The organism is Catellatospora sp. TT07R-123, assembly GCF_018327705.1.
Lineage (GTDB): Bacteria > Actinomycetota > Actinomycetes > Mycobacteriales > Micromonosporaceae > Catellatospora.
This window is the reverse complement of record NZ_BNEM01000002.1, coordinates 4056167-4286852: the sequence shown is the minus strand read 5'-3', so window position 1 is coordinate 4286852 and position 230686 is coordinate 4056167. Positions and strand designations below refer to the sequence as shown.

The window sequence follows — 230686 nt, the reverse complement described above, 5'->3', positions numbered from 1 at the left end:
GTCGTGACCGGCGATGTCGTGACGGGCGATGTCGTGACCGGCGATGTCGTGACCGGCGGCGTCGTGACCGGCGACGTCGTGACCGGCGACGTCGTGACCGGCGACGTCGTGACCGGCGACGGCCAGGGGCGGCTGGATCGGACGGCGGCGGAGCAGGCTGGGCTGTTCACTCGGCAACAGGCCCACGATTGCGGATTCTCCGACACGCAGATCCGGCGCCGGGTACGGACCGGCGACTGGAAGGTTGTGCTCGGGAAGGTGCTGGTTCGGGGCGGCCGGGTGGTCACCGCGCTGCTGCGCGACCGGGCCGCCCTGCTGGCGGTGCCCGAGTCGGTGCTGTGCGGCCCGTCGGCGGCGCGCCGGTACGGGCTCGACGTCACCGACAGCCGAACCTGGCTCGCCGTCGGCTGCGACCGCCGCGTCCGGCTGGACGGGGTGGAGGTGAGCCGGGGCGTCCTGCCGCCCGCAGAGGTAGACATGGTCGACGGGGTGCTGCTGACCTGCGCCGCCCGAACCGTCGTCGACTGCGTACGCGTGCTGCCGCCTGATCAGGCCGACGCGCTGCTTGACCGGGCGATCCAGCTGCGGCTGATCACGTTCGACGAGTTCGTGGCCCGGGTCGGCGGCGAGGTCGGGCGGCACGGGGTGCGGGTGCTGGTCGCGGCGGTCCGACGGCACGCGCTCGGGGCGCGGTCGACGGCCGAGCGGCTGCTCGTGGGGAAGCTGCGGCGGCGCCGGATCAGGGGGTGGCGGGCCAACCTGCCCGTGTACGACGCCGACGGGCTGATCGGGGAGGTCGACCTCGGGTTCGAGGAGGTGATGCTGGCGGTGGAGGTCGACGGGCGGGCCTGGCACAGCGCGGGCGACCGCTTCCAGCACGACCGCTTCCAGCACGACCGGACCAGGCAGAACCGGCTGGTCCGGGCCGGCTGGACCGTCTTGCGCTTCACCTGGCACGACCTGCGGGACATGGACCGGGTGACGGCGGTGATCACCGATACCCTCACCCGCCTCCACCGAAGCCGCCCCCGCCCCCGCGGCTCGGCCAAGGTCCGCAACTGATCCGCCGCACGCCCGGCACCCGGCTCAGCAGCGAGACCTGACCGCCCCCACCGCGAGCAGGTCCCCGCGTGAACGCGCGGTGATCGTCGTTTCCGGTCGGAAGACGCTGCCTAAAGCCGATCTCTGACCGGAAACGCCGATCATGTGCGCGGAGGCCGGTGAAGATCGCCGTCTCCGGTCGGAAGGTGCGGCTCAGGCTGAGTTTCTGACCGGAGACGGCGATCACGCGGGGCGGCCCGCGGGCGGGGGCGGGGGCGTGGGTGGGGTGGTGGGGGGTAGGTGGGTGAGGATGGTGTCGAGGATTTGGACGGCGCCGGGCTTGTGCAGCGGGTTGTTGCCGTTGCCGCACTTCGGGGACTGGATGCAGCTCGGGCAGCCGCGTTCGCACGAGCAGTCGGCGACGGCGGTGCGGGTCGCGCCGAGCCAGTGCGCCACCATGCCGTACGCGCGCTCGGCGAAGCCCGCCCCGCCGGGGTGGCCGTCGTACACGAAGATGGTCGGCGCGTCGGTGTCGGCGTGCCGGGCGGTGGACAGTCCGCCGATGTCCCACCGGTCGCAGCTCGCCACCAGCGGCAGCAGCCCGATCGCGGCGTGCTCGGCGGCGTGCAGCGCCCCGGGCAGGTCCTCGATCCCGGCCACCGCGGCCTCGGCGACGGTCGCCCAGACCGCGACGGTGCGCAGGGTGCGGGTGGGCAGCTCCAGCGGCCAGGTGCCCAGCACCTCCCCGGTGTCCATCCGGCGCCGCTGGAACGACACGACCTGGCTGGTCACCTCGACCTCGCCGAGGAACAGCCCGACCGGCCCGCAGTCGAGGTAGGACCGCACCTCCAGCACGGTCAGCGCGATGGTGTCGCGGGCGTGCGTGGAGAACGGCGGGTTCTCGGACTCGACCAGGGCGACCCCGTCGGCGAGGTCGAGCGACTGCACGACGTACGTGCGGCCCTGGTGGGTGTAGACGGCGCCGGGGTGCAGGTGATGGTGGGCGGCGCCGGAGTCGGCGGTGCCGATGAGGCGGCCGGTGGACGCCTCGATCACGGCGATCGGCGGGCCGCCGGTGCCGCGCAGGTCGATCTCGGGGCGCTGCGGGTGGGTCCAGTACCAGCCGGTGGGGCGGCGGCGCAGCGCACCGGCGGCGACGAGTTCGGCCAGCAGCGCCTCGTCGGCGCCGAACAGCGGCAGGTCGGCCTCGGTGAGCGGGCGCTCGGCGGCGGCGGTGCACAGGTGCGGGGCGAGCACGTACGGGTTGGCGGGGTCGAAGACGGTCGCCTCGACCGGGGTGCCGAACAGCGCCTGCGGGTGGTGGATGAGGTACGTGTCCAGCGGATCGTCCCGGGCGACCAGCACGCACAGCGCGTCGCGGCCGCCCCGCCCGGCGCGTCCGGCCCGCTGCCACATCGCGGCCCGGGTGCCCGGGTAGCCCGCGAGCAGCACCGCGTCCAGCCCGGTGACGTCGATGCCGAGTTCCAGCGCGTTCGTGGTGGCCACGCCGGTGAGGCTGCCGTCGGCCAGGGCCCGCTCCAGGGCGCGGCGCTCCTCGGCCAGATACCCGGCCCGGTACGCGGCGACCTGGCGGCCCAGCCCCGGCTGCGCCTCCTCCAGGGCATTCTTGGCCTGCGCCGCGACGACCTCGGCCCCGCGCCGGGACGGGACGAACGCCAGCGTCCGCACCCCCTGGACCACGGCGTCGGCCAGCAGGTCGGCGGTCTCGCGCAGCGCGGAGCGGCGCACCGGGGTGGCGTCGCCGTCGGCGGAGACCCCGGGCAGTTCCGGCGGCTCCCACAGCGCGAACGTCGTCGACCCGCGCGGCGCGGTGTCCTCGGAGACCGCCACGACCGGTCGGCCGATGAGCCTGCTCGCGCTGCCCGCCGGATCCCCCGACGTCGCCGACGCGAGCAGGAACACCGGCCCGCCGTCGCGCCGCGTCCGGGCGGCGTCGAGAAGGGGCCCTTCTGCTACGGAATCCGAGGAGAAGGCGCCCTTCCTCACCTCCGGGCGAAGGATGGCGCCGGTGGCGCCGGTGGGGCTGGTGGCGGTGAGGCGGCGCAGGCGGCGCAGGACGTGGGCGACGTGGGCGCCGAAGACGCCGCGGTAGCTGTGGCTCTCGTCGACGATGACGTACCGCAGGTTGCGCAGGACGCCGGACCAGCGGGTGTGCTGCGGCAGGATGCTGTGGTGCAGCAGGTCGGGGTTGGTCAGGATGACGTTGGCGTGCTGGCGGATCCAGTCGCGGTCCTCGCGGGAGGTGTCGCCGTCGCACACCGCGGCGCGCAGGCCGGGCAGTCCCAGCGCGGCCAGTGTCCGAAACTGGTCTGCGGCCAGCGCCTTGGTCGGGGCGAGGTACAGCACCCGCGCGCGCGGGTCGGTGAGCACCGCGGACAGGGCCGGGAGCTGGTAGGCCAGGGACTTACCGGAGCCGGTGCCGGTCGAGATGACGACATCGGCGCCGCTGTGGGCGAGCTCGGCGGCGTCGGTCTGGTGCTGCCAGGGCGCGCTGATCCCGGCCTGCTCCAACGCCCCGACGAGCGCCGCGGGCACCCAGCCGGGCCAGGCCGCACGCTGTCCGGCCCGGGCGGGCAGCCGCTCGACGTGCGTGATCTGGTCTCGTTTGAGCCAGTCCGGCAGCAGGTCCACCCCAGCACTCTGCCACCATGCGCCCGTACGCGGCCAGCCCGGCGTACGCGTAGCCGCCGAGCGTGGGCGATGGTTAGATGCACTGAGACACAGTCAGGCCGGGTCCGGCGTCGTGAGGAGGTGCCGATGGAGCTGTCGCTGGCGACCCGTGTGGTCGCGGCGCACACCGTGCTCGAGGTCGGCGGCGAGGTAGACGTCTACACGGCTCCGAAGCTGCGTGAGCGGATCGCCGAGCTGCTGGACAGCGGCGTGACCGCCGTCGTGGTGGACCTGGGCCGGGTCGAGTTCATGGACTCGACGGGGCTGGGCGTGCTGGTCGGCGGGCTGCGTAAGGCGCGTGCGCTGGGGGCGACGTTCGGCGTCGTGTGCGCCCGCGACTCGCTGCTGAAGATCTTCCGCATCACCGCGCTGGACCAGGTGCTGCCGCTGTTCCCATCGGTCGACGCGGCGACCGCGGGCTGAGCCGGGCAATGGCGACCGTACGCCTCGAATTCACTCCCGAACCCGCGCACGTGCGAACGGCGCGGCTGGTCGGCGTGGCCGTGGCCCGGCGCGCCGGGGTGCCCGACGACCAGCTCGACGAGGTGCGGCTGGCGATCGGTGAGGCGTGCGCGCGGGCGGTGGCCCGGCACCAGCGGGTGGGGCTGCGCAGCCCGGTGACGGTGGCGTTCACCGACGGCGACCGGTTCGTGGTGCAGGTGTGGGACAGCGCCGGCGACGACGCGCCGATCGAGGCCGAGGAGCAGATCACCTTCGATGTCAGCGCCAGCCTGCTACAGGGGATCGTGAAGGACCTGCAGGTACGGCCGCTGGAGGCCGGGCCGGGCTCCGAGGTGCAGATGGTGTGGCCCGTTCGGCGCGCCTTGCGCTTGGGACGCTAAAACCACGCACGGCGGGCATAGAGTCGCTGAGCGTACCGCACAAACCCCGGCGGCGCAGCAAGAAAGATCACCGCGACACGGAAGCTCCTGGGTGTGACCCGGACCACGTGCCCGGTTTACAGTTCACGGGTTGTTTCTGCGCCGTAACCGTCGCCATGGATGCGTCGGGAGGCGGTCGCGTGTCTCAGTTGATCATGATTCCTCGGGAGGACAAAGATGTCCGGGACCAAACTCGTCGCCAGTGGCGACGGGCTGGCCCTTACCGGCACGAACGTGTCGTACGTAGTTGTCGCGGCAGTGATCGCGCTGGTGGCGTTGGGTTTCGCCGCCGCGCTGGTCAAGTCGGTGCTGGCAACGGGTAAGGGCACCAACAAGATGCAGGAGATCGCCGCCGCCGTCCAGGAGGGCGCGTCGGCTTACCTGTTCCGCCAGTTCAAGACGCTCGGCATTTTCGTCGTGCTCGCGGTCATCCTGCTCTTCCTGCTGCCGGTCCACGGCAGCGGCGACAACGACACCGCCCTGAAGATCGGCCGCTCGGCCTTCTTCGTGGTGGGCGCGCTGTTCAGCGCGTTCATCGGCGGCGCCGGTATGGCTCTGGCGACCCGCGCGAACCTGCGCGTCGCCGCCGCCGCCCGCGAGGCGGAGGGTGGCCGCGAGGCGGCCATGGCGATCGCGTTCCGCACCGGCGGTGTCGTCGGCTTCCTGACCGTCGGTCTGGGCCTGTTCGGCGCCGCCCTGGTGGTGCTGCTGTACAAGACCGACGCGGCGACCGTGCTGGAGGGCTTCGGCTTCGGTGCCGCCCTGCTCGCGATGTTCATGCGGGTCGGCGGCGGCATCTTCACCAAGGCCGCCGACGTCGGCGCCGACCTGGTCGGCAAGGTCGAGCAGAACATCCCCGAGGACGACCCGCGCAACGCGGCGACCATCGCCGACAACGTGGGCGACAACGTCGGCGACTGCGCCGGCATGGCGGCCGACCTGTTCGAGTCGTACGCGGTGACCCTGGTCGCGGCCCTGATCCTGGGCAAGGCGGCGTTCGGCGTCGACGGCCTGGTCTTCCCGCTGATCGTCTCCACGATCGGTGTGCTGATCGCGATCGTCGGCGTGTTCCTGACCCGCCTGCGCAAGTCCGACAAGAACGGCCTCCAGGCGATCAACCGCGCCTTCTACATCTCGGCCGCGCTGTCGGCCGTCGTGGTCGCGGGCGCCTCGCTGTGGTACCTGCCGAAGACGTTCGCCGAGCTGGGCAAGCCGGAGTTCTCCGGCAACCCGCAGCTCGTCGCCATCGGCGCGGTCGTCATCGGCATCGTGCTGGCCGCCGCCATCCAGGCGCTGACCGGCTACTTCACCGAGACCGACAAGCGCCCGGTGCAGGACATCGGCAAGACCTCCGAGACCGGCGCGGCCACCGTGGTGCTCTCCGGCATCAGCGTCGGCCTGGAGTCGGCGGTCTACTCGGCGCTGCTCATCGGCGCCGGCGTGTACGGTGCCTACCTGCTGGGCGACGGCAACCTGGTCGTCTCGCTGTTCGCGATCGCGCTGGCCGGCTGCGGCCTGCTGACCACCGTCGGCGTCATCGTCGCGATGGACACCTTCGGCCCGATCTCCGACAACGCGCAGGGCATCGCCGAGATGTCCGGCGACATCGACGAGAAGGGTGCGCGCACGCTCACCGAGCTCGACGCGGTCGGCAACACCACCAAGGCGATCACCAAGGGCATCGCGATCGCGACGGCCGTGCTGGCCGCGACCGCGCTGTTCGGGTCGTACACGGACACCCTCGGCGTCTCGCTGACCGAGGCGGGCAAGACCGCTGGCGACGTCATCGACCAGATGCTGAACGTGGCCAACCCGGCCAACCTGGTCGGCCTGCTCATCGGCGTCTCGGTGGTGTTCCTGTTCTCGGGTCTGGCCATCAACGCGGTGTCGCGTTCGGCTGGCGCGGTGGTGCACGAGGTGCGCCGCCAGTTCCGCGAGCTGCCGGGCATCATGGACGGCACGCAGCGGCCGGAGTACGGCAAGGTCGTCGACATCTGCACCCGGGACGCGCAGCGCGAGCTGATCACGCCCGGTCTGCTGGCGGTGCTGGCCCCGATCGCGGTCGGTTTCGGCCTCGGCGCGGGCGCGCTGGCGTCGTACCTGGCCGGTGCCATCGGCGCGGGCACCCTGATGGCCGTGTTCCTGGCCAACTCCGGTGGCGCCTGGGACAACGCGAAGAAGATGGTCGAGGACGGCGCGCACGGCGGCAAGGGCTCGCCCGCGCACGCCGCGACCGTCATCGGTGACACGGTCGGCGACCCGTTCAAGGACACCGCCGGTCCGGCCATCAACCCGCTGATCAAGGTGATGAACCTGGTGTCGCTGCTGATCGCCCCCGCCGTGGTGGCGCTGTGGTACGGCGACAGCGCGAGCGCCGGTGCCCGCACCGCGATCGCCCTGGTCTGCGCCGGGATCATCGTGGTGGCCGTGTTCATCAACAAGCGCAAGCCGATCGCGGTGGGCGCCGGTGACGAGGGAAAAGCTGACGCTGCGACCCCTTCGCAGCGCGAGAAGGTCAGCGCCTGAGCACCGAGCAGGGCTTGACCTGAGAGATCAATAGAAATCGTGGGGGCTGCCGGGAGGCGGCCCCCACGGCATAGGGTGCGGAGTATGCGTTCCAAATCCGGTGCTGCGCCGGCGCTGCCGCTGGCCGTGCTGGTGGGGCTCGTGGGGCTGGTCGGGCTCGCCGGCTGCGTCGCGTCCGGACCCCCGCCCCGGGTGTGGGCGGCCTCGGTCTGCTCGGCGCTCACGCCGTGGCGGGATGAGATCTCCACGCTGACCACCCGGGCGCAGCAGCAGACCCCCGCCTCCACCACCCCCGAGCAGGCCAAGGAGAACCTGGTCCGGATGCTTGAGGGCGCCCGCGACGCCAGCGAGCGCGCCCGTGGCAAGGTCGTCGCGGCCGGGGTGCCCGGGGTGGACGGCGGCGCCGCGATCGCCGACGGGGTCGCCGACTCGCTCACCAAGGTCCGCGACGCGTACGGCAGGGCCGGCGACGCGGTCCGCGCGCTGTCGACCGACGATCCCGCCGTCTTCTACGACCGCGTCTCCGGCGTGATGGTCACCCTCCAGCAGGAATACTCCGCCAGCGCACTCGACACGAGCTCGCTGCGCTCCGCCGAGCTCCAGCAGGCGTTCGCCGAGGTACCGGAGTGTCTCTGAACCGGCAGCTGGCGATGTTCTCCGCCGAGTCGGCACGGCCCTCGCCGTACGACCTGGCGGGTCTGCTCATCGGCCCCGGCCAGGTGACCCGGATGGGCGGCACGGCCCGGGTGTCGGTGGTGGTGGACGCCGCCTGGCGGGTGCACGCGCTGGCGGCCGAGTTCGCCGCGCGCGGGCTGGAGACGAGCTGGGAGGAGGCGGCGATCGAGGGCCACTTCGGGGTGCGCACGTCGTACACCGGGATCCTGTCGCCGCTGGCCGAGGCGTGGCTGCGCGGCTCCGGCAAGCGGCCTCCGGCCGGGTTCGCCCTGGACGGGGCGCGGCTGCGGCTGTGGTTCGCGGCGGCGGGCTCGGTCGTTCCCGAGGGCGACGGCGCGCTGCTGCGGCTGGGCGCCAGCGACGAGCACTGCGGGGCCGTGGCGCTGCGCGCGTTCACGTCACTGTCCAGCGCGGCCGAGCTGGCGAAGGGGCCGTCGCTGCGGATCAGCGGGCGGCGCCGGGTGGCCCGGCTGCGCGAGCTGGTCGGCGAGCGCCCCCACGTGGCGCCGCCGGGCGCTTGGCCCGGCGACGCCACGTTCGCCGCGGACTCCGACGAGACGTCGGCGCGGCGCCCCACCCCGGCTCCGAAGTCGCCCCCCGCGACTGTCGAAGCGCCGAGTGCCGAGGAATGGCTACTACTGGATCAGCGTCCAGCCGGCACGGGGACCGACTCGACCGGGCCGTAGCGGGCCGAGGCTGCGCCGGTGACGTGCGCCCAGTAGCGGTCGCCGTAGGACCAGTGCCACCACTCGGTCGGATAATTGACCATGCCGACCGCGGTCAGCGCGTCGCCGAGGATCCGGCGGTGCCGCGCTGCCTCGGCGGAGACGTTGGCCGAGTCGGTGTGGCAGGCCTCGCTGTCGGTGTCGTTGACCTGGGTCCCCATCCAGATCTCGGCTCCGTCGGCGGTGCACAGCGTGAGGTCGACCGCCGCGCCGGCGACGTGCGGGGCGACCTCGGGCGGCGAGATGTACCGGCTCGCCCGCCGGTGGTACCAGTCATCGTCGCGGCCGGGCTGGATCGTGCGCAGCCGCTCCTTGTGCGCGTCGAAGTACTGCCGCTGCAGGCACAGCGGCCGGTAGCACTCGACGATCAGCAGCCGCAGCTCCGACGGCAGCAGGGTCTGCGCGGTGACCAGCCGGTCGACCACGCTCAGCCGTACGTGCGCGAACGCGCCGTCGGGGTCGGCGAGCCTGGCGTCCAGCCGCAGCGCCCCCACGGTCCGCAGGTCGATCAGAGCCTCCTGGCAGTCGGTCACCGGGGTCTCCACGACCGCGGTGTCCGACAGCAGCACCATTTCCGCCATGTCACTTCCCCCTTCCCCCCGTGCACAGGCGTATGTGTGCCGGATACGGGTGGCTGGCCCCGTGCCCAGCCACCCGTATCTCCGACGGCTGTCATCTTTCCGGCAAGCGCTTTAACTTTTCTGTAATTGACCAGGTCGGATGCCCTGCGCCGGATGACGGCGGGCTTTCGCGACGGTCAGTGCCCGGATGCGAGCTCCGCGTATTCACGCGCGCCGTGGTCGTGGAAGACCTTGCGGGCGCGGTCGCGGATCTCGGCGGCACCGGCGAGCTCGCCGCGCGCGGTCAGCAGGGCCGCCCGGTCGCGGTCGAGCCGGGCCCGCCACACCGGCACGTCCATGGTCTGCCAGATGGCCAGGGCCGCCTCCAGGCAGGCCTCGGCCAGGTCGAGCCGCTCGCAGGCCAGGTGCAGCTGCCCGAGTACGCGCAGCGTCGCAGCCTGCCCCCAGCGGTCGCCCATGGTGTGGCTGACGGACAGCGCCCACTCCAGGCGGGGCAGCGCCTCGTCGGCGAACCCCTGCCGCAGCCGCGTCTTGGCCAGCGCACGCACCGCGTACGCCTCCATCAGCTCGTCGCGCTGCTCGTGGAAGATCTCCACGGACTGCTCGCACAGCTCCCGCGACCGGTCCCACTCGCCCCGCGCCCGGTGGTAGAGCCCGAGGGTGCGCAGCGTGTGCCCCTCCCCGAGCTGGCTGCCCACCCGCCGGTACGCCGCGAGCGACTCGAACAGGTCGTCCCACGCCCCGGCGTAGTCGCCCAGCTCCAACCGGATCGAGCCGGCCAGGCGCCGCGCGTACCCGATGCCGGTGTCGTCGCGGGCGTCGTGCAGCATCGCGACCGCCTGGTCCAGGAAGTGGATGCCCTCGGCCAGGCGCCCCGGCTCGCGGCAGGCGATGCCCAGCCCCGCCAGCGCCGCCGCCTGCCCCGGCAGGTCGTCCAGGTCGCGGAACAGGCTGAGCGAGGCCCGGAAGTGGCGCCGCGCGTCGGTGTAGTGGTCCTGGTCGTAGCGCAGCTGCCCCAGCTCGGTGAGGATCACCGCCTCGTCGCGGGGCTTGTCCGCCTTGCGGGCCGCGGTCAGCGCCGCCTCGACGACGCGGCTGCGCGTCTCGAACCGGTTCGTGCCCATGAACGCCGACGCGTTGCGGGCCGAGGCGAACTCGCAGACCAGGTCGTACATGCCCAGCGCGCCCGCGCGCTCCACGCCCGCGGCCAGCGCCGACTGCTCGGCCTCGAACCAGTCCCACGGGTCGGCGATGACCAGCGCGGTCACCTCGTCGTCGACGGGGAAGAAGTTCGAGGGCGCGCGCCGCCAGCGCATCTCCGCCGGCGGCGACTCGGCCGCGGTCCGGTTGATCAGCGCCAGCCAGCCGCGCAGCGCGCGGGCCACCGCTCCGGTCAGCTCGTCGGCGGGCTCCTCGATCACGGCGCACTCGCGGGCGTACAGCCGGATCAGGTCGTGCAGCCGGTAGCGCATGCCGCCCATCCGGTCCACCCCGACGAACTCCACCAGGTGCTCGTCGACCAAGCGCTCCACCAGCTCCTCGGCCTCGGCCAGGGAGGACTCGGCCAGCCAGGACACCACCCACGGCGAGAAGTCCGGCACCCCGAAGTAGCCCAGCCGCCGCAGCACCGAGCGGGAGTCCGACTCCAGCGCCCGGTAGCTGACCTCGATGGTGCTGCGCACGCCGACGTCGCCGACGGACAGGTGGTTCAGCCGCCGGCTCTCGTCGGCGAGCTTGTCGGCCAGCAGCCGCAGCGGCAGGGCCCGCCGGCCGGCCAGCCGGGCGCTGACGATCCGCAGCGCCAGCGGCAGCCCGTCGCAGTACTCGATGATCCGGGCCGCGGCCTCGGGGTCGGCGTCGATGCGCTCGGTGCCGGCCAGCCGCCGCAGCAGTTGCAGCGCCTCGGCCGGGTCGAGCATCGGCAGCTCGGTCAGTGCCGCCCCGGCCAGGCCGGGCAGGCGGTCCCGGCTGGTCACCAGCACCGCGCTGCCGGTCACCCCGGGCAGCAGCGGGCGCACCTGCGCCTCGGACCCGGCGTCGTCCAGCACGACCAGCATGCGCCGCTGGGCGAGCAGGCTGCGGTACAGGTCGGCCCGCTCGCTCGCGCCGTCGGGCAGCTGGGACTGGTCGACGCCGAGCGCGCGCAGGAACCGGGCCAGGACTTCGGCCGGGTCGGCCGGTGCGTCGGACAGGCCGTGCAGCTCGGCGTAGAGCTGCCCGTCCGGGAAGTCGGCGGCGAGCTGGTGGGCGACCCGGGTGGCCAGGGTGGACTTGCCGGTGCCGCCCGGCCCCGCGATCACCTGCACCGCGGGCAGCCGGTCCGGGACCGGCCGCAGCGCCACGGCCAGCTGCTCGACCTGCTCGGCGCGGCCGGTGAAGTCGGCGGGCACCGGCGGCAGCTGCGCCGGAACCGGGTGCACGGCGCCGGAGGCGGCCTGCTCGGGCGAGCTCGACGACGCGGCCAGCAGTTCGGTCTCGCCGCGCAGGATGGCGTGGTGCAGCGCGGTGAGCTCGGGGCCGGGCTCGACGCCCAGCTCGTCGATGAGCACCTCGCGGGCGTCCCGGAAGCAGGCCAGGGCGTCGGCCTGCCGCCCGAGGCGGTAGTAGACGGTCATCAGCTGGCAGCGCAGCCGCTCGTTGACCGGGTTGCGGCCGACCAGCACGGTCAGCTCGCCGACCAGCTCGCTCCACTGGCCCTGGGCGATCTCGGCGGCGATGCGCTCCTCGGCGGCGGCGACCCGCATCTCGTCCAGGCGCGCCGCGTCGGCGGCCAGTCCGGTCTCGCCGAGCCCGGCCAGGGCCGGACCCTCCCACAGCGACTCCGCCCGGCGCAGCAGGTTCGCGACCTGGGGGTGGTCCCCGGCCGCCGCGGCGGTGCGGGCCTGCGCGACCAGGTCGCTGAACAGGTCGCGGTCCAGGGAGCCCGGCGGGATGCGGACGGTGTACCCGGGAGCGGTGGTGGCGATGACGTCGTCGACGCCGCGCGCGGCGAAGGCGCGGCGGAGGCTGGAGACGTACGTCTGGATCAGGGCGCGGGCGCTGTCGGGCGGGTCGACGCCCCAGAGGACGTCCACCAGGCGCTCGGTCGGCACCACCCGGCCGTGCTCCAGCAGCAGCGCGGCGAACAGGGCCTTGGGCTTGGTGCCGCCGAGCGGCACGGGCTCCCCGGCGACGGCCGCGCCGACGGGTCCGAGCAGCCGGAACTCCACCTCGCACCTCACCGTCGCACCTCAGGGGCGCCCAGTGTAACGGCCCGGTCACGTCGGCCCGGCGCGTCGGTCGAGCACGTCAGTCCAGGTCACAGGCCACCGGACAGCGCCAGTATGGATGATCGCGCATGCCGCGTCACCCTGGCCGGTGCTCAGCGTGACCGGGTCGGTACCTGGACATTGGCGGACTTTCGCCATGACGGAACCCCGCCAACATCGTCTATTCACCCGAGGGCTGCCGACCCGGTAGACCCTTGTCATGTTCTCCCCCTCACATTCCCCCGGCACCCGTCGCAGGCGGTGGCAGCTGGTCTCGGCGGCCGCGGTGGTGCCGCTGCTCGCGGCGGGTTTCGCCGTCCTGCAGGCGCCCGCTTCGGCCGCGCCGAGCAAGCCCACCGTTCCCGCCAAGCCCTCGGCGACCCACAAGGTCACCTTGGTCACCGGCGATGTCGTCACGGTCACCACGATGTCTGACGGCAGGCAGATCGCCGATGTCGACCGGCCGGACAACGCCGTCGGCGGCGTGAAGATCCAGGAGATCAAGGGCGACCTGTACGTCATCCCGGACGAGGCCGCGTCGCTGCTGTACGCGAACAAGCTGGACCGGCGGCTGTTCGACGTCACGGATCTGATCGAGATGGGCTACGACGACGCCAAGTCGTCCCAGGTGCCGCTGATCGCCACGTACACCCCGGCCAAGACCAAGGCCAAGACGGCCGATCCGGCGGCGCCGCGCGGCAGCAGGCTGGTCCGCAGGCTGAACGGCATCCACGGCGCCTCGCTGTCGGCCGACAAGCGGCAGACCCGCACCTTCTGGACCACCGTCGCCCCGCAGGGCGCCACGGCGCTCGGCTCGGGCGTGGCCAAGCTGTGGCTCGACGGCCAGGTCAAGGTCGACCTCAAGGAGAGCGTGCCGCTGATCGGCGCGCCCGAGGCGTGGGCGGCCGGTTACGACGGCCACGGCGTCAAGGTCGCCGTGCTCGACACCGGCATCGACACGACCCACCCCGACCTGGCCACCCAGATCGACGGCACCGCCAGCTTCGTGCCCGGCGAGTCCGTCATCGACATCCACGGCCACGGCACCCACGTCGCCTCGACGATCGTGGGCACCGGCGCCGCCTCCGGCGGCGACTACAAGGGCGTCGCGCCCGGCGCCGACCTGATCGTCGGCAAGGTGCTCGGCGGTGTCGAGGGCAACGGCGCCGACTCGTGGGTCCTCGCGGGCATGGAGTGGGCGGCCCAGCAGGGCGCCGACATCGTGAGCATGAGCCTCGGCGACAGCTTCCCGTCGGACGGCACGGACCCGATGTCGATGGCGGTCGACCAGCTGTCCGCGCAGTACGGCACGCTGTTCGTCATCGCCGCCGGCAACGCGGGTCCGCAGAGCATCTCCGCGCCCGGTGCGGCCGCCTCGGCGCTCACCGTCGCGGCGACCGACAAGCAGGACGGCCTCGCCTACTTCTCCAGCACCGGGCCGCTGACCAACGGTGCCATGAAGCCGGACATCTCCGCGCCGGGCGTCGACATCACCGCCGCCCGTTCGCAGCAGCAGGTCAACCCGGCCAACGACGGCATGTACTGGACCATCAGCGGCACCTCGATGGCCACCCCGCACGTGTCGGGCGCGGCCGCGATCCTGAAGCAGCGGCACCCCGACTGGACCGGCCAGCAGCTCAAGGAAGCGCTGATGAGCAGCGCCAAGGGCCTGGCCGACTGGTACAACCCGTACCAGGTCGGCACCGGACGGCTGGACGTGGCCGCCGCCGTCCGCAACACCGTTCGCGGCACCGGCACGCTGTTCTTCGGCAACTACAAGTGGCCGCACCAGCCGACCGACACCGCCGTCACCAAGGACCTGACCTTCACCAACAGCGGCACCGCCGACGTCACGCTGAACCTGGCGCTGACCGACACCGGTGGCGCGTTCACGCTGGGCGCCGCCACGGTCACCGTGCCGGCCGGCGGGACGGCGACGGTTCCGGTCACCGGCGACCCGCAGGCCGCCCCGAACGGCAGCAACACCGGTTACGTGGTCGGCACCGACGCGGCCACCGGCCAGCCGGTGACCCGCACCTCGGTCGGGCTGCTCAAGGAGGACGAGGCCTACGACCTGAACATCAAGCTGGTCGGGCGGGACGGCAAGCCGGCCTCGGGCTACGTCGGGATCAACCAGGCCGGCAGCGAGTGGCCGTGGTCGCTCTACGTCGAGGGCTCGACGACCCTGCGCATGCCCCCCGGCACCTACACCGTGTCGAGCTACCTCGACGTGGCGGGTGCGAAGGCGGACCGCAGCGGTCTGGCCGTGCTGGTCGACCCGGAGGTCATCCTCGCCGGCGGCCCGGCCGACGTCGCCCTGGACGCGAGCAAGGCGCGCCTGCTGGAGACCGAGGCGCCGCAGCACGCCGAGAACCGGCAGGTCATCGTCAACTACAAGATCCACTTCAACGGGACCGACCCGTGGTACGACATCCGGGGCGGCTACGAGGTCCCGCCGATGTACGACGACGTCTACGTCTCCCCGACGGAGAAGATGACGCAGGGCGAGTTCGTCTTCACCAGCCGCTGGCGCAAGGGAGAGGAGCTGCTCAGCCTGAGCGGGATGGCCGGGCTGCTCCACTTCGAGACGCTGGTGCAGGCGGGCAGCACCCTGGACACCTCCGCGGACACCATGCTGGCGGTCTACGCCGGCAAGGGTGCGCCGGCGGACTACCGCAAGATCAAGGCCAAGGGCAGGCTCGTCGTCGTGCAGCGCAGCGACGAGGTCATGCCCGAGGAGCGCACCGCCGCCGCGATCGCGGCCGGGGCGAAGGCCCTGATCGTGGTCAACGACGCGCCCGGCGGCCTGCTGGAGATCGTCGGGGAGTCGACGATCCCCGTCGCCACCGTGCACCGCGACGCGGGCAAGCTGCTCATCGCGATGGCCAAGCTCGGCTTCGTCAACCTGCGGGTGAAGCAGACGGAATACACCCCGTTCGTGTACGACCTGGCCCGCGCCTACCCCGGCCAGGTGCCGGACAAGCCGCTGGTCTACAAGCCGAGCCAGCGCGACCTCGTGAAGATCGACGCTCGGTACTACAACGCGGGCGCCCCCGCCGAGGGCTCCGGGTTCCGCATCGACCTGACCATCATCCCGGCGCTCGGCTTCCCCGAGCGGGAGTGGCACCCGGGCACCCGGGTCGAGTGGGTCACCCCCGACCAGGAATGGGCGGAGTCGCACGAGCAGAACAGCTACGGCGAGCTGCCGTGGGTCATGGTGTCGGGCGCCAACACGTTCGCCAAGGGCAGCACGCCGCGACTGGACTGGTTCGCCCCGGCGACCCGCCCCGGCATGAGCGACTCCTTCGGCGTGCAGAACTCCCGCGCGCAGAACTACATGACCTGGAACGTCCTGGCCTGGGGCTCGTCCAGCGACGTGATGCGGCTCGGCGGCTACCTGCCGTGGGGCGCGACGCCGGAGCACCTGCAGGTGTTCCAGGGCGACACGCCGATCTACGACAACCAGTTCAGCGGCGACATGCAGTGGCAGGAGGTGCCGGCGGGCAACCTGCCCTACCGCGCCGTCCTGGACGCGGAGCGGCCCGGTGATCTGTTCCGGCTGTCGACCCGTACCCACAGCGAGTGGACCTTCAAGTCCGGCTACGTGGACTCGGACTACTTCGAGCCGTTCTCGGTGCTGAACCTGGACTACGCGCTGGAGACCGACCTGCACGGCGACGTGAAGGCCAACGCGAACCAGCAGATCACGCTGCACCCGGTCTCGATGGACCACGGCACCGTGCCCGGCAAGGTCACCAAGGTGACCCTGTCCGTCTCCTACGACGACGGTGCCACCTGGCAGAAGGTGACCCTGACCAAGGGCGCCGACGGCTACTGGACCGGTTCGTTCAAGACCGCGAACAAGGCCGGCGGCTTCGTCTCGATTCGCGCGAGCGCCGAGACGAACAGCGGCTACAGCGTCAAGAACGAGATCATCCGGGCGTACGGCCTGCGATGAGTCACCGAGGTGGGCCCCGGGGAGGAGACTCCCCGGGGCCCGTCCCGTCTGACAGCTCGTCAGCAGGGACTATTCAAGTTTCCGCACCATGGCGCATACTCTCCCCGCAGTCATCACCACCGGGGAGGGTGCCGATGCTGGGCGCGCTGGGGCTCGACCCCACCGAGGAGCGGGTCTACCGCGCCCTGCTCGGCCGGCCCAGCACCACCGCGATGCTGCTGGCCGACGTGCTTGAGCTGCCCGAACCGGACGTGGACCGGGCACTGTCCCGATTGGTCGGGTCCGGCCTGGCCCAGCGCTCCGGCGGGGAGGCGTACGTCGCAGCGCCGCCCGCGATGGCGCTCGGCGCCATGATCACCGAACGGCGCGACGGCCTGCGCATGGCCGAGCAGGCGCTGGTCACCCTCGCCGAGGAGCACCGCGCGGCGGTGGCCGGGCGCAGCATCGGCGAGCTGATCGAGGTGCTGTCCGGCGTCGACGCGATCCGCCACCGGTTCCAGCAGGTGCAGCAGGCGGCCCGCAAGGAGATCCGGCACTTCGTCACGGCGCCGTACATCGCGGTGCCGCCGGGCTCGAACGCCCAGGAGGACGCCGCGGCCGAACGGGGCGTGCGCTTCCGGGTGGTGCTGGAGCGGCCGGTGCTGGCCGAGCCCGGCATCGTGCCGGAGATCATGGACTCACTCCAGCGAGGCCTGGAGCTGCGCGTCGCGGACTCGCTGCCGATGAAGCTCATCCTGGCCGACGAGGACCTGGCGCTGGTGCCGATCGCGGTGTCGTTCCTGCCCGGCAGCGAGCCCGGCGCCGTCCTGCTGCACCGCAGCGCGCTGCTGGCCGCGCTGGAGGCGCTGTTCGAGATCGTGTGGCAGCGGGCGTACCCGCTGGAGCTGGCCGCGTTCACGGGCGGCGAGCTGCCGTACGCGGAGGTGGAGTCGGACGGGCCCACCCCGCTGGACCGGCGGATCATGGCGTTGCTGCTGTCCGGCCTGACCGACCAGGCCGTGGCCACGCAGCTCGACCTGTCCCTGCGTACGCTCCAGCGCCGGCTGCGCCACCTGATGGACCTGGCCGGGGTCGACACCCGCATGCAGCTCGGCTGGCACGCCGCCCGCCACGGCTGGGCCTGATTCACGAACCCGGGCGCGGCGCAGCCGCCGTCCGGTCGGTCACCTGGCGTCGATCAATCGCGTCGGGCAGATGGGCGAGCTTGAGCCGTCCGCGCTGGACAGCGACGTGCTCGTCGGAGAGCCAGATCTGCGATTCACTCATGACTGTCGGGTGCCCCCTCGGCGACGCTGACATGAGCGGTACGTGGCACCGCGATGAGGTCGAACCCCATGGTGGCGAATGCCTCGACGAGGCGATTGACGGCCGGATTGCGCCCGGCTTCCATGTTCAGGATGGTGGTGCGGTCGGTTCCGACGAGGCCGGCGAGCTGTGCCTGGGTCAGGCCGCGCTCGCGTCGAGCGCCCTGGAGCGCCTGTTTGACGCCCCGGCTACCCCGAATGCGGTACCACATGAAGACTCCGCCCCAAGTTTGTGATGTTGGGCGAAGCCAACATTAGCACGCTACAGGTCGAATGTTGGCTGTAGCCAACATTCGGGGAGAAGCGAGGCGATGTTGGCTGTGGGCAACATTTTGCAAGATCGCCGGTTGGCGCGCAGTATGGAATCCCTCTTGTCCGGTTTATGGCGCGGAGTATCGTGTCTCCGGTCACAAGAATGTGCCCGTACGTCAATGGGGTGTGTAACCCCTGACGCACACTGAGCGTTACCTTGGACATCCGCGGCCGGTGTCACCTCCTCGGGGCATCAGCCGCCGCTCGCCTGCTGCGTAACCTCAGACCGAGCCGCCCGGTGGGCGGCTGAAGCCACCCGGACCACCGCGGAGAGAAAAACGTGCCGACTGCTTCCAGGAACCGGCTGGTGATCGTCGAGTCCCCGGCGAAGGCGAAGACCATCTCGGGCTACCTCGGCCCGGGATACGTCGTCGAGGCGAGCCTCGGGCACATCCGCGACCTCCCTGCGGGGTCCAAGCAGATGCCGGAGAAGTACAAGAAGGAGCCGTGGGCCTACCTCGGCGTCGACGTCGACAACGGCTTCGCTCCCGTATATATCGTCAACCCGGACCGGGCCAAGCACGTCAGCAAGCTGAAGGCGCTGCTCAAGGACGCCGACGAGGTCCTGCTGGCGACAGATGAGGACCGCGAGGGCGAGGCGATCGCCTGGCACCTGGTCGAGACGCTGAAGCCGCGCGTCCCGGTCAAGCGGATGGTCTTCCACGAGATCACCAAGCCGGCCATCCAGGCGGCCGTGGCCAACCCGCGCGAGATCGACCGCGACCTGGTCGACGCGCAGGAGACCCGCCGCATCCTGGACCGCCTCTACGGCTACGACGTGTCGGCGGTGCTGTGGAAGAAGGTGCAGCGCGGCCTGTCCGCGGGCCGGGTGCAGTCGGTGGCGACCCGCATCGTGGTCGAGCGCGAGAAGCAGCGGATGGCGTTCCGTGCCGCCGACTACTGGGACATCACCGCGACGCTCGCCGTCCAGAAGCCCGGTGACGGGCCTCGCACCTTCACCGCGACCCTGATCGCGCTGGACGGCGACCGCATCGCCTCCGGCAAGGACTTCGAGCCCACCACCGGCCGGCTCAAGCCCGGCTCCGGCGTGGTGCAGCTCGACGGCGACGGCGCCCGGGGGCTGGCCGCGCGGCTGGACGACCGGCCGTTCACGGTCACCCGGGTCGAGGAGAAGCCGTACCGGCGCAAGCCGTACCCCCCGTTCATCACCTCGACGCTCCAGCAGGAGGCGGCGCGCAAGCTGCGCTTCTCCTCGGCGGCGACGATGCGCACCGCCCAGCGGCTGTACGAGAACGGCTACATCACCTATATGCGTACCGACTCGGTGAACCTCTCCGAGTCGGCCCTGGCCGCCGCGCGGACCCAGATCGCCGAGCTCTACGGCTCCGGCGCGGTCCCGCCGCAGCCGCGCCGCTACACCGGCAAGGTCAAGAACGCGCAGGAGGCGCACGAGGCGATCCGCCCCGCGGGCGAGAACTTCCGCACCCCGGGCGCGGTCCGCAACGAGCTGTCGACCGAGGAGTACAAGCTCTACGAGCTGATCTGGCAGCGCACCGTCGCCTCGCAGATGACCGACGCGGTCGGCATGAGCGTCAGCGTGCGCATCCGGGCGACCACGGCGGCCGGTGAGGACGCCGACTTCGGCTCCAGCGGCCGCACCATCACCGACCCCGGCTTCCTGCGGGCGTACGTCGAGTCGTCCGACGACGAGTCGGCCGAGGCCGACGACGCCGAGCGCAAGCTGCCGGTGCTGGTCAAGGACCAGCCGCTGACGGAGGAGGGGCTGGAGGCGGTCGGGCACACGACCCAGCCGCCATCCCGCTACACCGAGGCGTCGCTGGTCAAGGCGCTGGAGGAGCTGGGCATCGGGCGCCCGTCGACGTACGCGTCGATCATGCAGACGATCCAGGACCGCGGCTACGTCACCAAGCGCGGCCAGGCGCTGATCCCGACCTTCGTCGCGTTCGCGGTGATCGGGCTGCTGGAGCAGCACTACCCGCGCCTGGTCGACTACGGCTTCACCGCCGCGATGGAGGACCAGCTCGACCAGATCGCGGGCGGCGACGCCACCGCGCTGGAGTTCCTGACCTCCTTCTACTTCGGCTCGCCGACGGCGGAGGAGGGCTCGGTCGCGCAGGCCGGCGGCCTGAAGAAGCTGGTCACCGAGCACCTGGGCGAGATCGACGCGCGCAGCATCAACTCGATCAAGCTGTTCACCGACGAGCAGGGCCGCGACGTGGTCGTCCGCGTCGGCAAGTACGGGCCGTACCTCCAGCGCGGCGCGAACGTCAACGGGCACGGCACCGGCACCGGCACCGGCACCGGCAGCGACATCGACCCCGACGCCGAGACCGCGAGCGAGGGCGACCGCGTCTCCGTCCCGGACGGGCTGGCCCCCGACGAGCTGACCCCGGAGAAGATCGAGGAGCTGTTCCTCGGCGGCGGCGGCGAGCGCAGCCTCGGCGACCACCCGGAGACGGGCGAGCCGGTGGTGCTCAAGTCCGGCCGGTACGGGCCGTACGTCTCCAGTGGCGAGATCAACTCCTCGCTGCTCAAGACGCACACCCCGGACACGCTGACCCTGGCCGACGCGCTGCGGCTGCTGTCGCTGCCGCGCCTGGTCGGCAAGGACGCCGACGGCACCGAGATCTTCGCCAAGAACGGCCGGTACGGCCCGTACATCGAGCGGGCCGGCGACTCGCGCTCGCTGGAGAACGAGGAGCAGCTGTTCACGGTCACCCTGGCCGAGGCGCTGACGCTGCTGGCCGCCCCGAAGCAGCGGGGCCGCCGCACGGCGCAGCCGCCGCTGCGGGAGATGGGCGTCGACCCGCTGACGGAGAAGCAGCTCGTCATCAAGGACGGCCGGTTCGGCCCGTACGTCACCGACGGCGAGAGCAACGCCTCGCTGCGGCGCGGGCAGTCCCCGGAGAGTCTGACCATCGAGCAGGCCAGCGAGATGCTGTCGGAGAAGCGGGCGAAGGGGCCCGCCCCGAAGAAGGCGGTCAAGAAGGCACCGGCCAAGAAGGCCGCCGCGGCGACGAAGGCCACGGCGACCAAGGCGGCGGCGAAGAAGACGACGGCCAAGAAGGCGACCGCCGCGAAGGCGGTCGAGAAGGCCGCTGAGCCCGCCAAGAGTGTGCCGAAGAAGGCTGCCGCGAAGAAGACAGCAAGCTGACCGCTTACCGACCCTGCCCAGGGTCGTTGACCCTGGGTAGGGTGTCGATGCGAGCGTCGCGTCCGGGTCCCGGATCGCACGCCGCGGTGAGGAGCGGATAAGTGTCCACACCAGCAGTCAGTACCGGCCCGCTGCGGCGGGTGCCGGTGCAGGGCCGCAGTGTCGCGCGGGTACAGCGCATGCTCGACGCGTGCGCTGAGTTGATCGACGAGGTCGGCTACGACGGCCTCAGCACGACGCTGCTCGCCGAGCGGGCCGGCGTCGCGATCGGCTCTGTCTACCAGTTCTTCCCGGACAAGCGGGCCATCGTGCAGGCGCTGACGCTGCGCAACGTCGAGGCGTACATGGAGCGGCTGGCCGAGCGGATCCCCGCCGGTGAGCTCGCCCACTGGTGGGACGGCGTCGACGGGGCGATCGAGGAGTACATCGAGCTGCACCGCAGCGTGCCCGGCTTCCGTACGCTGCACTTCGGCGACGTCGTCGACGTGCACCTGATCGACCCGGAGCGCGACAACAACGCGGTCATCGCCGATCACCTCGCCGACCTGCTGATCCGTTTCCACAACGCGCCGGACGGCCCGGAGCTGCGGTTCGCGCTGACCATCTCGGTCGAAGCCGCCGACGCGCTGATCAAGCTGGCGTTCCGCCGCCACCCGGACGGGGACGCCGCCGTGCTGGCCGAGTCCAAGCGCCTGGTTCGCGGCTACCTCCAGACGTTCGCCCTCGCCTGACCCGTCCGCGGCGTCGGCTCTGCGGCCTTCATCGGCGTCATCCTCCGGCTGCGCTCCGGATGACACCGAGCGGCCGGAAGCCGCCGACGCCGCGTACCACTCCCGCGTTTTTGTGGCAAGTCTTCAGGGTTGGATCCGGGTCGGGCTCCGCCGGGGCAGGGCTAGAGTGAAGCCGCAGGAAAGCCCGGATGATGATCATGATCTGGGCAGCGACGCGGGAGGGTACGGCCATCAGCACGCCAGCGCAGGCACCCGACGGTGAGCCGATCCCGGCCCCCGTCGCCCAGGCCGATCTCACCGGCGGCGCAGAACTGCGCGCCATCCTGCGGATCCGACCGTTCCGGCGGCTGTGGCTGGTGCTCAGCGCCGCCTCGCTCGGCGACTGGCTGGGTCTGCTGGCCACCGCGACGTTCGCCTCGGCCCAGGTCAGCGGCGACGCGGCCAAGGGCTTCGCGTTCGGCGGCGTGATCGCGATCCGGCTGCTGCCCGCGCTGCTGCTCGGTCCGCTGGCCGGGGTGATGGCGGACCGGTTCGACCGGCGCTACACCATGGTCATCTGCGACCTGCTGCGGTTCGTGCTGTTCGCCACGATCCCGACGGTCGCGCTGTACTCCAGCGACGCGAAGATCACGGTCGGCTGGGCGGCGGTCGCCACGTTCATCATCGAGGCGATCACGCTGATCTGGATCCCGGCCAAGGAGGCCGCGGTCCCCAACCTGATCCCGCGCGCCCGGCTGGAGGCGGCCAACCAGCTCACGCTGATCTCGACGTACGGCATCACGCCCGTGCTCGCCGCCGCCGTGCTCGCCGTGCTGAACCAGTTCTACGCGTGGCTGGAGAAGACCGGCACCCACGTGCCCGGCTGGGCCGACCCGTCCAGCCTCGCGCTGTACTTCAACTCGCTGTCGCGCCTGGCCACGGCCCTGGTCGTGCTGTTCGGCATCCGCGAGATCTCCGGCCACAACGGCCAGCGGCAGCGCAGCGAGAGCATGTTGCGCCAGTTCGTGGACGGCTGGCGCTTCATCGGCAAGACGCCGATGGTGCGCGGCCTGGTCTTCGGCATCCTGGGCGCGTTCTCCGCCGGCGGTGTGGTCATCGGCACGGCGCAGTTCTTCGCCAAGTCGCTGGGCGGCGGCGACTCCACCTTCGCCATCCTGTTCGCGGTGATCTTCATCGGGCTCGGGCTCGGCATCGCCCTGGGCCCCCGCCTGATCGGCGCGCTGTCGCGCAAGCGCTGGTTCTGCCTGAGCATCATGCTCGCGGGCGCGTCCGTGGCGCTGCTGTCGCTGGCCCCGCACCTGTCGCTGGCGGTCGTCTTCGCGCTGCTGGTCGGCTCGGGCGCGGGCATGGCGTTCCTGTCCGGGACCACGCTGCTGGGCGGCGAGGTCGGCGACGAGGTGCGCGGCCGGGTCTTCGCGACCGTGCAGATCGGCACCCGGGTGGTGCTGATGCTCGCGATCGCGCTGTCGGGCGTGCTCGTCGGCGTCGGCGGCTCGCACGACGTCGGCGGCACCGGCGTCCCGATCTCCTCCACCCGCGTCCTGCTGGGCGTGGCGGGCGTGCTCGGCGTGCTGGCCGGCTTCTGGGCCCTGCGTCAGATGGACGACAAGCCCGGCGTCCCGCTCTTCGCCGACCTGATCAGCTCCGTGCGCGGCCGCCCGCTCAGCCCCGCCGAGGCCACCCCCCGCCAGGGCGTCTTCGTGGTGTTCGAGGGCGGCGAGGGCGCTGGCAAGTCCACCCAGATCGCGCTGCTCGCGCAGCGGCTGGAGAGCGACGGCCGCGACGTGGTGGTCACCCGCGAGCCGGGCGCCACCGAGATCGGCGCCCGCATCCGCAAGATGGTGCTGGAGACCCACACCGCCCCGTCCGCGCCCGGCGACGCCGCCGCGCTGGCCCCGCGCGCCGAGGCGCTGCTGTACGCCGCCGACCGGGCCCACCACGTCACCACGGTGGTCCGCCCGGCGCTGGCCCGGGGCGCGGTCGTCGTCTCCGACCGGTACGTCGACAGCTCGCTGGCATACCAGGGCGCGGGCCGGACCCTGCCGGTCGACGAGATCTCCTGGCTGTCGGCGTGGGCCACCGGCGGGCTCAAGCCCGACCTGGTGGTGCTGCTCGACGTCGACCCCCGGGTCGGCCTGGCCCGGGTCGACCGCCGCGGCACCGCCGACCGGCTGGAGAGCGAGTCACTCGCCTTCCACGAACGCGTCCGGTACGGCTTCCTCGACCTGGCCGCCAAGGACCCCGAGCGCTACCTGGTGCTCGACGCCACCCGCGCCGAGGACGACCTCGCCGAGGCGATCGCCGCACGGCTGGCGGCGCTGCTGCCCGCGGCCCCGCGCGACACCGGCCCCGCCGGACCCGCCAGGGCGGACCGCCACCCGGGCCTGGCCGAACCCCGTACGCCGGGTGAGTCCTCGGCCGAGTTACGGACCAGCCGGGCATGAACGACGTCTTCGCCCAGCTCGTCGGCCAGCCCGACGCCGTGGGCACCCTGCGCGCCGCGGCCCGGGCCGCGGCCGCCGTCCTGCGCGGCGAGGCCGTCGGAGCCGGGGCGATGACCCACGCCTGGCTGTTCACCGGCCCACCCGGCTCCGGCCGCTCGGTGGCCGCCCGCGCCTTCGCCGCCGCCCTCCAGTGCACCGACCCCGACCGGGGGCCGGGCTGCGGCGTGTGCAGCGGTTGCCACACCGCCCTGGCGGGGACGCATCCGGACGTGCGGCTCGTCGTTCCGGACGGGCTGAGCATCCCGGTGGCGCAGATGCGCGACCTGGTGCTGCGCTCGGCCACCACCCCGGCCAACGGCCGCTGGCAGGTGCTGCTGATCGAGGACGCCGACCGGCTCACCGAGGCGGCCGGCAACGCGCTGCTCAAGGCGGTCGAGGAGCCGCCGGAGCGGACGATCTTCCTGCTCTGCGCCCCGTCGGACCACCCGGACGACATCTCGGTGACCATCCGCTCGCGCTGCCGGGTGGTGCCACTGCGCCAGCCCGCCGCCGAGGCGGTCAGCACGCTGCTGGTCGAGCGCGACGGCGTCGACCCGGCCACCGCGGCCTGGGTCGCGGCCGCCGCCCAGGGGCACGTGGGCCGGGCCCGGCGCCTGGCCGGTGACGCGCAGGCGCGCGACCGGCGCGCGGCGGTGCTCGCCGTGCCGCGCCAGCTCACCGGCATCGGCGCCTGTTTCGACGCGGCCGGTGGGCTGATCGCGGCCGCCGAGGCGGAGGCAGCGGCGGCGGTCGCCGAGGCCGACGCGGCCGAACGGGCCGCGCTGGAGACCGCGCTGGGCGCCGGCGGCACCGGCAAGGGCGCGGCCGGAGCCGCGCGCGGCATCGCCGGACAGCTCAAAGACCTGGAGAAGCGGCAGAAGTCGCGAGCCACCCGGGCGCAGCGCGACGCCCTCGACCGGGCGCTGCTCGACCTCGCCGGGTTCTACCGCGACGTGCTCAACGCCCGCTGGGGCGGCCCGGTGACCCCGGTGCACGCCGACACCGCGCCGCTGGCCGAGGCGGCCGCGCAGCGCTGGACGGCCGAGAGCACGCTGCGCCGCCTGGAGGCGGTGCTCTCCTGCCGTACGGCGATCGACGCCAACGTCAAGCCGCGCATCGCGGTCGAGGCGATGATGCTCCAGCTGTGGCAGGGCTGACTCAGTCCACAGTGGATTGTCCACAGGGGCTGCCGTGCCGATCGTGGAGCCGGTACGGTGAGCGCATTGTCGCCGCGTCGACGGGCACTGCCGTGGCCGCTGGCGCGCACCGCGCAGTCCACTGAGGAGCGACCCATGCCCCGGGAGATCGACGACGCCTGGATCGAGGAGGCGATCGCGTCATACCGGCGGATCGAGGAGCGGCAGGAGGCGCTGACCCGGGCCCTGGCCCGGGTCGAGGTGACCGTACGCTCGCCGGACGACCTGGTCGAGGTCGTCGCCGACGCCGACGGCGCGGTCCGCCGCGTGGTCGTGACCGGGTCGATCGAGGGCCGCACCAGCATCGAGCTGTCCCGCGCCATCCAGCAGGCGATCACGGCCGCCACGGAGGCCGCGGGCTGGGCCAGGCGCAAGGTGTACGACGAGACGTTCGGCGGCTACGCCGACCTGGGAGGTGCCCGGTGATCGACCGCCTCGCCGCGCGGCTGGACTCCGCCGCGCAGGAGCTGGCACAGGTGCGCGCCGAACTGAACCGGGCCCGCCCCGGCACGGCCTGGCTCGACGCGATGTGGCCGCAGGCCGCACCCGACGCCGACCGCGCGGTGCCGTCGCCCAACCCCGCCGACCTGCCCGGACGGCTCGGACGGCTCGCGAACACGGCCCAGTCCCAGCTCGACACCGCCTGGAACACCCGGCGGGACGCGGCCCACCACAGCGAACGCGATCTCGTCGAACTCGCCGCCGCGGTCCGCGCCGCCGCCGCGGGATACCGCGCCGCCGAAGAACCCGCCGGGCCGGTGGCGTGATGGACGCCCTCACCCGCCTGCACACGCACACCGCCGGTCTGCTCGGCCAGGTCGACGACCTGCTCGCCCGCTGCGGCGCACCGGCCGACCACGACATCTGGCCGCTGCTGCGCCGCACCGGCGCCCTGCCCGGCGACCTCGTCGGCGGCCTGGCGGCGTGGAGCCCCGGCCCCTGGCTGGAACAGGCAGAAGTGCTGCGCCGGGCCGCCCGCCACACCGACGAGGTGGCCGCCGCCCTGCCGGTGGCCCAGCCGGCCGACTACGGCTGGCGCGGCCCGGCGGCGGAGGCTTTCGCCGTACGGGCCGGGGCGGCGCGGGCGCGCATGCGGGGCTGGAGCGAGCAGGCGCTCGCCGACGCCGACCGGCTCACCGAGCTTGCCCACTGGCTGCTGGACGCCCGGCTGCGGGCCGCGCGGGTGCTGGGCCGGGTCGCGGGCAGCGCCCAGGCGGTCACCCTGGTCACCGGGATCGCGCCCGGCGCGGCGACGCTGCGGATCATGGCCGGGGGTGACGCCGGGGGTGCGGACAGGTCGCTGCGGGTGCGCGCGGCCGCGGCGGCGGAGATCGGCGCGACGCTGCTGGCGGAGTTCGACCGGCTGCTCGCCGAGGGCGAGGAACTGGTCGCGCGGGTGCCGGCGGTCCGGGCGACCACCGAGGCGACATTCGACCTCGGCCCCGCAGCAGCGGCCCTACACGTCGACCTCTGACCGCCCGACCCACCCACCCACCCCTGCGGCTGACCCTCGCTGCTGTTCGGCTGCTGCCGCAGCCTCTGGTTTTCCATAGACGTTGGCCTATCACGTCGACTTCGATCTTGCCGGAGTCGATGTGATAGGCCAACGTCTATGACGAGGCGGGGCTCGGGGTCGGCGGGGCAGTGGTGATCGCTGTTTCGGGTCGGAACCTGTGCGTGGAGCGCGGTTCCTGACCTGAAACAGCGATCATGGCCGCTGGGCCGCTGGGCCGCTGGGCCGACGGGCCGACGGGCCGACGGGCCGAGGGGCGGGTTAGCTGAGGAGGTCGGTGGGGCCTTCGGTGGCGCGGCGGCGGGCGAGCAGGAGCAGGAAGCGGCCCGCGATGAAGAGCACCACGCCGGCGCCCGCGATCAGGGCGATGTTGGTACCCGTACGCGGCAGGTTGCAGCCGGGCGTGTCGCAGTCGCTGCTGTCCGCGGCCGGGGACTGCCCCGGACCGCTGCCGCCGCCGTTGCCGCCGCTCGGGTGCGCGGACGGCGAGCCGCTGCTGCCACCGCCGGGGTTGCCGGCCGTGGCGCTGGGCTGCGGGCTGCCCCCGCCGGTACGCCGGGGGGCGGCCGCGGCGGCGCGCAGCATGCCGACGCCGAGGTCGAGCACGGCGGCGCTCTCGCCGCGGTCGTCGCCGAGCGCCAGCACCTGGATCCGCAGGCTGGCGGCCTGCGCGGTGACGCCCCGGTCGGTGGTCCGCTGCTCCAGCTCGCCGATCGAGATCTTCAGGACGGCCAGCTGGCACGGCGTGCCGAGGCCGCCGAGGCGGGTGGCGCCGAGCAGGTCCCCGAGCTGCGGCAGGCCGCCGAGTTCGGGCAGCTGGGGCAGCAGCGTGTCGGTGCCGGCCGAGCCGGTGAGCCGGTTGGCGATCGGGGTGAGGTTGCCGACGGGCAGGCCGCTGAGCAGGCTGCCGAGCGTGCCGGAGTCCAGCAGCGGCAGGCCTTCGAGCTGGGCGCGGCGGCGCAGGGCGGGCAGGTTCAGCACGCCGAGCAGGCCGCCGGTGGCCGGGAACGGCACGGCGACCTCGAACGACCGGTGCGCCGAGTCCAGGGTGCGGGTGCCGACCCCGGGGGCGGTGATCTTCAGCAGGGGCGCCTGGTAGTCCACCGCCGAGGTGGCGGCCTCGCCGGTGGCCAGCACCTTCAGGCGCGGCGGGGTGAGCACCTCGACCTTGACCGTGCCGCCGATGAGGTCGAGGTCGGTCAGGCCGATCTCGGCGCCCGCGGCGGAGGCGGCCCGGCCCCGGTGGATCAGGGTGCCGGTCATCGCGGTGCTGGAGGCGTTGTGCGCGGCGCGGACCAGCGCACCCCGGCCGCCGGGCAGCACGGACGCGTCGACCAGGGCCGCCGAGGCGTCGCCCGCGGGCCCGTGGGCGGTGCCGCAGGCCTGGCCGTCGTCCCACTTGGCGCTGGCGAGCAGGTCGCCCGTGCCCGCCTTGACCACGCCGAAGTCGACGGAGGACGCGTTGTTGCGCACCGGGTCCTGGTGCGAGGGCGGCGCCTGCTGGTAGACGCGGCCGTCCAGTGGGCCGGTGGGCAGCCTGAGGCCCAGCAGCCGGGCGTCGGCGTACCGGGCGGTGCCGGTGCTGCGGATCGCGTTGGTGGCCGACATGCTCGCGCTGGCGGACCCGACGGTCACGTCGGCGACGGCCGGCAGCGGCAGGCCCAGCGGGCGCAGGTCGAGCGCGCTGACCTTGAGCAGATCGGCGGCGGCGCCGGCGGCGTACCCGCCGGGGCGGTCGCAGCCGGTCGTGGCGAGCGACGGCGTGGACACGAGCGCGAGCCCGCTGAGCGAGACGAGTGCGACCGTACCGGCAGCCGCGAGTTGGCGACGCATGCTTCCTCCGGGGGCGGACGTGGCACCTCCCGGACGGCCGTTTGGCAGCACCGGCGGGACGGGCCATGTACCTGGCGGGGGTGCGCGGGGGTGCGCACCCTACGCCGTGGCCCAACGAAGGGTCCTCGGCCGGGTTACGGCGGTCTGCGTATACGTATCCGGAAGAGCTAACGACGAATCAACCGAAAAGGTGCGCACCATCTGACTTCCGTCCAGCCGCGCTCACCGATTCCGCCGATGCGCGAAGTATGGTGTGGCGATGGGCATGCTCTGCGCGGTCACGTTCAACCGGTACGGGCGTCTTTACTACCTCGATCCCGGTGACTTCCGCCCCCGGGTCGGTGACAAGGTGCTCGTCGCGACCGACGAGGGCCCCGAGGTCGCCGACTGCGTCTGGGCCACCGAGTGGGTAGACGAGGACACCTCCGGCTTCCCGAAGGTCATCGGCATGGCCGGAGACGAGGACGCGCGCCGCGACGAGCTGATCCGCCAGCGCAAGGCCGAGGCCCGGGTCGCCGCGAACCGGCTCATCCGCGAGCACGAGCTGCCCATGAAGGTCATCGCCGTCGACCACGTGCCGGGCGGGAGCCCGGGGGACGAGGTCGGGGCGGGTCCGCGTACCACCGTGTATTTCACGGCGCCGCACCGCGTCGACTTCCGTGCCCTGGTCCGCGACCTGGGCGCGACCCTGCGCTGCCGGGTCGAGCTGCGCCAGCTCTCGGCCCGCGACTCGGCCAAGGTGCAGGGCGGCATCGGCTCCTGCGGGCGCGACCTGTGCTGCGCGACGTTCCTCACCGAGTTCGAGCCGGTCAGCATCCGCATGGCCAAGGAGCAGGACCTGCCGCTGAACCCGATGCGCATCTCCGGGGCGTGCGGCCGCCTGATGTGCTGCCTCAAGTACGAGCACCCGCTCTACTCCGAATACCACGCCACCGCACCCGCGATTGGCGAGCAGGTGTCCACGCCGGACGGCGACGGGCGCGTGGTGGGGCATTCGGTGCCGCGGGACGCGGTGGTGGTCCGGCTGAACGCCGACGGCTCGCGCAATGTGTGCCCGAAGGCGTCGGTGTGCGGGAGCCGCAAGTCATACGAGGACCGGTACGCGGTCTGACTACGCCTGAACGACGACGGCTCCCGCACCCCGGCTGCCCGAAGGCGCCGGTGTGCGGGAGCCGCAGGTCGTACGAGGACCGCTAGGCGGTCTGGGCGATCGTGCTCGCGTCGATCGTGTCCGACGGGATCTCGGCCGGCGGGGCCGCGTGGCGGGCGGCCGGTGCCAGCGTGATGATGTCGTCGATCAGGCGCGGGCGCAGCGGCTTGCTCGGCCGGAACCACGACCCGGTCGGCTGGGCGATCCACTTGCGCCCGACCCGGTCGATGCCGATCGGGTAGATCGTCAGCGCGCCGTCCGCCGTGAACCGCATCCGCAGGAAGCACTTGAAGTCCTCGATGCCCTGCCCGGCGAACAGCTCGTTCACGTTCACCCGGAACCGGGCCGCGACCAGCAGGTACGCCGAAACCAGGAACGCCGCCACGATGCCGGCCGGGATCAGGTAGAAGGCGACCGCGAACGAGGTCACCTGCCACTGCCGCCAGTCCTCGTCCGGCAGCAGACGCCACAGGGCCATGCCGCCGACACCGAGGGCGATGTGCGCGGCGCCGTGTAAGACGCCGAGGACCACCGCCGATGTTCGGGTCTGCCCCTCCGTGAGGCCCACCGCGAAGAACACGGTCGACGCCATCACGATGGCCGTCATCAGGAAGATCGGCACCGTGATGATCCGGCCGTTGGCGTTGTTCAGCGCGAGCATGAGCATCGTGTGCAGGATGCCGAGCATTGTGGCGAAGCCCGGGTTGCGCCACGGCAGGCGCGCGAAGACGCCGGTGCCGAGCCAGCGCGAGCGCATCTTCGTCGGGTACGTCCCCTGTAGTTCGTACGGCAGCGGGGTGCTCTGACGGCGCAGCTGGGAGTGCTTGGGCGGCACCGTGATCTGGTCGGGCAGATTGTCGGTGGCCGCCATGTACGCGCCGCCGCCGCCGCAGGTGATGAGCTGGCGGCCGTCGTCGCTCTGCGCGTAGCGCGCGTAGTGGTGCAGGTCGCCGCTGAGCATCATCGCCACGTCCGCGCCGCTCGGGTCGATGACCGAGCGCAGGAAGTAGTCGATGGTGTCGTAGTACAGCGGGTGCTGCTCGGACTGGACCCAGGCCGGCTGCGGGGTGAGCAGGATGATCCGGTCGCCGGGCTCGAACGTCGCCGCGACACCGCGGAAGTACTCCAGCTGCGGGTCGTCCATGTACGCCGCACCCTGCACGTCCAGCGCCAGCAGCCACCAGCGGTGCGGCAGCTTCAGCGCGAAGTAGCTGCGGGTCTGGCGGGTGCGCCAGCCGCCGATGCGGGCGCCCTCGCGCCGGGCGAACAGGCGCAGGAAGGCGGTCAGGCCGTCATACCAGTCGTGGTTGCCGGGCAGGGCGTAGACCGCCGGCGGCGGCGTGCTGGGCGCCTGCGGCAGAGCGGCACGGTACGGGCCCTCGAAGCGGTCCTCGTACGCCTTGCCGCTGGCCGTCGGGTACACCTGGTCGCCGCCGAGCACCAGCACCTCGGCGCGGGGCAGCTGGTGCCCGTTGACGTCCAGCTCGTCCTGGGCCACCAGATAGGCCATCGAGTACGTGGCGTTGAAACCGTCGCCGAGGTCGGCGACGTAGTCCAGCCACAGGTCCTCGCACTCGGCGTGCTCGTCGTGGACCTTGGTGGGGAAGGCGTTCTGCAGCTCGCGCTTGTCCAGATAGGCGCCGAACTGCGCGGCGAACGCCACCCGCGCGCCCGTCGCGGCCAGCTGCACCGGGCTCAGCCAGGCGACCGGTCGCTGCGGGGTGAAGCCGAGCTGCGCGGGCTCAAGCTTGCTCGGACGGGGTTTGGGTACGCCCACCGGCGTGGGATCAGAGGGGCTGCGCGGAGGGTTGACGGTCACAGCAGCGCAGCCTAGTCCGCAGTGGATCGCTAGTCAGCGGCCCGAACGGGCAATACGAGGCAGTTACGGCTTTCGGACAGAACCACCCCGGCGCAGCCCGTGACCTGCCCCGGAACAGCCGACCCCAGCCACCTTGCCCCCGTCCGCCCCCCGCCCCGCCCCATCCCCCCGCCCCGCCCCCGTCCGTCCTCGCGGGGACCGGCGGAACGGTCGGGGACCGGTGGAACGGTTATGGAGTGGCCGCCGAGCGGCGGTAAGGGTAACCTAAGCGGCATGATGATCACTGAGGGCAAGGCCCCGACCGACCGCGCCGCCCGCTACCTGAAGCAGGTGCTGTCGCACTTCAGCCACAAGATCGAGGTGGAGCAGGCCGAGGACCACGGCAGTGCCGCGTTCGGGGCGGGCAAGGCGTACCTGACCGCCACCGACGAGGCGCTCGTCGTACGGATCGAGGCTGCCGACGCCGAGCAGGCCGCGACGGTGCAGCGTGTCATCGTCAGCCACGCCGAGCGGTTCGGGGAGAAGGACCAGCTCAAGTTCGGGGAGTTCGCGCCAGTCGCGGTTTGAGTGTGACCCGCCGCCTACCCGGTGGGCGCAACCGCCCGCGATCGCGTATAGTGATCCGACGTTGCCGCCTTAGCTCAGTCGGTAGAGCGTGTTACTCGTAATAACAAGGTCGACGGTTCGATTCCGTCAGGCGGCTCGGTGACGAAGCCCCAGGTCAGATACCTCTGACCTGGGGCTTCGTCGTTAACGTGACCATCCTGCACCGCCCGCGACACCGTCCCGCGACACCGTCCCGGGGTCGCGCCCCGGGGTCGCGCGCCGGTCGCGCCGCCCCGTCGAGGTGAGGCTAAGTGGGCGGCGCGGGAGCGAGGGTTCGGCAAGATCGCCGTTTCGGGTCAGGAAGCGCGCCTGAGCTCTACTTTCTGACCCGAAACGGCGATCACCCGGCGGAGCCCCAGCCGAGCCCCGGCCGAGCGCTGGCCGAGCGCTGGCCGAGCCTCGGCGGGTCAGGCGGCCGGGTCGGGGGTCGGGAGTGGGGCTGGGGTCGGGGTGGGGCGGCGGGCTGTGAGCAGGGCGAAGACGGCGGCGGCGGGGAGCAGGAGCAGGCCGCTGGCCGAGAGCCCGGCGCGCAGCGAGCCGCGCCCGAGCGCCCCGACGGGCGGTCCGCCCGCGATCTGCCCCAGCGCGTCCACCTGGGCCTGCATTGAGATGACCGTGGCCCTGGTGCCCGACTCCGTCTCCGCGACGAGCACGGCGGTCAGCAGCGGTCCCACGGCCGTACGCAGCAACCCCGCCACCAGGTACGCCGCAGCCGCCGCCCAGAAGCTCCCGGCCAGCGCGAACCCGAGCACCGCCACTGCGGCACCGGCCTCCAGCCAGGCCAGCAGCCGCCCGATCGGCCGGGCGCGGGTGAGGTCCACCCGGCGCCGGATCACCTCGGTCACCGCGACCGAGCCGAGCATCGCGGCGACGCTGAACAGGCCGAGCCAGGCCAGTGGCGACAGGGCCGCGGGCAGCGGCACGTCGGCCAGGAAGTGCGGCTGGGACAGGCGGTCGAAGCCCTCGCTGCTCATGGCGAGGAAGACGGTCGCGGTGACCAGACTCAGCAGGGCCGGGCTGCGCCGGATGACCGAGAGCCCGGCTCTGACCTGCCCGCCCATCGACCCGACCGCGGCTGCCAGCGCCGACCGCGCCGCCCCGTCCCTGCCCGCCGCTCCGTCCCTGTCGGCCGCCTCGTCCCTGACCGCCGCCCCGTCCCTGACCGCCGCTCCGTCCGCGGCCGCCGGGCGGTGCGGGGTGAAGTGGTGCTCCGGCATGGCCACGGCCAGCAGGACGCCCAGGGCCAGGGTGACGGCGGCGCCGACGACGATCGGCAGGGCCAGGTCGAGCGAGCCGAGCGCGACAGCCGCCCCGATGCCGAGCACGCCGCCGAGCTGGGCGAACTGGCCGCCCCGGGCGAAGGCGGGCCCGGCGCGGTCGGGGCCGAGCTCGTCGGCCGCCCAGGCCTCCAGGGCCCCGTCGACGCAGACGGCGCCGACGGCCCAGACGACGTTGGCGGTCAGGACGGCGGCGTACGTGGGGACGAGGCCCCACAGCAGCAGCCCCGCCCCCATGAGCAGGTATCCGATGATCACTGAGAGCCGCCTGCTGTACAGGTCGGCGATGACGCCCGTGGGCACCTGGGCGGCGAAGCAGACCGCCTCCATCAGGGTGCCGACGAGGATGAGCTGCAACGGGTCGAGCCCGATGACCTGCACCTGGTAGACCAGGTTCAGGGCGTACGCGGTGTGGCCGGCGAACGAGCCGACGCCGCTGAGCAGCAGGAAGATGCGGTACGCGGACATACGTCTCCGAAGACGGGTCGGGATGGGGGATCCCGGTGCCGGAGACGGCGAGCAGGCGGAAAGGTCAGCAGACCCGAGCGGTCGCCACGGCACCGGTGGACGCGGTGGTGCGGGCTGACCTCATCGGGAGCTCCTCTCGTGGGCGTACCCCGCGACGCTAACCCACCTGAGCGCAGCGGGTAAAGGGCGTCGATACCGGTACGGAAACCGTGTCTTCCCTACCGCTGGGCGCCGGGCGGGACGAAGTCCCAGAAGGCGCCCTCGCGGCGAAAGCGCAACGCGCACCGGTCGCAGCTCGCAGACTCCGCGGTCCAGGAGAGCCGGCTGACGCACTGCGGGCAGACCACCCGACGGGCCAGGTCGGCCACGTGCGGGGGCAGGTCGGCGCCGTGCTGGCGGAGCCTGTCGTACGCCGGGGCGGCCGGGTCGTGGCGGCGGCCGAGGACGAACTGGCTGGGGCCCCACCAGCCGCGCCCGGCGGTCTGCGCCACGACCTCCATGCCGTGTACGAGCGGCCGGGCCAGCCGGGTGGCCCTGGCCGGGGCGACCTTCTCCCACTGGCGGAAGTTGTTGACGCTGGCGCCGAGCGCGGTGCGCCAGCCCAGCCGCCCGAGCCGCTCGCGTACGGCGCGCAGCTGGAAGTTCCAGTACGGCTCCTCGACGCCCTTCGCGACCGGCTCCGGCCCGCGTACGCGGCGCAGGTCGCCGCCCCTGAGGCCGCGGGCGAGCCCCAGCACGTGGTGCTTGATCGGGACGTCGACCAGCCAGCCGCCGCCGATGGTGCGGCTCATCTCGGTCAGGCCGCGGTCGAGGTCGGACAGGTGGTGCAGGACCCGGACCACCATCGCGGCGTCGAAGGCGAAGTCGCGGAACGGGATGCGGTACAGGTCGCAGCGGATCAGGTGCAGCCGCCCGGCGGCGAGGTCGGCGGCGTACCGTTCGCCGGCGTTGCGCAGGTTGGTGGCCGAGTAGTCCATGATGACCGAGTGCTCGGCGTGGGGCAGGTAGTGCCCGGCGTTGCGGCCGAAGGCGCCGCCGAAGTCGGCGAACCAGTGGGGGCGGCCGAGCTTGGGCACGAGGCGCCGCAGCACGCGGTCCTCGGCCCAGAACTCGTAGTCGCGGCCGGCCCAGTAGCTGCGGTAGTCGTAGCCGTGGGCGTCGTAGTCGATGACCTCGACCTGTTTCGTCTGCATGCGACCGCTCCGCTCCGTTTCGACGGTGTGACCCGTGAACAGGCTAAGCGACCGAAAGCAGACGATTTGGCCGAATTAACGCGGAAGCCGCCCGGAAGGTGTCACGCGGTGACGGGTGCGGGCTCGAATTCACCTGATCGGATGAGCTCGGCCCGCGCCTGCTCCTCGGCCTGCTTGCGGGCCAGCCCGTCGCGGCCGTCGTAGCGCCAGAAGCTCGGCAGCAGCCCGGCCAGCACGCCCGTGCCCGCCACGCAGAGCACGCCGCCCCAGGTCACCGCTCCGGCATAGCCCCAGTAGCGGGCGCTGAGCCCGGCCCGGGTCTGGCCCAGCATCGGCCCGGTCAGGTAGGACAGCATCTCGATCCCGGCCAGCCGTCCGCGCAGGAAGTCCGGAATCGTCTGGTTCCAGATCGTCGCCCGGAACAGGCCGGAGATCATGTCGGCGCCGCCCGCGACGGCCAGGCCGATCAGGGCCAGCCACAGCTGGTCGGCGACGCCGAACAGCACGATGCCCAGGCCCCAGGCGCCCGCCGCGACCAGGACCGCCCGGCCGTGCCGGTGCACCTTCGACGTCCACGACGAGGTCAGCGTGACCAGCATCGAGCCGATCGCCAGCGCGGCGTAGAAGAAGCCGAGCACCGACGGGCCGCCGAACCGGTCGGCCACCCACGGGTAGAGCGCCACCGGGAAGGCGAAGAACATCGCGTTGATGTCGACCAGGTACGTGCCGATCAGCTCGGGACGGCTGCGGGCGTACCGGACGCCCTCCACGACCGTGCGCAGCGACGGCCGGTCGGCCGCCTCCGGCGGGGCCACCGCGCGCACCATCGAGAAGCAGATCAGCGACACGATGAAGGTGGCCAGGTCGAACCCGAACACCCACGCCACGCTCAGGTTGGCCAGCATCACACCCGCCAGGGTGGGCGCGCCGATCTGGGCCACCTGGTATCGCAGCGAGTTCAGCGCCGCCACCGCGGACATCTTCTCCGGTGGCGCCAGCCGCGGCATCATCGAGTCCATCGCCGGGCGGTGGATGCCGTCGACGGCCGCGGTCAGGCCCGCGACGAGGAACATCACCCAGACCCGGGGCCCGATCAGCGCGTTGATCAGCAGCACGCCGGTGAGCACGGCCAGCGCCAGCTCGGCCCAGAACACCAGCTTGCGCCGGTCCACGTAGTCGGCCAGCGCGCCGCCGACGAACGCCATGAACAGCAGCGGGACCAGCTCGACCACGCCCAGCAGGCCCACGGTCAGCGGGTCGCCGGTCATCTGCTTGAGCTGGATCGGCACCGAGACGTACGTGATCATCGAACCGAAGCTGCTCACCCCGGCCGCCGTGTACACGAGCCGGTAGTCGCGTCCGCGCAGCGGCGACAGGTCCAGGGCGAGGCGTTTCTTCGTCACGAGGCCCGATGTTCTCGCGTGACCAGGCAGAACGGCAACCTGTTTAGCTGCGGCACCCGCCGGCGGCGCGCGTCAGTCGACGAAGATCTCGCCGGTCTGCTCGAACCGGGCCAGGTGCTCCAGCGTCCAGGTCACCGCGCCGGAGCTCGGGTCGGGCAGCGCGTCGGGGGCGAACCAGCCGCAGTCGGAGGCCTCGTACGGGTCCGGGTTGAGCTCGCCGGTGACGTCGGTCAGCAGGTACGACCCGGAGATGTGCTGGTAGGTGTCGCCGTACACGTTGGTGAAGGTGTACTGGGGGCCGGACAGGAAGGCGAACAGCACGGCGTTGCCGGCCTTCAGCCCGGTCTCCTCGAACGTCTCCCGGATGGCGCAGTCGCGCATCGACTCGCCTAGCTCCATCGCGCCCGCGGGGAACGCCCAGTAGCCGTTGTCGGTGCGCTTGATCAGCAGGACCCTGCCCTGCTCGTCGCGGATCACCCCGCGTGCGGCCAGGAAGAAGAGCGTCGCGCTGCCCATGGCCGCCCGCACCTTGCCGTGGTACGAGTTGTACCAATCCTCGTCGGAGCCCATGGACGTCAACAGTAGAGCCCGCCTGGTTCTGGCGGTACCGGCCACCTGCTCGGTCATACCGTGGCAATGTTGCCCTTATGAGGGCGATCTGGAAGGGCGCCGTCTCGTTCGGGCTGGTTTCGATCTCGGTGAAGCTCTACTCCGCCACGGAGGAGAAGGACATCCGGTTCCACCAGGTGCACCGGACCGACGGTGGGCGGGTCAAGTACCAGCGCGTCTGCTCGCTCGACGGCGAGCAGGTCAGCTACGACCAGATCGCCAAGGGGTACGACGTCGGCGGCGGCGAGATCGTGGTGCTCACCGACGACGACTTCAAGAACCTGCCGCTGACCACGTCGCGCGCCATCGAGGTGCTGGAGTTCGTGCCCAACGAGCAGATCGACCCGATCCTCTACGACAAGGCGTACTACCTGGAGCCCGACGGGGCCGCCGGAGTCAAGCCGTACCTGCTGCTGCGCGAGGCGCTGGCGCACGTCGACCGGGTGGCGGTGGTCAAGGTGGCGCTGCGCCAGCGCGAGACCCTCGCCACGGTACGGGTGCACGAGGGCGTGCTCGTGCTCAACACGATGCTGTGGCCGGACGAGGTGCGCGAGGCGGCGTTCGACTTCCTCGACGACGACGTCAAGCTGCGCCCGCAGGAGATCAAGATGGCGTCGTCACTGGTCGACTCGATGTCGGGCGACTTCCACCCGGACGAGTTCACCGACCAGTACCGCGAGGCGCTCCAGCAGGTCATCGACGTGAAGATCGGCAAGAAGGACACGGTGGTGCAGCCGACCACCGAGGAGCCGATCGCGCCCACGATCGACCTGATGGCGGCGCTGCGCGAGTCGGTGGAACGGGCCCGCGCCGCGCGCGGGGCCGCCAGGCCCGAGGAGAAGGCCGCCGAGATCATGGGCGCCCACGCCACGGTCACACCGATCAAGAAGGCGGCCAAGAAGTCGGTGCCCGCCAAGGAGACCGCCTCGGCGAAGTCGTCCACGGCGAAGAAGTCCACCGAGCCGGCCGCCGCGAAGAAGACCACCGCCAAGAAGGCTCCGGCGAAGAAGGCCAAGGCCGCTTGATCGTCGCGCCGATGCTGGCCACCGCGGGCCCGCTGCCCACCGGCCCCGACTGGGCGTACGAGGTGAAGTGGGACGGGTTCCGCGCCGTCTACGCCGACGGGCACTTCTACGGCCGCTCCGGCCGACGCCTGACCGGTCCTCGCCTGCCCGCCCTCGACGAGGTGGTCGACGGCGAACTGGTCGCCTTCGACGCCCGCGGCCTGCCCAGCTTCCACGCCATGCAGCAGGGCGTGCCCCCCGCGTACGTCGCCTTCGACGTCATCCGCCCCGACCTGCCCTACACCCGGCGCCGGGAGCTGCTGGAACGCCTCGACCTTTCCGTCTCGCCGAGCTTCGACGACGGCGAGGCCACCGTGGCCGCCGCCCGGGAGCTGGGGCTCGAAGGGGTGGTGGCCAAGCGCCGCAGCTCGCGCTACCAGCCGGGCGTGCGCTCCCCGGACTGGATCAAGTGGAAGTTCGTGCACACCGCCGACTTCGTCATCGGCGGCTGGCGCCCCGGCGCCCGCCCGCTGGGCGCCCTGCTCATCGGCTCACCGCTGCCCGACGGGCGGCTGCGCTACCGCGGCCGGGTCGGCGGCGGCCTGACCGTCCGCGCCGAGCGCGCGCTGCTGCCCGTGCTGCGCGAGCTGGCCCGGCCCGACCCGCCGTTCGCGCCTCCGGCCGAACCCGGGACCTGGGTCGAACCGCTGCTGGTGGTCGAGGTCCGCTACACCGAGATCACGCCCGACGGCCGCCTGCGCTTCCCCTGCTTCCTGCGGCTGCGCCCGGACAAGCTGCCCGCCGACTGCGTCGACCCGGCCGAGGACGGCCCCGATGCGCACTGAGGTCGACGGCCGCCAGCTCACCCTCAGCAACCTCGAAAAGCCGCTCTATCCGGACGGCACCACCAAGGCCGAGGTGATCGACTACTACCTGCGGATCGCGCCGGTGCTGCTGCCGCACCTGGCCGACCGCGCGCTGACCCGGATCCGCTTCCCCGACGGCGCCGACCGCCCCGGCTTCTTCGAGAAGAACGCGCCCGCCAAGCATCCGGCCTGGGTGCCGCTGTCCCCCGACGGCCTGATCATCTGTCAGGAGCCCGCGACCCTGGTGTGGCTGGCCAACCTCGCCGCCCTGGAACTGCACACCCACCAGTGGCGCGTCGGTGCCCCCGGCCCCGACCGGGTCGTCTTCGACCTCGACCCGGGCGCGCCCGCCGGACTCGACGAGTGCCGCGCGGTCGCCCTCGCCCTGCGCGACCGTCTCGCCGTGGACGGCCGCGACGCGTACCCGAAGACGTCCGGGCGCAAGGGCATGCAGGTGTCCGCGGTGTTCGCGGGTGGCTTCGACGAGGTCATGGACTACGCGCGGGCGATCGCGGCCGAGTTCGCGGCCGCGGCCAAGGACATGGTCACCGACCAGATGGCCAAGGAGGTACGCCCCGGCCGGGTCTTCATCGACTGGAGCCAGAACCACCAGGCCAAGACCACCGTCAGCGTGTACTCCCTGCGCGCCGGCCCGGTCCCCACCGTCTCCGCCCCGCTCACCTGGGACGAGGTCGCCGCCGGCGACTTCACCGCCGAGGACTTCACCCCCGCCGAGGTCCTCGCCCGCACCACCCGCCTCGGCGACCTCCACCAAGGCCTCCTGCCCGCCTCCGGACGCCGCCGGTGATCCGATATGGCGGGGCGATCGCGCGGGCACCGCACCGGCCCCGCCGCGAGGCACTGGACTCGGGACGAGTGCGATCCCGGCGCTCATGTCACCCGAAGGCACCGCCGCCGGGACGCCGTGACGATCCGCGGTGTGGGCCGCCGGGCAACCATGTGAGGCGGCGCATCACTCCTCATGCGATGTGCCCACACCATATGAGGTGTGGTCTGCGGTGTGACCTACCGAGGTCAGGTCGTCATCCACAGGAGATCGGCCGGTTTTCCACAGGGCTCGATCCGCGTTCGGATCGGCGGCAGCATGGGCGTGGTGGATGAGGAACAGGCGACCTTGGCAGGGCGGCTCGGGCGGCTGCTGCGGATCGAGCGGGAGCGGCGCGGCCTAAGCCAGCAGGAGCTCGCGCGCCGGGTCGACGTGGCACAGCAGCACATCTCGAGGCTGGAGCGCGGTCGCGGGCCGGTGAGCTCGTCCTACGCTGATCGGGCGTTCGCGGCTCTCGGCCTGCAACTGCGGGTCGAGGCCGAGGCGGCGGGCAGCGGTCGGGACAGCCGCGTGGCGACGGCGGTGGCGCAGCTGCGGGAGTTGCAGTTCCGGGTGGTGAGCAACGTGCACCTGCTGAAGGTGCGGGCGCCCGGGGAGCTGCGGTTCGTGTTGGACGGGCCGGCGGCGGCGGTGCTGCAGGGGGTGCCGGTCGACGAGCGGCGTGTCGACGTGCTGATGGCGGAGGCGGACGTCGAGGTGCTGGCGGCCTGGGTGCTTCGCAAGGCGCTGCGGCGGTGGAACGAGCGGACCCGGGAGTTCGACGGCTACCGCACGGACCCGCGTGATCCGGGGCCGCTGTGGTGGGGCGACAGGATGGTCGAGCTGCGGGCGCGGCTGGTGCCGGAGCTGCCGGAGCCGGTGCTGGTCGAGTTCGACGGCGAGGTGCTGCCGGTGCGGCCGCTGCCCGCCGTCGAACTCGACCACCCTGAGGTCGCCTGGGTGCTCGGCCGACTGCGGGAGCGGCCGGAGCTGGGGTGTCAGGCGCCGCCAGGCGGCTCGGGGGAGAGCACGTCGGCGGCGTCCACGATGGTGTAGGCGTAGCCCTGCTCGGCCAGGAAGCGCTGGCGGTGGGCGGCGTACTCGGTGTCGACGGTGTCGCGCGAGACGACCGAGTAGAAGTGGGCCTGGCGGCCGTCGGCCTTGGGCCGCAGCACCCGGCCCAGCCGCTGGGCCTCCTCCTGGCGCGATCCGAACGTGCCCGACACCTGGATGGCGACGGCCGCCTCGGGCAGGTCGATGGAGAAGTTGCCCACCTTGGACAGGATCAGCGTGCGTACGGAGCCGTCGCGGAATGCGTCGAACAGGCGCTCGCGCTCCTTGGTGGTGGTGGCGCCGTGCACGATCGGCGTCTCGGTGCCGCGGTCGGAGAGGAACTGCCCGATCTCGTGCAGCTGGTCCAGGTATCCGCCGATGACCAGCACCTGCTCCCCGGCGTGCCGGTCGATCAGCGCCTCGATCACCGGCAGCTTGCTGTGCACGGTCGCCGCGACCCGGTACTTCTCCTCCGGCTCGGCGGTGGCGTACTGCATGCGCTCGGCGTCGGTGAGCGACACCCGGACCTCGGTGCAGTCGGCGGGGGCGATCCAGCCCTGCGACTCGATGTCCTTCCAGGGCGCGTCGTAGCGCTTCGGCCCGATCAGGCTGAACACGTCGCCCTCCTTGCCGTCCTCGCGGACCAGGGTGGCGGTCAGCCCGAGGCGGCGGCGGGCCTGCAGATCAGCCGTGAACCGGAACATCGGCGCGGGCAGCAGGTGCACCTCGTCGTACACGATCAGGCCCCAGTCGCGGGCCTCGAACACCGACAGGTGCGGGAACACGCCCCCGCGCCGCGTCGTGAGCACCTGGTACGTCGCGATGGTGACCGGCCGGATCTCCTTGCGCTCACCGGAGTACTCGCCGATCTCGTCCTCGGTCAGGGTGGTGCGGGCCAGCAGCTCCCGGCGCCACTGCCGCCCGGCGACGGTGTTGGTGACCAGGATCAGCGTCGTCGCGCTGACCTGTGCCATCGCGGCCGCGCCGACGAGGGTCTTGCCCGCCCCGCACGGCAGCACGACCACGCCGGATCCGCCGGCCTGGAAGTGCTCCACCGCCTCCCGCTGGTACGACCGCAGCTGCCAGCCGTCCTGGCGCAGCTCGATCGCATGGGCCTCGCCGTTGACGTACCCGGCCAGGTCCTCGGCGGGCCAGCCGAGTTTGAGCAGCACCTGCTTCAGGTGGCCGCGCTCGGACGGGTGCACGGCGATGGTGTCGGCGTCGAGCTGGGCGCCGAGCATCCCGGCGACCTTCTTCGACTTGGCCACCTCGACCAGCACCGCCCGGTCCAGCCCGCGCAGCACCAGCCCCTGCGCGGGGTCGTTGAGCAGCTGGAGCCGGCCGTACCGGTCCATCGTGTCGGCGACGTCCACCAGCAGCGAGTGCGGCACCGGGTAGCGGGAGAAGCGCAGCAGCGCGTCGACGACGCTCTCGGCGTCGTGTCCGGCGGCGCGGGCGTTCCACAGCCCGAGCGGGGTCAGCCGGTAGGTGTGCATGTGCTCGGGTGAGCGTTCCAGCTCCGCGAAGGGCGCGATCGCCATGCGGCAGGCGGTCGCGTCCGGGTGGTCTACCTCGAGAAGTAACGTCTTGTCCGACTGGACGATCAGCGGTCCGTTCGTCATGCTCACCTCGTCTGCGTCGGCGGTACGCGTTTCCGCCGGTTCGTTCCCACCGGGTTCGTTCCCACCGGGTTAGTCGCCCGCCTGGTCCGATGCAGGTCAACAGTCCAGTCTCCCACGCGGGGCAACCCCCGCCCAGGCGGAGACCGTCTCAGGTGCGGGCAGCGCGACGCTGCCCGGATCAGCCGTGAGCCTTGGGGAGGGCCTGTGCGCCGCATAGTCGTGAGCGTGCTCGCGATCGCCTGCCTGGCGGGCACCGCCGCGTGCCAGCCGAAGCCGGCCGTGCCGGGCGCGGTGGCGCAGGCGTCCGAGCTGCCGCTGCCGGCCGAGTCGGCGCAGCCGTCACCGAGTGCCGAGGTGCCGGTGCCGTCGGCGTCGCCGAAGCCCACCACCAGCCCGAAGCCGGCCACCTGCCAGCAGGGGGAGCACCAGAAGGCCGTGGAGCAGGCGCTGGCGGCGCTGGGCGGCTACGGCAAGCTGACCGTGGACGGCGTGCAGTCGCAGGCCGACTGCGACGCCGTCAAGAAGTTCCAGAAGCGGTTCGACCTGCGCCCGGTCGACGGCAAGGCCGGTCCGATGACCCGCAACGTCGCCGAGCGGCTGCTGGCGAGCAAGCCGGGCGCCTGCGGTGCGGGCAGCGGCCTGACCGCCTGTGTCGACCTGACCCACCAGACCGTGTGGATCATGAGCGGCGGCAAGGTCGTGTACGGCCCGACCGTGACCCGCACCGGGATGGCGGGCTACGCGACCGACACCGGCTCGTTCGCCATCCACGACCGGCAGCTGAAGAACTGGTCGGAGGAGTGGGACGTGTGGCTGCCGTACTGGCAGCGCGTGGTCGGTGGTAGCGGTTTTCACCAGACGACGACCTGGATCCACAACGGCTCGATCGGATCGCACGGCTGCATCAACCTTCTGCCGGTCGACGCGGTCAGATTCTGGAACACGCTCAAGAACGGCACCACGGTAAAGATTTTCGGGCGTCGCCCCGGCACCTGATGCCGATCTGGACGGTCGGCCGGAGCTTATCGGTCGTTCGGTTGAATCCGGTGCCGAACCGCAACCCCGGACCACCTGGAATGCGTAATCCGTGTGCCGTGCGCGTTCGGGGCGCCTAACGGGGGCGAGCGCAACGTCAGTGGGCCGTGGCCGCGGGGGTGGCCGCGGCCCACTCCCTTTTCGCGTGCCGGGGCCGCCGGGACCGTGCCGTCAGCGCCGGGCGCGCCAGGTGGCCCCGGCGATCGACACCACCAGCAGCAGCGCGATGGCGCTGCCGATCGACTCGCCCGCGGCGTCGACGATGTTGCGGCGCAGGCCCAGCCAGGCCCAGAAGAACCAGGCCACGAGCACGGCGGACACTCCGCCGACGGCGAGCACGGCCCGGTGGGAGACCGCCCGGTCCGGTGGGGGCGGCTCGACCTCGTCCCGTACCGCGTCCTGCTCTGTCGTCATCGCGCCCCGTCCTTTCCCATCCCTAGCGTGCCACCCGGCAGGGCGTTTCGCCCCGGTTGCCAGGCATTAGGGGGACTCCGGTCAGTCGGCGGGGGCCGCCGCCGTGATCCGGTGCAGCGCGAACGTGTGCAGCGTCTGGGTCCGGTCGTCCTCGGCCCGCAGGTAGCCCGCCCCGAGCGACACCGGCCGCACCAGGCGGGACGCGTTCGCGCCGTGCGCGTCGACGTACCCGACCCAGACCTTGGCCTTGTCCCGCACCGCCTGCTGGAGCACCGCCAGCGCCTGGGAGTGCGCCTGCACCGCGGTCAGGCTCGACATCGGGTGCCCGGCGGCCGCACGGACCTCGGCCGGGGCCCGGCGCGCGGCCCGCGCGCGGGCGTCGCCACGCCGGATCTCCTCGATGATGCCGAGCAGCCGCGGCTCGGTCAGCCCCGGCGCCTCCAGCGGGTCCGGCTGCGGCTCCAGCGCCGCCCGGGGCGCGGCCCGCCGCGACTTCGGCTTGGTCAGCACGGCCGCCCCGCTCGCGTCCTCGGGCACCGGCGCGTACCCGGCGTCGCGCAGCGCGGCCAGCAGGCGCCCCGAGCTGAACGGCGTCACCAGCACCGTCGGGGCCAGCCTGCGCAGTTGCAGCGCCGACAGCCGCCGGTCGGCCAGCACCGCCGACACCAGGCCCTCGTCGTCGCTGCGCAGATACGCCTGCGCCCCGCCCGTGCGCAGCCCGCCGTGGGTCCGCGCCACGTCGTCGATCAGGTACGTCAGCGCCTGCGGCACCGGGGTCTTCGAGCGCCGCTGGAACAGCGCGTGCAGGTCCGTCCCGGCGTATCCGGCGTCCAGCGCCCGGCGCAGACTGGCCGAGGTCACCCGGTACACGCTGGCGCCGCCGCCGGACTCGTGCTCGGCGACCAGGTCCAGTTCGGCGCCGAGCGCGGGCTCGGGCGGCCCGGGGACCACCACGGTCAGGTCGGCCTGCACCAGCACGTGGTCGACCGGGGGCGGCAGCAGCGCCGCCAGGGCCAGCACCAGCGGGGTCTGCTCCGGCGGCAGCTCGGCCTCGGGCCGGCGCCCCAGCGGATCGGCGTCGGGGTCGCCGTGCCCCACCTCCAGCAGCTGCCTGCCGTACCCGGTGAGCGCGCCGGAGCCGGTCACGCCCAGCTCGGCCGCCTCGGTCAGGGCCTCGCGGTGCAGCTCGGCCCGGCCGCGCAGCCGCCGCGGCGCCTGCCAGCGCAGCCGTTCCAGCAGCTCGTCGGCGCTGGGCGCCGAGCCGGGCGCCAGTTCGGCCAGCGCCGCCAGCACCGCCCGCCGGGCGGCGGGCATCCCGGCCCGCTCCAGCTGCGGCGACAGCACGGTCAGCGGCCGGTCCTTCTCGTCGCGGCCGCCGGTCAGTCCCGGCTGCCGCGGCATGGCCAGCCACGCCCCGGCCAGCACGGCCCAGCGCTGCGCCAGCGGGGTGCCGCGCCACAGGTCGTAGCCCGCGGCGGGCAGGAAGACGGTCTCGCTGCCGAGCTCCAGCTCGCCCAGCAGCCCGGCCGCCATGGCGGCCTCCAGCAGCAGCGCGGCCAGCGGTTCGGCGATCCCGGCGGCGCGGGCCAGCCGCCGCAGCGGCAGCACGCCCAGACCGCCGCCGCGCAGCACCGGCGCGGGCTCCTCGTGCAGCGCCTCCAGCAGGTCCTCGGTATGCCGCACCGCGTTCATCGCCTGCCCGGCCCCGGCCCGGTCTGCGAACAGCTCCGGCCGGGGCTGCCCGGCGGGCTCCGGCGGCAGCGGGTGCAGCTGCCCGAGCGGCCCGGCGTCGCGGCGCAGCAGCAGCCCCAGCTCGCGCGGCAGCTCGACCGCGTCGTCGCCGGTGGCCACCAGCAGGTGGTGCTCCAGCAGCCAGGTCACCGGCTCGCTGCGGTTGGTGCTGGTGCCCACGGGAGGCCCCTCGGCCAGCCGGTCCAGCACGGCGCGGGCCTCGGGCGGCGCGCTGAGCAGGGTGCGGCGCAGCTTCGCCGGGTCGGCCATGAGCGCGGCCACCGCGCCGTCGGAGTCGCCCGCGGTCGCCAGGTCGGCGGCGGGCCGCCCGAGGCCCGCCAGGTATGGCGAGCACACCTCGTCGACGGTGGGGATCAGGGTGAGCGTGTCGTCGGGTCCGTACACGAGGGACCTGGCCCGCAGCCGGCCGACCGCCTCGGCCACCCGGGCCGGCTCGGGGCCGCCCGCCGGGGCGCACGCCATGGCGACGACCGCCGCCAGCGAGGTGGTCCGGGTGTCGGGCTCGCGGGTCAGCCGGAGCGCGTCGAGGATCTCCAGGGTGAACCGGTCGAGGGTGTCCAGGGTGCGGGCCACCGAGACCCGGGTCTGGGCACGGGCGGCCAGCACCGTCACGTCGGTGGGCACCGGCGTGATCAGGTCGGGGCGCACGCGCAGCAGCGCGCCCAGGGCGTCGTCGGGCAGCGCGCGCAGGTGGTCGGCGTACTCGGTGGTCATCGTGTCTCCACGCTATCCGGTCGGGCCGCCGCGCGCGGGCCGCGCGGCACGGGCGTACACCGCCCGGGTCTGACAGCGGTGCAGGGCCTCGCCCTGTCACCGCGTGATATCGATTAGCCTGAGTGTGTTGTCCGGGATGGTCCGTCGGCCCGACCGGCGGCGGGACCGGGGATTCCAGTTGGGTGCCCGGAGCACGATCGCTAGCCTTGTCAGCGGGCCGCCGTGGGCGCGGCCTCAGTCGGACGTGTCGGGCGCCAGCCGCCCGCGGTGCAGAGAAGCAGGTGTTGCAGCAGTGCCTACGGGTCGGGTGAAGTGGTATGACACGGAGAAGGGCTTCGGTTTCCTGACCCGTGACGAGGGCGGCGACGTCTTCGTGCACAAGGCCGCGCTGCCGGGCGGGGTGGGCGACCTGAAACCGGGCCAGAAGGTCGAGTTCGGCGTCGCCGCCGGCCGCAAGGGCGACCAGGCCCTGCAGGTCAAGCTCATCGACGCGCCGCCGTCGCTGGTGGAGTTGCGTCGCCGCCCGGCGGACGAGCTGAACAACATGATCGAAGACATGATCAAGGTGCTGGAGAGCGGGATCCTGCCCGACCTCAAGCGCGGCCGCTTCCCCGAGAAGAAGAGCGCGCAGAAGATCGCCGAGGCGCTGCACGCGATCGCCCGCGAGCTCGAGGTCTGAGCTACAGCACCACCGCAGGAGTGAGGCCGGCCGCCGCCGCCCGGGTCAGCAGGGCCCGGGCGGCCGCGTGTCCGGCCTCGCCCAGTTCCTCGGTGAACTCGTTGACGTACAGCTTGATGTGCTGGTCGACGACCTCGGGCTCCATCTCCTGGGCGTGTGCCAGCACGTAGTCGCGGCTGGCCGCCGGATCGGCCCAGGCCGCCCGCACCGACGCGCGCACCCACGCGGCCGCCGCGACGGGGTCGACCGCGCCGCGCCGGGCCAGGATCGCGCCCAGCGGGATCGGCAGGCCCGTGTCCGTCTCCCACCACTCGCCCAGGTCGACCAGGCTGGTCAGGCCGTAGCGCGGGTACGTGAACCGCGCCTCGTGGATCACCAGGCCCGCGTCGAACCGCCCGGCCGCCACCCCCGGCATGATCTCGTGGAACGGCACCACCTCGATGCGCCCCGGCACCTGCCCGCTCTGCTGTGCCCACAGCCGGAACAGCAGGTATGCCGTGGTCCGGTCGCCGGGCACCGCCACGGTCGCCCCGCTGATGTCGGCCCGCCCGGCCGTGAGCAGCAGCGGGCCGCAGCCGCGGCCGAGCGCGCCGCCGCAGGGCAGCAGCTCGTAGCGGTCCAGCAGCCACGGCAGGGCCGCGTAGCTCACCTTGACCAGGTCGAAGCGGCCGTCGAGGGCCGCGGTGTTGGTGACGTCGACGTCGGCGAAGGTCACGTCCAGCGCCGGGGCGCCGGGGACCAGCCCGTGCGCCAGCGCGTGGAAGACGAACGTGTCGTTCGGGCAGGGCGAGAAGGCGATGCTCAGCGGCGCGCTCACGAGCGGCGCTCCCGCCGGTGCCGGTCGTGCACGATCATCGTGGCCAGGCCCGGCAGGCCCCACAGCACACCCGCGACGCAGATCCACAGCCAGCTCTCGTGGCCGTTGGCGGCGAGCCAGTCCCGGAAGATCAAGAAGACGAGGCCGACCAGCGCGAACGCGCCGATTCCGGCGAGGGCGAAGGGGACGGTCGGCGGGTCCAGCGGTTTGGGTGGTTCCATGGGCACGAGAACAGGGTACGCGCTGGCAGGATGTGCACCATGCCCCTGCTGCAAGCACTGCGCCACCTCGCGGACCTGCTGGTCCGGTTGATCCGCATGCTGGTCGCCACGGTGAACCGCTCCGTGGTCGGCATCCGGTGGCTCACCCGCACCGCCCTGCGCGTGCGGATGATGGGCTCCGGCGGTGATCCCAGCGCCGGCCGCCTGTTCGACCTGCACGCCGTGGTCATGGCCGCCGACCTGTCCCTGCTGGCCGGGCTGCTCTGGGCCGCGGGCTCCCCCGGCGCCGTCGGGTGGTCGGCGGCGCTGGTCGGCGGGCTGGTGCTGGCGGCACTCGGCGGCGTACTGGTCAGCCGCGTCCCCGCCCTGACCCGGGCCGCCATCGGGCTGGCCCTGGTGGGCCGGGGCGTCGCCACGGTGCTGGCCGCTCAGTGGGCCGGGGACCTGTGGCCGCTGCTGATGCTGCTGCTCGCCCTGGTGCTGCCGCAGTGGGCGATGCACCTGACCGTGCTGCGCCGGCTGCTGCCGCGCACCGTGCACCCGCTCGGCGGCCTCTACCGCGCCATGCAGTACGGCCTGATCGCGGGCCTGGCCACCGGCGTCACCGGCCTGCTCGTCGGGCTGGTCGCGGCCGCCTGGCCGCTGTGGGTGGCGGCCGTCCTGCTGAGCGTCGGCGCGCTGCTCGCCCTGCGCCTGCCCGGCTCGGCGACGAGCACACCGGGCGGGGCGAGCGGCGGTACGGTGGTCAGCGGCGAGATCGTTCCCCGCCTGCCCGCCGCCGTCGACGGCGGCCCGGCCCGGGTGCCGCACCAGGAGGCCCGGACCACCCCGGACGGCTTCCACGTGTACCGTCCGTCGTCGCTGGACCCGACCGACGAGGGAACCAAGAAATGACGCTGCTGGTCGTGACCGCGGTGGCCGCCGAGGCCGAGGCGCTGCTGCGCGGGATGCCCGCCGGCCACCCGGTGACCGTGACGCCGGTCGGGGTCGGCCCGGCCGCCGCGGCCGCGGGTACGGCCCGCCTGCTGGCCCTGGCCGGTTCGCGCTACCGGGCCGTCGTGTCGGCCGGGATCGCGGGCGGCATCGGCGTCGAGCCCGGTGGCACCGTGCTGGGGGCCCGCAGCATCGCGGCGGACCTGGGCGCCCAGTCGCCGGAGTCCGACACCGGCTTCATCAGCGTCGACGACCTGGGCTTCGGCACCGCGACCCTGGAGGCCGACGCGGATCTGCTGGCGGCGCTGCGCCGGGTGCTGCCCGACGCCGCCGTCGGGGACGTGCTCACCCTGTCGACCGTGACCGGCACCGCCGAGACGGCCCGCGAGCTGGTCGCCCGGCACCCGCTGGCGGTGGCCGAGGCGATGGAGGGCTACGGCGTCGGCTGCGCCGCCGAGCAGGCCGGAGTCCCGTTCGCGGAGCTGCGTACGATCTCGAATCCGGTCGGGCCGCGCGACCGCGCCTCCTGGCGCATCGGCGACGCCCTGAGCGCCCTGACCGCCGCCGCGCCACACCTGGCCGCCCTGGCGGGCAGCTGGTAGGCGCGGCGGCGGGCCGACGTCAGTAGTAGCCGAGCCGGGAGCCGGTCAGGCCGACGCCCAGCATGCCGAAGTCGCCGTCCGGCGGGGCGGGGAACAGCTGCGCCCCGGTCCAGGTGGTCAGCTCGGTCAGAGCCGTGCCGCCGCGCAGGACGGTGACCAGGCCGTGCGGCCGGGGTTCGCCGCCGATCCACTCCCGGTATGCCCCGACCAGCACCTGCGACGTCCCGTCGCCGTCGCGGTTCAGCACCGCCACGGCGTGGCCGAACTCGTCGTCCTGCTCGGCCGTGTCGCTGATCCCGGCGGTGTCCTGGGTGTACTCGCGGATGCCCGCGCCGGTCAGCCGCCCCGCCGAGCCCGGCACCACGTAGACGGCGCCCGCGTTCGGGTGCCCGGCGACGGTCCGGCCGGGTGCCCCGACGACCAGGTCCGGGTAGCCGTCCCCGGTCACGTCGCCGGTGGCCAGCGCGCTGCCGAAGCCGTCACCCAGGGCGGTCGGCGCCGGTTTCACGATCTGCGCGCCGGCCGTGGACAGGCCGCCCGCGCGGCCGACCAGGCTGACCACGTCGCAGACGCCGCCGAGGCTGGTCGGGATGCTGGTGGCGCTGCCGGAGACGACCTCGGCGGCACCGTCGCGGTTGAGGTCGACGACGGCCAGGGTGCGGCCCAGACCCAGGCGCGGCTGGGCGGCCGTCGCCATGCTCGCGGCCTTGACCTGCGTGGCGCCGGCCGTGGTGAGCCCGGCGGCGGAGCCCTTCAGCAGCGTGATCGCGCCCGTGCCGATGCGGGGATCGTCGCCGTCCTCGCCCGGGGCGCCGACGGCCAGGTCGGCGTAGCCGTCGCCGGTAGCGTCGCCGATCGCCAGCGCGGCGCCGAAGTAGTCGCCGGTGAACATGCCGTGCTCACCGGTGTCCGGCACCCCGGCGGTGTCCTGGTCGAGCCAGGTGCCGCTGGTGCCGAGGCTGCGGCGGCCGCCGTACACGACGGCGACGCCGCCCTCCAGGCCGTTGGCCGTCGGCGCGCCCACGGCGAGGTCGTCGTAGCCGTCGCGGTTGAGGTCGCCGGTGGCCACCGCGGAGCCGAACGACTCGTACTCGGCGCGCTGGCCGAGCCCGGCCACGGTGTCGCGGTTGATCTCGCGGGCGCGGTCGAGCCGCAGGCCGGCCGTGCCGCCCGGAATGATCCAGACGGAACCGGAGCCGGGCGCGGCGTAGCGCCGCGAGCCGGTCTGGCGCAACGCGGTGTCGACGTAGTCGCCGACGACGAGGTCGTCGTAGCCGTCGCCGTCGAAGTCGCCGCCCGCCAGCGCGGTGCCGAACTCGCCCCCGCCCTGGTACGGCCGGTCGATCGTGATGACGTCGCGGGCCCCGATCCGGCTGTACGACACGATCACCGTGCCGCCGTAGCTGTCCCCGGCGACGGCGATCTCGTCGCGCCCGTCCCCGTCGAAGTCCCAGCGCGCGGCGCCCTGCGGCGTGCCGGTGCTCGCGGGCGGCGTCTGCCCGATCCGGCGCAGCAGCACCGGCCGGCGGACCTGGACCTGGTTCGGCGACACCCGCGGACCGCCACCGGGAGCCGCGGGCGCGGCTCCCGCCGCCGTCGCGCCGGTCAGTCCCAGCAGCGACACCCCGAGTACGCACAGTGCACGACGCATGAAAGATCCTCCCCGTGTTCCGAGCACGGGTGAGGTTAAACGATCATCGCGCGGCGCCTGAGCAGGGGGTGCTCAGACCTCCTCGACGCCGCCGTCGTCGTAGATGGTCGGCGGGGCGGGGATGACGGTCTCGTCGATGAGCACCTCGGAGTGGCCGCCGCAGCCGTGGTCGAGCGAGACGATCCTGCCGTCGTCGGGCGCGTACACGTTGGCGCAGGCGCCGAAGACGCGGCCGAGCGAGCCGGCCAGCTGCACGTAGAACGCGCACGAGACGCAGCGGGCGGTGCGGGGCGCCGCCAACGAGATGGGCGCCTCGGGGCCGTGGTCGCCGTCGTACCAGCGCTGGGCGGCGTCCTCGCGGCCCAGCGGGCTCAGCACGCGCGGGCGGCCCAGGCCCAGCTCCCAGGCGACCTCGTCGACGGCGGGGTCGCCGTTGAGCATGTAGCCGGGGGTCAGCCGCTCGTCGTCCTCCGGGGTCGGCAGCAGGTCGCCCACGCCCAGGTCGCCGGGGTGCAGCCGCTCGTGCCAGGGCACCCAGCCGGGCGCCAGCAGCGCGTCGCCGCCGGGCAGCAGCACCGTCTCGCAGATGGTGACGTGCTTGCTGCGCGGGGCGCGGGTGACGGTGACCGCCCACTGCCAGCCCCGGTATCCGGGCAGGTCGCAGGCGAAATAATGGGTGACCACCCGGTCGCCCTCGGCGACCGTGTTCAGATGCTCGCCGACATGGCCGGCGTCATCGGTGATCGCGGTACGGGCCGTCTCGACGGCCTCGGCACATACCTGGTCGACTTTCGGGGCACGGGTGGCGGTCCTGGTCACGTTCCCCATTCTTCCTCATCGCTGATTCGAGGTTTAGCGGACCCGGGCCGGATCCGATACACAATCGGTCGTCGATCTGGGACGATGCGGCGCATGAGCACAGCAGGCACCAACGCGGTCGGTGGGCTCGACCGCTTCTTCGAAATCTCCGCCCGCGGGTCGACGATGTCCCGCGAGGTGCGTGGTGGCCTGGCCACCTTCTTCACGATGGCTTACATCGTGGTTCTCAACCCGCTCATCCTGGGCGGCGGCGTCGACAGCACCGGCGCGAAGCTGCCGATGGCGGCGCTGGCGGCGGGCACCGCGCTCGTCGCGGGCCTGCTGACCATCCTGATGGGGGTATGGGGCAGGTTCCCGCTCGCACTGGCGGCCGGCCTCGGCGTGAACGCCCTCGTCGCGTACGAGATCGCGCCGAAGATGACCTGGGCCGACGCGATGGGCCTGGTCGTCATCGAGGGCGTGATCATCGGCCTGCTGGTGCTGACCGGCCTGCGCACGGCGGTGTTCCACAGCGTGCCGATGCAGCTGAAGACGGCGATCGGCGTCGGCATCGGCTTGTTCCTGGCGATCATCGGCTTCGTCGACGCCGGGTTCGTCCGCTCGACCGGGACCGGCTCGCCGCCGATCGGCATGGGCGTCAACGGCACGATCATCACCTGGCCGGGGCTGGTGTTCGTGCTGGGTCTGCTGCTGACCGCGGTGCTGGTGGCGCGCAAGGTGAAGGGCGCGATCCTCATCGGCATCATCAGCTCGACCATCCTGGCGATCATCGTGGAGGCGGTCGCCAAGGTCGGGCCGTCGTTCGTCGACGGCAAGCCCAACCCGGCGGGCTGGAGCCTGAACGTGCCGGCGGTGCCCACCAAGTGGGTCGCCGCGCCGGACCTGTCGCTGCTGGGCCACTTCAACGTGCTGGGCGGCTGGAAGACGGCCGGGCCGATCGTCGCGATCATGTTCGTGTTCACCCTGCTGCTGACCGACTTCTTCGACACCATGGGGACGATGGTCGCCGTGGCGCAGGAAGGCGGCATGCTGAAGGAGGACGGGACGGTTCCCCGTACCCGGGAGATCCTGCTGGTGGACTCGATCGCGGCCGCGGCCGGCGGTGCGGCGAGCACGTCGAGCAACACGTCGTACATCGAGAGCGCGGCGGGTGTGGCCGAGGGGGCGCGGACGGGCTTCGCGAACCTGGTCACCGGCGCCCTGTTCCTGGTGGCGATGTTCCTGGCGCCGCTGGTCACCATCGTGCCGTTCGAGGCGGCGTCGACGGCCCTGGTCATCGTGGGCTTCCTGATGATGACCTCGGTCCGCAACATCGACTGGTCGGACTACGAGATCGGCATCCCGGCGTTCCTCACGATCGTGGTCATGCCGTTCACGTACTCGATCTCCAACGGCATCGGCGCGGGCGTGATCTCGTACGTGCTGATCAAGCTGGCCAAGGGCAAGGCCCGCGACGTGCACCCGCTGCTGTGGGCGGTGGCGCTGCTGTTCGTGGTCTACTTCCTGCGCGGTGTGCTGGAGAAGGCGCTCTTCTAGGACGGCCCCGGAGGCGCTGTGACGGCGGTGACAGCGCCTCTTCCAGGGAAAACCATTTCGTTAGCCAGGCTTATTAGCTAGGCTATGGATTGTGACGGAGCAGGTGGTGATGGTGGCGCAAGCCTCTCCCGAGGAGCTGACGGAGCGGCTCCGCGATGCCATCACCCGGCTCAACCGGCGATTGCGCCAGGAACGGCCGCTCGGCGATCTCACCGTTACCCAGCTTTCCGCGCTCACCAGCCTGCGGATCGGCGGCGCACTCACCCCACGTGAGCTGTCCGAGGCCGAGCGGGTGCAGCCGCCCACGATGACCAAGATCGTGGCGAAGCTGGAGGACCGCGGTCTGATCAGCCGGGCCCCGCACCCCACCGACGGGCGGCAGGTCCTGCTGTCGCTCAGCCCGGAGGGGATCGCGGTGCTCGACCGCTACCAGCGCGTACGAGACGAATGGCTGGCCCACCGGCTGGCCGAGCTCGTCCCGGACGAACGCGACATCGTGGAGCGTGCCGCCCAGTTGCTGGAGCGGCTGGCCCGGGAGTGACCGCGGGCACCCGCCCGTATCGCGCCGAGCAGCCTGGTCCGTCTCAACCGGATGGCTGCTATCCAAGGAGGCGCAACCTGCGTGCGGGCGAGACTGAGCACCACCTTCCGATCCCTGACGGTCCGTAACTACCGGCTGTTCGCCGGCGGTCAGCTGATCAAGCTGGTCGGCGTCTGGATGATGTACGTAGCCCAGGACTGGCTGGTCCTGGAACTGACCCACGACTCGCCGACCGCCCTCGGGCTGGTCACCGCGCTGCAGTTCGTCCCGGTCATGCTGCTCACGCTGTACGCGGGCACCCTGGCCGACCGCCTCGACAAGCGGACCCTGCTCATGATCTCCAACGGGGCGTGGGCGGTGCTCGCCGTCATGCAGGCCGTGCTCATCGCCACCGGCCTAATCCAGTTCTGGCACATCCTGATCTTCGCGGGCCTGCTCGGCATCGCCCAGGCCGTCGAGACCCCCGTGCGCCAGGCGTTCGTCTCCGAACTGGTCGGCAAGGAACTGCTGCCCAACGCGCTGTCGCTGTCGGCGGCCACCTTCCAGACCGCCCGCGTCACCGGCCCGGCCCTGGCCGGTGTGGCCATCGCGGGCCTCGGCACCGGCCCGGTGTTCCTGCTCAGCACCGTGATGGCGATCGCGCCGGTGTTCATGCAGTGGCAGATGCGCCCGGCCGAGCTGTTCCGGCCCGAACTGCCCCCGCGCAGCGAGAAGGCCCGGGTCACCGACGGGCTGAAGTACGTACGCAACCGGCACGACCTGCTGCTGCCCATGGCGATGATGTTCGTGATCGCCATGTTCGGCTACAACTTCCAGCTCACCCTGGCACTGCTGGCCAAGACCGTCTTCGCCACCGGTGCGGCGACGTTCGGGCTGTTCAACACCGCGCTGGCCGTCGGCTCGCTGGCCGGGGCGCTCGCGGGCACCGCCCGCAAGGGCCGCCCCTCGGTCTACCTGCTGCTCGCGGCGGCCGTCGCCTTCGGGGTGCTGGCGCTGGCGGTGGGCTTCGCGCCGTACCGCTGGCTGGTGCTGGCGCTGCTGGTGCCGACCGGGTTCAGCACCGTGTTCCTGGCCCAGGCCGCCAACCAGCGGGTGCAGCTCGGCGTGGACGGGGCGTTCCGGGGCCGGGTCATGGCCCTCTACGTGCTGATCTTCCTCGGTACGGCCCCGATCGGCTCGATGGTGATCAGCTGGATCGTGGAGCGCTACGGCGCCGCCGCGGGCATCTGGCTCGGCGGCGCGATCTCGCTGCTGGCCGCCGTGGTCTGCCTGGTCTGGCAGCTGCGCCACGCCGGGGACAAGCTGTCCATCCAGGTCCGCCCCAGCCCGCGGCTGCGCGTCGTGCACGACGACAGTGTCGTAACCGCGTGATGGGATCCGATCCATGGATCTGTTGAGCGCACTCGAATCCGACTACGAGCGGCTGCTGGAGGTCAGCGGCCTCGCCCCAGCCGGTGCGCAGGTTCCGACCTGCCCCGACTGGTCGGTGGCCGACCTCGACCGGCATGTCGGCATGGTCTACCTGCACAAGGTGGCCTGCATGCGCGACGGCGCGATGCCCCAGGAACCGCAGGACTGGCCGCCGCCGGGCGTGGCCGACGAGGACCCGATCGCCCTGCTGCGCCGCGGCTACGCCGAGCTCACCGCGCAGTTCGCGGCCAAGGCGCCGGCCGAGTCCGCCCCGACCTGGTTCGCCCCGGACCAGACCGTGGGGTTCTGGATCCGCCGGATGGTGCACGAGACGGTGATCCACCGCATCGACGGCGAGCTGGCCACGGGCGTGGGCTCGCTGACCGTGCCCGACGAGGTCGCGCTGGACGGCATCGACGAGCTGCTGCGCTGCTTCCTCGCGTACGGCAGCACGGCCTGGCACCAGTACTTCGCGGCGGCATTGGCCGGGGCGGACGGCGGTTCGGTCGCGATCGAGTCGGGCAGCCGCCGCTGGCTGGTGGCGCCCACGCCGACCGAGGTGCTGGTCACCGAGGGCGACGGTCCGGCCGCGGCGACGGTCGCCGGGGCACCCGACGCGATGCTGCGCTGGGTGTGGCGGCGGGGCGACGACGCCGAGCTGGCCGTCACCGGAGCCGCCGGGCGGGTGGCCGGGCTGCGTGACCTGCTGGGAATGGCGACAGGCTGACCGCCTGTTGGACGTACGTACGGTTTGCGGTGGCGAGTGGCGAAGGGTTGGGCATAGTGTCATGAACGTGGCTACCGACAGCGCACTTCCGATCACCCTGGGGGTGATGGCGCTTGCCGGCATGCCCGCCGCGATCGCCGCGGTGATCTGCGCCGACGACATGGTGGTGCAGGTGCGCCACCGCGCCGAGAAGGTGCGCGAGGCCTGGCACGAGCAGCGCACCCTCGACCGGCTGGAGCGGGCCTTCGCCCCCGCGCCGCCGGCGGGCCCGCCGTGGACCAACGCCGCCCGCGTGGCCACGGTCGCGCTGGGCGCCGCCCGGGAGACCATGGTCCAGTTCGCCGCGCAGCGGCTCAGCGCCGTCGGCCTGGCCCCGGCCTGGCTGCCCGAACCCGCCCCGGTGGCGATCGGGGGCGGCCCGCTGCCGTTCGAGCAGATCGTGGCCGCCCTGCGCGAGCTGCCCCGCGAGCACGACGCCTACGACCAGGCCCTGCGCGACGCGTGCCTGTGCCTGGGCATCGACGAGCACCTGGCCGAGGTGGCCGGGCTCGACCTCCAGATCGAGCGGGTGCGGGTCGAGGGCGCGCTCATCTCCGCCGGAGTCGTGCTCTCGGAGCCCTGATGCGCCTGTTCGTGGCCGTCTTCCCGCCACCGCCGGCCGTGGCCCACCTGTCCGATCTGGTCGATCGGCTGGAGGTGGGCCGGGCCCACGCGCGGGTGAGCCCGCCCGAACGCTGGCATCTGACCCTCGCCTTCCTCGGCGAGGTCCCCGACGACGCCGCCGAACCCGCGACCGCCGCCCTCGGCGCGGTCACCGGCACCTGCGGCGACCTGTCCGTATGCGGCGGCGGGAAGTTCGGCCACGGCCGTTCCACGGTCCTGTGGGCGGGGCTGGACGGCGACGTGGACGGGCTGGTCCGGCTCGGCCGCGAGGTGCGCCGCGAACTGCGCGCCCGCCGCCTGCACCCCGACGACAAGCGCTTCCAGCCGCACCTGACGCTGGCCCGGCCCGGCGACCGGCTGCCCGCGCACGCCCTGCACGCCGACCTGGCGGCCCTGCACGACTACCGCGGGCCGAGCTGGACGGTGCGCGAGCTGCTGCTGGTACGCAGCGAGCTCGGCCCGCACCCGTCCTACCACCCGCTCACCGCGTCGGCCCTGCGCGCCGGGTGAAGGCAGGGCACCTTCTCATCGCCATCCGATGCAGAAGGTGCCCTTCCCGACCGAGCGGGTTACCAGGCCCAGGCTTCGGGGCCGGGGCCGCCCTTGCCGACGGGCGGGAACAGCTCGTCCAGCCGCGCCAGCGTGTCGTCGTCGAGCTTGAGCGTGAGCGCGTTGAGCGAGTTGTCGAGCTGCTCGATCGTGCGCGGGCCGATGATCGGCGCGGTCACGCCGGGCCGCGAGAGCAGCCAGGCCAGCGCCACGTCGGCCGGGTCGGCGCCGATCGACTCGCACAGCTTCTCGTACGCCTCGATGGTGGCCCGGTGCTCGGCCAGCCCCTCGGCCGAACGGCCCTCGGTGGCCCGGCCGCCGCTACCGTCCTTGAGCTTGCGGACCGCGCCGCTGAGCAGGCCGCCGTGCAGCGGCGACCAGGGGATGATGCCCAGACCGTAGTGCTGGGCTGCCGGGGCGACCTCCAGCTCGACGTGCCGGGTCATCAGGTTGTAGATCGACTGTTCGGCGACGAGGCCGAGGAAGTTGCGGTGCTTGGCCGCCTCCTGCGCGGCGGCGATGTGCCAGCCGGCGAAGTTGGACGAGCCGACGTAGAGGACCTTGCCCGCGGCGACGAGGGTCTCCATCGCCTGCCAGATCTCCTCCCACGGCGTCTTACGGTCGACGTGGTGCATCTGGTACAGGTCGATCCAGTCCGTCTGGAGGCGGCGCAGCGAGGCGTCGGCCGCCCTGATGATGTGGCGGGCGGACAGGCCCTGCTCGTTGGGCCACTCGCCCATCTTGCCGTACACCTTCGTGGCCAGCACGACCTTGTCGCGGCGGCCCCCGCCCTGCGCGAACCAGCGGCCGATGATGTTCTCGGTGATGCCCTCGCCGATCTTCCAGCCGTAGACGTCGGCGGTGTCGAAGAAGTTGAGCTCATGCTCCAGGGCCCGGTCCATGATGGCGAAGCTGTCCGCCTCGGTGGTCTTCGGACCGAAGTTCATGGTGCCCAGGCAGAGCCTGCTGACGGTCAGGCCGGTGCGACCCAGTGTGGTGAACTCCATGAGTCCCCACCCTATCCCCGTCGTGCCGGGGCCGGGCACTGCCAAGATCAGAGGTTTCGGTCAGAAGGCAGTGCAGAACACGACCTTCTGACCGGAAACGACGATCACCACCCTGCCCCCCGACCACCCGGAAGCGAGCAGCGGCGCGTCAGTTCTCCCGCGCCGCCGGCGCGCCGCCGAAGAGGACGTCGTCCCAGCTCGGGAGGCGCTTGCGCGGCTTGTCGCCCGCGGCGGTGTTCGCGTCGGCCGGGGCCTGGCGGCGCGGGCGCAGCACGGCCAGCGACGGGACGGCCGGCACTTCCTTCGGCGCGTCCGGGTCCTCGTCGAAGGCGCTGCCTGCGCCGCCGATGGTGGCCGCGGCGGGGCGCTGGCGCGGGGTCTCCGAGGGCAGGTCGAGGCCGCGGCCGGGGCCGGAGCCCAGCGGCCGGTCCATCGCGGCGACCAGCGCGTCGCGGCCGGCCCGGATCGGGTCGCGGCTGGGACGGCGCGTCACGTCCGTCGCGCTGGGCAGCCCGTGCCCGCTGCGGCTCGGCGGCGGGGTCTGGCCCGCGTTCGGGTCCTGGCCCAGGATCTGGGTAGGACGCTCGGCGCAGAGGTACTGCGCCATGTCGTCGTGCGGGGAGACCTGCTGCCGGTTGCGGTCGAGCTCCCAGATCGCCTGCGCGGTGGCCTTGCCCGAGGGCCAGGTCGCCACGACGCGCCAGGTGCCGTCCTCGCGGCGGTACGCATCCCAGGAGATCTTCTCCGTGTCGATGCCGTGCTGGGCGAGGCGCCCGTCCACGACGTCGGCCAGGGTCGCGCCCTTGTCGGAGTTCCTCAGCCGGGTGCGGCGGGCGTGCTGGGCCAGCATGGCCCGCTCCTGCAGCACCGGGCCGGCGTAGCGCAGCACGCGGTCCACCGGGACGCCCGCGACACGGGCGACGTCGTCGGCGGACTCGCCGGCGCGGATGCGCGACTGGATGTCGCGTGGGGACAGCACGGGGTTGGCGTCGAAAGGCACCGCCGCGATGGTCACCAGATGCGCCCCCGCACCCCGGTCGGGGTGGGTGGCCGAGGTGACACGGTCGTCGATGGGCAGTGCGAGTAGACGGCCGACCTCGTCCGCGAGGACGAGCGCCTGGCCGTCTTCGGAGAGGGCGACGAACCGTACGGGTCGCATCGCTATCCTCCGTCTCCTGTGCCTGTCCATACCTGTGGCTACCGGGGGGAGCTCCCGGCCTAGGTAGGACGTTCTCACCCGACACCGTACGCGGTGAGGGCGCGCCTGCGCACCCGCCACGCCGTGTCTGAGGACACGCTCACGTTCACATGTCGGAATATGTCCACGCCGGACCGGTGCTGATCAGGCGTTGCGCGCGGCGGCGAGCGAGGAGTCGAGGCCGCGTTTGAGGCGGCGGCCCAGCGGGCGCTCGACGTACCGGTGGATCAGCCACGAGACGCCGAGCAGCAGCGCGATGACCCCGACGAGCAGCAGCCACGCGGGCGCGTGCCGGTGCAGGCCGCGGATCAGGGTCTGCCCGATGGCCTGGTGGATGAGGTACAGCGGATAGGTCAGCGCGCCCGCGGTGACCAGCCACCGGCCGCTGACGCGCCGGAACGCGCCCAGCGCGACCGCGATCATGACGGCCCAGAACAGGGTGACCACGGCCGCGACGGGCCACCAGTTGAGATGGAGGGTCACCACCCCCGGGTACTTCTCCAGCCGGTAGAGCGCGATCACCCAGTTGGCCCCGACCAGGCCCCACAGCAGCAGGTTCGGGCCGAATCGGTGGACCAGGTAGAGCGCGGTGCCCGCCACGAAGTAGGGCGCCGAGTCCGCCACGATCAGGTTGTCGAGCAGGCCCTCGTGCCACGAACTGGAGAACGCCGCGACGACCGTCCACAGCGCGCAGAAGTAGACGACCCGGCGGTAGGTCACGCCCAGCCAGACCACGATCGCGAACAGCAGGTAGAAACGCAGTTCCGTCCCGAGCGACCAGTACGACCAGTCCTGGTCGGTGACGCCCAGCCCGCTCTGCAGCATGGTCAGGTTGACCAGCGACTCCGGCGGCGGCAGCGGGCCGCGCAGCACCGGCCACATCGCCAGCACGCCTGTGGTGAGGATCACCCCCAGCCAGTACGCCGGGAACAGGCGCACGATCCGGGACACCGCGAACCGGCCCAGGCCGCGGCCCCAGCTGCTCATGCAGATGACGAAGCCGGAGATGAGGAAGAACAGGTTCACCCCGAGCCAGCCGTACTTCGACAGGGTGGCCAGCATGCCGAAGTGCTCTTCGGGGCGGACGTCCCACGGCCCGCGCACCAGGTGGTGCGCCACCACCAGCAGGGCCGCGAGCAGCCGCAGCCCGTCGAGGAACAGCAGGCGCGGCGGATGGGCCGGTTCGGACGGTGCGGCCGCGAGCGGGTCGGCGGTCGCCTGCTGGTCGGCCGACGCTGCGGGAACGCCGCTGAGCTCCTGCTGCCGTGCAGCCTGGATCGTCACCAGTGGCCCCCGCTCTGGTCTGTTGGCATGCGCCGGTCCTACCCATGAGCGCGGTGGGGCACACCAGGTTTCGTGGGAGCTTAGCTGAAACAAACGTGAAAAACAGCTCAAGAATGACGTGCGCCGATACGGAAGAAGCGCGGACCCCCGGTCGGGGATCCGCGCTCCTGGCGGGTTCGGCAGCCGTTACAGCTGGTCGATCACGTAGTCGATGCTGGCGGTCAGCGCCTGCACGTCGGCCGGGTCGATCGCCGGGTACAGCGCGACGCGCAGCTGGTTGCGGCCGAGCTTGCGGTACGGCTCGGTGTCGACGACACCGTTGGCGCGCAGCGTCTTGGCGATCGCGGCGGCGTCGATGCTGTCGGCGAAGTCGATCGTGGCGACCACGTTGGACCGCAGGCCCGGGTCGGTCACGAACGGGGTCGCCACCGGCGACTTCTCCGCCCAGCGGTACAGGATCTCGGCGCTCTCCGCGGTGCGCTGGGCCGCCCAGGCCAGGCCGCCCTGCGCGTTCATCCAGTCGGTCTGCTCGGCGGCCAGGAAGATCGTGGCCAGCGCCGGGGTGTTCAGCGTCTGCTCCAGGCGCGAGTTCTCGATCGCGGTGACCAGGTCGAGGAAGGCCGGGATGTAGCGGCCGCCCGCCTTGATCTCCTCGGCGCGCGCGATCGCGGCCGGCGACATGATCGCGATCCACAGGCCGCCGTCGGAGGCGAAGCACTTCTGCGGGGCGAAGTAGTACACGTCGCTCTGGGTGAGGTCGACGTCGAGGCCGCCCGCGGCCGAGGTGGCGTCGTGCAGGACCAGCGCGCCTGGGTCGGCACCGGCGACCCGCTGCACGGGCACGGCCACACCGGTCGACGTCTCGTTCTGCGGGATGCCGTACGCGTCCACGCCCTCCTCGGCGACGAGGAACGACGCGCTGCCCGGCTCACCCTTGTGTACGGTCGGCGCACCCAGGAACGGGGCGTCCTTGACCGCCTTGGCGAACTTGGCGCCGAACTCGCCGAACGTGGCGAACTGCGCCCGGTCCTTGATCAGCGAGAAGGCGGCGACCTCCCAGAACGCGGTGGTGCCGCCGTTACCGATGATCACCTCGTACCCGTCCGGCAGGCCGAAGAACTCGGCCAGGCCCGCGCGGAAGCGGGCGACCTGGTTCTTGACCGTCTTCTGGCGGTGGGAGGTGCCGAGGAACGTGCCGGCGACCGAACTGAGCGCCGCTACCGCCTCAGGGCGGACCTTCGACGGACCGCAGCAGAAACGGCCGTCGGCGGGCAGGAGCTCAGCGGGAATGCGGATCGGCGTCTCGGCCATGACATCAGTCCTTCAGGCGTGTCAGAGAGTGCGAGCTTCGTGCGGCGACGCTGCCGTATCACCCGGATTCTCCCACGTCAGGCGGCTGCGGCAGGCGCGGCGTACCCGGGTTTGTCCGTGACGGTGCTCACCTGCGCCCCCGGCCCGCCGGGCGCTGGCGGTTGCCGGCCGCTCGGTGTCATCCGGAGCGAAGGCGGAGGATGACACCGATTAAGGCCGCAGAGCCAGCGCCCATGTCACGGTCAGGCGGAGTGGCTGATGGCGTTCCAGCCCTCGACGTCGCTCGGCTTGCGGGTGGCCGGGCCGATGTACGTGGCCGACGGGCGCACGATGCGGCCCAGCTTCTTCTGCTCCAGGACGTGCGCGGACCAGCCGGCCACCCGGGCGCAGGTGAACATCGAGGTGAACATGTGCGCGGGCACCTCGGCGAAGTCGAGCACCACGGCCGACCAGAACTCGACGTTGGTCTCCAGCACCCGGTCGGGGCGGCGGGCGCGCAGCTCGGCCAGGGCCGCCTTCTCCAGCGCCTCGGCCACCTCGTAGCGGGTCGCGCCGAGCTCCTTGGCGGTGCGCCGCAGCACGCGGGCGCGCGGGTCCTCGGCGCGGTACACCCGGTGGCCGAAGCCCATCAGGCGCTCGCCCCGGTCGAGCACGCCCTTGACGTAGCCCTCGGCGTCGCCGGAGCGCTCGACGGCCTCGATCATGTGCAGCACCCGGGACGGGGCGCCGCCGTGCAGCGGGCCGGACAGGGCGCCGATGCCGGAGGAGATGCAGGCCGCGGCGTCGGCGCCGGTGGAGGCCACGACGCGGGTGGTGAAGGTCGAGGCGTTCATGCCGTGCTCGGCGGCGGAGATGAAGTACGCGTCGACGGCCTTGACGTGGCGGGGGTCGGGCTCGCCGCGCCAGCGCTTCATGAAGCGCTCGACGATGGTCTGCGCCTTGTCGATCTCCTTCTGCGGCACGGCCGGCAGGCCCAGGCCGCGGGCCGACTGGGCCACGAACGACAGCGCGGTGACCGACACGCGGGCCAGGTCTTCGCGGGCCTGCTCGTCGGTGATGTCCAGCAGCTGGCCCAGGCCCCAGTACGGCGCGAGCATGGCGACGGCGGACTGCACGTCGACGCGGATGTCGCCGGAGTGCACCGGCACCGGGAACGGCTCGGCGGGCGGCAGGCCCGGGCCGAACTTGCCGTCGGCCAGCAGCGCCCACACGTTGCCGAACGACACCTGGCCGATCAGGTCCTCGATGTCGACGCCCCGGTAGCGAAGCGAGCCGCCCTCCTTGTCAGGCTCGGCGATCTCGGTCTCGAAGGCGATCACGCCTTCCAGCCCCGGCTTGAAGTCGGACATCTCTGTACTCCCGGTCTGTGTGTCGCGGCAGGTTGCGCGGACCTGAGGTTTGGTTCAGTTCGAGCAACATCTTGCTACGGCGTTAACCGTTTGGCGACCCGCCACGGATGTGCTAGAGGCGACATTCTTCGGTGTACGCGCCCCGCGAACGTCGAATCCGCGCCGCGCCGCGCCGGACGGGACATGTTTTCCGCCGCCGCTTCCCGGCCGGCGCGCCGCCTGGGCGAGGATGGTCGGGTGCACGAGCAGCCGCCGATCACCCACCCCGACCTCGCCCGGATGCGCCGCGAGTATGCCGAGCCCGCCGAGCCCGGCCCGGCCGTACGCGCCGAAGGGCTGCTGGAGTCGCAGCTGGCCGAGGACTGGACCGCGCAGTTCCGCCGCTGGTTCGGTGAGGCGGTCGCGGCGGGCCTGGTCGAGCCGAACGCGATGATCGTGGCGACGGCGGCGCCGGACGGGCGCCCCAGCAGCCGGACCGTGCTGCTGAAGGGCTACGACGAGCACGGGTTCGTGTTCTTCACCAACTACGACTCGCGCAAGGGGCGGGAGGCGCTGGCCAACCCGTACGCGAGCATCACCTTCCCGTGGTTTCCGATCGGGCGGCAGGTCGTGGTGTGCGGGCGGATCACCCCGGTGGACCGCGACGAGAGCGAGGAGTACTTCCACCTGCGCCCGCGCGGTGCCCAGCTCGGCGCCTGGGCCAGCACCCAGTCGTCGGTGCTGGCCGACCGGGGCGCGCTGGAGGAGGCGTACGCGCGGGCCGAGCAGTCGTTCCCCGCCGACACCGACGTGCCGCTGCCCGGTCACTGGGGCGGGCTGCGGGTCGAGCCGGAGACGGTCGAGTTCTGGCAGGGGCGGCCGAGCCGCCTGCACGACCGCCTGCGTTACCGACGGGTAGGCGATGAGTGGATCGTGGAACGTCTCGCTCCCTGAATCCGCCATGTAAGGTGCGGGGTCGTGACCAACTTTCACCCGTCCGGCACCCAATGGACGCTTGTGCACGGTGAGCAGACCGCGACCGTGGTCGAGGTGGGCGGCGGGCTGCGCGGATACGCGGTCGGCGGTGTCGAGGTCCTCGACGGGTTCGGCGAGGACGAGCTGTGCCCCGCCGGCGCCGGCCAGGTGCTCGCGCCGTGGCCCAACCGGGTCCGGGACGGCTACTACCGCTTCGACGGCCAGTCCCACCAGCTCTCGCTGACCGAGCCGGCGCTGCACAACGCCATCCACGGCCTGGTGCACTGGCTGCCCTGGACCGCGGTGGAGCAGTCCGCCGACGCCGTCACGGTCGAGTGCCTGCTGCACCCCCGGCCGGGCTACCCGTGGCAGCTGCGCCTGCGCACCGCGTACTCGCTGAGCGACGCGGGCCTGCGGATCAGCCACACCGTGGTCAACGAGGCGCCGACGGCGGCCCCGTTCGGGCTGGGCACCCACCCGTACCTGCACATCCCGGGCGTCAGTGTGGACGACCTGGTGGTGCACATCCCGGCGCGCACCCGCCTGCTGGTCGACGGCCGGATGCTGCCGATCGGCGCGGCGAAGGTGGCCGGGACCGAGTTCGACTTCACCGAGGCCAAGCGCCTGGGCACGCTGGAGCTCGACACCGCGTTCGGCGACGTCGTCCGCGACGCCGACGGCGGCTCGGCGGTCACGCTGACCGCGCCCGACGGGCGCAGCGTGCGGCTGTGGGCCGACGAGAACTTCGGCTGGTGGCAGCTGTACACCTCGCACACGCTGACCGGGGCGCGGCACCGCCGCTCCATCGCGGTCGAGCCGATGACCTGCCCGCCGGACGCGCTGCGCTCCGGCCGGGACCTGCTCACCCTGGCCCCGGGCCAGCTGTGGGCGGGCACCTGGGGCGTCGTCGCGCAGGCGGCGTAGGTGGAGTTCGCCGACGTCGTACGCCGGCGCCGGATGGTGCGCAACTACGACCCGGACCGGCCGGTGCCGCCCGAGGTCGTCGAGAAGCTGCTGCGCCACGCCACGCACGCGCCCTCGGCCGGGTTCTCGCAGGGCTGGGCCTTCCTGGTGCTGGAGACCCCCGAGGAGCGTGCGCGGTTCTGGGAGGCGGCCACGCCGCACACCCAGGTGTGGCGGCAGTGGCTGACCAACATGCGCACCGCGCCGCTGATCATCGTGCCGCTGTCGCACAAGGCGGCGTACCTGAGCCGGTACGCCGAGGCGGACAAGGGCTGGACGGACCAGGACGAGGCGCGCTGGCCGGTGCCGTACTGGCACGTCGACACCGGCATGGCGTCGCTGCTGATGCTGCTGACGGCAGTCGATGAGGGCCTGGGCGCGTGCTTCTTCGGCGTGCCGCCGGACCGGATCGAGACGTTCCGGGCGGCGTTCGGAGTGCCGGAGGCGTACACGCCGATCGGGGCGGTGAGCGTGGGTTACCGTGCCCCCGACCACCGGTCGAAGTCACTCAAGCGGGGGCGGCGCGGCCTGGACGAGGTGGTGCACCGTGGAGCATGGGGCAACACAGGCGCGCCGGAGGTCGCCCCGGGCGGTTAGTCTGGGCGCGGTCTGTCGGGTCGGGAGGGGAAGAACGTGATCTTCAAGGCGGTACGGGACGGTCGTCCGTACCCGGACCACGGTTACACCCTCAAGCAGTGGGCCGAGATCCCGCCGCGCCCGATCTCGCTGAACCAGCTGGTCACCACCAAGCTGGAGATGGCGCTGGACCGGGTGCTGGCCGACGACTCGACCTTCTACGGGGACCTGTTCCCGCACGTCGTGGAGTGGAAGGGCGAGCTCTACCTGGAGGACGGCCTGCACCGCGCCCTGCGCGCGGCCCTGCAGCAGCGCCACCAGATCCACGTCCGCGTGCTCCAGCTGAGCTGAGTCATGCTCGCCGGCTACCGCGGCCTTAATCGGTGTCATCCTCCGCTGCGCTGCGGATGACACCGAGCGGCCGCTACCGCGGGCGACGATTATGGTGAGGCCGTGACGACTCCCGTGCTGCCGCTGGATCTGCTCGACCTCGACGCCCTGCTCACCGACGAGGAGCGGGAGATCCGGGCGGTGGTCCGCCGCCTGGTCGACGACCGGGTGCGGCCGCACGTGGCAGGTTGGTACGAGTCCGGCCACGCCCCCGTCCGCGAGCTCGCCCGCGACTTCGGCGCCCAGGGCCTGCTCGGCATGCACCTGACCGGCTACGGCTGCGCCGGGACCAGCGCGGTCGCCTACGGCCTGGCCTGCCTGGAGCTGGAGGCCGCCGACTCGGGCGTGCGCTCGCTGGTCAGCGTGCAGGGCTCGCTGGCCATGTTCGCGATCTGGAAGTTCGGCTCCGAGGAGCAGAAGCAGCGCTGGCTGCCGGGCATGGCCAAGGGCGAGCTGATCGGCTGCTTCGGGCTGACCGAGCCCGACCACGGCTCCGACCCGGCCGGGATGGCCACCCGCGCCCGCCGTGACGGCGCCGACTGGATCCTCGACGGCGGCAAGATGTGGATCACGAACGCGCCGCTCGCGGACGTGGCCGTGATCTGGGCGCGCACCGACGACGGCGTCCGCGGCTTCGCCGTGCCGACCGACACGCCCGGGTTCTCCGCGCGGGAGATCACCGGCAAGCTGTCGCTGCGGGCCAGCGCCACCGGCGAGATCGTGCTCGACGGCGTACGGCTGCCCGACGACGCCCGCCTGCCCGGCGCCGAGGGCCTGCGCGCCCCGCTGAGCTGCCTGACCGAGGCCCGGTACGGCATCGTCTGGGGCGCGGTCGGGGCGGCCCGCGACTGCCTGCACACCGCGATCGACTACGCGACCACGCGCACCCAGTTCGGCAAGCCGATCGCGGCGTTCCAGCTGACCCAGGCGAAGCTGGCCGACATGGCGCTGGAGCTCCAGAAGGCCTGGCTGCTGGCGCTGCACCTGGGCCGCACCGCCGACCGGGGCGCGCTGCGCCCGGAGATGGTCAGCGCGGGCAAGCTCAACAACGTGCGCGAGGCGATCGCGATCGCCCGGCAGTGCCGCACCATCCTGGGCGCCAACGGGGTGTCCGGCGAGTACCCGGTGCTGCGCCACGCCAACAACCTGGAGAGCGTGCTCACCTACGAGGGCACGTCGGAGATCCATCAGCTCGTGCTGGGTCAGCGATTGACGGGCATCGCCGCCTTCGCCTGACGCCGCCGCCGTCTGCGCCGAGTCGTCTTCTAGATCAAGAGTGTCGCCTTGTCGGGGTGAGGTAATACCGTGGGTGTCACCACCGGAACACACGGGAGGCTCTCATGGGCGCCGACGAACCGACGCAGAACCTGCCCGAGTACTCACCGGGTCGGGCGAAGCCGACCGAGCCCCTGCCCACGGTCCGGGCCAAGGGCGCGGACCCGGACGACCACCACGACCAGGAGCACGAGCCGCCGCGTCCCAAGCGGCGCTGGTTCCGCGGCATCCTGCTGACCTTCCTGGTGCTGGCGCTGGCCAGCATCACGGTGGCCGGGCTGACCGTGGCCGGGATGATCCCGAAGCTGAAGAACCCGTTCGCCGAGCAGGTGACCGACAACAGCCAGCCGCCGGTGCTGCTGTCGATCAAGGACCTGAGCCGGTTCGTGGCGGCCGAGGGCAACTACGAGGTCATCGTCGACCTCAAGCAGGACCGCAAGTTCCTGCCCGACTGGCTCTACAACCAGCACACCCTGTTCGTGGCCGCCGGCACGGTCGAGGCGTACGTCGACTTCTCGCAGCTCACCGAGGCCCAGATCATCGACTCGCCGGACCACAAGACGGTGACCATCAACCTGCCCGCCCCGCAGCTCGGCGAGCCGAACCTCGACCTGGGCCGCAGCTACGTCTACGCCGAGGACCGGGGCCTGATCAACCGGGTGGGCGACTTCTTCGAGGGCGACCCCAACCGCCAGCAGGAGACCATGCAGGCCGCCGAGGAGAAGCTCAAGAACGCCGCCCAGAGCAGCCAGCTCAAGGAGCGGGCGCAGGAGAACACCCGTAAGACCCTGGAGGGCCTGCTGCACTCGCTCGGCTACACCTCCGTAACGATCAACTTCGACAGCCTCTGATCGATCCGGCGCTGTGACGGGCGTCGCCTGCGGTAGCGGGCGACCCAGGTCACAGCGCTATCGTTGCTCCGTCCGCTTCCAGCGTCGGAGGGTGTGTCGGTGATCAGCGTCTTCGACCTGTTCAAAATCGGTATCGGGCCGTCGAGCTCGCATACCGTCGGACCGATGCGGGCGGCACAGATCTTCGCGACCGGGCTGAAAGCCGACGGGCGCCTCAGCGAGGTCGTCATGGTGCGGGCGGAGCTGTTCGGCTCGCTCGGCGCGACCGGGCACGGACACAGCAGCGACAAGGCCGTGCTGCTGGGCCTGGCCGGTGACGACCCGGAGACCGTCGACACCGCCACCGCAGACGAGCGCTTCCAGGCCATCAAGGCGGCCGGGCGGGTGAGCCTGCTCGGCATCGAGGACGCGGCGTTCGAGCTGACCCTGCACCGGCGCAAGTCGCTGCCGTACCACCCGAACGGCATGACCTTCGCCGCGTACGACTCCGATGGCGCCTGCGTGCGCGAGCGCACGTACTACTCGGTCGGCGGCGGGTTCGTGGTGGACGAGAACGCCGCCGGGGCCGACCGGATCAAGCCGGACGACACCGTGGTGCGCTACCCGTTCCGGACCGGCGCCCAGCTGCTGGCGCTGACCGAGCAGACCGGCCTGCGCATCAGCGACATCGTGCTGGCCAACGAGCTGTCCTGGCGCAGCGAGGCCGACGTGCGCGCGGGCCTGCTGCGCATCTGGCAGGTCATGCAGGACTGCGTCGAGGCGGGCTGCACCAACGAGGGCATCCTGCCGGGCGGCCTGAAGGTGCGCCGCCGCGCGGCGGAGCTGCGCGCCTCGCTGTCGCGCGAGCACTTCGTCACCGACCCGCTGCGGGTGATGGACTGGATCACCCTGTTCGCGCTGGCCGTGAACGAGGAGAACGCCGCGGGCGGCCGCGTGGTCACCGCCCCCACCAACGGCGCGGCGGGCATCGTCCCGGCGGTCATGCACTACTACGCGAAGTTCGTGCCGGGCGCCTCCGACGACGGCATCGTCCGGTTCCTGCTGACCGCGGCCGCGATCGGCGTGCTGTTCAAGGAGAACGCCTCCATCTCCGGCGCCGAGGTCGGCTGCCAGGGCGAGGTCGGCTCGGCCTGCTCGATGGCGGCGGCCGGGCTGGCGGAGGTGCTGGGCGGCAACCCGGCGCAGGTCGAGAACGCGGCCGAGATCGCGATGGAGCACAACCTGGGTCTGACCTGCGACCCGGTCGGCGGCCTGGTGCAGATCCCGTGCATCGAGCGCAACGCGGTGGCCAGCGTCAAGGCGATCACCGCGGCGCGGATGGCGCTGCGCGGCGACGGCAACCACTTCGTATCTCTGGACAAAGTCATCAAAACCATGCGCGAGACCGGCGCGGACATGAAAATCAAGTACAAGGAGACGGCGCGCGGGGGCCTGGCCGTCAACGTCATCGAATGCTGAGCCGTCCCGGCGGCTGATGCCGCCGCGCGCCCCGAATCGGACGGGGTGCCGGTGTCGATCAGCGTGGTACTGCCCGCCTACCGGGTGCAGGGATACCTGCGGGAGTGTCTGGACTCGATCCTCGGGCAGCAGGTCGCGGGCCTGGAGGTGATCGCCGTCGACGACGCGTCGCCGGACCACTGCGGCGACATCCTCGACTCCTACGCCGCCCGCGACCGCCGGCTCAAGGTGCTGCACCTGCCCCAGAACGTGGGGCTGGGGCGGGCGCGCAACGCCGGGCTGGCGCACGCGACCGGCGACCACGTGTGGTTCGTCGACAGCGACGACGCGCTCGCGCCGGGGGCGCTGCCGCTGGTCGCCGAGGTGCTGCGGGACCGGCGGCCCGAGGTGCTGCTGGTCGACTTCGAACGGTCGTACCCGATCGGCGGGTCGCGGCGCAGCGGGCTGCGCCGCCGCCTGGCCGCGGCGCCCGGCCCGAACGGCGCCGACGTGCTGGCCCGGCCGGGGCTGCTGCGGACCATCCACACCGTGTGGAACAAGATCGTGAGCCGGGAGCTGCTGGAACGGCTGGACCTGAGCTTCGCCCCCGGCTGGTACGAGGACGTCTCCTGGACCTACCCGCTGCTGCTCGGCGCCCGGCGCATCACGGCGCTGGAGGAGGTCTGCTACAGCTACCGCCAGCGGCGCCAGGGCGCGATCACGCACACCCGCGACCCCCGGCACATGGACGTCTTCGACCACTGGGACCGGGCCTGGGACCTCATCGACGCGCAGGGCGAGCGGGTCGAACCGGTGCGGCCGGTGGTGTTCGAGCAGATGATCCGGCACTGCATGCAGACCGTCGGCAACGAGCAGCGCCTGCCGGGCCACCTGCGCCGGGCCTCGTTCCTGCGCGCCGCCGACATGTTCGACCGGCACCTGCCGCCGGGCGGGTTCACCCCGCCGCAGGGCAAGGACGGGCTGCGCTACCGGCTGGTCGCGGCGCGGGCCTGGCACGCGTACGCGGCCCTGCGCACCTGCTACCGGGTGGAGCGCCGGGCCGCGCGCACCGCCTCGGCCGCCGCCGCGGGCTGGCGCAAGGTGTTCCCGCCGCGCCGACCGCAGGTGGGCCTGCTGGACCGGGCCTACTACCGGTTGCAGACCCTGCTGCCGGTACGGGAGCACCTGGCCGCCTACGCCGCCTACTGGTATCGCGGGGTGTCGTGCAACCCGGCCGCCATCCACGCCCGCGCCCGCGCGGTCGCGCCGCACGTGCACGGCGTCTGGGTGGTGCGCCCGGAGTCGGTCGCGGCCCTGCCGCCGGGCACGCCGCACGTGGTCGAGGGCAGCCCCGCCTACTACCGGCTGCTCGCGCGGGCCAAGTATCTGGTGAACAACGTGAACTTCCCCGACTTCGTGCGCAAGCGCCGGGGCCAGGTGCACCTGCAGACCCACCACGGCACGCCGGTGAAGACCATGGGCCTGGACGAGCAGCACTACCCGGCGGGGGAGAAGCACAACTTCCGCAGCCTGCTGCGCCGCAGCGACCGCTGGGACTTCAGCGTCAGCGCGAACCCGTTCAGCACCCAGGTGTGGGAGCGGGCCTACCCGTGCCCGTACGAGGTGCTGGAGACCGGCTATCCGCGCAACGACCGGCTGGCCCAGGCCGGGGAGCAGGAGCGGGCCGCCGCGCGGGCGGTGCTGGGCCTGGGGCCGGACGAGACCGTCGCGCTGTACCTGCCGACGTTCCGGCCGCGGCCGATGACGCTGCCGCGGTTCGACCCCGGCGCGGTCGCGGCGGCGCTGGGGCCGGCCGGGCGCCTGCTGGTGCGGGGGCACTACCTGGCACAGGACGTGTTCGGGGCGGGCGACCGCGTGCGCGACGTCTCGGCACACCCGGTGGTGGAGGACCTGTACCTGGCCGCCGACCTGCTGATCAGCGACTACTCCTCGGCCATCTTCGACTTCGCGGTGCTCGACCGCCCGATCGTGCTGTACGTGCCCGACTGGGCCGACTACCGCGCCCAGCGCGGGGCGGTGCTCGACATCGTGGCGCACGCCCCCGGCCCGGTGGCGAGCGGTCTGCCCGAACTGGTCGAGCTGCTGGGCGGCGGTGGCTGGCGGGACGAGCCGGCGCGCCGGGCCGCCTTCCGGGAAACTTTCTGTTCCTGGGACGACGGGCACGCCGCCGAACGGGTCGTACGCAGGGTCTTCCTCGGCGAATCAGTGCAGGCCCCGCGTTTGTCACGGATCTCCACGAGTTCCTGAGAGCGCTTTCCGGTCCGGTGCAGCTCACGGCCACTGCGGTCCGGCGTGAGTGGACGGTGGAAGAGAATCGGCTGCTAGAACCCCTTGCGCTCTGCCCTGATGGCACCGGTAATAGATCTGTCACGGCGTGAACATGGAACGTTTACCCGATGGGAAGACGGGCTATTTTTCGCGAGAGTGTCCAGATTCGGGGCCGGAACGAGGGCAGCGGGAGGAGACGGTGACTACCGTCAATCTCAAAGACGTCACCAAGGTTTTCCCTGACGGGACGGTGGCGGTCGACAACGTCAGCCTGGATGTGGCTGACGGTGAATTCATGGTGCTGCTGGGACCCTCGGGCTGCGGCAAGTCCACTGTGCTGAGAATGATCGCTGGGCTGGAGGATCCGACCAGCGGTGCCATCATGCTCGACAACCAACTGGCCAACCAGCTCCCGCCGCGGGACCGCCGGATCGCGATGGTCTTCCAGGACTTCGCGCTCTACCCGCACATGACCGTCGGCGAGAACATCGGCTTCCCGCTGCGGCTGTCCGGCATCGAGCCGGAGCCGCGGGCGGAGCGGGTCGCCGACGTCGCGAGCGCGCTGGGTATAGGGGACGTGCTCGGGCGCAAGCCCAGCCAGCTCTCCGGCGGCCAGCGCCAGCGGGTGGCGATGGGCCGCGCCATCGTGCGCCGTCCGGGCCTGTTCCTCATGGACGAGCCTCTGTCCAACCTGGACAGCGGCCTGCGCGCCGAACTGCGCGCCGAGATCTCCGGCCTGGTGCGCGAGCTGGGCGTCAGCACGGTCTACGTGACGCACGACCAGGCCGAGGCGCTGACCATGGCCGACCGGGTCGCCATCATGCGCAAGGGCGTGCTCCAGGACGTCGGCACCCCCACCCAGGTGTACGGCAAGCCCGCGACGCTCTACGTGGCCGCCTTCCTCGGCAGCCCGCGGATGAACCTGCTCGAGGCCTCGGTCTACGTGCACCTCGACCGCTACGTGCAGCTCAACCTCGGTGAGCAGTCGCTCTACCTCAAGTGGGACGACATCCGCGCCCGCGCGGTCTCCCACTTCCACGGCGAGCGCATCGTCATCGGTGTGCGAGCCGAGGCGCTGACCCCGGTCGCGCCCGACTCGCCCGGCGACGTGCTGCAGGGCCGCATCCGCTACCTGGAGCACCACGGCCACGAGTCGCTGGCCTTCGTCGACATCGGCGCCACGGCGGTCGTCGTCGACGAGATCGGCCGCTCCGCCGCGGAGGCCGAGGAGCACGGCTCCCGGCTGCGCCGCTTCGGGCACGTGATCAACCGGATGAAGGGCCGCACCGGCGGCGGGGCCACCTCGGTCGCCGAGCGCCCGGCGCAGCGCGAGAGCGTGCTGTCCGACCCGGGCCGCCACCACCGGCGGGCGGCCGAGCTGGCGGTGCGGCTGGCGCCGTACCCGCAGATCGGGTCGGGGCACCCGCTGTCGATCTCGGTCCGCATGGACGCGCTGCACTTCTTCGACGAGCGGGGCGACCGCATCGACGTCGGCTGGCGCTGACACCGTCCTGACGTCTTGCCGCCCACGTTACTCATCAGTAACGTGGGCGGCATGACGCTCGACGCCTCCGCCGTGGCCAGCGGACTGCTGTCCACCGTGCCCTTCGCCCGCACCCTGGGCATCGACATCACGTCGGTCACCGCCGACGCCGACGGCGTCACCGCCGTGGCCCTGCTCCCCGACGCCGTCGACGTGCACAACCATGTCGGTGGGCCGCACGCCGGTGCGATGTACAGCCTCGGCGAGACCGCCTCCGGGGCGGTCGTGTTCGCCGCGTTCGGCGGCCAGCTGCACCGGGCCACCCCGCTGGCGGTACGCGGCGGCATCGAGTACAAGAAGCTGGCCATGGGCCCGGTCACCGCCACCGCCGTGCTCGGCCGGCCGGTCGCCGACGTGCTCGGCGAGCTGGACGCCGGGCAGCGCCCGGAGTTCGACGTATCGGTCACCATCGCCAACGCCGAGGGCGTGACCACGGCAGAGATGTCGATCACCTGGACACTGCGACCGAACCGCTAGGCCGGTGTGATATTCGCTGGCGAGGCCGGGTAACCTGGCTTCGCGCCCTCGTAGCTCAGGGGATAGAGCGACGGTTTCCTAAACCGCAGGTCGCAGGTTCGATTCCTGCCGGGGGCACCACACCATCCCGCGTTGTTGCTAGATTCGCCGCTTGTGACCGTCACGCTTGATCCGCAATGGGAGCCGCCCGCGCCACCCCGCGAGCCGGGAACCAACGGCGCCGCACTCGGCTCGCTCATCCTCGGCGCCGTCGGCCTGTGCGCCCCGTTCGCCGTGATCGGGATCGTGCTCGGAGTGGTCGCGCTGGTGCAGATCCGCAGGAGCGGGCAGAAGGGCACGGCACTGGCCGTCCTCGGCCTCTGCGCGGGCCTGGCCTGGCTCATCGCCATCACCGCGGTGCTCATCACCGACCACCACCTGTTCTAGGCGCCGCCCAGGCGCATCATCACGATCATCAGTGCGCGGAACACGGCCCCAGCGAAACGGCCCCCGGCTGGTCCACATGGACCGGCCGGGGGCCGTTGCGCTGCTACCGCAGGATCAGGACAGCGGCGGGTACGCGTTGGCCATCAGCTGGGCGAACTGCGCGGAGAACCACTGGCCGGACAGCGGCGCGTTCGGCAGCGCCCCGGTCAGGTTGTTGCCGTTGAGCCCGTTGCCGGTGTACGTCGGGTCGCACATCCGGTCGAAGCCCTTGCCCTCGTCGTTCGCGATGACCTGGCTGGCGCCGTCGGACTCGCCCGGGGGCTTCACCCACACGTACGCGTCGATGCCGGGAGCCGGGTTGGCCTTCGGGCGCTCGCCCAGGCCCGCGCCGGACTGGTTGCACCAGTTGCCGGCGTGGATGCGGCGGTCGATCCGGGACTGGTTGACGAAGGTGGTGACGTCGGTCGAGGTCGACGCGGCGGTGGGCCGGTTGGCGCCGCCCCAGCCGTTGCGGCTGGTGTCGATCAGCATGCCGATGTTGGAGTTGAAGCCCTCGGCGATGAGCTTGGTCCGGAACGCCTGCGCGAAGGAGAGCTCGTCGACGTACTGGTTCCAGTCCACCCACTTCGACTGGCGGACCGTGGTGCCGTTCACCGAGGTGTTGATGGTGAAGAACGGCTCGGTCAGCGCCGAGTAGTTGGCCGTGTTGGTGATGAAGCCGTGCACGTTGTTGACCGTGCTGCCCTCAGCCGTGGCGGCCTGCTTGAACTTCGTCGCCGACGGGCCGAGGTTGGTGTCCCAGCCGATCCAGCCGTGGTGGGCGGCGTCGATGTAGTTGTACACGTTCGAGATCGCGCCGAGCTTCTTCAGCGCGTACCCGATGCCGTTGACGTAGCCGCCGTTGGCGGCCATGGTCGCGCAGTTGGCCAGGTTGGTGTTGGTCACCAGGTTCGGCAGCGAGTCGATCTCGACGATCGCGACGATGCGCAGCGCGGAGTACTTCGGCCGGGCCAGGATCTCGGCGATCGGGTCGATGTACTCGGTCTTGTAGCGCGGCAGGTCGTTCGGGCCGAGCTCACCGTTGGAGGCGAGCGCGGCGCAGTCGCGGCCGGGCAGGTCGTAGATCACGAACTGGGCGACCAGCGGGCCGGTGCCCGCGTTGTACTGGCGCAGCGCCTCGTCGAGGTGCGCGACCAGGCCCATGCTGGTGGAGCTGCCGGCGATCGCGGCGATCCGGTCCAGCCACACGGCGGTCGAGGTGTTCGACACCCGGCTGCCGCCGGCCACGGACTCGGCCTTGGTCTTCCACTCCGGGTTGACGTAGCCGCGGGCACCCGCGTACGGGTTGTCCACCTTGCTGGTGGGGTCCGTGGGGCTCGGGCTGGCCGACGGGCTCGGGCTGGCGCTCGGGCTCGCCGACGGCGACGCGGACGGGCTGGCCGACGGGCTCGTCGACGGGCTCGCCGAGGCGCTCGGGCTGGCCGGGCTGCTCGGGCTCGCCGACGGGGTGACCCCGCCGGTGGTGCAGGCGACGCCGTTCAGGGTGAACGCGGTCGGCTTGGCGTTGGTGCCGGTCCAGCGGCCGTTGAAGCCGAGGCTGGTCGAGGCGCCGGTGGCCAGCGCGCCGTTCCAGGACAGGTTCGTCGCGGTGACGTTGGCACCCGACGCGGTCCAGTTGGCCGACCAGCCCTGGGTGAACGTCTGCCCGCCGGGGAAGGCGAACTTCAGCGTCCAGGCGGACAGGGCGTCGCCGGTGTTCTTGACGACGACGGTGCCGGTGAAGCCGCCGGTGCTGGGGCCCTCGGACCAGTCGTTGGTGGTGTACGTGATGTCGCAGCCGGGAGCGGCGTGCGCCAGGGTCGCGGGCAGCGTGACCAGGCCGGCGAAGACCAGGGCGCCGACACCGGCCGCGGCGGCCTTGCGCCGTCGGGTGATCGGGAAACTCATGGTGCGAAACTCCTTGGGCAGGATTTATCGACATCCGTTACTGACAGTGCCGTCAGCGCGGAAAATGCCGACTCGATACGAAATGCCCAGCCCGGTGGGCGAAGAAAATCCGCACACGCGAACGTGTGCGGCGACAGGTGCTCACGCCGTCCCGATGAGACACCGGGTTGCCCTCGACGCGTGTTCGCGTGCTTCGCTCCCTACGAACGAGCGCCATCCTGACACGCCTGTAAGCCCCGCCACAACGCTTTCGTACCAACAACTTTTCAGCAGGTCAGTGACCTGCCCAAAGTCATGGAAACGCTCCCACAGAGATCAGAAACTTTCCATTCCACCGCCGCGCGCCGTGCCCCCTCCACACGCTTTTGACCGCAAATACCGATCAAGTAGTGATCCGCCGTCTTGATCGGTGTCTGCGGTCAAAGCGGCGTCCTAATCGGCACCCTCTGACCGCAACCCGCGATCATCGACTCGCCCCGGCCGAGAATCGGTCGACCGTGATCACCGTTCAACGATGTACACCGTCTCCCGCCCGGTGCGAACCGCCGGCCTGCGGCGGAGGATCTCCTGAAGGGCCAGGGGCCCCGGCCGGCGCCTGCCGGACCGGCTCCCAGCGTTCGGACACCGACACCCCGGCCTGCGCCGCCAGTTCCCGCTGCGTCAGCCCGCGCAGCTTGCGCGCCGATCGAAGCCGATCACCAAGGCCGCTCATGTGCCCAGGCTGGCCCTCGTGAGTCGTCCACACCGGACACCGGGAGGGGAGTGGGTGCAGTTTCGGGGAAAGTGCTGGAATCCGGGCGGGAATTCGTGCAGTTTCCCCGAAAGTGCAGTCACGCCCGGCGCGCGGGGCGTGCCCCGCCCGTGGCGCGTGCTCCGTGGGCGGGGTCAGGGGTGGGGGTGGAACCAGGTGTGGCGGGTGGGGAGGTCGTCGGGGAGGGTGACGCGGGCGTGCTGCTCCCAGGCGTCGGCGATCAGGTCGTGGCAGCCCTGGGTGGTCGCGGCGGCCACCGCGTCGACAGCCTTCGCCGCCGGTTCGGCGCCGTCGTGGCGCAGCAGGCGCAGCGGCCAGGCGGGGCGGACGGGCTCGCCGGTCGCGGTGGTGAACAGCAGCGGCGGCTGGAAGGTGAGCTCGCGGTCCTGGGCGTCGGCGACGAGGTCGCCGGGTTCCAGGAACGGGTACGCCCGCCACTCCAGCAGCACCGACAGCGGCATCTCGTACGGGTCGAACTCGCCCGCCTCATGTCCGTCGCCGGTCGCGGGCCGTCCGGCGGGGAGCATGGCCATGGCGGTGAGCTGCTGCTCGGCGGCCTTGTCGAACCAGTTCTGCCGACCCGGCGTGAACGTGTACGCCCGCAGCACGTACACCCGCAGCGCCGCGACGCCGACGCGGACGCGCTCGCCGACGGCCGCCTGCCCCGCCACGGGCCGCAACTGGACCGGCTGCCAGGCCTCGGCCGGGTCGTGGGCGAACCCGGGCAGCTCGGCGCCGGTGCCGGGGCCGCCGGGCCACGGCCAGCCGACCCAGGTCCGGTGCTGGTCGCGCCGGGTGACCACGGTCTCGCCGAACGGGCAGTCGACGGTCACGACGTCGCCGGGCCGGGCCGTGAACGGCACCGGCCGCCCGGTGGTGTGATAACCGGCCAGCGCGGCGCCGTGGCCGGTCCCGGCGGCGACGATGCGGGCGTACGCCGCGGGCGGGTGCTCGCCGCAGCCCGGGTGCCGGGGCGGCGGCGGGACGGGCAGCAGCGTCTCGGGCTCGACCCGCAGCGGCCAGCCCTGCCCGGTCGACACGGCGCGGGCCAGGGCGGCGAGGGCGACCGGGTCGTGGTCGAGCCGCCGGGCCCGGTCGCGCAGTTCGGTGGGGGTGCCGGGGGCGAGCAGCCGGGCGGCGGCGAGCTGGAGTTCGACCTCGCGGGCGTGCCAGCCGCCGGTGCCGCCGCTGAGCTGGTCCAGGTGTTCCCACAGCGCGTCGGCGGCGTGGCTGATCCGGCGCGGGTCGGGGTGGTCGCCGGGCCTGTCCGGGGGCAGGCTGGTCCACGCGCAGTAGAGGACGAGGTCGGCCAGGTCGGCGTGCTCGCCGGTGCGTTCGGGCCGCATCATCGCCTTGAGGCGGCGGCGCAGGTTGGCGGGGTCGACGCGGGTGCCCGCGACCAGGGCGGCGACGGCCTGGCGGCAGTCGCGGAACAGGGCCAGGTGCGGGTCGGGCGCCAGCAGTTCCATCAGAGGGGCGGCACGGTGCAGGACGCCGTCGGCGTACCAGGGGGCGGCGTCGGGCGGCATCGCATCGCACAGCTGCGCAAGCTGCTGCATCCGGCTGCGGAGCGAGGGGTCCACGCGTGCTCTCCAGCGCTGGCAGGGGGATGGGTCCGAGGCTGGACGGTACGCTGCCGAGCGGCCATCCTCAAGATCCAAGGTGCGGCTTTTCACCTAGTCCTTCGGCCTTTTCGGGGTGGTCCGGAGGCCGGATAGCATGGTCGTTCGCGACCCGGTGCGGACCGGTGCGCGTGCTAGCATGCCCGGGCATTCGACGCCGGGCACCAGGCGGGCCAGATCGAGGAGGCGGCGTGCGGCGAGCGGCCAGGCAGTCAAACGGCAAGGGCCAGTCCCCGCTCCCGCAGGCACGACTGCGCAGCCGGGTCCGCGGCACCCTTCGCAAGATCAAGAATCGGCTGAACGCCGCCGGTTCGCGCCCCGCCCCGCTGCCGCAGTGGACCGGCGCCCTCGGCGGCGCGCCGGACGCCTCGGGCCTGCTCACCCGCGACGGCGACCGGGTCAGCATCGCCGCCAGGTCTGCCGCGCACGTGCGCGCGAAACTGTGGGACGGGCTGCTGCCCGGCACGGCGCGCCAGCTGGAGATCGCGGTCGAGGACTGGGCCGCCCCCATGCCGCACTGGTCGGGCCGCCTCGGCGCGCTGCCGGGGCTGGTGTCGTACCAGGTGAAGCTGCCGCAGGGACGCGGCGCCGCCGCCGTCTCGGTGACCCTGGCCGAGCCGCTGCCGCTGCTGCGCCTGGTGCCCGCCCTGCTCGCGGTGCTGGCGCCGTGGCACCCGCTGCCCGCCGTGGTCAGCCTCGACCTCGCGGTGGACGGCAGCCCGGTGCCGTGGCTGCGCCCCGACGCCTCGCTGCTGACGCTGTCGCCCGACCTCACCGATGAGAAGCTCCGGCCGTACGACGCCTCGCTGGCGGGCACGGCCGACACCACCGCCCGGCCCTTCGGCGAGCCGCTGGTCGGCAGCCGGTTCGAGATCGCGCCGGTCGGCAGGCCCGCGCGCGTGATCGTCGACGCCGTCTCGGCGTCCCCGCAGGGACGCGGGCGGCACGACGCGGAGCAGCCGGTCGGCTCGCTGCGCCTGGCGCCGACCGACAACGGCACCTGGTGGGAGCTGAGCAGCGGCGGCGCCGTGCTCACCGCGGGCCGCGTCGGCGACCCGCTCGACGGCGACCAGACGGCGGTGCTCAACGCCGTCGCCGGTGCCCGGCTGGCCGACGGCCCGCAGGTGCCCGCGGCCGCGCAGGCCGCCGCCCTGGCCCAGCTGTCCATGACCGGGCTGGTGCTGTCGGCGCCGCGGCTGCCCGGCGAGGCGTCTGCGCTGCTGACGGGCGAGCTGGTGCAGCTGCTCTCCGGCGAGCTGCCGGCCGGCGACGCCGACGAGCTGGACTGGGAGACGCGCAGTGTCGCCCAGCGGCGCGCGGCGATGCGCGGCCACGCGACCGCGTTCGCGCTGCCCGCCGCGACCACCGGCGCGTACCCGTCGCTGTCGCGGCCGCCGTCGGTGACGGCGCTGCTGGTGACCCGGCGCCCCAACTACCTGAAGCAGGCGCTGGCGATGATGGCCGCGCAGACGTACCCGGAGCTCGACGTCATCGTCGGCCTGCACGACTGCGAGCTGACCGCCGAGCAGCGCGCCGAGCTGGAGGCGTTCGGGCTGCCGGTGCGGATCGAGGAGCTGCCGCGCGAGCTGACGTTCGGCGAGGCGCTGGGCGCGACCACCGCGCTGGCCTCCGGCAGCCTGGTGACCAAGGTCGACGACGACGACCAGTACGGCCCCGAGCACATGTGGGACCTGGTGCTGGCCCGCCACTACTCCGGCGCGCAGATCGTCGGCAAGGGCGCCGAGTTCGTCTACCTGGCGCCGTACGACACCACCGTGCGCCGCGGCATGGGCAGCGAGCTGTACGTCGACGTGGTCGCCGGCGGCACGATGCTGATGTCGCGCGGCGACCTGGAGGCGGTCGGCGGCTGGCGGCCGGTGGCGCGTTCGGTCGACCGGGCCCTGCTGGACCGGGTGCTGCGCGAGGGCGGCCTGGTCTACCGCACCCACGGCCTGGGCTTCCTCTACACCCGGCACAACGACGGCCACACCTGGGACCCGGGGCTGGACTACTTCCTCCAGAGCCCCGGCCGCACCTGGCAGGGCCGGCCGCCGCACGCCGAGTTCGCGGCGCCGTCGGCATGAGCGCCGTTCCCCGCGTCGTACGCAACGACTGGTCCAGCGTCACCGTGCCCGAGCTGGGCAAGTGGACGCCGACGATGACCGTGACCGTGGTCGTCCCGGCGTACGACAACCAGGAGAAGCTGGACGTCGTCCTGGCCGCGCTGACCCGGCAGACCTACCCGCAGCACCTGCTGGACGTGGTGGTCGCCGACGACGGGTCGCAGCCGCCGCTGGACCTGCCCGAGATCCGGCCCGAGCGCACCCGGCTGCTGTGGGGCCCCGGCTACTCGACGAGCTGGGGTTGCAGCAACGCCGGTGACATCGCCGCGCGGGCGGCCGAGGGCGACATCATCCAGCGGCTCGACTCGGACATGCTGGTCTACCCCGAGCACGTCGAGGCGCAGGCCCGCTGGCATCACGTGCTGCCGTACGCGGTGACGCTGGGGACCAAGCGCATGATCGACACCGCGCCGGGCTCGGTCACCTGGCCGACGCCGCAGCAGGTGGCGAGCATCGGCTCGATCCACGACCTGTTCGACTACGCCGCCAGCGAGCCGCACGACTACATCGAGAAGATCCTGCGCAACACCGACGACCTGCGCGGCGGCGACCACCTGAACTTCATGGCGCACGTCGGGGCCACCTGGGCGATGCGCCGCGACCTCTACCACCTGTCCGGCGGCACCGACACCATGCTGCGGCTGGGCGAGGACAACGAGTTCGCCTACCGGCTGCACCAGGTCGGAGCGGTGTTCATCCCCGAGTGGGAGGCGCGCAGCTGGCACCTGGGCCTGACGCACATGATGCAGCAGGCCGCCAAGCTGCGGCGCTACAACCGCCCGTTCCTGGCCGAGCAGATGCCGTACCCGCGCTGGCTGCGCAAGGTCGGCGGCTCGGCCTGGAAGGTGCCGCTGGTGACCGCGGTCGTGGAGGTCGACGGCCACCCGCTGGAGCTGGTGCGGGCCTGCGTGGACGCGCTGCTGCGCGGCACCGAGCAGGACGTGCGGGTGTGCCTGGTCGGCCGGTGGGACGAGCTCACCGAGGAGCGGCAGAGCGTGCTGCGCGATCCGCTGCTGGAGCTGCGGCTGATCGACGCGACGTACCGGTCGGACCCGCGGGTGCGGCTGGTGACCGAGGTGCCCGCGTCGGTGTTCCCGTCGGCGCACCTGCTGGAGGTCCCGGTCACCGCCGGGTTCACCCCGTCGGCCCTGGCCCGGCTGGTCGGCGAGGCCGACCAGCACCAGGTCGGGCTGGTGCAGGTGACCGGGGCGGGGCGGGCGCCGGTGCGGCTGTGGCGCACCGCCGCGCTGGGCCGGATCAGCTGGTTCGGCGAGGGCGTGGAGCGCGAGCAGGCCGTCACCGAGGTGTACGGTGCCCGCACGCTGACCGCCGTCGGCGTCGGCGTGACGGATCTGTCCGGCGTGCCGCTGGAACTGCTGGACGAGGGCGTGGCCGGGCTGGCTCAGGGTGAGTCCGGCAAGTGGCTGCCCAAGACCGTGGAGGTCGGCGGCCTGCGCTCGCTGGCCCAGGCGACCGCGCTGGTCGGCAAGCTGGGCGCGGCCCGAGCCAAGGCGAAGATCCGGCGGTTGCGCGTACGCCGTAAGTGACGAAGGGAAAGTCGATGCTGGACGAGGCCGGTCCGATGGTCGAGAAGGGCACCCGGGTGGTCCTGCTCCAGGAGCAGGGCTGGCCGCGCGCCGCCGGGGTGTGCTGCTGGCGCCACGGCGTGACGACGGCGTTCACCGCCGCCGGGGCGCAGGTCGACGTGGTCACCGCCGCGGCACCGCGCCCGGCCGCCAAGGCTGCCGGCGGTGCCGCCGCGGCCAAGCTCAACTGGCTGCCCGGCCCGGTGCGCCGCCCCATCGGCTTCGCCTACCGGGGCTCCCGCAAGGTGGCCCAGCGGGTCGTCGGCAAGGCCAACTCGCTGCGTACCAAGGGCAAGACCGGTGCCGCGCGGTCGCAGCTGGCCACCGCGATCGGCGAGGCCAGCCTGGTGCTCGCGGAGTCGCCGCAGCTGGCGCTGCTCGCGACGCAGGCGGGCGTGCCCGGCGTGCGGGTCTGGGCGCTGGCGCTGCCCGCGGCGCGGATCCACCACGGCGACACCTCGCACTACGCCCGCCTGATCGGGCGCCTGGCGCCGATGCTCGGCGGGTTCCTCACCGAGAGCGAGACCGCCCGCGAGTCGATCGAGCGCGCCGCGACCGCGTCCCGGCCGGTGGTGCTGCTCTACCCGCCGCTGGCCGCCGACCGCCCCTGCCCGCACTGCGGCACCGCCGCCCCGGGCACCTCGTATGACGAGCCGCAGGTGCTGGCGCTGTGGCGCGGCCTGCTGGAACCCGGCGCCCAGGCGCCCGAGTTCTCCTTCGCCGCCGACCGGCTGCCCCGCCCCGACGCCGGGTGGGCCCGGTCGGACCGCTGGGACTGGACCCAGGCGCAGCGCGACACCCCGTGGGACCTGCCCGCCGACGGTGCCCCCGGGTGGACCGCGCAGAGCCAGGACACCGCCGCGCGGGAGCTGCTGAAGGTCGCGCTGCCGGGCCGCCCGGCCACGCCGCGCGCCCGGCGCACCACGCTGATCTCCGGCTACGACCTCAAGTTCATCCGGGAGCTGTCCGGGCGGCTGGACAACCGCACCGACCTGCGGATGCTGCTGGACGAGTGGCCCCGGCTGGGCGGGGAGTCGCCGCAGACGGCCGCGCTGCTGGAACGCGCCGACACGGTCGTGGCCGAGTGGGCCCGGCCCAGTGCGGTGTGGCTGTCCAAGCGCAAGCGCCCCGGCCAGAACCTGATCGTGCGCCTGCACCGGTACGAGCTCGACGCGCCGTACCCGCGCCAGATCGAGATCGACAAGGTGGATGCGGTGGTGCACGTGTCGCCGCCGATCGCCGCGCGCATCCGCAACGAGCTGGGCTGGCCCGCCGAGAAACTGGTCTACATCCCGAACTTCCTGGACGTGGACTGGCTCGACCGGCCGAAACTGCCCGGCGCCCGCTTCGGCATCGGCATGGTCGGCATCGAGTTCATGAACAAGCGGTTCGACTTCGCGCTGGACCTGCTGGCCCGGGTGCGCCGGGAGGACCCGCGCTTCACGCTGTTCGTGCGCACCAAGATGCCGTGGGAGAACATCTACTCCTGGCAGCACAGCCACGAGCAGACGTACGTCGCGTACTTCCTGGAGCGCATCGAGCGCGACCCGCTGCTGCGCGGCGGCGTGATCTTCGACCAGCCCGGCCGGGACATGGCGCGCTGGTACCGCCGGGTCGGCCAGGTGCTGTCCATGAGCGACATCGAGAGCTTCCACCTGGCCGCGGCCGAGGGCATGGCCTCCGGCGCGGTGCCGGTGATCCGCCCCTGGCCCGGCTCGCACGAGATCTACGGCGGGGAGTGGATCGAGCCGTCACTCGACGACGCGGTCGCCTCGGTGCTGGCCAACGCGGACCCCGAGGTGTGGGCCAAGCGCGCCGCCGCGGCGCGGGCGGAGATCCGGGCCGCCGCCGACCCGGTCGGCACGATCAACGCCTGGGCCGACCTGATGCACGGCGACCTCGACGCCGCCCGCAGCTACTTCGGCTCGTACGTGCCCAAGGCCGCCTGAGCCGCCTACGAAGAAGGCGCCGCACCCCGGTCGGGTGCGGCGCCTTTCTCATGTCCTGCGGTCAGAGCCGGACCGCGTCGTCGCCGCTGGTGGCGCCCCGGGTGTCGAAGAACCGCTGGGCGATCGAGGCCAGGTGGTCGGCGTCGTACTGCTGGTGCTTCTGGACCAGGATGACCAGGTCGGCCTGGGCCACCGCGGTCTCCAGGTCGTCGACGCGGATCGCGTCCACGCCCGGCACGTCCCAGTGCTGCACGTAGGGGTCGTGGAAGCTGAGTTTGGCGCCGAGTCCGGCCAGGGCGCGGGCCAGGGGCGTGGCCGGGGACTCGCGCTTGTCGGCGATGTTGGGCTTGTACGTGACGCCCAGCAGCAGGACCGAGGCGCCGTTGATGGCCTTGCCGGCGTCGTTGAGGATGTTCTGCGCCCGCCGTGCCACGTAGGCGGGCATGGTCGCGTTGATCTCCTGGGCCAGCTCGACGAACCGGAACGGGTAGCCGAGCTTGGCGCGCACGTTGTGGGACAGGTAGTTCGGGTCGATCGGGATGCAGTGGCCGCCGACGCCGGGGCCGGGGTAGAACGCCTGGAACCCGAACGGCTTGGACGACGCGGCTTTGATCACGTCCCAGAGGTCGATGCCGAGGTGGTGGCAGAACTTCGCCATCTCGTTGACCAGGGCGATGTTGATGTGCCGGTAGGTGTTCTCCAGCAACTTGGCGGTCTCGGCCTCGCGGGTGCCCTTGGTGCGCACGACGGTGGCCACGAACCGGCCGTAGAACGCGGCGGCGGCTTCGGTGCAGGCTTCGGTGTGGCCGCCGACGACCTTCGGGGTGTTGTGCGGGCCGTACTGCTTGTTGCCCGGGTCGATGCGCTCGGGGGAGAACGCGAGGTGGAAGTCGGTCCCGGCGGTCAGGCCGCCTGCTTCCAGGATCGGGCGGACGTATTCGTCGGTGGTGCCGGGGTAGGTGGTCGATTCGAGGATGACGACCATGCCCGGGCGCAGGTTGCGGGCGACCGCGCGGGTCGCGGAGTCGACCGCGCCCAGGTCGGGGCCGCCGTCGGCCGACAGCGGGGTCGGCACGCAGATCACCGCCGTCTTCGCGGACGCGATCTCGGTCTCGTCGGTCGTGGCCCGGAACCCGCCCGCCAGCATCTGCGCGATGTCGGCGTCGGACAGGTCGTCCACGTGCGAGCGACCGGCGTTGAGGGAGTCGACGACCTTCGCGTTCACGTCGTAGCCGAGCACGGTCAGGCCGGCCTTGATGGCCTCCTGGGCCAGGGGCAGCCCGACGTAGCCGAGCCCCAGGATAACGACATCGTTGCTCACTACCTGCTACTCCTTCTTCGCGAGCGCGCTGCGCCGTACCTGCCCGGCGCAGACCGCGATGCTACCGGACTGCCTGCGGTTTTGCCGTTTCGAACGGGCCGGGCCGCAGGTCGGGCCGGGGCCGGAAGATCACTGGAAGCCGATCTGGCGGCGGGCCCGGTTGACTACCTTGCGGGCACCCTTGGCGACCTTCTTCAGCGGGCGGGCGCCCGCGACGATCGCCCGGCCCGGCGGGTTGGTCTTGAGGAGGGTGGTCAGCAGCCGCATGCCGCGGGTGCGGGCGCGCTCGTCGTCGAGCTCGGCGATGAGCTGGCCGATGTGGCGCAGCAGCGCCTGCTCGCTGAGGCGGCGCTGGTCGATCAGGGTGGCCAGGGCGGCCTCGCTGCCCTCCAGCCGGGCCTGGGTGCGCAGCGTGCCCACCTCGTACGACGCGGCGGCGGTCAGGATGCGCTCGGCGAGCAGCGCCGGACCCTGGGCGGGGGCGGCCGCGAGCACCACGCAGAACCGGTTGCCCACCGCCGAGACGCCGACCCAGGACAGGCCCTCGGCCCGCTGCGCCACCAGCCGGGCCAGCTCCGGGCCGGAGTCGCCGGTGACCGCGAGCGCGATCAGGCCGCCGGGGCGCAGCACGCGCAGCACCGAGTCGAGCAGCGGCTGCCGGTAGTCGTCGAGATCGAGCACGATCGAGCGGAACTCGCCCGCCACGGTCGCGTGGCCGTCCTCGGCGTGGACCACGACGGCGTCCTGGAACGGCATGGCCAGGCCGTCGCGGCCCGGCTGCGAAGAGTCGGTCACGATGAGTAGTTTTTCGCCGGTCTGGAAGCGGGATCGCAGGTCGACGAGGTCGGTCGCCGCGTTTTGCATCGTCATGTGACGATTCCTCCAGCCAGAAGCGAATAGCTATGATGCACGCGAACCCTAGCGCAGCCAGCCCCCTGACCTGAACCGAGCCGACCTGTTGATCAGGGCCTGATCCGCCGCCGAACCGGTGGGCCGGCCTGGACGCCGGGCGGCTTTCTGGTTGCGGGTGGGGCGATCATGAAGCGGAGACATCCAGGTGACCGACGGACCTTCGCAGAGCGCAGCCGCGCCCGACCCGATCGAACCGGACCGTCCCTGGCTGTCCGCCGAGCCCGGCGAGATCGACCTCGCCACGCTGCGGCGCTGGCAGGCGGCGACCGACGTCCCGCGCGCGGTCGAGCTGCCCGCCGCCGAGGACCGGACCTCGGGCCTGAGCGTGGTCGTGCTGTCCGGTAGTGGCGAAGGACACATCGCCCGCTGCCTGGAGTCGCTGGCCGACCAGACGCTCGACGCCGACCGCTTCGAGATCATCGTCGTGCTGCACGGCGCGGCCCAGCGCGCCCGCCTGGAACTGGACGAGTTCCGCCTGCGCGCACCCCGGTTCACCGTGCGCGCGGTCCAGCAGGCCGAGGCGGGCGTCGCCCAGGCATGGGACGCCGGTGTCGCCGCCGCGAGCCGCGAGTACACCGTGTTCCTGCACGAGGCCGACACGGCCGGCCCCGGCCTGCTCGCCGCGCTGCTGGCGGGCGCCGGGCCGCAGGTCGTCGCGGTCGCCGGGCTGGTGCGCCCGGCCGCCGACGGCACCGAACTGGTCGACCGCGAGGCCGACGCGGCGCTGGCGGCCCGCGCCGGGCGCCGGGTCGGGCCGCTGGACCTGGCCGCGGCGACCTCCGGCGACGCGCCGATGGCGGTCGCGACCAACCTGGTCAAGGACATCCCGTTCCCGGCCGCGCTGCGCCGCGGCCAGGAGACCGTCTGGTGGACCACCGTCGCGGTACGCCGAAAGGTCGAGTTCTTCGCCTGCCCGCCCGCCGCCGACGCGGTCTGCCGCCGCGCGCCGCGCCCCGAGCCGCTGGGTGCCGACGCCTTCGACGCGGGGGTCCGGCAGCCGCTGGACGCCGTCGCCGAGCTGGACCGGCTGCTGCCGCTGGCCCGGGGCGGCTACCGCGACCTGGTGGTGCGCCGGATGAAGGAGCTGGCGCGCCCGATCGCCGCCCACCTCGCCGCGCACCCGGGCGACCACGGCCGGGCGGTGGACGAGGTCGACCACCGGCGCATCCAGCACATGCCGTACGAGGTGCTGACCGCCGTCAAGGCACGGGGCCTCACCGTGGCGTACGCGTTCGCGCCGTACTCCGACACCAGCGCCATCGTCATGGCCAAGCGGGTGCGCGACCGGGGCGACATCGTCGACGTGATCCAGAACGAGATGTCGTCGATCAAGGAGGTCGACCAGAGCCTCAACCTGATCACCGGACCGTTCGTGGCGAAGAAGAACGTGCTGGCCACGCCCAGCTACTTCGCCGACTTCGGGTCGATGGAGGCGTTCGCGGTCGCCGGGCTCAAGGTGATCGAGCGCCGGGAGCAGACGGTCGGGCCGTACGAGTGGGTGTACAGCCGGGCCCACCTCGCCGCGTCGCACTTCCTCGCGGCCGCGTACAAGCTGAAGAACCCCCGGGTCACCTGGATCGCCGAGTTCTCCGACCCGCTGTCGCGCGACGTCGAGGGCACGGAGCGGGGCAGCAAGGTCACCACCAGCTCGTTCGTGCGCTGGCTGCGCTCGGGCCTGAAGGCGCGCAACCTGCCCGTCTCCGGCACGAAGAACTGCTTCCAGTGGTGCGAGGAGATCGCGTACGCGCTGGCCGACCAGCTCGTCTTCACCAACCCGAACCAGCTCGACCACATGATGAGCTACTGCGCCGACCCGCGCCTGGTCGCGCTCGTCCGGTCCAAGGCCGTGATCTCGCCCCAGCCCACGCTGCCGCCCGCGTTCTACGACATGGAGCGCTGCGACTACCCGCTCGACCCCGAGTTGGTGCACGTCGCGTACTTCGGCAACTTCTACGCCACGCGCGGGCTCGACGACGTGCTGATCGCGATCGCGCAGGGCTCGGCGGAGGTGCGGCGGCGGATGCGGGTGCACGTGTTCACGGCCAAGCCCGAGATCCTCAGCGAGCGCGCCGCCGAGCTGGGCATCTCCGAGAACGTCGTGGCCGGGCCGTACGTGCGGTTCCTGGAGTTCCTCAACATGACGACCAAGTTCGACTGCCTGATCGTCAACGACGCGCTCACCGCGGGCACCCACGCGCGCAACCCGTACCTGCCGTCGAAGTGGTCGGACTACCGCGGCAGCGGCACGCCGGTGTGGGGCCTGCTGGAGCAGGGCAGCCCGCTCAGCGCCGAGCCGCTGGGCTACGTCTCGCCGGTCGGCGACGTCGCCTCGGCGGGCGAGGTGCTGGTCCAGCTGGTGCAGAAGAAGACCAGCCGGTTCTGACGGACAGATGGAGAAGGGGCGCCCGGCCTGGCCGGGCGCCCCTTTCCGCGTACGGAGCTCAGGCGATGTTCTTCTTGATCACCGCGGCGATGCGCTCGCCCGCCTTGCCGTCCCACAGCGGCGGCACCGGCCAGGTCTCGGCCCGGCCCGCGGCCAGCACCTCGGCGAACACCTGCGGCAGGTTCTCCCGGGTCACCAGCTGGTTGGTGCCGTGGGTGATGGTCACCGGGCGCTCGGTGTTCGGGCGCAGCGTCAGACACGGCACGCCGAGGATGGTGGTCTCCTCCTGCACGCCGCCGGAGTCGGTGACGACCGCGTCGGCGCCCCGGACCAGGCCCATGAACTCGACGTAGCCCAGCGGGTCGATGATCTTCAGGTTCGGGTGGTCGAACAGGCCCGCCGCCTGGAGGCGGCCGCGGCCGCGCGGGTGCAGCGGCAGCACCACGGTCGCCTGGTCGGCGACGGCGTGCATGGCCTTGACCAGTGCGGCGGCGTCGGCCGGGTCGTCGACGTTGCCGGGGCGGTGCAGGGTGGCGACCACGTAGCGGCCGGCCAGGTCGTACTCGGTGCGGGCGGCGTCGGCGTCGAACTGGTGGATGTTGGCCAGCAGCGTGTCGATCATCGGGTTGCCGACCAGGTAAATCTTGTCGGGGTGCACGCCCTCGTTGCCCAGGTGCGCGATGGCGTCGGGGCTGGTGCACAGCAGCAGGTCGGACAGCCGGTCGGTGACCAGGCGGTTGATCTCCTCCGGCATGGTCATGTCGAAGCTGCGCAGGCCCGCCTCGACGTGCGCGATGGCGATGCCGAGCTTGGAGGCGACCAGGGCGGCGGCGACGGTGGAGTTCACGTCGCCGTAGACGACGACCATGGCGGGGCGCTCGGCCTCCATCAGCTCCTCCAGGCCGACCATGATCGCGGCGGTCTGCTTGGCGTGCGTGCCCGAGCCCACACCCAGGTCCATGTCCGGCTTCGGCAGGCCGAGCTGCCGGAAGAAGACGTCCGACATCTTCTCGTCGTAGTGCTGGCCGGTGTGCACCAGCCGCTGCGGCACGCCCAGCGCGTCCAGGGCGCGCAGCACGGGCGCGGCCTTCGGGAAGTTGGGGCGGGCACCGGTGACGTGCAGGACCAGATCGGGCATGGCAAGCCTCCTGAAGAGCGGGATGCCGGGAACCGCCGGGCCCGACGGGGCCGAATCATATCGGAACCGGTTGCCGCGCCCGCGCGCTTCCGGATACCTGAGTGAAGATCACGTAAGTGGCATCTCATGCCCGGGATCTGGCAGTCTTTCGTACGTGAGACGTGAAACCCCCTCCACCTCTCCGCGCCTGACGGTCATCGTCCCGGTGTACGGAGTCGAGGCGTTCCTCGGCGAGTGCCTGGACTCGATCCTGTCCTACGACGGGACGGACCTTGAGGTCGTGGCGGTCGACGACTGCTCGCCCGACGGCAGCGGTGCGATCCTGGACGCGTACGCCGCCCGGGACAGCCGGGTGAAGGCGGTCCACCTGCTCCAGAACAAGGGCCTCGGCGGCGCGCGCAACGCGGGCCTGGAGCACGCGTCCGGCCGGTACGTCTGGTTCGTCGACTCCGACGACGTCCTGCCCGAGGGCGCGGTGCGCGCGGTGCTGGACCGGCTGGCGCTGCACGAGCCCGACGTGCTGGTCATCGACCACGCGGTCTTCTTCCCCGACGGCCGCTTCGAGCCGAAGCCGACCGCGCCGCTGCTCGGCGACACCCCGGTGCCGCTGCACCTGAGCCAGGCCCCGCAGCTGCTGCGCCTGGCCCAGTCGGCGTGCACGAAGATCACCCGGCGCGGCCTGCTCGACGAGGCCAAGCTGCGCTTCCGCAGCGGGCTGTACGAGGACAGCGCCTACAGCCACCCGCTGCTGATGGCGGCGGCGACCATCGACGTGCTGCACCAGGTCTGCTACCTCTACCGCCAGCAGACCCCCGGGGCGATCACCAGTTCGGTGTCCAAGCGCCACTTCGACGTGTTCGAGCAGTACCAGCGCCTGTTCGACATCATCGAGTCGGCGGGCGGCCGCTACGACGTGTTCCGGCCCGAGCTGTTCCGCATCATGATCAACCACTACCTGGTCATCCTCGGCCACGGCGCCCGCGTGCCCGGCCCGCTGCGGCGCGCGTTCTTCCGCCGCATGGTCGAGGACTACCGCCGCCGCCTGCCCGCCGAGGGCTACACGGTGCCCGGCGGCCAGGACGGCCTCAAGCACAGCCTGGTCCGCCGCAACGCGTACGCCGCGTACGCCGCGCTGCGCAGCGTGCACCGCACCCGCCAGCGGCTGACCGGCGGCCCGGTCACCGCGCCCGCCCGCATCCCGGTCCAGCGCACCGCCACCTCGCGGGACGTCGCGGCCGGCCAGCAGGCGGCCTCCGCCGACCACGCCGGGTGACCTTCACCGGACCTTCACGGGTCGCGCACGGTAACCGACCAGGCAGCCCGAGATAATCTGCTGGTCGGACGGATGTGGTTGAGGAGGAAAGCGTGAAGGTTCTGCTCACGGGCGGTGCGGGTTTCATCGGCAGTACGGTCGCGTCGGCGCTGCTCGACGCGGGCCACACGCCGGTGGTCGTCGACAACCTGGTCACCGGGCGGGCGGCCTTCACCGAGGGGCGGATCTTCTACCAGGGCGACCTGGGCGACGGTGCGCTGCTCGACCGGATCTTCGCCGAGCACCCGGACATCACCGCGACCGTGCACTGCGCGGCCCTGATCGTGGTGCCCGAGTCGGTGGCCCAGCCGCTGCGCTACTACCGCGAGAACGTGGCCAAGACCATCGACCTGGTCGGGCACCTGACCCGCAACGGCTGCCGCCGCCTGGTGTTCAGCTCCACCGCCGCGCTCTACGGCGCCAGCGACGACTTCTCCGTCGACGAGGACTCGGTGCTCGACCCGTCCAGCCCGTACGCGCGGACCAAGGTCATGATGGAGCAGATCCTCGCCGACTGCGTGGCGGCGGGCGAGCTCGACGTGATCTCGCTGCGCTACTTCAACCCCATCGGCGCCGACCCGAAGATGCGCACCGGCCTCCAGCTGCGCTACCCCAGCCACGCGCTGGGCAAGATGATCCAGGCCTGGGAGAGCGGCGAGGCGTTCCAGCTCACCGGCGTGGACTGGCCGACCCGCGACGGCTCCGGCATCCGCGACTACGTGCACGTGTGGGACCTGGCCGGGGCGCACGTGCTGGCCCTGGAGAAGTTCGACGAGGTCATGGCGGCCACGCCGGACCGCTACCGGGTGATGAACCTGGGCAGCGGCGAGGGCACCACCGTCCGCGAGCTGATCGACGCGTTCGCCGCGGTCACCGGCGAGAAGCTGGCCGTGGTCGAGACCGCACCCCGGCCCGGCGACGTGGTGGGCGCCTTCGCCCGCAGCAAGCACGCCCGCGCCCTGCTCGGCTGGGCGCCAAGCTTCAGCGTCGAGGACGGCGTCCGGCACGCCCTCCAGTGGCGCGCCCTCGACAACACCACGCACACCGCGTAACCCCCGCGCCCCGCTCGCGGGCTCACGCGCGCGGGGCTCAGGCTCGCGCGCGTTCGCGCGCCAAGATCGTCGTGCAGTTTCGGGGAAAGTGCTGGAATCTTGAGCCCGATTACTGCACTTTCCCCGAAACTGCATTCACCACGGCCCGGTCGGCGTCGGCGTCGGCGGCCCCGGCGGCCGGGTCGATGCCGTCGCCCAGCAGGACGCGGGTGACGGCGGGCCAGCGGGCGGGGTCGGTGATGCGGCGGCCGTCGACCAGGACGCGTACCTCGGGCAGGTCGGCGGCGGCCAGGGTGCGGTATGCGGCGTGGTCGGCCTGGACGATCGCCGCGGTGACCGGCTCGCCCCGGTGCGGGGGCAGGCCGAGTGCGGCGAGTTCGTCGGGGTCGTAGAGCGGGTCGCTGACGTACGGAGTCGCGCCGCGCGAGCGCAGGGCCGCCACCGTCGGGAACACCCCGGAGAACGCGGTCTCCTTCACCCCGCCCCGGTAGGCCGCGCCCAGCACCAGCACCGATGCCCCGGCGAGGTCGCCGTACGCGGCCTCCAGGCGGGACACGGCGTACTCGGGCATGGTCTCGTTGGCGGCCCGCGCGGCGGCCACGACGGTGGCGTCCGGGTCGTTCCACAGGTACATGCGCGGGTACACCGGGATGCAGTGCCCGCCGACGGCGATGCCGGGCCGGTGCAGGTGCGAGTACGGCTGCGTGTTGCACGCCTCGATCACCGCCGCGATGTCGACCCCGGCCCGGTCGGCGTACCGCGCGAACTGGTTGGCCAGTGCGATGTTGACGTCGCGGTACGTCGTCTCGGCGAGCTTGGCCAGCTCGGCCGCCTCGGCGCTGCCCAGGTCCCACACCCCGTTGGGCCGGTCCAGGTCGGGGCGCGGGTCGAACTCCAGCACCGCCTCGTAGAACCGCACCCCGGCGCGGGCCGACGCCGCGTCGATCCCGCCGACCAGCTTCGGGTAGCGGCGCAGGTCGGCGAAGACCCGGCCGGTCAGCACCCGCTCCGGGCTGAACACCAGGCTGAAGTCGCGGCCCGGGACCAGCCCGCTGCCCTCGGCCAGCAGCGGTGCCCAGCGCGCGCGCGTGGTGCCCACCGGCAGCGTCGTCTCGTAGCTGACCAGCGTGCCGGGGCGCAGCCCGGCGGCGATCGCCCGGGTGGCGCCGTCCAACGCGCCGAAGTCGGGCACCCCGGCGCCGTCGGTGAACAGCGGCACCACCACGACGACCGCCTCGGACCGCGCGACGGCGGCGGTCGTGTCGGTGGTCGCCGACAGCAGCCCGGCGGCGACGGCGTCCTTGAGCCGGGTGTCCAGCTCGGCCTCGCCGGGGAACGGCACCGCCCCCTCGTTGACGAGGCCGACGACGCGCTGCGACACGTCCGCGCCGACCACCTCGTGCCCCCGCCCGGCGAACTGCACCGCCAGCGGCAGCCCGATCTTGCCCAGCGCCACCACGCAGATCCTCATGCCTGCTCCCCTCGCTGCCGTGCCCGCGCCTGACCCGGTGCGCGCAGGCGCCGCAACCGGCTCAGGATCCGGCCGACCGTGACCGGCGCCGCCGTCAGCAGCAGCCGCCCGGTATGGCTCACCGCCAGCGCCACCCGCACCGGCCGGATGCCGCGGCGCACCAGCAGCTGCGGCAGCCGCAACCCCGGCGCGGCGCGCAGCGGCACGTCGCAGTGGCTGCCCAGCGCCGCGAGCAGCACCCGCACCGGCAGATGCCCGCCGTCCGGCCCCAGCCCCGCCAGCACCTCCGCCAGCGGCACCCGCACCCGCAACCCGACCCCGCCCGCGTCCCCACGTTCCGCGTCCGGGTCGTTCGTGCAGTTTCGGGGAAAGTGCACGTCTGCGGCCCAAGATTCCTGCAGTTTCCCCGAAACTGCACGAACGGCCTCGGGGGTGACGGTGGCGGGGGCGTTCGTGGTGGCGAGGCAGAGGTGGACGGGGGTGCCGGGGTCGGGGCCCGGGGCGGGGCAGTACGCGGTGAGCAGGAGTTCCGGGCCGGTCGGGCCGCCGACCAGGGCGGCCTCGCGGACGGTGATCCGGTCGGCGACCAGCTCGGCCGCGTGCGAGGTGAGGTCGTACGCGCGATCCGGCAGGTCGGCCCGGAACGGGTCGTATCCGGCGTAGACCCGCCCCCCGAGCAGCCGGACCGGTGGTGCGCCGCCGGCGGCGTCCTGCGCGATCACCGCTTCGAGCTCGCCGAGCCGGTCGGCGGCGGCCAGCCGGAACCGCAGCACCGCCCCGGCGGGCAGCCGGGCCTGCACCCCGTCGGTGAGGTGGGCGCGGGCCAGCCGTCCGACCGAGGCGGCCACCCGCGCCCGGACCGCCGGGTCCTGCCGCAGGAAGTCGGGTTCGAGCAGCTTGGACAGCTCCCAGGCGAAGTGCCGCACGGTGATCTTGTCGCGATCGGGCCCCGCCGGGACCAGCCGCGCGGTGAGTTCCATGATCCGCTCGGTGCACCGGGCCCGCTCGTCGTGGCGCGAGCGGTACGTGATGTTGCCCGCGTCGGCGCGCCGCACCGCGTGGTAGCACGGGTATCCGGCCACCACCGAGATGCGCCGGGCCAGCAGGCACGCCTCCAGGGTGAACGGCTGGTCGCTGAAGACCGGCATGTCCTCGGGGTAGCGCAGCCCGTGCTTGGTGACCAGGTCGCGCCGGAACAGCTTGGTGTTGGACAGCGCCCAGGGCAGCGCCGAGTCGAACATGCCGAGGTCGACGCGGTCGCGATCGAAGACCGCCTGGTGCACGTAGCGGCCGTTGACGCCGGTGAGGCGCCCCAGCACGATGTCGGAGCCGTACGTGTCCGCGGCCGACACCAGCCGGGCCAGCGCCTCCCGCCCGAGGTGGTCGTCGGCGCCGAGGAAGAAGACGTACCGGCCGGTGGCGAGGTCCAGGGCCCGGTTGCTGGGCGCGGCGGGGCCGCCGGAGTTGGGCTGGTGCACCACGCGGAAGACGCCGGGGTGGCGCCGGGCCCAGCGGTCCAGCTCGCGGGCGCTGCCGTCGGTGGAACCGTCGTCGACGGCGACGACCTCCATCCGGTCCAGCCCGATCGTCTGCGCCGCCAGCGAGGACAGGCAGCGGGTCAGGTACGGCATCGTGTTGTACACCGCCGTGATGACGGTGACGTCGGGCGCTGCCGTCACGCGGTGACCCCCTGCCGCTCGGGCGCGGTCAGCGCCGTGGTGACGGTGAGGCCGGGGCGGCGGCGGGCGAGCTGCCAGCCCGCGGTGACGCCGGTGCGCCCGGCGACCACGACCCGGTCCACGCCGGACAGGTCGAGGCCGGGCAGCAGGTCGCGCCGGAGGATCCGCCACACCAGCTGCGGGCGTACCACCGAGTAGAGCCGGTTGTAGATCCGCCGGTGCAGCGCGTCGGTGACCTTGCCGGTGCCGCGCTGGAGCACGTTGACGGCCACTTCGGGCCACATGGCGTCGAGCTGCCGGGCCGGGCCGGACAGGTGGTCCAGCGCCCGCCCGGCGGCGTGGCGCACCGCGTTCTCGATCCGGTTGACCAGGAGCCTGGCCTCGGCCTGGTGCAGCTCGCGCAGCCGTACCCGGGGATCGATGCCGATGGCCAGCCACGCCTGCGCGTGCGGGGTGACCAGGTCGACCAGGTAGCCCTGCCCGACCAGGTTCGCCGCGTAGCGGCCCACGTTGCGGTAGTGCGGCGGGTCGACGGCGATGAGCAGCACGTGCCCGGCCGAGCCCTCGGCCACCGGCGTGGCGGGCAGCGGCGGTGGGGGCAGCTGGCCGCCGTAGAGCAGGGTCAGCTTGGCGGCGACGGTGTCGCGGCCGTACCGCTCCTCCAGCACGCGGCGGGCCCGGACCAGGTCGAGCTGATCGAGCCCGGCCCGCAGCCCGCGGTATCCGGCGGCGAAGGCGGCCGCCCCGGCGCTGACGTCGACCAGGCGCCCGGCCATACCCTCCAGCCCGGCCAGCGACTCCTGCGGCCCGGCGCTGCGCATCGCCAGCACCGGCATGCCGGTGGCGATCGCCTCGACCAGCGTCATGCCGAACGTCTCCAGGCGGCTGCCGTGCACCAGCAGGTCGTGCGCGTGCATCTGCGCCACGACCTGCTCGGGCGCGACCGCCGGGCGGACGCGGACGCGGTCGGCCAGGCCGAGTTCGCGGGCGCGGTCGCGCAGGTGGTCCGCGAGCGGGCCGTCGCCGACGAAGGCGAGCGTCGCCTGCGGCACCTCGTCGGCGATCTCGGCGAACGCGTCGAGCACCACGCCGACGCCCTTGTGCTTGATCAGCCGTCCGACGTAGAGCCAGCGCAGCAGGTCGGCGGGCGGGTGCGGGCGGGCGGTGAACCGGTCGAAGTCGATCACGTTGGGGATGACGTGCAGCTTCGCGGCGTGGTGCGGGAAGCGCTCGCGGATCTGGTCGTACAGGTAGCGGCTGACGCAGACCACGGCGTCGGCGCGGCCGAGGACCTCGTCGTACAGGCGGCGGGCCTCGGGCTGGCCGAGCACCTTCGGCAGGAACGTGGCGTGCTCGGTCACGATGACGCGGGCGTCGGGGCGGGCCAGGCGCAGCGCGGCCAGCCCGCCGTAGATCCCGGTGTGCGCGTGGACCAGCGGTGCCTCGATCCGGCCGGTCGGCAGGCTCGCCCGCAGCGCCTCGACGTGCTCGCCCGCCCAGGCGGCGTAGTCGTTGCCGGCCAGCAGCGGCACCGCCACCCTGGTCAGCTCGCCCTCCGGCGTGTCGGTGACCACGACCGGCGTCGACCGCCGGGCCAGCCGCCGCCGGGCCACCCGCACCAGGGCGCCGGAGCGCCAGTCCGGCGGGTACGACCAGTCCTCGGTGTGCAGCACCGCCACCCGGTCGAACCGCTCGCGCACCGCTGCGGCGGCCGCCTGCACGAACGCCCCGGCCATGGCGTTGTTGGGGGACGGGTACCAGGGCGTGACCACGGCCAGGTCGGCCGGCGCGGTGCGGCGCAGCGCCTGGTCGGCGGGCTCGAAGCGGAAGGGCAGCCGCGGATGCCGCCGCGCCGCCGCCCACGCCGTCGGCAGTGCGGGCAGGTCCCCGGCGATCAGCAGGTCGGCGTGGCGCAGCAGCCCGCCCGGCCCGGACAGCAGGATCCGGGCCGCGTGCCGCATCCGGTGCGGCCGGTTGGCGGCGATGCGGTGCACGACGGCGCCGGTGGCGGCCGCGTCGGCCCACTCGGGCGCGTCGCCGACGACCAGGTGCACCCGGCATCCGCGCCCGACCAGCTCGGCCGCGTACGCCAGCGCCGCCCGGACCCGGAACGTGCCCAGTGCCAGGTAGACCACGCGGCTGCCCGGCGTCATCGCGACCCGCCCGCGATCGCGCGCAGCCGCTGCTCCCACGGCGCCAGGGTGGCGTCGCGGGTGAACCTGCGGGCGTGCGCCAGCGCGGCCTCGTGCTCGGGTTCGTCCAGGTCACGGGCTGCCTTGCCCGCGGCGACCAGGGACTCGGCCACGCTGTCGGCGTCGAGGCGGTCCCCGGCGAACCACAGCGGGTAGTCGCGCAGCACGTCGGCGGCGGCGATCTCGGGCTGGTGCACCGAGACGATCGGCTTGGCGGCCGCCATGTACTCGAAGACCTTGCCGGTGGTGACGTAGCGGGCGCCGGGGACGCAGAAGACGAGCACGTCGGTGCTCGCGTACACGTCGGGGGCGTCGGCCTTGCCGAAGGCGCCCCGGTAGCGCACGCCCAGCCCGTCGTCGAGCGGCAGCCGCGACAGCAACTCGTCGCGCTGGTCGGGGAAGAAGCCGAGGTGGCCGTGGATGTCCAGGGTCGCGTCGGCCAGCAGCGCGTGCTCGCGGGCCCGCCGCCACCCGTCGAACAGCACGTCCAGCGGCAGGTACGGGGTCACCGTGCCGAGGTAGCCGAACGACAGCGGCCGGCTCTCCTGGCTGGGCCGGAACGCGGGCGTGCCCAGGATCTCCGGCTCCCAGCCGTTGGGCACCACCGTCATCCGGTCGGCCGCGAACGGGTAGCGCTCGGCATACCAGCGCAGCATGCCGCTGTTGACGAACGAGATCTCGGCGGCGTCGCGCAGCACCCGCGCCTCCCAGCGCATCATCCGCCCGCCCTCGGGGAAGCGCACCTTCTCGGTGAACTGGTCGAACGTCCACGCGTCCCGGAAGTCCACCGCGTACGGCACCCGCAGCACCCGGCCCAGCGCCCACGCCAGCGCGAACGACACGAACGGGTTGCCGGTGGCCACCACCAGGTCGAACGGCTCCTTCAGGTGCAGCGACACGGCCCGGCGCAGCACCCCGGGCGCCCAGCCGAGATACCGCTCGCCGAAGACGTGCTTCTGCGCACCCCGGTGCAGCTTGTCCACCACGGTGGGAAAGTGGCGGCGCACGGCGCCGAACCGGCGCACGTCGGTCTCCCAGTGGTAGTCGCCCGCGGCCACCCGCTCGATCCGGACGCGCGGGTCGACCTCGGTGTCCAGCGACTCGTCCACCGCCCCGGCCAGGCGCTCGCTGAAGAACTCACGCGGGGCGGTGCAGACGGTCACGTCCCACCCGGCACGCGCCAGGTGGTTGCCGGTGGCCAGGGCGCGGAACACGCCGCTGGCCCGGCTCGGCGGGTAGTAGAAGGCCAGGTACAGCACGCGCGGGGCTCTCATACCGGCACCTCGTCGATCGTCACGACCTGCGCCGACCGGGCCGCCCGCAGCACCGCCGCGGCCACGGCCACGGTGCGCAGCCCCTGGCGCAGGGTCACGATGTCGCTGGGCTTGCCCTCGACCGCGTCGCGGAACCGCTCGTGCTCCACCAGCAGCGGTTCGCGCTTGGGTATCGCGTACCGGATCATGTCGCCCTCGGCGACGCCCCGGAACGCCCGCAGCGCCTCCCACTCGGTGCTGATCGCGCCGTTGGCGTAGAAGGTCAGGTCGGCGGTGAGCGTGTCGGCGACGAAGCAGCCGCGCTCGCCGGTGACCACGGTCGAGCGCTCCTTGAGCGGGCTGAGCCAGTTGACCAGGTGGTTCGTGCTGACGGTCGGGCCCAGCCGCCCGATGATCGACACCATGTCCTCGTGGCGGCGCCCGCTGCGGAACATCGACCAGGCCGACACCGCCGTGTACGCCTGCCCGGTGACCCAGCTGGTCAGGTCGATGTCGTGGGTGGCCAGATCCATGATCACGCCCACGTCGGCGATCCGGTTCGGGAACGGCCCCTGCCGCCGGGTGACCACCTGGAACACCTCGCCCAGCTCCCCGGCCTCCAGCCGGGTCTGGAGACTCTGGAGGGACGGGTTGTACCGCTCGATGTGGCCCACCCCGGCGACCAGCCCGGCCGCCTCGAACGCGTCGACCAGCCGCTGCCCCGCCTCCAGGCTCGGCGCGAGCGGCTTCTCGATCAGCGCGTGCACGCCGCCCGCGGCCAGCTCCAGCCCGATCTGCTCGTGGTACGCCGTCGGCGTGGCCACCACCGCGTAGTCGATCCGGCGCGCGATCAGCTCGGCGACGCTGCCCACGACCGGCACCCGGGCGGCGCCGGTGGCGTCCCCGGCCGGGTCGGCGATCGCGACCAGCTCCACCCCGGGCAGCCCGGACAGCACCCGGGCGTGGTTGCGGCCCATCGCGCCGAGCCCGACCAGCCCGGCGCGCAGCGGCCGCTCCAGGGCGGTCACGGCACACCGGCCAGGGTGTTCACCGCGTCGGCGACCCGTTCCAGCTCGTCGGCGGTGAGGCTGGGATGCACCGGCAGCGACAGCACCTGCGCCGCGGCCCGGTCCGTCTCCGGCAGGTGGCACTGCGGCCGCCCGTCCACCAGGTACGGCCAGAGCCGGTGGATCGGGGTGGGGTAGTAGACCGTCGTGCCGACGCCGCGCTCGGCCAGGGCCGCCCGCGCCGCGTCCCGGTCCCCGGCGATCCGCACCGTGTACTGGTGGTACACGTGCCGGGCCGCGTCGGCGACCGGCGGCACCACCGCCCCGGTGATCCGCGCGTCGAGATACTTGGCGTTGCTGCGGCGCTGCGAGTTCCAGCCGGGCAGCTGCTGGAGCTGCACCCGGCCGATCGCGGCGGCCACGTCGGTCAGCCGCAGGTTGAAGCCGACCAGCTCGTTGGCGTACCGCTGCTCCATGCCCTGGTTACGCAGCAGGCGCATGACGCGGGCCAGCCCGGCGTCGTCGGTGGCGATCATGCCGCCTTCGAGCGTGTGCATGTTCTTGGTGGGGTAGAAGCTGAAGCAGGCCGCCGCCCCGAACGTGCCGACCGGACGGTCGCGCAGCGCGGCGCCGTGGGCCTGCGCGGCGTCCTCGATCACGGCCAGGCCGTGGCGCTGCGCCAGCGGCATCAGGTCGTCCATGGGCGCCGGGTGGCCGTACAGGTGGACCGGCATGATCGCGGCGGTGCGCGGCGAGATCGCGGCGGCGACGGCGGCCGGGTCGAGGCAGAAGCTGCCCGGCTCGATGTCGGCGAAGACCGGCTCGGCCCCGGCCAGGCGCACCACGTTGGCGGTGGCGGCGAAGGAGAACGACGGGACGATCACCTCGTCGCCGGGTCCGATGCCCAGGGCCAGCACGGCCAGGTGCAGCGCGGAGGTGCCCGAGTTGACGGCGACGCAGTGCCGGCCGTCGACCAGAGCGGAGAACTCGTCCTCGAACGCGGCGACCTCGGGGCCCTGCACGACCAGGCCGCTGCGCAGGACCCGGACCGCCGCGTCGATCTCGGCCTCGCCGATGACGGGCCGGGCCGGCGGAATCAGCGCACCATCCACAACGCCCTCCAAAACCGCAAGAGACTGACCGGCCTTTCGGGCCAGGTCAGTCTCTATCCTCGCGGCAGGAGGTCACTTTTTATTGGCAAATGCCTCATACTCGGGCACGACATCCTCGGTCGGGCCGTCGGCACGGATCACACCGGACTCCAGCCAGATGACCCGCTCGCAGGTGTCGCGGATCGAGCTGAGCGAGTGGCTGACCAGGAACACGGTGCCCGCCTCGGCGCGCAGCTCGCGCACCCGCTCCTCGCTCTTGCGCCGGAACAGCGCGTCACCGGTGGCCAGCGCCTCGTCGATCAGCAGCACCTCGTGCCGCTTGGCCACGGCGATCGAGAACTTCAGCCGCGCCGCCATGCCCGACGAGTACGTCCGCATCGGCAGCGAGCCGAAGTCGCCGCGCTCGTTGATGCCCGAGAACTCGAGGATCTGCGGCGTGGCCTCGCGGACCTCCGCCTTGGTCATGCCCATGGCCAGGCAGCCCAGCTGCGCGTTGCGCTCGCCGGTCAGCTCGTTCATCATGGCGGCGTTGACGCCCAGCAGCGACGGCTGGCCCTTGGTGTAGATCGCGCCCTTGTTCGACGGGAGCACGCCAGCGACCGCGCGCAGCAGCGTGGACTTGCCCGAGCCGTTGGAGCCGATCAGGCCGATGGCCTCGCCCTCGTACGCCACGAAGCTGACGCCCCTGACCGCGTGCACCTCGCGGACCACGCCGGACGGCTCGCGCTTGACGATCCGCTTGAGCGAGCCGAGCGGGGAGGTGTCCTTGTTCTTCGCACCGTGCACCCGGTAGGTGATGTGCACGTCCTCGGCGATGACGGTGGGGATGCGCTTGTCAGCCACGGCCGTACTCCTTCTCACCGCGCCAGAAGTAGAGGAACCCGCCCACGCTGAGCAGCAGCGCCCAACCGGCGGCGACCGCCCACATCGCGGGCACCGACTCGGGCTTGATGCCGCTGCTGACCCCGAGGATCTCCCGGGTCAGCTCGATGAACGGAACCATCGGGTTGAGCTGGAGCAGCACCTTCACGAAGTGCGGCGCGTTCTTGATGGCGGTGCCGAGGCTGAAGAAGACGCCCGAGGCGTAGAGCCAGGTGCGCAGCAGGAACGGCACCACCTGCTTCAGGTCCAGGATCTTCGAGCCGAGCCGGGCGAACAGCATCGCCATACCGGCGTTGAACAGGCTCTGCAGCAGCAGCAGCGGGATCAGCAGCAGCCACTTGAACGTGATCGGCTCGCCGGTGACCACGACGATGCCCAGCAGCACGGCCATGGCGAACGCCATCTGCTGGAGCTGGGTGATCGTGGCCGCGATCGGCAGGCTGGCCCGGGGGAACTGCAGCGCCCGGATCAGGTTCATGTTGTCGCTGATCGCCTTGGTGCCGGCGGTCACGACCTGCTGCGTGTAGCCGAAGATGAAGATGCCCGCGCACAGGAAGCCGACGAAGTTGTCGATGCCGTGGCGGGTGTTGAGGATGACGCCGAAGATCAGGAAGTACACGCCCGCGTTGGTCAGCGGGGTGAGCACGTGCCAGAGCTGGCCGAGCTGCGCGCTGCTGAACGTGGCGATGTTCTTGGCGTTCGCGAACGAGACGATGAAGTGGCGGTAGGCCCACAGTCTGCGGACGTATTCCGTGAGACCCGGGCGTGCACCGGCGACGCGGAGACCGTGCCGGGCGGCGAGTTGAGCCGGCGCTAGGGCGGGATAAGGCTCAGTCACCACAGCGTCTGCCATGGTACGGGCTCCGATCTCCTGGTGGGGGACGTCAACGGTGACACACGGTAGCCGACGTCGAGGATGGAACGCCACCGTAGCGACGTACTCGAAGATGATGTTAGTGGGGCTCACGTCGCAACGCAACCGTTGCGTCGCTGCGCTATTGTATCGATGTGCTGCCACAGACCCGTCGAGCCCCAGCCGGGGCGGCCGTGCTCCGCGGAGACATCACCGAGGCGATCCAGAACGCGGTGGTGGAGGAGCTCGCCGCCGTCGGCTACGGCCGTCTGTCGATCGAGGCGGTCGCCCGGCGGGCCGGCGTCGCCAAGACCGCCGTCTACCGCCGCTGGAGCTCCAAGCTCGAACTCGTGCTGGAGATCGTCTCCGGCGTCGCCAGCCAGAAGCTCTCCCTGCCCGACACCGGCAGCCTGCTCGGCGACCTCACGCTGTTCCTCACCATCCTGACCAAGGCGCTGCGCCACCCGCTGGCCTCGCAGATCATCCCGGACCTGCTGGCCGAGGCCGCCCGCAACCCGCAGATCGCCGAGACCCTCCAGCAGGCCCTGCGCAACACCCAGCACGAGATGGGGGTGCTGGTCATCCAGCGCGCGGTGGCCCGGGGCGAGCTGCCCGAGGGCACCGACCCGGTGCTCGCGCTGGATCTGCTCGTCGGCCCGGTCTACTGGCACCTGGCCGTGGCGCGCCATCCGCTGCCCGGCGACTACGTGGCGCGGCTGGCCAGGGCGATCGCGGCGGGGCTCAGAGGGTGAGGCCGACGGGGCGCGCGGCGTCGCGCGACACGACCTCGCCCCGCTCGTCGACCCAGCCCAGGTGCCGGGCCGGATTGCCCGCCACCAGCTGGTAGGCGGCGACGCTGCGGGTCACCACGGCGCCGGCGGCCACCATCGCGTACGGGCCGATCTCCGTCCCGCACACCACCGTCGCGTTGGCGCCGATCGACGCCCCGCGCCGCACCACGGTCGGGGTGATCTGCCAGTCCGGGTTCTGCGCCCGCGGCCGCAGGTCGTTGGTGAAGACCGCGCACGGGCCGACGAAGACCTCGTCCTCCAGGGTCACCCCGTGGTAGACCGAGACGTTGTTCTGGATCTTCACGAGATCGCCGACGACCGCGCCGGTGTCTACGTACACGTTGCGCCCCAGCACGCAGCCCGCGCCGACGACGGCTCCGGCCCGTACGTGCGCCAGATGCCAGATCTTCGTGCCCGCGCCGATCCGCGCCCCGGGCTCGACGTCGGCGCTGGGGTGGGCGAAGTAGTCCGGCTCCATCAGTTGCCGGCGTTGCGGCTGGCCTCGACCACGATCTGGGAGTCGGTGACCGACGTTACCTTCACGCTCAGATCGCCGACCTTCACCCCGTCACCGCGGTTGACGGTCACCTGGTTGCCCGCCACCTTCAGCGTCACCGTGTCCGCGTTGGCGCTGACCAGCTGCACCTCGACGCCCAGAATCGAGATCTTGGCGTTGTTGACGGTGCGGTCGAAGGTGATCGTGCAGGTGCTCGTGCTGCAGGTGGCTGTCGCGCCCTCGCCGCTGCATCCGGCCAGCGCGCCCCCCGCGAGCACCGCCGCCAGCGCTACGGCGGCGAGTTGACGGCCGGTTCTCCGTGCGACCATGTACGTGATCATAGACCGGCAACGGAGGGTGACACCGATGATCGACCAGGTGGTGGGCGTGTTGCGGGACGTCGCCGAGGAGATCGTGCTGCCGCGCTTCCGCAACCTCGCCGCCGGGGAGGTCATCGAGAAGGGCCCCGGTGACCTGGTCACCGTCGCCGACCGCGAGGCTGAGGCCGCGCTCACCCGGCGCCTGACCGACCTGCTGCCGGGCTCGCTGGTGGTGGGCGAGGAGGCCGTCGCCGCCGACCCGAGCGTGCTGGCGCGGCTGGACGACCCGGGGCCGGTCTGGGTCATCGACCCCATCGACGGCACCGCCAACTACGCCGCCGGACGCGAGCCGTTCGGGCTGATGGTCGCGCTGCTGCGCGGCGGGGTGCCGGTGCTCGGGGCCATCTACGAGCCGGTGGCCGGGACGCTGTCGGTCGCCGAGGCGGGCGCCGGGGCGTACATCGACGGGGAGCGGGTCGCGTTCGACCACACACCGGTCGCGGCCGAGCAGCTGCGGGGCGCGGTGATGACCAGGTACCTGCCGCAGGAGCTGCGCGAGCAGGTGACCGCGCGGCTGCCGCTGCTGACCGAGACCGTCCCCGGCTTCCGCTGCGCGGCGCACGAGTACCCGAACCTGATCCGGTCCGGCCGCCACTTCGCCATGTTCTGGCGCAGCCTGCCCTGGGACCACACCGCCGGTGCGCTGCTGATCCGCGAGGCCGGGGGCGTGGTGCGCCACTTCGACGGCACCGACTACGACCCGGCCCGGCCGAAGCTCGGATTGCTCATCTGCCGTGACAGTGCGGTGTTTGAGCTGGTACGCAGCGTATTGCTGGCGTGAACAACTTTTCCGACGGCGCCGCGCCGGGTTAATCTGTCGCGCGGCCGCGCGTCTGCAGGCGTCCCCCGAACCCTGCTGCGGTCGCCGCCGCGTGCTCCTTCCGCACCACTGCGCGGCGCCCGACGGAAGGATTCACGTCCGTGCTCCTCACGGTGCGCCCCCGCCGCCGACGGCTCGCGTCCGCCCTCACCGCGCTCACGGCGTTCGCCGTGCTGGTGGGCGGATTCCCGGCTGTGGCCGCGGCGGAACCCAACGAGATCCCGAACGCCAAGGTCGCCCAGGTCCGCAAGAACCTGGAGGCCGTCGCCGGGCAGTACATCGAGGCCGAAGCGGCGCTGGAGAAGTCGAAGAAGGACCAGCAGGCGACCAACCTCAAACTGGTCGTCGCGGAGAACAAGTACGCGCGGGCCCGCATCTCGGTGGTCAAGTACGCCGCCGAGGCGTACAAGACCGGCCGGCTGGGGGTCTTCGAGACGATGCTCAACGCCACCGGGTCGGACGACTTCCTCAAGCGGATGGCCGCCCTGGAGCGGATGACCGCCCGCGACGAGGCCACCCTGGGCGAGCTGGTCGCCACCCGCAAGGAGGCCGACGCGGCCAAGGCGCAGATCGACGCCGAGGTCAAGGAGCAGGCCAAGCTGTTCAACGACCTGGCCCGGCTGCGCAAGGCCGCCGAGCGGGAGCTGTCGGCGCTGGGCGGGTACGCCACGAACGGCTGGGTCGACCCGACCTCGCCGCTGGCGGTCCCGGCCAAGCGCAACTCCGACGGCACCTGGCCCAAGGAGACGTGCAGCATCAACGACCCGACCACCAACGGCTGCATCACCCCGCGCACCCTCCACGCGATGGAGGAGGCGCAGAAGGCCGGCTTCAAGCGGTACGTCTCCTGCTACCGCCCCGGTGACATGTACGAGCACCCCAAGGGCCGGGCCTGCGACTTCTCCACGGAGACGGACGGGTTCCACGACTCGTCGGCCACCGGCGACAGCAAGCTCTACGGCTCGAAACTGGCCGCGTTCTACGTCAAGAACGCCAGCCGCCTGGGCCTGATGTATGTGATCTTCTACTGCCAGGTGTGGACCGTCGGCGCAGGTTGGCACCGATATTCGGCGACCGGGTCCAACTGCGGCGACTCACCAGCCGGCGACCATACGAACCACGTACACGTCTCGGTGTACTAGAAGAGCTCGACGCGCGCGGCCCGCGGGGGACACCCTCCGCGGGCCGCGGCGTGTCTGCGGTCAGCCCGGCCGCGGTCAGCCGGACGGGGTGACGACGCGGCCGAAGCTGTGGATCGGCAGCGAGTCGATCGGGTCGACGCGCACCCGCTCGCCGAACTGGGGCGCGTGCACCATCTCGCCGCCGCCCAGGTAGAGGCCGACGTGGTGCAGGTCGCCGTAGAAGAAGACGAGGTCGCCGGCGCGCAGCTGGCTCCGGCTGATCGCCTGGCTGCGCTGCTCCTGGCGGCCGGAACTGTGCGGCAGGTCGATCCCGATCCGGTGGAACGCCGCGGCGACCAGCCCCGAGCAGTCGTAGCCGTCCGGTCCTTCCCCGGCCCACCGGTAGCCCTTGCCGACCTGGTCGAGCGCGAACCGGACCACCTTCTCGTCCGCGCCCCGGGCGACCCGGGGCAGCCGCATCGGCCGGTCCGGGCGCAGATCGGCGCGGGCGCCGCCGTGGAGGGAGAACCGGTCGCGCAGCGTACGCAGCTCGGTGATGGAGCTCTCGATGGCGGTGCGCTGGGTGGCGAGCTGGCGGCGCTGCTCGCGCTGCTGGGTCAGCAGGGCGTCCAGGGTGCGCTTGGCCGTGTCCCAGCGCTGGGAGGTCTGCGCCAGGGACTCGATCTCGCGCTGCTGGTGCAGCGTGTACTCGTTCATCAGCAGCAACCGGTCGAGGATCTGCCGGGTGCTGCCCGCGTCGAGCAGCAGCGTGAGCGACATGGACCGGGTCGCCCGGTAGCCCGCGTCGGCGAGGCGGCCGATCGCGCCGCGCCGCGCCGTGATCTCCCGCTGGAGCGGGTCGATCTGCCGCTGGAGCACGTCGGTCTGGGTCTGCGTGGTCAACAGGTCTTCGTGCAGGGCGTGGTACTTCTCGACGATCACCTCGAGCTGGTCCGACTTCTTGCGGATCTCGCGGTCGAGGTCGGCGCGGGAGGGCTCGGCGTGCGCCACGCCGGACAAGAGCAGCGCGGACGCGAGCGCGGTCGCGCCCATCCATAGCATCCTGCGCCGCCTGGCGGAGTTCGACACGTGGTGAACAACGACAAAACTGCATGATCGGTGCAAGTGGGCATCTACCAGCGGCGCAGGCTTGCCCATCCCGTACCCCCTGGGGGTACCGTGGTGATCGTGGAAGACAGCGCCCCGGTCGGCTACAGCCACCCCGACGACAAGCAGGCCCTGCTCTCGCGGCTGAAGCGGGTGGAGGGACAGGTCCGCGGCCTCCAGCGGATGGTCGAGCAGGACACGTACTGTATCGACGTCCTGACGCAGATCTCGGCCGCCACCCGCGCCCTGCAGGCGGTCGCGGTCGGCCTGCTCGAAGGACATCTCAACCACTGCGTGGTGGACGCCGCCCGGGCGGGCGACCCCACTGCGAAGGTCAAGGAAGCCACCGAGGCGATCGCTCGCCTGGTGCGGTCATAGGGAGCCAACGATGTCGGTTCGGACGACATACCAGATCTCGGGGATGACCTGCGGGCACTGCGTCACCGCGGTGACCGCCGAGCTGACCGCGCTGCCCGGCGTGCGCGACGTCCAGGTGGACCTCGCCGCGGGCACCGCCGAGATCACCAGCGACTCGGTGCTGCCCATCGACGAGGTGCGCAACGCCGTCGACGAGGCCGGCTACCAGCTGGCGGGCATCGATGCCTGAGTCGCCGTCGACCACCGAGCAGGCCGCCGAGCCGGTGGTCCGGGCACAGTCGGCCAAGCCGGTGCTCGACCCGGCCGGGTCGCGGATCGGGCTCATCGTGGCCGGTCTGATCGTCGCGCTCGTGGTCGGTTTCACCCTCGGCAAGCTGCTCGGGCCGCCGAGCAGCCCCACTGAGGGGGCGACCACCGGGGCCCCCGCACCCACCGGCTCCGCCGCGCCGGGCGCGCACGTGCACAGCCCGCTGGCCAGCGCGGGATCCGAGGTCGGCGGCCTGTCGATCAGCTCCGGCGGCTACACGCTGGTGCCCGCGACCACCACCTTCGACAAGCCGGGCACCCGGCAGCTGTCGTTCGTGATCCGCGCCGGCGACGGCAGCGCCGCCACGAACTTCGCCGTCGTGCACGACAAGCCGCTGCACCTGGTCGTGGTGCGCCGCGACCTCACCGGCTACCAGCACCTGCACCCGGTGATGGCCGCCGACGGCACCTGGTCGGTCACCGCCGACCTGGACAAGCCCGGCCTGTGGCGGGCGTACGCCGACTTCACCGCCGTCGACAAGGCCGGCATCCAGACCGCCGTGGCACTGGGCACCGACCTGACCGTGGCCGGCGACTACGCGCCCAAGGCGCTGCCGGCGGCGGCCCAGCAGACCGAGACGGGCGGCTACACCGTCGCCTACCAGGGCGCCACCATGATCGGTGCGAGCCAGCCGATGCTGTTCACGGTCACCCGCGACGGCAAGCCGGTCACCATGCAGCCCTACCTCGGGTCGTTCGGCCACCTCGTGGTCCTGCGCGACCTCGACCTCGGGTACGTGCACGTGCACCCCGAACCCGCCCTGGTCAACGGCGGGGTCAAGTTCTGGCTGTCGGCGCCCAGCGCCGGCACCTACCGGATGTACTTCGACTTCCAGGCCGACGGCAAGGTCCACACCGCCGAGTTCACCCTGGTCGTCCCGGCACCCGGCCAGTAGTCCGCGCGGGGAGGACGTCATGGCGACGGGGCAGGCGCAGGTCATCGAGCTGGGTATCGGCGGCATGACCTGCGCCACCTGTGCGGGCCGGGTCGAGCGCAAGCTCAACCGGGTCGACGGGGTCAGCGCGACGGTCAACTTCGCCACCGAGACCGCCCACGTGACCTACCCGCCGAACGTGTCGCTCGACGACCTGGTCAAGGTCGTCGAGGCGACGGGCTACACCGCCAGCGTGCCGGAGCCGGAGCAGCCCGAGCACTCCGGGCAGGCCGCGCCGGACGCGGGGGCCGAGCCGGACCCGCTGCGGCAGCGGCTGCTGGTCACCGCGGCGCTGACCGTGCCGGTGGTGCTGCTCAGCATGGTGCCGGCGCTCCAGTTCCCGAACTGGCAGTGGCTGGCGTTCACACTGGCCTCGCCGGTCGCGGTGTGGGGGGCGTGGCCGTTCCACCGCGCCGCCCTGCTCAACGCCCGCCACGGCACCGCCACCATGGACACGCTGATCAGCCTCGGCGTGCTGGTGTCGTACGGCTGGAGCGGGTGGGCGCTGTTCTTCGGCGGCGCCGGGACGACCGGCATGACCATGTCGCTGAGCTGGCTCGCCTCGCGCACCGACGACCCCGGCATGCACCTCTACCTGGAGGTGACCACCACGCTGACCACGTTCCTGCTGGCCGGGCGATGGTTCGAGCACCGGGCCAAGCGGCGGGCCGGGTCCGCGCTGCGCGCGCTGCTCGACCTGGGCGCCAAGGACGCGGTGGTGCTGCGCGACGGTGCCGAGGTGCGGGTGCCCGTCGCGAGCCTGGCCGTGGGCGACCTGTTCGTGGTGCGCCCCGGCGAGAAGATCGCCACGGACGGCGAGGTCGCCGAGGGGGCGAGCGCGGTCGACGCGAGCATGCTCACCGGCGAGAGCGTCCCGGTCGAGGTCGGGCCGGGTGACCGGGTCGTCGGCGCGACCGTCAACGCGGGCGGGCGCCTGGTCGTGCGGGCCACCCGGGTCGGCGCGGACACGCAGCTCGCCCAGATGTCGAAGCTGGTCACCGAGGCGCAGTCGGGCAAGGCGCCGGTGCAGCGGCTGGCCGACCGGGTGTCGGCGGTGTTCGTGCCGGTGGTCGTCGCGCTGTCGGTGGCGACGTTCGGCTTCTGGACCGCGTACGACGGGGGCGTGACCAGTGCGGCCGTGACCGCCGCGGTCGCCGTGCTGATCGTGGCGTGCCCGTGCGCGCTGGGACTGGCCACCCCGACCGCGCTGCTGGTCGGCACCGGCCGGGGCGCCCAGCTCGGCATCCTGATCCGCGGCCCCGAGGTGCTGGAGTCCACCCGCAGGGTCGACACCGTGCTGCTGGACAAGACCGGCACCGTCACCACCGGCGTGATGAGCCTGGTCGAGGTCCTGCCCGCCGCCGGGATCACCGAGGCGCAGCTGCTGCGTGCCGCGGCCGCCGTCGAGCACGCCTCCGAGCACCCGATCGCCCGCGCCGTCGTGGCGGGCGCCGCCGCCCGCGGCATCGCGCCCGCCCCGGTGCGCGACTTCCGCTCCCTACCGGGCCTGGGCGCCCAGGGCACCGTCGCAGGCCGCACGGTCCTCGTCGGCCGCGCCAGCCTCCTCGCCGGCCACGGCGTGGCCGCCATCCCCGCTCAGGGGGACCGGAAGGGCACCTTCGCCGGCTCGCGTCAGCGAGACGAGCAGCAGCTCAGCTCGCTCTCCGGGATGGCGGGGCCGCTTCTTGACGGCGGCCGCACCGCCGTGGCGGTAGCCCTCGACGGGGTGTTCGCCGGGTGGCTGCTGGTGGCGGACACGGTCAAGCCCGGTTCGGCCGACGCGGTCGCCCGCTTCAAGGCCCTCGGCCTGCGGCCGGTCCTGCTCACCGGCGACGCCGAGGGGCCGGCCCGCGCCGTCGCCGCCGAGGTGGGCATCGACGAGGTCATCGCGGGGGTGCTCCCGGCCGGCAAGGTCGACGCGGTGCGCCGGGCCCAGGACGGCGGCGCGCACCGGGTGGCGATGGTCGGCGACGGGGTCAACGACGCGGCCGCCCTGGCCGCGGCCGACCTCGGGCTGGCCATGGGCACCGGCACCGACGCCGCGATCGAGGCCGCCGACCTGACCCTGGTCCGCGGCGACCTGCACGCGGCCGCCGACGCGATCCGGCTGTCCCGGGCCACGCTGGCCACGATCAGGGGCAACCTGTTCTGGGCGTTCGCCTACAACGTCGCCGCGCTGCCGCTGGCCGCCGCCGGGCTGGTCACGCCGGTGCTCGCGGCCGCCGCGATGGCGCTGAGCAGCATCTTCGTCGTGACCAATTCGCTACGGCTGTTCCGCTTCAAGTGAGAGCGGTTGCCCGCGCTCGCGGTTAACAAACCGTCGGTGTGACGCCCCCGGTTTGCAACAGACCGCCGCGATACGCAAGCCATCGCGCTACGAAATGGGCTTGGAGCTGGGTAAATTGGCTGATCGTGACAGAGCGTGACCTCCTCCCCACCCGTCAGCCCCGGCCTCGCACGTACCTGATGTGCCCGCCGGAGCACTACGTCGTCGAGTACGCGATCAATCCGTGGATGGACACCACCACCCCGGTCGACACCGCGCTCGCCGTGAAGCAGTGGGACGGCCTCCGCCAGACCATGGTCGACCTCGGCCACACCGTGCACGTGCTGAAGCCGACCCCGGGCCTGCCCGACATGGTCTTCGCGGCCAACGGCGCGTTCGTGGTCGACGGCGTGGCGTACGGGGCGAAGTTCCGCTACCCGCAGCGTGCCGACGAGGCCGCCGGCCACCGCGCCTTCTACGAGGCCGGCGACGACTACCGCTTCGTGGCCCCGACCCAGATCAACGAGGGCGAGGGCGACTTCGCGTACCTGCCGAACGCGCACGGCGGCATCGCGCTGGCCGGGTACGGCTTCCGCACCGAGCCCGCCGCGCACGCCGAGGCCGCCGAGGCCCTGGGCCGCCCGGTGATCTCGCTGAAGCTGGTCGACCCGCGCTTCTACCACCTGGACGTGGCCCTGGCCGCGCTGGACGACGAGAACGTCACGTACTTCCCGGGCGCCTTCTCCGAGGCGTCGCAGCGGGTGCTGGCCCAGCTGTTCCCGAACGCCGTCATCGCCGACGAGGCCGACGCGCTCGCGTTCGCGCTCAACCTGGTCAGCGACGGCCGCAACGTCGTGATCAACACCGAGTCGGCCGCGTTCGCCGAGAAGGTCGCCGCGGCGGGCTACCACCCGGTGGCGGTCGAGCTGAGCGAGCTGAAGAAGGGCGGCGGCAGCATCAAGTGCTGCATCGCCGAGCTGCGCGACTGAGCCCGTACCCCCAAGATCGTTAGCGAAGTTGCCTGGCAATCGGGCGTATTCGGGACTCCCGAATGCCCGATTGCCAGGCAACTTGCGTGATCTGGGGGCGGCGCGGGGCGGGTCCGCGGGCGGGTCAGGCGGGCGGGGTGAAGGCGGTCGTGCGGGTCATGCCCGCGGCGCGGCCCTTGGCGGAGATGACCAGCGCCATCTTGCGGGACGCCTCGTCGATCATCTCGTCGCCGAGCATCACCGCGCCGAGCCTGCCGCCCTGCTCGGAGGTGTAGTAGTCGTACGCGTCGAGGATCAGCTCGGCGTGGTCGTAGTCGGCCTGCGCCGGCGAGTAGACCTCGTTGGCCGCGTCGAGCTGGCCGGGGTGCAGCACCCACTTGCCGTCGAAGCCCAGCGCGGCCGAGCGCCGGGCCACCTCGGTGAACCCGTCCACATCCTTGATCTGCAGGTACGGGCCGTCGATGGCCTGCTTGCCGTGCATGCGCGCGGCCATGAGGATGCGCATCAGGATGTAGTGGTACGGGTCGCCCGGGTAGCTCGGGATGAGCGCGCCCACGACCAGGGACTTCATGTTGATCGAGGCCATGAAGTCGGCGGGGCCGAAGATGATGGTCTCCACCCGGGGCGAGGCCGCGGCGATGGCGTCCACGTTGACCAGCCCGGCGGCGTTCTCGATCTGGGCCTCGATGCCGATGCCGCCGACGGGCAGGCCGAGCGTCTTCTCCAGCTGGGTCAGCGTGAGGTCGAGCCACTCGACGTGCGCGGCGCTCTGCACCTTGGGCAGCATGATGCAGTCCAGGTTGGCCCCGGCACCCTCGACGATCTCGATGACGTCGCGGTAGGTCCACGGCGTGGTGAGGTCGTTGACCCGGACCACGCGGGTCTTGCCCGCCCAGTCGCCCTCGTTGAGCGCGGCCACGATGTTCTTGCGCGCCTCGGGCTTGGCCAGCGGGGCGACCGCGTCCTCCAGGTCCAGGAAGACCTGGTCGGCGGGCAGGCCCTGGGCTTTTCCGAGCATCTTGACGCTGGACCCCGGCACGGCAAGGCAAGACCTGCGGGAACGCCCCAACGCGGCCATCGAGTCTCCTTAAGGACCGTTCAGTAAGTTGACGCCACGGTAACCTTCCCCCCGGCGAGAGGAGAACGGGACTGTGGAAGATCTCACGGCGTCCCAGAAGGTGAACGACCCCGGTCATGTGGTGATCACGGGCGCCACCTCGGGCATCGGCCAGGCGGGCGCGATCGCCCTGGCCCGAGCGGGCTGGCGGGTGACCGTCGTCGGTCGCGACGCCGCCCGCGTTGAAGCGACGCTGGCGCTGGTCGGGGCGGCGGCGACCGGTCCGGCTCCGGCCGGTGCGCTGGCCGACTTCGCCCGGCTCGACGACGTGCGGGCACTGGCCGAGCGGCTGTCCGGCGAGCGGATCGACGTGCTGGCCAACAACGCGGGCGTGGTGGCGCGCTCCCGGGTCACCACCGTGGACGGTCACGAACTGACGATCCAGACCAACCACCTGGCGCCGTTCCTGCTGACCAGCCTGCTGCGGGAACGGCTGGCCCCCGGCGCCCGGATCGTGAACACGGCATCGGTGGCGCACAACACGGGCAGCCTCGACCCGGACAACCTGGACCGGACCGGCGGGGTGTACAGCGCCTGGCTGGCGTACGGCGGTTCGAAGCGGGCGAACATCCTGTTCGCCGCAGAGGCGGCCCGGCGCTGGCCGGACCTGCTCAGCTACTCGTTCCACCCCGGCGTGGTGCGCACCCGGTTCGGCACCCCGCTGGCGAAGCTGTTCTACAAGATCGCACCCGGTCTGGCCACTCCGGAGCAGGGTGCCGACCAGCTCGTGTGGCTGTCCACGGCGGATCCGGCCCAGCTGGTCAACGGCGGCTACTACGTCTCGCGCAAGCTGACCCCGCCCAACCCGGCCATCCGCGACCCGCAGCTGGCCGCACGGGTATGGGAGGCCAGCGCCAAGGCCGTCGGTCTCTGAACCGCGAAGCGGATGAGGCGCCGCCCCGTGCCCGCCTGGCACGGGGCGGCGCCTCACCGGCGTCTCAGGACGACTGCTACCTGCTGCCGTTCTGGATGTCGTTCAGCAGGTTCGGGTCGCTGACCACGCCGATGACGATCAGCGCCAGCATGCCCACCGAGAGCGCCACGCCGGCCCAGCCGGTGGCGATACCGGCGATGGCCAGGCCGCGGCCGTCCTGGTTGCGCTCCCGGATCTGCTTCATGCTCAGGTGGCCGAGGATCGCGCCGATCAGGCCGGGCAGCGCGCCGAAGCCGTAGCAGCAGCAGGTCAGCACGCCGGCGATGCCGAGCACCAGGGAGGCGATGGCCATGCCGTTGGTGCCGCCCGAGGCCGGCTGCGGGTACGGCTGCTGGCCGTACGCGTACTGGCCGTAGGGCTGGGCGGACACCGGCGGCTGCTGGTACGGGCTGCCCGAGGCCGGCGGCACCGAGTACGGGTCCGGCGTGGCCGGGACGGCGTACGGGTCGGGCGTGGCCGGCGGCTGGGGGGCGTAGGGGTTCCCGGCGGGCGGGTTGCCGTAGGGGTCCTGGCCGGGGGGCGGCGGGTAGGTCATGTGGCTCCTCGTTCGGGCGAGCGGACATCCGGCAGGCGCACGTTACCGGCCGGTGAACCTTTTCACAGTGACGTCCTTGTCAAGCAGCTTGGATGGGCACTGGGCGCGGCCCATAATCGCCTCACCTGAAGGTTCGTTCAGTTCCTGCCCTGGAGGCTGACTATGGCCCGTCTCGCCCGTACTCCCGGATTGACCGACGTGCAGACCGCGATCCTCGAGACGGTACGCGAGTTCGCCGACAAGGAGATCATCCCCAGGGCGCAGCAGCTCGAACACGATGACCGATACCCGGACGAGATCCTCGCCGGGATGCGCGACATGGGCCTGTTCGGGCTGACGATCTCGGAGGAGTACGGCGGCCTCGGCGAGTCGCTGCTGACCTACGCGCTCGTGGTCGAGGAGCTCTCCCGCGGCTGGATGTCGGTGTCCGGCATCGTCAACACGCACTTCATCGTGGCGTACCTGATCGGCCAGCACGGCTCGGCGGAGCAGAAGCGGCGGCTGCTGCCCCGGATGGCCACCGGCGAGGTGCGCGGCGCCTTCAGCATGTCCGAGCCGGGCTGCGGCTCCGACGTCTCGGCGATCACCTCGAAGGCGGTGCGCGACGGCGACACCTACGTCCTCAACGGCCAGAAGATGTGGCTGACCAACGGGGCGTACTCCTCGGTGGTGGCGACGCTGGTCAAGACCGACCAGGGCGCCGACACGGTCTACGGCAACATGACGACGTTCCTGCTGGAGAAGGAGCCCGGGTTCGGGCAGACGGCGCCCGGCCTCACCATCCCCGGCAAGATCGACAAGATGGGCTACAAGGGCGTCGAGACCACCGAGATGGTCCTCGACGGCCATCGGGTGCCCGAGTCGGCGGTGCTCGGCGGCGCCGACCTGGCCGGTCGCGGCTTCTACCAGATGATGGACGGCATCGAGGTCGGCCGGGTCAACGTCGCCGCCCGTGCCTGCGGCATCTCCATCCGCGCGTTCGAGCTGGCCATGGCGTACGCCCAGCAGCGCCGCACCTTCGGCAAGGCCATCGCCGAGCACCAGGCGATCGCGTTCAAGCTCGCCGAGATGGGCACCAAGATCGAGGCGGCGCACGCGCTCATGGTCAACGCCGCGCGGCTGAAGGACTCCGGCCAGCGCAACGACGTCGAGGCGGGCATGGCCAAGCTGCTGGCCAGCGAATACTGCCACGAGATCGTCACCGAGTCGTTCCGCATCCACGGCGGCTACGGCTACTCCAAGGAGTACGAGATCGAGCGGCTGATGCGCGAGGCGCCGTTCCTGCTCATCGGCGAGGGCACCAGCGAGATCCAGAAGACGATCATCTCGCGCGGCCTGCTCAAGGAGTACCGGGCCCGCTGACCAGCTCCGGCGGTGCGGTGGGCAGGTGCGCCAGCTCGCCGCGCCGCTGCGGATGCTCCAGGTAGAAGCGGATCACGTTCACCATGTCGCGGTCCCACATGCCATAGTCGCTGCCGCGCAGGAACAGCACCTGGCGCACGGTGGCCAGACGCCAGCCGCTGCGCGGGTCCTGGGTCACCCCGATCACATCCGACCAGGGGAAATGGTGCCGGTGCACGCGTACGCCGTCGGCGTTGAGCACGATCTGGTTGCGCCGCTGCCGTACGGGTAGCACCAGCGCGGCCACGATGCCGAGCGCCAGCAGCGAGTCCGCCACCGCGACGACCCACTCGACCGCGCTCTCGGTCTTGGCGTAGCGGGCGATGATCGGCAACTGCATGACGAACACGGCCAGCACCACCCACAGGTCGGTCGCCAGTGACACGGTCAGCCCCGGCTCGCCGTCGCCCGCGCCCTGCCGCCAGGTGGCGGCACGCCGCCGCCGCAGGTACGTCGTCCGCCCGACCGCCGCGACCGCCAGCAGCACCAGCGGCCACACCGTCCACGGCTCCTCCGGAGAGAACGGGGCGATCGGGCGCACCTGACCCACCCACCATGCCGCCGCGACCAGGCACAGCCCACCCAGAGCCAGCGCCAGCCGGCGCCGCCGCTCGTCGTCCCACATCCCCACCACGGCGGATAGGGTACGAGATCCGCTCACGCGCGCCTATGGTGCGGCCGGTCACGCCGCTGCTGTCGGATACTCTGGCTGCCGTGCGACGACTGCTCACCCCCGGCTGGCTGGCCGGGCACGCCCTGGTGCTGGCAGCCGTCGTCGCCTTTCTGGCTCTCGGCTGGTGGCAGGCGGGCCGCGCGGCCGAGGGCAACACTCTGAGCTGGGCCTACACCTTCGAGTGGCCGCTGTTCGCGGTCTTCGTGATCGTGATGTGGGTACGGGAGATGCGGCAGACGCTGCGCGGCGACCGTGCCGACGAGCCTGCCCCGGCCGTTGAGCCCCGGGAACGGCCGGTGATCACCCGGCGGGTGAACCCGGCCACAGCGGCGGCCGACGATGCGGATGATCCGCAGCTGGCCGCGTACAACGAGTACCTGGCGTGGCTGAACGAGCACCCCGACGCACGACCCGGCGACTATCCCGCTAAGGAGCTCCGATGAACGGCGCGCTGACCCGCTACCGCGTGATCGCCTGGATCGTGGGCGTGATGCTGCTCCTGCTCACGCTGGTGGCGATGCCCATGAAGTATTTCGGCGACAACGGCACCGGCGTCACCGTCATCGCCCCGATCCACGGCTGGCTGTACGTGGTCTACCTGGTGCTCGCCGCCGACCTGGCCCGCCGCGCCCAGTGGGGCGTCAAGAAGATGCTGGTCGTCGCACTGGCCGGCACCATCCCGTTCTTCTCGTTCGTGGCCGAGCGCATGGTCGTCGGCTGGATCAAGGGCACCGACGCGAGCCCGGAGCTCAACAAAGCGTGAGCTGGGTGTCCGGGGCGGGCTCGGCCCGCTCCGGCTCGACCGGCGATGACCCGTTGATCGACAGCTCCCGGGCGAGCTCCTCGCGCGCGGGCATCCCGTGCCGCCGGGTCGCCCGGCGCACCCGCGCCGCCACCAGCCGCTGGTAGTCCGCCCCCGTGTATGCCCGCTGCCCGGGGTAGAGCCGCTCGTACAGCGGCACCAGTTCCGGGTGGTGCTCGGCCAGCCAGGCCAGATACCACTCCCGGGCGCCCGGCCGCAGGTGCAGCACCAGCGGCGTGATGCTGGCGGCCCCGGCCTCGACCAGCGCCGCGACGCAGGCGTCGAGCTGCTCGTCGGAGTCGGTCAGGCCGGGCAGGATCGGTGCCATCAGCACTCCGACGCGCAGGCCCGCCTCGGTCATCCGCCGCACCGCGTCCAGCCGCCGCGCTGGACTGGGCGTGCCCGACTCGACGCCGCGCCACAGCCGCTCGTCGAGGAAGCCGATCGACATCGCCACCGACACCCGGGTCCGCTCGGCGGCCTGCTCCAGCAGCGGCAGGTCGCGCAGGATCAGCGTGCCCTTGGTCAGGATCGAGAACGGGTTGGCCGCGTCGCGCAGCGCGGCGAGGATGCCCGGCATCAGCTCGTATCGCCCCTCGGCCCGCTGGTAGCAGTCCACGTTGGTGCCCATGGCGATCGGCTGGCCGTGCCAGCTGCGGGAGCGCAGCTCGCGGCGCAGCACCTCCGGCGCGTTCACCTTGACCACGATCTTGGAGTCGAAGTCGTGCCCGGTGTCGAGGTCGAGGTAGCTGTGGGTGTTGCGGGCGAAGCAGTTGTGGCTGACCACGCCGTTGGCGATGAAGTCGCCGGTGCCGGTGCTGATGTCCCACAGGGGCAGCTCCAGGCCGAGCGGCTCGACCGAGGTGACGTGCAGCGGCGCGCTGCCCTTGATCGCGATGCCGTCGACGGTGCGCTTGCGGGTCACCGCCGGGTCGACCAGGTGGAAGAAGCGCAGCTTCTCGGTCAGGCCGCCCAGCAGGCGCAGGCTGAGCAGGCCGATCGGATCGCGCCGGTCCTCGACGGCGAACGCGAACCCGAACCGGCGCAGCGCCGCCCGGGTCGGCTCGACCAGCTCGGGGCTGCTGTGCACGATGCGGAACAGTCCCTGGGTGTGGCTGCCCTCGGCGTCGAACACCCCGGCGAGGAAGCCCTTGGCCCAGTCGGCTGCCGCCCCGTCGCCGTCGCCCAGGTCCTCGGGCAGCTGGGTCAGCGAGGTGACCAGCTCCAGGTCGCGCCGGGCGTACGTGCTCAGGCCGGTGCGCGTGCCGCTGCGGCGGAACTCCGCCGTGTGCGTGCCCAGCTCGCGCAGGTAGCCGATGGTGCGGCTGAGCGCCTGCGGCTCCTCCCCGCCGAGGCGGAACCGGGGCTGCTCGCCGTATGGATCGCGGTAGGCGCCGGTGTCGGGTTCGGGGCGCAGCATGCCCGCCAGGTAGCCGCGCCGGTAGTCCGTCGACTCCTTGGGCGGCTCGGCGAAGGCGCCGGTGCCCATCAGCTTGTTGCCGGTGGTCAGGTGCGGCCGCTGCCCCGGGCCGGTGCGGGCGCCGGTCACGTGCTTCCAGCCCCGGTCGGTGAGGAACCTGTGGTCGCCGCTGGCCACCAGCTCGGTGCCGTCGGCCAGGGTCACCCGGTAGGCGGGCTTGACCGTCGACCACACGTCACGCACCTGGGTGACGGTGTAGCGCCGGTAGGCCCCGTCGCGGACCGTGCCGACGATCGCGTCTCCTGCGCGCAGCTGCGCGATGGGCCGGGTGCGCCCGTCGGCCAGCAGCACGGGCGTCTCGGCGGCCAGGCAGTAGGTGCACGCGTGGGTGCAGCCCCGGTAGGGGTTGATCGTGTATTCGAACGGCACCCCGCGCCGGTCGCCCGTCACCCGGTTGATCAGGGACTTCGCCTTGACCTCATAGAACGTGGTGCCGGCGAAGCCCGGGGTGTCGAAGGTGCGGACGACGGCACCGGGCAGCTCAAGCTGCGCCGGCGCGTCGTCGTCGGTCGGGGTGCTCGCGGTCAGGTTGCTCCAGCGCACCCCGCTATTCAAACATATGTTCGAAGATTGGGAAGCCTAGTGCGCGTGGTCCTCGTGCTCGGTCTTGGCGGCCTTGAGGCGCTCCGGGTCGATCTCGCGCACCTTCTTGATCAGGTCGGTGAACGCCGCGTCGGGCATCGCGCCGGGCTCGGAGTAGACCACCACGTCGTCCCGGATCGCCATGATCGTCGGAATCGACTGGATGTTGAACATCGCGGCCAGCTCCTGCTGCGCCTCCGTGTCGACCTTGCCGAAGGTGATGTCGGGGTGTGACTCCGCGGCACGCTCGTACACCGGCGCGAAGCGCTTGCACGGCCCGCACCACTCCGCCCAGAAGTCGATGAAGGTGATGCCTTCCCCGCTGGTCTGCTCCACGAAGTTGTCGGTCGTGAACTCCACGGTGCCCATGGTCGTGCTCCCATCCTTAAAGCGATCAGCGTCCATGTAAACCGCCGCCGGCGACAGGTAATTCCCGCGCTCACCACCGTATCCGGCGTGACACGGCGCACAGGCCATCCGGGCTCGCACACGGCGGCGTGGCGAGGGACGATGAGCACGTGAGCCCGACCTTCATCTTCGACGGTGACTGCGCCTTCTGCACCACGTGCGCGAACTTCGTCATCAGGTGGATCCCGACCGGCGCGAAGGTGTCCGCCTGGCAGCGCGCCGACCTCGCCTCGCTCGGGCTGACCCGGGCACAGTGCATGCAGGCGGTGCAGTGGGTCGCGGACGGCAGCCCGGCCGTCGCCGGTCCCGAGGCGATCGGTGCCCTGCTGCGTTCCAGCAACGCGTTCTGGAAGCCGGTCGGATACGTGCTGAAGCCGCGCGCGGTCACCGCGGTGCTGTGGCCGCTCTACCGCTGGGTCGCCCGCAACCGCCACCGCATGCCCGGCGGCACGGCTGCCTGCGCGGTGCCGCTGCCTGCCGCGCCCCGCGAGGCCTGAGGGCCTGCGCGCCCGCCGTCGCACCCCCCGTTTTACATAGACGCTGGCCTATCAAGAGGACTCTTTTCCAAGATTCGTCCTCTGGATAGGCCAGCGTCTATGCTATGTGGGTGCGGGCGGCCCGGCGTGAGCGCCGGTCGCCGCCGCGTTGCCCCGATCAGGGCTGCTTCGGCACCATCACCTTGCGTTTGAAGATGCACACGAGAGTGCCGTCCTGGTTGTAGCCGCGGGTCTCGACGGAGACGACGCCCCGGTCCGGCTTGGAGGAAGACTCACGTTTGTCGAGGACGGTGGTCTCGCCGTAGATCGTGTCGCCGTGGAAGGTGGGCGCGACGTGGCGCAGCGACTCGACCTCAAGGTTGGCGATGGCCTTGCCGCTGACGTCCGGCACGGACATGCCCAGCAGCAGCGAGTAGATGTAGTTGCCGACCACCACGTTGCGCTTGAAGTCCGTCTGCGTCGCCGCATAGTGGGCGTCGAGGTGCAGCGGGTGGTGGTTCATCGTGAGCAGGCAGAACAGATGGTCGTCGTACTCGGTGACGGTCTTTCCGGGCCAGTGCTTGTAGACGGCCCCGACCTCGAATTCCTCGTAGTAGCGCCCGAACTGCATCGTCCGTCACTCCCGTCTGGGCTTCGTCGCCCCGGAACGCAGTGAACGGCGGGGCCCTCCCCGGCACCCGCCGCCCACGCTTGTGTTGAAGGATTCTGCCGCAGGTCAACAGGCGTGTACATAGGGCGCTCCGAGACGTATCTCATAGTTACCTTTGGGTAACTTGGGCTTCGGGGGCCGCTAAGAGAGACCGTTGCGCCCGAGCCTTTCGGGGTGTCGGGCCGGGTCCGGCGGCTGCGCGAACGGCGGGCCGTCCACACCGGGCGAGCGCCAGGGCCAAGGCGCTGGCGCACGTCGACGGCGTGGTGATCTCGGGCGCTGGTGAGCGCCGGGTGATTGGTTCGCTTCGCACCGCTCCTGTCGAGTCGCGGCATATGCTGACGGCAGGAGGTCCGCCATGCCGAGTCAATTCGCTGCAGATCACCTCGTCGCCCGCCAGATGTACCGGCGGGAGATCGCCCCGCTGACCTTCGAGTCGCACGAGTGGGAGCTGCTGACCCGGCTCCCCGCCCGTATCATGATCGCCGCGACCTCCGCCGAGCCGGACAGCGACCGCCGTACCGTCGCCGAGGGAGTCGCGGGCATCAACGCCATCGCCGCCGGAGCCGACTCAGACTCCGACCTGGTGAAGGCCATCGTGGGCGCCATCTATGCCGAGGCCGACCCGAATCCGCCCACCGCCGAGCAGTTCCGCGACCCGCCGCACGCCATCGCCGAGGTGCTGGTGAGCTGCCGTGCCGCCGCGCTGGTGCTCGACGCCAGAGCCACTCCGGCCGACGCCACCGCATACCGCGCGTGGCTCGCGGCCATCGCCGACCGCGTCTGCGGCGCGGCCCGTACCGGTGGCCTGCTGGGCATCGGCGGGGTCGTGTGCAGCCCGGCCGAGCAGAACTTCCTCAACGAACTGGAGCAGGCGCTCCGCAACATCTGACCGACCCGAACGGCGGCTTCGCCGCCGCCTTAGCATTGACGCTGGGCTATCCAGAGGACGGATTCGAACCAACTGTCCTTTAGATAGGCCAGCGTCAATGCTAAGCGCACGGGCTCGGCCGCACAGGCTCGGCCGCCCTGGTTCGGCCCGCCCGGGCCGCCCGCCGGGCCGCCCGGCCGGTCCGGTCAGCCCGGCCCGCTCGGCCCGCCCGGCGCCATGACGGTGCTCGCGGCGGCACCGGGCTGTCGGCCCGAGATAAGCTCCTGGCCTTGTGAACGCCGACGATGAGCTGGAGGTCGGGGTCGGCCCCTGGCCCGGCCCGTGGCCGACCGACCCGCACTACGACCCGCAGCTGCTGGCCGAGGGCGACCGCCGCAACGTGGTCGACCGGTACCGGTACTGGCGGCTGGAGGCGGTCGTCGCCGACCTCGACAGCCGCCGCCACGACTTCCACGTGGCCATCGAGAACTGGCAGCACGACTTCAACATCGGCACCGTCGTGCGTACCGCGAACGCGTTCCTCGCCGCCCAGGTGCACATCGTCGGCCGCCGCCGCTGGAACCGGCGCGGCGCCATGGTCACCGACCGCTACCAGCACGTACGCCATCACGACGCCGTCGAGGGCCTGGTCGGCTTCGCCCGGGGCGCCGGGCTGGAGCTGATCGGCATCGACAACCTGCCCGGCAGCCTGCCGCTGGAGTCGGCGACGCTGCCGCGCCACTGCGTGCTGCTGTTCGGGCAGGAGGGACCGGGCCTGTCCGAGGCCGCGCGCGGCGCGTGCGACCGCATGTTCAGCATCGCGCAGTACGGCTCCACCCGCTCGATCAACGCCGGAGTCGCCTCGGCGGTGGCCATGCACGCCTGGATCCGCGCCCACGCCGCCCCACCCGCCTGACCGTCCCGGGTGGGTGGTCCTGAGGCGTAAGCGGCCTGATGCCGGGAGAAACGCCGAGCTGATCATGGCGAGTTGCTTGACGTGCGCTGATCCTCGGGCGGACAGTGGGCTCATGGGTCTCGCGGTGTCATGTCCGCGGTGCGGCGGAGCGGTGCGGCCGCCGGGTCTGGCCCACTCCGGTTGGCTGTGTGACCGGGATGGGCAGGTTCCGCCGCTGTACACCGCGGCGCACGTCAATCACGAGGTCTTCGCCGCCACCACCGAGCGCGCCGCCGTCTCCGGCATGCCGCTCTGGTGCATGTGGCCGCTGCCGACCGGGTGGACCGTCACGGGTGTCGGCTGGGCCGGCGACGAGCGCACCGGCGTGGTCGCCACAGTGCTGGCGTGCAGCGGGCCGACCCCGTTCAGCGACGGCCCGGCCGATGTGGTGCTGGTGTCGGAGGACCCGGGCGTCGGCCTGGGCGCCCGGTACGCCGGCATCCCCGGGCCCGATCCCGGCCCGGAGCTGACCCACCCCCCGGCCGACCACGGCTCCCATGCCAAGGTCAAGGTTGCCGGGCACCCCACTCCTTTGTGGGCGGTAGGTGCTCCCGACGATCGCAGCGCGTACGTGGGCGAGGCCCGCGGCCGCTGGCTCTACGCCGTCACCTGGCCCGCACAGGCGGGCTACCTGCTGACCGAGGACGTCGTCCTGCACGATCTGGCGGACTGGCTCCCGGCCGAGCTGGTGTACGGCGCGCTCTCTCCGCGCCTGGTCGGCGCCCGCTGAGTCAGCTTTCGTACTTTCCTGTTCGGACGCTGCTACATGGCAGCCCAGGATGTGCCTTAATGATTCTCGGCAGGCACCGTTACTGATACGCTGAGTCTCGCCGCGGCCACAGATATGTCGTGTGGACACGGGAGTGGGCGAGGCGGAGGGGAAGAGCGACGTGATCAAGAAGATCCTTACCTGGGGCGGCATCGCCTTTCTGATCTTCTTCGTGGCGTTCCGGCCTGATTCTGCGGCGAACGTCGTGAAGACGCTGGGCGGCACCGTGATGGACATCGCCCAGGGCTTCGGCGACTTCTTCGGCAGCCTGGTCGCCTGACCCGATGATCGGCGGGCTGGGGCCGGAGGAGCCGAGCGACGAGCCGGGTGCGGACCACGACGGTCCGGATTGGCCCGGCCGACGCGAGCGTGACACGGAGTCGATTCCGCGTACGCGCGCCGAGGCCCATGCCGAGGAATATCCGCACTTCGCCGGTCGGGCCACCGTCGGGGCGGCCGCAGGCGGCATCGGTGGGGCAGGTGCCCCTCCCGGTGAGACGCAGCCGCCGCCCGCTGACGGCATCCCGCACTTCTCCGAGGAGGAGCTGGCCGGGCTGCGGTTCGACGCCACCGGTGTGCCGATCGGGCCGCGCCGTGTGCTCCCGCTCGAAGACGAGCCCAGCACCATGGTCGCCCGGTATCTGTTCCCGACCGAGCGCTACCGCGGCGAGTGGAAGCGGCACTGGGTCCACCTGACCAACCCGATCCTGATCGGGGTGCTGGCCACGTTCGCGCTGGGCTACCTGTCGGGCTTCCTGGTCAAGGCGACCGGCGCGGGTGTCGGGGTCCTCGCGGTGGTGATCTGGGCGCTGGTCATGGGCTGGGTCACCTTCAACGTGCTGGACTGGTACTTCGACCGGTTCATCCTCACCAACAAGCGGCTGATGCTGGTCCAGGGGCTGATCACGCGCAAGGTCGCGATGATGCCGCTGGCCAAGGTCACCGACATGAAGTACGAGCAGTCCCCGCTGGGACGCATGCTCAACTACGGCACCTTCGTGCTGGAGTCGGCCGGTCAGGACCAGGCGTTGAGCAAGGTCGACCACATGCCGAACCCGAACGAGCTCTACCTGCGCATCGTCGAGGAGATGTACGAGCCGGCCGCGGTCGAGGCGCGTCTGGGCCGCGAGGCCGAAGAGGAATAGACGCCTGAGCAGCTTCCTAGGTTCCGCCGGTTAGGTGACTAGGAAAATGTCCTGCCAGACCTAGATCCGGTAGCGCTGATATGCAAGTGTGTGCGGTGAGGTACGCGCATACGTGGTATCCATCACCGCGGGACTCGGCGGCGGACCTCTCCACGGGGTGAGGGCGCGCTCGGCGCGCCCTGGTCGGGCGTGCTTCGGGGCGCGTCCGCGATGGGAGGTGCGTCGGTGGGTCACCCTTCCGCGATGGAGGAGGAGTTCCGCGACTTCGTCACCGCACGGTCGGCCGCGCTGCTGCGCACCGCCTACCTGCTCGCCGGTGACTGGTCGACGGCGGAAGACCTGCTCCAGACGGCGCTGACCAAGACCTACCTCGCCTGGAAGCGGCTGGGCCAGATCGAGGCCGTCGAGCCGTACGCCCGGCGGGTGCTGGTCAACACCGCGACGAGCTGGTGGCGTCGGCGCTGGCACGGCGAGCGCCCCACCGAGTTCCTGCCCGAACGGGCCGCCCCCGACAACCTCGAAGAGCAGCTTGACCGCGACGTGTTGTGGAAACATGTCAAAGCTCTGCCCGCACGACAACGCGCCGTGCTGGTCCTGCGTTTCTACGAGGACATGTCCGAGGCGCAGACGGCCGCGATGCTTCAGATCTCTCCAGGAACCGTGAAAAGCCAGACCTCACGGGCACTGGGGACGCTGCGGCAGAAGCTGGCTGCCGAGGGCGTCACCGGCAGGCTGCCTTCCGTGACGGAGGCGGCGCCGCGGGTGACCGCCCGACCGGTGCTGGACATGGTCGTTCCGGAGGTGGTGCCGGGCCTGCTCGCGGGCGGCACCGCCGACGCGGCGGCCGTGCCCGTGCCCGCGCAGCCGGTTCCGGCCGTACCGGCGCCTCGGAGGGAAGCAGCAGGACCGGCACCCGTGCCGGCCGGCCGATCCGGGCGGTGACCACCATGCTTGAGGACGAGCTGCGCGAGATGTTCGCGGCTCGCGTGCAGACCCCTCCTGCCTCCGTCGACCCTGCCGGCGGCGCGCTGCGCCATGCCCGCCGGAGCGACCGGCGGCGCCGGGGCGTCGCCGCCGGCGCGACGCTGAGCGCGTTCGCCGCGGTCGTCGGCGGCGCGCTCTACCTACAGGGCATGGGGGGTACGGCGCAGCCGGCCGACCCCAACCGCCTCTCCTTCCAGAACCTGTTCGGCACCGGCCCCGCCGCGGCCACCACGGCCGCGGTCCAGGCCAAGACGCCGCAGAGCCCGCAACTGGTCGACCTGCTGGTCGGCGCGCAGGTGTGGACGAAGGACGGCCGCAAGGTCAATCTGGAGGGCGGCGGCCGGATCGGCCAGATCGCGCGGGTGCCGGACGGCTGGGTGTACTCCGAGGGCAGCACGGTCCGGGTGCAGAGCGACAACGGCTACAGCAGCGTGGCCGCACCCGTGGTGAGCAGCTGGGCGGTCAGCTCGGACGGCTCGCGCATCGCCACGGTCACGCAGGAGCAGCTCACCGTCACCAAGGTCAACGAACCCGGCCAGGGCGTGCCGCTGGCCTCGACCACCGTGCCGGAGGGCGCCCATCCGGTCACGTTCGCCGGGGACGGGGTCGTGCTGACCCGCGACGGCGCGTACGACTACTGGAGCGCGGGCCCCGAACGGTACAGCGAGACCTGGCACAAGACCCTGGTCGCGGTATACGCCAGCGCCGCCGACGGCAAGGCGGTGGGTGTGGTGCGCGACCGCACGACGTACTGCCTCGCCGACGTCACCCCGACCAAGACCGGCCTCAAGCTCGGCCAGATCCTGGGCTGCGAGGACTGGCTCGCCGTCGGCCTGGGCCAGTCCGGCGTGATGTCGCCCGACGGGCAGTGGCTGGCCATCACCGCCGACGAGAAGGTCCGCATCGTCGACCTCCAGCGCACCCGGGCCGCCGCCGCGGTGCGCATCAACGAGAGCAACTCGCTGGTCGTCACGTCGGTGTGCGGGGCGCGCGAGAAGACCCCGACGGTGTGGACGGCCGACAGCGTGCAGGCCGTCGCCGAGACGCCGCAGGGCGGCCTGATCGCGTGCCGCCACGACGGCGGACAGCTGGCGGTCGAGATGCCCGACGGCGTCACCCCGGACTGGAGCCTGGTCCCCGAGTACGGCACCGCCAACGGCTGACATGATCGATCTGCACCTGCACTCCACCGCCAGCGACGGCACCACCCCGCCCGCCGAGCTGGTGCGCGAGGCCGCCGCGGCGGGGCTGACCGTCGCGGCGCTGACCGACCACGACACCACGGGCGGCTGGGCCGCCGCGGCCGCCGCGCTGCCCGCCGGGCTCACCCTCATCCGGGGCGCGGAGCTGAGCTGCCGCTGGCACGGGCCGGACGAGTCCATCGCGCTGCACCTGCTGGCGTACCTGTTCGACCCGGCGCAGCCGGAGCTCGCCGCCGCGCTGGCGCGGGTCCGCCAATCGCGGCTGGGCCGCGCCGAGCGCATGGTCGACCTGATGCGCGCCGACGGCATCCCCGTGGACTGGGACGACGTGCTGGCCCACGCCGCCGGGGGCACCGTCGGGCGGCCGCACCTGGCCGCCGCGCTCATCCGGGCCGGGCTCGTCACCGACACCCAGGAGGCGTTCGGGCCGCAGTGGCTGGGGCGCCGCTACCGCCTGCCAAAGGCAGACCTGGACGTGTTCGAGGCGCTGTCCCTGGTCCGGGCCGCCGGGGGCGTCACCGTGTTCGCCCACCCGCGCGCCTCCGTACGCGGAAAGGTCGTGCCCGACCACCTCTTCGCGGAGCTGGCCGCCGCCGGGCTGCACGGGCTGGAGGCCGACCACCACGACCACAGCCCCGCCGAACGCGCCGAGGTGCGCCGCCACGCCGCCGAGCTGGGCCTGTTCACCACCGGCAGCTCCGACTACCACGGCACGCACAAGAAGGTCCGCATCGGCGAGTACACGACCGCCCCGGAGTCGCTGGAACGCCTCCTGTCCGCGGCGACCGGCGTCACCCCGATCACGGGAGTCGGCTGACCCGGAGCCCGCGCCGTGCTATGCATCCGGTGTGGATGGGAAGTTCTTCGGCGAAGTGTTCGTGACCCTGCTCGTCATCACCGACCCTCCGGGAATGGTGCCGATCTTCCTCGCGCTGACCGGTGCGCTGCCGGCCCGGGAGCGCCACCGCGCCGCCTGGCAGGCCGTCGCGCTGGCCCTCGGGGTGATCGCGGTGTTCGCCGTCGCCGGGCAGACGATCCTGGACTACCTGCACATCGAGCTGCCCGCCCTCCAGGGCGCGGGCGGCCTGCTGCTGGTGCTGGTCGCCCTGGAGCTGCTGACCGGCAAGGCCGACGACCCCGACCACCAGGCGACCTCGAACATCGCACTGGTGCCGCTGGGCACGCCGCTGCTGGCCGGGCCGGGTGCCATCGTCGCGACGATGCTGTTCGTCCGCCGGGCCGACGCGCCAGCGGACTACGTGGCGATCGCGCTGGGCATCCTGGCGGTGATGGTCGCGGTGTGGCTGGTGCTGCGCTATTCCGGGTTCATCGTGAAGGTGCTGCGGCCGGGCGGCATCGAGGTGCTGACGCGGATCGCGGGCCTGCTGCTCGCGGCCATCGCGGTGCAGCTGATGGCGGACTCGATCGGCGCGTTCGTGGAGATGTACACCACCGCCCACTGACCGGTGGTCAGGCAGGTCCCGGGGCCGGGGGCGCGGTGCGGATGACGGCGACGCCGCGGTCGAGGTCGATGCCGGCGCCGGTGGACACGTCCACGCGCTTCTGCCTCATCTCCTCGACGTGCTCGGTCTGCTTGTGCTTGGTGGGCCGGAACAGGCCGTCGATCTCGGCGAGCCCGGCGGAGACCATCGCCGTCGCGGCGACGCTGTCGCCGCCGCGCAGCCACTTGAGCAGTCCCACGTCGTGCCTTCCTGCCGGTCGAACGGGGGTCGGGCGGCACGGCCGCCGGGTCGCCTGGCCAGTGTCGCACTGATTTGGCAACATCTGCCAGGTGAGCCGAACGCCCAGTCCCCGCCGCGGCCGGGACGTCCCCGAACAGCTCGGCTTCGACATGATGCCCGAGCGCCTGTTCGTCTGCACCCCGAGCAAGCTCTCGTCGTACGAGGACTGCCCCCGCCGCTACCGCTACACCTACCTGGACCGGCCCTCGCCGCAGAAGGGCCCGGCCTGGGCCCACAACTCGCTGGGCGCCAGCGTGCACACCGCGCTGAAGAACTGGTGGGACCTGCCGCCGCAGCGCCGCGTGCCGGGCTCCCTGCCGACGCTGCTGCGCGCGACCTGGGTCCGCGACGGCTACCGCGACGAGGAGCAGGAGCGGGCGGTGTTCCAGCGGGCCCTGCGCTGGCTGGAGGCGTACGTCGCCGAGCTGCCCGCCGACTTCGAGCCGCTGGCCGTGGAGCGCACCGTCGCCGCCAAGACGGCCGTGCTGGCGCTGAGCGGCCGCACCGACCGCATCGACCAGCGGGGCGGCGAGCTGGTGATCGTCGACTACAAGACCGGCCGCACCGGCCTGGACGGCGACGACGCCCGCGGTTCGCTGGCGCTCGCGCTGTACGCGTACGCCGCCGCCCGGGTGTTCCGCAAGCCGTGCCACACCGTCGAGCTGCACCACCTGCCGACCGGCACCGTGGTGTCGCACGAGCACACCGAGGAGTCGCTGCAACGGCACGTGAACCGGGCCGAGGCGACGGCGCGCGACATCGTGGCGGCCGAGCAGGCGCTGGCGGGCGGCACGGCGCCGGACGAGGCGTTCCCGACCCGACCGGGCCGGCTGTGCGGCTGGTGCGACTTCCGGCGGGTGTGCCCGGCGGGCGCCGAGGTCCCGGCCCGGGAGCCGTGGTCGGCGGTCGAGTCAGCGGCGCAGGGTCAGTCCTCGGCGGAGAGTGTGGCGCAGGCCGGGCACAGGCCCCAGTAGGTGACCTCGGCCTCGTCGACGGCGAAGCCGTGGGTCATGTTCGGGTCCAGGCAGGGGGCCGCGCCGGTGGCGCAGTCGACGTCGGCGATCAGCCCGCAGCCGCGGCACACGATGTGGTGGTGGTTGTCGCCGCTGCGCGCCTCGTAGCGGGCCGGGGAGCCGGCCGGTTCGATCCGGCGGGCCAGCCCGGCGCGGGCGAGGGCGCCGAGGACGTCGTACACGGCCTGGGTGGAGACGGAGTCGAGCCGCTCGCGCGCCTGGCGGGTGATCTCGTCGACCTCCAGGTGCCCGCCCTGGCTGAGGATGTCGAGCACGGCGAGGCGCGGCCGGGTGACCCGCAGTCCCCGTGCGCGCAGGCGAGCCTGGTGCTCCGTATCGCCGTACATGAACACCATTTCAGCAGTCAAGTTGGAGCAGCTCAAGAAGAGCGCGGAATTAGGTGGCCCGGGACACGTCGTTTTTCTCCTCTACCTCAGTGGCACCACCGGGTCTACGCTCAGCCTGAAACCATTGGCGAAGAGCTTTCGCGACCCAGGAGGCACGGTGTTCAACGAGCTGCTCGGCCTGCCCGCTCACCCGCTGCTCGTGCACGCGGCCGTGATCTTCGGGCCGCTGCTGGTGCTCTCGGTCGTGGTGTACTCGCTGGTCCCCCCGGCGCGGCGGTTCCTGGGCTGGACCGTGGTGGCGCTGGCGGTGGCCGCCCCGGCCGCCCTGTGGTTCGCCAAGCTGAGCGGCGAGGAGCTGCTCAAGACCCTGATCGCGAAGAACTACCCGCAGGAGATCATCTCCCAGGTGGGCACGCACGCGAAGTTCGGCGACGTGGCGGCCTGGACCGGCACCGCGCTCGGGGTGCTGTCGCTGTTCCTGGTGCTGATCTGCACCGCCGCGGGCAAGAAGCCGGCGACCCCGGCCTCGCGCAGCCTGACGTACGGCATCGTCGTGATCTCGCTGCTGGTGGCCGGTGCGACCGGCTACTACGTCTTCAAGACCGGCGACACCGGCGCGCACATCGTCTGGGGCAGCATCTGAGTCAGCCGCGCCACTGCGCGCACGCCACGATCAGCAACATGATCCCGGCCGCCAGCGCGACCGCGTAGGTGAACCGGTCGGCGCGCTGCTCGGCCCGGTCGATCGCGTCGTGGTCGAGCTCGGGCAGGCGGCGCGGCGGCTGGTGCGGCGGCGTCCAGCCGGGCTGCCAGTCCGGTGCGGCCGGGACGGTCTCGGGCGGGCCCGCGTAGTGCGGCGCGGCGGACTCGGCGCTGTTCGCCGCGTTCCCGGGCTCGGGGCGGCGCCAGTAGTCGTCGCCGCTCACGGCGCGTCCCCGCGGCAGCCCGGCAGGCCGGGCCGGACCGCTGGCTCTACGCTGCTGGGGTGAGCACTGACGCCTCCCATGGCAGCCGCGACGACGACCGCATCGTGGAACTCGACGACGAGGTCGCGGTGCTGCCGGAGCAGACGCGCGACGACACCGATCGGCACTGGGGCGAGCGGTCGTGGACCAACGACGACCGGCTGCTGGATGATCGTCCGCCGCATTGGGACTGATCAGCGGGCCGGGCACGAGAGTTCGGGCACGGCCGTACTATAGCCCAAAACGGGCATAAAGCTTGGTCGTGCCCGTTCGGTCGATCAGGCGGCGGAGCTGGTCGAGCTGCTGCTCGACGAGGTCGAGGCGGCCGGGGTCGACGACCCGGCGGAGCTGGCCGAGCCGCTCGACGAGGTCGAGGTCGAGGACGAGCTGCTGCCGGAGGCCGGGCTGCTGCCGGACCCGCCGCGCGAGTCGGTGCGGTAGAAGCCGGACCCCTTGAAGACCACGCCGACCGCGGAGAAGAGCTTGCGCAGCGTGCCCTCGCAGGTCGGGCACTGCGTCAGCGGTTCGTCCGCGAACGACTGCACGGCCTCCAGCTGGTGGCCGCACGCGGTGCAGGCGTACTGGTAGGTGGGCACGTTCCCCTCCATGATCATTTCTGGCACTCTGGTATACCGAGTGCCAATAGTGCCTGACGCGGCCGTGACCTGCCAAGTGTCTGTCGCCGATCACACGTCCGGCGGCGACCAGCCCGGCACCGGGCGCAGCCAGGCCGTCCGCACGGGCGTGACCACGACGTGCACCCGCTGGTCGTGCTCCTGCGCGGGGAGGCGGTCGCGCAGTTCGGTGTCGTACAGCAGAGCCGCGACCGGTGTGGCGAGGCTCACCCGTGCGAGGGCCCGGTCGTAGCTGCCGCCACCGCGGCCCAGCCGCACCCCGGACCGGTCCACCGCGACGGCGGGCACCAGCACCAGGTCGGCTCCGGCGATCGCGGCGCGGCCCTGGGCTGGTCCGACCGGCTCGCGCAGGCCGCGCGCCGCCTCGGCCAGCGACGCCGGGCCGGTGTACGCGGCCCAGTCCAGGTCCAGGTCGGGTTGCAGCACCGGCAGCAGCAACCGGGCCACGGCGGGCCGGGCGGCCAGCCGCTCGGGCAGGTCGGGGCCGCCGGGTTCGCGGCCGATCGGCACGTACGCGCAGACGGTCAGCCCGCGGCGCCCGGCCAGCAGCGCGCCGAGCCGGTCCAGCATCCCGGCCGCCGCCGCCTCGACCGCCGCGGCGGAAAGCTCGCGCCGGGCCGCGAGCACCTCCCGGCGTACGTCCTGCTTGGCCTGCGGTTGTCCGTCGGCTCCGGCCTGATGCCCGTCGGCGGGCGTGCCCGATATGCCCATAAAACCCTCATATACCCGCTAGCGTCGCATCCCCGTGGAGGCGTCCGGCGTTGACTCGGATGACTTCAAGGGGTGAAGTGTGACACTGCGCGCACGGCTCACGACCGCCTTCCTGGCCGTGGTCCTCAGTCCTGTCCTGCTCGGCGCCTTCTTCGTCGGCACGACCGTCAGCACCGTCTCCCATGAGCGGGCCGACGAGCGGCTGTCCGTCGCCGCGGGCGCCGTGCGCACCGCCGTCGGCTCGCTCTGCGGCCAGCTGCGCGCCGTCGCCGAGGCCGTCGCCGCGGCACCCGGCGACCGGCGCATGGCCGTCGCCGAGCACCTGGTCGGCACCGGCCTGGCCGCGGGCGTCCACATCGACGGCGGGACCAGCGGCGACACCACGCGCCAGGCGCCGCCCCCGCCCTGGGCCGACTGCGCCGGGCCGGATCCGCAGGTCCGCGCCGACCTCATCGGCGGCTACGAGGCCCTGTCGGCCCGCGTGCCGCTGCCCGGCAAGGACGGCGGCAGCGTCGCCGCGGCGGTCGCCGTCGACGCCGACCTGATCCAGCGCCTGGCCCAGGCCGGTGGCGCGCAGCTGACCCTGCTGCCCGGCTCCGGCCTGCCCGACGGCGCCCGCGGCACCGGCCCGGCCGCAGACCCGGCCGACCCCGGTGCCGCCGACGACGTCGCCGCCGAGGCTGAGGCCAAGCCCGACCCCGACGCCGCCGCACCGGCAGACGGCCAGCCGCAGGACGGCCAGCCGCAGGACGGCCAGCCGCAGGACGGCCAGCCGCAGGACGGCCAGCCGCAGGACGGCCAGCCGCAGGACGGCCAGCCCACGGCCGATGGGGCCGGGATCGACGGCCTGCCGACCGGAGCCGGTCCGCTGGCCGAGCCGGGCGACCAGACCAACCCGGGCAACCCCGGCGACGCGGCCGAGCAGCCGTCCGGGCAGCCGTCCGGGCAGGCCGGCGGCGCCGGGGACGCCCCGACCCCGGCGACGGACACCGCCGATCCTGCGGACACACCCGCGGACGCGACCGACACCGCCGACGACGGGCAGGTCGTCGCGCTGGACCCCGCGCCCCAGGAGACCGCCGCCGCGGCCGACGACGAGGCGCTGCACACGACCGTCGGCGACGCCGACGTGGCCGCGGTGACCGGGCTGGCCCGCGCGCTGGGCGACGGCGCCGTGGCCACCGCCCCCAACGGCCACCTCGTGTCCCGGCTCGGGCCGGTCGCGGGCGAGCCGCTGCCGCTGGCCGTCTCGCTGCCCGCCCGCCCGCCGACCGGCATGTACGTGCTGCTCATCGGCGTGGTGCTGCTGACCGCGGTGATGGCCGTGACCGTCGCCTGGTGGCTGGCGCGCACCGCGACCAGCCCGGTGGTCGAGCTGGCGGCCGCCGCCGACCGGGTCGCGGGCGGGGACCTGGAGGCCCGGGTGCCGGTACGCGGCGACGACGAGCTCGGGCGGCTGGCCATCGCGTTCAACCACATGACCCGCGAGCTCCAGACGTACGTGGCGGCGCTGACGGCCAGCCGCGACCAGCTGCGCGGGCACCTGGGCGTGCTCGGGGACACGCTGGCGGGCACGCACGACCTCGACCGGATCCTGCGGGTGATCCTGCAGACCGCCCGGCACGCCACCGGCGCCTCGGCGGGCGTGGTGCTGCTGGCCGACCCGGCGACCGGGGCGCTGATCGGGCAGTGCACCGAGGGCCTGGACGAGTCGTGGACCACCGGCGAGCGCGGGACGCTGCGGGTGCCGTACGGCTCGGGGCTCACCGGCGCGGTCGCCGCGACCGGCGTGCCCAGCCTCGGTCGGGTCGACCGTGACGGGCTGCTGCTGGACCCGGGCGAGCCGGCGTGCCGCACGTACATGGTGGTGCCGTTCTCGGCGCCGGGGCTGGCCGACGCGGGCTACCTGCCGCCGGGCGCGCTGCCCGGCGCGCGGGGCGTGCTGGCGCTCTACGACCGGCTGGGGCGCGACGAGTTCGACGACGCCGACCTGGTCACCCTGCGCACGTTCGCCGGGCAGGCCGCGGTGGCCGTCGACAACGTACGGGTGCACGAGGAGGCGCAGCGGCTGTCGGTCACCGACCCGCTGACCGGCCTGTTCAACTACCGCTCGCTGCGCGAGTCGCTGCGCCGCGAGTCCGAGCGGGCGGCCCGCTTCGGCCGCCGCCTGTGCGTGCTGGCGCTGGACCTCGACCGGTTCAAGGAGATCAACGACAGCTACGGCCACGCCGCCGGCGACGCCGTGCTGGCCGAGTTCGCCCAGCGCATCCGGTACGAGATCCGCGAGGTCGACGTGGCGTTCCGGCACGGCGGCGAGGAGTTCGTGGTGCTGCTGCCCGAGACCGACGAGGTCGGCGGCATCGCCGTGGCCGAGCGGCTGTGCGAGTCCGTCCGTCGGGAACCGATCGTGGTGCCGTCGCGCGACGGGGTCGAGGACCTGTTCGTGAACGTGACCGTCTCCATCGGTCTGGCGGTGCTGCCCGACCACGGCCAGAACGGCTCAGCGGTGCTCCAGGCGGCCGACGACGCCCTGTACGCGGCCAAGGGCGCCGGGCGTGACACGTTCCAGGTCGCGGTGGTCGGCAGCGTGCTGTGTCCAACTGGCGGCGCGTCGAGCAGCCCACAGGCCCCCAGGCAGGCTCGGGGCCGTTAGTCTCGCGACATGTCGGAGCACACCCCCAAGGCGCAGCCTACGCAAGCCACTGTCCGTGGACCGCGGGCCACCAAGGCGGTCATTCCCGCCGCGGGCCTGGCCACCCGGTTCCTACCTGCCACCAAGGCGGTGCCCAAGGAGCTGCTTCCGGTCGTGGACCGGCCCGTGCTGCAGTACATCGTGGAGGAGGCGTCGCGGTCCGGGATCAACGACGTCCTGCTCATCACGGGTCGCGGCAAGACCAGCATGGTCGACCACTTCGACCGCCAGCCATACCTGGAGGCGCGGCTGGAGGCCAAGGGCGACATGGAGCGCCTGGCCGCCGTACGCGGCACGTCCGAGCTCGCCGAGATCTACACCTGTCGCCAGGGCGAGCCGCTGGGCCTCGGGCACGCCGTCTCCTATGCCGAGTCGCACGTCGGCGACGCGCCGTTCGCGGTGCTGCTCGGTGACGAGTTCACCGCCGAGGACGACCCGCTGCTGCCGCAGATGCTCGACCTCCAGGCGCGCACCGGCGGCATCGTGCTCGCCTTCATCGAGGTCCCCGACGACGAGGTCAACCGCTACGGCATCGCCTCGGTGAGCCCGGCCGAGCCGGAGCTGGCCGACGTCGACAACGTGGTCCGGGTGACCGGGCTGGTCGAGAAGCCCGCCCGCGACCAGGCCCCGAGCAACCTCGCCGTGGTCGGCCGGTACGTGCTGCCGGGCACGATCTTCGACGCGATCCGCCGCACCAAGCCGGGCAGCGGCGGCGAGATCCAGCTGACCGACGCCATGGCGCTGATGCTGGCCGAGGGCACCCCGGTGCACGGCATCGTCTACCGCGGCATCCGCTACGACACCGGCATGCCGCTGGGCTACCTCCAGGCGGTCGTACAGCTCGCCAGCCAGCGCACCGACCTCGGCCCGGCCTTCAGGGAGTGGCTGAAGGCATTCGTCGCCGGTCTGGACGGGCCCGCGGGGGCTGCCTGACATGACCGCCACGGTCAGGTCCAGTCCGGACCACCTCGACCCGGTTCCTGAGGGTGAGCTGACGCCTCTCGCCGACTACCTGGGCAGCGTGCTGCGCAGGTTGCGGGCGTTGCCGGCGCTGGATCTGGACCTGACCCAGGCGCACGGCAACGTGCTGGCCGACAACATCACGGCCACGCACCCCTACCCGGCCTTCGACCACGCCGCGATCGACGGGTACGCGGCCCGCTCAGAGGACGTCGCGGGCGCCGCTCCCGGCCGCCCGGCCCGGCTCAACGTCGTCGGCGACCTGGCCGCCGCCAGCTGGCGCCCCGCCCGGCTCACGCCCGGGGCCTGCTTCTCCGTCGCGGCCGGGGCCGCGCTGCCGCAGGCCGCCGACGTGGTCGTGCCGGTGCGGTGGACCGACGAGGGCATGGCCGCCGTCGAGGTGCACCAGCCGGTCAAGCGCGGCTACGGCGTACGGCGGGCCGGGGAGATCGTGGCCGAGGGCGCCGTGCTGGCGCGCGCGGGCACCACGGTGACTCCCGCCCTGGTCGGGGCACTGGCCGCCAGCGGCATCGGCCACGTCGTGGTGCGGCCCAGCCCGCGGGTCGTGATCGTCTCCACCGGCGACGAGCTGGTCGAGGCGGGGCGGCTGTCGCAGCCCGGCCAGGTCGTCGACGTCAACTCGCACGCGCTCACCGCGGCCACCGCCGAAGCGGGCGCGCACGCGTACCGCGTCGGGATCTGCGACGACGACCCGGAGGCGCTGCGCGCGCTGCTGGAGGACCAGACCCTGCGCGCCGACCTGATCATCACCACCGGCGGCTCGGGCACCGGCCCCGGCGATATGGTCCGGCGCATCCTGTCGCGTCGCGACGGCAGCCGCGCGGGGATGGTCACCTTCACCGACGTGTCGCTTTACCCCTGCGGCACCCTCGGTTTCGGCACCGTCGGCGCCGCCGAGGAGGTGCCGATCGTGTGCCTGCCCGGCGACCCGGGTGCGGCGTTGATCGGCTTCGAGGTGCTCGCCCGCCCGGTGATCCAGGTGCTGGCCGGCGCCGAACCCGTCTTCCGCCCCTCGGTACGCGGCCACCTGCTGGAAACCGTCTCCTCACCGGGCGGGCTGCGCGAGTTCCGCCCCGCGCTGGTGGCCGAGCGCCGCGGCGGCGGATACACGGTGCAGCCGCTGGCGGGCGGCCCCCGTACGCTGGCGGGCATGGCTGAGGCGAATGGACTGCTTGTCCTCGGAGAACGGGTGACGACGGCGGCTGCGGGGTCCACTGTGGACGTCCTGCTGCTGGACCGGCGTCGATGAACATCGGGTTTCCCGCCGTCCTCAGTGAGGGCGACGTCGTGCTGCGCCCGTACCAGCGCCGGGACCTGCGGCAGTGGGTCGAGGTGCGGGCCTACAACGAGGGCTGGCTGCGCCAGTGGGAGGCGACCCCGCCCGCGACCTGGGCCGAGCTCAACTCTCCGGCGGCGTTCCGGCTGATCCGCCGGGCGATGAAGCGCGCCGCCAAGGAGGGCGAGTCGATGCCGTTCGCCATCTGCGTACGCGACGGCACCCGCGAGCGCTTCGTCGGGCACATCAACCTCGGCAGCATCGTGCGCCGCGCCTTCTCGTCGGCGTACTGCGGCTACTGGATCGACTCGCGGACGGCCGGGCGCGGCATCATGCCGACCGCGGTGGCGCTCGTCGTCGACCACGCGTTCGGCGCCGGACGGCTGCACCGGGTCGAGGTCAACATCCGCCCCGAGAACAAGCCCAGCCGCCGCGTGGTGGAGAAGCTCGGCTTTCGCGAAGAGGGCTACCACCCGCACTACATGTTCATCGACGGCGCTTGGCGTGATCACATCGGATATGCGCTGACCTGGGAAGACGTCGCCGCCGAGGGCGGACTGCTGGCCCGTTGGCGGCGGCTGCGCGGCTGATTTGCCCTCACCTTCGACCGGTGTGGCGTTGCGCAATCATGTGATCACGCCCGTAGGCTCGCCTGACTGAAGTCTTACGGTGGCCGATGCAAGGACGCCGTAACAAGATGACGGGAGGGGTGAGGGTGCCGACCTCGGTGCTCCTCGCCGTCCTCGCCGCTGCGGGCCTGCTCGCCCTGGCCCCGGCGCTGGTGCGCCGGTACGACGCCACCGAGCGGCTGGTGGCGGAGCGGGCGATCTCGACCGCGCGGGTGCTGTCGCGCCGGCGCCGCCGCCGCACTGTGCCGGGCCGACGCCCGGTCAACCCGCCGCGGGCGCTGACGGCCGTCCCCGTCTCCGCGCCGCCCGGCTCGGCCCCGGCCTCCTCCGCTCCCGGCAAGCGCAACCCGCTGCGCCTGGTCAGTGCCGGGGAACGGGCCAAGCGCCGCGCCCCGCGCCGCCGCCACCGGCCCGCCGTCTACCGGCGCCGCCGCCTGCTCGCCGGGCTTATCCTGCTCAACCTGGTCCAGCTCGCCGGGGTCGCCCTGGTCGGCCCGGGGTTCCTGATCAGCCTCGCGGTCACCGGTTCGCTCCTGCTGCTGTACGTGGCCCACCTGCGCGGGCAGGCGCTGCGTTCGGCCCGGCGCCGTCGCGCCGACGAACGGCAGGCCGCCTGGCTGGCCGAGCAGCAGGCCCAGGTGCGGCTGGCCCAGCACCGCCGCGCCGAGGCCCGGCGCGAGGCGGCCCGGCTGCTCCAGGAGGAGCTGCTGCGGGCGCAGTGCGCCCTGGCCGAGCTCCAGGCGCGGGCGGACTCGCTGGCCGCGGAGGAGGCGGCGGCCATCCCGGCGCCGCGGGTCGCCACCATCTCGTACGGCCGCCGCGCGGGCGTGCGCGGCCGCCCGTACCACGCCGGGCCGGCCGCCTGACCCGCCCCGCCCACTGGGTGGGCCGGGGGCGGCACGATCGCTGATTGCGGTCAGAAGATGGCTTTGGCGAGCAGTTCCTGACCCCGGACAGCGATCTCTGCCGCGGAGCGGTCCGGCTCGGGTACGTGATCGCCGACACGGCCGAATGCGATTAGCGCGCGTCGGTCAGACCTGCTAACCTTGGCCGGTCCGTTCAACCGGACGAACTCGGGGACGTGGCGCAGCCCGGTAGCGCACCTCGTTCGCATCGAGGGGGTCAGGGGTTCGAATCCCCTCGTCTCCACCCGAGAAACGGCCATCTTCCTTCTGGAAGGTGGCCGTTTCGCTGTCCGTGCCCCCGTTCGGGACGCCGACCGGCCTGCTGCGGCCCACCCGAAGCGGCCGCACCGCGACCTGATCGCCGCACGCCGTCGGCCGGGAGCCACCGTCACTCGATCGCGCAGGCCGGGCCTGAGCCCGGGTCGGCGGCACCGCGCGGCGGTCGGCTCCGGTTCGGGGACCGATCGGCACGACGAGTGACTCGATGGATACTGTCCGCAAAGGGCCGCCGTTCGGAGACTGTTGCGGTGACCTATTCATCCCAGCTTCCGCCCGCCGGGCGGCCCGCCAGGCGCGGCCAGAACACCGCGGCGTACGTCATCGGCGCGGTTGTCGGCGGCATGCTGCTCTGCGTCGGCGGCGTGGCCATGTTCGCCGGCCTCGGCTCCGTGATGTCCCCGCCCGCCGCGTCCCCGGCGGCCCACCCGGCCGCGATGGCGCGCTCCACCGCCACCCCGGGCGTCTCCCCGTCGGCGGCACCGGCTGCGGTCGCGTCGCCCACCCCCGCCGAGGAGACCAAGCTCGTCACGGCGACGCAGCCCATCCCGTACCAGGTGCAGCGGGTCAACGACTCGTCCCTGGCCAAGGGCACCACGAGGGTCAGGACCGCCGGGGTGAACGGCGTGAAGACGCTGACGTATCAGGTGACCCTGGTCGACGGGGTGGAGACCGGCCGCTCGCTGGTGAAGGAGGAGGTCACCAAGGCGCCGGTGACCAAGGTGATCCTCGTCGGGACCAAGCAGACGGCCCCGACCCGCAAGTGCGACCCGAACTACTCCGGCTGCGTGCCCATCGCCTCGGACGTCGACTGCGCCGGCGGCAGCGGCAACGGCCCCGCGTACGTCCAGGGCCCGGTCCGGGTCATCGGCCGCGACATCTACGGCCTCGACAACGACCACGACGGCATCGCCTGCGAGTAGCCCCCAGCCCAGCCCTGCCCCAAGATCAGCCGACTTGCCGGGCACTCGGGCGAATGACCCCCCAAGATACGCACGATTGCCCGGCAACTTGGCTGATCTTGGGGGGTAAACGGAAGGGCCGGGTGGGCGGGGTTTTCGAACCCCGTCCGCCCGGCCCTCTGGGTGTGTCCGGTCAGATCCAGAGGCTGCCGAGGAGCATGCGCTTGCTCCAGTCGGCGTACGGGATCGAGTCGCCGGCCAGCACCGGGTAGAAGTACGCGAACGCGATGACCACCAGCAGCACGAACGCCCCCGCGAAGATCGAGGCCATTAGCTGGCGATTCTCGTTCTGCGGCTTGCCCTTCGGTGAGGTGATCGCGCAGCCGATCACGAACACCAGGGCCAGGATCAGGAACGGCTCGGCCGGGGCGGCGTAGAAGTAGAACATCGTCCGGCCGGGGAAGAAGAACCACGGCACCAGGGCGGCGGCGCACATGGCCAGCACGGCCCCGGCCCGCCAGTCGCGGCGGGCGATGCCGAACCAGGTCGCGGCGATCAGCGCGGGCAGGAACGCCCACCACAGCGTCGGCGTACCCAGCAGCAGGACCTCGCGGGCGCACTGGCTCGCGCCGCACAGCGGGTCGCCGGACCAGTAGAACGCGACCGGGCGGCCCAGCAGCAGCCACTGGATCGGCGCCCAGTAGTTGGCCGACTGGTACGTGTGCTCCTGGGTGAGGCCCTGGTGGAAGTGGTAGGCCTCCTGGTGGTAGTGCCACAGGTTCATCAGCGCCCCGATGACCGGCGGCTCGCTCTGGCCGGTGTCGCGCAGCCAGTGGCGGTAGTAGCCGCCGTCGGTGAGCAGCCAGCCGCTCCAGGTCGACAGGTAGACGGCGAACACGATCGGCACGCAGGCGAGGATCCACAGGGCCTCGTCGAGGAACGCGTCGCGGATCGGGTGCTGGACCCCGGCGGCGCGGCGTACGCCGACCTCCCACCACATGATCAGGATGACGAAGACCGGGATGAACGCGAGCGCGCTCCACTTGACCGCCAGCGCGCAGGCCAGCAGCACGGCGGCGGCCAGGCGCCACCACGGCACGGCGAACGGCGGGCGGCTCGCGCGGCCGCGCCCGGCCGGGTCGCCGCCGGACTCGATGAACCGCATCCAGCGCCGCCGCCGGGCGTCGCGGTCGAGCACGATCGCGCCGAACGCGGCCAGGATGAAGAACATCAGGAACAGGTCGAGCAGCGCGGCGCGCGACAGGACGAAGTGCATGCCGTCGAACGTCATGAGGATGCCCGCGGCGCAGGCGAGCACGGTGGAGGCGAACAGCCGCTGCGCGATCCGGATGATCATCAGCACCGAGATGGTCCCGAAGATCACCGAGCTGATGCGCCAGCCCGCCTCGTCGTACTGGAAGCCCGGCAGGTGCTCACCCAGCCCGATGATCAGCTTGCCCAGCGGCGGGTGCACCACGTAGCCGGCGGAGTTGTTCTTCTCGTCCCACTCGAAGCCCTTCTCCCACAGCCAGTGGCCGTCGGTGGCGTAGTAGGTCTCGTCGAAGATCTTCCCGGGCGGGGACGCCAGGTGGTACACGCGCAGCAACCCGGCCACGAGCGCGATCGAGATCGCCGCCAGCCAGGCGTACGGGTCGAGGCGCCGGTCGATCGGGACGAGCCGACGCCGGATCGCAGCCACCACGTGCTGCGGCTGCGCCGGGGGAGTGGGCGCCTGCGGGGGCGCCGTCGCCGTCTGGGTCACGCCATGGATCGTAGGCTGAAAAGCTCGGAAACGGCTCACCCCGTTCACGGGTTGGCATCGGCGGAATTCGCGAAGGTGGGACAGATGACGCAGGTCACGGGTCTGGTGCTGTGCGGGGCGCCCCTGGGTAACCCCGCCGACGCCTCGCAGCGGCTGCGCCAGGCGCTGGCGGAGGCCGACATCGTCGCCGCCGAGGACACCCGGCGGCTGCTGCGCCTGGCGCGGGACCTGGATGTGGTCGTACCCGGGAAGATCGTCTCGTATTTCGAGGGCAACGAGGAGCGGCGCACCCCCGACCTGGTCGCCGCGATGGTCGACGGCGCTCGCGTGGCGCTGGTGACCGACGGCGGCATGCCCAGCGTCAGCGACCCGGGCTACCGCCTGGTCGCGGCGGCGCTGGCGGCCGGGCTGCCGGTGACCTGCGCACCGGGGCCGAGCGCGGTCACCACGGCCCTGGCGCTGTCCGGGCTGCCCTGCGACCGCTTCTGCTTCGAGGGGTTCCTGCCGCGCAAGGGCGGCGACCGGCGCGCCCGGCTGGCCGAGCTGGCCGCCGAACCGCGCACGCTGGTCTTCTTCGAGTCCACGCACCGGATCGCGGAGACGCTGGCCGATCTGGTGGCCGCGTTCGGCGGCGGGCGGCGGGCGGCGCTGTGCCGGGAGCTGACGAAGACGTACGAGGAGGTCCGGCGGGCCACGCTGGCGGAGCTGGCCGAGGTCGACGAGCTGCGCGGCGAGATCACGCTGGTGGTGGCCGGGGCCGACGCGACTCCGGCGCAGCGGCCCGCCGACGAGCAGCTGCTGGCCGAGGTGGCGGCGCGGGTGGCCGAGGGGCTGTCCCGGCGCGACGCCGCCGCGGCCGTCGCCGCCGCCCACAACCTCCCCAGACGCGAGGTGTACAACCTGCGCTGAGCGCGGGGTGTGCGACCTGCGCTGAGGCGGCCCGGCGGGCGCGTTCCGTGCTCGGCTGAGCGCCCCCGTCGCACCTAGCATTGACGCTGGCCTATCTGGAAGACAGATCTTGGAGAATTGTCCTCTAGATAGGCCAGCGTCAATGTAAAACCCGGGGTGGAGCGGGTGGAGCGGAGCGGAGTGAGGTGGGCGTGCGGGCGGGGTGAGGTGGGCGGGGCGGGGTCAGAACGTGGCGGCGAGGAAGCCGATGGAGACGAGCAGTGGTCCGGCGAACGACAGGCCGACGGCGGCCAGCCGGTCGCGGCGGTCCGGTAGCCGCAGCGCCCCGGTGGCGAACACGATCCCGACCGAGCAGAGCAGGATCGCCGCCAGCCCGACCAGCCAGCGCAGGTACAGCCCGCCGGTGCCGCTGGCGACGTACGCGCGGGTGCTGTGCGGGCCGACCATGCGGGCCGGGGCGCTGAGGCCCTCGGACTGGCCGGGCGGGCCGTACACGTCGATGTCGGCCGCGGTGAAGCCGGCCGAGCTGAACTCGCCGACGCAGCTCTGGAAGAAGCCCTCGCCCGAGCAGGCGGTGATCGTCAGCGTGCCCGTGCGGCCGTGCCCCAGCGACAGCCACATCGGTTCGGCGCTGACCCAGCTGAAGAACCCCCCGGCCAGTGCGAGCAGCACCAGCAGCGGCAGCGCGACGCCGAGGCGGCGCGGCCGCTTCGGCGCCCGTACGGGCCGCTTGGGCGGTGGTTCGGTCCAGCCGGGCCGGGCGCCGTGCAGGCGCGGGTCGAGCCACCCGTCGCGCGGCACCTCCTGCACCGGCATGCTGAACGCCTCGGTGGGCGCCAGGGCTGCCGGCGGGGGCGGCGGCTCGGCGACGGCGACCGGCTCCGGTGCCCGGCGGCGGCCGACGTGCCCGATCGGGACCGGGTCGGGTGCGGCGACGCGGGGGCCGGTGCCGTCGAGCTCGCACGGCCCCTGGACCGGTTCGGGCTCGGGGGCGCTGTGCGCGGTCGGTGAATCCCGCCCGGGGCGCTGCCAGTAGGCCAGGTCGGGGTCGTCCAGCACCGTGGGCTGCGGGGTCAGCCGCAGCGGCTGGGACGGCTCGCCGAGCCAGGAGGGGGTCAGCTCGAACGGGGACGGGGCCGGATCGGGCGCGCCAGGAACCGGCTCGGCCAGGCCGGTGTCGAGATTATCGACGTTATCCCTCATAGATGGTCATTTCACCCTAGTCGCCCTGCTCGTGAGGGGATTTGCCGCGCGTGTCGCCGGAGGTCGTAACCGGTTCGCGGACCCGGTACGGCCTTCACTACGCTGTTTTCCCATGAGTCACGTTCTCGCCGCGGTCGCCTGGCCCTACGCCAACGGCCCGCGCCACATCGGCCATGTCTCCGGATTCGGGGTGCCCTCCGACGTCTTCAGTCGGTACATGCGGATGGCCGGCCACGACGTGCTCATGGTCTCGGGCACCGACGAGCACGGCACGCCGATCCAGGTCCAGGCCGACGCCGAGGGGATCACCCCGCGCGAGGCGGTGGACAAGTACAACCGCATGATCGTCGAGGATCTGCACGGGCTCGGCCTGGCGTACGACCTGTTCACCCGTACCACCACCGGCAACCACTACGCGGTGGTGCAGGAGCTGTTCACCGCGCTGCACGCCAACGGGTACGTCATCGCCAAGACCACCCAGGCGGCCGTCTCGCCGTCGACCGGCCGGGGCCTGCCCGACCGGTACATCGAGGGCACCTGCCCGCGCTGCGGCTACACCGGTGCCCGCGGCGACCAGTGCGACAACTGCGGCAACCAGCTCGACCCGATCGACCTGATCGACCCCAAGTCGAAGATCAACGGTGAGACGCCGCTGTTCATCGACACCGAGCACTACTTCCTGGACCTCTCGGCGTTCGCCGAGGCGCTGGGCACCTGGCTGGACACCCGCGAGGGCTGGCGGCCCAACGTGCTCAAGTTCTCCCGCAACCTGGTGGACGACCTGCGCCCCCGGGCGATCACCCGCGACCTGGAGTGGGGGGTGCCCATCCCGCAGGAGGGCTGGGACACCAAGCGCTTCTACGTGTGGTTCGACGCGGTCATCGGCTACCTGTCCGCCTCGGTCGAGTGGGCGCGCCGCACCGGCGACCCGCAGGCGTGGCGCCAGTGGTGGCAGTCGCCCGAGTCCCGGTCGTACTACTTCATGGGCAAGGACAACATCGTCTTCCACTCGCTGATCTGGCCGTCGATGCTGCTCGGCTACAGCGGCAAGGGCGACAAGGGCGGCAAGCCCGGCGAGCTGGGCGAGCTCAACCTGCCCACCGAGGTCGTCTCCAGCGAGTACCTGACCATGGAGGGCAAGAAGTTCTCCTCCTCGCGCCGCATCGTGATCTACGTGCGCGACTTCCTGGAGCGCTACGACGCCGACGCGCTGCGGTACTTCATCGCCGTGGCCGGGCCGGAGACCACCGACACCGACTTCACCTGGTCGGAGTTCCTGCGCCGCAACAACGACGAGCTGGTCGCGGGCTGGGGCAACCTGGTCAACCGCACCATCTCGATGGCGGCCAAGAACTTCGGCGGCGTACCGGCCCCGGGCGAGCTGACCGACGCCGACCGGGAGCTGCTGGCGACCGTGCGCGGCGGGTTCGCGTCCGTCGGCGGCCTGATCGAGCTCCACAAGCAGAAGGCCGCGATCAACGAGGCGATGCGGATCGTCGGCGAGGTCAACAAGTACCTGTCCGACCAGTCGCCGTGGAAGCTCAAGGCCGAGGAAGAGCGGCCGCGCCTGGCCACCATCCTGCACACCGCGCTCCAGGCCGTGGTCGACTGCAACACGCTGCTCACGCCGTACCTGCCGCACGCCGCGCAGAAGATCCACCAGCTGCTGGGCGGCGAGGGCGTGCACGCGCCGATGCCGCGCATCGAAGAGGTGTCCGACCTCGACGGCGGCCCGGACTACCCGGTGCTGACCGGCGACTACACCGTCGGCGCGAAGTGGGAGCCGAAGGAGCTGGCGCCGGGCACGCCGCTGAGCGCCCCGACGCCGGTCTTCCGCAAGCTGGACCCGTCCATCGTGGAAGAGGAACTGGCCCGGCTGGAGAGCTAGAAAGTCCGCAGCCTAGAAGTAACGCAGCTCCGCATCGTGGGCGTCGGCGATCTCGGTCGCCGGCGCCCACGCCTCGTACACGCCCCGGCGGTTGCACTGGGCGGCGAGCGTGGTCACGTTGACGGGATCGGGCTGGCACAGCCGTACGCGCACCCAGTTGGCATCGGCCGACAGCACGGTCACCACCGCGCCGCGCCAGCGGGCGTACCGGGTGCGGCGGCGCAGCGTCTCGACCGGGTAGCGGGCCGCCCGGCTCATCGCCAGCACCCGGAACTCCTCCGGCGGGTCGGCGACGGCCTCGTACTCCTCGCCCCGGAACGTGCCCACCAGGCGGCTGAACGAGTTCAGATCGCGGGGGATCGGCAGGTACTCCTGGTCGGCGCTGATCTCGCGCAGCGGCTGGAGCAGCCGCCGCCACTGCGGTCCGACCAGGCGCAGCCAGCCCCGCTGCTCGGGCTGGAACGTGTACAGCACCACCTCGGTGCCGTCGGGCACGTACGCGACGAGGGCGGCGTGCGCGGGCAGCGGCAGGTCGGCGAAGTCTGCGGTGATCCACTCGGGGATCAGCTCGGTGCTGCTCGGGGCGAAGCCGGTGCCCAGCACCGCGGCGCCGACCCGGTCGTGCGGCGGCATCGCCACCAGGCCCGACACGGCCTCGCCGGTGCTGGGGCGGAAGTCGGCGCCGTCGATGGCCCGCCAGCGCAGCAGGTAGGTGACCTCTTCGGACGGCTCGCCGCCGAGCACCGCGAGCTCGGTGGGCGTACGCAGGTGCGCCACGTCCCACTCGCGGTAGCAGAAGCCGTGCGGCAGCCGCCCGCGCAGCAGGTCGGTCACCCCGCCTGCGGTCAGCGGCATCACCATGCGGGTGCCCTGCCGGACGACGGCGGTCGCGCGCACCGAGGCGACCACGTCGGCGGAGTGCCGGTCGCGCGGCGGGCGCTGGCTCAGCCAGTGCACCCGCTCCCAGCTGAGGCTGCGCGACAGCGGCGCGCACAGCTGGCTCTCCGGCATCGCGGCCTGGCCCGCACCGGCGACCTCGGCCGACGGCACGAAGCGGTGGAACGGCAGGCGGGATGGTGACTCGAGCCGCAGGAAGCCTGGTTCGGGCTGGTCGCTGAACAACTCGTAGGCGGCGCCCCCGGCTATCGGCTCAGCCGAGTACGCGCGTCCGTCCACCATGACGGCAGCCTGGCCCATGTCATTGAGGATCGTCACGAAGCCCGACGCTAATGCCGCCCGGTGAGGGGGAGGTGAACAAGATCTGAACGAGGGCTGTTGAGGTGTCGGGAAAACGTCGTCGCGGACAGTGAGATCATGGAAACGTGACCACCGCCGACCGCGCAGCCCGAGCCAACGCCCGGACCAGCGCAGACTTCCCGCCCGCCCCGGAACCGCTGCCGTATCCGGTGCTGGACAGCCACACCCACCTGGACATCGTCTCCGCCGAGGGGGACGACCCGGTCGGGCAGATCGCCGCCGCCGCGGCGGTCGGCGTGGACCGCCTCGTGCAGGTCGGCGTGGACGTCGCCTCGTCGAGGTGGGGCGTGGAGCTGGCCAACACGCAGCGCGCGGTGCTGGCCACGGTCGCCCTGCACCCCAACGAGGCGCCGAGACTATCCGATCTGGACGGAGCGCTCAAGTCGATCGAGGAACTGGCCGAGGACCCGCGCGTACGGGGCATCGGCGAGACCGGGCTGGACTTCTTCCGTACCGGCGAGAACGGTCTGAGCGCGCAGGAACGCAGCTTCCGCGCCCACATCGGGCTGGCCAAGCGGGTCGGCAAGCCGCTGGTCATCCACGACCGCGACGCCCACGCCGACATCCTGCGCGTGCTCGACGACGAGGGCGCCCCGCAGACCGTGGTGATGCACTGCTTCTCCGGCGACGCCGCGTTCGCCGCCGAGTGCTGCCGCCGCGGCTTCGTGCTGTCGTTCGCCGGGACGGTCACCTTCAAGAACGCGCCGCACCTGCGGGAGGCCGCCGCGCTCGCCCCGATCGGGCAGGTGCTCGTCGAGACCGACGCGCCGTACCTGACGCCGATGCCGCACCGCGGCCGCCCCAACGCGTCCTACCTGATCCCGCTGACGGTGCGCGCCCTGGCCGAGGCGAAGGGCGTGCCGCTGGCCGAGATGTGCCAGGCGATCTCCGCCAACGGCGACCGGATCTTCGGGCCGTGGTGAAGGCAGTCCGGGGCGCCGACCACCCGGCCGGGGGACTGCCCGTGACGGTGCGCCGATAACCTTGACCCGTGACCGTTGAACAGGCAAGACTGCTCGGCCCCGCGGAGATCCGGGAGCTGGCGGCCCGGCTCGGGGTCGCGCCGGCCAAGAAGTTCGGGCAGAACTTCCTGCACGACCCGAACACGATCCGCCGCATCGTCGCCGCCGCCGGTCTCGACCCCTCCGACGTGGTGGTCGAGGTCGGGCCGGGCCTGGGCTCGCTGACCCTGGGCCTGCTGCCCGCCGCCGCGCACGTGCACGCCGTCGAGATCGACCCGCCGCTGGCCGCCGCCCTGGCCGTCACCGCCGCCGAGCGGGCGCCCGGCCTCGTCGGCCGGCTCAGCGTCCACAGTGGCGACGCGATGCGGGTCACCGCCGCCGAGTTCGACCCGGCGCCCACCGCGCTGGTCGCGAACCTGCCGTACAACGTGGCCGTGCCGGTGGTGCTGCACCTGCTGGCGGAGCTGCCGGGCGTACGGCACGGGCTCGTGATGGTGCAGAAGGAGGTCGCCGACCGGCTCACCGCCGGCCCCGGCAGCAAGATCTACGGGGTGCCGTCGGTGAAACTCGCCTGGTACGCCTCGTCCAAGCAGGCCGGGAAGGTGCCTCCGGCCGTGTTCTGGCCGGTGCCGAACGTGGACTCCGGGCTGGTCGGCTTCACCCGGCGGGAACCGCCGCGCGACGACGTGTCCCGCCAGGAGGTGTTCGCGGTGGTGGACGCGGCGTTCGCGCAGCGGCGCAAGACGCTGCGGGCGGCGCTGGCCGGCTGGGCGGGCAGCGCCCCGGCGGCCGAGGAGCTGCTGCGGGCGGCCGGGATCGATCCGCAGACCCGGGGCGAGCAGCTCGACGTGCACGCCTTCGCCGCCCTCGCCGCCGCGAAGCACCGACCCGGGGGTCGGTAGGCTGGGCGCGTGACTGAGGCGTGGACGCTGGGCGACGACGACGATGACCTGGCCGGAGTGCCGTCGGGGCCGGTGCGCGTACGCGTCCCGGCGAAGATCAACCTCCACCTCGGCGTAGGCCCCGCCCGCCCCGACGGCTACCACGAACTGCACACCGTCTACCACGCCATCTCGCTGTACGACGAGATCACCGCCCGCTCCGGCGACACCCTCACCCTCACCATGCAGGGCATCGGCGTCGGCGAACTGGCCCTGGACGAGTCCAACCTCGTCATCAGGGCCGCGAACGCCCTGGCCGCCACCGCCAAGGTGCCCGCCCAGGCCCGGCTGCACCTGCGCAAGCAGATCCCGCTCGCGGGCGGACTCGCGGGCGGCTCCGCCGACGCGGCCGCCACCCTCGTCGCCCTGGACGCCCTGTGGGGCACCAACCTCGGCCGCGACGAACTGGCCCGGATCGCCGCCACGCTCGGCTCCGACATCCCGTTCCTGCTGTACGGCGGCACCGCGCTGGGCACCGGCCGCGGCGAGGCCGTCAGCCCCGTGCTGGCCCGCGCCAACCGCTGGAGCTGGGTCGTCGCCTTCGCCGACGGCGGCCTGTCCACCCCGAAGGTGTACGCCGAACTCGACCGCCTGCGCGCCGAGGGCCGCGCCCCCGCGCCGCTGGGCAGCAGCGACGACCTGCTCAGCGCGCTGCGCCAGCGCGACCCGGCCGTGCTGGCCGATGCGCTCGGCAACGACCTCCAGGCCGCCGCGGTGTCGCTGCGCCCGCAGCTGGCCGACACGCTCGCCGTCGGCGACAAGGCCGGCGCCCTGGCCAGCCTCGTCTCCGGCAGCGGCCCCACCTGCGTGTTCCTGGCCCGTGACGACGCCCACGGCGCCGACGTCGCCGCCGCGCTGACCGCCTCCGGCCTGTGCGGCGGTGTGCAGCTCGCACACGGCCCGGTCCACGGCGCCCGGATAGGCTAGGCGGCACCATGGCCAACATCATCAATCTGGACCGGGTCAGCAAGGGCTACGGTCCGACCGGCCCCCTGCTCACCGACGTCTCCCTCGGCCTCGACGACGCCGACCGCATCGGCGTCGTCGGCCTCAACGGCTCCGGCAAGTCCACCCTGCTGCGGATGCTCACCAAGGCCGAGGAGCCCGACTCCGGCCGGGTCACCCACCGGCGCGACCTGCGCGTGGTCGCCCTGCCGCAGGCGCTGACGCTGACCGCCGACGCGACCGTGCGCGACGTGGTGCTCGGCGACGCCTGGCTGCCCGCCGCGTTCGAGGCCGAGCACGAGTGGGCCGGCGACGCGGGTGTGCGGGCCATCCTCGACGGCCTCGGCATGCCCGGCCTCGGCCTGGACACCCCGGTCGGCCCGATGTCCGGTGGCGAGCGCCGCCGCATCGCCCTGGCCGCGCTGCTGGTGCGCCCCGCCGACCTGATCATCCTCGACGAGCCCACGAACCACCTCGACATCGCGGGCGTCAACTGGCTCGCCGCATACCTCAACAAGAGCCTCAAGGGCGCGCTGGTCGTGGTCACCCACGACCGGTGGTTCCTCGACGCGGTCTGCAACCGCATCTGGGAGGTCGCCGACCAGCAGGTCCGGGCGTACGACGGCGGCTTCGCGGCCTGGATCCTGGCCCGCGCCGAGCGCGAGCGCGTCGCCGCCGTCACCGAGTCGCGGCGGCAGAACCTGCTCCGCAAGGAGATCGCCTGGCTGCGCCGGGGCCCGCCGGCCCGCACCTCCAAGCCCAAGTTCCGCATCGACGCCGCCAACGCGCTCATCGCGGACGTCCCGGCCCCGCGCGACGAGGTCACCCTCGCCAAGCTCGCCACCGCCCGCCTCGGCCGCCAGGTGTACGACCTGGAGGACGTGACCCTGCACGCCGGACCCAAGCTGATCCTGAACCGGGTCACCTGGCACGTCGGCCCCGGCGACCGCATCGCGCTGCTCGGCGCCAACGGCGCGGGCAAGTCCACCCTGCTGCGGCTGCTCGCCGGGGTGAGCGAGGCGACCGGGTTCAGCGCCGGCAAGACCGTACGCCCCGCGTTCCTGTCCCAGGAGCTGGCCGAACTGCCGGGCGAGCTGCGCCTGCTGGAAGCCGTCGAGCAGGTCGCCCGGCGGGTCAAGCTCGGCGACCGCGAGCTGTCGGCCGCCCAGCTGGCCGAGGTGTTCGGGTTCACCGACCGCCGGGTGTGGACGCCCGTGGCCGACCTGTCGGGCGGCGAGCGCCGCCGCCTGCAACTGCTGCGGCTGCTCGCCGGGGAGCCGAACGTGCTCATCCTCGACGAGCCCACCAACGACCTCGACACCGACACCCTGGCGTCGCTGGAGGACCTGCTCGACACCTGGCCCGGCACGATGATCGTCGCCTCGCACGACCGGTACCTGGTCGAGCGGGTCTGTGACGCCGTCTACGCCCTGCCCGGCGACGGCACCCTGCGCCACCTGCCCGGCGGCGTCGACGAGTACCTGCGCCTGGTCGAACCGGCCCCGGTCGGGGCCACCGTGCGCGTCCAGACGAGCGCGGCCCCCGCGAAACCGGCGGGCGGCGGCCCCAGCGCCGCCGAGGTCCGGTCGGCCAAGAAGGAGACCTCCCGCATCGAGCGGCAGATCGAGAAGCTCAACCAGCGCGAGGAGAAGCTGCACGCGCAGATGGCCGAGCACGCCACCGACTTCGCCAGGATCGCGGAGCTGGACGCCAGCCTCAAGGCGGTCCAGGACGAGCGCGGCCTGCTCGAGGACGAGTGGCTCGAACTCGCGGAGCTGATCGGGCAGGAGTAGGCCACGAGGGGGGTTGGTAGGGTGCCCCGGTCATCCCCCCTCGCACCACTCGGAGCAGCGTCATGGCTTCGCACATGCCCGTCAACCACTCCCTGCGCCCGCTCTACCGGCTGCTCGCACTGCTCACCGGGCTGTTCGTGCTCGCGTTCGGCGTGCTCGGGTTCCTGGAGAGCCAGGGCGACCCGCTGTTCGAGGCGGGCGGCGCGCGGGCGCTCGGCCTGCGGACCAACCCCGCCCTCGCGTACGCCTGCCTGGGCGCCGGGGTGCTGGTGCTGCTGGCCACGCTGGTCGGCCACAACCTGGACCGGCTGGTGAACACCTGGATCGGCGCCGCGTTCCTGATCGCCGGGACCGCGATGCTGGCGCTGATGAACACCGAGCACAACGTCCTCAACTTCACGCTGGCGAGTTGCATCGCCGCGTACGCCGTCGGCTCGGTCCTGCTCACCGCGGGCATGTACGTCCGCGTCGCGCGCCGCTGACCAATCCCTGCTAAATCGCCGCATCAGGTTCGGCGGGGGTCCGATCGGGGCACAATGCGAATATGCACCTACCGGTCAACCACCGCTTCCGGCCCCAGTACCGGTTCCTCGCCGGCCTGAGCGGCGCCTACCTGCTGACCTTCGGGATCGTCGGCGCCGCCCGCACCGCGGGGGAGCCGTTCTTCAGCCGCGCCGACATCCACGCGCTCGGCCTGAAGACCAACCCGGCGTTCTCCTGGCTGTCCATCGTCGTCGGCGCCATCGTGCTCGCCGGTGCGCTGCTCGGCCGCAACATCGACCACTTCATCAACCTCTGGGGCGGCGTGGTCTTCATGCTCGCCGGGTTGATCATGCTGCTGGTGATGCAGACTGCGGAGAACAAGCTCAACTTCGAGATCGCCACCTGCGTGGTCTCGTTCCTCATCGGCACCGTGCTGATGATCGCCGGCCTGTACGGCAAAACCGGCTCCGCCGCCGCGGCCGAAGCCGAAGAGGTGCTCCGGCACAGCAGCCGCCCCGGCGACAAGCTCAGCACCGCCCGGCCGCCGCGCGCGGTCACCCGCGGCTGACCTAGCGGGCGGACTTGCGGTTGTTCATCAGCAGGGTCGGCTTCGACTCCAGATGCGACAGGCCGTGCCAGGCCAGGTTCACCAGGTGCGCCGCCACCGTCTCCTTGCGCGGCTTGCGCACCTCCAGCCACCACCGGCCGGTCAGCGCCACCATGCCCACCAGCGCCTGGGAGTACAGCTCGGCCAGCTTCGGGTCGTAACCCCGGCCCTTGAACTCCGCGCCCAGGATGTGCTCGACCTGGTGCGCGACATCGTTCAGCACCGACGAGAAGTTGCCCGACGACGACATCACCGGCGACTCGCGCACGAGCACCCGGAAGCCGTTCGTCTCCTCCTCGATGTAGTCCAGCAGCGCCAGCGCCGCCTGCTCCAGCAGCTCCCGCGGATGCCCCGCCGTCAGCGCGCCGGTGACCCTGGTGAGCAGCGCCGTCACCTCGCGGTCGACGACCACCGCGTACAGGCCCTCTTTCCCGCCGAAGTGCTCGTACACCACCGGCTTGGACACCTTCGCGCGCGAGGCGATCTCCTCGATCGACGTCGCGTCGAACCCGCGCTCGGCGAAGAGCTGCCGCCCCACCGAGATCAGCTGCTCGCGCCGCTGAGAGAAGCTCATCCGCACCCGGGAACCGCTCTTCGGCGGCGCGGCGGGCTGCCGGCCCACCGCCTGCCGGACCTCACGCGCGTCGTCGACCACGCCCCCATCCTGCCAGGAGGACGGGGGCGGCAGGGGAGTGCCGTTGAGCTCGGCCGTCACCGGGCCAGCTTGGGCTGGGCGTCCCGGTCGACCATCTTCGACCTGAGCCGGTCCTCCTTGGCCCACTTCACGTTGGTGGCCCAGCCGAACTTCTCGAAGAACCAGATCACCCGGGCCGAGATGTCGATCTGGCCGCGCAGCACGCCGTGCCGGGCACTGGTCGGGTCCGAGTGGTGCAGGTTGTGCCAGCTCTCACCGAACGACAGGATCGCCAGCGGCCAGAAGTTCGACGCCCGGTCACCCTCGCGCATCTCGAAGGGGCGCTCGCCGTAGACGTGGCAGATCGAGTTGATCGACCAGGTGACGTGGTGCAGCAGGCCGATCCGGATCAGGCCCGCCCAGAAGAACGCGGTCAGCGCGCCCTGCCACGACCAGGTGACCAGGCCGCCGACGACGCCCGGCGCCACCGCGGTCAGCAGCGACAGCAGGCCGAACATCTTGTCGACCTTCTGGATGTCCTTGTCGGCGAGCAGGTCCGGCGCGAAGCGGGCACGGTTGGACAGCTCGCGGGCGAACAGCCAGCCGACGTGCGCGTGGAACAGGCCCTTGGCCAGGCCCTTGACCGAGTTGCCGAAGCGCCACGGCGAGTGCGGGTCGTCCTCCAGGTCGGAGTACTGGTGGTGGCGCCGGTGGTCGGCCACCCACTGCGTCGGGCTGCCCTGCACCGCCATCGCGCCCGAGACCGCCAGCGTCACCCGCAGCCAGCGGGTCGCCTTGAACGAGCTGTGCGTCAGGTAGCGGTGGTAGCCGACGGTGATGCCCAGACCGGTCACCACGTACATCACCGCGAAGATCGCGACGTCGGTCCAGCCGAGGAAACCGCCCCAGGCCACCGGGACCGCCGCGAACAGGGCCAGGAACGGCAGCACCACGAAGGCCCAGAGGCCGATCAGGGTGCCCTTCGACTGGTCGCCCTCGGTCAGCGGCTTCTGACCCCGGGCGGGGGCCGCTGCTTCAGTGGGCGTGTCGACGGTCACGGTGGTCATGGCACCTCACTGGAGCAGGGAAGCAGGTGGGCCGAGCTATACCTACGTTACCGTAACCTACGGGTCCGTAGTTTGACAGAGGGCGTGCTGTGAATTTCCTGCGGAGAGGTGTCGTACGCCCGCTTTAGCGTCACCCCATGGCAAAGCCTGAACTGCGCGAACGTGCTGTCGAACTCCGCCGGGAGGGCCGCCCGGTCCCACAGATCGCACAGGAGCTCGGCGTGGCCCGGTCCACCGCGTTCCAGTGGGTCCGGCACATCCCGCTGGACTCGGACGCCGAGGCCGCCGCGCGCCGCAGGCAGCACTCTCAGGCGATGACCGACGCTCGCTGGGGAGCGCACCGCGTGCGTACTGCTGAGCGCAGGCAGGCGGAGCGTGACGCCGGGCAGGCGCTCGTGGGTGCCTTGAGCGAGCACGAGCTGGCACTGGTCGGTGCGGTGATCTTCTGGTGCGAGGGAACGAAGGAGAAGCCGTGGCGGGCCAACGACGGCCGGGTGACGGTCACGAACACCGACCCGCGGCTGCTACGGATCTTCATCAGGTTCCTGGAGTCGGTCGGCGTCAGCCGCGCCGAACTCACCTATCGGGTGAGCATCCACGAGAACGCCGACGCCGACGAGGCCCAGCGCTGGTGGGCCGCACAACTCGGCGTGCCGCTGGAGTGCTTCCGCCGGGCCACCCTGAAGAGGCATCAGCCCACCAGCTCACGGCACAACCAGGCGGAGGGATATCACGGATGCCTGGTCGTGACCGCCCGGCGCAGGCGCGAACTCTACTGGCGGATCGAGGGGATCATCGACGAACTCGACCGCCGCACCGGTGCGGCGGATGCGGGTGAACCACGATAAGCTTTGCCACCGGATGGGGCGTGGAGTAATGGCAGCTCACTAGACTTTGAATCTAGACGGTCCTGGTTCGAGTCCAGGCGCCCCAGCTTGCAAGCTAAGTAAGGGAGATGGGCGGCTCGTGACTCGTACGGTGATCGTTCTCGCTGCGGGCGAGGGCAAGCGGATGAAGTCGGACCTGCCGAAGGTGCTCCACCCGCTGCTCGGCCGCTCCCTGGTCGGCCACGTGCTGGCCGCCGCCGCGCCGCTGGACGCGCAGACCCTGGTCGTCGTCGGCCACCGCGCCGACCAGGTCGCCGCGCACCTGGCCGAGACCGCCCCGGACGCGCGCACCGCGCTGCAGGAGCAGCAGAACGGCACCGGCCACGCGGTGCGCATCGCGCTGGAGGCGCTGGGCGAGGTCGCGGGCACGGTGGTCGTGCTCAACGGCGACGTGCCGCTGCTGCGCGAGCAGACCCTGACCGACCTGGTGACCGCGCACGAGTCGGCGGGTGCCGCGGCGACGGTGCTGGGCGCGACCGTGCCCGACCCGTCCGGCCTGGGCCGGCTGATCCGCGACGCCGACGGCGCGCTGACCCGCATCGTCGAGCAGCGCGACGCCACCGCCGACGAGCGCGCGGTCCGCGAGATCAACGCGGGCATCTACGCCTTCGACGCGGCGGCGCTGCGGGTGGCGCTGTCGAAGCTGAACTCGCACAACGACCAGGGCGAGGAATACCTGACCGACGTGTTCGGGCTGCTGGTCGCGGAGGGCTCGCCGGTGCGGGTGCACCTGGCGGACGACCACACCGAGACGCTGGGCTGCAATGACCGGGCCGAGCTGGCGGCGCTGCGGGCGCTGATGCGCGACCGGATCAACACGGCGCTGATGAAGTCCGGCGTGACGATCATCGACCCGGCCACGACCTGGATCGACGCCACGGTGACGGTCGAGCGCGACGCGGTGCTGGAGCCGAACGTGCAGCTGCGCGGGGCGACGGCGGTCGCCGCGGGCGCGGTGGTGGGCCCGGACGTGACGCTGATCGACACGACCGTGGGCGAGCAGGCCGAGGTCGTACGGGCGCACGCGGTGCAGGCGGAGATCGGCCCGAAGGTGAGCGTGGGGCCGTACGCGTATCTGCGGCCGGGCGCGGTGATCGGCCGCAAGGGCAAGGTCGGCACCTTCGTGGAGATCAAGAACGCGACGCTGGGCGAGGGCACCAAGGTGCCGCACCTGTCGTACGTGGGGGACGCGACGATCGGCGAGCAGACCAACATCGGCGCCGGGAACCTGTTCGCGAACTACAGCGGCACGGTGAAGAACCACACGGTGATCGGGTCGCACGTGAAGACGGCGTGCGACACGACGTTCGTGGCGCCGGTGCGGGTCGGCGACGGGTCGTACACGGCGGCCGGTTCGGTGATCGACAAGGACGTGCCGCCGGGCACGCTGGCGGTGGCGCGGGCGCACCAGCGCAACATCGAGGGCTGGGTGAAGCGGGCCCGTCCGGGCACGGCCGCGGCGGAGGCCGCGGAGCGGGCGCTGGCCGAGCAGGCGGAGATCCCCGCGTCGGAGGGCTGAGGTAGCTGCGGTCGCTAGCCGCTCGGCGTCATCCGTAGCGAAGGCGGAGGATGACGCCGATTAAGGCCGCGGAGCGGAGTCAGCACTGCCGAAGCGGCTCAGCGCCGCTTCTCTTCTTCCTCGTCCAGCCAGCCGCGCTTGGCGGCCTCGGCGCCGAGGGAGAACTGGTTCTTGGCGCCCGTCGTCTGCTTGAGGACCGCGATGTGGTCGTGGACGGCGCGCTCGCTGAGGAAGACCAGCTTGGTGATGGTCTGCACGGTGAAACCGGCGGCGAGCAGCAGGAGGATGCGCCGCTGAATGACAGTGGGCTCCTCTGACCGTTCGCGTGCCATCTTCGGCTCTCTCTCCCCACAAACCTTCCGATGCCCTACGAAGGTAGCGCCCGCCGTTCGGCGCGGGCAAGGCGGCCCTTGCTGACCTGCGCGTGAACGGGGCAAGTCTTCCGGGCGGTGATCTGTCGCACCAGCAGGCATCCTTGTTCGACGGTTCGCCAAGTGGCGCGAGAGGATGAGGCGAAAAGGTGATACTGGCCGCAGGCCATCGTGAAGGGCGGAGCCGATGGGCAGCATCGTCACGGAGAACCGTAAGAATCTGATGCTCTTTTCGGGTCGGGCGTATCCCGAACTCGCGGAAGAGATAGGAGAGGTGCTCGGGGTAGGTGTGACCCCGACCACTGCGTACGACTTCGCCAGTGGTGAGACGTTCGTCCGTTATAAGGAGTCGGTACGTGGTTCCGACGCCTTCATCGTGCAGTCCATTTCAGCACCCGTGAATAAGTGGCTCATGGAGACGCTGCTGATGGTGGACGCCGCCAAGCGCGGCTCGGCCAAGCGGATCACGGTGGTGCTGCCGTTCTACCCGTACGCCCGCCAGGACAAGAAGCACCGCGGCCGGGAGCCGATCTCGGCCCGCCTGGTCGCGGACTTGCTCAAGACCGCCGGCGCGAACCGCATCCTCACCGTCGACCTGCACACGGCGCAGATCCAGGGCTTCTTCGACGGCCCGGTCGACCACCTGTTCGCCATGGACCTGCTCGCCGAGTACGTGGAGGCCAACTACGGCCACCGCGAGCTGACCGTGGTGTCGCCGGACTCGGGCCGGGTGCGGGTCGGCGAGCGCTGGACCGACCGGCTGGGCGGGTGCCCGCTGGCGTTCATCCACAAGACCCGCGACCCGCTGAAGCCGAACCAGGTGGTGGCGAACCGCGTGATCGGCGAGGTGGCCGGGCGGACCTGCATCCTGGTGGACGACATGATCGACACCGCGGGGACGATCTGCAAGGCGGCCGACATCCTGTTCGACAACGGCGCCGCGGACGTGATCGTGGCGACGACGCACCCGGTGCACTCGGACCCGGCGACGGAGCGGCTGAAGAACAGCCGGATCAGCGAGGTCATCGTGACCAACACGCTGCCGCTGGGCCCGGACAAGCAGTTCGACAAGCTGACGGTGCTGTCGATCGCGCCGCTGGTGGCGCGTGCGATCCGCGAGGTCTTCGACGACGGCTCGGTGACGACCCTCTTCGGCGGCCTGAGCTGACCCTCGGCGGCCGCCGCCGGACCGGCGGCTTCGCCGCCCGCACTTAGCATCGACACTGGCCTATCTGGAGCACGGGTTTCGTCCCACCGTCCTCTAGATAGGCCAGTGTCGATTAAAAGGCGGATGGGGTCACAGGTGCGGGGCGTGGTGGGGCCGTGAGCGGCGACACGGGGACCCCGGCGAAAGCGACCGGATTGGTCGGGTAAGCTGGGCGGGTTGCCACGGCGAGGGTGCCCTGCGGGTAGAGATGCCTGTTGACGGCGCCGTGATCGACGCGGTGCTCCGGGTCACGTCACCCCGCGCGCCCTCGTCCGCTCGGCCTGACGACAACAGTGACCCGTTGAGCAGGAGAACCAATCGTGTCTGAGGTAAAGATCAGCGCCGAGCCGCGTACCGTGTTCGGCAAGGGCGGCGCACGCCGCACCCGGCGCGCGGGCCTCGTACCCGCCGTCGTCTACGGCCACGGCGAGGCCCCGCGCCACATCGCCGTCCCGGCCCGCGAGTTCGCCGCCGCCATCCGCCACGGCGGCATCAACACCGTCTTCGAGCTGGTCAGCCCGGACGGCACCAAGACCCTGGCGCTGCCGAAGGCCATCCAGCGCGACCCGCTGAAGGACACCTTCGAGCACATCGACCTGGTGATCGTGAAGCGCGGCGAGCAGGTCACCGTCGAGGTGCCGGTGCACCTGGTCGGCGAGGCCGCCAAGGGCACCCTGGTGATGACCGAGCACGACAAGATCTCCATCGCCGCCGAGGCGCTGCACCTGCCCGAGTTCCTCGAGGTTTCGATCGAGGGCCTGGAGGCCGGTTCGCACGTCACCGCCGGTGACGTCAAGCTGCCGCGCGGCGCCGCGCTCGTCGCCGACGCCGAGACCATCGTCGCCGTGGTGAGCCTGGCCCCGACCGCCGAGCAGCTCGAGGGCGAGACCGCCGAGGCTGCCGAGGCCGTCGAGGAGGCTGCCGAGGAGCCGGTGGCCGTCGAGGCCTGAGTTTTCGCCGGCCGCTGCGCGGCTGCCGAACAGCACCGTAGACCGTGGCGCCCGCCGAGCCGTAGTAGCTTGGCAGGGCGCCACGTCCGTATCTGAGGGAGTGTCATGGAGCAGGCCGCCGCACCCGCCGCACCCTGGCTGATCGTGGGGCTGGGCAACCCGGGGCCGCAGTACGCGGGCAACCGGCACAACGTCGGCTTCATGGTCGCCGAGCTGCTGGGCAAGCGGGCGGGCGGCTCGTTCGGGCGGCACCGCAAGGCCGTCGCGGAGGTGGCCGAGGGCCGCCTGGGCTACGGGGCGGACGCGCCGCGGCTGGTGCTGGCCAAGCCGCTGACGTACATGAACCTCTCCGGCGGCCCGGTGACGGCGCTGTCGCAGTTCTACAAGATCCCGCCCGCGCAGGTGATCGCCGTCCACGACGAGCTGGACATCCCTTACGGGCAGGTGCGGTTGAAGATCGGCGGCGGCGAGGGCGGCCACAACGGCCTGCGCTCGATGACCAAGTCGCTGGCCACAAAGGACTACATCCGGGTGCGGTTCGGCATCGGACGGCCGCCGGGCCGCCAGGATCCGGCCGACTTCGTGCTGTCGGACTTCTCCGCGACCGAGCGCAAGGAGCTGGAGTTCCTGGTCGACCGGGCCGCGGACGCGGTCGAGGCGGTCGTCCGGCAGGGCCTGGCCGCCGCGCAGCAGACGTACCACACCGCCTGAGGTCACCCGGCCGTCACATTTGCGCTGGTGCCGCGTTGTACGGGCAGGCGCGCCCGCGGCTGACGGGAAGGCCCGCGGTGGCGCCGTGAGAGCGTCGTGCGCGGGACGGCCTGGCTGTGCCATGTCCGGGGCGCCGTCGCTGACGGGGGGCGTCCTATGGAGCAGCGGCGTGACGACGACCGACGGGGGCCGGGACCGAGGCCCTACCGGCAACGCCACCGCTCCGCTGATACGCCGCTCGACTTCGCCAGCGGGCCGACCCCGGCCGGTCCCGCGCCGTTCAGCCCGGCGCCGGTAGGGCTGGTCGCGGTCCGCCCGCAGCAGCCGGTGCTGCCCGCGACGCATCCGGATCCGCCGCGGCACCGCCCGGGGACGGGCCGCCGCCCGGTCGGCGGCAGCACCCACATCGGCACGCCGGTGCGCGTGCTGGACCGCCGCAAGGGCTGGGAGCAGCGCTACCTGTGGACGCTGCTCGGCTCGGACCTGCTGGTCGGCTCGGCGGCCGGCCTGCTCGCCTTCATCCTGCGGTTCGGCCCGCAGGTCACCCCGTTCACGCGGACCTACGTGCTGCTGTCGCTGCTGCTGCCGTTCGCGCTGATGGCGTCGCTGACGCTGACCAGGGCCTACGACCGCCGCTTCCTCTACGTCGGCACCCAGGAGTACGACCGGGTGCTGCGCGGCGGCCTGTGGGTGATCGCGACGGTCGCGGTCGGGTCGTACGCGCTGGAACTGCCGACGGCCCGCTCGTACGTGCTGATCGCGCTGCCCGCCGCGACCGGGACCCTGGTGGTGACCCGGTTCCTGCTGCGCAAGGCGCTGCACCGGCGGCGCGAGCGGGGCGAGTGCCTGCGCCGGGTGGTGGTGGTCGGTCACGAGCTGGCGATCATCGGCCTGGCCCGGCAGCTGGGCCGCGAGCGGTTCCACGGGCTGGAGGTGGTCGGGGCGTGCGTGCCGCGCGGCAGTGACGGCCGCATCGGCCTGCCCGTGTACGGCACGTTCGACGACGTCGCCGCGGCGGTGCGCGCCGCCGGGGCGGACACGGTGATCGTGCTGAGCTGCCCGGAGCTGGACGGGCACGCGCTGCGCCGGACGGCGTGGCAGCTGGAGCGCGACGAGATCGACCTGATCGTGGCCAGCGCCCTGGTGGACGTGGCCGGCGACCGGACCACGATCCGGCCGGTGGATGGGCTGCCGATGCTGCACGTGGAGCATCCGCGGCTGTCGGGCGGCAGCCGGGTGGTCAAGGAGCTGATGGACCGGATCGGCGCGGCGCTGCTGCTGGTGGCGTTCGCGCCGCTGCTGCTGGTGACGGCGCTGGCGCTGCGGCTGGACTCGCCCGGCGCGGCCCTGTTCCGCCAGGTGCGGGTGGGGCGTGACGGACGTGAGTTCGTCATCTTCAAGTTCCGTACCATGTACACCGATGCCGAGGCGCGGCTTGCCGAGCTGCGGCATCTCAACGAGCACGACGGGGTGCTCTTCAAGATCCGGGACGACCCGCGCGTGACCGCGATGGGCAAGTGGATGCGCCGCTACTCGCTGGACGAGCTGCCGCAGCTGATCAATGTGCTGCTGGGGCAGATGTCGCTGGTGGGGCCGCGGCCGCCGCTGCCGGTCGAGGTGGCCGCCTACGCGGACGACGTGCGGCGCCGGTTGGCCGTCAAGCCGGGGATGACCGGCCTGTGGCAGGTGTCCGGTCGGTCGGATCTTCCGTGGGAAGAGGCTGTCCGTTTGGACCTTCGTTACGTCGAGAACTGGTCAATGTCCATGGACCTGCTCATCCTCCTGCGTACACTGACCGCCGTTGTCCGAAGCTCTGGAGCGTACTGAAGATGCCACCCGTCGAGGACGGCGCTTTCGCCGTATGGCTGGCCCGCCAGGCCGGCGACCTCCTGCTGTCCCTGCGCGACGAACTGGGGTTCGACGACCCGGTCGCCCTGCGCAAGGCCGGTGACAAGCGCTCCCACGACATGATCATGACGGAGCTGGCCCGCTGGCGCCCCGCCGACGCCGTGCTCAGCGAGGAGGGTGTCGACGACCCCGCCCGCCTGGCCGCGTCCCGGCTGTGGATCATCGACCCGCTCGACGGCACCCGCGAGTTCGGCGAGGCCGGGCGCGCGGACTGGGCCGTGCACGTGGCGCTGTGGCGGCGCACCGGTGCCGACGAGGGCGTGCTGGCCACCGGCGCGGTGGCGCTGCCCGCGCAGCAGCGGGTGCTCGGCAGCGAGCCGGCCCCGGCGTACCCCCCGCTGGCGCCCTCGGTCGCCGCGGGCGGCCCGATCCGCATCGCGACCAGCCGCACCCGCCCGCCCGCGTTCCTGACCGCCCTGGCGGAGGCGACCGGGGCCGAGCTGGTGCCGATGGGCTCGGCCGGTGCGAAGATCGCCGCCGTGGTGACCGGCGACGTCGACGCCTACATCCACGACGGCGGCCAGTACGAGTGGGACTCGGCGGCCCCGGTCGCCGTCGCCGCGGCGGCGGGCCTGCACACTTCCCGGGTGGATGGTTCACCTCTTGTTTACAACCAGGGCACCGCGAGTCTGCCGGATCTTCTGGTATGTCGTATGGACCTGGGCGCTGAGCTGCTGTCGGCGATCTCACAGCATCGTTGATCGGCGCCTGTTAACACCGGTAGGGTGAATTCCCGAGTAAAGGACTAGGAAAGGTCGGAAATGATGCAGCCAGCCACGGAAGGCCGCGGCGAGGTCCGATCCGCGAGCGGCGAACCGACGCCGGCTGCGTACCGGTTCTCGCACCTGGACGCTCTCGAAGCCGAGAGCATCTTCGTGATGCGGGAGGTGGTGGCCGAGTTCGAGCGCCCGGTGCTGCTGTTCTCGGGCGGCAAGGACTCGATCGTGATGCTGCGCCTGGCGCAGAAGGCGTTCGCGCCCGGACGGATCCCGTTCGCGGTGATGCACGTCGACACGGGCCACAACTTCCACGAGGTCCTGGAATACCGCGACCGCCGCGTGGCCGAGCTCGGCCTCCAGCTGATCGTCGCCAGCGTGCCCGAGGCGCTCGCCCGGGGCCTGGTCACCGAGCCCGCCAACGGCTCGCGCAACCGGATCCAGACGCCGGTGCTGCTGGACGCCGTCGACAAGTACCGCTTCGACGCCCTGTTCGGGGGCGCCCGCCGCGACGAGGAGAAGGCCCGCGCCAAGGAGCGGGTGTTCTCGTTCCGCGACGAGTTCGGCCAGTGGGACCCGAAGAACCAGCGCCCGGAGCTGTGGTCGCTGTACAACGGGCGGCACCACCCCGGCGAGTCGATCCGGGTGTTCCCGCTGTCCAACTGGACCGAGCTGGACATCTGGCACTACATCGGCCGCGAGGACATCCCGCTGCCCTCGATCTACTTCGCCCACGATCGCCCCGTCGTCGAGCGCGACGGCATGCTGTTCGGGGTCAACGAGTTCCTGGCCGCCCGCGACGGCGAGCGCGTGTTCACCGAGCGGGTGCGTTACCGCACCGTCGGCGACGCGACCCTGACGGCGGCGGTGGCCTCCGACGCCGACACGGTGGAGAAGGTCATCGCGGAGGTGGCGGCGACCCGGGTGACCGAGCGCGGCGCGACCCGCGGCGACGACAAGGTCAGCGAGGCCGCGATGGAAGACCGTAAGCGTGAGGGGTACTTCTGATGACCGCAGTGGCGGAACCGACCATCGGGCAGCGGGCGGACCTGCTGCGCTTCGCGACGGCGGGCAGTGTCGACGACGGCAAGTCCACCCTGATCGGGCGCCTGCTGTACGACACCAAGTCGCTGTTCACCGACCAGTGGGAGGCCGTCGAGGCGGCGTCCGCGGCGCGCGGTGACGAGTACACCAACCTCGCGCTGCTCACCGACGGCCTGCGCGCCGAGCGCGAGCAGGGCATCACCATCGACGTGGCGTACCGCTACTTCAACACCCCGCGGCGCAAGTTCATCATCGCCGACACCCCGGGGCACATTCAGTACACCCGCAACATGGTCACCGGTGCCTCCACCGCCGACCTGGCGCTGGTGCTGGTCGACGCGCGCAAGGGCATCGTGGAGCAGTCGCGGCGGCACGCGTTCCTGTGCTCGCTGCTGCGGGTGCCGCACCTGGTGCTGTGCGTCAACAAGATGGACCTCGTGGACTGGTCCCAGGAGGTGTACGACAAGATCGTCGACGAGTTCACCTCGTTCGCGGCCAAGCTCGACATCACCGACCTGGCGATCATCCCGATCTCGGCGCTGCAGGGCGACAACATCGTCTCCCGCTCGGCCAACATGCCCTGGTACGACGGCCCGTCGCTGCTGCACCACCTGGAGCACGTGCACATCGCGTCCGACCGCAACCTGGTCGACGTCCGCTTCCCGGTGCAGTACGTGATCCGCCCGCAGTCGACGGTGGTCACCGACTACCGCGGCTACGCCGGGCAGGTCGCCTCGGGCGTCATCAAGCCCGGCGACGAGGTGATGGTGCTGCCCAGCGGCATGACCACCCGGGTGGCGTCGGTGGAGACGGCCGACGGGCCGGTGCCCGAGGCGTTCCCGCCCATGTCGGTGACCGTGCGGCTGGAAGACGAGCTGGACATCTCGCGCGGCGACCTGATCTGCCGGCCGAACAACACCCCGGCCGTGGCGCAGGACATCGAGGCGCTGGTCTGCTGGATGGACGAGTCCAAGCCGCTGGCCGTCGGCGCCAAGTACGCCATCAAGCACACCACCCGCACGGCGCGGGCGATCGTGCGCGAGTTGCACTACCGGCTCGACGTGAACACGCTGCACCGCGACGAGGACGCCGACAGGCTCGGCCTCAACGACATCGGCCGGGTGAAGCTGCGCACCACGATCCCGCTGCTGGCCGACGAGTACCGGCGCAACCGCACCACGGGCGGCTTCATCATCATCGACGAGGCGACCAACCGTACGGTCGGCGCCGGGATGATCATCGAAGCGTCCTGACGCGGGTCCGCCCCGGCGGGCCGGACGTTCTGAGCGACACTTTCGGGGAAAGTGCGCGAATCCCAGCCCGGATTCGAGCACTTTCCCCGAAACTGCATTCGCCGCGCCTCTCGCCGGGTGGGCGCGCTAGATGGGCAGGTTGAGGGTCAGGTAGTCCTCGACCGGTGCGAAGCCCAGGGAGCGGTAGAGGGACTGGGCTGCGGTGTTGTCCTGCTCGGTCGTCAGTGACAGGCGCCGGGCGCCCGCTGTACGGGCTTCGGCGATCACGTGGCCGACCAGGGCGCGGGCGTGCCCGGCGCCGCGGTGCTCGGGCTCGATCCACAGGTCGCGCAGCAGCCACACCGTGCCCAGCGTCAGCGACGCGGGCACGGTGGCCACGGTGGCGAAGCCGACGGGGCGGCCGAGTTCCCGCGCCGCGTACACCCGGAAGCCGGCCGCGGCCTGGTCCTGTAGCCAGCGGCGGGTCGCGGTGAACCCGCGCTGCCGGCCGTAGTGGGCGCGGTAGGCGTCGAACAGTTCGGCTACCGCGCCGAATCCGGGATCGGCCGGGGTGACCCGGGTGATCATTCCCGGGACGTCACGGCGGCGCGGATCGCGGTGATCGCGGCCGTGAGCTCGGTGACGATGCCCGCCAGGCTCGTCGGGTCGCTGCCGGAGAGGTTCACGGTGCGCAGCTCGTCGGGCTTGGGCAGCTTCGCCACGATCTGCGGCAGGTTCGCGATCAGCTCGGCCTGCACCGCGGCCGGGGAGCGGTCGTTGGCGATCTCGCGGGACATCCGCTCGCGCTCCAGCTCCAGCAGCGCGGTGGCGTGCCCGGTGTCGGCACGGGCCTGCGCCACGGCCAGCTCGTGGTCGAGCTTGAGCCGTTGCAGCGTCTGCTCCAGCTCCAGGCGCAGCCGCCCGGCCTCGGCCTCCAGCTCGTGCCGCTGCTGCTCCAGCCGCAGCGAGTGCAGCGTGGTCTCGGTGGTCTCGGTGGCCAGCGCGCGGGCGTCGGTCTGCTCGCGCTCGCCCCGGCGCAGCTTCTCGGCGGCGTCGCGGTCGAACGCGGCGGCGGCGTTGCGGGCCCGCAGGTCGGTCAGCTCCCGGTCGTTCTCCAGCCGCTGGAGCTGGTCGAGCCGGTCGGCGGCGAGCTCGCGGCCGGTGACGATCTCCTGCGCGCCCAGCTCGGCCAGCCGCGCGAGCTGGCTCTGCTCGGAGCGGAACGGCTTCTGCAGGTTCTCCCACAGCCGGGCCGAGGTGACCACGGCCTCCTTGATCTGCACGGTGACGATGCGCAGGCCCAGCCCGTGGTCGCTGTCGTCGGCCCCTTCGGCCACACCGCGCAGGCGGGCGGTCAGCTCCTCGATGATGGGCTGCTTGTCGCTGAGCACCTCGTGCACGCTCATGGTGGCGACCTTGTCCTTGATCGCCGCCTCGGCCTGCTCCTTGAGCTGGAGGTTCACCAGGCGCATCGGGTCGGAGGCGTCGCCGAAGTCGAGCTTGCGGTAAGCGGTGGCGATGTCCTGCACGATCCACTGGACGTACGCCTGGACCAGCACGCCCTGCAGCTCGCGGCAGATGCAGAACGCGTTGAGCAGGATCGTCTGCATCGTGCCCGGCACCACCAGGTACGAGTCGGTGCGCGAGCGGTAGCGGAACGAGACGCCCAGCCCCAGGTGCAGCGGCTGGGCGTGGCCGCGCCGGGTGTGCACCACGAACGCGTTGGGCGGCACCAGCACCGTCTTCCACGGCCCGACCCCGGTCACGCGTACGTCGACCGCGGTGGGCGGCGTCATCGCCGTGTCGGCGGCCGCGCGCCGGGCCCGGCCGCTGGTGTCGTCACCGCCACCACCACCGCCACCGGCACTGCGCGCCGGGGCCGCGGCCGGCTTCTTCACACGCAGGTCCTGCTCCAGCTGCGACTGCTGCGAGATGACCTGGTCCAGGTAGGCGTTGCGCTCCGGGGACGTCATGCCGCGCATCCTGCCGCACCGTGTCCACCCCGGACAGCCGCTCTATCCCCAACCCGACCGAAGATCGGTGCAGTTTCGGGGAAACTGCAGGAATCCAAGCCAAGATTCCAGCACTTTCCCCGAAACTGCCCCAGACGACGGCGCGTGGGACGTCAGGAGAGGCGGGTCGCCCCGGGGGCGGGGGTGACGGGGAAGCAGTGCGGGGGGCCGAACCCGCTCGCCGCGAACGCCGCCGTGACGGCGGCGGCGACGGTGTCGGCGCGGTCGGCGTCGACCAGCGCCAGGACGCAGCCGCCGAAGCCGCCACCGGTCATGCGGGCGCCGTACGCCCCCGCGGCCAGGGCGGTCTCGACCGCGGTGTCCACTTCGGCCACGGTGATCTCGAAGTCGTCGCGCATCGAGGCGTGCGAGGCGGTGAGCAGCGGGCCGATCTCGCGGACGCGGCCTTCCCGCAGCAGCTCGATGGTGGACAGGACCCGGTCGTTCTCGGTGACGATGTGGCGGGCGCGGCGCACCAGCAGCGGATCGTCCAACCGGGACAGGTCGGCCAGGGTCGCGTCGCGCAGGGCGGGCACGCCCAGGATCTCGGCGGCCTTCTCGCAGGCGGCGCGGCGGGCGGCGTACTCGCCGTCGACGAGCTGGTGCGGGGCGCGCGAATCGATGACCAGGATGGCCAGGCCCTGGCCGGCCAGGTCGAGCGGGATGTGCTCCACGGCCATCGAGCGGCAGTCCAGGAACAGCGCGTGGCCCTCCCGGCACAGCGTCGAGGCCGACTGGTCCATGACCCCGCAGGGCATGCCGACGTACGCGTTCTCGGCGCGCTGGGCCAGTTTCGGCCGCCGCGCCACGGGCAGGTCGAGGCCGCCGAGGTCGGCCAGCGCCGACAGCACCGCGCACTCCAGCGCCGCCGACGAGGACAGCCCGGCGCCGCCGGGGACGTCGGAGACGATGTCCAGGCGCGCGCCGGGCACGTCGTACCCGGCGTCGCGCAGTGCCCACACGACGGCCGCGACATACGCCGCCCAGCCGGTCACCGGCTCGCTCAGGTCGAAGGTGACCGTCTCGCCGGTCAGCGAGCTGGACACGGTCCACTCCGGGCGGTCCAGCCGGACGGCCGTCACCTCGGTGCGGTGCGGCAGCGCGAACGGCAGCACGAAGCCGTCGCAGTAGTCGGTGTGCTCGCCGATCAGGTTGACCCGGCCCGGGGCGGCCCACACGCCGCTGTCGACGGCGCTCACGAGTTGCTCCGGAAGAAGGTCCACGCGTCGGCGACGATGCCGTGCAGGTCGGGGCGGGCGGGGACCCAGCCCAGTTCGGTGCGGGCCAGCTCGGAGGAGGCGACCAGCTCGGCCGGGTCGCCGGGGCGGCGCGCGGCCATCTCCACCGGCACCGGGTGCCCGGTCACGGCGCGTACGGCGTCGACGACCTGGCGGTTGGAGAAGCCGGTGCCGTTGCCGAGGTTGTAGACGCGGTGCTCGCCGGGGCGCGCGGCGTCCAGGGCCAGCAGGTGCGCCTCGGCCAGGTCGGCGACGTGGATGTAGTCGCGGACGCAGGTGCCGTCGGGGGTCGGGTAGTCGTCGCCGAAGACCTGGAGCTTCTCGCGCTTTCCGGCGGCCACCTCCAGCGCGATCGGGATCAGGTGGGTCTCCGGGTCGTGGCGCTCGCCGAGCATGGACCCGTCCGGGCGGACCAGGGCCCCGGCCACGTTGAAGTAGCGCAGGCTGACCGCGGCGAGGTCGTAGGCGTGGGCGTACGAGCTGATGGCCATGTCGACGGCGAGCTTGGTCGCGCCGTACGTGTTCACCGGCTTGGTGATCGCGTTCTCGGTCAGCGGCAGCTCCGACGGGTTGCCGTAGGTGGCGGCGGTCGACGAGAAGACCAGCCGCGGCACGCCGGCGGCGCGCATCGCCTCCAGCAGGGCCAGCGACCCGATGGTGTTGGCCTCCCAGTGCCACTGCGGGTGGGCCATCGACTCCCCGGCGGCGATGAGCCCGGCGAAGTGCAGCACGGCGTCGAAGCCCGACCCGGGCGTGAGCACGGTCGCCGCCTCCTGCACGCGGGCCTGCACGAACGCGGCCTCGGCCGGGATCTGCGAGGCGTCGTTGCGGGACAGGTCGTCCAGCACCACCACCTCGTGTCCCGCGTCGAGCAGCAGCCGTGCCACCACGCTGCCGACGTATCCCGCGCCCCCGGTGACCAGTAACTTCATATGCGCCCTTCCCGATGCCGTCCGTCGAAGCCTAGTTGCCGCGTCGGATCACGCCGACGGTCCTGTCATCCCACCACATTCCAACAGAACACAACAAGCTCACACACGGTCGAATTCGCGCGGCAGGACGACCACGATCGGTCGCCGCGCCCGCGAAGGCGGGCGCCGATAACAGAGATACGATGCGCAGATGGCAGTGCCTCGGCAGAACAGCCCGGTGTCGCGGGAGAGCGCTGGTCGCGAACCGCGCCGACGGGAGCCCCGGTTACGCCCGCCCGGCCGGGTCGCCCGCGCCGTCGCCCCCGCCATCGTCCGTGCCGCAGACGCGCTGACCCGATGGACCAACCGGGTGCTCGGAGTGGCGGCGACCGTCGGCCGGGAGCAGATCACCGAGGCTGAGCTGCGCCAGCTCGTGGCCGTGAACACGGCGCTGGCCCCGGAGGAGCGGCACATCATCGGCAAGGCGCTGGCCCGGTCGGCGGCCAACCTGCGCGAGGTGATGGTGCCCCGCACCGAGGTGTGGTTCCTGGACACGGCGATGACGGTGGCCGAGGCGGTCACCGAGGCGCGCGAGGCCGGGCACACCCGGTTCCCCGTCGCCGACGGCAGCCACGACGACGTGGTGGGCTTCGTGCACCTGCGCGACCTGCTGTGGGACGAGCGCCCCGACCGGCCGGTGCGCGAGCTGGCCCGAGAGATCAAGCGGCTGCCCGGCAGCAAGCCGGTGCTGGCGGCGCTGTCGGAGATGCGCCGCGAGCGCAACACCATCGCGGTCGTCGTCGACGAGTACGGCGGCACCGCCGGGATCGTCACCCTGGAGGACCTCATCGAGGAGCTCGTCGGCGAGATCCACGACGAGTACGACGAGACCCCCGTGGCCACGGCCACCGGCCCCAGCCTGCCCGCCGAGGTCGACGGCATGATCAACCTGGCCGACTTCGCCGAGCGCACCGGCGTGCACCTGCCCGCGGGGCCGTACGAGACCGTCGGCGGCTACCTGATGAGCGCGCTGGGCCGGATGCCGCAGCCGGGCGACACCGCCGACCTCGACGGCTACCAGCTGGCGGTGCTCGCCCTGGAGGGCCGCCGGGTGGCGCTGGTCCGGGTCGTCCACGCCGAGCCGGTGCTGGAGGTCGAGCAGGTGAGCGACCCGGAACCGGTGGCGGCGCGCGTCGACGGCGAGGCCGTCCTGGTCACCGAGGCGGCCTGACGGTCAGCGGATCGGCAGCTTGCGCCAGGTCACCCCGTCCTCGGACACCGCGACCCAGCCGCTGTTGAACAAGCCCAGCGCCACGTACCCCGACGAGGTCGCCCGCAGCTCGTCCACGCCCGGCAGGCTGCTCTCGGCCCGCCGGAACGTCGCGCCCAGGTCGGTGCTCAGCCAGAGCCTGCCGTCCGCCCCGGCCAGCATGAGCCGCCCGTCGGGCAGCAGCACCGGCTCGCCCCGGGCGGCCAGCCCGTCGCCGTCGGAGACCCGGGTCGGCAGCCCGTCGAGGCCGGTCATGCGGAAGACGCCGGTGAGCGTGCCGCGCCGCGACACGACCGCGAGCACCTGCTCGCCGCGTACGGTCGCGGTGACGGCGTCGGCGGGGCCGCTCAGGTCGTACCGCTGCCAGGTTCTGCCCCCGTCGGTGCTGGCGGCCAGCGCCGGGACGGTGCCGTGCAGCCCGGCGGCCCACCACACGCCCGCCGCGGTGGGGCGGTGCGCCGTCCAGGCGCCGGACAGCGGGGGCGGGCTCGCCGGGGCGGGCGGGGCGACGCCCGGATCGGCCATGGCATACCAGGTGCGGCCGCCGTCGTCGGTGCGGGCGAAGGCTGCGCGGCAGTCGCGCTCGGTGGCCTGGCAGGTGGTGCGCAGCCACCCCTCGGTCCCGTCGAGTTCGAGCCGGCTGATCTCGCCCGGCAGGTCCGGCGCGGTGGCGGGGTCCACGACGCCGGTCACCGTGAGCCCCGACCCGGTGTACGTGCTGGGCACGGCCGAGGCGGACGGCGTCGCCGAGGCGGCGGGCTGCGGCGCGGAACGCTGGTGCCAGGGCAGCACCACCACGGCGACCGCCAGCACGGCCGCGGCGAAGCTGCCGGTGGCGGCCTGGCGGCGGCGCCGGATCTGCGTGGCCCGCGCCCGGACCTGTTCCAGCGGCGGCGCCTCGACGTCGTCGAGCAGCCCGCGCAGCGCGTCGCGCCCACGCGACAGCCGGGACTTGACCGTGCCCACCGGCACCTCCAGCAGTTGCGCCACCTCGTCCAGCGGCAGGTCGGCCAGGTAGTGCAGAACGATGACCTCGCGATACTGGCGCGGGATGACGGCCAGGGCCGCGCGCAGGTCGGTGCTGTCCGGCTCGGGCGGCGGCGCGGCCAGCCGGGCCAGCGGCCGCTCGCGCAGCAGGATCGTGTCCAGCAGCTGGCGGCGGCGCCAACGCCGCCGCACCACGTTGATCGCCACGGTACGCAGCCACGCCTCCGGCGCGTCCACATCGCTCAGGCCGCGTCGCCGCGCCAGCGCCCGCGCGAACGCCTCCTGCACGGCGTCCTGCGCCTCGGTCAGGTCGGTGGTGAACGCGAACACCTGCGTGACCAGCCGCCGGTAGCCGGCGTGATACAGCTCGCCCAGCTCCTCGTGCGCGCCCATCTGCTCCCCGCGGTGTCCGTGTCGGTGTGTGGCGACTGTAGTGAGTCACGACGCGGGACGGCGGTTCCCGCTGTGTCGGGACGATCATCCGGGTGGGAGAATGGGCGCCATGTCTGCCGATGCGCCGTCCAGCCGCAAGCCCCGGGTGCTGTCCGGGATCCAGCCCACCGCTGACTCATACCACCTGGGCAACTACCTGGGCGCGGTGCGGAACTGGGTGGCGATGCAGGAGACGCACGACGCCTTCTACTGCGTGGTGGACCTGCACGCGATCACGGCCGGGCACGACCCGAAGGTGCTGCGCGAGCGCACCCGGGTCAGCATCGCCCAGCTGCTGGCGGTCGGCCTGGACCCGAACCGCTGCACGCTGTTCGTGCAGTCGCACGTGCCCGAGCACGCCCAGCTCGGCTGGGTGATGGGCTGCATCACCGGGTTCGGCGAGGCGAGCCGGATGACCCAGTTCAAGGACAAGTCGAGCAAGTCCGGGGCAGACCGGTCCAGCGTCGGCCTGTTCACGTACCCGATCCTGCAGGCCGCGGACATCCTGCTCTACCAGGCCGACGCGGTGCCGGTCGGCGAGGACCAGCGCCAGCACCTGGAGCTGACCCGCGACCTGGCGCAGCGGTTCAACACCCTGTTCGGGCAGACGTTCACCATGCCCGCGCCGTACATCGTCAAGGAGACGGCGAAGATCCTGGACCTCCAGGACCCGACGGCGAAGATGTCGAAGTCGGCGTCGACCGCCAACGGCCTGATCGAGCTGCTGGAGCCCGCGAACAAATCCGCCAAGAAGATCAAGTCGGCGGTCACCGACACCGGCCGGGACATCATCTTCGACGTCGAGAACAAGGCGGGCGTCAGCAACCTCCTGACCATCTACTCGGCGCTGTCCGGCCGCGGCATCGACGAGCTCGTCACCGCGTACGACGGCAAGGGCTACGGCGACCTGAAGAAGGACCTCGCCGAAGTGGTCGTCGAGTTCGTCACCCCGATCCAGCAGCGCACCCAGGAGTTCCTCGGCGACCCGGCCCAGCTGGACAAGCTGCTGGCCATCGGCGCCGAGAAGGCCCGCGCCGTGTCGACCCACACCCTGGCGACCGTGTACGACCGCATCGGCTTCTTGGCGCCGCAGCGCTGAGACGACCGCCCGCCGCCAGGCTCGGTGAACCGGGTCCGGTGGCGGGTGACATGCCCGATCCTGACGTGGGAGGGAGGCGCACCGTGGAACGGACGATCGGTATCGCCGTCGGCATTCCCCAGCCGTGGGGGGCCGAGCTCGACGCGGCCCGTGCCTCGACCGGTGACCCGCAGGCGGCGCTGATCCCCGCACACGTCACGCTGCTCGGCCCGACCGTGCTGCCCGCCTCGGCGGAGCTCGACCGGAAGATCGACCGGCTGCTGCGCAAGGTCGCCGCCGCCAATGAGCCGTTCGCGGTCCAGCTGCGGGGGACCGGCACGTTCCGGCCGGTCAACCAGGTCGTCTTCGTGGCGCTGGCGGCGGGGATCGCGGAGTGCGAGCGGCTGGCCGACTCCATCCGTACGGGGCCGTTGCGGCGGGAGCTGGCGCATCCGTACCACCCGCACGTCACGGTGGGGCACGATGTGCCAGGGGCGGCGCTGGACGACGTGTTCGAGCGGATGGCGGACTACTCGGCCCGCTTCGTCGTCGACCACTTCACCCGGTACGAGCACACGGGCACGGGGCGCTGGGAGCCGATCCGCGACTACCGGCTGCGCACCCGCTGACCTTGCCGAGCCCCGGCCCCCGGGCACCTGTCCCGAGCACGTGCCCCGGCTTGCGCTCCGACGCTGCCCACCCCGGTTTTCAATAGACGCTGGCCTATCTAGAAGACAGATCTTGGAAAATCGTCCTCTAGATAGGCCAGCGTCAATGTAAAACGGGTCCGGCCACCGAGGCGGCAGGGGGTCGGGCGGTCGGGCGGTCAGGCGGTCAGGCGGTCAGGCGGGCGGAGATGCGGGCGAAGGCGGCCTTGAGCTCGGCCTCGGTCGGCGGCTCGGGGGCGGCGTGGCCGTCCTCGTCCTCATCGTGCTCATGGTCGTGATCGTGGTCATGGTCATGGTCGTGCTCGGCGTCGTCGTCGAGCGCGTCGTCGATCTCGTCGATCTCGTCCGCGGCTTCGGCGGCCAGCCGCCGCGCGACCGCGATCTCACCGTTGATCTGCTCGATCGACGTGGCGGGCAGCAGCGGTTCGACGACCGCCATCAGGTCCTCGTCGGCCACGACGTGCTGGGCGAGGGCGAGCGCGTGCGCGCGTTCGTACGGCCCGCAGACGACCGGCTCCCACTCCTCCTCGTCGTCGAGCGGCCCGAAGGTGATGATCCAGGGAAGGTCGAGCTGCGGCGATCCCGCAGGCAGCTCCAGCGTCACGAGTGCTCCCACGCGACCATCATCGGTGCTCGTTCTGATTCTGGGGCGCTTTCGGCCGTACCGGCGCGTCGGAGTCGTCCACGCCCTCCAGCTCGTCCCCTGCCGCGGTGTCACCGGCCGCCTCGGCGGCGGTGACCGAGGCGGCGTCGCCGGGCGGAACCCAGTCCAGGTGGTGCTTGCGCGGCCGCCCCCAGGCGAGGTCGAAGACCTTGCCCTTGGCGGAGGTGGCGGCGTAGGAGACGGCCCAGAGCACGATCTGGTTGAACAGGTACAGGTACAGCAGCAGACCGACCGCGGCGGTGACGGCGACGTACGCGACGTTGTTCTGGGTGCGCTGGACGAAGAAGCGGCCGAACTCGTTGAGCAGCGTGATGCCGACGCTGACGATGCCCACGGCGGGCAGCAGCCGCTTGGGCGTCATGTGCACCCGGGGCAGCGTGGTCATCAGCGCGAAACCGATCATGGCGTTGACGAGCAGGGCCAGGGCGTAGGCGCCGGCGTTGACCCATACCGACCAGTCGGAGAGCCGGTCCACCAGGCGGCCGAGCAGGTCGACGGCGGTGATGGAGACGCCCAGCAGCAGGCCCAGCGCGAGCAGCATGCTCAGGTCGGTCAGCCGCAGCACCAGGAAGTTGCCCGGGTGCTGGTCGAGCCCCCAGATGGCGCGCTGGGACGAGCGCCACGCGTCGACCCAGCCGATCCCGGCGAGCACCAGGCTGACCAGACCGACCCAGCCGATCGAGGTGGCGGCGGTCTTGAGCTGCTCGGTGTCCATGGTCGGGAAGTAGTGCGTGAGGAAGAGGTCGACGTCGTGGACCAGGTCCGGGTTGCCGGAGAAGACCTTGACCAGGACGGCGTACACCACCATGGCCAGGGCGAAGGTGGCGAAGAAGGCGTAGTAGGCGATGGCCGCGGCGAGGCGGCCGGCCAGCACGTCGGCGTAGCGTTCCTTCATCCGCCACAGGTGGTCGAACGCGGCGGAGCGCTTGCGGGCCCACATCACGGATCCTTCATACCGGGCCGTGACCGCATCGGCCATCCGCTGTACGCGATCGAAGAACGCCACCACGCCCTCATCTTCCCGGATCTTGCCTCAGCGCCGCCGCCGCCCCCCAAGATCCGCGAAGTTGCCTGGCGATCGGGCACCGGGCAGGCCCGGATGCGCCCGATTGCCAGGCAACTTGGGTGATCTAGGGGTCAGCTGAGGGGCCGCGGGGTCAGCCGAGGAGCCAGAGGGTGGTGTCGGCGGGGAGGGTGCCGGGGGTGGGGACGGGGGAGCTGGTGAGGAGGGGGGTGCCGGACAGGCCCAGCTCGGCGAGGGTGACAGGGCGGTCGGCGATGTTGGTGACCACCACGACGCCGGGGTCGCGGCGGAACGCCAGGACGCCCTCGGGCGAGTCGATCCACTGGACCTTGCCGCCGCCGAGCGCGGGCAGCTCGCGGCGCAGCCGCAGGGCGGCGCGGTAGAAGTTCAGCGTCGACTCGGGGTCGCTCTCCTGCGCCTGGGCGGTGAGGCTCTCCCACTTGGCGGGCTGGGGCAGCCACGGCGTGCCCTGGCCGTCCGGGTTGAACCGGAAGCCCTCCTCCAGGGTGCCGCCCCACGGCAGCGGCACGCGGCAGCCGTCGCGGCTCTCGCCGGTGCGCTTGAACGACGGGTCCTCGCGCAGCTCGTCGGGCAGGTCCAGCACCTCGTTGAGGCCCAGTTCCTCGCCGTTGTAGAGGTATGCCGAGCCGGGTAGGGACAGCATCAGCAGCGTCGCGGCGCGGGCCCGGCGCAGGCCGATCACACCGTCGCCGTAGCGGGTGACGTGCCGGAACTTGTCGTGGTTGGACAGCACCCAGGTGGTGGGCGCGCCGACCAGGTCGGCCTCGGCCAGCGACTTGTCGATGATGGTACGGAACGACTCCGCGTCGAACTCCGCCATCATGAAGTCGAAGTTGAACGCCTGGTGCAGCTCGTCGCGGCCGATGTAGCGGGCCAGCCGCTCCGGCGAGTCCACCCACGCCTCGGCCACGGCCATCCGGCCGCCCGGGTACTCGTCCAGGATCGGCCGCCACTCGCGGTAGATGTCGTGCACGCCGTCCTGGTCGAAGTAGGGCAGCGGCTCGCTGCCGAGCATCTCGACCTGGCGGCCGCCGTCGTCGCTGGTCCGGCCGACCGAGGGCAGGCCCTCAGCCTTGATCATGCCGTGGGCCACGTCGATGCGGAACCCGTCCACGCCCCGGTCGAGCCAGAAGCGCAGCACGCCGTGGAACTCGGTGCGGACCTCGGGGTTCTCCCAGTTGAGGTCGGGCTGCTCGGGGGCGAACAGGTGCAAGTACCACTGGCCGTCGGGGACCCGGGTCCAGGCGCGGCCGCCGAAGATGGACTCCCAGTCGTTCGGGGGCAGCTCGCCGGTCTCGCCGAGGCCGTCGCGGAACATGTAGCGCTCGCGCTCGGGGGAGCCGGGGGCCGCCGCCAGCGCCTGCTGGAACCAGACGTGCAGGTCGGAGGAGTGGTTGGGGACCAGGTCGACGATGACGCGGATGCCGAGCGCGTGCGCGTCGGAGGCCATCGCGTCGAAGTCGGCCAGGGTGCCGAAGCGGGGGTCGACGTCGCGGTAGTCGGCGACGTCGTAGCCGCCGTCGGCCAGCGGCGACGTGTAGAACGGGCTGAGCCAGATCGCGTCGACGCCGAGCTCGCGCAGGTACGGCAGCTTGCCCCGCACGCCCTGCAGATCACCGGTGCCGTCGCCGTCGCCGTCGGCGAAGCTGCGCGGGTACACCTGGTAGACGACGGCGTCACGCCACCAGTCGTCGTTTGCCTGCGTGGTCACTGGCGATCCTTTCGGGGGTCGCGCATGAGCGGGCTGCGCGTTAGGTGCGTCTGCTTCAGGGGACGGCGCGGCCACGACGGCGTGGCCGAACCGGAAGGACCCATGAAGGATGTCGCGCAAGTTGCGCAAGAGTCAAGCAATAGCTTTCAGAAAGTTTCAGCCGTCACGGCGCCGTACACGTCACCCGCTGTAGGCAGCGGTAGATCCCCGAACGACCAGTTCCGGCCGGAAAATGTACTCCGAGTGGGGTGCCGGGTGTCCCTTGATCTCATCGACCAGTGCCCGTACGGCTGCCACGGCCATCGCCCGTACGGGCTGGCGCAGGGTGGTCATCGGCGGGTCGGTGAACGCGATCAGCGGCGAGTCGTCGTAGCCGACCACGGAGACGTCGGTGGGCACCTGCAACCCGCGCTGGCGCACCGCGCGGATCGCGCCCAGCGCCATCAGGTCCGAGCCGCAGACGAAGCCGGTCACCCCCCGGTCGAGCAGCCGGGACGCGGCCGCGTCGCCGCCCTCCACGCCGAACAGCGACAGCGAGATCATCTCGTTGATCTGGGCGTCGGTCAGCCCCAGCAGGCGCCGCATGGCCGACCGGTAGCCCTCGATCTTGCGCTGGACGGGCAGGTAGCGGTCGGGGCCGGAGATCAGGCCGATCTTCTTGTGCCCGAGCGCGACCAGGTGTGACACGGCGAGCTCGCCGGCGGCGCGGTCGTCGCAGGAGATGAAGGGGGCCTCGATGCCCTCGGCATACCCGTTGACCAGCACGATCGGCAGCGGCCGCGCGATCAGCTTGCGGTAGCGCTCGGGGTCGCTGGTCGAGTCGGCGTGCAGGCCGGAGACGAAGACGATGCCGGAGACCTGCCGGTCGAGCAGCATCTCCACGTACTCGTCCTCGGTGACGCCGCCGGGGGTCTGGGTGCACAGGACAGGGGTGAAGCCCTGCTGGGCCAGCGTGGTCTCGATGATCTGGGCGAACGCCGGGAAGATCGGGTTGTCCAGCTCGGGGACGACCAGGCCGACCAGGCCCGCACTACGTTTGCGCAGGCGGGCGGGCCTTTCGTAGCCCAGCACGTCGAGTGCGGTCAGCACGGCCTGCCGGGTGTCGGCGGAGACACCGGGGCGGTCGTTCAGCACCCGAGAGACGGTGGCTTCGCTGACCTCCGCCTGCTGGGCGATGTCAGAGAGTCGTGCGCGCATGGCGGCACTCTAACCCAGGAGAGCGTGATCTGGAGAGTCCCGAACTGAAAGGACTTCCAATGTCTGCAAAGACTTGCTAACCTCCCGGCAACAAACTTCATACCAGCAAGCATGACCCCGGCAACGGGGTGCTGTCGTACGTCAGCAGTTCTGGAAAATCTTCCAACGCGGCGTATCGCGGCTGGCACCACCCCCCGCCCCTGTGACGAACCTGTCGCCTGGGCGCTGACTACCAGACATTCCCCCAAGGAGCGCACATGCGTCGCACCGCCCGCGGGATCGCTGTCGTCGCCACCGCCGTTCTCGCCCTCGCGGCGGCGGCGTGTGGCAAGGACACGCCCGAGGCCCCGAAGAACAACCCTGCGGACCTCAAGGCCGATCTGACGTGGTGGGACACGTCCGACCCGGCGAACGAGGGCCCGGCGTTCAAGGAGCTGATCACCAAGTTCAACGCGACCTACCCGAACGTCAAGATCAACTACCAGTCGGTCCCGTTCGGTGAGGCCCAGAACAAGTTCAAGACGGCTGCTGCGGCCAAGAGCGGCGCCCCGGACATCCTGCGCGCCGAGGTGGCGTGGGTGCCGGAGTTCGCCTCCCTGGGCTACCTGTACAACCTCGACGGCTCCGAGCTGCTCGCCGACGAGTCGGACTTCTTCCCGACCCCGATGTCGGCGAACAAGTTCGACGGCAAGACCTTCGGCGTGCCGCAGGTCACCGACTCGCTCGCGCTGCTCTACAACAAGAAGATGTTCGCCGACGCCGGCGTGACCGAGGCCCCGAAGACCTGGGCCGACGTCAAGACCGCCGCCGCTGCGATCAAGGCCAAGAGCGGCAAGGACGGCCTGTTCATCAACGCCGGTGGCTACTTCCTGCTGCCCTTCATCTACGGCGAGGGCGGCGACCTGGTCGACACCGCCAACAAGAAGATCACCGTCAACTCGGCGGCGAACGTGGCCGGCATCAAGGTGGCGCAGGACCTGATCAAGTCCGGCGCCGCGGTCAAGCCGCCGGCGAACGACTCGTACGGCACCATGATGACCCTGTTCAAGGAGCAGAAGGTCGCCATGGTCATCAACGGGCCGTGGGAGGTCAACAACGTCCGCTCGGCGACCACCTTCGGTGGCATCGAGAACCTGGGCATCGCGCCGGTCCCGGCCGGTTCGGTCAAGGCGGGCGCGCCGGTCGGCGGCCACAACTACGTGCTGTACTCCGGCATGGCGCAGGACAAGGCCGCCGCGGCGATCGCGTTCGTGAAGTTCATGTCCTCGGCCGAGTCGCAGGCGTTCCTGGCCGACAAGCTGGGCCTGCTGCCGACCCGCAAGTCGGCGTACGAGATCGCCTCGGTCAAGTCGAACCCCATCATCTCGGCCTTCGGCCCGGTCATCGCGACCGCCACGGCCCGTCCGTGGATCCCGGAGGGCGGCCAGTTCTTCGGCCCGCTCGACGCCATGGCCACCGAGACCCTGGTGCAGGGCAAGGACGCGAAGACGTCGCTCGACGCGGTCGCGCAGAAGTACCTCAACGAGGTCGTGAAGACCTACACGCTCTCCTGAGCGGTGCGCGGCGGCCGACCCGACGGGGTCGGCCGCCGCCCTCCATATTTCTTCCGGGCATTCCAGCCCGCGTCTCCACCCCTGAACCTCGGAGCCCTCCGTGAGCACAGTGACGGCGACACCGCCCTCCACGACCAGCCCGGCCTCCCGCAAGCACCGCTCCGCCGACCGACCGTCCCGCCTGCGCCGCAGCTGGGACCGGCACTGGTACGCCTGGGCCATGGTCGCGCCGGTGGTCGTCGTCCTCGGCGTGCTGATCCTCTATCCGCTGGCACGCGGGGTGTTCCTCTCCTTCACCAACCTGACCGAGGCCAACCAGCTGGCCGAGATCTGCACCAAGTCGATCACCGGCTCGGAGGTCTGCAAGGCCAACCCCGACGCGTGGCACCTGGTCGGGTTCGACAACTACGTGGACGTGCTGTCGGGCAAGGTCGGCCAGTTCTGGCAGTGGCTCGGGATCACGCTGATCTGGACCGTCGCCTGCGTGGTGTTCCACTACACCATCGGGCTGGGCCTGGCCGTGATGCTCAACCGGCCGATGTGGGGCCGCGGCGTCTACCGCGTGCTGCTGATCCTGCCGTGGGCGGTGCCGGCGTTCGTGTCGGCGTTCGCCTGGAAGTTCATGTTCAACGAGAAGTTCGGCCTGTTCAACGCGCTGCTGGTCAAGTTCGGCCTGGACCCCGTCGAGTGGTTCTCCGACTGGAAGACCTCGCTGCTGACGGCGATCCTCACCAACATCTGGCTGGGCGTGCCGTTCATGATGGTGGCCCTGCTCGGCGGCATGCAGACCATCCCCACCGAGCAGTACGAGGCCGCCGAGATCGACGGCGCCAGCCCGTGGCAGCGCTTCGTCAGCATCACGCTGCCCGGCCTGCGCTCGGTCAGCATGACCGTGATCCTGCTGGGCACCATCTGGACCTTCAACATGTTCCCGGTGATCTTCCTGGTGACCGGCGGCCAGCCCGCCGGGCAGACCGAGATCCTGGTGACCGGCTCGTTCCGGGCCGCCTTCGAGGGCCTGCGCAACTACTCGCTGGCCTCGACGTACGGCGTGCTGATCCTGTCGATCCTGCTCGTCTTCTCCGTGTTCTACCGGCGCATGCTGCGCAAGCAGGGTGAGGTGTGGTGACGATGACCGAGAACGCTTCTTCGACGCTCCCGGTGGTGGCGGCCGCCTCCGTGCCGCCGCCCGTCCCGCAGCGCAACCGTCCGCGCAGCAGGCGCAAGCCGCTGGCCTCGCTCGGGCTGCACGGCACGCTGGTGCTCGCCTCGCTGATCGCGATCTTCCCGATCGTGTGGGTGCTGGCCGCCTCGTTCAAGCCGAAGGAGTGGATCCAGAGCACCGAGCTGACGCTGGTCAAGGAACCCACCCTGGCCAACTACGAGTACGTGCTCACGCAGACCAACTTCCCGGTCTGGGTGTTCAACTCGCTGCTCGTCGCGGCCGCCACGATGTTCTTCGGCATCATCATGTCGGCCACCGCCGGATACGCCCTGTCGCGGTTCAACTTCCCCGGGCGCCGCCAGCTGATGCTGGTCTTCCTGGTGACGCAGATGTTCCCGGTGGCGATCCTGATCGTGCCGATCTACCAGATCATGGCCGCGTTCGGGCTGATCAACACCCACGCGTCGCTGATCATCGCGTATCTCACCATCGCGGTGCCGTTCTGCGCCTGGATGCTCAAGGGCTACTTCGACTCGATCCCGACCTCGCTGGACGAGGCGGCCTCGATCGACGGCGCCGGGCCGTTCCGCACCTTCTGGAAGGTGATCATGCCGCTGGCCCGGCCCGGCGTCGCGGTCACCGCGTTCTACACCTTCCTCACCGCGTGGGGCGAGCTCGCGTACGCGTCGGCGTTCATCCAGACCGACGACCGGTTCACCCTGTCGTACGGCATGCGCCAGTTCGTGCCGCAGTTCAACCCGCAGTGGGAGTACCTCACCGCGGCCGCGGTGCTCGTCACCCTTCCCGCCGCGGTCGTTTTCCTCTATGTGCAGCGGCACCTGGTCTCCGGCCTCACCGCCGGCGGGACCAAGGGCTGAGCGCGGGACACGAAGCAGGAGGGAGAGGCCGGATGACGCTGGGGAACCTGCCGCACCACGACGGGTCCGGCCTCTACGTGTCCCACGCGGCACCCGGGCTCGGCGACACCGTCACCCTGTGGGTGCGGGTGCCCGCCGCGGCCGGGGTCACCGCGGTGCAGGTGCGGGCCACGTTCGACCGCGAGCCGGTGGTCTACCCGGCCGAGGTCGACGCCGACCGCACCGGCACCGCGCTCGGCGGCTACGGCCGCACCGACGCCTGGTGGCGGGTGCGGATCCGGGCCCGCAACGCGGTCACCAACTACCGGTTCCGGCTCAGCCCGGCGGGCGGGGCGCCGTACTGGCTGACCGCGGCCGGGGTGGTCGAGCACGAGGTCACCGACGACACCGACTTCCGGCTCGTGTCGTACGAGCCGCCGCCGTCGTGGGCCGCCCGGTCCGTGGTGTACCAGATCTTCCCTGACCGCTTCGCCCGCTCGGCCGCCGCCGGGCCGCTGGACCCGGCGACCGTGCCCGACTGGGCGCTGCCCGGCGACTGGGACCGCGACGAGGTGCTCGGGCGCGGACCCGGCACCGCCGAGCAGTTCTTCGGCGGCGACCTCGACGGCGTCACCGAGCACCTGGACCACATCCGGTCCGTCGGCGCCGACACCGTCTACCTCACCCCGATCTTCCCGGGCCGCTCCAACCACCGGTACGACGCGTCGACGTTCGACGCGATCGACCCGCTGCTCGGCGGGGACGACGCCCTGGCCAGGCTGGCCAAGTCGGTGCACGAGCGCGGCATGCGGCTGCTCGGCGACATCACCACCAACCACACCGGGGCCGCGCACGAGTGGTTCCGGGCCGCGCTGGCCGACCCGGACAGCCCTGAGCGGCAGATGTTCTACTTCCACTCCGACCAGCCCCTGCCCGCCCACGGGTACGAGTCGTTCTGGGACGAGCCCCGGCTGCCCAAGCTCGACTGGTCCAGCGAACTCGTCCGCACCCGGATGGCCGCCGTACTGGTGCGCTGGCTGGAGCACTTCGACGGCTGGCGCGTCGACGTCGCCCACCAGACCGGCCGCCGCGCCGGGCAGGACGACGGCCACGAGGTGGCCCGGATGCTGCGCGAGGCGCTGCCCGAGGAGGCGGTGCTGCTGGCCGAGTACACCCACGACCCGACCGCCGACCTCGACCGCGGCGGCTGGCACGGCACCATGAACTACCTCGGCTTCACCCGGCCCGTCTGGACCTGGCTACGCGGCGGGGACACCGAGCTCAGCGCGTTCTTCGACATGCCGGGCGACGTGCCGCGGCGGCCCGGGACGGCGGCGTACGCCACCATGCGGGCGCTGGCCGGGCGGATGTCCTGGCGCACCCTGGTCAACTCGTGGACCATCATCGACTCGCACGACACCCCACGCATCCGCACCATCACCGGCTCGCGGGAGCGGCACCTGGTCGCCGTCGGGCTGCTGGCCACCTACCCCGGCGTGCCGATGCTGTACGCGGGCAGCGAGTTCGGCCTCACCGGCTGGAACGGCGAGAACGCGCGCACCCCGATGCCGTGGCGGCGGCCCGCCGACCGTGACGAGGCGACGCTCGCGGCATACCGGGAGCTGATGGGCCTGCGCGCCGCCGAGCCCGCACTGCGCGACGGCGGCCTGCGCTGGCTGCACGCCGACGCCGACACCCTGGTGTACCTGCGCGAGACCGCGGCCGAGTCGCTGCTGGTGGCGGCACGCCGCGACAGCGGTGCACCGGTCGAGCTCCCGCTCGGGCTCGCACCCGGAACCGCCCTACCCGCGTTGTACGGGGCAGAGCGGTTGGTCGCGGACGAGCACGGAGCCGTGACGCTGCCCGGTGCCGGCCCCGGGATCGGGGTCTGGCGCCTCACCTGATCTTCCTGGCATGATCCGTAACCGCATGATCGGCTGATGCGCCACCGTCCCGGCTGACATGCTCCGAGCAGGCGGTGGTGGCGCGCGGTTCGACCCCGTGCGCCACCACTTGCCGTTATATGGCGCCCGCTGTGCTGCTGGCGCCCGCCTTCGCGGGCGCGGCGTGCTCGCCTTTCAGGCGGCGTCTTCCCTCGTCGCTGCCGAGCCTTCGGCTCGGTCACGCTCCTCAGTCCAGACGCCGCCGGCGAACACGCGGCACGCGGCCTTCGTGGGGGTACGGGGATCAGTGGGTCAACCGGCGGGGTCGGGTCGGTGGGCGTGCCGCTGCCGCCCGGCCACAACCCCTGGGTCCTCATCAACCCTGGGTCCTCATCGCCATCAACCCTCGGTCCTCATCGCCGAGCCCCGGTTTTTCATCGATGCTGGCCTATCTACAGCACAGGATGCGCGGGCCAGCCCTGGATATCGGTGCGCGCGTTGTGGGCGGAGCGGGATTTGGCCGCAGAGCGTGATGTTGGCGGGTTCGGGCTGGGTTGATCGCCGGTTCCGGTCATTTCGTGTGCTCTGGATGCGGGATTGGGCCGGAGACGGCGATCTTGCGAGCCGAACCCGGCCGAGCCAGGCTCGACCCAAGCCGGGCCGGGCTGCGCCAAGCCGGGCCGGGCTGCGCCAAGCCGGGCCGGGCTGCGCCAAGCCGGGCTGAGCCGGGCCGGGTCGGGCTGAAATGGGCCGGGTGAGGGGGTGGCGGGGGGTGGGAGGAAGGGGCGGGTTGTGGCTGGTCTAGGTGTAGTCAGCGTGTCTGCTTGATCGACGGTGGCGGAGGGTGCCTACGCTGGCGCGGTGCCGAAGCCGCCGCTACGTCCCCAGGAGCTGTCCCGACGGATCTTCCGCGGTGCCGACGCCGTGCGCTCGGGGCTGCTGACCCCGGCGCAGCTGCGCAGCACCGCCTGGCAGCCGCTGTTCCGGGGGGTCTATGCCGACCGCGCGCTCACCATCACGCACCGGCTGCGCTGCCTGGCCGTGGTGGACTTCCTGCTGCCCGAGGACGGGGTGATCGCGGGCCGCTCCGCCGCGTGCCTGTACGGGGCGCCGTACGAGGCGGACGGGCTGGTGGAGGTGCTGACGCCCGGCCGGTTCGGGCCGATGGCGGGGCTGCTGGTGCACCGGGGCACGGTGCCGGACAAGGACGTCACCCGGCGCACCGACGGGATCCGGGTCACCACGCCGCAGCGCACCTGCTGGGATCTGGCCCGCTGGCTGGATCTGCCGGACGCCGTCGCGCTGATCGACGTGCTGACGACGCGGCGCGTGGTGAGCACGGCCGCGCTGGCGGAGTACGCCAGTGCGCGGATCGGTTCGCCGGGCTGGAACCGCCTGCTCAAGGTGGCGAAACTGGCCGACCCGGCGGCGCGCTCGCCGCTGGAGAGCCGGTTGCGGGTCAGGCTCGCGCTGGCCGGGCTGCCCGCCCCGGTCCTGCACTATGTGGTCGAGGCCGGTGACGGTCCCGCGCCGTCGCTGGAGTTGGCGTGGCCGCAGCAGCGGGTCGGCGTGGTCTGCGACGCGGAGGAGGCCCCGCGCCGGGTGCGCGTCCCGGTGCCCGACGACGCGGACTGGACGGTGCTGACCGTGACCGCGTCGCGGCTGGCCGAGGACTTCGACGGGATCGTCGCGGAGTTGCGTACGGCCCTGCGCCGCCGCCGCTGACCGGCCCCCACCGTCGCACCCCACCGGGGGCGCGCCTGCCCCGGGCGACGCCCGGACCCGAGAACGTTCATGCAGTTTCGGGGAAAGTGCAGGAATCCAAGCCAAGATTCCTGCACTTTCCCCGAAACTGCACCCGTGCCCTGAGACTCGCCCGGCCCGGCCCGCCGGGGCGGAGGCCCCGGGCGGGTGGGACGGGGTCAGTGCCAGAAGACGGCGACGCCCGCGTTGAGCAGGGTCAGGCCGATGATGGCGAAGAAGTGGCCGGGGTTGACGCTCTCGCGCTTCTTCACGAACGGCACGATGACCATGATGAAGATCAGCAGCGCGATGACGCCCTTGACCGCGAGCTTGGCCGGGTCGGGCTGGACCGCGCGGCCCAGTGGCGCGCTGAGCGCGATGCCCGTCAGCAGCTGGATGCTCGCGCCCCAGACCATGACGGAGTTGACGCGGATCTTGCCGGACAGGTACTGGACCACCGCGCCGCCCAACAGCAGGGCGAAGCCGACGAGGTGGACGTACCGCAGAATCAGCCGAAGAGCCTCCACGAACGCTGAGGGTACGCCAGTGGCCCGGCGACCCGTCAGCCAGGAGCGGACTGCTGGAAACGTCTCGTTCATGACCGGGTGTCTGGTTCGAGCGGCCCCAGGTGCAGCCAGTTTCGTGATTCTTTACACGTCGGGGTCACGCGGGGGTAACGACCCCTCAACAACCCTGCACGATTGTCGTTCGAACGGCGGCGTGACAGGTACGTTGCCAGACGAGGTTCACCGTGCCGTCGCCTGGGATCCGGGTGTTCGTTCGTCGCGCGGTGTCTTTATGGGAGAGGAGACCGTCTTGCGCCCTGTGCGTGGGATGAAGATTGTCGCGCTCGTAGCCGCGGCTGGCCTGGCTCTGGCCGCCGCCGCGTGCAGCAAGCCGACTGAGGAGCCGAACGCCGGCTCCACCAGCGCCGCCGCCGCCAAGTTCACCGCTTGCATGGTGACCGACACCGGCGGTATCGACGACCACTCGTTCAACGCCTCGTCGTGGGCGGGCATGCAGGCCGCCGCGAGCGCCAACTCGGCCATCGCCGCCAGCTACACCCCGTCGACCGCGATGTCTGACTACGACCCGAACCTGACCCAGTCGGTCGGCAAGGGCTGCCAGTTCGTGCAGGCCGTCGGCGGCCTGATGGGCGACGCCACCAAGAAGGTCGCCACCGCGAACCCGAAGGTGCAGTTCGCCATCGTCGACGCCGGCAACCAGGGTCTGAGCAACGTCTTCCCGATCCAGTTCGAGACCCAGCAGGCCGCCTACCTGGCGGGCTACCTGGCCGCGGGCTACTCGAAGTCGGGCAAGGTGGGCACCTACGGCGGCATGAAGATCGCCCCGGTGACCATCTTCATGGACGGCTTCGCCGACGGTGTGGCCGCGTACAACAAGGCCAAGGGCAAGAACGTCCAGCTGCTGGGCTGGGACAAGGCCAAGCAGGACGGCCTGTTCACCGACGACTTCGGCAGCCAGGAGAAGGGCAAGCAGAAGTCGGACACCCTGGCCGCCCAGGGCGCTGACGTGATCTTCCCGGTCGCCGGTGGCGCGGGCCTCGGCACCGCCGCCAACGCGGGCAGCAAGTACGTCGTGATCTGGGTCGACGCCGACGGCTTCGACACCACGAAGTACGGCTCGGTCATGCTGACCACCGTGGTCAAGAACTCCAAGGACGGCGTCAAGGACGCGCTGACCAAGTCGGCTGCCACCCCGGGCACCCTGCTGACCGGCGGCTTCCTGGGCACCCTGGAGAACAACGGCGTCTCGCTGGCGCCGTACCACGACTTCGACAGCAAGATCGACGCTGGCCTCAAGGCCGAGGTCGACAAGCTGAAGGCCGACATCATCGCGGGCACCATCAAGGTGGAGTCCCCGGCCCAGCCGAAGTGACACCCGGCCGCCCACCTCGGTGAGATCATCGCCGTAGTGGGCGGCCACCCATGGAAGACACACGTCCGGCCGCTTCCCGAACCGCCGACCAGCGGGCACGGGCGGCGGCCGGATCGCTTCCACAGCGGCGGAAGGGGGTATCGCATCGCCCCCGCCGGCGCCCACATAATGAGCGGGCACTCGCGCCGGGGTGCCGTACACCTGGAGGTCGGAGCTGAGACTCGAACTGCGCGGCATCACCAAGCGCTTCGGTGACCTCGTCGCTAACGACAACATCAGCCTCACCGTGGAGCCCGGCGAGATCCATGCCCTGCTCGGCGAGAACGGTGCGGGCAAGTCCACCCTGATGAACGTGCTGTACGGCCTGCTGCAGCCGGACGAGGGCGAGATCCTCGTCGACGGCGCGCCCGTACGCATCAAAGGGCCCGGCGATGCCATCAAGGTCGGCATCGGCATGGTCCACCAGCACTTCATGCTGGTCCCCGTCTTCTCCGTCGCGGAGAACATCATGCTCGGCACCGAGCCGGTCAAGGGCGGCCTGATCGACCGCCACAAGGCCGCCTACCTCGTCCGCGAGGTCTCCCAGCGATACGGCCTGCCGCTCGACCCCGACGCGATCATCGAGGACCTGCCGATCGGCATCCAGCAGCGCGTCGAGATCGTCAAGGCGCTGACCCGCGAGGTCGACCTGCTCATCCTCGACGAGCCGACCGCGGTGCTCACCCCGCAGGAGACCGACGAGCTCCTGGAGGTCATGCGGGGGCTCAAGGCCGCGGGCAAGTCCATCGTGTTCATCACGCACAAGCTGCGCGAGGTCAAGGCCGTCGCCGACCGCATCACCGTCATCCGCCGCGGCCGGACCGTCGGCACCGCCGAGCCCACCGCCCCCGAGTCGGAGCTCGCCGAGCTGATGGTCGGGCGCAGCGTGGTGCTGGAGGTGCCGAAGGAGGAGGCGACCGTCGGCGCGCCCGTGCTGGAGGTCTCCGGCCTGGTCGTCGCCGACGCCCGCAACCACCGCGCCGTCAACGGCGTGGACCTGGTGGTGCGCGGCGGCGAGGTGCTGGGCATCGCGGGCGTGCAGGGCAACGGGCAGACCGAGCTGGTCGAGGCGATCATGGGACTGCGCCCGGCGCTGGCGGGCACGGTGTCGCTGGAGGGCCGGGACATCACCGCCTGCCGTCCGCGCGAGGTGCTCGCCTCCGGCGTCGGCTACGTGCCCGAGGACCGCAGCGTGGACGGTCTGGTCAAGGAGTTCTCCGTCGCAGAGAACCTGGTGCTGGACCTGTACCGCGACAAGCCGTTCGGCGGGCGCTTCGCCCTCGACCTGGACGAGATCGAGATCTCGGCGCGGCAGAAGATCGACGAGTTCGACGTGCGCACCCAGTCGGCCGAGCAGCCGGTGGGCTCGCTGTCGGGCGGCAACCAGCAGAAGGTGATCGTCGCGCGGGAGATGTCGCGGCCGCTGAAGCTGCTGATCGCGGCGCAGCCGACCCGCGGCGTGGACGTCGGCTCGATCGAGTTCATCCACGCGCGCATCGTGGCCGAGCGCGACCGCGGCGCGGGCGTCCTGGTGGTCTCCAGCGAGCTCGACGAGGTCGTGGCGCTGGCCGACCGGGTCGCGGTGATGTACCGCGGCCGGGTGCTGGCCGTCGTGTCGCCGGACACCCCGCGCGAGACTCTGGGCCTGCTGATGGCCGGCATCGACCCCAGCTCACCCACCCCCGGTGCAGAGGTGACCGCATGACATCCCACGAGCCGTTCGAGGCGCATGAGCCGGTCGGGGCGGAGCCCGAGGCGACCGCGTGCTCGCCGGACAAGGCCCCGGCCAAGGAGCCGGCCGGGTCCGACCAGTACGCCGTGGCCGCGCCGGAGCCGGCCGTGGGCCACCGCACCCCCGCGCCCGAGGAGCCCAAGCGCTCGTTCGGCCGGGTGCTGCGCGAGGAGCTGTGGGCAGACAACAGCGTGACGGTGACCATCCTGGCGATCCTGCTGGCGCTGATCTGCGGCGGCATCCTCATGATCATCGGTAACGCCGACCTGCGCGAGCAGTGGAGCTACTTCTTCTATCAGCCCGGCAAGACGCTCACCGAGAGCTGGGACTTCGTCAGCACCGCGTACGGCGACATGTTCAAGGGCTCGATCGTGAACCCGGACACCGCCAACCGCTGGTACTGGGACATGGCGCCCTGGCAGCAGGTCTTCTACCCAATCAGCGAGACGCTGACCTACGCCGCGCCGCTGATCTTCACGGGTCTGGCGGTGGCGGTGCCGTTCCGGGCCGGCCTGTTCAACATCGGCGGCCAGGGCCAGGCGATCATGGGTGCCATCGGCGGCGGCACGGTCGGCCTGGCGCTGTCCACGACCGGCTGGCTCCAGGTGCCGCTCGGCCTGATCGCCGGTGCCCTGCTCGGCGGCCTTTACGGCTACCTCGTCGGCGTCCTCAAGGCGCGCACCGGCGCGCACGAGGTCATCTTGACCATCATGCTGAACAACATCGCGGCGCTGTTCCTCGGCTGGTACATCCTCCAGAACGGGATCAAGGACCCTAACCGCCCCGACGCGATCAGCAGGCCGATCGCTGAGTCCGGCTACCTGCCCAAGCTGATCCCGGACCCGCTGCTGCGGGCCAACCTCGGCATCGTCCTGGCGGTGCTGACCGCCGCCGGGGTGGCCTGGCTGCTCAAGCGGGGCCGGTTCGGCTTCGAGCTGCGCGCCGTGGGCCACAACCCGAGCGCCGCGGCGACCGCGGGCATCAGCGTCGGCACCACACTGGCGCTGACCATGGCCCTGGCCGGTGCGCTGGCGGGCCTGGGCGGCACCTCGGTCGCGCTGGGCACCGCCCCCGCGCTGACCGGCGACATGCTCGGCCAGATCGGTTTCAACGGCATCCTGGTCGCGCTGCTGGGCCGGGTGCGGCCGTGGGGCGTCGTCGGCGCGGGCCTGCTGTTCGGCGCGCTCCAGGCGGGTGGCAACACCATGCAGAACTTCAGCGGCGTATCGCAGGAGCTGGTCTTCGTCATCCAGGCGCTGATCGTGCTCTTCGTGGCAGCCCCCGCACTGGTGAAGACGATCTACCGACTCCGCAGGTCGCCGGCTGCCGCCGCGCAGGCCGTACTGGCGAGGGGCTGACATGACGACCTCCACGATGGACGTCGAGCTGGCGGTGCCGACGGGCTACTGGACCCGGGCCCGCAAGACCGGCGCGGCGATGACCGGCCTCGGCGTGCTCGCCACGGTCCTGTTCGGCGCCCTGGCCAGCAGTGACGCGGCCCGTTTCGCGTACGGGGAGACGGTCGAGGGCAAAGGTTTCGACATCCCGGGCAACGTCGGGGCGATCCTGTTCGGCCTGATCGCGGTCGCGGCGGGGCTGGTCCTGCTGTTCACCGGCCGCCACTTCGGGCTGCTGGTCGGCACGGCGCTGCTGGCCTTCATCATCTCGGCGCTCTGCTGGCAGATGTCGGTCTCCACGGTGTCGCACACCATGCCGCTGGGCTCGATCGCCGCGATCACCTTCACCGCGGCCATCCCGTTCATCTTCGGCTCGCTGGGCGGCGTGCTGTGCGAACGCACCGGCGTGGTCAACGTCGCGATCGAGGGCCAACTGCTCACCGGCGCCTTCTTCGGTTCGCTGTTCGGCACGGTGACCGGCAGCTTCTGGCTGGGCCTGGTCGCCGCGATGGTCGGCGGCGCGCTGCTGTCGGCGATCCTGGCGGTCTTCGCCATCAAGTACCTGGTGGACCAGGTCGTGGTGGGCATCGTGCTCAACCTGTTCGCCGGCGGGCTCACCGCCTTCTTCTACGAGCAGGTCATGCGGCCCGACACCGATGCCTACAACTTCCCGGGCCGGGTGCCGACGTGGCCGATCCCCGGGCTGTCGCAGATCCCGGTGCTGGGCCCGGCGCTGTTCAACGGCACGATCTTCAGCTACGGCTCGCTGATCGCGGTGGCCGTGGTGACGCTGACGCTGTTCCGCACCCGGTGGGGTCTGCGCACCCGGGCCGTGGGCGAGCACCCGGCGGCGGCCGACACCGTCGGCATCCGCGTGCTCGGCCTGCGCTACCTGAACGTGCTGATCGCGGGCGTGGTGGCCGGGTTCGGCGGGGCGTACTTCTCGCTCCAGTCGACCACGGGCTTCAGCAAGTACATGGTCAGCGGGGCGGGCTTCATCGCGCTGGCGGCCATGATCTTCGGACGCTGGAACCCGGTCGGGGCCTTCCTGGCCTCGCTGTTCTTCGGCTTCTTCGGGGCGCTGACGTCGTTCCTGACCGGCATCAGCAGCCCCATCCCGAGCCAGTTCCTGAACATGCTGCCCTACGTCGCCACCATCTTCGCGGTCGCCGGACTGGTCGGCCGGGTGCGCGCACCCGCGGCCGACGGCAAACCCTACGTGAAGGGTTGACGCGCCCCGCCGGGCCGATCTTGCGTGACTCAAGGGGGCGACCGGGGCAACCTGGACGTATCATCCCTGGTCCCGGCAAGATCGGCCGGTAGGGGCTGTGGCTGCGAACGAGGTGAAGGCAATGGAGATCGACTGGGACGCGCTGCGGTCGGCCGCGGTGGCGGTGATGCACCGGGCGTACGCGCCGTACTCGAAGTTCCCGGTGGGCGCGGCGGGGCTCGTCGACGACGGCCGGGTCGTGGTCGGCTGCAACGTCGAGAACGCGGCCTACGGCGTGGTGCTGTGCGCCGAGTGCGGCATGGTGTCGCAGCTGCACGCCACCGGTGGCGGCCGCCTGGTCGCCATGGCGTGCGTCAACGGCGACGGCGAGCCGCTGCTGCCGTGCGGGCGCTGCCGCCAGCTGCTCTGGGAGCAGGGCGGGCCGCGGATGCTGATCGACGCCGAGGGCGGCCCGGTGACCATGGCGGAACTGCTGCCGCGCGGCTTCGGCCTCGCGGAGCTGGCCGCCGTACACGGAAACATCGAATGAGGACTGTATGAGTGGCTTCGCGGCCGTGGACGTGATCCGGGCCAAGCGCGACGGCGGGGTGCTGACCGACGCGCAGATCGACTGGGTCGTGGACGCGTACACGCGCGGGCATGTCGCCGACGAGCAGATGTCGGCGCTGGCCATGGCGATCCTGCTGCGCGGCATGACCGACGCCGAGATCGCCCGCTGGACCGCCGCGATGATCGCCTCGGGCGAGCGGCTGGACCTGTCGCGGGTGTCGCGCCCGACCGTGGACAAGCACTCGACCGGCGGCGTCGGCGACAAGATCACGCTGCCGCTGACCCCGCTGGTGGCGGCGTGCGGCGCGGCCGTGCCGCAGCTGTCCGGGCGGGGCCTGGGCCACACCGGCGGCACGCTGGACAAGCTGGAGTCGATCCCCGGCTGGCGCGCGGCGCTGAGCAACGAGGAGTTCCTCGCCCAGCTCGAAGCCGTCGGCGCGGTGATCTGCCAGGCCGGCGAGGGGCTGGCCCCGGCCGACCGCAAGCTGTACGCCCTGCGCGACGTCACCGGCACGGTCGAGGCGATCCCGCTGATCGCCAGCTCCATCATGAGCAAGAAGATCGCCGAGGGCACCGGTGCGCTGGTGCTGGACGTCAAGGTCGGCACCGGCGCGTTCATGAAGTCCGTCGACGACGCCCGCGAGCTGGCCCGCACCATGGTCGAGCTGGGCCGGGCCTCCGGCGTCGACACGGTCGCGCTGCTCACCGACATGAACGTGCCGCTGGGCCTGGCGATCGGCAACGCGGTCGAGGTGCAGGAGTCGCTGGACGTGCTGTCCGGCGGCGGCCCCGCCGACGTGGTCGAGCTGACCCTGGCCCTGGCCCGGGAGATGCTGGACGCGGTCGGGCTGTCCGACGTCGATCCGGCCGACGCGCTGCACGACGGGCGCGCGATGGACTCCTGGCGCGCGATGATCCGCGCCCAGGGCGGCGACCCCGACGCGCCGCTGCCGGTGGCCAAGGAGGTCGAGCAGGTCCGCGCCGACATCTCGGGCACCGTGTCGTACGTCGACGCCATGGGCATCGGCCTGGCGGCGTGGCGCCTGGGCGCCGGGCGCGCCCGCAAGGAGGACCCGGTCAGCGCGGCCGCGGGCGTGGTGCTGCACCGCCGCCCCGGCGACAAGGTGCGGGCCGGGGATGTCCTCTACGAGCTGCGCGCCGACGACGCCGCCCGCATCCCGGCCGCGCTGGAGCTGGCCGCGCAGTCGTTCACCCTGGCCGACGGCCCGGCCGCGACCCGCCCGCTGATCATCGACCGGATCGGCTGACGTGGCCGTTCCCGCACCCGATCCGCTCGCGGTGCGCGCCGCCAGCTTCGAGGAGCTGCACCGGCTCGGCGTGCCGTGCCCGCCCGACACGTTCCCGCTGGTGTGGGAACCGGAGGACCAGGTCGGACTGCGCCCTACCGGCGAGCTGGAGGCCCGCGCGGCCATCCTGCACGTGGTGCTGGAGCGCTGCTTCGACATGCCGGCCGAGGCCGCCGTGGGCTGGCTGGACGCCAACAAGCTGCTGCCGGACGTGACCCAGCCCGAATGGGAGTGGATCACCGAGGAGGTCGGCGACCGGCAGTCGTTCGCGCTGCACCTGGACGCGCTGGCCGGGCTGGCCTGGACGCTGGGCGTCATCAAGGTGCTCGACCCGCTCCACCCGCCGATCCGGCTGATGGAGCTGTTCCCGGACCTGCTGGGCGGCGAGGACTTCGAGCAGTGGCGCGCGCGTACGCTGGCCGCCCCGCGCGACCCCACCGTGGTCGCCGCGGCGCTGGACCTGCACTACTGCCTGGACTGGTCGTTCCAGCAGCTGGAGGCGGCCGGGCAGCCGGTGCCCGGCGAGCTGAACGCCAACGCGATCGGGCAGCGGCGCTGGGCCCTGGAGTGGGCGGTCGTCTTCACCGGGGATTACCACGACCCGCCGGGCGGCTGGGAAGAGGTCGACCTGTCCACGTAGACAGGTCGACCCCGGCGGTGACCGTGATCCGGTCGGGCAGCCGCCGGGCGATCTCGACCAGGTCGACGTGGTGGGCGCTGGGGCCCATACCCACGAGGTCCAGCGCCTGCTCGCGGCTGAGGTCCACGGTCCAGCGGACGGTGCGCGCGCCCCGCTGCTCGAACTGCGGCAGCGCGGTGGCCAGCCGCCGCTCCTTGGCCGCGTCGACCTCCAGCAGCGGCAGCGCCTCGCGCAGTTCGCGCAGGTGGTCACCTGTCGGCGTGACGACCAGCAGCAGGCCCTCGTCGGCCAGGATGCGCCGCATCTCGGTCCCGTTGCGCGGTGCGAACACGTTCAGCACCAGGTCGGCGCACCCGTCCGCCAGCGGCAGCGGCCCCCACGTATCGGCCAGCACCGCCCCCACCCTCGGATGCGCCTTCGCCGCCCGCCGCAACGCCGCCTTACTCACATCGAACGCCAACCCACCCGCCTCACCCCACCCCTCCAAAACCCCCGCCAGGTAATACCCCGTCCCCGCCCCCAGATCCACCACCAGCGGCCGCCCCTCGGCCGGCTGATCACGGTGCCAGGGTGGGAACACGCCGCCGAACACGTCCATAAGTTCATGATCGACGGCTTGGACCAGGGGGTGGAACAGGGCGGCGGTGTGGGTGCGGGTGCGGGCGGCGACCATGGTGGGGGGGTCGCCCTCCGGGAGGCGGCGGCCGGTGCCCAGGTGGACGTAGCCCTCGCGGGAGAGGTCGAACGTGTGGCCTGCGGGGCAGCGCAGCGAGGTGTCGGCGCGGTGGAGTGGCGCGGCGCACAGGGGGCAGCGCAGAGCGCCTATCAGGTCATCGGTCAGCACAGGCAATATCTTGATGCATGTGACACCGAGCTATGACGAGATCGTACGGGCGCCCAAGGCGCTGCTGCACGACCATCTCGACGGGGGCCTGCGTCCGGCCACCATCGTCGAGCTGGCCGCCGAGATCGGGCACGAGCTGCCCGCCACCGATGCCGACGAACTCGGGCGCTGGTTCGTGGAGGCCGCCGACAGCGGCTCGCTGGAGCGGTACCTGGAGACGTTCGCGCACACCGTGGCCGTGATGCAGACCGCGCCGGCGCTGCGCCGGGTGGCCCACGAGTGCGCGCTCGACCTGGCCGCCGACGGCGTGGTCTACGCCGAGGTGCGCTACGCCCCCGAGCAGCACCTGACCGCGGGGCTGACCCTGCCCGAGGTGGTCGAGGCGGTGCTGGCCGGGTTCGCCGAGGGCAGCGCCGAGGCGGCCGCGCAGGGGCGCCCGATCCGGATCGGCACCCTGCTGACCGCGATGCGCCACGCCGCGCGCTCGATGGAGATCGCGGAGCTGTCCACGGCGTTCCGCGACTCCGGCGTGGTCGGCTTCGACATCGCCGGGGCCGAGGCGGGCTACCCGCCCACCCGGCACCTGGACGCGTTCGAGTACCTCAAACGGGAGAACTTCCACTTCACCATCCACGCGGGCGAGGCGTTCGGGCTGCCCTCGATCTGGCAGGCGCTGCAGTGGTGCGGCGCGGACCGCCTCGGCCACGGGGTGCGCATCGTCGACGACATCGACCCGCAGACCCGCAAGCTGGGCCGCCTGGCCGGGTACGTCCGCGACAAGCGCATCCCGCTGGAGCTGTGCCCGTCGTCGAACGTGCAGACCGGCGCCGCCGTCTCCATCGCCGAGCACCCGATCGGGCTACTGCGCGACCTGCGCTTCCGGGTGACCCTCAACACCGACAACCGGCTGATGAGCGGCACCAGCATGTCGCGGGAGATGGCGCTGGTGGTGGACGCGTTCGGCTGGGGCTGGACGGAGTTGCAGTGGCTCACCGTCAACGCGATGAAGAGCGCGTTCATCCCGTTCGACGAGCGGCTGACGCTGATCAACGAGGTGATCAAACCGGCTTACGCGAAGCTGCTGTGAGCAGGTAGCGGGTCCGCCGCAGCAGGGCGGACGCACTGGTCGGCCGGCAGCCGAGGTCGCGCTGCCGGCCGAGCACGACCGGGTCCTCGCGCCACAGCCGCAGGCCCCGGCGCACCAGCACCATGGGCGGCTTGCGGTTCTCGGCCAGGTCCCGGACCAGGCGGCGGGCGAAGGTGACGGTCCGCGGGCGGTGCAGCGCGAGCGCGTCGGCCAGCAGTCCGACCTGCGCGCAGGCATCGACGATGTCGGCGGCGAAGATCCCCTCGGCGAAGAACAGCGGTGCCCCGTCCAGCCGGAACTCGTGCTCGCCGACGCGCCTGCTGAGGCTGATGTCGTATGCCGGGGTCATGGTCCGGCCGGTGTACGCGAGTTGAGTGACGGCCGTCATAGCGGCGTCGGCGTCCCAGGACAGGGGCGACTCCCAGTCGACGGCATCGTTCACTCGGGGGAGTGTGGGGTCGGTGCCGTCTTTGTAAAAATCGTCAAGGCACAGGACAGGAAGTCCTGTCTGCCGGGCTATGTACGACTTCCCCGACCCGGAAGGGCCGGCAAGCAGGATAACTCGGGCGCTTTGGACGCTCACGCTGCGTGACTCCAAGGAAACTGCGGGCTGAACTGGCTGTCTGGCCTGCAAGAGCATCCCATCCGGTGTCGGATTCTGGGCAGCCTGGGCTTTCCTCTTTTCACCGGGCGTGATGGAATCTCGGGGGTCCGTTCCTCTAAAGGAATGGATTGTGTACGGTGCCCGGCGCGACCCCTCGTGCCATCCGCTGCTGGCGGATCTCTATGGCGGTACCGACAGGAGGGCGGTGACGTGAGTAAGCGGCCAGGAACGCAGAACGCGGTCCTTTCGCGTCTCCGGCGGCCAGTGAGCCGACTCCGAGACATGCCGATCTGGTCCAAGCTGGGCCTGATCATGATCGTGCCCACCTTGGCCACCATCGTCGTAGGTACCAACGGTCTGTTGGACAACCTCGACACGGCCACGAGTGCCGACCGCACCCGCATTCTGTCCTCGCTGGTGAAAGAGTCGGGCACCCTGGTCGACGAGCTCCAGAACGAGCGCGCCACCGCGGCCATGCTGCTGGGTGCGGACAACGAGTCCACCCGCAAGACCGCCGCCGCGTCGTACGAGCTGATCGCCAAGCAGGTGGAAGAGGCCAAGCGGCCGTACGCGCAGCAGCGCGGCGCGCTGGTCGAGGTCGACCCGAGCCTGCGCGACCTGCTGGAGCGGATCGACGCCGGCCTGCAGAACCTGTCGTCAGTGCGCGACCAGGTCAAGGACCGGAAGATCCCGCAGTCCAACGCGGCGCTTCGCTACCAGGTGCTCATCGGCGACCTGTTGAAGATCCGGGATCGGGCGGCGCAGATCGCCGGTGGTGGCGAACTCGGTGACGGCCTGCGGGCCGCAGCGGCGGTCGCGACCACCAAGGAGTTCCTCTCGCAGGAGCGCGTCATCGTGCACCGGGCGTTCGCGCTCACGGAGCTCACGCCTGACCTGCGACGCAACTTCATCGCCACGCTGACCGGCCAGGAACAGGCGCAGCAGGCGTTCGAATCCGTCGGCACCGAGTCCGACATCGACCTGTTCAACAGCCAGGTCACCGGCCCGGCGCTGCGGAAGTCGGTCAAGTTCCAGGGCGAGCTGGAGGCACTCTCCGGCGACCGGATCTCCACGCTGAGCTTCAACGCCGCCGAGTGGGACCAGGCGCTGCACGACCACGGTGCCCTGCTGCGCAAGGTCGAGCGCCAGCTCGACACCGACGTGGAGGCGACCGCGGGCGACCTGCGTGACGAGGTCACCCAGCAGGTCCTCGTGCAGACCGGTCTGCTGCTGGGCATGCTGCTGCTGGCGATCCTCTTCGCCTGGCTCGTGGCCCGCTCGATGGCCCGGTCGCTGCGCGAGCTGCGCCACGGCGCGCTCAGCATCGCCCAGTACGGCCTGCCCCAGGCGGTGGCGCGACTGCGCGATCCGTCGCTGTCGTCGCAGCTGTCGCCGGTGCAGGTGGCCAACCAGATCGCCGAGCCGCTGCCGGTGCGCAGCAAGGACGAGTTCGGCCAGGTGACCGAGGCGTTCAACGCGGTCCACCTGGAGGCCGTCCGCACCGCCGCCGAGCAGGCCGCCCTGCGGTCCTCCGTCGCGACGATGTTCGTCAACCTCGCCCGGCGCTCGCAGATCCTGGTCGACCGGCTCATCGGCCACCTCGACCGGCTGGAGCGCGGCGAGGAGGACCCGGACCGGCTGGCCGAGCTGTTCCAGCTGGACCACCTGGCCACCCGAATGCGGCGTAACGACGAGAACCTGCTGGTGCTCGCCGGTGCCGACTCGACCCGTGTGCAGCGTGAACCGGCCGCCCTGCTGGACGTGCTCCGCGCCGCCCAGTCCGAGGTCGAGCACTACACCCGCATCGAGTTCGGGGTCATCGACCGTGACATCGAGGTCGCCGCGCACGCGGTCAACGACCTGGTGCACCTCATCGCCGAGCTGTTCGACAACGCGACCGCCTTCTCGCCGCCGGACTCGACCGTCATGGTCGAGGCCCGCCGGGTCGGCGACCGCTCGGTGCTGTACGTCGAGGACCACGGCATCGGCATCTCGCCGGACATGCTCAACGAGATCAACGAGAAGCTGGCCACGCCGCCGATGGTCGACGTGGCGGTCTCCCGGATGATGGGCCTGGTCGTGGTCGCGCGGCTCGCCGCCCGCCACGGGGTCAAGGTCGAGCTGCGCCTGTCCGCCGACCGGGGCATCATCGCCGACGTCACGCTGCCCACCGCCGTCCTGGTGCCGCGGGCACTGGCCGGCGGCCGCGGCCCCGCGGCGGCCCCCGCCGGCGGCTCGCGGGAACTGCCCGCCTTCGCCGGGACCGGGCCGCGGCAGCAGCCGACGGTGCCGCCGCAGCGGGGCAACTTCGCCACGCCGCTGGCACTGGAGAGCGGCGCCGGTGCGCCAAGTGCCCGTCCGACGGTCAACGGTGGCGCGCCCAGCCGGGGCGGTCTGTTCGACGCCCCGCCGGCCCCGCCGATGACGACCCCGCCCGCGACCACCGGTTCCCCGTCCCGCGCCGGCATGCCGGCCTGGTCGGACCTGACCGGTGCGGGCACCGAGACGGGTCCGCGCAGCGGCGAGCCGCTGCCGCGCCGCAACAGCGACCTGGCCGCCGAGGCCGAGCCGCTGCGGCCGGAGGCGTACGCGCAGCCGCAGATCCCGCGGCAGACGCCGTCGACTCCCGAGGAGCGCACGCCGTCGTGGAACCAGCCCAGCTGGGGTGCCACGCCGTCGGCGACGCCGCCGGGGGCCCCGGTCTCCGCCAGCCCGTACAGCAGCCCCGGCATGCCGATCTCGGCGGTGCCCGTGTCGGCGGTCCCGGTCTCCGCGGCCCCCGTCTCGGCGGTGCCCCTGTCGGCGCTCCCGGTGGACGTGCCCGCTCCCGCGGCGCCGCCCGCCTGGCCGCCGGTCAGCCGTGAGGAGGTCGCCGCCAGCGCGGCCGACTTCACCACGGAGATGCCGAGGATCCCGGCCGAGTACCCGGTGGTCGACACCCGCATGCCCTTCGCGGACGAGACCATGGAGCTCCCGATCTTCCGGGAGCTGGAGTCGGCCTGGTTCAGCACGCGCCGCACGGCTGTCGACAGCCCCGTCGAGGAACCCCGAACCGCCCCTCCCGCAGCAGTGCTGCCAGACACTACGATCACCGCACAGTTCCCGGCCGTGGACCTCGACGTCCGCGCGGGCAACGGTGGACCGACGGTCGGCAGCACCACGGCGGGCGCACACGGCCTGGCGAGCAGGGACGTGAGCATGGGCAGCACCGGTGGAGGACGCGGCACGAGCGGCTACGACGTGCCCCAGGCATACCGGCCGACGTGGCAGACGGCTGCCGACGACGGCTGGGCCGCGGCCAGCGCGATCGCCAACCGGACGCCCGACACGGGGGATGCGACCTCGGCGGGCCTGCCCAAGCGCACCCCGATGGCACAGCTGGTGCCGGGTGGGGTCGAGAAGAGCACGACGACGGTGCAGCGCCGTACGCCCGAGGGCGTGCGCGGGTTGCTCTCCGCGTACCACCGCGGGGTCCAGCGCGGCCGTACCCAGCACAAGGACGATGATGTGATTTCGGGCTCCAACGAGACCGGAAGCCAGTCTGGCAAGGAGCAGGAGGCATGACCACTACGCAGGATCTTGGTTGGCTGTTGGCCAACTTCGCGGACCGGGTGCCGGGCGTCGCCCATGCGGTCGCGGTGTCCGCGGACGGCCTTTTGCTCGCCTCGTCCCGGGATCTGCCCCGGGACCGAGCCGACCAGCTGGCTGCCATCTCGTCTGGCCTGGTAAGTCTCACCCAGGGTGCCGCCCGCTGTTTCGAGGGCGGCGCGGTGTTGCAAACTGTCGTGGAGATGGACAACGGGTTCCTTTTCCTGATGTCGATCTCGGACGGATCGTCGTTCGCGGTGCTCGCCTCGCGAAGCTGCGACGTCGGTCAGGTCGGGTACGAGATGGCTCTGCTGGTGGACCGGGTGGGCGATGCGCTCACGCCCGCTCCGCGCAGCGCGGCCGGCGTGCTTGGCTGAGGCGCAACCCGTCCCGGATGGTCCGGGGACGGCAATGGGGAAGGGGGTGAACGGCGACGATGCCCGATAGAGACGAACCGACCGGAGCGTTGGTACGGCCGTACGCCGTTACCCGTGGCCGCACCCGGCCGCGATTGGACATCGCGATCGAGGCGCTGGTGGAGACGACCGTGCGCGGTCGCAACGCCAACGCGACAGGTCGCGGCGGCCACGGCCGGGAACACCAACACATAGCGTCCCTGTGCGACGGCAAGGTCCAGTCGCTGGCCGAGATCGCAGCCCGGATGCGGCTGCCACTCGGCGTCGCCCGCGTGCTCATCGCGGACATGGCGGCCGATGGACTGGTCGCGGTATACGAGCCGACGTCGTTTGAGAGCAACGACGCGGTAGGCACTGAACTGCTGGAGAGGGTACTCAGTGGACTTCGGAGGCTCTGACATGTCACACCGCCCCGCCGCGAACGGCGCGGGCGGACGGGTGACATCGGCGAAGATCGTCATCGCCGGCGGCTTCGGCGTCGGCAAGACGACGCTGGTAGGTTCCGTTTCGGAGATCACGCCGCTGACCACTGAAGCGATTATGACTTCGGCGGGTGTCGGCGTGGATGACACGCGCCAGATTCCCAACAAGACGACCACCACGGTGGCGATGGACTTCGGTCGTATCTCGATCGACCGCGATCTCATCCTCTACCTGTTCGGCACCCCGGGCCAGACGCGTTTCTGGTTCATGTGGGACGAGCTGGTGCGGGGCGCGATCGGTGCCGTCGTGATGGTCGACACCCGCCGGCTGGCGGACTGCTTCGCGGCGATCGACTTCTTCGAGCACCGCAAGCTGCCCTACCTGATCGCGATCAACTGCTTCGACGGTCAGCAGTACCACCAGGCCCAGGACGTACGGGACGCGCTCGCGATCCAGACGGACGTGCCGGTGGTCAGCTGCGACGCGCGTAACCGCGAGTCGACCAAGCAGGTGCTGATCTCCCTGGTCGAGTACGTGCTGTCGATGCGGCGGACCCGCACCGGCGCACCCGCCTGACCTGATCTGAACGCCGATCGGCCCGCGTCCCCCGTGGACGGCGGGCTGATCGGCGTCTCGCCGTACCCGCCGCGCCTCTAGGGCTCCGGCCCGGTACGGCAACGGCCTCCCGGCGACCCTCAGGTCGCGCAGGAGGCCGTCTAGGCGTACGGGGTCAGCTGAGTCGCACCCAGGCGCCCCGGCGCGCCACGAACAGCGTCAGCGCGTCGGGCTCCAGCCCGCCGTGCGAGATGGGCTGGAACGAGTACGCGCCGCAGACGCCCTCGATCGGGCCGCCCTCCAGCCGGCCGCGCAGGCGCTGCGGGTCGGTGCTGACGGCGCGCCGGGCCGCGGTCGCCACCAGGCTCAGCGCGTCGGCCGCGTACGGCGCGAAGCCGGAGAACGCCCCGTACTCCTGGATGTAGCGGAAGATGAAGGCGCGTGCCGCCCGGCCCGACGGCGTGGTGGCCATCGTCGGTGCCCCGGCGAGCACGGTGGAGTGCACGATGTAGGCGCCTTCCAGTGCCGCCCCGTTGGGGCCGTTGAGGGTCTCGTCGGCGCCCGCACCCGGGTCCAGGAAGATCTTGCCGGTGTACCCGGCGTTGCGCAGCGCGGCGGTGGCCGCAGCGCTGATCGGGGCCTGCGCCCACACGATCACGGCGTCGGGCTCGGCGTCGATGATGCGCTGCGCGGCGGCGTCGAAGGCCCGGCCGGACTTGGGCAGGCGCACCGAGTCGACCAGCGTGCGGCCGGTCGCGGTCAGGGCGCGGGGCAGCGCGTGCACGCCCGCGTCACCGTGGCCGTCGCCGCTGGCCAGCACGGCGACCGTGGTCAGGTCCTGGCGCCGCAGGTCGCGGGCCATCACCGAGGCGGTGTCGGAGGGGTTGGGGCCGAGCTGGTAGACGAACCTGCGCTGCGGCAGCGGCACGGAGATCTCGTCACCGCTGTTGAGGCACAGCAGCGGGACCTTGGACTCCTCGGCGACCGGGATCATGGCGCGGGCGGTCTCCACGGTGACGCCGCCGACGACCGCGCTGACCCTGTCGTTCTCGATCAGGTCCTTGATGTTCTGCATCGCGGTGGCCGGGTTGCCGCCGTTGTCCTTGACCACGGTGCGGATGTACAGCCGGCCCTCGCCGTACGGGATGCCGATGGCGTTGAGCTCGTCGACGCCGACCTTCAGCGCCTGCTCCTGGAGCTTGCCCAGCGCCGAGCCGGTCCCGGTCAGCTCCAGGCTGGCCCCGATGACGAGCTCGCCGGTCTCGCCCGCGTCCGAGGCGACGGGATCCGAACACGCGGCCACCAGCGCTGCGGTGACCAGCCCCAGCCCGCCCTTGAGGGCGGAGCGCCGGTTCAGTCCACCTGTCGCGTCGTACATCGCGTGCCTTTCCGCCGAGCAGCGTTGCCTCGCGGCACGTGAGTGAATCCACTGCCGCTCAGGTATGGTGCTCGCCCGCACGCTGCAAGGTCAAGTCCTGCGGTATGGGAAATGACACAGTTTCCGCAGCTCACTGCTGGTGATCAAAAAGCAACCGCCCGCCGTCGGGAACGGCGGGCGGTTGCTCGGGTCGGTCGGGGCGACGGTCAGCGGTAGTTGGCGGCGCGGTAGCCGTACTGGCCGCGGTCGTCGCGGGGGTCCCGTTGATCGCGGTGGTCGCGCATGTCCCGGTAGTCGCGTTCGTCGCGCTCGTCCCGGTCGTCGCGCTCGTGCTCGCGGCTGAAGTCCCAGCCGTTGGCCGACTCGCGGCCAGGGCGGCCGCCGACGGCGAAGCCGCCGATCTCCTGGTTGCCCCGGCGCCAGCCCCGGAAGTAGTTGCTGGTGTGCGCGGCGATGCCGGCGGCGTCGCGCACTATGCGCAGCGGCCGCTCCTCGCGCTCCGGCGTCGAGCCCGGCACCAGGTTGGCCGACGGCACCCGGCGCGGCAGACCCGCGGTGGTGTCGTTGCCGACCGACGGCCGGGCCGCCTGCTCGGCCGCACGCCAGCCGGTGTCCGCGGCGGAGTTCCAGGTGAGCTCGTCCTCGGTGCTCGGACCGGCGAACCAGGCCGAGGAGACCGAAGCGAAGATCAGCAGGTCGTCGTCCTCGCCGCTGGCCGGGCTGGAGGCCCGCTCGGTCCGGTGCGGTTTGGGCCGGGCGCCGGTCAGCGCGCTGTCGTCGACCAGCCGCAGCGGCGGGGCGTCGTCGTCGCGGGAACCGCGCCGGGGCATGGGCTCCACCACGCGCAGCGACGGCGCCTCGGGCAGCACCAGGTCGTCGTCGAGCCACGGCGGGGTGACCCGGTCGGGGGAGCGGTCGGCCGACCGGGCGACCTCGTCCTGCTCGCTGTTGAGCGGCCAGTTGGCGCGGGAGCCGGCGGGCGCCGGCGGCGGGGTCGGCGCGGCCTGCCGCGGCGGGGCGGCCGGTCGGGCGGGCGGGTTCATGCCCAGCGGGTCGTCGCCGTACTCCTCGGCGTAGTCGCCGTAGGACGGCTCGAAGCCGGTCACGTCGGCGGGCACGTCCGTCGCCGAGGGCTGCGGCTGCGGGTTGAACCCGCGTGCGGCCCGCTCGCTGCTGATCGCGGCGTTGGTCAGCGTCGGCACGAACGGCTTGCCGGTGTCGGCGGGCGTGGCACGGGTCGCGCGCTGCGACGGGATCGGCGTGGGCACCTGGCGCGGCTGCTGCTGGACCGGCGTGGGGGCCGGGGCCTGCGGCTGTGCCGCGACCGGGCTGACGACGGGCGTGCCCGTCAGCGGCGTCGGCTCGAAGCCGGGCGGCACCGGCGGGGTGCTCGGGCTCCACGACGGGCGCTCGACCGGCGCGGCGTTCGGGCTCCACGACGGGCGGTCCATCGGCTCGGGCGCGGTCGGCGCGGCGGCAACGGGCTCCGGAGCGACCGGCGGGGCCTGCATCGGGCGCGGCGCCGCGGGGGTCTGGTTCAGCGGCATGGGCTGCGTGCGGCGGCGGGCTCCGGTCGCGGCGGCCGCGGTGGCCGGCGGGGCGGAGGTGACCGGGACGCCGCTGCGGCGGCCCAGGGTCTGCTGCTGCGGCGCCACGGGCGCCGAGCGCTCGGTGAGGGTCTCGATCAGGGCGGCACGGGCGTCGTCGCTGGCGCGCACCGCGGCGACGCTGGACCGGACCGCGTCGGCGACCGCCGTCAGCAGCTGCTTGCCGACCCCGTTGCGGCGCGGCGTCTCGGCGATGGCCACCCGCAGCGCCATCACGGCCTCCAGCGCGGTGGCGGAGTCGCAGATGCCGTCGGAGACCAGCCGGGCGGCGACGCTCTCGGCGGTGGCGCCGTTCTCGCGGCTGCGGCTGCCGGGCTGGGTGGACAGCAGGCCCGGCTCGGGCAGGGCCTCCAGCACGGCCAGGGCCACCGGCTCGGCGGGATCCGGGTACGCGCGCAGGGCGGCCGGGTACAGCTCGCGCAGCACCTCGCGCAGCGCCACCGCGGCGGCGTGCCGCCCGACGGCCAGCGCCGCGTGCGCGGCCAGCACGGGCTTGAACGCGACGAACTCGCGCGGCGGCGGGCCGACCACGGCCGACAGCGCACCGGCCTGCAACGCGCGGGCCAGGCCCACGGCGCGCCGCTCGTCGGCGGAGGCGTTCACCTCGTCGAGCGTGTCGTCCTCGGCGAACCGGTCGGCGAACTCGTCCGCGCTCTCGTCGTCGGTGTAGGCGATGGCCCGCCCGGAGGTGGCCAGCAGCGAGATGACCTGGTGGTCATCGCTGTCGACCGCGACCGTCACCATCGTGGTGCCGCCGAACCGCTCCGCGAGCATCGACGTCACCTGGGCATAGCCAGCGGGATCGTCGTTGATGACGCAGAACTCCAGCAGCCTGCCGGAATCGTCGACGACCGCCACCGTGAGCCGGTTGACGGCCCCCAGCGAGTCGTCCTCGACCGCCGGAGCAGTCGAAGCGATACCGCAATACACCCGCACGAGCGCCACGGACTCGTCCTCCTCCCGAAGACTCCTCGTGTGCCAAAGACTGATGTTGCCCGCTCAGGGGTCAGTCGCGCCAGTCCACGGCGGCAGAGATCTTGCCGATAATCGAGCGCCAGCCGATGGATGCCTGCTCTGCCCCGATTTTGCGGAGCTTGCGCTTGGCGAAGAAGGAGCCGAAGCCTCCCTCTTCAGTGGCGCGCAGCGCCTCGTCGAGGTCGTCGAGCGGGGAGCCGGGCGCCAGCGACACGATCACCGGCTTGAGGCGAAGAGCGTAGCTGATGTCGCGGGCGATCTCACCGGCGCGCAGCAGCAGCTCGGGGTCCCAGGCGTCCGGGCCGCCCCGCAGGTTCTCCACCACGAGGTCCAGCTCGTACGCGTCGTCGTCGCCGGCCACGACGTCGTCGGCCTTGACCTTCTTCGCGAGCTTCGCCCAGCCTTCGAGCTGCTTGAGGTCGTGCGGGGCGCTGGAGCGCACGAAGTCGGCCAGGCCCTTGGCCGAGGCGAACAGCAGCAGCTTGCCCTTGTGCGACAGGAAGACCGGGACCTCTTCGTCGCCCTGGTCGGACTCGTCGGCGGACTCCTCGGACTCCTCGTCCTCGGCGGCCTCCACGGCGCGCTCGGCCACCTCGTCCTCGGCGGGGCCGGCGGCGATCTCGTCGAGGGCTTCCTTGGTCCACTCGAACTCCGGCAGCTCCTCCTCGTCGGCCAGGCCGATCGGGCGGCGCAGGCCGCGCTCGGCGAAGACGTCGTCGTCGTCCTCGCGGTCGCTGACGTCGGTCGGGGTCAGCGCGCTCGCCGAGCGGTACGCCCGCAGCGTCAGGCCGACCTTCCCGCCGGGAAGCGCAATCTCGACCGGGGAGACCTCGTACTCGTCCCAGAGCGTGTCCGCCACCGTTGACCTCCGACGTTCGACTGACCGACCCTGCCGGGTCGGTGACTCTCCGCACACCCTAGTGGTTCGTGTCAGCCGCCGTGCGCCCGCACCCAACCCCACGTTCCGCGCTCGTGCACCCGGCCCGCGTCCAGCACCACCACCTCGTCGAACGCGTCCAGCCCGGCGAGCCGGTGGGTCACCACGACCGTGCCGCGCCCGCGCCGGTGCGCCAGCACCGCCGCGAGGACCGCGTCGGCCTGCGCCGGGTCGAGGCCCTCGGTCGGCTCGTCGAGCACCAGCAGCCCCGGGTCGGCCAGGACCGCGCGGGCCAGCGCGAGCCGCTGCCGCTGCCCGCCCGACAGCCCGGCGCCGTCCTCGCCGACCCGCACGTCCAGCCCGTGCGCGGCGACCCAGTCGCCGAGTCCCGCCGTCGCGCACGCGGCCAGCAGCTCGTCCTCGGTCGCCTCCGGCCGTGCCAGCAGCAGGTTGTCGCGCACCGAGGCGTGGAACAGGTACGCGTCGGCGAGCAGCCCGGTCACGGCGGCGGGCCAGCGCTCGGGGTCGTACGCGGTGATCGGGGTGCCGTCGGCGTCGGCCCGGCCGGACTCCGGCGCGATCGCACCGGTCAGCAGGCCGAGCAGCGTGCTCTTGCCCGACCCGGACGGCCCGACGATCGCGACGTGGCGCCCCGGCGGCAGTTCCAGGTCCACCTCCGACAGCGCGGCGGCCGTCGCGCCCGGATACCGCACGGTCGCACCCGCCAGGCGCAGCGTCGGCGCGCGCTCCGGCACCGCGAGCCCGGCCGCGGCGGCGGCCCCGGGCGCGGTCAGCAGCTCGGTGAGCCGGTGCAGGCTGCCCCGGATCTCGGCGCCCTTGCGGGCGGCGGCCAGCAGCGACAGCGACAGCTCGCCCGTGGCCAGCGTGGCGACGGTGAGCGCTGCCAGCCACACCCCGTCGACGCCGCGCGCCAGCCCGGTGGCGAGCACCGCGACCGCGGTGGCGCCGCCGAGCACGGTGGCGACCGCGTCGACGGCGAACGCCCGGCGGGCCAGCGTCCGCTCGGTCGCGGCCAGTTCGGCGGCGTGCGCGGCGCCCCGGGCCTCGAACCGGTCGCGGGCGCCGTACGCGGCGAGGTCGGCGGCGCCGTGCACCAGGTCGATCGTGTCCACCGCGTACCGGGCGCGCAGCGGGGCCAGGCGGGCACCGGACCGGGCCGCCAGGCGGGCGGCGAGCACGGGCAGCGCGGCTCCGCTCGCCAGCAGGCCCACGGCCAGCACCAGCGCCACCAGCGGGTCGGCGAACGCGGCGGCCGCGACCGCGGCGACGCCGACCAGCCCGGTCGAGGCCATCGGCAGCAGTACCCGGACCATCAGGTCCTGCACCGCGTCGACATCGGAGACCATCCGGCTGAGCAGGTCGCCCCGGCGCAGCGCGGGCGCGGCGGCGGGCCGCTCGGCGAGCGTGGCGAAGATCCGGGCCCGGACCTCGGTGACCATGCGCAGGACGGCGTCGTGGCCGGCCAGGCGCTCGACGTAGCGCAGGGCGCCCCGGCCGATGGCCAGCGTCCGGACCACCACGATGGCGACGCTCAGCACGACCAGGGGCGGCTGGCCCGCCGCGGTGCACAGCAGCCAGGTCGCGGTCGCCATCAGACCCAGCCCGGCAGCCTCGGTCAGCGCGGCGAGCAGCCCGGCCCCGAGCAGGCGCCAGCGGAACGGGGCGGCGAAGGCGAGGATCGGGCTCATACCGCCACCCGCTCCCGGACCTCGCCGCGCTCGACGCGCAGCACCCGGGTGGCCACCGACAGCAGGGCGGGCCGGTGCGCCACCAGCAGCGCCGTCCGCCCGTGCACCAGCGTCGCGGTCGCGTCGACCACCGCCTGCTCGCTGGCCGCGTCCAGCCGGGCCGTCGGCTCGTCGAGCAGCAGCAGGGGCGCGTCGCGCAGGAACGCGCGCGCCAGCGCCAGCCGCTGCCGCTCCCCGCCGGACAGGCCGTGCCCGCGCTCGCCCAGCACAGTGTCCAGGCCCTGCGGCAGCGCGTCGAGCACCGGTCCCAGCGCGGCGGCGCGGGCGGCGCGGTCGACGTCGGCGCGCGGCGCCTCCGGCGTGCCCAGGGCGATGTTGTCGGCCAGGCTCGCCGCGAACAGGTGCGCCCGCTGCGGCACCCAGCCCACGCGCCGGCGCCAGGCGTCCAGGTCGAGGTCGGCCAGGTCGACGCCGTCGACGAGCACCTGCCCGCGGTCCGGGGTGGTGAAGCCGAGCACCAGGTTGAGCAGCGTGCTCTTGCCGCCGCCGCTCGGGCCGACCAGGGCCACGCGCTCGCCGGGCCGGATCACCAGGTCGACGTCGCGCAGGGCGGTGACCCGCTCGCCGGTGCCGCGGTCGTACGTGACGGTGACGCCGCGCAGCTCGATCAGGCCGACCGGCGGGGCCGCCACCGCGCCGCCGCCGGGCTCCGGCCGGGCCGGTGCGTCGGCGAGCAACGTGAACGCCTGGTCCAGCGTGGTGAGTCCCTCCATGCTGGCGTGGAACTTGGTGCCCGCGGCGCGCAGCGGGGCGTACGCCTCCGGGGTCAGCAGCAGCACCAGCAGCGCCGTCGCCAGCGTCATCCGGCCGTCCAGCAGCCGCAGGCCCACCGGCACCGCCACGAGCGCCACCGAGATCGTGCCGATCAGCTCCAGGACCAGGGCGGACAGGAAGGCCAGCCGCAGCGTGCGCATCGTCGCGGCGCGATGCCGGTCGGCCATCCGCCGCACCGCGCCGACCTGGGCCCGCGCCCGCCCGAACGCCCGCAGCGTGGCCAGCCCCGACACCATGTCCAGGAAGTGCCCGCCGAGCAGCTGCAACCGGTGCCACTGCCGGTCGGTGGCGGTCCGGGTCTGCCAGCCGACCAGCGCCCCGAAGATCGGGATCAGCGGCAGTGTGACCAGCACGATCACGGCCGAGGTCAGGTCGGTCAGCAGCAGCGTGCCGATCACCGCCACCGGCACCGTCAGGCCGAGCACGAGCTGCGGCAGGTATCCGGTGAAGTAGCCGTCGAGGGCGTCCAGACCGCGTCCCGCCAGCGTGGCGAGCTCGCCCGCCCGCTGCCCGGCCAGCCACGTCGGGCCGCGGCGGCCGACGGCGCCGAGCAGGTCGGTGCGCAGGCTCGCCTTCACGGTCGCGGACATGCGGGCGGCCACGGCGCCCAGGCCGCTGGTGAGCCCGGCGCGGGCCGCGAGCGCGAGCAGGAACACCGCCAGGGCGGGCGCGTCCAGGCGCAGCTCGACGGCGGCGGCCAGGGCTCGGGCCAGCGCGGCGGCCGCGACCACCACGGCGGCCGCGGCGGCCACGCCCAGCACGCCGAGCTGCACCAGCCCGGTACGTGTGGACGGGACGTATCGGATCAGCCGGGGATCGAACGGTCGCGCCACGTACTCCATCGTGCCCGATGACCTGGGTCACTCGGCGGCAGCCCCGGCCAAGATCGGGCAAGTTGCCAGGCAGCCGGGCGTATCTCGACCCGTCATTCCCCCGATTGCCCGGCAACTTGCCCGATCTTGGGGGCGGGGGCGGGGGCGGTCAGGTCGGCGAGAAGGGCGTCGCGGATCACCGGGCGGTTGCCGAAGACCAGGAGGAACACCGACTCGCGGGCCAGGCGCTGCGCGTCGTGGTCCAGCAGGACGGCCCGCGCGCCGGTCTGCACCGCGAGTGCGGCGGCGGCCCGTGCGGTCAGCGCGGAGGCGGCCGCGCGCGCCGTCGGGACGGTGGCCGAGTCGGCGGTGAGCAGGCCGGACCTGACCGCGTCGAGCTCGGCGGCCAGGGCCTCGGCGGCGGGACCCGGTGACAGCAGGCGTACGCACCGGCCCGCGACCCCGATCGCGAGGAAGCCGTTCATGGCCGATCCGGACGAGTCCGAACGCGACCAGTCCGCGTACGGCACGCGGTCGACGAGCCGCTCGGCGGGCACGAAGTGCTGGTCGAAGTGGACGTCCACGGTGGCGCTGGCCCGCACCGCGACCAGTTCCAGCGGACGCACCGCCAGCGTCGGGGCCGCCGTCGCGTCCACGAGCAGGAAGTGGACGTCGCCGGAGACGTCGAGCGCGGCGGTGTACAGCGTGTCGATCATGCCCCAGCCGGTGACCCAGGGCGCCTGCCCGTCGAGCAGGTAGCCGCCGTCGACCGGGGTCACCCGCATCGGGGCGTCGGGCACCCGCAGCCCGGCCAGGGCGATCCCGGCCCGGTGCTCGCCCCGGGCCAGCGGGGCCAGCCAGCGGTCGCGGATGCCGGGCCGGGGGCTGTCGGCGACGGCGCGGACGGGGGCGTGGTGCTGGAGCCATACGAACGCGGTGGTGAGGCAGCCGTCGGCCAGGGTCTCGACCAGGGCGGCCGCCTCGGGCCAGGACAGGCCGAGCCCGCCCGCCTCGGCGGGCGCCGCCATGCCGTAGTACCCCTCGGAGGCGAGCAGGTCCAGCTGCGCCGCCGGCACGCGGTCCGCGCCGTCCACCCTGAGCGCGGCCGGGAACAGCACCTCGTCGGCGATCTCCCGGGCCCGCCCCACCACGTCTGCACTCGTCGCCATCCGCAACCCCTCCGAGCCGGCGTTGAAAAGGGCACCTTCTACATCGCAGCGCGATAAGAAGGTGCCCTTCCTGCATCCCAGGCTAGATGCCCTTGGGGTGCCAGACCGTCTTCGTCTCCAGGAACGCCGTCATCGGCGGGAGGCCGGGGTCGGCGGTCCAGTCGAGGGCCGCGGCCGGGCGGCGTACCCGCTTGAGGGTGCCCGCGGCGGCCTGCTCCAGCGACAGGGCCAGCTCGGCGTCGGCCAGGCCGGTCAGGTCGACGCCGTTGACGTCGGCGTGCGCGGCCAGCCACGGGCCCATCTCGGCGGCCGAGCCGGTCAGGATGTTGACCACGCCGCCGGGCAGGTCGGAGGTGGCGAGCACCTCGGCCAGGGTGATCGCGACGCGGGGCGCGTCGGAGATCACGACGCAGGTGTTGCCGGTGGCGATGACCGGCGCGATGACGCTGACCAGGCCGAGCAGGGTCGGCCTGCTCGGCGCGACGATCGCGACGATGCCGGACGGCTCGGGCGAGGACAGGTTGAAGTACGGCCCGGCGACCGGGTTGGCGCCGCCGATCACCTGCGAGATCTTGTCGGTCCAGCCCGCGTACCAGACGAGGCGGTCGATCGCGGCGTCCACCTCGGCGGCGGGCACCTCCAGCGACACGAACTCGTCGCGGCGGCCCTCCAGCATCTCGGCGACCCGGTAGACCACCTGGCCCCGGTTGTACGCGGTCGCGCCGGACCACTTGCCGAACGCGGCCCGCGCGGCGAGCACGGCGTCGCGGGCGTCCTTGCGGGAGGCCTGGGCGGCGTTGGCCACGAAGTTTCCCTTGCTGTCGGCGACGACGTAGGTGCGGCCCGACTCGCTGCGCGGGAACGCCCCACCCACGTAGAGCTTGTACGTCTTGCGCACCGCCAGCCGGGTGCGCGGCGCCGAGGGCTGCGCGACGACCGCGGCAGCCTCGACGGTCTCGACCTGCGGCGCGGCGGAGTCCTTCTTCTTACTGGGCAAGGTACGCCTCCAGGCCGTGGCGGCCGCCCTCGCGGCCGTAACCGGACTCCTTGTACCCGCCGAACGGCGAGGTCGGGTCGAACTTGTTGAAGGTGTTGGCCCACACCACGCCCGCCCGCAGCTGGTCGGCGATGGCGAGGATGCGCGATCCCTTCTCGGACCAGATCCCGGCCGACAGCCCGTACGGCGTGTTGTTGGCCTTCTCCACCGCCTCGGCCGGGGTGCGGAACGTCAGCACCGACAGCACCGGCCCGAAGATCTCCTCGCGGGCGATCCGGTGCGCCTGCGACACGCCCGTGAAGATGGTCGGGGCGAACCAGAAGCCGCGGTCGGGCAGCTGGCACGGCGGCGACCAGCGGTCGGCGCCCTCGCCCTCGCCGACCTCGGCGAGCATCTTGATCCGGCCGAGCTGCTCAGCGGAGTTGATCGCGCCGATGTCGGTGTTCTTGTCCAGCGGGTCGCCGACGCGCAGGGTGGCCATGCGCCGCTTGAGCGACTCCAGCAGCTGGTCGGCGACGGACTCCTGCACCAGCAGGCGCGAGCCCGCGCAGCAGACGTGCCCCTGGTTGAAGAAGATGCCGTTGACGATGCCCTCGACGGCCTGGTCGATCGCGGCGTCGTCGAACACGATGTTCGCGGCCTTGCCGCCCAGCTCCAGGGTGACCTTCTTCTTCGTGCCGGCCACGGCCCGCGCGATGATCCGGCCGACCTCGGTCGAGCCGGTGAAGGCGACCTTGTCCACGTCGGGGTGGTTCACCACGGCGGCGCCGGTCTCACCCGCGCCGGTGACGATGTTGACCACGCCCGGCGGCAGGTCGGCCTGCTGGCAGATCTCGGCGAACAGCAGCGCGGTCAGCGGGGTCGTCTCGGCGGGCTTGAGCACCACCGTGTTGCCCGCAGCCAGCGCCGGGGCGATCTTCCACGCCAGCATCAGCAGCGGGAAGTTCCACGGGATGACCTGCCCGGCCACGCCCAGCGGCCGCGGGTCCGCCCCGAAGCCCGCGTACGGCAGCTTGTCGGCCCAGCCCGCGTAGTAGAAGAAGTGCGCCGCGGCCAGCGGCACGTCCACATCCCGCGATTCCTTGATCGGCTTGCCGTTGTTCAGCGACTCCAGCACGGCCAGCTCGCGGCTGCGCTCGGCGATGATCCGTGCGATGCGGAACAGGTACTTGGCCCGCTCCGCGCCCGGCATCGGCCCCCACACCTTCGTGTACGCGCGCCGGGCCGCCTTGACGGCCCGGTCGACGTCCTCGGTGCTCGCCCAGGTGACCTCGGCGAGCACCTCCTCGGTGGCGGGGGAGATGGTCTTGCGCCGGTCGTCGCCGTCGACGAACTCGCCGTCGATGAACAGCCCGTACGAGGACTGCAGGTTGACGATCGAGCGCGACTCCGGTGCGGGCGCGTACTCAAATGCGCTCATGTCTAGTCCAGCGTGAAGTAGTCGGGGCCGGCGTAGTTGCCGGTGGCGAGCTTGGTGCGCTGCATCAGCAGATCGTTGAGCAGGGTGGAGGCGCCGAAGCGGAACCAGTCCGGGTCGAGCCAGCCGTCGCCGGCCGTCTCGTTGACCATGACCAGGTACTTGATGGCGTCCTTGGTGGTGCGGATGCCGCCCGCGGGCTTCACGCCGACCTTGCGGCCGGTGGCGGCCAGGAAGTCGCGCACCGCCTCCAGCATGATCAGCGTGACCGGGAGGGTGGCCGCGGGCTGCACCTTGCCCGTGGACGTCTTGATGAAGTCGCCGCCCGCGAGCATCGCCAGCCACGACGCGCGGCGCACGTTGTCGTACGTGACCAGCTCGCCGGTCTCCAGGATGACCTTGAGGTGGGCGCTGCCGCAGGCCTCCTTGACGGCCGCGATCTCCTCGAAGACGTCCAGGTAGCGACCGGCCAGGAACGCGCCCCGGCTGATCACCATGTCGATCTCGTCGGCGCCCGCGGCGACGGCCGCGCGGGTGTCGTCGAGCTTGACGCTCAGCGGCGCCTGCCCGGACGGGAACGCGGTCGCGACGCTGGCCAGGTGGATGCCGCTGCCGCGCAGCGCCTCGGCGGCGACCGGGACCATCGACGGGTACACGCAGATCGCGGCCACCGGCGGGCAGGTCGGGTCGCCCGGGTCGGGCTGGCGGGCCTTGGCGCACAGCGCGCGGACCTTGCCGGGGGTGTCGGCGCCCTCCAGGGTGGTCAGGTCCACCATCCGGATCGCGAGGTCGATCGCCCAGGCCTTGGCCGTGGTCTTGATCGAACGGGTGCCGAGCGCGGCGGCACGGGCCTGCGCGCCGACCTGGTCGACGCCGGGCAGCCCGTGCAGGAACATCCGCAGCGCCGCATCGGAGCGCGTCACCTCGGACAACGGTGTCATGGTGGCCGTCATGAGCCGAAGTCTACGCGGACGCGATCTCATCGATCTTGTCCATCTAGTGGAACGGAGACCCCCCTCACCTCACCCCTCAAGATCAGCCAAGTTGCCGGGCGACTGTGCGTATCTTGGGCCGTCTTTCGCCCGATTGCCCGGCAACATGGCTGATCTTCGAACCCGGACTACGGCCGGTCTTAAGACGGCCGACATCTGTCTTACACGCGGCGTTGGGGCAGGTCACTGAACGTATGCGTGTGCGCATCATGCACTTCACCGACACGTACCTGCCGCGTCGCGACGGCGTCGTCACGTCGCTGCGGACCCTGCACGCGGCGCAACTCGCCGCCGGGCACGACAGCCTGCTCGTCGTGCCGCGCCACCGGGAACAGCGCGACGAACCGGGGCTGCTGCGGCTGCCCGCGCTGGCGTGCGGTGTCGCCGATCTGCGCCTGGCCCGCTGGCCGATGACCACCCGGAGGGTACGCGAACGGCTGGTCGCCGACCTGTCGGCGCACCGGCCGGAGGTCGTGCACGTGCACACCCCCGGCCCGGCCGGGCTGCTCGGCGTGCTGGTCGCCCGGCGCACCGGCGCCGCGCTGGTGCAGACCTACCACACCGACCTGCACGCGTACGCCGACGCGTACAAGGTGCCCGGCTGGGCGCTGCGGCTGCTGCTGCGCGTGTACGCCGGCCGCCTCGGCGAGCCCAGGCCGCCGACCGGCTGCCGGACCACCACCCTCACCGCGGGCAACCGGCTGCTGCTCGGCGACGCGGGTGCCGTGGTCGTGCCCACCCGGGCCGTGCTCGACCGGATCGACCTGCCCGTGCCCGCCGAGCGCATCGTGCTCGCGCCCACCGGCGTCGGCCCGCGCACCGCGACGCCCGCCGAGGCGATGGCGTTCCGCACCGGGTACGGCATCGGGCCGAGCGACCCGGTGGTGCTGTTCGTCGGGCGGGTCAACCGGGAGAAGGGCGTCGACCTGCTCATCCCGGCGTTCGCCCGGATCGCGCGGGAGCTGCCGTCCGCGCGGCTGGTGCTGATCGGCGCCGTGTACGAGCAGCGCTGGCTGAACCGCCTGCTGCGCTCGGTCGGCCCCGCGGTCGCGTCCCGGATCGTGCTGACGGGGCAGCAGCCGCCACGGGTGGTGGCCCAGGCGTACGCCGCCGCCGACGTGTTCGCCTTCCCGTCGCGTACCGACACCCAGGCCCTGGTGCTGCAGGAGGCCGCCATGGCCGGGCTGCCCGCGGTGCTGGCCGACCCGTCGCTGCACCGCCACGGCGTGCTCGCGGGCAACGCCGTGCTGGCCGAGCCCGCACCGGACTCGTTCGCCGACGCGGTGCTCGGGCTGCTGCGCGACCGGCGCGCCGCCCGGCGCCTCGGGGCCGCCGCGCGGGCCAGCGCCGCCGGGCACTCGCCCGAGCGGTACGCCGACACCGTGCAGTGCGTGTACCACGAGGCCGTGAAGCTGAGGTCGCGAGTTGGCGTACTGGAGGCAGCCGCGGGCGGGTAACTTCATGGCTCGTGGACGTACTCGTCGTAGATCACCCGCTGGCCCAGTCCCGCCTCACCGCCATGCGCGACGCCCGTACCGACTCGGCCAGCTTCCGGGCCGCGTTGCACGAGCTCACGACCATGCTGACGTATGAGGCATCCCGCACCTTCGCCGCCGAGACCTTCGAGGTGCAGACCCCGGTCGCCACCGCGGTCGGCACGCGCATCGCCAACCCGCCGCTGATCGTGCCCGTGCTGCGCGCGGGTCTCGGCATGGCCGACGCCGCCCTGGCCCTGCTGCCCGAGTCCTCCATGGGCTTCGTCGGCCTGGCCCGCGACGAGCACACGTTCGAGCCGCGCGCGTACATGGAGTCGCTGCCCGCCGACCTCACCGGCATCCCGGTGCTGGTCCTGGACCCGATGCTGGCCACCGGCGGCTCGCTGGAGCACTGCTGCCGCCTGCTGGCCGACCGCGGCTGCACCGACATCGTGGTCCTCTGCGTCCTCGCCGCCCCCGCCGGCATCGACCGCCTGGCCCGCGCCGGCCTCCCGGTCCGCCTGATCACCGCCTCCATCGACAGCCACCTCAACGAGCACATGTTCATCGTCCCCGGCCTGGGCGACGCCGGCGACCGCCAGTTCGGCGGCATGCCCCGCTTCTAACCCCCACCGGCCCGACCCCACCGCCCCGGCCGCCCCGACCCCCTCCCCGGGTCGATCATGAACTTATGGCACGGCTCGACGGCGTGTCCCGTGCACAGCTTCCTGATCAACACAAATCGCCTGAAGGCCAGTGGCCGGTCCAGGAGACGATCAGGAAGCTGTGCCTGCGACACACCGTCGAACCGTGCCATAAGTTCATGATCGACGGGTAGGGGGCGGGGGCGGCCGGTGGCGGTGGGTGGGGTTAGGCGGGGCGGCGGAGGACGGCGAGGACGGACTGGCCGAACGGGGGGCGGATGCGGGATTCGAGGGCGCGGGTGACCGGGGTGACGACGGAGTCGTACACCCGCATCATGGCGCCGCCCTGGGGGGCCATCCCGAGCACGCGCGCGGTCAGGAAGTAGCAGACGAAGCCGAGCGAGTTGACGTACTGCGTGCGCTCGACCGACAGCCCGGCGGCGACCGCGACCTCGGACAGCGACCGGCGGGTGTACCGCCGCCAGTGGCCGGTGGCGATGTCGACCCGGCTCATCGCGATCGGGAACGCGGGCACCACCAGCACCAGCGGCGCGCCGGGGCGGACCAGCCGGGCCATGCTGCGCAGCGCCTCGACGTCGTCCTCGATGTGCTCCAGCACGTTGTAGCTGACCAGGGCGGTGTGGTCGGCGCGCTCGTCGGTGGGCAACAGCATCTGCCGGGTCTCGACCCTGGGGTCGTCGGCGTACCGCGACTTCAGTTCGACCAGCCGGTCGGGATCGGCCTCGGTGGCGGTGAACCGCTGGACGTGCGGCAGCCACTCGTACGCGTAGTCGCCGAGCCCGCTGCCGATCTCGATCGGATGCTCGCCGAGGTAGGGCACGGCGAATCCGGCGAACCAGCGGCGGTGGTTGACCGCCTCGGCGAGACTCTCCAGCACCGCCGCCTGGATCTGCTGGTCACCGCTGAGCTGGACCTCGGTGGCGTACGACGTCATGACCTGCGTCCTCGGGTCTCGTCAAAGGAAAGAACTATTCGCATTAGTCCGTTTTGTATAGGGCTAATCAGGACAGATTACATAAATGCCGTACATTCGACCGTCGTGAAGACCGAAATTCGGGAGTCGACGCAGGCCCAGCCCCGCCCGGCAGCACCGCCGCACCGCCGGACCAGGGCGTTCGTGGTCCGCCACCTCGACCGGGCCGGATTGCGGGCCGCGCTGATCGTGGCGGCGGGATACCTGGTCACGGCCATGTTCGTGACGTCCGGGCTGTGGCGGGACGGGTCGCGGGCGCTGCTGGTCGCCAACCAGCAGGACCACGTCTTCTTCCAGTTCGTGCTCCAGCACGCCGTCGGCGTGTTGCGCGACGGCACCGACCCGTTCCTCACCATGGACATGAACGCGCCGTACGGCGTGAACCTGATGGCGAACACGGTGATCCTCGGCCTCGGCCTGCCCCTGGCCCCGGTCACGCTGCTGTGGGGCTCGCAGATCTCGTTCACCGTCCTGGTCGTGGCGGGCCTGGCCGGGACCGCGACCGCCTGGTACTGGTTCCTCCGCCGCCACCTGGTCACCAGCCCGCTCGCGGCCGCGGCCGGCGGGGCGCTGTGCGGGTTCGGGCCGGGCATGATCAGCCAGGCCAACGGGCATCCCAACTGGACCGCCCAGTTCCTGGTGCCGCTGCTCGTGCACGCGGCGCTGCGGCTGCGCGAGCCCGGCCGCTCGCTGCGCAACGGCGCCGTCCTCGGCCTGCTCGTGGTGGCGCAGGCGTTCGTCAACGAGGAGGTGCTGCTCTACACGGCGCTGGGCTGCGCGATCTTCTTCGCGGCGTACGCGGTCTGCGACGCCGACGCCCGCCGCGCCGGGTGGCGGCCGGTGCTGCGCGGCGCGCTGGTGGCGGCCGGGGTGGGCGGCGTGCTGCTGGCGTACCCCCTGTGGCGGCAGTTCTTCGGCCCGGAGAGCTTCCGGGGCCTGCCGCCCGGTGCGTCGGCGTTCAGCGCCGACCTGGCCTCGTTCACGGCGTTCCCGCGCCTGTCCCTGGGCGGCAACCCCGACCTGACCAAGGTGCTGGCGCCCAACGACGCCGAGCAGAACACCTTCTTCGGCTGGCCGCTGCTGGTGCTGCTGGCGCTGGCGGTGGTGGCGCGGCTGTGGAGCCGGGTGCTGGTGCGCGCGCTGCTGGCCACCGGTGCGGTCTTCGCCATGTTCGCGCTCGGCAAGCAGGTGTTCGCGGGCGGCGAGCGCACCGCGCTGCCCGGCCTGTGGCGCCCGCTGGGCCGGCTGCCGCTGCTGGAGTCGGTGGTGCCGGTCCGGTTCGGGCTGGTGCTGCTGCCGGTGCTGGCCGCGCTGCTGGCGCTGACCGTCGAGCTGGTGCAGTCGCTGCCGCCGCGGGCCGGGGGCCTGGCGCCGCGCCGCCTCGGTGCCGCGCTGGTGGTGCTCGCGCTGCTGCCGCTGGCGCCGCTGCCGCTGCTGACCGCGCGGGGACCGGCCGTGCCGGCCTTCATCGCCGAGGGCACCTGGCAGCGGTATGTCCCACCCGGGCGCACCCTGGTCACCGTGCCCGTGACCAGCTCCCGGCACGGCGAGGGGATGCGCTGGTGGGCCCAGTCCGGCCAGCGGTACGCCTTCCCCGGCGGCTACTTCATCGGGCCGGGCCGGCTGCCGGGCACGGCCGATTTCGGCCCGCCCCCGCGCCCGACCGACCTGCTGCTGTCGAGCATCGCCGACGGCGCCAAGGTCCCGAAGGTGACCGGCCGCCTGCGCGACGGCCTGCTCGCCGACCTGCGCTTCTGGCGCGCCGGAGCGCTGGTCCTGGCCGACGGCGAACCCCGCGCCGACACGTTCCGCCGCTTCATCACCGAGCTGGTGGGCCCCGGCGAGCACACCGGCGGCGTCACCGTCTGGCCCGTCACCTCCCTCACCCAGCCGTAACAGGCACACCCCACCCCGGCGCCCAGCCCCGCCGGTTTTGATAGACGTTGGCCTATCTCATCGAGAACGATCTTCGTTCAGTCGATGTGATAGGCCAACGTCTATCAAAAAACGCCGTTCCTCACCTCGCGTCAGGGGTTGGCGGACCAGATGCCGAGGGCGGCGGCGACCTCGGTACGCAGCGCGCGGATCGTCGCCGCCGCGCGCTCGCGCCCGGCGGCCACCTCCCCGTCCACGACCTGCTCGACGACCTCCAGGTACGCCTTCAGCTTCGGCTCGGTGCCGGACGGGCGCACCACCACCCGGGCCGTCTCGGTCCGCAGGATCACCACGTCGGAGCGCTGCGGGCCCGAGGCGTCGAGCAGGTCCTCGGTCGAGGTGACCGGCTCGTCCAGCAGCGACGCGGGCAGCTTGGCGCGCAGGTGCGCCATCATCTGCTGGATCTCGCCCAGGTCGTCCACCCGCACCGAGAGCTGGTCGGTGACGTGCAGGCCGTACTCGGCGGCCAGCTCGTCGAGCCGGTCGGGCAGCGTACGCAGTTCCGCCTTCAGCCCGGCGGCCAGCTCCGCGACGAGCAGCGCCGCGGTGATGCCGTCCTTGTCGCGGACCAGGTCCGGGGCGACGCAGTAGCCCAGCGCCTCCTCGTAGCCGTAGCCGAGGTCGGCCGCGGCTCGCGCGATCCACTTGAACCCGGTCAGGGTCTCGGCGTACCCGAGCCCGCGCCGGTCCGCCATCGCCTTGAGCATCGACGACGACACGATCGTGGTGGCGTACGTGCCGCCGCGCCCCGACCGCATCAGGTGGTCGGCGAGCAGCACGCCCACCTCGTCGCCGCGCAGCATGCGCCAGCCGTTGGCGCCCCGGCCGTTGTCGCCGGGCACCGGGACGGCGACCGCGCACCGGTCGGCGTCGGGGTCGTTGGCGATCGCGATGTCGGCGCTGCGGTCGCGGGCCAGCGCGTACACGAGGTCCATCGCGCCGGGCTCCTCCGGGTTCGGGAACGCCACGGTCGGGAACGCGCCGTCGGGTTCGGCCTGGGCGGCGACGACGAACGGCGCGTCGAACCCGGCGCGCTCGAACGCGGCCCGCAGCACCGCGTGGCCGACACCGTGCAGCGGCGTGTACGCGACCGTCAGCTCCTTCGGCTCGTCGGAGCTGACCACGCCCGCGGCGGCGGTGACGTACTGCTCGACGACGGCCTCGCCGAGCACGTCGCCGTCATGGCCGAGCGGCACCTGCGACAGCGGGCCGACGGCGCGGATCGCCGCCTCGATCTCGGCGTCGGCCGGGGGCACGATCTGCGCCCCGGCGCCGTCCGCACCGCCGAGGCGCTGCCCGAGGTAGACCTTGTAGCCGTTGTCCTGCGGCGGGTTGTGGGAGGCCGTGACCATCACGCCCGCGACCGCGCCCAGGCGGCGCACGGCGTACGCCAGCACGGGCGTCGGCAGGGGGCGGGGGAGCACGGCGGCGCGCAGTCCGGCGCCGGTGGCGACCCGGGCGGTCTCCCGGGCGAACTCCCGCGAGCCGCGGCGGGCGTCATACCCGATGACCAGCAGTTCGCCCGGCTCCTGGCGGCTGAGCCAGGCGCACAGCCCGGCGGCGGCCTGGCGCACCACGGCCAGGTTCATGCCGTTGGGCCCGGCCCGCAGCGGCCCGCGCAGCCCGGCGGTGCCGAAGGTGAGGGGGCCGCTGAACCGGTCGGCGAGTTCGGCCTCGGTCGCGGGCAGCGCGTCGAGCAGCTGTTGCAGCTCTTTGCGCGAGTCGGGGTCAGGGTCCTCGGCGATCCAGGTCCGGACGCGTTCGGCAAGCTGATCGGTCATCGGTGTTTCATAACACGCGGACCGGCCGTTTGCCGAACAAACCCGTCAGGTCGTGGCGAGTGCGAACGATCCGACCGCGTTGTCGAACACCGTCTTGTCCTGGGCGAACGAACTCTCCCAGGTGGACAGATAGATGTGGTACGCCGTCTTGCCGGACAGGCCGATGCGCCACACCGCGTGCCGCTGGTCCTTGTTGGGCGGGGTGCACTGGAACTCCAGCTGCGCCGCGTCGAGCGCACCGAGCTTCTCGTCGGTGAGCGAGACCCGCTGGTAGCTGTCCTTCTGGCACTTGCTCGCGCTGGTCTTGAAGCTGTTCTCGGCGCCGGTCAGCTCGGACCGCGGCGAGCGGCCGTCGTACACGTTGATGCGCAGCCAGCGGTCCTTGTCGGCGGGATCCAGGTAGTCGATGTAGCTGGCGGTCTTGGGCTTGCTCGCCTTCCAGCCCGCCGGGACCAGCACGGTCACGCCCTTGAAGGTGATCCGCTGCATGCCCTCGGGCACCGGGGCCGAGGCGCCCGCGCTCGGGGCGGCGCTGCTGGGGCCGGTGGCGCCCGGGGTCTTGTCGTCGCCGCCGGAGCCGAGCACGGCCCAGGCACCGACGGCCAGCAGCACGACGCTGGCCAGCCCGGCGCCGACGGCCAGGCGCAGCTTCTTCGGCATGCCCTTGACCTGGTCGAGCACTCCGGCCGGCGGAGACGGCTTGGCCGCGGGCGTGACGGTGCGCATGGCGCCGGTCGGGACCGCGGACGGGTGCGCGCCGGTCGGCACGTCCACCGGCGACGGCTCGGCACCGCGGCGCCCGCCCCGGGTGGTGGGGGTCTCGCCGGTCTGGAGCAGCGCCCGGCCGCCGATGGGCTTGGCCGGGGCGGCGGCGGGCTGCTGCTGCGGCGGCGGCTGCACCCAGGCGGTGGTGGCCGGCTGCGGCGAGACCACCGCGTACGGGTCGGTGACGTGCTGCGGGGTCGGGTTCTGCGCCAACGGTCCGGCGAGCAGGTCGCGCAGCTCGGCGCGGGCGCGCGGGACGTCCCAGCGGCGGTCGGGGTTCTTCTCCATCAGGCCGTACAGCACGTCGAGCAGGGGGCCGCAGCGCTGCGGCGGCACCGGCTCCTCCTCGACCACGGCGTGCATGGTGGCCAGCGGGTCGCCCTTGTCGAACGGCGGGCGGCCCTCGACGGCGGTGTACATGGTCACGCCGAGCGAGAACAGGTCGCTGGGCGGGCCGAAGCGGTGGCCGAGCGCGCGCTCGGGCGAGATGAAGTGCGGCGAGCCGAGCACCATGCCGGGGGTGGTCAGCTGCACGTCGGTCGGCAGCTTGGCCACGCCGAAGTCGGTGAGCACGCAGCGGCCGTCGGTGGTGATCAGCACGTTGGCCGGCTTGACGTCGCGGTGCAGCACGCCCGCGGCGTGCGCGACCTCCAGGGCGCCCAGCAGCGCGATGCCGATCTTGGCGACCGCGCGGGGCGCGAGCGGGCCGTCCTCGATCACCATGTCGGCCAGGCCGCGGGCGTCGAGCAGCTCCATCACGATCCAGGGGCGGCCGTTCTCGGTGACCACGTCGAAGACCTGGACCACGCTGGGGTGCGACAGGCTGGCGGCGGCGCGGGCCTCGCGCAGGGTGCGCTCGTACATCGAGGCGGCGTCGCTGACGGCCAGGCCCGGCGGCAGCACGACCTCCTTGACCGCGACCTCGCGCCGCAGCACGGTGTCGGCGGCGCGCCAGACGGTGCCCATGCCGCCGTGGCCGATGGCGGTGCGCAGGGAGTAGCGCCCGCCGATGACGGTGCCCGGAGCCGCCCGGCCGGGGGTGGGGCTACCGCTCCAGGTGGATGCATGGGTGGTCACTGCTGCGCCGCCAAGGGAGAGGAGTTTCGTCATTTCGGGAGGAGCACACGCGACTCCTATCCTGTACGACTCGGCGCGGAAGGGAAAGCCGAGGGTGCGGACTGCACCCGAAATTCAGCAGCGAGTCTCGATGGCATTACGCAGGGTGTACGTGATGTGCGCAATCCCTCACCCCCGCGGGCACCGCGTCCACTTAACATCGCCGTATGAACGAGCGTTCAACGCGGCTGAGCGAGTCCGGCTTCCCGATCGAGCCCGTCTACGGGCCCGAGGGCGGCGAGCGGCCGGGCGAGTACCCCTTCACCCGGGGCGTCTACCCGACCATGTACACCTCGCGGCCGTGGACGATGCGGCAGTACGCCGGGTTCGGCACGGCGGCCGAGTCGAACGCCCGCTACCACCAGCTGCTGGGCGCGGGCACCATGGGCCTGTCCGTCGCCTTCGACCTGCCCACCCAGATGGGGTACGACTCCGACGAGCCGATCGCGCACGGCGAGGTCGGCAAGGTCGGCGTCGCGATCGACTCGATCGAGGACATGCGGGTCCTGTTCCGCGACATCCCGCTGGACAAGGTCTCCACCTCGATGACGATCAACGCGCCGGGCAGCGTGCTGCTGCTGCTCTACCAGCTCGTGGCCGAGGAGCAGGGGGTGCCGGGCGGCAGGCTCAACGGCACCATCCAGAACGACATCCTCAAGGAGTACATCGCCCGGGGGACGTACATCTTCCCGCCCAAGCCGTCGCTGCGGCTGGTGGCGGACACGTTCGCCTACTGCCGGACCGAGATCCCCAAGTGGAACACCATCTCGATCTCGGGCTACCACATGGCCGAGGCGGGTGCGACGCCCGTGCAGGAGATCGCGTTCACGCTGGCCGACGGCATCGAGTACGTCCGCGCCGCGATCGCGGCCGGCCTCGACGTCGACGACTTCGCGCCCCGGCTGTCGTTCTTCTTCGTCGCCCGCACCACGCTGCTGGAGGAGGTCGCGAAGTTCCGCGCCGCCCGCCGCATCTGGGCGACGGTGATGCGCGAGGAGTTCGGCGCCAAGGACCCCAAGTCGTGGATGCTGCGCTTCCACACCCAGACCGCGGGCGTGCAGCTGACCGCCCAGCAGCCTGAGGTGAACCTGGTCCGGGTCGCGGTGCAGGGCCTGGGCGCGGTGCTGGGCGGCACGCAGTCGCTGCACACCAACAGCTTCGACGAGGCCATCGCGCTGCCGACCGCGAAGGCGGCCCGCCTGGCCCTGCGCACCCAGCAGGTGCTGGCGTACGAGACCGACCTGACCGCGACCGTCGACCCGTTCGCGGGGTCGTACGTCGTGGAGGCGATGACCGACGAGATCGAGCGCGAGGCGAAGGCGCTGATCGGGCGCGTCTTCGAGTACGGCTCGGCCGTCGGCGCGATCGAGGCGGGGTTCCAGAAGCGCGAGATCGAGTCCTCGGCGTACCGCACGGCGCTGGAGGTCGACTCGGGCGAGCGGGTGGTGGTCGGGCTCAACCGGTTCACCGTCGACGTCGAGGAGCCGTACGAGCCGCTGCGCGTGGACCCGGCCATCGAGCAGGAGCAGGCCGCCCGGCTGGCCCGGCTGCGCGCCGAGCGCGACTCCGACGCGGTCGAGGCGGCCCTGGACAAGCTGCGCGCCGCCGCGGTGGGCACGGAGAACGTGCTCTACCCGATGCGCGAGGCGCTGCGGCTGAAGGCCACCGTGGGTGAGGTGTGCCACACGTTGCGCAAGGTCTGGGGCGTGTACCAGCCGCGCGAGACCTTCTGAGGAAAACCGTCGAATCGGACATTGACCGATCGGGTTACCCCGGTCGGATTACCACGGTCGGGTTACACCGGCCGAATATGAACGGCAGGTAAGAAGTACATCGTCCCCGGACCGGACGTCCGACCGATTCACCACGGGTGATGTGAGTCTCTTCCGGTGCGTTTCCGGGCGCGTCGTCACCCGTTGTTAGAGGTGAGGACGCATACAGCTGTGGCACCGTACCGGGTGTGGAACGGGCGCCACCTGCGCGAACGTGACTCTGAGCAACCCGCTGGCTACAAGAACGTAGTTGCGCAGAGTTACCGTCCCCGGGCTAGGCTTGACGATGTTTTTTCCATCGACCGAGATCGAGAATCTGCCGTGACGAGTGCGCTGACGCTGCCGAAGGGCGGCTCACTGACGTCGTTCGTGCCCGATGACGACCCGCTGCCGGGCCAGCTCGACCGCTGGCTGGGTGCCAGGGGAGCCGACCTCATCGCCGTACGACGTCATATCCACGCGCACCCGGAGCTGTCCCACCAGGAGTTCGAGACCGCCGCTCTGGTCGCCCGGGAACTGTCCGCGGCCGGGTTGCAGCCGAAGTTCCTGCCCCGGGGCAACGGCGTGATGTGCGACATCGGCGAGGGAGACCGCGTCATCGCGCTGCGCGCCGACCTGGACGCGCTGCCCCTGCCGGACGTCAAGGACGTGCCGTACCGCTCGACCGTGCCCAACGTGACCCACGCGTGCGGCCACGACGTGCACACCACCGTGCTGCTCGGCGTCGGTCTGGCGCTGGCGCAGCTGGAGGCGCAGGGCGGCATCGGCGGCCGGGTCCGGCTGATCTTCCAGCCCGCCGAGGAGTCGATCAGCTCGGGTGCCCCCGAGATGATCTCCGCCGGGGCGCTGAAGGACGTCGCCGCGATCTACGCGCTGCACTGCGCGCCGCAGCTGCCGGTCGGCCTGGTCGGGGTGCGCTCCGGCCCGTTCACCGCCGCCTGCGACGTGGTCGAGGTCAAGCTGAGCGGCCGCGGCGGCCACACCGCCCGCCCCCACCTGACCGCCGACCTCGTGTACGCGCTGGGCCGGGTCGTCACCGAGGTGCCCGCGCTGCTGGGCCGCCGGGTCGACCCCCGCGCCGGGCTGTCGCTGGTCTTCGGCTCCATCCGCGCGGGCGAGGCGTCCAACGCGATCCCGAACGAGGGCTCGGCCAAGGGCACCATCCGGGTGCTCAACCGCGACGCGTGGCGCGAGGCGCCTGAGCTGGTCACCCAGCTCATCCGGGACGTGGTGGCCGGGACCGGGGCGAACGTGGACATCAACTACACCCGCGGCGTGCCGCCGGTGATCAACGACCGGATGGCCGCGGCCGTCGTCGCGGGCGCCGCCGGAGCGGCCCTGGGCGCCGAGCGCGTCGTCGAGGCCGAGGTCAGCATGGGCGGCGAGGACTTCGCCTTCTACCTGGAGCACATCCCCGGTGCGATGATCCGCCTGGGCACCGGCGTGCCCGGCTCGACCGAGGTGCTCGACATCCACCAGTCGCGCTTCGACGTTGACGAGCGCGCCATCGGCTACGGCGTGCGCACCATGGTGCACACGGCCCTGGCCGCCCTGGCGTCGCCCTCCTTCTAGTTCTTTGCCGTAAGAAGGGCGCCTTCCACTCGCCGCATGTGGCGGAAGGTGCCCTTCGCGACGGGGTTTGCGCGAGGCTGGGCTGGGAAGGAGCCCGCCGTGCAGCACGTACCCTGGCCCCTCGCCGTAGTCCTCGCCGCGCCGCTCGCGGCCCTGCTCGCCGTGGCGGTGATCCACCGCGTCGTCGTCCGCCTGGGCCGCCGCTCCGTGATCATGGCGGAGCTGGCGTCGCACACGCACCGGGCGTTCCAGGTGTTCGCGGCGATGCTGGCCCTGCGGATCGCGCTCCAGGCCACCCCGCTGTGGTTCGACTTCGAGATGAAGCCCGAGCTGCTGCACCTCATGGGTATCGGCGTGATCCTGGCCGGAGCCTGGCTGGTCGCCACCGTGCTGCTGGCGCTGGAGGACGCGATCGAGGTGCGATACCGCATCGACGTGCCCGACAACCGGCAGGCGCGACGGGTGCGGACCCAGATCCTGCTGCTGCGCCGGGTCACCATCGCGGCCATCGTGGTGATCACCCTCGGGGTGGTCCTGATGACGTTCCCGCAGGTCAGGACGATCGGTGCCAGCGTCCTCGCCTCCGCCGGCATCATCGGCATCGTGGCGGCGCTGGCCGCGCAGAGCGTGCTCGGCAACGTCATCGCGGGGCTGCAACTGGCGTTCAGCGACGCGATCCGGCTCGACGACGTGGTGGTGGTCGAGGGCGAGTGGGCCCGGGTCGAGGAGATCACGCTCAGCCACGTGGTGCTCCAGATCTGGGACGACCGGCGGCTGATCCTGCCGACGTCGTACTTCACCACGAAGCCGTACCAGAACTGGACCCGTACCAAGTCCGAGGTGCTCGGGGCGGTCGAGTTCGACGTCGACTGGACCGCGCCGGTGCAGCCGCTGCGCGACGAGCTGCGGCGGCTCGTCGAGACCAGCGACCTGTGGGACCGGCGGGTCTGCGTGCTCCAGGTGACCGACGCGGTCGGCGGCCTGGTGCGGCTGCGCGCGCTGGTCAGCGCCGGGGACGCCCCCCGGCTGTGGGACCTGCGCTGTCTGGTGCGCGAGCACCTGATCGCATGGGTACGCGACCACCAGCCCGACGCCCTGCCGCGCCGCCGGGCCGAGCTCGCCACCGCGCAGCCCGGCTCGTGGCGCTGGCTGCCGCGCACCACCCCGGCGAAGGCGGCCGCCCCCGCCGACGGCGACGACCGGCTGTTCAGCGGCAGCCACGACGGCGACGCGCGGGGCACCGCCTTCGCGGGCCCCGAACAGCCCGAGCCGACGCTCCAGGACACCGTCCTGGACGAGCAGACTGCCCTCGACCAGCTCGATGAGGACGAACCGCCGTCCGTGCCGCGCCGCACCCCGCCCACGCGGGACGCCCGTTGAGAAGGGCGCCTTCCACCGCGCAGCGCGGGTCGAAGGCGCCCTTCTCTCCTCGCTAGGCGGTGGGTGGGGGAGTGGGGCGGCGGCGGCGCGACCACCAGATCAGCAGCCCCGCCGGGATCGACAGCGCCACCAGGAACGGCAGCAGGAAGCCGAGCACCGCCAGCACCACCTGCACCGTGGTGAGGAACGCGTCCCAGCCCGCCTCCAGGCCGCCCAGGAAGCCGGGCGCCTTCTTCTTGGGGGGTTCGGGCGCGGGCGCGTGCGGGCCGATCAGCACCACGTTGATCGTGGACAGCGTGACCAGGTTGTCCAGGTTGCGCTTCTTGGCCTCCAGCGAGGCCAGCTCGGCCTGGCGGCTGCTGAGCTCCTTCTCCAGCAGCACCACCTCCGACAGCTGCTTGGCCTGGGCGAACATCCGGCGCACCGAGTCGACGCTGGCCTTCTGCGCGGCGATGCGCGTGTCCAGGTCGACGACGGCCTCGGTCACGTCCTCGGTGTTCGTGTTGCGGCCGACCTCGGTGCCGAGCTTGGCGATCTGCTCCAGCACCGATGAGAACTGCTTGGCCGGGACACGGACGGTGAGCCAGGCCTGCGCCTCGCCCGAGTCGGCGGTGCGCTTGTCCGCGCCGAGGAAGCCCCCGGAGGTCTCCACCAGGGCCTTGAGCCGCTCGGCGGTCTCGCCGACCTTCTCCACCCGCACGGTGATGTCACCGCGGTAGATGATCGAGCGGGTCTCGACCGGGCCGCCGGTCGCGGTCACGCCCTCGGGCGGCACCGCGGTGTAGCCGTTGCCGGCGTCGCCCTTCGCACCGCCCGCGCTGAGGTCGCGGTCGGCCTCGCCGGGGGCGAAGGGCGCCGCCGCGCCGTTGGACGACGGCATCTCGCTGCCGCTGTCCGACGAAGAGCACCCGGCCAGGGCGAGCAGGCCGACCAGGGCCAACACTGGGAACGTCTTCTTCATGCCTGAGCGGACGTGTCTCATGACCCCTCAGGTTCCGGCAGACTGGTCACGGTAGGACTACGGTCGGGGATCGGAAGGGTGGACATCCATGCGCGTCACCAAGTACTCCCATTCCTGCCTGCGGATCGAGCACGACGACGCGGTCGTGGTGATCGATCCGGGGGTGTGGAGCGAGGCCGAGAAGGCGCTCGACGGGGTCGACGCCGTGCTGCTCACCCACGAGCACGCCGACCACGTCGACGCCGACCAGCTCGCCGAGGCGCTGGCCAAGCGCCCGTCGGCGCAGATCTACGCCCATCCCGAGGTGATCGACAAGTTCGCGCCGCAGTGGGAGGGCGCCGCGGTGCCGGTGACCGCGGGGCACGCCTTCACCGCCGCGACCGTGCTGGTGAAGGCGTACGGCGGCTGGCACGCGGTGATCCATCCGGAGATCCCGCGGGTGCCGAACCTGGGCTTCCTGGTGAACGA

At 72.2% G+C, this 230686-nt stretch carries 203 protein-coding genes, 4 tRNA genes and 2 pseudogenes (1 of these 209 only partly in view); 127 read left to right on the top strand and 82 right to left on the bottom strand.

The window, feature by feature from the left end; all coding sequences use genetic code 11:
- Positions 1–33 precede the first annotated feature (33 nt).
- A complete protein-coding gene (locus tag Cs7R123_RS38940) occupies positions 34–1062 on the top strand; it encodes a type IV toxin-antitoxin system AbiEi family antitoxin domain-containing protein (RefSeq protein WP_212834130.1) in 1029 nt (342 codons plus the stop codon).
- Positions 1063–1284: 222 nt separating this feature from the next.
- On the opposite strand, the gene Cs7R123_RS38935 is transcribed toward Cs7R123_RS38940, so the two are convergent.
- Positions 1285–3693 carry a DEAD/DEAH box helicase gene (locus tag Cs7R123_RS38935; RefSeq protein ID WP_212834127.1) on the bottom strand — a complete coding sequence of 803 codons (2409 nt, stop codon included), beginning with the start codon at positions 3691–3693 and terminating at the stop codon, positions 1285–1287.
- A 126-nt stretch (positions 3694–3819) separates the two neighbouring features.
- On the opposite strand from Cs7R123_RS38935, the gene Cs7R123_RS38930 reads away from it, so the two are divergent.
- The 5 genes from Cs7R123_RS38930 to Cs7R123_RS38910 all read left to right on the top strand — a co-directional run bounded on the left by Cs7R123_RS38930 (position 3820) and on the right by Cs7R123_RS38910 (position 8500).
- Complete coding sequence (locus Cs7R123_RS38930; RefSeq protein WP_212834125.1) at positions 3820–4155, top strand: STAS domain-containing protein; 336 nt, start codon at positions 3820–3822, stop codon at positions 4153–4155.
- Positions 4156–4163: 8 nt separating this feature from the next.
- Complete coding sequence (locus Cs7R123_RS38925; RefSeq protein WP_212834123.1) at positions 4164–4574, top strand: ATP-binding protein; 411 nt, start codon at positions 4164–4166, stop codon at positions 4572–4574.
- 216 nt (positions 4575–4790) lie between these two features.
- Entirely contained in the window at positions 4791–7139 is a 2349-nt protein-coding gene (locus Cs7R123_RS38920; protein ID WP_212834121.1) for a sodium-translocating pyrophosphatase, read from the top strand.
- A gap of 84 nt (positions 7140–7223) precedes the next feature.
- On the top strand, positions 7224–7775 hold the full coding sequence (locus tag Cs7R123_RS38915) for a hypothetical protein (RefSeq protein WP_374707087.1): 552 nt from the start codon (positions 7224–7226) through the stop codon (positions 7773–7775).
- Entirely contained in the window at positions 7766–8500 is a 735-nt protein-coding gene (locus tag Cs7R123_RS38910) for a hypothetical protein (RefSeq protein WP_244872420.1), read from the top strand. Before Cs7R123_RS38915 ends, Cs7R123_RS38910 begins: the two co-directional genes overlap by 10 nt.
- On the opposite strand, the gene Cs7R123_RS38905 is transcribed toward Cs7R123_RS38910, so the two are convergent.
- Positions 8458–9120: a M15 family metallopeptidase gene (locus tag Cs7R123_RS38905; protein WP_244872419.1), complete on the bottom strand. Its 663-nt coding sequence runs from the start codon at positions 9118–9120 to the stop codon at positions 8458–8460. The genes Cs7R123_RS38910 and Cs7R123_RS38905 overlap by 43 nt on opposite strands.
- A gap of 176 nt (positions 9121–9296) precedes the next feature.
- The gene (locus Cs7R123_RS38900; RefSeq protein ID WP_212834118.1) at positions 9297–12341 is read right to left on the bottom strand and encodes an AfsR/SARP family transcriptional regulator; all 3045 of its coding nucleotides are present in this window, start codon (positions 12339–12341) and stop codon (positions 9297–9299) included.
- Between the two features lie 247 nt (positions 12342–12588).
- Between Cs7R123_RS38900 and Cs7R123_RS38895 the strand changes: the two genes are divergently transcribed.
- The gene (locus Cs7R123_RS38895; RefSeq protein ID WP_212834116.1) at positions 12589–16326 is read left to right on the top strand and encodes a S8 family serine peptidase; all 3738 of its coding nucleotides are present in this window, start codon (positions 12589–12591) and stop codon (positions 16324–16326) included.
- A gap of 134 nt (positions 16327–16460) precedes the next feature.
- Positions 16461–17450, top strand: coding sequence for a TrmB family transcriptional regulator (locus Cs7R123_RS38890; RefSeq protein WP_212834114.1), 990 nt, complete (start codon positions 16461–16463; stop codon positions 17448–17450).
- A 1-nt stretch (position 17451) separates the two neighbouring features.
- Here Cs7R123_RS38890 and Cs7R123_RS38885 read toward each other — a convergent pair whose 3' ends face one another.
- Both Cs7R123_RS38885 and Cs7R123_RS38880 read right to left on the bottom strand, forming a co-directional pair.
- Positions 17452–17592, bottom strand: a complete 141-nt coding sequence (locus Cs7R123_RS38885) for a hypothetical protein (protein WP_212834112.1) — start codon at positions 17590–17592, stop codon at positions 17452–17454.
- Positions 17585–17842 (bottom strand): helix-turn-helix domain-containing protein, encoded by a 258-nt coding sequence (locus Cs7R123_RS38880; RefSeq protein WP_212834111.1) that lies wholly within the window; start codon positions 17840–17842, stop codon positions 17585–17587. The genes Cs7R123_RS38885 and Cs7R123_RS38880 overlap by 8 nt, the downstream gene beginning before the upstream one ends.
- Before the next feature lie 380 nt (positions 17843–18222).
- Here Cs7R123_RS38880 and topA point away from each other — a divergent pair, with 380 nt between their 5' ends.
- The 7 genes from topA to Cs7R123_RS38845 all read left to right on the top strand — a co-directional run bounded on the left by topA (position 18223) and on the right by Cs7R123_RS38845 (position 26962).
- Positions 18223–21078, top strand: a complete 2856-nt coding sequence (topA, locus tag Cs7R123_RS38875) for a type I DNA topoisomerase (RefSeq protein WP_212834109.1) — start codon at positions 18223–18225, stop codon at positions 21076–21078.
- 101 nt (positions 21079–21179) lie between these two features.
- Positions 21180–21809 (top strand): TetR family transcriptional regulator, encoded by a 630-nt coding sequence (locus tag Cs7R123_RS38870; RefSeq protein WP_212834107.1) that lies wholly within the window; start codon positions 21180–21182, stop codon positions 21807–21809.
- 197 nt (positions 21810–22006) lie between these two features.
- A complete protein-coding gene (gene tmk, locus Cs7R123_RS38865; protein WP_212834105.1) occupies positions 22007–24253 on the top strand; it encodes a dTMP kinase in 2247 nt (748 codons plus the stop codon).
- Entirely contained in the window at positions 24250–25449 is a 1200-nt protein-coding gene (locus Cs7R123_RS38860; protein WP_212834103.1) for a DNA polymerase III subunit delta', read from the top strand. Before tmk ends, Cs7R123_RS38860 begins: the two co-directional genes overlap by 4 nt.
- 135 nt (positions 25450–25584) lie before the next feature.
- Entirely contained in the window at positions 25585–25914 is a 330-nt protein-coding gene (locus tag Cs7R123_RS38855) for a YbaB/EbfC family nucleoid-associated protein (RefSeq protein ID WP_212834102.1), read from the top strand.
- Positions 25911–26255, top strand: a complete 345-nt coding sequence (locus Cs7R123_RS38850) for a hypothetical protein (RefSeq protein WP_212834101.1) — start codon at positions 25911–25913, stop codon at positions 26253–26255. The genes Cs7R123_RS38855 and Cs7R123_RS38850 overlap by 4 nt, the downstream gene beginning before the upstream one ends.
- Positions 26255–26962 carry a hypothetical protein gene (locus Cs7R123_RS38845; RefSeq protein ID WP_212834100.1) on the top strand — a complete coding sequence of 236 codons (708 nt, stop codon included), beginning with the start codon at positions 26255–26257 and terminating at the stop codon, positions 26960–26962. Before Cs7R123_RS38850 ends, Cs7R123_RS38845 begins: the two co-directional genes overlap by 1 nt.
- A 300-nt stretch (positions 26963–27262) precedes the next feature.
- Here the strand turns inward: Cs7R123_RS38845 and Cs7R123_RS38840 are convergent, their stop codons facing one another.
- Positions 27263–28834, bottom strand: coding sequence for a hypothetical protein (locus Cs7R123_RS38840; RefSeq protein WP_212834099.1), 1572 nt, complete (start codon positions 28832–28834; stop codon positions 27263–27265).
- Between the two features lie 259 nt (positions 28835–29093).
- Between Cs7R123_RS38840 and Cs7R123_RS38835 the strand changes: the two genes are divergently transcribed.
- Complete coding sequence (locus Cs7R123_RS38835) at positions 29094–29945, top strand: regulatory iron-sulfur-containing complex subunit RicT (RefSeq protein ID WP_212834098.1); 852 nt, start codon at positions 29094–29096, stop codon at positions 29943–29945.
- Positions 29946–30027: 82 nt separating this feature from the next.
- Here Cs7R123_RS38835 and Cs7R123_RS38830 read toward each other — a convergent pair whose 3' ends face one another.
- A complete protein-coding gene (locus Cs7R123_RS38830) occupies positions 30028–31803 on the bottom strand; it encodes a metallophosphoesterase (protein ID WP_244872418.1) in 1776 nt (591 codons plus the stop codon).
- 273 nt (positions 31804–32076) lie between these two features.
- Between Cs7R123_RS38830 and Cs7R123_RS38825 the strand changes: the two genes are divergently transcribed.
- Positions 32077–32370, top strand: coding sequence for a DUF2218 domain-containing protein (locus Cs7R123_RS38825; RefSeq protein ID WP_212834097.1), 294 nt, complete (start codon positions 32077–32079; stop codon positions 32368–32370).
- 63 nt (positions 32371–32433) lie between these two features.
- A tRNA-Thr gene (locus Cs7R123_RS38820) sits at positions 32434–32506 on the top strand.
- A 310-nt stretch (positions 32507–32816) separates the two neighbouring features.
- Here Cs7R123_RS38820 and Cs7R123_RS38815 read toward each other — a convergent pair.
- The 4 genes from Cs7R123_RS38815 to Cs7R123_RS38800 all read right to left on the bottom strand — a co-directional run bounded on the left by Cs7R123_RS38815 (position 32817) and on the right by Cs7R123_RS38800 (position 37320).
- Positions 32817–34154, bottom strand: coding sequence for an MFS transporter (locus Cs7R123_RS38815; protein WP_212834096.1), 1338 nt, complete (start codon positions 34152–34154; stop codon positions 32817–32819).
- Positions 34155–34372: 218 nt separating this feature from the next.
- Complete coding sequence (locus Cs7R123_RS38810; protein WP_212834094.1) at positions 34373–35347, bottom strand: class I SAM-dependent methyltransferase; 975 nt, start codon at positions 35345–35347, stop codon at positions 34373–34375.
- Between the two features lie 101 nt (positions 35348–35448).
- On the bottom strand, positions 35449–36750 hold the full coding sequence (locus Cs7R123_RS38805; RefSeq protein WP_244872417.1) for an MFS transporter: 1302 nt from the start codon (positions 36748–36750) through the stop codon (positions 35449–35451).
- Positions 36751–36822: 72 nt separating this feature from the next.
- The gene (locus Cs7R123_RS38800) at positions 36823–37320 is read right to left on the bottom strand and encodes an NUDIX domain-containing protein (protein ID WP_244872416.1); all 498 of its coding nucleotides are present in this window, start codon (positions 37318–37320) and stop codon (positions 36823–36825) included.
- A 77-nt stretch (positions 37321–37397) separates the two neighbouring features.
- On the opposite strand from Cs7R123_RS38800, the gene Cs7R123_RS38795 reads away from it, so the two are divergent.
- From Cs7R123_RS38795 to Cs7R123_RS38780, 4 genes are all read left to right on the top strand, one after another.
- A complete protein-coding gene (locus Cs7R123_RS38795) occupies positions 37398–38384 on the top strand; it encodes a Ku protein (RefSeq protein ID WP_212834092.1) in 987 nt (328 codons plus the stop codon).
- A gap of 11 nt (positions 38385–38395) precedes the next feature.
- On the top strand, positions 38396–39208 hold the full coding sequence (locus tag Cs7R123_RS38790) for a DNA ligase (protein WP_212834090.1): 813 nt from the start codon (positions 38396–38398) through the stop codon (positions 39206–39208).
- Complete coding sequence (gene ligD, locus Cs7R123_RS38785) at positions 39198–40037, top strand: non-homologous end-joining DNA ligase (protein ID WP_212834089.1); 840 nt, start codon at positions 39198–39200, stop codon at positions 40035–40037. Before Cs7R123_RS38790 ends, ligD begins: the two co-directional genes overlap by 11 nt.
- A 306-nt stretch (positions 40038–40343) precedes the next feature.
- Positions 40344–41111 (top strand): helix-turn-helix transcriptional regulator, encoded by a 768-nt coding sequence (locus Cs7R123_RS38780; protein WP_212834087.1) that lies wholly within the window; start codon positions 40344–40346, stop codon positions 41109–41111.
- Here the strand turns inward: Cs7R123_RS38780 and Cs7R123_RS38775 are convergent.
- Positions 41054–42730, bottom strand: coding sequence for a DNA repair helicase XPB (locus tag Cs7R123_RS38775; RefSeq protein ID WP_212834085.1), 1677 nt, complete (start codon positions 42728–42730; stop codon positions 41054–41056). The two genes, Cs7R123_RS38780 and Cs7R123_RS38775, sit on opposite strands and share 58 nt — an antisense overlap.
- 204 nt (positions 42731–42934) lie before the next feature.
- Between Cs7R123_RS38775 and Cs7R123_RS38770 the strand changes: the two genes are divergently transcribed.
- Positions 42935–43726, top strand: a complete 792-nt coding sequence (locus Cs7R123_RS38770) for a L,D-transpeptidase family protein (RefSeq protein ID WP_212834083.1) — start codon at positions 42935–42937, stop codon at positions 43724–43726.
- Positions 43727–43936: 210 nt separating this feature from the next.
- On the opposite strand, the gene Cs7R123_RS38765 is transcribed toward Cs7R123_RS38770, so the two are convergent.
- Both Cs7R123_RS38765 and Cs7R123_RS38760 read right to left on the bottom strand, forming a co-directional pair.
- Positions 43937–44179, bottom strand: a complete 243-nt coding sequence (locus Cs7R123_RS38765) for a hypothetical protein (protein WP_212834081.1) — start codon at positions 44177–44179, stop codon at positions 43937–43939.
- A gap of 81 nt (positions 44180–44260) precedes the next feature.
- A complete protein-coding gene (locus Cs7R123_RS38760; RefSeq protein WP_212834080.1) occupies positions 44261–46645 on the bottom strand; it encodes a helicase-associated domain-containing protein in 2385 nt (794 codons plus the stop codon).
- A 292-nt stretch (positions 46646–46937) separates the two neighbouring features.
- Between Cs7R123_RS38760 and Cs7R123_RS41030 the strand changes: the two genes are divergently transcribed.
- A complete protein-coding gene (locus tag Cs7R123_RS41030) occupies positions 46938–47324 on the top strand; it encodes a cold-shock protein (RefSeq protein WP_212834079.1) in 387 nt (128 codons plus the stop codon).
- Between the two features lies 1 nt (position 47325).
- Here the strand turns inward: Cs7R123_RS41030 and Cs7R123_RS38750 are convergent, their stop codons facing one another.
- Both Cs7R123_RS38750 and Cs7R123_RS38745 read right to left on the bottom strand, forming a co-directional pair.
- Positions 47326–48141, bottom strand: a complete 816-nt coding sequence (locus tag Cs7R123_RS38750) for a 1,4-dihydroxy-6-naphthoate synthase (protein WP_244872415.1) — start codon at positions 48139–48141, stop codon at positions 47326–47328.
- A complete protein-coding gene (locus Cs7R123_RS38745) occupies positions 48138–48362 on the bottom strand; it encodes a DUF2530 domain-containing protein (protein ID WP_212835093.1) in 225 nt (74 codons plus the stop codon). Before Cs7R123_RS38745 ends, Cs7R123_RS38750 begins: the two co-directional genes overlap by 4 nt.
- 39 nt (positions 48363–48401) lie before the next feature.
- On the opposite strand from Cs7R123_RS38745, the gene Cs7R123_RS38740 reads away from it, so the two are divergent.
- Together Cs7R123_RS38740 and Cs7R123_RS38735 are read left to right on the top strand one after the other, a co-directional pair.
- Positions 48402–49256, top strand: coding sequence for a hypothetical protein (locus Cs7R123_RS38740; RefSeq protein WP_212834078.1), 855 nt, complete (start codon positions 48402–48404; stop codon positions 49254–49256).
- Positions 49253–49897: a futalosine hydrolase gene (locus tag Cs7R123_RS38735; protein ID WP_212834077.1), complete on the top strand. Its 645-nt coding sequence runs from the start codon at positions 49253–49255 to the stop codon at positions 49895–49897. Before Cs7R123_RS38740 ends, Cs7R123_RS38735 begins: the two co-directional genes overlap by 4 nt.
- A gap of 19 nt (positions 49898–49916) precedes the next feature.
- Here the strand turns inward: Cs7R123_RS38735 and Cs7R123_RS38730 are convergent, their stop codons facing one another.
- Both Cs7R123_RS38730 and Cs7R123_RS38725 read right to left on the bottom strand, forming a co-directional pair.
- Positions 49917–51548 carry an FG-GAP repeat protein gene (locus tag Cs7R123_RS38730; RefSeq protein ID WP_212834076.1) on the bottom strand — a complete coding sequence of 544 codons (1632 nt, stop codon included), beginning with the start codon at positions 51546–51548 and terminating at the stop codon, positions 49917–49919.
- A gap of 72 nt (positions 51549–51620) precedes the next feature.
- Positions 51621–52376, bottom strand: a complete 756-nt coding sequence (locus tag Cs7R123_RS38725) for a DUF3027 domain-containing protein (RefSeq protein ID WP_212834074.1) — start codon at positions 52374–52376, stop codon at positions 51621–51623.
- An 84-nt stretch (positions 52377–52460) separates the two neighbouring features.
- On the opposite strand from Cs7R123_RS38725, the gene Cs7R123_RS38720 reads away from it, so the two are divergent.
- The 6 genes from Cs7R123_RS38720 (at position 52461) to thpR (ending at position 57754) form a co-directional block, all read left to right on the top strand.
- Positions 52461–53903: an NCS2 family permease gene (locus Cs7R123_RS38720; RefSeq protein WP_244872414.1), complete on the top strand. Its 1443-nt coding sequence runs from the start codon at positions 52461–52463 to the stop codon at positions 53901–53903.
- Positions 53904–53994: 91 nt separating this feature from the next.
- Positions 53995–54444 carry a MarR family winged helix-turn-helix transcriptional regulator gene (locus Cs7R123_RS38715; RefSeq protein WP_374707086.1) on the top strand — a complete coding sequence of 150 codons (450 nt, stop codon included), beginning with the start codon at positions 53995–53997 and terminating at the stop codon, positions 54442–54444.
- An 81-nt stretch (positions 54445–54525) separates the two neighbouring features.
- Positions 54526–55815, top strand: a complete 1290-nt coding sequence (locus tag Cs7R123_RS38710; RefSeq protein WP_212834070.1) for an MFS transporter — start codon at positions 54526–54528, stop codon at positions 55813–55815.
- A 13-nt stretch (positions 55816–55828) separates the two neighbouring features.
- Positions 55829–56581 (top strand): maleylpyruvate isomerase family mycothiol-dependent enzyme, encoded by a 753-nt coding sequence (locus tag Cs7R123_RS38705; protein ID WP_212834069.1) that lies wholly within the window; start codon positions 55829–55831, stop codon positions 56579–56581.
- 67 nt (positions 56582–56648) lie between these two features.
- A complete protein-coding gene (locus Cs7R123_RS38700; protein WP_212834067.1) occupies positions 56649–57203 on the top strand; it encodes a hypothetical protein in 555 nt (184 codons plus the stop codon).
- Complete coding sequence (gene thpR, locus Cs7R123_RS38695) at positions 57203–57754, top strand: RNA 2',3'-cyclic phosphodiesterase (RefSeq protein WP_212834065.1); 552 nt, start codon at positions 57203–57205, stop codon at positions 57752–57754. Before Cs7R123_RS38700 ends, thpR begins: the two co-directional genes overlap by 1 nt.
- Positions 57755–57813: 59 nt before the next feature.
- Here thpR and Cs7R123_RS38690 read toward each other — a convergent pair whose 3' ends face one another.
- The 5 genes from Cs7R123_RS38690 to Cs7R123_RS38670 all read right to left on the bottom strand — a co-directional run bounded on the left by Cs7R123_RS38690 (position 57814) and on the right by Cs7R123_RS38670 (position 63942).
- A complete protein-coding gene (locus Cs7R123_RS38690; RefSeq protein ID WP_212834063.1) occupies positions 57814–58800 on the bottom strand; it encodes an aldo/keto reductase in 987 nt (328 codons plus the stop codon).
- A 148-nt stretch (positions 58801–58948) separates the two neighbouring features.
- Positions 58949–59959, bottom strand: coding sequence for a septation protein SepH (gene sepH, locus Cs7R123_RS38685; protein ID WP_212834061.1), 1011 nt, complete (start codon positions 59957–59959; stop codon positions 58949–58951).
- A gap of 183 nt (positions 59960–60142) precedes the next feature.
- On the bottom strand, positions 60143–61282 hold the full coding sequence (locus tag Cs7R123_RS38680; RefSeq protein ID WP_244872413.1) for an acyltransferase: 1140 nt from the start codon (positions 61280–61282) through the stop codon (positions 60143–60145).
- Between the two features lie 186 nt (positions 61283–61468).
- Complete coding sequence (gene serC, locus Cs7R123_RS38675) at positions 61469–62593, bottom strand: phosphoserine transaminase (RefSeq protein ID WP_212834059.1); 1125 nt, start codon at positions 62591–62593, stop codon at positions 61469–61471.
- Positions 62594–62835: 242 nt separating this feature from the next.
- Entirely contained in the window at positions 62836–63942 is a 1107-nt protein-coding gene (locus Cs7R123_RS38670) for a citrate synthase 2 (RefSeq protein WP_212834057.1), read from the bottom strand.
- Between the two features lie 279 nt (positions 63943–64221).
- Between Cs7R123_RS38670 and pdxH the strand changes: the two genes are divergently transcribed.
- The 12 genes from pdxH to Cs7R123_RS38610 all read left to right on the top strand — a co-directional run bounded on the left by pdxH (position 64222) and on the right by Cs7R123_RS38610 (position 75123).
- A complete protein-coding gene (gene pdxH / locus Cs7R123_RS38665) occupies positions 64222–64875 on the top strand; it encodes a pyridoxamine 5'-phosphate oxidase (protein WP_212835084.1) in 654 nt (217 codons plus the stop codon).
- A 24-nt stretch (positions 64876–64899) separates the two neighbouring features.
- Complete coding sequence (locus Cs7R123_RS38660) at positions 64900–65820, top strand: aldose 1-epimerase family protein (RefSeq protein ID WP_212834055.1); 921 nt, start codon at positions 64900–64902, stop codon at positions 65818–65820.
- Complete coding sequence (locus tag Cs7R123_RS38655) at positions 65821–66456, top strand: nitroreductase family protein (RefSeq protein ID WP_212834053.1); 636 nt, start codon at positions 65821–65823, stop codon at positions 66454–66456.
- Positions 66457–66492: 36 nt separating this feature from the next.
- Positions 66493–66786, top strand: a complete 294-nt coding sequence (locus Cs7R123_RS38650; RefSeq protein ID WP_212834051.1) for a type II toxin-antitoxin system VapB family antitoxin — start codon at positions 66493–66495, stop codon at positions 66784–66786.
- A gap of 114 nt (positions 66787–66900) precedes the next feature.
- Positions 66901–68061, top strand: a complete 1161-nt coding sequence (locus Cs7R123_RS38645) for an acyl-CoA dehydrogenase family protein (protein WP_212835082.1) — start codon at positions 66901–66903, stop codon at positions 68059–68061.
- Between the two features lie 104 nt (positions 68062–68165).
- Positions 68166–68951, top strand: coding sequence for a DUF4230 domain-containing protein (locus tag Cs7R123_RS38640; protein WP_212834049.1), 786 nt, complete (start codon positions 68166–68168; stop codon positions 68949–68951).
- A 99-nt stretch (positions 68952–69050) separates the two neighbouring features.
- Positions 69051–70409, top strand: coding sequence for an L-serine ammonia-lyase (locus tag Cs7R123_RS38635; protein WP_212834047.1), 1359 nt, complete (start codon positions 69051–69053; stop codon positions 70407–70409).
- Between the two features lie 51 nt (positions 70410–70460).
- A complete protein-coding gene (locus Cs7R123_RS38630) occupies positions 70461–72656 on the top strand; it encodes a bifunctional glycosyltransferase family 2 protein/CDP-glycerol:glycerophosphate glycerophosphotransferase (RefSeq protein WP_212834045.1) in 2196 nt (731 codons plus the stop codon).
- Positions 72657–72876: 220 nt separating this feature from the next.
- Complete coding sequence (locus Cs7R123_RS38625; RefSeq protein WP_212834043.1) at positions 72877–74181, top strand: ABC transporter ATP-binding protein; 1305 nt, start codon at positions 72877–72879, stop codon at positions 74179–74181.
- Between the two features lie 51 nt (positions 74182–74232).
- Positions 74233–74697: a DUF4442 domain-containing protein gene (locus Cs7R123_RS38620; RefSeq protein WP_212834041.1), complete on the top strand. Its 465-nt coding sequence runs from the start codon at positions 74233–74235 to the stop codon at positions 74695–74697.
- Between the two features lie 44 nt (positions 74698–74741).
- Positions 74742–74817 (top strand) — tRNA-Arg (locus Cs7R123_RS38615).
- A gap of 33 nt (positions 74818–74850) precedes the next feature.
- On the top strand, positions 74851–75123 hold the full coding sequence (locus Cs7R123_RS38610) for a DUF4190 domain-containing protein (RefSeq protein ID WP_212834040.1): 273 nt from the start codon (positions 74851–74853) through the stop codon (positions 75121–75123).
- A gap of 114 nt (positions 75124–75237) precedes the next feature.
- Here the strand turns inward: Cs7R123_RS38610 and Cs7R123_RS38605 are convergent, their stop codons facing one another.
- From Cs7R123_RS38605 to Cs7R123_RS38600, 3 genes are all read right to left on the bottom strand, one after another.
- Positions 75238–77070 carry a glycoside hydrolase family 6 protein gene (locus tag Cs7R123_RS38605; protein WP_212834038.1) on the bottom strand — a complete coding sequence of 611 codons (1833 nt, stop codon included), beginning with the start codon at positions 77068–77070 and terminating at the stop codon, positions 75238–75240.
- Positions 77071–77578: 508 nt separating this feature from the next.
- A complete protein-coding gene (locus Cs7R123_RS41170) occupies positions 77579–77782 on the bottom strand; it encodes a multiprotein-bridging factor 1 family protein (RefSeq protein WP_374707085.1) in 204 nt (67 codons plus the stop codon).
- A gap of 173 nt (positions 77783–77955) precedes the next feature.
- Positions 77956–79404 carry a hypothetical protein gene (locus tag Cs7R123_RS38600; RefSeq protein WP_212834036.1) on the bottom strand — a complete coding sequence of 483 codons (1449 nt, stop codon included), beginning with the start codon at positions 79402–79404 and terminating at the stop codon, positions 77956–77958.
- A gap of 230 nt (positions 79405–79634) precedes the next feature.
- On the opposite strand from Cs7R123_RS38600, the gene Cs7R123_RS38595 reads away from it, so the two are divergent.
- Genes Cs7R123_RS38595 through Cs7R123_RS38585 form a run of 3 tightly spaced genes read left to right on the top strand, consistent with a single transcriptional unit; the run spans position 79635 to position 85101 of the window.
- On the top strand, positions 79635–81527 hold the full coding sequence (locus Cs7R123_RS38595; RefSeq protein ID WP_212834034.1) for a glycosyltransferase: 1893 nt from the start codon (positions 79635–79637) through the stop codon (positions 81525–81527).
- Positions 81524–83113, top strand: coding sequence for a glycosyltransferase (locus tag Cs7R123_RS38590; protein WP_212834032.1), 1590 nt, complete (start codon positions 81524–81526; stop codon positions 83111–83113). Before Cs7R123_RS38595 ends, Cs7R123_RS38590 begins: the two co-directional genes overlap by 4 nt.
- Positions 83114–83127: 14 nt before the next feature.
- Complete coding sequence (locus Cs7R123_RS38585) at positions 83128–85101, top strand: hypothetical protein (protein ID WP_212834031.1); 1974 nt, start codon at positions 83128–83130, stop codon at positions 85099–85101.
- A 61-nt stretch (positions 85102–85162) separates the two neighbouring features.
- Here Cs7R123_RS38585 and Cs7R123_RS38580 read toward each other — a convergent pair whose 3' ends face one another.
- Together Cs7R123_RS38580 and Cs7R123_RS38575 are read right to left on the bottom strand one after the other, a co-directional pair.
- Positions 85163–86422, bottom strand: coding sequence for a nucleotide sugar dehydrogenase (locus tag Cs7R123_RS38580; protein WP_212834030.1), 1260 nt, complete (start codon positions 86420–86422; stop codon positions 85163–85165).
- Between the two features lie 129 nt (positions 86423–86551).
- Positions 86552–87292, bottom strand: coding sequence for a hypothetical protein (locus Cs7R123_RS38575; protein WP_212834029.1), 741 nt, complete (start codon positions 87290–87292; stop codon positions 86552–86554).
- 187 nt (positions 87293–87479) lie between these two features.
- Between Cs7R123_RS38575 and Cs7R123_RS38570 the strand changes: the two genes are divergently transcribed.
- Entirely contained in the window at positions 87480–89717 is a 2238-nt protein-coding gene (locus Cs7R123_RS38570) for a glycosyltransferase (RefSeq protein ID WP_212834028.1), read from the top strand.
- 58 nt (positions 89718–89775) lie between these two features.
- Here the strand turns inward: Cs7R123_RS38570 and wecB are convergent, their stop codons facing one another.
- Positions 89776–90855, bottom strand: a complete 1080-nt coding sequence (gene wecB, locus Cs7R123_RS38565) for a non-hydrolyzing UDP-N-acetylglucosamine 2-epimerase (protein WP_212834027.1) — start codon at positions 90853–90855, stop codon at positions 89776–89778.
- Between the two features lie 154 nt (positions 90856–91009).
- Here wecB and Cs7R123_RS38560 point away from each other — a divergent pair, with 154 nt between their 5' ends.
- Together Cs7R123_RS38560 and galE (Cs7R123_RS38555) are read left to right on the top strand one after the other, a co-directional pair.
- A complete protein-coding gene (locus Cs7R123_RS38560) occupies positions 91010–92128 on the top strand; it encodes a glycosyltransferase family 2 protein (RefSeq protein WP_212834026.1) in 1119 nt (372 codons plus the stop codon).
- Between the two features lie 92 nt (positions 92129–92220).
- A complete protein-coding gene (gene galE, locus Cs7R123_RS38555) occupies positions 92221–93219 on the top strand; it encodes a UDP-glucose 4-epimerase GalE (protein ID WP_212834025.1) in 999 nt (332 codons plus the stop codon).
- A gap of 193 nt (positions 93220–93412) precedes the next feature.
- Here the strand turns inward: galE (Cs7R123_RS38555) and Cs7R123_RS38550 are convergent.
- The 8 genes and pseudogenes from Cs7R123_RS38550 to Cs7R123_RS38515 all read right to left on the bottom strand — a co-directional run.
- A pseudogene (locus Cs7R123_RS38550) lies at positions 93413–94690 on the bottom strand (nucleotide sugar dehydrogenase); the annotation flags it as partial.
- Entirely contained in the window at positions 94687–96369 is a 1683-nt protein-coding gene (locus Cs7R123_RS38545; RefSeq protein WP_280517353.1) for a glycosyltransferase, read from the bottom strand. The gene Cs7R123_RS38545 and the pseudogene Cs7R123_RS38550, both read right to left, overlap by 4 nt.
- Complete coding sequence (locus Cs7R123_RS38540) at positions 96366–98561, bottom strand: glycosyltransferase (RefSeq protein ID WP_244872412.1); 2196 nt, start codon at positions 98559–98561, stop codon at positions 96366–96368. Before Cs7R123_RS38540 ends, Cs7R123_RS38545 begins: the two co-directional genes overlap by 4 nt.
- Positions 98519–99835, bottom strand: a complete 1317-nt coding sequence (locus Cs7R123_RS38535; protein ID WP_212834021.1) for a glycosyltransferase — start codon at positions 99833–99835, stop codon at positions 98519–98521. Before Cs7R123_RS38535 ends, Cs7R123_RS38540 begins: the two co-directional genes overlap by 43 nt.
- On the bottom strand, positions 99832–100833 hold the full coding sequence (locus Cs7R123_RS38530) for a Gfo/Idh/MocA family oxidoreductase (RefSeq protein ID WP_280517367.1): 1002 nt from the start codon (positions 100831–100833) through the stop codon (positions 99832–99834). Before Cs7R123_RS38530 ends, Cs7R123_RS38535 begins: the two co-directional genes overlap by 4 nt.
- A gap of 5 nt (positions 100834–100838) precedes the next feature.
- Entirely contained in the window at positions 100839–101933 is a 1095-nt protein-coding gene (locus Cs7R123_RS38525; protein WP_374707084.1) for a DegT/DnrJ/EryC1/StrS family aminotransferase, read from the bottom strand.
- 72 nt (positions 101934–102005) lie between these two features.
- Positions 102006–102776, bottom strand: coding sequence for an ABC transporter ATP-binding protein (locus Cs7R123_RS38520; protein WP_212834019.1), 771 nt, complete (start codon positions 102774–102776; stop codon positions 102006–102008).
- Positions 102769–103668: an ABC transporter permease gene (locus Cs7R123_RS38515; RefSeq protein ID WP_212834018.1), complete on the bottom strand. Its 900-nt coding sequence runs from the start codon at positions 103666–103668 to the stop codon at positions 102769–102771. The genes Cs7R123_RS38520 and Cs7R123_RS38515 overlap by 8 nt, the downstream gene beginning before the upstream one ends.
- Positions 103669–103823: 155 nt before the next feature.
- Between Cs7R123_RS38515 and Cs7R123_RS38510 the strand changes: the two genes are divergently transcribed.
- Positions 103824–104420, top strand: a complete 597-nt coding sequence (locus Cs7R123_RS38510) for a TetR/AcrR family transcriptional regulator (RefSeq protein ID WP_212834017.1) — start codon at positions 103824–103826, stop codon at positions 104418–104420.
- On the opposite strand, the gene Cs7R123_RS38505 is transcribed toward Cs7R123_RS38510, so the two are convergent.
- Both Cs7R123_RS38505 and Cs7R123_RS38500 read right to left on the bottom strand, forming a co-directional pair.
- Positions 104410–104937 carry an acyltransferase gene (locus Cs7R123_RS38505; RefSeq protein WP_212834016.1) on the bottom strand — a complete coding sequence of 176 codons (528 nt, stop codon included), beginning with the start codon at positions 104935–104937 and terminating at the stop codon, positions 104410–104412. The genes Cs7R123_RS38510 and Cs7R123_RS38505 overlap by 11 nt on opposite strands.
- Positions 104937–105284 carry a hypothetical protein gene (locus tag Cs7R123_RS38500; RefSeq protein ID WP_212834015.1) on the bottom strand — a complete coding sequence of 116 codons (348 nt, stop codon included), beginning with the start codon at positions 105282–105284 and terminating at the stop codon, positions 104937–104939. The genes Cs7R123_RS38505 and Cs7R123_RS38500 overlap by 1 nt, the downstream gene beginning before the upstream one ends.
- Before the next feature lie 37 nt (positions 105285–105321).
- Here Cs7R123_RS38500 and Cs7R123_RS38495 point away from each other — a divergent pair, with 37 nt between their 5' ends.
- Together Cs7R123_RS38495 and Cs7R123_RS38490 are read left to right on the top strand one after the other, a co-directional pair.
- Positions 105322–106116, top strand: a complete 795-nt coding sequence (locus Cs7R123_RS38495; RefSeq protein WP_212834014.1) for an inositol monophosphatase family protein — start codon at positions 105322–105324, stop codon at positions 106114–106116.
- 140 nt (positions 106117–106256) lie between these two features.
- Entirely contained in the window at positions 106257–107297 is a 1041-nt protein-coding gene (locus Cs7R123_RS38490; RefSeq protein WP_244872411.1) for a hypothetical protein, read from the top strand.
- A 75-nt stretch (positions 107298–107372) separates the two neighbouring features.
- On the opposite strand, the gene Cs7R123_RS38485 is transcribed toward Cs7R123_RS38490, so the two are convergent.
- Entirely contained in the window at positions 107373–108329 is a 957-nt protein-coding gene (locus tag Cs7R123_RS38485; RefSeq protein ID WP_212834012.1) for an NlpC/P60 family protein, read from the bottom strand.
- Between the two features lie 135 nt (positions 108330–108464).
- Between Cs7R123_RS38485 and Cs7R123_RS38480 the strand changes: the two genes are divergently transcribed.
- The 5 genes from Cs7R123_RS38480 (at position 108465) to ddaH (ending at position 113257) form a co-directional block, all read left to right on the top strand.
- Positions 108465–108761, top strand: a complete 297-nt coding sequence (locus Cs7R123_RS38480; protein ID WP_374707083.1) for a metal-sensitive transcriptional regulator — start codon at positions 108465–108467, stop codon at positions 108759–108761.
- Between the two features lie 10 nt (positions 108762–108771).
- Complete coding sequence (locus tag Cs7R123_RS38475; protein ID WP_212834008.1) at positions 108772–108990, top strand: heavy-metal-associated domain-containing protein; 219 nt, start codon at positions 108772–108774, stop codon at positions 108988–108990.
- Entirely contained in the window at positions 108983–109963 is a 981-nt protein-coding gene (locus tag Cs7R123_RS38470; RefSeq protein ID WP_244872410.1) for a hypothetical protein, read from the top strand. Before Cs7R123_RS38475 ends, Cs7R123_RS38470 begins: the two co-directional genes overlap by 8 nt.
- A 19-nt stretch (positions 109964–109982) precedes the next feature.
- On the top strand, positions 109983–112289 hold the full coding sequence (locus Cs7R123_RS38465; RefSeq protein ID WP_212834006.1) for a cation-translocating P-type ATPase: 2307 nt from the start codon (positions 109983–109985) through the stop codon (positions 112287–112289).
- A 125-nt stretch (positions 112290–112414) separates the two neighbouring features.
- A complete protein-coding gene (ddaH, locus tag Cs7R123_RS38460; RefSeq protein ID WP_374707082.1) occupies positions 112415–113257 on the top strand; it encodes a dimethylargininase in 843 nt (280 codons plus the stop codon).
- Positions 113258–113381: 124 nt separating this feature from the next.
- Here the strand turns inward: ddaH and Cs7R123_RS38455 are convergent, their stop codons facing one another.
- On the bottom strand, positions 113382–114335 hold the full coding sequence (locus Cs7R123_RS38455; RefSeq protein WP_212834004.1) for a CoA ester lyase: 954 nt from the start codon (positions 114333–114335) through the stop codon (positions 113382–113384).
- 73 nt (positions 114336–114408) lie between these two features.
- Here Cs7R123_RS38455 and Cs7R123_RS38450 point away from each other — a divergent pair, with 73 nt between their 5' ends.
- Positions 114409–115248 carry an SDR family NAD(P)-dependent oxidoreductase gene (locus Cs7R123_RS38450; protein WP_212834002.1) on the top strand — a complete coding sequence of 280 codons (840 nt, stop codon included), beginning with the start codon at positions 114409–114411 and terminating at the stop codon, positions 115246–115248.
- Between the two features lie 76 nt (positions 115249–115324).
- On the opposite strand, the gene Cs7R123_RS38445 is transcribed toward Cs7R123_RS38450, so the two are convergent.
- Complete coding sequence (locus Cs7R123_RS38445; RefSeq protein ID WP_212834001.1) at positions 115325–115843, bottom strand: DUF4190 domain-containing protein; 519 nt, start codon at positions 115841–115843, stop codon at positions 115325–115327.
- 162 nt (positions 115844–116005) lie between these two features.
- On the opposite strand from Cs7R123_RS38445, the gene Cs7R123_RS38440 reads away from it, so the two are divergent.
- On the top strand, positions 116006–117205 hold the full coding sequence (locus Cs7R123_RS38440) for an acyl-CoA dehydrogenase family protein (protein WP_212833999.1): 1200 nt from the start codon (positions 116006–116008) through the stop codon (positions 117203–117205).
- Here Cs7R123_RS38440 and Cs7R123_RS38435 read toward each other — a convergent pair.
- Positions 117183–117878 (bottom strand): hypothetical protein, encoded by a 696-nt coding sequence (locus tag Cs7R123_RS38435; protein WP_212833998.1) that lies wholly within the window; start codon positions 117876–117878, stop codon positions 117183–117185. The genes Cs7R123_RS38440 and Cs7R123_RS38435 overlap by 23 nt on opposite strands.
- 80 nt (positions 117879–117958) lie before the next feature.
- Here Cs7R123_RS38435 and Cs7R123_RS38430 point away from each other — a divergent pair, with 80 nt between their 5' ends.
- Together Cs7R123_RS38430 and Cs7R123_RS38425 are read left to right on the top strand one after the other, a co-directional pair.
- Entirely contained in the window at positions 117959–118360 is a 402-nt protein-coding gene (locus Cs7R123_RS38430) for a hypothetical protein (protein WP_212833996.1), read from the top strand.
- Positions 118357–118680: a DUF3817 domain-containing protein gene (locus Cs7R123_RS38425; RefSeq protein ID WP_212833994.1), complete on the top strand. Its 324-nt coding sequence runs from the start codon at positions 118357–118359 to the stop codon at positions 118678–118680. Before Cs7R123_RS38430 ends, Cs7R123_RS38425 begins: the two co-directional genes overlap by 4 nt.
- On the opposite strand, the gene Cs7R123_RS38420 is transcribed toward Cs7R123_RS38425, so the two are convergent.
- On the bottom strand, positions 118667–120742 hold the full coding sequence (locus tag Cs7R123_RS38420; protein ID WP_212833992.1) for an intein-containing Rv2578c family radical SAM protein: 2076 nt from the start codon (positions 120740–120742) through the stop codon (positions 118667–118669). The two genes, Cs7R123_RS38425 and Cs7R123_RS38420, sit on opposite strands and share 14 nt — an antisense overlap.
- 36 nt (positions 120743–120778) lie before the next feature.
- A complete protein-coding gene (locus Cs7R123_RS38415) occupies positions 120779–121150 on the bottom strand; it encodes a co-chaperone YbbN (protein ID WP_212833990.1) in 372 nt (123 codons plus the stop codon).
- A 149-nt stretch (positions 121151–121299) separates the two neighbouring features.
- Between Cs7R123_RS38415 and Cs7R123_RS38410 the strand changes: the two genes are divergently transcribed.
- Positions 121300–121686 (top strand): thiol-disulfide oxidoreductase DCC family protein, encoded by a 387-nt coding sequence (locus Cs7R123_RS38410; RefSeq protein WP_212833989.1) that lies wholly within the window; start codon positions 121300–121302, stop codon positions 121684–121686.
- Between the two features lie 157 nt (positions 121687–121843).
- Here Cs7R123_RS38410 and Cs7R123_RS38405 read toward each other — a convergent pair whose 3' ends face one another.
- Entirely contained in the window at positions 121844–122296 is a 453-nt protein-coding gene (locus Cs7R123_RS38405; protein ID WP_212833988.1) for a MaoC family dehydratase, read from the bottom strand.
- Between the two features lie 397 nt (positions 122297–122693).
- Here Cs7R123_RS38405 and Cs7R123_RS38400 point away from each other — a divergent pair, with 397 nt between their 5' ends.
- The 9 genes from Cs7R123_RS38400 to Cs7R123_RS38360 all read left to right on the top strand — a co-directional run bounded on the left by Cs7R123_RS38400 (position 122694) and on the right by Cs7R123_RS38360 (position 129724).
- Positions 122694–123227, top strand: coding sequence for a hypothetical protein (locus Cs7R123_RS38400; protein WP_244872409.1), 534 nt, complete (start codon positions 122694–122696; stop codon positions 123225–123227).
- A 271-nt stretch (positions 123228–123498) separates the two neighbouring features.
- Positions 123499–124122 (top strand): RNA methyltransferase, encoded by a 624-nt coding sequence (locus tag Cs7R123_RS38395; RefSeq protein ID WP_212833986.1) that lies wholly within the window; start codon positions 123499–123501, stop codon positions 124120–124122.
- Between the two features lie 64 nt (positions 124123–124186).
- The gene (locus Cs7R123_RS38390; protein ID WP_374707081.1) at positions 124187–124891 is read left to right on the top strand and encodes a DUF6758 family protein; all 705 of its coding nucleotides are present in this window, start codon (positions 124187–124189) and stop codon (positions 124889–124891) included.
- A 160-nt stretch (positions 124892–125051) separates the two neighbouring features.
- A complete protein-coding gene (locus tag Cs7R123_RS38385; RefSeq protein ID WP_166388569.1) occupies positions 125052–125210 on the top strand; it encodes a hypothetical protein in 159 nt (52 codons plus the stop codon).
- A gap of 4 nt (positions 125211–125214) precedes the next feature.
- Positions 125215–126075, top strand: coding sequence for a PH domain-containing protein (locus Cs7R123_RS38380; protein ID WP_212833984.1), 861 nt, complete (start codon positions 125215–125217; stop codon positions 126073–126075).
- 225 nt (positions 126076–126300) lie between these two features.
- Positions 126301–127017, top strand: coding sequence for a SigE family RNA polymerase sigma factor (locus tag Cs7R123_RS38375; RefSeq protein WP_374707080.1), 717 nt, complete (start codon positions 126301–126303; stop codon positions 127015–127017).
- A gap of 5 nt (positions 127018–127022) precedes the next feature.
- On the top strand, positions 127023–128222 hold the full coding sequence (locus Cs7R123_RS38370) for a hypothetical protein (RefSeq protein WP_212833983.1): 1200 nt from the start codon (positions 127023–127025) through the stop codon (positions 128220–128222).
- Between the two features lies 1 nt (position 128223).
- Entirely contained in the window at positions 128224–129078 is an 855-nt protein-coding gene (locus Cs7R123_RS38365; RefSeq protein ID WP_212833982.1) for a PHP domain-containing protein, read from the top strand.
- Positions 129079–129109: 31 nt separating this feature from the next.
- Complete coding sequence (locus Cs7R123_RS38360) at positions 129110–129724, top strand: MarC family protein (RefSeq protein ID WP_212833981.1); 615 nt, start codon at positions 129110–129112, stop codon at positions 129722–129724.
- Positions 129725–129731: 7 nt separating this feature from the next.
- On the opposite strand, the gene Cs7R123_RS38355 is transcribed toward Cs7R123_RS38360, so the two are convergent.
- Entirely contained in the window at positions 129732–129962 is a 231-nt protein-coding gene (locus Cs7R123_RS38355; protein WP_212833980.1) for a DUF6191 domain-containing protein, read from the bottom strand.
- Between the two features lie 151 nt (positions 129963–130113).
- Here Cs7R123_RS38355 and Cs7R123_RS38350 point away from each other — a divergent pair, with 151 nt between their 5' ends.
- The gene (locus Cs7R123_RS38350; RefSeq protein WP_212835067.1) at positions 130114–130977 is read left to right on the top strand and encodes a PD-(D/E)XK nuclease family protein; all 864 of its coding nucleotides are present in this window, start codon (positions 130114–130116) and stop codon (positions 130975–130977) included.
- Here the strand turns inward: Cs7R123_RS38350 and Cs7R123_RS38345 are convergent.
- Positions 130929–131372, bottom strand: coding sequence for a Fur family transcriptional regulator (locus tag Cs7R123_RS38345; RefSeq protein WP_280517366.1), 444 nt, complete (start codon positions 131370–131372; stop codon positions 130929–130931). The two genes, Cs7R123_RS38350 and Cs7R123_RS38345, sit on opposite strands and share 49 nt — an antisense overlap.
- Positions 131373–131520: 148 nt before the next feature.
- On the opposite strand from Cs7R123_RS38345, the gene Cs7R123_RS38340 reads away from it, so the two are divergent.
- On the top strand, positions 131521–132006 hold the full coding sequence (locus tag Cs7R123_RS38340) for a hypothetical protein (RefSeq protein WP_212833977.1): 486 nt from the start codon (positions 131521–131523) through the stop codon (positions 132004–132006).
- 1 nt (position 132007) lies between these two features.
- On the opposite strand, the gene Cs7R123_RS38335 is transcribed toward Cs7R123_RS38340, so the two are convergent.
- Positions 132008–132289 (bottom strand): translation initiation factor 2, encoded by a 282-nt coding sequence (locus tag Cs7R123_RS38335; RefSeq protein WP_212833975.1) that lies wholly within the window; start codon positions 132287–132289, stop codon positions 132008–132010.
- Positions 132290–132348: 59 nt separating this feature from the next.
- Here Cs7R123_RS38335 and Cs7R123_RS38330 point away from each other — a divergent pair, with 59 nt between their 5' ends.
- Complete coding sequence (locus tag Cs7R123_RS38330; protein ID WP_212833973.1) at positions 132349–132522, top strand: hypothetical protein; 174 nt, start codon at positions 132349–132351, stop codon at positions 132520–132522.
- Between the two features lie 84 nt (positions 132523–132606).
- Here Cs7R123_RS38330 and Cs7R123_RS38325 read toward each other — a convergent pair whose 3' ends face one another.
- Both Cs7R123_RS38325 and Cs7R123_RS38320 read right to left on the bottom strand, forming a co-directional pair.
- A complete protein-coding gene (locus Cs7R123_RS38325) occupies positions 132607–132942 on the bottom strand; it encodes an FmdB family zinc ribbon protein (protein WP_244872408.1) in 336 nt (111 codons plus the stop codon).
- Positions 132943–133014: 72 nt separating this feature from the next.
- Positions 133015–133674, bottom strand: coding sequence for a 5-formyltetrahydrofolate cyclo-ligase (locus Cs7R123_RS38320; protein ID WP_212833971.1), 660 nt, complete (start codon positions 133672–133674; stop codon positions 133015–133017).
- A 79-nt stretch (positions 133675–133753) separates the two neighbouring features.
- Between Cs7R123_RS38320 and Cs7R123_RS40955 the strand changes: the two genes are divergently transcribed.
- The 7 genes from Cs7R123_RS40955 (at position 133754) to Cs7R123_RS38285 (ending at position 141356) form a co-directional block, all read left to right on the top strand.
- Positions 133754–136327: a diguanylate cyclase gene (locus Cs7R123_RS40955; RefSeq protein ID WP_280517352.1), complete on the top strand. Its 2574-nt coding sequence runs from the start codon at positions 133754–133756 to the stop codon at positions 136325–136327.
- Between the two features lie 9 nt (positions 136328–136336).
- Positions 136337–137299, top strand: a complete 963-nt coding sequence (locus Cs7R123_RS38310; protein ID WP_212833968.1) for a UTP--glucose-1-phosphate uridylyltransferase — start codon at positions 136337–136339, stop codon at positions 137297–137299.
- Between the two features lies 1 nt (position 137300).
- On the top strand, positions 137301–138596 hold the full coding sequence (glp, locus tag Cs7R123_RS38305; protein ID WP_212833966.1) for a gephyrin-like molybdotransferase Glp: 1296 nt from the start codon (positions 137301–137303) through the stop codon (positions 138594–138596).
- Positions 138593–139213, top strand: coding sequence for a GNAT family N-acetyltransferase (locus tag Cs7R123_RS38300; RefSeq protein ID WP_212833964.1), 621 nt, complete (start codon positions 138593–138595; stop codon positions 139211–139213). Before glp ends, Cs7R123_RS38300 begins: the two co-directional genes overlap by 4 nt.
- A 119-nt stretch (positions 139214–139332) precedes the next feature.
- Positions 139333–140118: a hypothetical protein gene (locus tag Cs7R123_RS38295; protein ID WP_212833961.1), complete on the top strand. Its 786-nt coding sequence runs from the start codon at positions 139333–139335 to the stop codon at positions 140116–140118.
- 209 nt (positions 140119–140327) lie between these two features.
- Positions 140328–140401 (top strand) — tRNA-Ala (locus tag Cs7R123_RS38290).
- Positions 140402–140684: 283 nt separating this feature from the next.
- A complete protein-coding gene (locus Cs7R123_RS38285) occupies positions 140685–141356 on the top strand; it encodes a G5 domain-containing protein (RefSeq protein WP_212833959.1) in 672 nt (223 codons plus the stop codon).
- Positions 141357–141528: 172 nt separating this feature from the next.
- Here Cs7R123_RS38285 and Cs7R123_RS38280 read toward each other — a convergent pair whose 3' ends face one another.
- Complete coding sequence (locus Cs7R123_RS38280) at positions 141529–143097, bottom strand: dolichyl-phosphate-mannose--protein mannosyltransferase (protein ID WP_244872407.1); 1569 nt, start codon at positions 143095–143097, stop codon at positions 141529–141531.
- 84 nt (positions 143098–143181) lie between these two features.
- Here Cs7R123_RS38280 and rsmI point away from each other — a divergent pair, with 84 nt between their 5' ends.
- Positions 143182–144006 carry a 16S rRNA (cytidine(1402)-2'-O)-methyltransferase gene (gene rsmI, locus Cs7R123_RS38275; RefSeq protein ID WP_212833956.1) on the top strand — a complete coding sequence of 275 codons (825 nt, stop codon included), beginning with the start codon at positions 143182–143184 and terminating at the stop codon, positions 144004–144006.
- Positions 144007–144228: 222 nt separating this feature from the next.
- Here the strand turns inward: rsmI and Cs7R123_RS38270 are convergent, their stop codons facing one another.
- A complete protein-coding gene (locus Cs7R123_RS38270) occupies positions 144229–145209 on the bottom strand; it encodes a hypothetical protein (protein ID WP_212833953.1) in 981 nt (326 codons plus the stop codon).
- Between the two features lie 112 nt (positions 145210–145321).
- Here Cs7R123_RS38270 and metG point away from each other — a divergent pair, with 112 nt between their 5' ends.
- Entirely contained in the window at positions 145322–147097 is a 1776-nt protein-coding gene (metG, locus tag Cs7R123_RS38265; RefSeq protein ID WP_212833950.1) for a methionine--tRNA ligase, read from the top strand.
- Between the two features lie 12 nt (positions 147098–147109).
- Here the strand turns inward: metG and Cs7R123_RS38260 are convergent, their stop codons facing one another.
- Positions 147110–148312 (bottom strand): hypothetical protein, encoded by a 1203-nt coding sequence (locus Cs7R123_RS38260; protein WP_212833948.1) that lies wholly within the window; start codon positions 148310–148312, stop codon positions 147110–147112.
- A 107-nt stretch (positions 148313–148419) separates the two neighbouring features.
- Between Cs7R123_RS38260 and Cs7R123_RS38255 the strand changes: the two genes are divergently transcribed.
- The 6 genes from Cs7R123_RS38255 (at position 148420) to Cs7R123_RS38230 (ending at position 154046) form a co-directional block, all read left to right on the top strand.
- On the top strand, positions 148420–149277 hold the full coding sequence (locus tag Cs7R123_RS38255; protein ID WP_212833945.1) for a TatD family hydrolase: 858 nt from the start codon (positions 148420–148422) through the stop codon (positions 149275–149277).
- Positions 149278–149345: 68 nt separating this feature from the next.
- Positions 149346–150218, top strand: a complete 873-nt coding sequence (rsmA, locus tag Cs7R123_RS38250) for a 16S rRNA (adenine(1518)-N(6)/adenine(1519)-N(6))-dimethyltransferase RsmA (protein WP_244872406.1) — start codon at positions 149346–149348, stop codon at positions 150216–150218.
- A 9-nt stretch (positions 150219–150227) separates the two neighbouring features.
- Complete coding sequence (locus Cs7R123_RS38245; RefSeq protein ID WP_212833943.1) at positions 150228–151184, top strand: 4-(cytidine 5'-diphospho)-2-C-methyl-D-erythritol kinase; 957 nt, start codon at positions 150228–150230, stop codon at positions 151182–151184.
- A gap of 8 nt (positions 151185–151192) precedes the next feature.
- On the top strand, positions 151193–152995 hold the full coding sequence (locus Cs7R123_RS38240) for an ABC-F family ATP-binding cassette domain-containing protein (protein ID WP_212833940.1): 1803 nt from the start codon (positions 151193–151195) through the stop codon (positions 152993–152995).
- Between the two features lie 62 nt (positions 152996–153057).
- The gene (locus Cs7R123_RS38235; protein WP_212833938.1) at positions 153058–153477 is read left to right on the top strand and encodes a DUF4383 domain-containing protein; all 420 of its coding nucleotides are present in this window, start codon (positions 153058–153060) and stop codon (positions 153475–153477) included.
- A 62-nt stretch (positions 153478–153539) separates the two neighbouring features.
- Positions 153540–154046, top strand: a complete 507-nt coding sequence (locus Cs7R123_RS38230; RefSeq protein ID WP_212833935.1) for a DUF4383 domain-containing protein — start codon at positions 153540–153542, stop codon at positions 154044–154046.
- Position 154047: 1 nt separating this feature from the next.
- Here the strand turns inward: Cs7R123_RS38230 and Cs7R123_RS38225 are convergent, their stop codons facing one another.
- Complete coding sequence (locus tag Cs7R123_RS38225) at positions 154048–154659, bottom strand: TetR/AcrR family transcriptional regulator (RefSeq protein WP_244872521.1); 612 nt, start codon at positions 154657–154659, stop codon at positions 154048–154050.
- A gap of 137 nt (positions 154660–154796) precedes the next feature.
- A complete protein-coding gene (locus tag Cs7R123_RS38220) occupies positions 154797–155786 on the bottom strand; it encodes an acyl-CoA desaturase (protein WP_212833932.1) in 990 nt (329 codons plus the stop codon).
- Positions 155787–155923: 137 nt separating this feature from the next.
- On the opposite strand from Cs7R123_RS38220, the gene Cs7R123_RS38215 reads away from it, so the two are divergent.
- The 3 genes from Cs7R123_RS38215 (at position 155924) to glmU (ending at position 158192) form a co-directional block, all read left to right on the top strand.
- The gene (locus Cs7R123_RS38215; RefSeq protein WP_212833930.1) at positions 155924–156634 is read left to right on the top strand and encodes a helix-turn-helix domain-containing protein; all 711 of its coding nucleotides are present in this window, start codon (positions 155924–155926) and stop codon (positions 156632–156634) included.
- Positions 156635–156648: 14 nt separating this feature from the next.
- Positions 156649–156720, top strand: a tRNA-Gln gene (locus Cs7R123_RS38210).
- A 32-nt stretch (positions 156721–156752) separates the two neighbouring features.
- Positions 156753–158192: a bifunctional UDP-N-acetylglucosamine diphosphorylase/glucosamine-1-phosphate N-acetyltransferase GlmU gene (gene glmU / locus Cs7R123_RS38205; protein WP_374707079.1), complete on the top strand. Its 1440-nt coding sequence runs from the start codon at positions 156753–156755 to the stop codon at positions 158190–158192.
- Positions 158193–158290: 98 nt separating this feature from the next.
- On the opposite strand, the gene Cs7R123_RS38200 is transcribed toward glmU, so the two are convergent.
- Positions 158291–158524: a response regulator transcription factor gene (locus tag Cs7R123_RS38200; protein ID WP_212833928.1), complete on the bottom strand. Its 234-nt coding sequence runs from the start codon at positions 158522–158524 to the stop codon at positions 158291–158293.
- 226 nt (positions 158525–158750) lie between these two features.
- On the opposite strand from Cs7R123_RS38200, the gene Cs7R123_RS38195 reads away from it, so the two are divergent.
- The 7 genes from Cs7R123_RS38195 (at position 158751) to Cs7R123_RS38165 (ending at position 166352) form a co-directional block, all read left to right on the top strand.
- The gene (locus tag Cs7R123_RS38195; RefSeq protein ID WP_212833925.1) at positions 158751–159731 is read left to right on the top strand and encodes a ribose-phosphate diphosphokinase; all 981 of its coding nucleotides are present in this window, start codon (positions 158751–158753) and stop codon (positions 159729–159731) included.
- Between the two features lie 359 nt (positions 159732–160090).
- Positions 160091–160720, top strand: coding sequence for a 50S ribosomal protein L25/general stress protein Ctc (locus tag Cs7R123_RS38190; RefSeq protein ID WP_212833923.1), 630 nt, complete (start codon positions 160091–160093; stop codon positions 160718–160720).
- 105 nt (positions 160721–160825) lie between these two features.
- Positions 160826–161431: an aminoacyl-tRNA hydrolase gene (gene pth, locus Cs7R123_RS38185; RefSeq protein ID WP_212833920.1), complete on the top strand. Its 606-nt coding sequence runs from the start codon at positions 160826–160828 to the stop codon at positions 161429–161431.
- Between the two features lie 156 nt (positions 161432–161587).
- The gene (locus tag Cs7R123_RS38180) at positions 161588–163258 is read left to right on the top strand and encodes a sugar transferase (RefSeq protein ID WP_212833918.1); all 1671 of its coding nucleotides are present in this window, start codon (positions 161588–161590) and stop codon (positions 163256–163258) included.
- A complete protein-coding gene (locus Cs7R123_RS38175) occupies positions 163255–164040 on the top strand; it encodes a 3'(2'),5'-bisphosphate nucleotidase CysQ (protein WP_212835055.1) in 786 nt (261 codons plus the stop codon). Before Cs7R123_RS38180 ends, Cs7R123_RS38175 begins: the two co-directional genes overlap by 4 nt.
- Before the next feature lie 63 nt (positions 164041–164103).
- On the top strand, positions 164104–165063 hold the full coding sequence (gene cysD, locus Cs7R123_RS38170) for a sulfate adenylyltransferase subunit CysD (RefSeq protein WP_212833915.1): 960 nt from the start codon (positions 164104–164106) through the stop codon (positions 165061–165063).
- Positions 165063–166352 (top strand): sulfate adenylyltransferase subunit 1, encoded by a 1290-nt coding sequence (locus tag Cs7R123_RS38165; protein WP_212833911.1) that lies wholly within the window; start codon positions 165063–165065, stop codon positions 166350–166352. Before cysD ends, Cs7R123_RS38165 begins: the two co-directional genes overlap by 1 nt.
- 126 nt (positions 166353–166478) lie before the next feature.
- Here Cs7R123_RS38165 and Cs7R123_RS38160 read toward each other — a convergent pair whose 3' ends face one another.
- The 4 genes from Cs7R123_RS38160 to galE (Cs7R123_RS38145) form a co-directional block, all read right to left on the bottom strand.
- The gene (locus Cs7R123_RS38160) at positions 166479–166919 is read right to left on the bottom strand and encodes a GNAT family N-acetyltransferase (protein WP_212833909.1); all 441 of its coding nucleotides are present in this window, start codon (positions 166917–166919) and stop codon (positions 166479–166481) included.
- Positions 166916–168304: an SPFH domain-containing protein gene (locus Cs7R123_RS38155; protein ID WP_212833907.1), complete on the bottom strand. Its 1389-nt coding sequence runs from the start codon at positions 168302–168304 to the stop codon at positions 166916–166918. Before Cs7R123_RS38155 ends, Cs7R123_RS38160 begins: the two co-directional genes overlap by 4 nt.
- A 152-nt stretch (positions 168305–168456) precedes the next feature.
- Positions 168457–169542 carry a galactokinase gene (gene galK, locus Cs7R123_RS38150; protein ID WP_244872405.1) on the bottom strand — a complete coding sequence of 362 codons (1086 nt, stop codon included), beginning with the start codon at positions 169540–169542 and terminating at the stop codon, positions 168457–168459.
- Complete coding sequence (gene galE, locus Cs7R123_RS38145; RefSeq protein WP_212833904.1) at positions 169539–170513, bottom strand: UDP-glucose 4-epimerase GalE; 975 nt, start codon at positions 170511–170513, stop codon at positions 169539–169541. The genes galK and galE (Cs7R123_RS38145) overlap by 4 nt, the downstream gene beginning before the upstream one ends.
- Before the next feature lie 190 nt (positions 170514–170703).
- Between galE (Cs7R123_RS38145) and Cs7R123_RS38140 the strand changes: the two genes are divergently transcribed.
- Positions 170704–171723 carry a hemolysin family protein gene (locus Cs7R123_RS38140; protein ID WP_212833902.1) on the top strand — a complete coding sequence of 340 codons (1020 nt, stop codon included), beginning with the start codon at positions 170704–170706 and terminating at the stop codon, positions 171721–171723.
- A gap of 3 nt (positions 171724–171726) precedes the next feature.
- Here the strand turns inward: Cs7R123_RS38140 and Cs7R123_RS38135 are convergent, their stop codons facing one another.
- Positions 171727–173142, bottom strand: coding sequence for an RNA polymerase sigma factor (locus tag Cs7R123_RS38135; protein WP_212833900.1), 1416 nt, complete (start codon positions 173140–173142; stop codon positions 171727–171729).
- Between the two features lie 109 nt (positions 173143–173251).
- Between Cs7R123_RS38135 and trpS the strand changes: the two genes are divergently transcribed.
- A complete protein-coding gene (trpS, locus tag Cs7R123_RS38130) occupies positions 173252–174280 on the top strand; it encodes a tryptophan--tRNA ligase (RefSeq protein ID WP_212833898.1) in 1029 nt (342 codons plus the stop codon).
- 50 nt (positions 174281–174330) lie between these two features.
- Positions 174331–174888 carry a 2'-5' RNA ligase family protein gene (locus tag Cs7R123_RS38125; protein ID WP_212833896.1) on the top strand — a complete coding sequence of 186 codons (558 nt, stop codon included), beginning with the start codon at positions 174331–174333 and terminating at the stop codon, positions 174886–174888.
- Positions 174889–175093: 205 nt separating this feature from the next.
- Here Cs7R123_RS38125 and Cs7R123_RS38120 read toward each other — a convergent pair whose 3' ends face one another.
- The 4 genes from Cs7R123_RS38120 to Cs7R123_RS38105 form a co-directional block, all read right to left on the bottom strand.
- A complete protein-coding gene (locus tag Cs7R123_RS38120) occupies positions 175094–175543 on the bottom strand; it encodes a hypothetical protein (RefSeq protein ID WP_212833894.1) in 450 nt (149 codons plus the stop codon).
- Between the two features lie 7 nt (positions 175544–175550).
- The gene (locus Cs7R123_RS38115) at positions 175551–176531 is read right to left on the bottom strand and encodes a YhjD/YihY/BrkB family envelope integrity protein (RefSeq protein ID WP_244872404.1); all 981 of its coding nucleotides are present in this window, start codon (positions 176529–176531) and stop codon (positions 175551–175553) included.
- Positions 176532–176748: 217 nt separating this feature from the next.
- The gene (locus Cs7R123_RS38110) at positions 176749–178347 is read right to left on the bottom strand and encodes a glycoside hydrolase family 13 protein (protein WP_212833892.1); all 1599 of its coding nucleotides are present in this window, start codon (positions 178345–178347) and stop codon (positions 176749–176751) included.
- A 180-nt stretch (positions 178348–178527) separates the two neighbouring features.
- Entirely contained in the window at positions 178528–179544 is a 1017-nt protein-coding gene (locus Cs7R123_RS38105; protein WP_212833889.1) for a LacI family DNA-binding transcriptional regulator, read from the bottom strand.
- A gap of 257 nt (positions 179545–179801) precedes the next feature.
- Here Cs7R123_RS38105 and Cs7R123_RS38100 point away from each other — a divergent pair, with 257 nt between their 5' ends.
- The 5 genes from Cs7R123_RS38100 to Cs7R123_RS38080 all read left to right on the top strand — a co-directional run bounded on the left by Cs7R123_RS38100 (position 179802) and on the right by Cs7R123_RS38080 (position 186727).
- A complete protein-coding gene (locus Cs7R123_RS38100; protein ID WP_212833887.1) occupies positions 179802–181097 on the top strand; it encodes an extracellular solute-binding protein in 1296 nt (431 codons plus the stop codon).
- 100 nt (positions 181098–181197) lie between these two features.
- Entirely contained in the window at positions 181198–182226 is a 1029-nt protein-coding gene (locus Cs7R123_RS38095) for a carbohydrate ABC transporter permease (protein WP_374707078.1), read from the top strand.
- A 2-nt stretch (positions 182227–182228) separates the two neighbouring features.
- Entirely contained in the window at positions 182229–183140 is a 912-nt protein-coding gene (locus Cs7R123_RS38090) for a sugar ABC transporter permease (RefSeq protein ID WP_212833884.1), read from the top strand.
- A gap of 32 nt (positions 183141–183172) precedes the next feature.
- Entirely contained in the window at positions 183173–185023 is a 1851-nt protein-coding gene (locus tag Cs7R123_RS38085; protein ID WP_244872403.1) for a glycoside hydrolase family 13 protein, read from the top strand.
- Positions 185024–185863: 840 nt separating this feature from the next.
- Entirely contained in the window at positions 185864–186727 is an 864-nt protein-coding gene (locus Cs7R123_RS38080) for a hypothetical protein (protein ID WP_212833882.1), read from the top strand.
- 197 nt (positions 186728–186924) lie between these two features.
- On the opposite strand, the gene Cs7R123_RS38075 is transcribed toward Cs7R123_RS38080, so the two are convergent.
- Positions 186925–187272 carry a hypothetical protein gene (locus Cs7R123_RS38075; RefSeq protein ID WP_212833880.1) on the bottom strand — a complete coding sequence of 116 codons (348 nt, stop codon included), beginning with the start codon at positions 187270–187272 and terminating at the stop codon, positions 186925–186927.
- A 307-nt stretch (positions 187273–187579) separates the two neighbouring features.
- Here Cs7R123_RS38075 and Cs7R123_RS38070 point away from each other — a divergent pair, with 307 nt between their 5' ends.
- From Cs7R123_RS38070 to Cs7R123_RS38040, 7 genes and pseudogenes are all read left to right on the top strand, one after another.
- Positions 187580–188644: a BMP family protein gene (locus tag Cs7R123_RS38070; protein WP_212835042.1), complete on the top strand. Its 1065-nt coding sequence runs from the start codon at positions 187580–187582 to the stop codon at positions 188642–188644.
- A gap of 190 nt (positions 188645–188834) precedes the next feature.
- Complete coding sequence (locus Cs7R123_RS38065; protein ID WP_212833878.1) at positions 188835–190388, top strand: ABC transporter ATP-binding protein; 1554 nt, start codon at positions 188835–188837, stop codon at positions 190386–190388.
- Positions 190385–191773 (top strand): ABC transporter permease, encoded by a 1389-nt coding sequence (locus tag Cs7R123_RS38060; protein WP_212833876.1) that lies wholly within the window; start codon positions 190385–190387, stop codon positions 191771–191773. The genes Cs7R123_RS38065 and Cs7R123_RS38060 overlap by 4 nt, the downstream gene beginning before the upstream one ends.
- Before the next feature lies 1 nt (position 191774).
- Positions 191775–193043: an ABC transporter permease gene (locus Cs7R123_RS38055; protein WP_212833874.1), complete on the top strand. Its 1269-nt coding sequence runs from the start codon at positions 191775–191777 to the stop codon at positions 193041–193043.
- A gap of 121 nt (positions 193044–193164) precedes the next feature.
- A pseudogene (locus Cs7R123_RS38050) lies at positions 193165–193560 on the top strand (cytidine deaminase); the annotation flags it as partial.
- Positions 193561–193579: 19 nt separating this feature from the next.
- Complete coding sequence (locus Cs7R123_RS38045) at positions 193580–194860, top strand: thymidine phosphorylase (RefSeq protein ID WP_212833871.1); 1281 nt, start codon at positions 193580–193582, stop codon at positions 194858–194860.
- Between the two features lies 1 nt (position 194861).
- Entirely contained in the window at positions 194862–195539 is a 678-nt protein-coding gene (locus Cs7R123_RS38040) for a DUF4272 domain-containing protein (RefSeq protein WP_212833868.1), read from the top strand.
- Here Cs7R123_RS38040 and Cs7R123_RS38035 read toward each other — a convergent pair.
- A complete protein-coding gene (locus tag Cs7R123_RS38035; protein ID WP_244872402.1) occupies positions 195481–196383 on the bottom strand; it encodes a putative RNA methyltransferase in 903 nt (300 codons plus the stop codon). The genes Cs7R123_RS38040 and Cs7R123_RS38035 overlap by 59 nt on opposite strands.
- Before the next feature lie 19 nt (positions 196384–196402).
- Here Cs7R123_RS38035 and Cs7R123_RS38030 point away from each other — a divergent pair, with 19 nt between their 5' ends.
- On the top strand, positions 196403–197470 hold the full coding sequence (locus Cs7R123_RS38030) for an adenosine deaminase (RefSeq protein WP_244872401.1): 1068 nt from the start codon (positions 196403–196405) through the stop codon (positions 197468–197470).
- On the opposite strand, the gene Cs7R123_RS38025 is transcribed toward Cs7R123_RS38030, so the two are convergent.
- A complete protein-coding gene (locus Cs7R123_RS38025) occupies positions 197442–198110 on the bottom strand; it encodes a uridine kinase (RefSeq protein ID WP_212833865.1) in 669 nt (222 codons plus the stop codon). The two genes, Cs7R123_RS38030 and Cs7R123_RS38025, sit on opposite strands and share 29 nt — an antisense overlap.
- Positions 198111–198284: 174 nt before the next feature.
- Between Cs7R123_RS38025 and Cs7R123_RS38020 the strand changes: the two genes are divergently transcribed.
- The 4 genes from Cs7R123_RS38020 to Cs7R123_RS38005 are packed head-to-tail and all read left to right on the top strand — an operon-like array spanning position 198285 to position 203077.
- Entirely contained in the window at positions 198285–201638 is a 3354-nt protein-coding gene (locus tag Cs7R123_RS38020; RefSeq protein WP_212833863.1) for a sensor histidine kinase, read from the top strand.
- The gene (locus tag Cs7R123_RS38015) at positions 201635–202039 is read left to right on the top strand and encodes a roadblock/LC7 domain-containing protein (RefSeq protein ID WP_144122168.1); all 405 of its coding nucleotides are present in this window, start codon (positions 201635–201637) and stop codon (positions 202037–202039) included. The genes Cs7R123_RS38020 and Cs7R123_RS38015 overlap by 4 nt, the downstream gene beginning before the upstream one ends.
- A gap of 59 nt (positions 202040–202098) precedes the next feature.
- Positions 202099–202476 (top strand): DUF742 domain-containing protein, encoded by a 378-nt coding sequence (locus tag Cs7R123_RS38010; RefSeq protein WP_212833861.1) that lies wholly within the window; start codon positions 202099–202101, stop codon positions 202474–202476.
- Between the two features lies 1 nt (position 202477).
- Entirely contained in the window at positions 202478–203077 is a 600-nt protein-coding gene (locus Cs7R123_RS38005; protein WP_212833859.1) for an ATP/GTP-binding protein, read from the top strand.
- Between the two features lie 154 nt (positions 203078–203231).
- On the opposite strand, the gene Cs7R123_RS38000 is transcribed toward Cs7R123_RS38005, so the two are convergent.
- From Cs7R123_RS38000 to deoC, 9 genes are all read right to left on the bottom strand, one after another.
- Positions 203232–204434: an ABC transporter substrate-binding protein gene (locus tag Cs7R123_RS38000; RefSeq protein WP_212833857.1), complete on the bottom strand. Its 1203-nt coding sequence runs from the start codon at positions 204432–204434 to the stop codon at positions 203232–203234.
- Positions 204435–204640: 206 nt separating this feature from the next.
- Positions 204641–206986 carry a transposase gene (locus Cs7R123_RS37995; RefSeq protein WP_244872400.1) on the bottom strand — a complete coding sequence of 782 codons (2346 nt, stop codon included), beginning with the start codon at positions 206984–206986 and terminating at the stop codon, positions 204641–204643.
- 61 nt (positions 206987–207047) lie between these two features.
- Positions 207048–207875: a DNA primase gene (locus Cs7R123_RS37990; protein WP_212833855.1), complete on the bottom strand. Its 828-nt coding sequence runs from the start codon at positions 207873–207875 to the stop codon at positions 207048–207050.
- Positions 207876–207946: 71 nt separating this feature from the next.
- The gene (gene cydC / locus Cs7R123_RS37985) at positions 207947–209602 is read right to left on the bottom strand and encodes a thiol reductant ABC exporter subunit CydC (protein WP_212833853.1); all 1656 of its coding nucleotides are present in this window, start codon (positions 209600–209602) and stop codon (positions 207947–207949) included.
- Positions 209599–211269 carry a thiol reductant ABC exporter subunit CydD gene (cydD, locus tag Cs7R123_RS37980; protein WP_244872399.1) on the bottom strand — a complete coding sequence of 557 codons (1671 nt, stop codon included), beginning with the start codon at positions 211267–211269 and terminating at the stop codon, positions 209599–209601. Before cydD ends, cydC begins: the two co-directional genes overlap by 4 nt.
- Before the next feature lie 92 nt (positions 211270–211361).
- Positions 211362–212417 carry an acyl-CoA dehydrogenase family protein gene (locus Cs7R123_RS37975; protein WP_212833849.1) on the bottom strand — a complete coding sequence of 352 codons (1056 nt, stop codon included), beginning with the start codon at positions 212415–212417 and terminating at the stop codon, positions 211362–211364.
- An 82-nt stretch (positions 212418–212499) separates the two neighbouring features.
- The gene (locus Cs7R123_RS37970) at positions 212500–213321 is read right to left on the bottom strand and encodes an aldehyde dehydrogenase family protein (RefSeq protein ID WP_244872519.1); all 822 of its coding nucleotides are present in this window, start codon (positions 213319–213321) and stop codon (positions 212500–212502) included.
- An 82-nt stretch (positions 213322–213403) separates the two neighbouring features.
- A complete protein-coding gene (locus tag Cs7R123_RS37965; RefSeq protein WP_212833845.1) occupies positions 213404–214834 on the bottom strand; it encodes an aldehyde dehydrogenase family protein in 1431 nt (476 codons plus the stop codon).
- Between the two features lie 2 nt (positions 214835–214836).
- Positions 214837–215784: a deoxyribose-phosphate aldolase gene (gene deoC, locus Cs7R123_RS37960; protein WP_212833843.1), complete on the bottom strand. Its 948-nt coding sequence runs from the start codon at positions 215782–215784 to the stop codon at positions 214837–214839.
- 248 nt (positions 215785–216032) lie between these two features.
- Between deoC and Cs7R123_RS37955 the strand changes: the two genes are divergently transcribed.
- Positions 216033–217280, top strand: a complete 1248-nt coding sequence (locus Cs7R123_RS37955) for a glycosyltransferase (protein WP_244872518.1) — start codon at positions 216033–216035, stop codon at positions 217278–217280.
- 11 nt (positions 217281–217291) lie between these two features.
- Complete coding sequence (gene upp / locus Cs7R123_RS37950; RefSeq protein ID WP_212833839.1) at positions 217292–217924, top strand: uracil phosphoribosyltransferase; 633 nt, start codon at positions 217292–217294, stop codon at positions 217922–217924.
- Between the two features lie 244 nt (positions 217925–218168).
- Here the strand turns inward: upp and Cs7R123_RS37945 are convergent, their stop codons facing one another.
- A complete protein-coding gene (locus Cs7R123_RS37945; protein WP_212833837.1) occupies positions 218169–218897 on the bottom strand; it encodes a bifunctional 2-polyprenyl-6-hydroxyphenol methylase/3-demethylubiquinol 3-O-methyltransferase UbiG in 729 nt (242 codons plus the stop codon).
- A gap of 105 nt (positions 218898–219002) precedes the next feature.
- Between Cs7R123_RS37945 and Cs7R123_RS37940 the strand changes: the two genes are divergently transcribed.
- A complete protein-coding gene (locus Cs7R123_RS37940; RefSeq protein WP_212833835.1) occupies positions 219003–220832 on the top strand; it encodes a hypothetical protein in 1830 nt (609 codons plus the stop codon).
- Between the two features lie 131 nt (positions 220833–220963).
- Here Cs7R123_RS37940 and Cs7R123_RS37935 read toward each other — a convergent pair whose 3' ends face one another.
- Together Cs7R123_RS37935 and Cs7R123_RS37930 are read right to left on the bottom strand one after the other, a co-directional pair.
- Positions 220964–222652 (bottom strand): phospho-sugar mutase, encoded by a 1689-nt coding sequence (locus Cs7R123_RS37935; protein WP_212833833.1) that lies wholly within the window; start codon positions 222650–222652, stop codon positions 220964–220966.
- Positions 222653–222697: 45 nt separating this feature from the next.
- The gene (locus Cs7R123_RS37930) at positions 222698–224527 is read right to left on the bottom strand and encodes a serine/threonine-protein kinase (RefSeq protein ID WP_212833832.1); all 1830 of its coding nucleotides are present in this window, start codon (positions 224525–224527) and stop codon (positions 222698–222700) included.
- A 173-nt stretch (positions 224528–224700) separates the two neighbouring features.
- Here Cs7R123_RS37930 and Cs7R123_RS37925 point away from each other — a divergent pair, with 173 nt between their 5' ends.
- The 3 genes from Cs7R123_RS37925 (at position 224701) to Cs7R123_RS37915 (ending at position 229257) form a co-directional block, all read left to right on the top strand.
- Complete coding sequence (locus Cs7R123_RS37925; protein ID WP_212833831.1) at positions 224701–226266, top strand: methylmalonyl-CoA mutase; 1566 nt, start codon at positions 224701–224703, stop codon at positions 226264–226266.
- Positions 226267–226626: 360 nt separating this feature from the next.
- Complete coding sequence (locus tag Cs7R123_RS37920; protein ID WP_212833830.1) at positions 226627–227877, top strand: amidohydrolase; 1251 nt, start codon at positions 226627–226629, stop codon at positions 227875–227877.
- A gap of 99 nt (positions 227878–227976) precedes the next feature.
- Positions 227977–229257, top strand: a complete 1281-nt coding sequence (locus tag Cs7R123_RS37915) for a mechanosensitive ion channel family protein (RefSeq protein WP_244872398.1) — start codon at positions 227977–227979, stop codon at positions 229255–229257.
- Positions 229258–229309: 52 nt separating this feature from the next.
- Here the strand turns inward: Cs7R123_RS37915 and Cs7R123_RS37910 are convergent, their stop codons facing one another.
- Positions 229310–230200 (bottom strand): DUF4349 domain-containing protein, encoded by an 891-nt coding sequence (locus Cs7R123_RS37910; RefSeq protein WP_212833828.1) that lies wholly within the window; start codon positions 230198–230200, stop codon positions 229310–229312.
- Positions 230201–230306: 106 nt separating this feature from the next.
- On the opposite strand from Cs7R123_RS37910, the gene Cs7R123_RS37905 reads away from it, so the two are divergent.
- Positions 230307–230686, top strand: the 5' portion of a protein-coding gene (locus Cs7R123_RS37905) for an MBL fold metallo-hydrolase (protein ID WP_212833826.1). 259 nt of this gene lie beyond the right edge of the window; the window shows 380 of its 639 coding nt (coding positions 1–380); its start codon is at positions 230307–230309; its stop codon lies off the right edge, out of view.

Bases quoted from the DNA above. Each gene is read 5' to 3' on its own strand.
- wecB (WP_212834027.1), bottom strand. From the start codon at position 90,855: ATGCCCGATCTGGTCCTGCACGTCACCGGTGCCCGCCCCAACTTCCCG.
- Cs7R123_RS38495 (WP_212834014.1), top strand. From the start codon at position 105,322: ATGATCGACCAGGTGGTGGGCGTGTTGCGGGACGTCGCCGAGGAGATC.
- Cs7R123_RS38735 (WP_212834077.1), top strand. From the start codon at position 49,253: ATGACGCTGCTGGTCGTGACCGCGGTGGCCGCCGAGGCCGAGGCGCTG.
- Cs7R123_RS38620 (WP_212834041.1), top strand. From the start codon at position 74,233: ATGACGCTCGACGCCTCCGCCGTGGCCAGCGGACTGCTGTCCACCGTG.
- Cs7R123_RS38500 (WP_212834015.1), bottom strand. From the start codon at position 105,284: ATGGTCGCACGGAGAACCGGCCGTCAACTCGCCGCCGTAGCGCTGGCG.
- Cs7R123_RS38925 (WP_212834123.1), top strand. From the start codon at position 4,164: ATGGCGACCGTACGCCTCGAATTCACTCCCGAACCCGCGCACGTGCGA.
- Cs7R123_RS38505 (WP_212834016.1), bottom strand. From the start codon at position 104,937: ATGGAGCCGGACTACTTCGCCCACCCCAGCGCCGACGTCGAGCCCGGG.
- Cs7R123_RS38535 (WP_212834021.1), bottom strand. From the start codon at position 99,835: ATGAGAGCCCCGCGCGTGCTGTACCTGGCCTTCTACTACCCGCCGAGC.
- Cs7R123_RS38220 (WP_212833932.1), bottom strand. From the start codon at position 155,786: ATGACCACCGTGACCGTCGACACGCCCACTGAAGCAGCGGCCCCCGCC.
- Cs7R123_RS38485 (WP_212834012.1), bottom strand. From the start codon at position 108,329: ATGGGCGCGACCGCGCTCGCGTCCGCGCTGCTCTTGTCCGGCGTGGCG.
- Cs7R123_RS38200 (WP_212833928.1), bottom strand. From the start codon at position 158,524: ATGGCACGCGAACGGTCAGAGGAGCCCACTGTCATTCAGCGGCGCATC.
- Cs7R123_RS38465 (WP_212834006.1), top strand. From the start codon at position 109,983: ATGGCGACGGGGCAGGCGCAGGTCATCGAGCTGGGTATCGGCGGCATG.
- Cs7R123_RS38365 (WP_212833982.1), top strand. From the start codon at position 128,224: ATGATCGATCTGCACCTGCACTCCACCGCCAGCGACGGCACCACCCCG.
- pth (WP_212833920.1), top strand. From the start codon at position 160,826: ATGGAGCAGGCCGCCGCACCCGCCGCACCCTGGCTGATCGTGGGGCTG.
- Cs7R123_RS38160 (WP_212833909.1), bottom strand. From the start codon at position 166,919: ATGATCACCCGGGTCACCCCGGCCGATCCCGGATTCGGCGCGGTAGCC.
- Cs7R123_RS38725 (WP_212834074.1), bottom strand. From the start codon at position 52,376: ATGGGGAACGTGACCAGGACCGCCACCCGTGCCCCGAAAGTCGACCAG.
- Cs7R123_RS38800 (WP_244872416.1), bottom strand. From the start codon at position 37,320: ATGGGCTCCGACGAGGATTGGTACAACTCGTACCACGGCAAGGTGCGG.
- Cs7R123_RS38100 (WP_212833887.1), top strand. From the start codon at position 179,802: ATGCGTCGCACCGCCCGCGGGATCGCTGTCGTCGCCACCGCCGTTCTC.
- Cs7R123_RS37975 (WP_212833849.1), bottom strand. From the start codon at position 212,417: ATGGCGACGAGTGCAGACGTGGTGGGGCGGGCCCGGGAGATCGCCGAC.
- Cs7R123_RS38440 (WP_212833999.1), top strand. From the start codon at position 116,006: ATGGCCCGTCTCGCCCGTACTCCCGGATTGACCGACGTGCAGACCGCG.
- Cs7R123_RS37935 (WP_212833833.1), bottom strand. From the start codon at position 222,652: ATGACCGATCAGCTTGCCGAACGCGTCCGGACCTGGATCGCCGAGGAC.
- Cs7R123_RS38240 (WP_212833940.1), top strand. From the start codon at position 151,193: ATGGCCAACATCATCAATCTGGACCGGGTCAGCAAGGGCTACGGTCCG.
- Cs7R123_RS38115 (WP_244872404.1), bottom strand. From the start codon at position 176,531: ATGTGGGCCCGCAAGCGCTCCGCCGCGTTCGACCACCTGTGGCGGATG.
- Cs7R123_RS38345 (WP_280517366.1), bottom strand. From the start codon at position 131,372: ATGGTGTTCATGTACGGCGATACGGAGCACCAGGCTCGCCTGCGCGCA.
- Cs7R123_RS38325 (WP_244872408.1), bottom strand. From the start codon at position 132,942: ATGATCATGGAGGGGAACGTGCCCACCTACCAGTACGCCTGCACCGCG.
- Cs7R123_RS38090 (WP_212833884.1), top strand. From the start codon at position 182,229: ATGACCGAGAACGCTTCTTCGACGCTCCCGGTGGTGGCGGCCGCCTCC.
- Cs7R123_RS38415 (WP_212833990.1), bottom strand. From the start codon at position 121,150: ATGGGCACCGTGGAGTTCACGACCGACAACTTCGTGGAGCAGACCAGC.
- cysD (WP_212833915.1), top strand. From the start codon at position 164,104: ATGCAGCCAGCCACGGAAGGCCGCGGCGAGGTCCGATCCGCGAGCGGC.
- pdxH (WP_212835084.1), top strand. From the start codon at position 64,222: ATGCGCCGCGAGTATGCCGAGCCCGCCGAGCCCGGCCCGGCCGTACGC.
- Cs7R123_RS38155 (WP_212833907.1), bottom strand. From the start codon at position 168,304: ATGACGTCCCCGGAGCGCAACGCCTACCTGGACCAGGTCATCTCGCAG.
- Cs7R123_RS38845 (WP_212834100.1), top strand. From the start codon at position 26,255: ATGGACGCCCTCACCCGCCTGCACACGCACACCGCCGGTCTGCTCGGC.
- Cs7R123_RS38405 (WP_212833988.1), bottom strand. From the start codon at position 122,296: ATGCAGTTCGGGCGCTACTACGAGGAATTCGAGGTCGGGGCCGTCTAC.
- Cs7R123_RS38825 (WP_212834097.1), top strand. From the start codon at position 32,077: ATGATGATCACTGAGGGCAAGGCCCCGACCGACCGCGCCGCCCGCTAC.
- Cs7R123_RS38640 (WP_212834049.1), top strand. From the start codon at position 68,166: ATGGGCGCCGACGAACCGACGCAGAACCTGCCCGAGTACTCACCGGGT.
- Cs7R123_RS38140 (WP_212833902.1), top strand. From the start codon at position 170,704: ATGGCAGTGCCTCGGCAGAACAGCCCGGTGTCGCGGGAGAGCGCTGGT.
- Cs7R123_RS38905 (WP_244872419.1), bottom strand. From the start codon at position 9,120: ATGGCGGAAATGGTGCTGCTGTCGGACACCGCGGTCGTGGAGACCCCG.
- Cs7R123_RS38885 (WP_212834112.1), bottom strand. From the start codon at position 17,592: ATGAGTGAATCGCAGATCTGGCTCTCCGACGAGCACGTCGCTGTCCAG.
- cydC (WP_212833853.1), bottom strand. From the start codon at position 209,602: ATGAGCCCGATCCTCGCCTTCGCCGCCCCGTTCCGCTGGCGCCTGCTC.
- Cs7R123_RS38400 (WP_244872409.1), top strand. From the start codon at position 122,694: ATGCCGAGTCAATTCGCTGCAGATCACCTCGTCGCCCGCCAGATGTAC.
- Cs7R123_RS38470 (WP_244872410.1), top strand. From the start codon at position 108,983: ATGCCTGAGTCGCCGTCGACCACCGAGCAGGCCGCCGAGCCGGTGGTC.
- Cs7R123_RS38575 (WP_212834029.1), bottom strand. From the start codon at position 87,292: ATGACGATGCAAAACGCGGCGACCGACCTCGTCGACCTGCGATCCCGC.
- Cs7R123_RS38195 (WP_212833925.1), top strand. From the start codon at position 158,751: ATGGGCAGCATCGTCACGGAGAACCGTAAGAATCTGATGCTCTTTTCG.
- Cs7R123_RS38795 (WP_212834092.1), top strand. From the start codon at position 37,398: ATGAGGGCGATCTGGAAGGGCGCCGTCTCGTTCGGGCTGGTTTCGATC.
- Cs7R123_RS38010 (WP_212833861.1), top strand. From the start codon at position 202,099: ATGCCCGATAGAGACGAACCGACCGGAGCGTTGGTACGGCCGTACGCC.
- galE (WP_212833904.1), bottom strand. From the start codon at position 170,513: ATGAAGTTACTGGTCACCGGGGGCGCGGGATACGTCGGCAGCGTGGTG.
- Cs7R123_RS38105 (WP_212833889.1), bottom strand. From the start codon at position 179,544: ATGCGCGCACGACTCTCTGACATCGCCCAGCAGGCGGAGGTCAGCGAA.
- Cs7R123_RS38425 (WP_212833994.1), top strand. From the start codon at position 118,357: ATGAACGGCGCGCTGACCCGCTACCGCGTGATCGCCTGGATCGTGGGC.
- Cs7R123_RS37945 (WP_212833837.1), bottom strand. From the start codon at position 218,897: ATGACGTCGTACGCCACCGAGGTCCAGCTCAGCGGTGACCAGCAGATC.
- Cs7R123_RS38165 (WP_212833911.1), top strand. From the start codon at position 165,063: ATGACCGCAGTGGCGGAACCGACCATCGGGCAGCGGGCGGACCTGCTG.
- metG (WP_212833950.1), top strand. From the start codon at position 145,322: ATGAGTCACGTTCTCGCCGCGGTCGCCTGGCCCTACGCCAACGGCCCG.
- Cs7R123_RS38320 (WP_212833971.1), bottom strand. From the start codon at position 133,674: ATGGGCATATCGGGCACGCCCGCCGACGGGCATCAGGCCGGAGCCGAC.
- Cs7R123_RS37955 (WP_244872518.1), top strand. From the start codon at position 216,033: ATGCACTTCACCGACACGTACCTGCCGCGTCGCGACGGCGTCGTCACG.
- Cs7R123_RS38720 (WP_244872414.1), top strand. From the start codon at position 52,461: ATGAGCACAGCAGGCACCAACGCGGTCGGTGGGCTCGACCGCTTCTTC.
- Cs7R123_RS38390 (WP_374707081.1), top strand. From the start codon at position 124,187: ATGGCGAGTTGCTTGACGTGCGCTGATCCTCGGGCGGACAGTGGGCTC.
- glp (WP_212833966.1), top strand. From the start codon at position 137,301: ATGACCGCCACGGTCAGGTCCAGTCCGGACCACCTCGACCCGGTTCCT.
- Cs7R123_RS38125 (WP_212833896.1), top strand. From the start codon at position 174,331: ATGCCCGATCCTGACGTGGGAGGGAGGCGCACCGTGGAACGGACGATC.
- ligD (WP_212834089.1), top strand. From the start codon at position 39,198: ATGCGCACTGAGGTCGACGGCCGCCAGCTCACCCTCAGCAACCTCGAA.
- Cs7R123_RS38070 (WP_212835042.1), top strand. From the start codon at position 187,580: ATGAAGATTGTCGCGCTCGTAGCCGCGGCTGGCCTGGCTCTGGCCGCC.
- thpR (WP_212834065.1), top strand. From the start codon at position 57,203: ATGCGCCTGTTCGTGGCCGTCTTCCCGCCACCGCCGGCCGTGGCCCAC.
- Cs7R123_RS38135 (WP_212833900.1), bottom strand. From the start codon at position 173,142: ATGGGCGCGCACGAGGAGCTGGGCGAGCTGTATCACGCCGGCTACCGG.
- Cs7R123_RS38225 (WP_244872521.1), bottom strand. From the start codon at position 154,659: ATGAGCTTCTCTCAGCGGCGCGAGCAGCTGATCTCGGTGGGGCGGCAG.
- Cs7R123_RS38235 (WP_212833938.1), top strand. From the start codon at position 153,058: ATGGCTTCGCACATGCCCGTCAACCACTCCCTGCGCCCGCTCTACCGG.
- Cs7R123_RS38915 (WP_374707087.1), top strand. From the start codon at position 7,224: ATGCGTTCCAAATCCGGTGCTGCGCCGGCGCTGCCGCTGGCCGTGCTG.
- Cs7R123_RS38855 (WP_212834102.1), top strand. From the start codon at position 25,585: ATGCCCCGGGAGATCGACGACGCCTGGATCGAGGAGGCGATCGCGTCA.
- Cs7R123_RS38880 (WP_212834111.1), bottom strand. From the start codon at position 17,842: ATGTGGTACCGCATTCGGGGTAGCCGGGGCGTCAAACAGGCGCTCCAG.
- Cs7R123_RS38445 (WP_212834001.1), bottom strand. From the start codon at position 115,843: ATGACCTACCCGCCGCCCCCCGGCCAGGACCCCTACGGCAACCCGCCC.
- Cs7R123_RS37965 (WP_212833845.1), bottom strand. From the start codon at position 214,834: ATGAGCGCATTTGAGTACGCGCCCGCACCGGAGTCGCGCTCGATCGTC.
- Cs7R123_RS38055 (WP_212833874.1), top strand. From the start codon at position 191,775: ATGACGACCTCCACGATGGACGTCGAGCTGGCGGTGCCGACGGGCTAC.
- Cs7R123_RS38705 (WP_212834069.1), top strand. From the start codon at position 55,829: ATGGATCTGTTGAGCGCACTCGAATCCGACTACGAGCGGCTGCTGGAG.
- Cs7R123_RS38890 (WP_212834114.1), top strand. From the start codon at position 16,461: ATGCTGGGCGCGCTGGGGCTCGACCCCACCGAGGAGCGGGTCTACCGC.
- Cs7R123_RS38270 (WP_212833953.1), bottom strand. From the start codon at position 145,209: ATGAGGGATAACGTCGATAATCTCGACACCGGCCTGGCCGAGCCGGTT.
- Cs7R123_RS38690 (WP_212834063.1), bottom strand. From the start codon at position 58,800: ATGGAGTTCACCACACTGGGTCGCACCGGCCTGACCGTCAGCAGGCTC.
- Cs7R123_RS38515 (WP_212834018.1), bottom strand. From the start codon at position 103,668: ATGGCAGACGCTGTGGTGACTGAGCCTTATCCCGCCCTAGCGCCGGCT.
- Cs7R123_RS38840 (WP_212834099.1), bottom strand. From the start codon at position 28,834: ATGCGTCGCCAACTCGCGGCTGCCGGTACGGTCGCACTCGTCTCGCTC.
- rsmI (WP_212833956.1), top strand. From the start codon at position 143,182: ATGACGCAGGTCACGGGTCTGGTGCTGTGCGGGGCGCCCCTGGGTAAC.
- Cs7R123_RS38810 (WP_212834094.1), bottom strand. From the start codon at position 35,347: ATGCAGACGAAACAGGTCGAGGTCATCGACTACGACGCCCACGGCTAC.
- Cs7R123_RS38835 (WP_212834098.1), top strand. From the start codon at position 29,094: ATGGGCATGCTCTGCGCGGTCACGTTCAACCGGTACGGGCGTCTTTAC.
- Cs7R123_RS38230 (WP_212833935.1), top strand. From the start codon at position 153,540: ATGCACCTACCGGTCAACCACCGCTTCCGGCCCCAGTACCGGTTCCTC.
- Cs7R123_RS37930 (WP_212833832.1), bottom strand. From the start codon at position 224,527: ATGACGAAACTCCTCTCCCTTGGCGGCGCAGCAGTGACCACCCATGCA.
- Cs7R123_RS38045 (WP_212833871.1), top strand. From the start codon at position 193,580: ATGAGTGGCTTCGCGGCCGTGGACGTGATCCGGGCCAAGCGCGACGGC.
- Cs7R123_RS38310 (WP_212833968.1), top strand. From the start codon at position 136,337: ATGTCGGAGCACACCCCCAAGGCGCAGCCTACGCAAGCCACTGTCCGT.
- Cs7R123_RS38005 (WP_212833859.1), top strand. From the start codon at position 202,478: ATGTCACACCGCCCCGCCGCGAACGGCGCGGGCGGACGGGTGACATCG.
- Cs7R123_RS38370 (WP_212833983.1), top strand. From the start codon at position 127,023: ATGCTTGAGGACGAGCTGCGCGAGATGTTCGCGGCTCGCGTGCAGACC.
- Cs7R123_RS38930 (WP_212834125.1), top strand. From the start codon at position 3,820: ATGGAGCTGTCGCTGGCGACCCGTGTGGTCGCGGCGCACACCGTGCTC.
- Cs7R123_RS38760 (WP_212834080.1), bottom strand. From the start codon at position 46,645: ATGACCACCGAGTACGCCGACCACCTGCGCGCGCTGCCCGACGACGCC.
- Cs7R123_RS38775 (WP_212834085.1), bottom strand. From the start codon at position 42,730: ATGACGAACGGACCGCTGATCGTCCAGTCGGACAAGACGTTACTTCTC.
- Cs7R123_RS38860 (WP_212834103.1), top strand. From the start codon at position 24,250: ATGAACGACGTCTTCGCCCAGCTCGTCGGCCAGCCCGACGCCGTGGGC.
- Cs7R123_RS38790 (WP_212834090.1), top strand. From the start codon at position 38,396: ATGCTGGCCACCGCGGGCCCGCTGCCCACCGGCCCCGACTGGGCGTAC.
- Cs7R123_RS38085 (WP_244872403.1), top strand. From the start codon at position 183,173: ATGACGCTGGGGAACCTGCCGCACCACGACGGGTCCGGCCTCTACGTG.
- deoC (WP_212833843.1), bottom strand. From the start codon at position 215,784: ATGACGGCCACCATGACACCGTTGTCCGAGGTGACGCGCTCCGATGCG.
- trpS (WP_212833898.1), top strand. From the start codon at position 173,252: ATGTCTGCCGATGCGCCGTCCAGCCGCAAGCCCCGGGTGCTGTCCGGG.
- Cs7R123_RS38605 (WP_212834038.1), bottom strand. From the start codon at position 77,070: ATGAGTTTCCCGATCACCCGACGGCGCAAGGCCGCCGCGGCCGGTGTC.
- serC (WP_212834059.1), bottom strand. From the start codon at position 62,593: ATGGCCGAGACGCCGATCCGCATTCCCGCTGAGCTCCTGCCCGCCGAC.
- Cs7R123_RS38585 (WP_212834031.1), top strand. From the start codon at position 83,128: ATGCTGGACGAGGCCGGTCCGATGGTCGAGAAGGGCACCCGGGTGGTC.
- Cs7R123_RS38740 (WP_212834078.1), top strand. From the start codon at position 48,402: ATGCCCCTGCTGCAAGCACTGCGCCACCTCGCGGACCTGCTGGTCCGG.
- Cs7R123_RS38920 (WP_212834121.1), top strand. From the start codon at position 4,791: ATGTCCGGGACCAAACTCGTCGCCAGTGGCGACGGGCTGGCCCTTACC.
- Cs7R123_RS38215 (WP_212833930.1), top strand. From the start codon at position 155,924: ATGGCAAAGCCTGAACTGCGCGAACGTGCTGTCGAACTCCGCCGGGAG.
- Cs7R123_RS38895 (WP_212834116.1), top strand. From the start codon at position 12,589: ATGTTCTCCCCCTCACATTCCCCCGGCACCCGTCGCAGGCGGTGGCAG.
- Cs7R123_RS38730 (WP_212834076.1), bottom strand. From the start codon at position 51,548: ATGCGTCGTGCACTGTGCGTACTCGGGGTGTCGCTGCTGGGACTGACC.
- Cs7R123_RS38025 (WP_212833865.1), bottom strand. From the start codon at position 198,110: ATGCTCTTGCAGGCCAGACAGCCAGTTCAGCCCGCAGTTTCCTTGGAG.
- Cs7R123_RS38350 (WP_212835067.1), top strand. From the start codon at position 130,114: ATGATGCCCGAGCGCCTGTTCGTCTGCACCCCGAGCAAGCTCTCGTCG.
- Cs7R123_RS38000 (WP_212833857.1), bottom strand. From the start codon at position 204,434: ATGTACGACGCGACAGGTGGACTGAACCGGCGCTCCGCCCTCAAGGGC.
- Cs7R123_RS41170 (WP_374707085.1), bottom strand. From the start codon at position 77,782: ATGAGCGGCCTTGGTGATCGGCTTCGATCGGCGCGCAAGCTGCGCGGG.
- Cs7R123_RS37925 (WP_212833831.1), top strand. From the start codon at position 224,701: ATGAACGAGCGTTCAACGCGGCTGAGCGAGTCCGGCTTCCCGATCGAG.
- sepH (WP_212834061.1), bottom strand. From the start codon at position 59,959: ATGCGACCCGTACGGTTCGTCGCCCTCTCCGAAGACGGCCAGGCGCTC.
- Cs7R123_RS38015 (WP_144122168.1), top strand. From the start codon at position 201,635: ATGACCACTACGCAGGATCTTGGTTGGCTGTTGGCCAACTTCGCGGAC.
- tmk (WP_212834105.1), top strand. From the start codon at position 22,007: ATGATCTGGGCAGCGACGCGGGAGGGTACGGCCATCAGCACGCCAGCG.
- Cs7R123_RS38455 (WP_212834004.1), bottom strand. From the start codon at position 114,335: ATGGCCGCGTTGGGGCGTTCCCGCAGGTCTTGCCTTGCCGTGCCGGGG.
- Cs7R123_RS38380 (WP_212833984.1), top strand. From the start codon at position 125,215: ATGATCGGCGGGCTGGGGCCGGAGGAGCCGAGCGACGAGCCGGGTGCG.
- Cs7R123_RS38670 (WP_212834057.1), bottom strand. From the start codon at position 63,942: ATGTCCGACTTCAAGCCGGGGCTGGAAGGCGTGATCGCCTTCGAGACC.
- Cs7R123_RS38300 (WP_212833964.1), top strand. From the start codon at position 138,593: ATGAACATCGGGTTTCCCGCCGTCCTCAGTGAGGGCGACGTCGTGCTG.
- Cs7R123_RS38765 (WP_212834081.1), bottom strand. From the start codon at position 44,179: ATGACGACAGAGCAGGACGCGGTACGGGACGAGGTCGAGCCGCCCCCA.
- Cs7R123_RS38815 (WP_212834096.1), bottom strand. From the start codon at position 34,154: ATGTCCGCGTACCGCATCTTCCTGCTGCTCAGCGGCGTCGGCTCGTTC.
- Cs7R123_RS38590 (WP_212834032.1), top strand. From the start codon at position 81,524: ATGAGCGCCGTTCCCCGCGTCGTACGCAACGACTGGTCCAGCGTCACC.
- Cs7R123_RS38180 (WP_212833918.1), top strand. From the start codon at position 161,588: ATGGAGCAGCGGCGTGACGACGACCGACGGGGGCCGGGACCGAGGCCC.
- Cs7R123_RS38060 (WP_212833876.1), top strand. From the start codon at position 190,385: ATGACATCCCACGAGCCGTTCGAGGCGCATGAGCCGGTCGGGGCGGAG.
- Cs7R123_RS38745 (WP_212835093.1), bottom strand. From the start codon at position 48,362: ATGGAACCACCCAAACCGCTGGACCCGCCGACCGTCCCCTTCGCCCTC.
- Cs7R123_RS38475 (WP_212834008.1), top strand. From the start codon at position 108,772: ATGTCGGTTCGGACGACATACCAGATCTCGGGGATGACCTGCGGGCAC.